General features: G+C 70.7%; 195 protein-coding genes and 9 pseudogenes (2 of these 204 only partly in view). 88 read left to right on the top strand and 116 right to left on the bottom strand.

From position 1 onward, the window contains the following. Positions 1-648, bottom strand: the 5' portion of a protein-coding gene (locus tag F9278_RS42845) for an ABC transporter ATP-binding protein (protein ID WP_152173140.1). 150 nt of this gene lie to the left of the window's left edge; 648 of the gene's 798 nt are visible here — the first part of the coding sequence; it begins with the start codon at positions 646-648; the stop codon falls past the left edge of the window. Between the two features lie 42 nt (positions 649-690). Continuing rightward, on the bottom strand, positions 691-1,470 hold the full coding sequence (locus F9278_RS42840; RefSeq protein ID WP_226967181.1) for a FecCD family ABC transporter permease: 780 nt from the start codon (positions 1,468-1,470) through the stop codon (positions 691-693). Here F9278_RS42840 and F9278_RS42835 point away from each other — a divergent pair. Further along, a complete protein-coding gene (locus F9278_RS42835; protein WP_152173139.1) occupies positions 1,451-2,479 on the top strand; it encodes a hypothetical protein in 1,029 nt (342 codons plus the stop codon). The genes F9278_RS42840 and F9278_RS42835 overlap by 20 nt on opposite strands. Before the next feature lie 63 nt (positions 2,480-2,542). Here F9278_RS42835 and F9278_RS42830 read toward each other — a convergent pair whose 3' ends face one another. Continuing rightward, positions 2,543-3,394 (bottom strand): DUF3626 domain-containing protein, encoded by an 852-nt coding sequence (locus F9278_RS42830; protein WP_193241900.1) that lies wholly within the window; start codon positions 3,392-3,394, stop codon positions 2,543-2,545. 298 nt (positions 3,395-3,692) lie between these two features. Between F9278_RS42830 and F9278_RS42825 the strand changes: the two genes are divergently transcribed. Next, on the top strand, positions 3,693-4,550 hold the full coding sequence (locus F9278_RS42825) for a maleylpyruvate isomerase family mycothiol-dependent enzyme (RefSeq protein WP_152173138.1): 858 nt from the start codon (positions 3,693-3,695) through the stop codon (positions 4,548-4,550). A 117-nt stretch (positions 4,551-4,667) separates the two neighbouring features. On the opposite strand, the gene F9278_RS42820 is transcribed toward F9278_RS42825, so the two are convergent. The 7 genes and pseudogenes from F9278_RS42820 to F9278_RS42790 form a co-directional block, all read right to left on the bottom strand. Further along, positions 4,668-5,774 carry a DUF4037 domain-containing protein gene (locus F9278_RS42820; RefSeq protein WP_152173137.1) on the bottom strand — a complete coding sequence of 369 codons (1,107 nt, stop codon included), beginning with the start codon at positions 5,772-5,774 and terminating at the stop codon, positions 4,668-4,670. A 240-nt stretch (positions 5,775-6,014) separates the two neighbouring features. After that, positions 6,015-6,146, bottom strand: coding sequence for a hypothetical protein (locus F9278_RS42815; RefSeq protein ID WP_404818992.1), 132 nt, complete (start codon positions 6,144-6,146; stop codon positions 6,015-6,017). A 41-nt stretch (positions 6,147-6,187) separates the two neighbouring features. Beyond that, complete coding sequence (locus F9278_RS42810; RefSeq protein ID WP_152173136.1) at positions 6,188-7,228, bottom strand: ABC transporter substrate-binding protein; 1,041 nt, start codon at positions 7,226-7,228, stop codon at positions 6,188-6,190. Positions 7,229-7,367: 139 nt separating this feature from the next. Then, positions 7,368-7,943 (bottom strand): annotated as a pseudogene (locus F9278_RS48935) (copper chaperone PCu(A)C). Next, positions 7,940-10,304: pseudogene (locus F9278_RS42800) on the bottom strand (heavy metal translocating P-type ATPase). Before F9278_RS42800 ends, F9278_RS48935 begins: the two co-directional pseudogenes overlap by 4 nt. Next, on the bottom strand, positions 10,304-10,531 hold the full coding sequence (locus tag F9278_RS42795; protein ID WP_404818991.1) for a hypothetical protein: 228 nt from the start codon (positions 10,529-10,531) through the stop codon (positions 10,304-10,306). Before F9278_RS42795 ends, F9278_RS42800 begins: the two are co-directional and overlap by 1 nt. A gap of 231 nt (positions 10,532-10,762) precedes the next feature. Beyond that, a complete protein-coding gene (locus F9278_RS42790; RefSeq protein ID WP_193241899.1) occupies positions 10,763-11,728 on the bottom strand; it encodes a D-2-hydroxyacid dehydrogenase family protein in 966 nt (321 codons plus the stop codon). 139 nt (positions 11,729-11,867) lie between these two features. On the opposite strand from F9278_RS42790, the gene F9278_RS42785 reads away from it, so the two are divergent. Then, the gene (locus F9278_RS42785) at positions 11,868-12,155 is read left to right on the top strand and encodes a DUF2218 domain-containing protein (protein WP_152173134.1); all 288 of its coding nucleotides are present in this window, start codon (positions 11,868-11,870) and stop codon (positions 12,153-12,155) included. A 309-nt stretch (positions 12,156-12,464) separates the two neighbouring features. Here the strand turns inward: F9278_RS42785 and F9278_RS42780 are convergent, their stop codons facing one another. Then, a complete protein-coding gene (locus tag F9278_RS42780) occupies positions 12,465-13,430 on the bottom strand; it encodes a pirin family protein (RefSeq protein WP_152173133.1) in 966 nt (321 codons plus the stop codon). 196 nt (positions 13,431-13,626) lie between these two features. Between F9278_RS42780 and F9278_RS42775 the strand changes: the two genes are divergently transcribed. The 3 genes from F9278_RS42775 to F9278_RS42765 are packed head-to-tail and all read left to right on the top strand — an operon-like array spanning position 13,627 to position 14,981. Beyond that, positions 13,627-14,109, top strand: coding sequence for a MarR family winged helix-turn-helix transcriptional regulator (locus F9278_RS42775; protein WP_152173132.1), 483 nt, complete (start codon positions 13,627-13,629; stop codon positions 14,107-14,109). Further along, the gene (locus F9278_RS42770) at positions 14,106-14,582 is read left to right on the top strand and encodes a MarR family transcriptional regulator (RefSeq protein ID WP_226967179.1); all 477 of its coding nucleotides are present in this window, start codon (positions 14,106-14,108) and stop codon (positions 14,580-14,582) included. The genes F9278_RS42775 and F9278_RS42770 overlap by 4 nt, the downstream gene beginning before the upstream one ends. A 51-nt stretch (positions 14,583-14,633) precedes the next feature. Beyond that, entirely contained in the window at positions 14,634-14,981 is a 348-nt protein-coding gene (locus F9278_RS42765; protein ID WP_152173131.1) for a tetratricopeptide repeat protein, read from the top strand. Positions 14,982-15,164: 183 nt separating this feature from the next. On the opposite strand, the gene F9278_RS42760 is transcribed toward F9278_RS42765, so the two are convergent. Beyond that, positions 15,165-16,586 (bottom strand): PepSY-associated TM helix domain-containing protein, encoded by a 1,422-nt coding sequence (locus tag F9278_RS42760; protein WP_152173130.1) that lies wholly within the window; start codon positions 16,584-16,586, stop codon positions 15,165-15,167. Positions 16,587-16,753: 167 nt separating this feature from the next. Here F9278_RS42760 and F9278_RS42755 point away from each other — a divergent pair, with 167 nt between their 5' ends. After that, positions 16,754-17,518: a peptide deformylase gene (locus F9278_RS42755; protein ID WP_226967178.1), complete on the top strand. Its 765-nt coding sequence runs from the start codon at positions 16,754-16,756 to the stop codon at positions 17,516-17,518. Positions 17,519-17,550: 32 nt separating this feature from the next. Here the strand turns inward: F9278_RS42755 and F9278_RS42750 are convergent, their stop codons facing one another. Beyond that, positions 17,551-19,023: a dihydrolipoyl dehydrogenase family protein gene (locus F9278_RS42750; RefSeq protein ID WP_193241898.1), complete on the bottom strand. Its 1,473-nt coding sequence runs from the start codon at positions 19,021-19,023 to the stop codon at positions 17,551-17,553. Between the two features lie 126 nt (positions 19,024-19,149). Between F9278_RS42750 and trxA the strand changes: the two genes are divergently transcribed. After that, entirely contained in the window at positions 19,150-19,536 is a 387-nt protein-coding gene (gene trxA / locus F9278_RS42745; RefSeq protein WP_193241897.1) for a thioredoxin, read from the top strand. 10 nt (positions 19,537-19,546) lie between these two features. Here trxA and F9278_RS42740 read toward each other — a convergent pair. After that, a pseudogene (locus F9278_RS42740) lies at positions 19,547-20,747 on the bottom strand (4-hydroxybenzoate 3-monooxygenase). 85 nt (positions 20,748-20,832) lie between these two features. After that, positions 20,833-21,867, bottom strand: a complete 1,035-nt coding sequence (locus tag F9278_RS42735) for a LacI family DNA-binding transcriptional regulator (protein ID WP_152173128.1) — start codon at positions 21,865-21,867, stop codon at positions 20,833-20,835. A gap of 577 nt (positions 21,868-22,444) precedes the next feature. Here F9278_RS42735 and F9278_RS42730 point away from each other — a divergent pair. The 4 genes and pseudogenes from F9278_RS42730 (at position 22,445) to F9278_RS42715 (ending at position 26,367) form a co-directional block, all read left to right on the top strand. Then, positions 22,445-23,867, top strand: a pseudogene (locus tag F9278_RS42730) (amidase). Positions 23,868-23,993: 126 nt separating this feature from the next. Continuing rightward, positions 23,994-24,218, top strand: a complete 225-nt coding sequence (locus F9278_RS42725) for a hypothetical protein (protein WP_055513823.1) — start codon at positions 23,994-23,996, stop codon at positions 24,216-24,218. Positions 24,219-24,378: 160 nt separating this feature from the next. Next, positions 24,379-25,797: a flotillin family protein gene (locus F9278_RS42720; protein WP_152173127.1), complete on the top strand. Its 1,419-nt coding sequence runs from the start codon at positions 24,379-24,381 to the stop codon at positions 25,795-25,797. Between the two features lie 123 nt (positions 25,798-25,920). Next, complete coding sequence (locus tag F9278_RS42715; RefSeq protein ID WP_152173126.1) at positions 25,921-26,367, top strand: type II toxin-antitoxin system PemK/MazF family toxin; 447 nt, start codon at positions 25,921-25,923, stop codon at positions 26,365-26,367. Here the strand turns inward: F9278_RS42715 and F9278_RS42710 are convergent. Beyond that, positions 26,364-27,254, bottom strand: a complete 891-nt coding sequence (locus F9278_RS42710; protein ID WP_152173125.1) for a TIGR02452 family protein — start codon at positions 27,252-27,254, stop codon at positions 26,364-26,366. The genes F9278_RS42715 and F9278_RS42710 overlap by 4 nt on opposite strands. Positions 27,255-27,575: 321 nt before the next feature. Here F9278_RS42710 and egtA point away from each other — a divergent pair, with 321 nt between their 5' ends. The 5 genes from egtA to F9278_RS42685 all read left to right on the top strand — a co-directional run bounded on the left by egtA (position 27,576) and on the right by F9278_RS42685 (position 32,487). Continuing rightward, a complete protein-coding gene (egtA, locus tag F9278_RS42705; RefSeq protein ID WP_152173124.1) occupies positions 27,576-28,850 on the top strand; it encodes an ergothioneine biosynthesis glutamate--cysteine ligase EgtA in 1,275 nt (424 codons plus the stop codon). Further along, positions 28,847-30,193: an ergothioneine biosynthesis protein EgtB gene (gene egtB, locus F9278_RS42700; protein WP_152173123.1), complete on the top strand. Its 1,347-nt coding sequence runs from the start codon at positions 28,847-28,849 to the stop codon at positions 30,191-30,193. Before egtA ends, egtB begins: the two co-directional genes overlap by 4 nt. Continuing rightward, entirely contained in the window at positions 30,193-31,005 is an 813-nt protein-coding gene (gene egtC / locus F9278_RS42695) for an ergothioneine biosynthesis protein EgtC (RefSeq protein ID WP_152173122.1), read from the top strand. Before egtB ends, egtC begins: the two co-directional genes overlap by 1 nt. Next, a complete protein-coding gene (egtD, locus tag F9278_RS42690) occupies positions 31,002-31,964 on the top strand; it encodes an L-histidine N(alpha)-methyltransferase (RefSeq protein ID WP_152173121.1) in 963 nt (320 codons plus the stop codon). The genes egtC and egtD overlap by 4 nt, the downstream gene beginning before the upstream one ends. 304 nt (positions 31,965-32,268) lie before the next feature. Further along, positions 32,269-32,487, top strand: coding sequence for a dodecin (locus F9278_RS42685; protein WP_152173120.1), 219 nt, complete (start codon positions 32,269-32,271; stop codon positions 32,485-32,487). A 53-nt stretch (positions 32,488-32,540) separates the two neighbouring features. Here the strand turns inward: F9278_RS42685 and F9278_RS42680 are convergent, their stop codons facing one another. Continuing rightward, positions 32,541-33,029 (bottom strand): phosphatase domain-containing protein, encoded by a 489-nt coding sequence (locus F9278_RS42680; protein ID WP_152173119.1) that lies wholly within the window; start codon positions 33,027-33,029, stop codon positions 32,541-32,543. 146 nt (positions 33,030-33,175) lie between these two features. Here F9278_RS42680 and F9278_RS42675 point away from each other — a divergent pair, with 146 nt between their 5' ends. Then, entirely contained in the window at positions 33,176-34,273 is a 1,098-nt protein-coding gene (locus tag F9278_RS42675; protein ID WP_152173118.1) for an NAD(P)/FAD-dependent oxidoreductase, read from the top strand. Positions 34,274-34,461: 188 nt separating this feature from the next. Here the strand turns inward: F9278_RS42675 and F9278_RS42670 are convergent, their stop codons facing one another. After that, complete coding sequence (locus tag F9278_RS42670) at positions 34,462-34,980, bottom strand: MarR family winged helix-turn-helix transcriptional regulator (RefSeq protein WP_193241896.1); 519 nt, start codon at positions 34,978-34,980, stop codon at positions 34,462-34,464. Positions 34,981-35,061: 81 nt separating this feature from the next. Between F9278_RS42670 and F9278_RS42665 the strand changes: the two genes are divergently transcribed. Beyond that, complete coding sequence (locus F9278_RS42665; RefSeq protein ID WP_152173117.1) at positions 35,062-36,009, top strand: alpha/beta hydrolase; 948 nt, start codon at positions 35,062-35,064, stop codon at positions 36,007-36,009. A 27-nt stretch (positions 36,010-36,036) separates the two neighbouring features. Here F9278_RS42665 and F9278_RS42660 read toward each other — a convergent pair whose 3' ends face one another. From F9278_RS42660 to F9278_RS42650, 3 genes and pseudogenes are all read right to left on the bottom strand, one after another. Beyond that, positions 36,037-36,483, bottom strand: coding sequence for an MFS transporter (locus F9278_RS42660; protein ID WP_319023153.1), 447 nt, complete (start codon positions 36,481-36,483; stop codon positions 36,037-36,039). Between the two features lie 187 nt (positions 36,484-36,670). Continuing rightward, a complete protein-coding gene (locus tag F9278_RS42655) occupies positions 36,671-37,339 on the bottom strand; it encodes a 4-carboxy-4-hydroxy-2-oxoadipate aldolase/oxaloacetate decarboxylase (protein WP_152173115.1) in 669 nt (222 codons plus the stop codon). Beyond that, positions 37,339-37,692, bottom strand: a pseudogene (locus F9278_RS42650) (PIG-L deacetylase family protein); the annotation flags it as partial. The pseudogene F9278_RS42650 and the gene F9278_RS42655, both read right to left, overlap by 1 nt. Between F9278_RS42650 and F9278_RS42645 the strand changes: the two are divergent. Next, positions 37,689-37,823: pseudogene (locus F9278_RS42645) on the top strand (LysR family transcriptional regulator); the annotation flags it as partial. The pseudogenes F9278_RS42650 and F9278_RS42645 overlap by 4 nt on opposite strands. Here F9278_RS42645 and F9278_RS42640 read toward each other — a convergent pair. From F9278_RS42640 to F9278_RS42590, 11 genes are all read right to left on the bottom strand, one after another. After that, positions 37,808-39,496, bottom strand: a complete 1,689-nt coding sequence (locus F9278_RS42640; RefSeq protein WP_152173114.1) for an NHL repeat-containing protein — start codon at positions 39,494-39,496, stop codon at positions 37,808-37,810. The pseudogene F9278_RS42645 and the gene F9278_RS42640 sit on opposite strands and share 16 nt — an antisense overlap. 26 nt (positions 39,497-39,522) lie before the next feature. Next, positions 39,523-41,355, bottom strand: a complete 1,833-nt coding sequence (locus tag F9278_RS42635; RefSeq protein ID WP_152173113.1) for a flavin-containing monooxygenase — start codon at positions 41,353-41,355, stop codon at positions 39,523-39,525. Between the two features lie 48 nt (positions 41,356-41,403). Beyond that, complete coding sequence (locus tag F9278_RS42630; protein ID WP_152173112.1) at positions 41,404-42,243, bottom strand: SDR family oxidoreductase; 840 nt, start codon at positions 42,241-42,243, stop codon at positions 41,404-41,406. Further along, complete coding sequence (locus F9278_RS42625; RefSeq protein ID WP_193241895.1) at positions 42,212-43,441, bottom strand: NAD(P)/FAD-dependent oxidoreductase; 1,230 nt, start codon at positions 43,439-43,441, stop codon at positions 42,212-42,214. The genes F9278_RS42630 and F9278_RS42625 overlap by 32 nt, the downstream gene beginning before the upstream one ends. Continuing rightward, the gene (locus tag F9278_RS42620) at positions 43,438-43,635 is read right to left on the bottom strand and encodes a ferredoxin (RefSeq protein ID WP_152173111.1); all 198 of its coding nucleotides are present in this window, start codon (positions 43,633-43,635) and stop codon (positions 43,438-43,440) included. Before F9278_RS42620 ends, F9278_RS42625 begins: the two co-directional genes overlap by 4 nt. Before the next feature lie 66 nt (positions 43,636-43,701). Continuing rightward, positions 43,702-44,946, bottom strand: a complete 1,245-nt coding sequence (locus tag F9278_RS42615) for a cytochrome P450 (protein ID WP_152173110.1) — start codon at positions 44,944-44,946, stop codon at positions 43,702-43,704. A 363-nt stretch (positions 44,947-45,309) separates the two neighbouring features. After that, entirely contained in the window at positions 45,310-46,035 is a 726-nt protein-coding gene (locus F9278_RS42610) for a response regulator transcription factor (protein ID WP_152173109.1), read from the bottom strand. Positions 46,036-46,315: 280 nt separating this feature from the next. Further along, entirely contained in the window at positions 46,316-46,831 is a 516-nt protein-coding gene (locus F9278_RS42605; RefSeq protein WP_152173108.1) for a MarR family winged helix-turn-helix transcriptional regulator, read from the bottom strand. A gap of 417 nt (positions 46,832-47,248) precedes the next feature. Continuing rightward, positions 47,249-48,604: a sensor histidine kinase gene (locus F9278_RS42600; RefSeq protein ID WP_152173107.1), complete on the bottom strand. Its 1,356-nt coding sequence runs from the start codon at positions 48,602-48,604 to the stop codon at positions 47,249-47,251. A gap of 19 nt (positions 48,605-48,623) precedes the next feature. Further along, on the bottom strand, positions 48,624-50,135 hold the full coding sequence (locus F9278_RS42595) for a sensor histidine kinase (protein ID WP_152173106.1): 1,512 nt from the start codon (positions 50,133-50,135) through the stop codon (positions 48,624-48,626). Then, a complete protein-coding gene (locus F9278_RS42590) occupies positions 50,132-50,821 on the bottom strand; it encodes a response regulator transcription factor (protein ID WP_086755165.1) in 690 nt (229 codons plus the stop codon). Before F9278_RS42590 ends, F9278_RS42595 begins: the two co-directional genes overlap by 4 nt. Before the next feature lie 150 nt (positions 50,822-50,971). Here F9278_RS42590 and F9278_RS42585 point away from each other — a divergent pair, with 150 nt between their 5' ends. From F9278_RS42585 to F9278_RS42560, 6 genes are all read left to right on the top strand, one after another. Further along, entirely contained in the window at positions 50,972-52,315 is a 1,344-nt protein-coding gene (locus F9278_RS42585) for a ferredoxin reductase family protein (protein ID WP_193241894.1), read from the top strand. A 27-nt stretch (positions 52,316-52,342) separates the two neighbouring features. Continuing rightward, the gene (locus F9278_RS42580) at positions 52,343-53,059 is read left to right on the top strand and encodes an FMN-binding protein (protein ID WP_152173105.1); all 717 of its coding nucleotides are present in this window, start codon (positions 52,343-52,345) and stop codon (positions 53,057-53,059) included. Positions 53,060-53,063: 4 nt separating this feature from the next. After that, positions 53,064-53,819, top strand: a complete 756-nt coding sequence (locus F9278_RS42575; RefSeq protein ID WP_152173104.1) for an FAD:protein FMN transferase — start codon at positions 53,064-53,066, stop codon at positions 53,817-53,819. A gap of 205 nt (positions 53,820-54,024) precedes the next feature. After that, on the top strand, positions 54,025-54,984 hold the full coding sequence (locus F9278_RS42570; RefSeq protein WP_152173103.1) for a GNAT family N-acetyltransferase: 960 nt from the start codon (positions 54,025-54,027) through the stop codon (positions 54,982-54,984). A gap of 269 nt (positions 54,985-55,253) precedes the next feature. After that, complete coding sequence (locus F9278_RS42565) at positions 55,254-60,449, top strand: family 43 glycosylhydrolase (protein WP_152173102.1); 5,196 nt, start codon at positions 55,254-55,256, stop codon at positions 60,447-60,449. A 168-nt stretch (positions 60,450-60,617) separates the two neighbouring features. Then, positions 60,618-61,619 carry an LLM class flavin-dependent oxidoreductase gene (locus F9278_RS42560; RefSeq protein WP_152173101.1) on the top strand — a complete coding sequence of 334 codons (1,002 nt, stop codon included), beginning with the start codon at positions 60,618-60,620 and terminating at the stop codon, positions 61,617-61,619. Here F9278_RS42560 and F9278_RS42555 read toward each other — a convergent pair. Continuing rightward, on the bottom strand, positions 61,612-62,523 hold the full coding sequence (locus tag F9278_RS42555; RefSeq protein ID WP_152173100.1) for a lysophospholipid acyltransferase family protein: 912 nt from the start codon (positions 62,521-62,523) through the stop codon (positions 61,612-61,614). The genes F9278_RS42560 and F9278_RS42555 overlap by 8 nt on opposite strands. Positions 62,524-62,527: 4 nt before the next feature. Next, the gene (locus F9278_RS42550; RefSeq protein WP_152173099.1) at positions 62,528-63,298 is read right to left on the bottom strand and encodes a GNAT family N-acetyltransferase; all 771 of its coding nucleotides are present in this window, start codon (positions 63,296-63,298) and stop codon (positions 62,528-62,530) included. A gap of 362 nt (positions 63,299-63,660) precedes the next feature. Here F9278_RS42550 and F9278_RS42545 point away from each other — a divergent pair, with 362 nt between their 5' ends. Further along, positions 63,661-65,754, top strand: coding sequence for a hypothetical protein (locus tag F9278_RS42545; protein ID WP_226967177.1), 2,094 nt, complete (start codon positions 63,661-63,663; stop codon positions 65,752-65,754). Here the strand turns inward: F9278_RS42545 and F9278_RS42540 are convergent. From F9278_RS42540 to F9278_RS42530, 3 genes are read right to left on the bottom strand one after another with little or no spacing between them, the layout of a single operon-like run. After that, the gene (locus tag F9278_RS42540) at positions 65,699-66,448 is read right to left on the bottom strand and encodes a succinate dehydrogenase/fumarate reductase iron-sulfur subunit (protein WP_152173097.1); all 750 of its coding nucleotides are present in this window, start codon (positions 66,446-66,448) and stop codon (positions 65,699-65,701) included. The two genes, F9278_RS42545 and F9278_RS42540, sit on opposite strands and share 56 nt — an antisense overlap. Then, positions 66,445-68,403 carry a fumarate reductase/succinate dehydrogenase flavoprotein subunit gene (locus tag F9278_RS42535; RefSeq protein ID WP_152173096.1) on the bottom strand — a complete coding sequence of 653 codons (1,959 nt, stop codon included), beginning with the start codon at positions 68,401-68,403 and terminating at the stop codon, positions 66,445-66,447. The genes F9278_RS42540 and F9278_RS42535 overlap by 4 nt, the downstream gene beginning before the upstream one ends. Positions 68,404-68,405: 2 nt before the next feature. Beyond that, complete coding sequence (locus F9278_RS42530) at positions 68,406-69,113, bottom strand: succinate dehydrogenase (protein WP_152173095.1); 708 nt, start codon at positions 69,111-69,113, stop codon at positions 68,406-68,408. A 93-nt stretch (positions 69,114-69,206) separates the two neighbouring features. Between F9278_RS42530 and F9278_RS42525 the strand changes: the two genes are divergently transcribed. After that, on the top strand, positions 69,207-70,091 hold the full coding sequence (locus tag F9278_RS42525) for a LysR family transcriptional regulator (RefSeq protein WP_152173094.1): 885 nt from the start codon (positions 69,207-69,209) through the stop codon (positions 70,089-70,091). Positions 70,092-70,133: 42 nt separating this feature from the next. On the opposite strand, the gene F9278_RS42520 is transcribed toward F9278_RS42525, so the two are convergent. The 3 genes from F9278_RS42520 to F9278_RS42510 form a co-directional block, all read right to left on the bottom strand. Next, positions 70,134-72,278, bottom strand: coding sequence for a putative bifunctional diguanylate cyclase/phosphodiesterase (locus tag F9278_RS42520; RefSeq protein WP_152173093.1), 2,145 nt, complete (start codon positions 72,276-72,278; stop codon positions 70,134-70,136). Further along, a complete protein-coding gene (locus F9278_RS42515; protein WP_152173092.1) occupies positions 72,275-73,087 on the bottom strand; it encodes an SAM-dependent methyltransferase in 813 nt (270 codons plus the stop codon). Before F9278_RS42515 ends, F9278_RS42520 begins: the two co-directional genes overlap by 4 nt. Before the next feature lie 313 nt (positions 73,088-73,400). After that, the gene (locus tag F9278_RS42510; RefSeq protein ID WP_152173091.1) at positions 73,401-74,393 is read right to left on the bottom strand and encodes an SCO0930 family lipoprotein; all 993 of its coding nucleotides are present in this window, start codon (positions 74,391-74,393) and stop codon (positions 73,401-73,403) included. Between the two features lie 271 nt (positions 74,394-74,664). On the opposite strand from F9278_RS42510, the gene F9278_RS42505 reads away from it, so the two are divergent. From F9278_RS42505 to F9278_RS42495, 3 genes are all read left to right on the top strand, one after another. Next, the gene (locus F9278_RS42505; RefSeq protein ID WP_226967176.1) at positions 74,665-75,321 is read left to right on the top strand and encodes a hypothetical protein; all 657 of its coding nucleotides are present in this window, start codon (positions 74,665-74,667) and stop codon (positions 75,319-75,321) included. Positions 75,322-75,337: 16 nt separating this feature from the next. Then, the gene (locus tag F9278_RS42500) at positions 75,338-76,102 is read left to right on the top strand and encodes a bestrophin-like domain (RefSeq protein ID WP_152173089.1); all 765 of its coding nucleotides are present in this window, start codon (positions 75,338-75,340) and stop codon (positions 76,100-76,102) included. Between the two features lie 225 nt (positions 76,103-76,327). Further along, positions 76,328-76,858: a hypothetical protein gene (locus F9278_RS42495; protein ID WP_152173088.1), complete on the top strand. Its 531-nt coding sequence runs from the start codon at positions 76,328-76,330 to the stop codon at positions 76,856-76,858. Positions 76,859-77,006: 148 nt separating this feature from the next. On the opposite strand, the gene F9278_RS42490 is transcribed toward F9278_RS42495, so the two are convergent. Continuing rightward, positions 77,007-77,498 (bottom strand): hypothetical protein, encoded by a 492-nt coding sequence (locus F9278_RS42490; RefSeq protein ID WP_152173087.1) that lies wholly within the window; start codon positions 77,496-77,498, stop codon positions 77,007-77,009. A gap of 343 nt (positions 77,499-77,841) precedes the next feature. On the opposite strand from F9278_RS42490, the gene F9278_RS42485 reads away from it, so the two are divergent. Beyond that, complete coding sequence (locus F9278_RS42485; protein ID WP_152173086.1) at positions 77,842-78,513, top strand: class F sortase; 672 nt, start codon at positions 77,842-77,844, stop codon at positions 78,511-78,513. Positions 78,514-78,616: 103 nt separating this feature from the next. On the opposite strand, the gene F9278_RS42480 is transcribed toward F9278_RS42485, so the two are convergent. Then, positions 78,617-79,474 carry a polysaccharide deacetylase family protein gene (locus tag F9278_RS42480; RefSeq protein ID WP_152173085.1) on the bottom strand — a complete coding sequence of 286 codons (858 nt, stop codon included), beginning with the start codon at positions 79,472-79,474 and terminating at the stop codon, positions 78,617-78,619. 198 nt (positions 79,475-79,672) lie between these two features. Here F9278_RS42480 and F9278_RS42475 point away from each other — a divergent pair, with 198 nt between their 5' ends. From F9278_RS42475 to F9278_RS42460, 4 genes are all read left to right on the top strand, one after another. Then, positions 79,673-80,134 carry a universal stress protein gene (locus F9278_RS42475; RefSeq protein ID WP_152173084.1) on the top strand — a complete coding sequence of 154 codons (462 nt, stop codon included), beginning with the start codon at positions 79,673-79,675 and terminating at the stop codon, positions 80,132-80,134. Between the two features lie 168 nt (positions 80,135-80,302). Next, positions 80,303-80,848 carry a sigma-70 family RNA polymerase sigma factor gene (locus tag F9278_RS42470; RefSeq protein WP_020115161.1) on the top strand — a complete coding sequence of 182 codons (546 nt, stop codon included), beginning with the start codon at positions 80,303-80,305 and terminating at the stop codon, positions 80,846-80,848. Between the two features lie 156 nt (positions 80,849-81,004). Next, the gene (locus tag F9278_RS42465) at positions 81,005-81,520 is read left to right on the top strand and encodes a hypothetical protein (protein ID WP_152173083.1); all 516 of its coding nucleotides are present in this window, start codon (positions 81,005-81,007) and stop codon (positions 81,518-81,520) included. Between the two features lie 208 nt (positions 81,521-81,728). Beyond that, on the top strand, positions 81,729-82,388 hold the full coding sequence (locus tag F9278_RS42460) for a hypothetical protein (protein WP_152173082.1): 660 nt from the start codon (positions 81,729-81,731) through the stop codon (positions 82,386-82,388). Between the two features lie 95 nt (positions 82,389-82,483). Here the strand turns inward: F9278_RS42460 and F9278_RS42455 are convergent, their stop codons facing one another. Both F9278_RS42455 and F9278_RS42450 read right to left on the bottom strand, forming a co-directional pair. Further along, complete coding sequence (locus F9278_RS42455) at positions 82,484-83,353, bottom strand: Fpg/Nei family DNA glycosylase (RefSeq protein WP_152173081.1); 870 nt, start codon at positions 83,351-83,353, stop codon at positions 82,484-82,486. Positions 83,354-83,581: 228 nt separating this feature from the next. Further along, the gene (locus tag F9278_RS42450) at positions 83,582-85,669 is read right to left on the bottom strand and encodes a SpoIIE family protein phosphatase (RefSeq protein WP_152173080.1); all 2,088 of its coding nucleotides are present in this window, start codon (positions 85,667-85,669) and stop codon (positions 83,582-83,584) included. A gap of 77 nt (positions 85,670-85,746) precedes the next feature. On the opposite strand from F9278_RS42450, the pseudogene F9278_RS49130 reads away from it, so the two are divergent. The 3 genes and pseudogenes from F9278_RS49130 to F9278_RS42435 form a co-directional block, all read left to right on the top strand. Continuing rightward, positions 85,747-86,532: pseudogene (locus F9278_RS49130) on the top strand (lipase maturation factor family protein); the annotation flags it as partial. A 1-nt stretch (position 86,533) separates the two neighbouring features. After that, positions 86,534-87,385 (top strand): annotated as a pseudogene (locus F9278_RS49125) (lipase maturation factor family protein); the annotation flags it as partial. A gap of 164 nt (positions 87,386-87,549) precedes the next feature. Continuing rightward, positions 87,550-88,905: an amidase gene (locus F9278_RS42435; protein ID WP_152173079.1), complete on the top strand. Its 1,356-nt coding sequence runs from the start codon at positions 87,550-87,552 to the stop codon at positions 88,903-88,905. A 32-nt stretch (positions 88,906-88,937) separates the two neighbouring features. On the opposite strand, the gene F9278_RS42430 is transcribed toward F9278_RS42435, so the two are convergent. Further along, positions 88,938-89,420, bottom strand: a complete 483-nt coding sequence (locus tag F9278_RS42430; protein WP_152173078.1) for a GNAT family N-acetyltransferase — start codon at positions 89,418-89,420, stop codon at positions 88,938-88,940. Positions 89,421-89,471: 51 nt separating this feature from the next. Beyond that, entirely contained in the window at positions 89,472-89,642 is a 171-nt protein-coding gene (locus tag F9278_RS46595; protein WP_005484384.1) for a hypothetical protein, read from the bottom strand. 496 nt (positions 89,643-90,138) lie between these two features. Here F9278_RS46595 and F9278_RS42425 point away from each other — a divergent pair, with 496 nt between their 5' ends. Next, entirely contained in the window at positions 90,139-90,636 is a 498-nt protein-coding gene (locus F9278_RS42425; protein WP_152173077.1) for a hypothetical protein, read from the top strand. Between the two features lie 19 nt (positions 90,637-90,655). On the opposite strand, the gene F9278_RS42420 is transcribed toward F9278_RS42425, so the two are convergent. After that, on the bottom strand, positions 90,656-92,158 hold the full coding sequence (locus tag F9278_RS42420) for an SDR family NAD(P)-dependent oxidoreductase (protein WP_152173076.1): 1,503 nt from the start codon (positions 92,156-92,158) through the stop codon (positions 90,656-90,658). Between the two features lie 328 nt (positions 92,159-92,486). On the opposite strand from F9278_RS42420, the gene F9278_RS42415 reads away from it, so the two are divergent. Further along, on the top strand, positions 92,487-93,803 hold the full coding sequence (locus F9278_RS42415) for an IS4 family transposase (RefSeq protein WP_193241414.1): 1,317 nt from the start codon (positions 92,487-92,489) through the stop codon (positions 93,801-93,803). A 136-nt stretch (positions 93,804-93,939) separates the two neighbouring features. On the opposite strand, the gene F9278_RS42410 is transcribed toward F9278_RS42415, so the two are convergent. The 4 genes from F9278_RS42410 to F9278_RS42395 form a co-directional block, all read right to left on the bottom strand. After that, the gene (locus F9278_RS42410) at positions 93,940-95,286 is read right to left on the bottom strand and encodes a wax ester/triacylglycerol synthase family O-acyltransferase (protein ID WP_152173075.1); all 1,347 of its coding nucleotides are present in this window, start codon (positions 95,284-95,286) and stop codon (positions 93,940-93,942) included. Between the two features lie 165 nt (positions 95,287-95,451). Beyond that, on the bottom strand, positions 95,452-96,672 hold the full coding sequence (glgC, locus tag F9278_RS42405) for a glucose-1-phosphate adenylyltransferase (protein ID WP_152173074.1): 1,221 nt from the start codon (positions 96,670-96,672) through the stop codon (positions 95,452-95,454). Positions 96,673-96,715: 43 nt separating this feature from the next. Beyond that, entirely contained in the window at positions 96,716-97,870 is a 1,155-nt protein-coding gene (gene glgA / locus F9278_RS42400) for a glycogen synthase (RefSeq protein WP_152173073.1), read from the bottom strand. A gap of 94 nt (positions 97,871-97,964) precedes the next feature. Then, positions 97,965-98,705, bottom strand: coding sequence for a (2Fe-2S)-binding protein (locus F9278_RS42395; protein WP_152173072.1), 741 nt, complete (start codon positions 98,703-98,705; stop codon positions 97,965-97,967). Positions 98,706-98,933: 228 nt separating this feature from the next. Between F9278_RS42395 and F9278_RS42390 the strand changes: the two genes are divergently transcribed. Next, positions 98,934-100,091, top strand: coding sequence for a DMT family transporter (locus tag F9278_RS42390; RefSeq protein WP_193241893.1), 1,158 nt, complete (start codon positions 98,934-98,936; stop codon positions 100,089-100,091). Positions 100,092-100,149: 58 nt separating this feature from the next. On the opposite strand, the gene F9278_RS42385 is transcribed toward F9278_RS42390, so the two are convergent. Continuing rightward, on the bottom strand, positions 100,150-101,253 hold the full coding sequence (locus F9278_RS42385; protein WP_152173070.1) for a transglycosylase family protein: 1,104 nt from the start codon (positions 101,251-101,253) through the stop codon (positions 100,150-100,152). A 335-nt stretch (positions 101,254-101,588) separates the two neighbouring features. Between F9278_RS42385 and gndA the strand changes: the two genes are divergently transcribed. Then, positions 101,589-103,028, top strand: a complete 1,440-nt coding sequence (gndA, locus tag F9278_RS42380; RefSeq protein WP_152173069.1) for an NADP-dependent phosphogluconate dehydrogenase — start codon at positions 101,589-101,591, stop codon at positions 103,026-103,028. Between the two features lie 495 nt (positions 103,029-103,523). On the opposite strand, the gene F9278_RS42370 is transcribed toward gndA, so the two are convergent. Next, positions 103,524-103,868 (bottom strand): GNAT family N-acetyltransferase, encoded by a 345-nt coding sequence (locus F9278_RS42370; protein ID WP_152173068.1) that lies wholly within the window; start codon positions 103,866-103,868, stop codon positions 103,524-103,526. 47 nt (positions 103,869-103,915) lie between these two features. Then, positions 103,916-104,335 (bottom strand): aspartate 1-decarboxylase, encoded by a 420-nt coding sequence (gene panD / locus F9278_RS42365; protein WP_152173067.1) that lies wholly within the window; start codon positions 104,333-104,335, stop codon positions 103,916-103,918. A gap of 327 nt (positions 104,336-104,662) precedes the next feature. On the opposite strand from panD, the gene F9278_RS48925 reads away from it, so the two are divergent. From F9278_RS48925 to F9278_RS42350, 3 genes are all read left to right on the top strand, one after another. After that, positions 104,663-105,079: a helix-turn-helix domain-containing protein gene (locus F9278_RS48925; protein ID WP_404818990.1), complete on the top strand. Its 417-nt coding sequence runs from the start codon at positions 104,663-104,665 to the stop codon at positions 105,077-105,079. Positions 105,080-105,932: 853 nt separating this feature from the next. Continuing rightward, a complete protein-coding gene (locus F9278_RS42355; RefSeq protein ID WP_152173065.1) occupies positions 105,933-107,084 on the top strand; it encodes an IS701 family transposase in 1,152 nt (383 codons plus the stop codon). A gap of 333 nt (positions 107,085-107,417) precedes the next feature. Next, a complete protein-coding gene (locus F9278_RS42350; protein ID WP_193241891.1) occupies positions 107,418-110,777 on the top strand; it encodes a hypothetical protein in 3,360 nt (1,119 codons plus the stop codon). A 502-nt stretch (positions 110,778-111,279) separates the two neighbouring features. Here F9278_RS42350 and F9278_RS42345 read toward each other — a convergent pair. Further along, on the bottom strand, positions 111,280-112,797 hold the full coding sequence (locus F9278_RS42345) for an Ig-like domain repeat protein (RefSeq protein WP_193241890.1): 1,518 nt from the start codon (positions 112,795-112,797) through the stop codon (positions 111,280-111,282). 234 nt (positions 112,798-113,031) lie between these two features. Next, positions 113,032-113,835 (bottom strand): TrmB family transcriptional regulator, encoded by an 804-nt coding sequence (locus tag F9278_RS42340; protein WP_193241889.1) that lies wholly within the window; start codon positions 113,833-113,835, stop codon positions 113,032-113,034. Positions 113,836-113,916: 81 nt separating this feature from the next. Here F9278_RS42340 and F9278_RS42335 point away from each other — a divergent pair, with 81 nt between their 5' ends. The 3 genes from F9278_RS42335 to F9278_RS42325 all read left to right on the top strand — a co-directional run bounded on the left by F9278_RS42335 (position 113,917) and on the right by F9278_RS42325 (position 117,919). After that, a complete protein-coding gene (locus tag F9278_RS42335) occupies positions 113,917-115,878 on the top strand; it encodes a glycoside hydrolase family 3 protein (RefSeq protein ID WP_226967175.1) in 1,962 nt (653 codons plus the stop codon). A 431-nt stretch (positions 115,879-116,309) separates the two neighbouring features. Then, positions 116,310-117,203 (top strand): fumarylacetoacetate hydrolase family protein, encoded by an 894-nt coding sequence (locus F9278_RS42330; RefSeq protein WP_152173061.1) that lies wholly within the window; start codon positions 116,310-116,312, stop codon positions 117,201-117,203. Positions 117,204-117,310: 107 nt separating this feature from the next. Next, positions 117,311-117,919, top strand: coding sequence for an ester cyclase (locus tag F9278_RS42325; RefSeq protein ID WP_152173060.1), 609 nt, complete (start codon positions 117,311-117,313; stop codon positions 117,917-117,919). A 121-nt stretch (positions 117,920-118,040) separates the two neighbouring features. Here the strand turns inward: F9278_RS42325 and F9278_RS42320 are convergent, their stop codons facing one another. Beyond that, on the bottom strand, positions 118,041-118,829 hold the full coding sequence (locus F9278_RS42320; RefSeq protein WP_152173059.1) for an IclR family transcriptional regulator: 789 nt from the start codon (positions 118,827-118,829) through the stop codon (positions 118,041-118,043). Positions 118,830-119,009: 180 nt separating this feature from the next. Between F9278_RS42320 and F9278_RS42315 the strand changes: the two genes are divergently transcribed. The 7 genes from F9278_RS42315 to F9278_RS42285 all read left to right on the top strand — a co-directional run bounded on the left by F9278_RS42315 (position 119,010) and on the right by F9278_RS42285 (position 127,081). Continuing rightward, positions 119,010-119,768 (top strand): SDR family NAD(P)-dependent oxidoreductase, encoded by a 759-nt coding sequence (locus F9278_RS42315; protein ID WP_193241888.1) that lies wholly within the window; start codon positions 119,010-119,012, stop codon positions 119,766-119,768. Positions 119,769-119,931: 163 nt separating this feature from the next. Beyond that, a complete protein-coding gene (locus F9278_RS42310) occupies positions 119,932-120,810 on the top strand; it encodes a fumarylacetoacetate hydrolase family protein (RefSeq protein WP_152173058.1) in 879 nt (292 codons plus the stop codon). Positions 120,811-120,841: 31 nt separating this feature from the next. Further along, on the top strand, positions 120,842-121,702 hold the full coding sequence (locus F9278_RS42305; protein WP_152173057.1) for a fumarylacetoacetate hydrolase family protein: 861 nt from the start codon (positions 120,842-120,844) through the stop codon (positions 121,700-121,702). 94 nt (positions 121,703-121,796) lie between these two features. Then, positions 121,797-123,323: an ABC transporter substrate-binding protein gene (locus tag F9278_RS42300; RefSeq protein ID WP_152173056.1), complete on the top strand. Its 1,527-nt coding sequence runs from the start codon at positions 121,797-121,799 to the stop codon at positions 123,321-123,323. Positions 123,324-123,382: 59 nt separating this feature from the next. After that, complete coding sequence (locus F9278_RS42295) at positions 123,383-124,327, top strand: ABC transporter permease (RefSeq protein WP_152173055.1); 945 nt, start codon at positions 123,383-123,385, stop codon at positions 124,325-124,327. Position 124,328: 1 nt separating this feature from the next. Further along, complete coding sequence (locus F9278_RS42290) at positions 124,329-126,239, top strand: dipeptide/oligopeptide/nickel ABC transporter permease/ATP-binding protein (RefSeq protein ID WP_152173054.1); 1,911 nt, start codon at positions 124,329-124,331, stop codon at positions 126,237-126,239. Next, on the top strand, positions 126,236-127,081 hold the full coding sequence (locus F9278_RS42285; RefSeq protein ID WP_152173053.1) for an ABC transporter ATP-binding protein: 846 nt from the start codon (positions 126,236-126,238) through the stop codon (positions 127,079-127,081). Before F9278_RS42290 ends, F9278_RS42285 begins: the two co-directional genes overlap by 4 nt. Positions 127,082-127,166: 85 nt before the next feature. Here F9278_RS42285 and F9278_RS42280 read toward each other — a convergent pair whose 3' ends face one another. The 3 genes from F9278_RS42280 to F9278_RS46590 form a co-directional block, all read right to left on the bottom strand. After that, positions 127,167-127,490: a MoaF-related domain-containing protein gene (locus F9278_RS42280; RefSeq protein WP_152173052.1), complete on the bottom strand. Its 324-nt coding sequence runs from the start codon at positions 127,488-127,490 to the stop codon at positions 127,167-127,169. Positions 127,491-127,506: 16 nt separating this feature from the next. Continuing rightward, the gene (locus F9278_RS42275) at positions 127,507-128,265 is read right to left on the bottom strand and encodes a nuclear transport factor 2 family protein (protein ID WP_152173051.1); all 759 of its coding nucleotides are present in this window, start codon (positions 128,263-128,265) and stop codon (positions 127,507-127,509) included. A gap of 90 nt (positions 128,266-128,355) precedes the next feature. After that, positions 128,356-128,517: a hypothetical protein gene (locus tag F9278_RS46590; protein WP_193241887.1), complete on the bottom strand. Its 162-nt coding sequence runs from the start codon at positions 128,515-128,517 to the stop codon at positions 128,356-128,358. On the opposite strand from F9278_RS46590, the gene F9278_RS42270 reads away from it, so the two are divergent. The 3 genes from F9278_RS42270 to F9278_RS42260 all read left to right on the top strand — a co-directional run bounded on the left by F9278_RS42270 (position 128,497) and on the right by F9278_RS42260 (position 132,934). After that, on the top strand, positions 128,497-129,255 hold the full coding sequence (locus tag F9278_RS42270) for a helix-turn-helix domain-containing protein (RefSeq protein WP_226967174.1): 759 nt from the start codon (positions 128,497-128,499) through the stop codon (positions 129,253-129,255). The genes F9278_RS46590 and F9278_RS42270 overlap by 21 nt on opposite strands. Positions 129,256-129,546: 291 nt before the next feature. Continuing rightward, positions 129,547-130,614, top strand: a complete 1,068-nt coding sequence (locus tag F9278_RS42265) for a LacI family DNA-binding transcriptional regulator (protein ID WP_319023132.1) — start codon at positions 129,547-129,549, stop codon at positions 130,612-130,614. A gap of 133 nt (positions 130,615-130,747) precedes the next feature. Next, positions 130,748-132,934: an RICIN domain-containing protein gene (locus tag F9278_RS42260; protein WP_319023131.1), complete on the top strand. Its 2,187-nt coding sequence runs from the start codon at positions 130,748-130,750 to the stop codon at positions 132,932-132,934. A gap of 81 nt (positions 132,935-133,015) precedes the next feature. Here the strand turns inward: F9278_RS42260 and F9278_RS42255 are convergent, their stop codons facing one another. The 8 genes from F9278_RS42255 to F9278_RS42220 all read right to left on the bottom strand — a co-directional run bounded on the left by F9278_RS42255 (position 133,016) and on the right by F9278_RS42220 (position 143,697). Further along, positions 133,016-135,370: a glycoside hydrolase family 3 N-terminal domain-containing protein gene (locus F9278_RS42255; RefSeq protein ID WP_152173048.1), complete on the bottom strand. Its 2,355-nt coding sequence runs from the start codon at positions 135,368-135,370 to the stop codon at positions 133,016-133,018. A gap of 89 nt (positions 135,371-135,459) precedes the next feature. Further along, positions 135,460-136,398 carry a carbohydrate ABC transporter permease gene (locus F9278_RS42250; RefSeq protein ID WP_193241885.1) on the bottom strand — a complete coding sequence of 313 codons (939 nt, stop codon included), beginning with the start codon at positions 136,396-136,398 and terminating at the stop codon, positions 135,460-135,462. Further along, on the bottom strand, positions 136,395-137,246 hold the full coding sequence (locus F9278_RS42245) for a carbohydrate ABC transporter permease (protein WP_152174455.1): 852 nt from the start codon (positions 137,244-137,246) through the stop codon (positions 136,395-136,397). Before F9278_RS42245 ends, F9278_RS42250 begins: the two co-directional genes overlap by 4 nt. 47 nt (positions 137,247-137,293) lie before the next feature. Beyond that, positions 137,294-138,535 carry an ABC transporter substrate-binding protein gene (locus F9278_RS42240; protein WP_193241884.1) on the bottom strand — a complete coding sequence of 414 codons (1,242 nt, stop codon included), beginning with the start codon at positions 138,533-138,535 and terminating at the stop codon, positions 137,294-137,296. A 342-nt stretch (positions 138,536-138,877) separates the two neighbouring features. Next, entirely contained in the window at positions 138,878-140,425 is a 1,548-nt protein-coding gene (locus tag F9278_RS42235) for an amidase (RefSeq protein WP_152173046.1), read from the bottom strand. 150 nt (positions 140,426-140,575) lie between these two features. Further along, positions 140,576-142,042 carry a substrate-binding protein gene (locus F9278_RS42230; protein WP_152173045.1) on the bottom strand — a complete coding sequence of 489 codons (1,467 nt, stop codon included), beginning with the start codon at positions 142,040-142,042 and terminating at the stop codon, positions 140,576-140,578. A gap of 12 nt (positions 142,043-142,054) precedes the next feature. Continuing rightward, on the bottom strand, positions 142,055-142,405 hold the full coding sequence (locus F9278_RS42225) for an ArsR/SmtB family transcription factor (RefSeq protein WP_152173044.1): 351 nt from the start codon (positions 142,403-142,405) through the stop codon (positions 142,055-142,057). 506 nt (positions 142,406-142,911) lie between these two features. Continuing rightward, entirely contained in the window at positions 142,912-143,697 is a 786-nt protein-coding gene (locus F9278_RS42220) for a hypothetical protein (RefSeq protein ID WP_152173043.1), read from the bottom strand. Positions 143,698-143,952: 255 nt separating this feature from the next. On the opposite strand from F9278_RS42220, the gene F9278_RS42215 reads away from it, so the two are divergent. Then, the gene (locus tag F9278_RS42215) at positions 143,953-147,723 is read left to right on the top strand and encodes an nSTAND1 domain-containing NTPase (protein WP_152173042.1); all 3,771 of its coding nucleotides are present in this window, start codon (positions 143,953-143,955) and stop codon (positions 147,721-147,723) included. 102 nt (positions 147,724-147,825) lie between these two features. Here the strand turns inward: F9278_RS42215 and F9278_RS42210 are convergent, their stop codons facing one another. Then, a complete protein-coding gene (locus tag F9278_RS42210; protein ID WP_152173041.1) occupies positions 147,826-148,677 on the bottom strand; it encodes an alpha/beta hydrolase in 852 nt (283 codons plus the stop codon). A 10-nt stretch (positions 148,678-148,687) separates the two neighbouring features. Further along, complete coding sequence (locus F9278_RS42205) at positions 148,688-149,485, bottom strand: SDR family NAD(P)-dependent oxidoreductase (RefSeq protein WP_152173040.1); 798 nt, start codon at positions 149,483-149,485, stop codon at positions 148,688-148,690. Positions 149,486-149,691: 206 nt separating this feature from the next. Between F9278_RS42205 and F9278_RS42200 the strand changes: the two genes are divergently transcribed. Next, positions 149,692-150,990, top strand: a complete 1,299-nt coding sequence (locus F9278_RS42200; protein ID WP_152173039.1) for an amidohydrolase family protein — start codon at positions 149,692-149,694, stop codon at positions 150,988-150,990. A 170-nt stretch (positions 150,991-151,160) separates the two neighbouring features. Here the strand turns inward: F9278_RS42200 and F9278_RS42195 are convergent, their stop codons facing one another. Genes F9278_RS42195 through F9278_RS42175 form a run of 5 tightly spaced genes read right to left on the bottom strand, consistent with a single transcriptional unit; the run spans position 151,161 to position 155,485 of the window. Further along, positions 151,161-151,619 (bottom strand): MaoC family dehydratase, encoded by a 459-nt coding sequence (locus F9278_RS42195; RefSeq protein WP_404818989.1) that lies wholly within the window; start codon positions 151,617-151,619, stop codon positions 151,161-151,163. Further along, complete coding sequence (locus F9278_RS42190) at positions 151,616-152,494, bottom strand: amidohydrolase family protein (protein ID WP_152174452.1); 879 nt, start codon at positions 152,492-152,494, stop codon at positions 151,616-151,618. The genes F9278_RS42195 and F9278_RS42190 overlap by 4 nt, the downstream gene beginning before the upstream one ends. Before the next feature lie 5 nt (positions 152,495-152,499). Beyond that, positions 152,500-153,420, bottom strand: a complete 921-nt coding sequence (locus F9278_RS42185; RefSeq protein ID WP_152173038.1) for an SDR family NAD(P)-dependent oxidoreductase — start codon at positions 153,418-153,420, stop codon at positions 152,500-152,502. 44 nt (positions 153,421-153,464) lie between these two features. Further along, positions 153,465-154,499 (bottom strand): maleylacetate reductase, encoded by a 1,035-nt coding sequence (locus tag F9278_RS42180; protein ID WP_152174450.1) that lies wholly within the window; start codon positions 154,497-154,499, stop codon positions 153,465-153,467. 32 nt (positions 154,500-154,531) lie between these two features. Next, positions 154,532-155,485, bottom strand: coding sequence for an intradiol ring-cleavage dioxygenase (locus F9278_RS42175; protein WP_152173037.1), 954 nt, complete (start codon positions 155,483-155,485; stop codon positions 154,532-154,534). A gap of 276 nt (positions 155,486-155,761) precedes the next feature. Here F9278_RS42175 and F9278_RS42170 point away from each other — a divergent pair, with 276 nt between their 5' ends. From F9278_RS42170 to F9278_RS42155, 4 genes are all read left to right on the top strand, one after another. Further along, a complete protein-coding gene (locus tag F9278_RS42170; protein WP_152173036.1) occupies positions 155,762-156,415 on the top strand; it encodes a TetR family transcriptional regulator in 654 nt (217 codons plus the stop codon). A 214-nt stretch (positions 156,416-156,629) separates the two neighbouring features. Next, positions 156,630-158,222: a bifunctional 3-(3-hydroxy-phenyl)propionate/3-hydroxycinnamic acid hydroxylase MhpA gene (mhpA, locus tag F9278_RS42165; protein ID WP_152173035.1), complete on the top strand. Its 1,593-nt coding sequence runs from the start codon at positions 156,630-156,632 to the stop codon at positions 158,220-158,222. Then, positions 158,219-159,301 carry an alpha/beta hydrolase family protein gene (locus F9278_RS42160; protein WP_152173034.1) on the top strand — a complete coding sequence of 361 codons (1,083 nt, stop codon included), beginning with the start codon at positions 158,219-158,221 and terminating at the stop codon, positions 159,299-159,301. Before mhpA ends, F9278_RS42160 begins: the two co-directional genes overlap by 4 nt. Before the next feature lie 139 nt (positions 159,302-159,440). Beyond that, positions 159,441-160,598, top strand: a complete 1,158-nt coding sequence (locus F9278_RS42155; RefSeq protein WP_152173033.1) for an acyl-CoA dehydrogenase family protein — start codon at positions 159,441-159,443, stop codon at positions 160,596-160,598. 81 nt (positions 160,599-160,679) lie between these two features. Here the strand turns inward: F9278_RS42155 and F9278_RS42150 are convergent, their stop codons facing one another. Genes F9278_RS42150 through F9278_RS42140 form a run of 3 tightly spaced genes read right to left on the bottom strand, consistent with a single transcriptional unit; the run spans position 160,680 to position 163,221 of the window. Continuing rightward, entirely contained in the window at positions 160,680-161,369 is a 690-nt protein-coding gene (locus F9278_RS42150) for a 3-oxoacid CoA-transferase subunit B (RefSeq protein WP_152173032.1), read from the bottom strand. After that, the gene (locus tag F9278_RS42145) at positions 161,366-162,034 is read right to left on the bottom strand and encodes a 3-oxoacid CoA-transferase subunit A (protein WP_152173031.1); all 669 of its coding nucleotides are present in this window, start codon (positions 162,032-162,034) and stop codon (positions 161,366-161,368) included. Before F9278_RS42145 ends, F9278_RS42150 begins: the two co-directional genes overlap by 4 nt. Further along, the gene (locus F9278_RS42140; protein WP_152173030.1) at positions 162,031-163,221 is read right to left on the bottom strand and encodes a thiolase family protein; all 1,191 of its coding nucleotides are present in this window, start codon (positions 163,219-163,221) and stop codon (positions 162,031-162,033) included. The genes F9278_RS42145 and F9278_RS42140 overlap by 4 nt, the downstream gene beginning before the upstream one ends. A gap of 83 nt (positions 163,222-163,304) precedes the next feature. Here F9278_RS42140 and F9278_RS42135 point away from each other — a divergent pair, with 83 nt between their 5' ends. Then, complete coding sequence (locus tag F9278_RS42135; protein WP_152173029.1) at positions 163,305-164,192, top strand: LysR family transcriptional regulator; 888 nt, start codon at positions 163,305-163,307, stop codon at positions 164,190-164,192. Positions 164,193-164,214: 22 nt separating this feature from the next. On the opposite strand, the gene F9278_RS42130 is transcribed toward F9278_RS42135, so the two are convergent. Continuing rightward, a complete protein-coding gene (locus F9278_RS42130; RefSeq protein ID WP_152173028.1) occupies positions 164,215-164,946 on the bottom strand; it encodes an IclR family transcriptional regulator in 732 nt (243 codons plus the stop codon). Positions 164,947-164,993: 47 nt separating this feature from the next. On the opposite strand from F9278_RS42130, the gene F9278_RS42125 reads away from it, so the two are divergent. The 6 genes from F9278_RS42125 (at position 164,994) to F9278_RS42100 (ending at position 170,012) form a co-directional block, all read left to right on the top strand. Further along, positions 164,994-166,127 (top strand): cupin domain-containing protein, encoded by a 1,134-nt coding sequence (locus F9278_RS42125; protein ID WP_152173027.1) that lies wholly within the window; start codon positions 164,994-164,996, stop codon positions 166,125-166,127. Further along, positions 166,124-166,957, top strand: coding sequence for a fumarylacetoacetate hydrolase family protein (locus F9278_RS42120; protein WP_152173026.1), 834 nt, complete (start codon positions 166,124-166,126; stop codon positions 166,955-166,957). Before F9278_RS42125 ends, F9278_RS42120 begins: the two co-directional genes overlap by 4 nt. Further along, a complete protein-coding gene (locus F9278_RS42115; protein WP_226967173.1) occupies positions 166,957-167,544 on the top strand; it encodes a maleylpyruvate isomerase family mycothiol-dependent enzyme in 588 nt (195 codons plus the stop codon). Before F9278_RS42120 ends, F9278_RS42115 begins: the two co-directional genes overlap by 1 nt. Before the next feature lie 191 nt (positions 167,545-167,735). Then, positions 167,736-168,824 (top strand): amidohydrolase family protein, encoded by a 1,089-nt coding sequence (locus F9278_RS42110; RefSeq protein ID WP_152173025.1) that lies wholly within the window; start codon positions 167,736-167,738, stop codon positions 168,822-168,824. Further along, positions 168,811-169,671, top strand: a complete 861-nt coding sequence (locus F9278_RS42105; RefSeq protein WP_152173024.1) for an alpha/beta fold hydrolase — start codon at positions 168,811-168,813, stop codon at positions 169,669-169,671. The genes F9278_RS42110 and F9278_RS42105 overlap by 14 nt, the downstream gene beginning before the upstream one ends. Next, complete coding sequence (locus F9278_RS42100) at positions 169,668-170,012, top strand: metal-sulfur cluster assembly factor (RefSeq protein ID WP_152173023.1); 345 nt, start codon at positions 169,668-169,670, stop codon at positions 170,010-170,012. Before F9278_RS42105 ends, F9278_RS42100 begins: the two co-directional genes overlap by 4 nt. A gap of 96 nt (positions 170,013-170,108) precedes the next feature. On the opposite strand, the gene F9278_RS42095 is transcribed toward F9278_RS42100, so the two are convergent. The 4 genes from F9278_RS42095 to F9278_RS42080 all read right to left on the bottom strand — a co-directional run bounded on the left by F9278_RS42095 (position 170,109) and on the right by F9278_RS42080 (position 174,428). After that, positions 170,109-170,876 (bottom strand): SDR family NAD(P)-dependent oxidoreductase, encoded by a 768-nt coding sequence (locus F9278_RS42095; RefSeq protein WP_152173022.1) that lies wholly within the window; start codon positions 170,874-170,876, stop codon positions 170,109-170,111. Between the two features lie 67 nt (positions 170,877-170,943). Beyond that, a complete protein-coding gene (locus F9278_RS42090; protein WP_152173021.1) occupies positions 170,944-172,188 on the bottom strand; it encodes a flavin-dependent oxidoreductase in 1,245 nt (414 codons plus the stop codon). 15 nt (positions 172,189-172,203) lie between these two features. Beyond that, a complete protein-coding gene (locus F9278_RS42085) occupies positions 172,204-173,418 on the bottom strand; it encodes a cytochrome P450 (RefSeq protein WP_152173020.1) in 1,215 nt (404 codons plus the stop codon). 29 nt (positions 173,419-173,447) lie between these two features. Continuing rightward, a complete protein-coding gene (locus F9278_RS42080; protein ID WP_226967172.1) occupies positions 173,448-174,428 on the bottom strand; it encodes a PDR/VanB family oxidoreductase in 981 nt (326 codons plus the stop codon). 149 nt (positions 174,429-174,577) lie between these two features. Here F9278_RS42080 and F9278_RS42075 point away from each other — a divergent pair, with 149 nt between their 5' ends. The 4 genes from F9278_RS42075 to F9278_RS42060 all read left to right on the top strand — a co-directional run bounded on the left by F9278_RS42075 (position 174,578) and on the right by F9278_RS42060 (position 177,786). Next, positions 174,578-175,378: an IclR family transcriptional regulator gene (locus tag F9278_RS42075; RefSeq protein WP_226967171.1), complete on the top strand. Its 801-nt coding sequence runs from the start codon at positions 174,578-174,580 to the stop codon at positions 175,376-175,378. A 143-nt stretch (positions 175,379-175,521) separates the two neighbouring features. Beyond that, on the top strand, positions 175,522-176,421 hold the full coding sequence (locus F9278_RS42070; RefSeq protein WP_152173019.1) for a sugar phosphate isomerase/epimerase family protein: 900 nt from the start codon (positions 175,522-175,524) through the stop codon (positions 176,419-176,421). A 5-nt stretch (positions 176,422-176,426) separates the two neighbouring features. After that, the gene (locus F9278_RS47830; RefSeq protein WP_152173018.1) at positions 176,427-177,140 is read left to right on the top strand and encodes a VOC family protein; all 714 of its coding nucleotides are present in this window, start codon (positions 176,427-176,429) and stop codon (positions 177,138-177,140) included. Beyond that, positions 177,028-177,786: a nuclear transport factor 2 family protein gene (locus tag F9278_RS42060; protein WP_226967382.1), complete on the top strand. Its 759-nt coding sequence runs from the start codon at positions 177,028-177,030 to the stop codon at positions 177,784-177,786. Before F9278_RS47830 ends, F9278_RS42060 begins: the two co-directional genes overlap by 113 nt. A gap of 76 nt (positions 177,787-177,862) precedes the next feature. Here F9278_RS42060 and F9278_RS42055 read toward each other — a convergent pair whose 3' ends face one another. The 9 genes from F9278_RS42055 to F9278_RS42015 form a co-directional block, all read right to left on the bottom strand. Further along, positions 177,863-179,473: an FAD-binding oxidoreductase gene (locus tag F9278_RS42055; RefSeq protein WP_152173016.1), complete on the bottom strand. Its 1,611-nt coding sequence runs from the start codon at positions 179,471-179,473 to the stop codon at positions 177,863-177,865. A 34-nt stretch (positions 179,474-179,507) separates the two neighbouring features. Next, positions 179,508-180,317, bottom strand: a complete 810-nt coding sequence (locus tag F9278_RS42050; RefSeq protein WP_152173015.1) for an SDR family NAD(P)-dependent oxidoreductase — start codon at positions 180,315-180,317, stop codon at positions 179,508-179,510. A gap of 114 nt (positions 180,318-180,431) precedes the next feature. Beyond that, positions 180,432-181,598 (bottom strand): NAD(P)/FAD-dependent oxidoreductase, encoded by a 1,167-nt coding sequence (locus F9278_RS42045; RefSeq protein WP_152173014.1) that lies wholly within the window; start codon positions 181,596-181,598, stop codon positions 180,432-180,434. A 67-nt stretch (positions 181,599-181,665) separates the two neighbouring features. After that, a complete protein-coding gene (locus tag F9278_RS42040; protein WP_152173013.1) occupies positions 181,666-181,857 on the bottom strand; it encodes a ferredoxin in 192 nt (63 codons plus the stop codon). A gap of 24 nt (positions 181,858-181,881) precedes the next feature. Next, entirely contained in the window at positions 181,882-183,093 is a 1,212-nt protein-coding gene (locus F9278_RS42035) for a cytochrome P450 (protein ID WP_152173012.1), read from the bottom strand. Between the two features lie 371 nt (positions 183,094-183,464). Next, positions 183,465-184,112 (bottom strand): TetR/AcrR family transcriptional regulator, encoded by a 648-nt coding sequence (locus F9278_RS42030; protein WP_152173011.1) that lies wholly within the window; start codon positions 184,110-184,112, stop codon positions 183,465-183,467. 25 nt (positions 184,113-184,137) lie between these two features. Beyond that, on the bottom strand, positions 184,138-184,884 hold the full coding sequence (locus F9278_RS42025) for an EthD domain-containing protein (protein WP_152173010.1): 747 nt from the start codon (positions 184,882-184,884) through the stop codon (positions 184,138-184,140). 84 nt (positions 184,885-184,968) lie between these two features. Beyond that, the gene (locus tag F9278_RS42020) at positions 184,969-185,739 is read right to left on the bottom strand and encodes an SDR family NAD(P)-dependent oxidoreductase (protein ID WP_152173009.1); all 771 of its coding nucleotides are present in this window, start codon (positions 185,737-185,739) and stop codon (positions 184,969-184,971) included. A gap of 112 nt (positions 185,740-185,851) precedes the next feature. Next, entirely contained in the window at positions 185,852-187,414 is a 1,563-nt protein-coding gene (locus F9278_RS42015) for an FAD-binding oxidoreductase (RefSeq protein WP_193241882.1), read from the bottom strand. 763 nt (positions 187,415-188,177) lie between these two features. On the opposite strand from F9278_RS42015, the gene F9278_RS42010 reads away from it, so the two are divergent. The 4 genes from F9278_RS42010 to F9278_RS41995 all read left to right on the top strand — a co-directional run bounded on the left by F9278_RS42010 (position 188,178) and on the right by F9278_RS41995 (position 191,780). Beyond that, positions 188,178-189,122, top strand: coding sequence for an NAD(P)H-binding protein (locus F9278_RS42010; protein WP_193241881.1), 945 nt, complete (start codon positions 188,178-188,180; stop codon positions 189,120-189,122). Between the two features lie 193 nt (positions 189,123-189,315). Then, positions 189,316-190,539 carry an FAD-dependent monooxygenase gene (locus F9278_RS42005; protein WP_226967170.1) on the top strand — a complete coding sequence of 408 codons (1,224 nt, stop codon included), beginning with the start codon at positions 189,316-189,318 and terminating at the stop codon, positions 190,537-190,539. A 51-nt stretch (positions 190,540-190,590) separates the two neighbouring features. After that, on the top strand, positions 190,591-191,310 hold the full coding sequence (locus F9278_RS42000) for a TetR/AcrR family transcriptional regulator (RefSeq protein WP_152173006.1): 720 nt from the start codon (positions 190,591-190,593) through the stop codon (positions 191,308-191,310). A 53-nt stretch (positions 191,311-191,363) separates the two neighbouring features. Beyond that, positions 191,364-191,780, top strand: a complete 417-nt coding sequence (locus F9278_RS41995) for a nuclear transport factor 2 family protein (RefSeq protein WP_152173005.1) — start codon at positions 191,364-191,366, stop codon at positions 191,778-191,780. Positions 191,781-191,906: 126 nt separating this feature from the next. Here F9278_RS41995 and F9278_RS41990 read toward each other — a convergent pair whose 3' ends face one another. Both F9278_RS41990 and F9278_RS41985 read right to left on the bottom strand, forming a co-directional pair. Further along, positions 191,907-193,748, bottom strand: a complete 1,842-nt coding sequence (locus F9278_RS41990; protein ID WP_152173004.1) for a glycoside hydrolase family 3 protein — start codon at positions 193,746-193,748, stop codon at positions 191,907-191,909. Between the two features lie 57 nt (positions 193,749-193,805). Further along, on the bottom strand, positions 193,806-195,119 hold the full coding sequence (locus F9278_RS41985; protein WP_152173003.1) for an MFS transporter: 1,314 nt from the start codon (positions 195,117-195,119) through the stop codon (positions 193,806-193,808). Positions 195,120-195,316: 197 nt separating this feature from the next. On the opposite strand from F9278_RS41985, the gene F9278_RS41980 reads away from it, so the two are divergent. Together F9278_RS41980 and F9278_RS48560 are read left to right on the top strand one after the other, a co-directional pair. Then, complete coding sequence (locus F9278_RS41980; protein WP_226967169.1) at positions 195,317-195,901, top strand: TetR/AcrR family transcriptional regulator; 585 nt, start codon at positions 195,317-195,319, stop codon at positions 195,899-195,901. A gap of 73 nt (positions 195,902-195,974) precedes the next feature. Then, on the top strand, positions 195,975-196,289 hold the full coding sequence (locus F9278_RS48560) for a hypothetical protein (protein WP_152173001.1): 315 nt from the start codon (positions 195,975-195,977) through the stop codon (positions 196,287-196,289). Here F9278_RS48560 and F9278_RS41970 read toward each other — a convergent pair. Next, positions 196,249-196,854, bottom strand: a complete 606-nt coding sequence (locus F9278_RS41970; protein ID WP_226967168.1) for a TetR/AcrR family transcriptional regulator — start codon at positions 196,852-196,854, stop codon at positions 196,249-196,251. The genes F9278_RS48560 and F9278_RS41970 overlap by 41 nt on opposite strands. Positions 196,855-197,195: 341 nt before the next feature. Between F9278_RS41970 and F9278_RS41965 the strand changes: the two genes are divergently transcribed. Then, positions 197,196-198,395: an oxygenase MpaB family protein gene (locus F9278_RS41965; protein ID WP_226967167.1), complete on the top strand. Its 1,200-nt coding sequence runs from the start codon at positions 197,196-197,198 to the stop codon at positions 198,393-198,395. Positions 198,396-198,573: 178 nt separating this feature from the next. Then, positions 198,574-200,082 carry an MFS transporter gene (locus F9278_RS41960; RefSeq protein ID WP_152172999.1) on the top strand — a complete coding sequence of 503 codons (1,509 nt, stop codon included), beginning with the start codon at positions 198,574-198,576 and terminating at the stop codon, positions 200,080-200,082. 331 nt (positions 200,083-200,413) lie between these two features. Here the strand turns inward: F9278_RS41960 and F9278_RS41955 are convergent, their stop codons facing one another. The 10 genes from F9278_RS41955 to F9278_RS46585 form a co-directional block, all read right to left on the bottom strand. Continuing rightward, entirely contained in the window at positions 200,414-201,538 is a 1,125-nt protein-coding gene (locus F9278_RS41955; protein ID WP_152172998.1) for an alcohol dehydrogenase catalytic domain-containing protein, read from the bottom strand. Continuing rightward, positions 201,535-203,001 (bottom strand): flavin-containing monooxygenase, encoded by a 1,467-nt coding sequence (locus F9278_RS41950; RefSeq protein ID WP_152172997.1) that lies wholly within the window; start codon positions 202,999-203,001, stop codon positions 201,535-201,537. The genes F9278_RS41955 and F9278_RS41950 overlap by 4 nt, the downstream gene beginning before the upstream one ends. Positions 203,002-203,045: 44 nt before the next feature. Further along, positions 203,046-203,894 carry an alpha/beta fold hydrolase gene (locus F9278_RS41945; protein ID WP_152172996.1) on the bottom strand — a complete coding sequence of 283 codons (849 nt, stop codon included), beginning with the start codon at positions 203,892-203,894 and terminating at the stop codon, positions 203,046-203,048. A gap of 38 nt (positions 203,895-203,932) precedes the next feature. Next, a complete protein-coding gene (locus tag F9278_RS41940) occupies positions 203,933-204,583 on the bottom strand; it encodes a TetR/AcrR family transcriptional regulator (RefSeq protein WP_152172995.1) in 651 nt (216 codons plus the stop codon). A 173-nt stretch (positions 204,584-204,756) separates the two neighbouring features. After that, positions 204,757-205,890: an NAD(P)/FAD-dependent oxidoreductase gene (locus tag F9278_RS41935; protein WP_193241880.1), complete on the bottom strand. Its 1,134-nt coding sequence runs from the start codon at positions 205,888-205,890 to the stop codon at positions 204,757-204,759. Next, entirely contained in the window at positions 205,887-206,702 is an 816-nt protein-coding gene (locus F9278_RS41930) for a VOC family protein (RefSeq protein WP_152172993.1), read from the bottom strand. The genes F9278_RS41935 and F9278_RS41930 overlap by 4 nt, the downstream gene beginning before the upstream one ends. Positions 206,703-206,934: 232 nt before the next feature. Further along, on the bottom strand, positions 206,935-207,345 hold the full coding sequence (locus F9278_RS41925) for an acyl-CoA thioesterase (RefSeq protein WP_152172992.1): 411 nt from the start codon (positions 207,343-207,345) through the stop codon (positions 206,935-206,937). Positions 207,346-207,526: 181 nt separating this feature from the next. Then, positions 207,527-207,901, bottom strand: coding sequence for a Rid family hydrolase (locus tag F9278_RS41920; protein ID WP_152172991.1), 375 nt, complete (start codon positions 207,899-207,901; stop codon positions 207,527-207,529). A gap of 52 nt (positions 207,902-207,953) precedes the next feature. Beyond that, a complete protein-coding gene (locus F9278_RS41915; RefSeq protein WP_193241879.1) occupies positions 207,954-209,255 on the bottom strand; it encodes an aspartate aminotransferase family protein in 1,302 nt (433 codons plus the stop codon). After that, complete coding sequence (locus F9278_RS46585; protein WP_193241878.1) at positions 209,252-209,416, bottom strand: hypothetical protein; 165 nt, start codon at positions 209,414-209,416, stop codon at positions 209,252-209,254. Before F9278_RS46585 ends, F9278_RS41915 begins: the two co-directional genes overlap by 4 nt. 802 nt (positions 209,417-210,218) lie before the next feature. Between F9278_RS46585 and F9278_RS41910 the strand changes: the two genes are divergently transcribed. Next, positions 210,219-210,860, top strand: coding sequence for a GntR family transcriptional regulator (locus F9278_RS41910; protein WP_193241877.1), 642 nt, complete (start codon positions 210,219-210,221; stop codon positions 210,858-210,860). A gap of 587 nt (positions 210,861-211,447) precedes the next feature. Here F9278_RS41910 and F9278_RS41905 read toward each other — a convergent pair. From F9278_RS41905 to gabT, 5 genes and pseudogenes are all read right to left on the bottom strand, one after another. Further along, positions 211,448-212,440, bottom strand: coding sequence for an electron transfer flavoprotein subunit alpha/FixB family protein (locus F9278_RS41905; protein ID WP_152172988.1), 993 nt, complete (start codon positions 212,438-212,440; stop codon positions 211,448-211,450). A 47-nt stretch (positions 212,441-212,487) separates the two neighbouring features. Then, positions 212,488-213,300, bottom strand: a complete 813-nt coding sequence (locus F9278_RS41900) for an electron transfer flavoprotein subunit beta/FixA family protein (RefSeq protein WP_152172987.1) — start codon at positions 213,298-213,300, stop codon at positions 212,488-212,490. Between the two features lie 370 nt (positions 213,301-213,670). Then, positions 213,671-213,844: pseudogene (locus F9278_RS47820) on the bottom strand (acyl-CoA dehydrogenase); the annotation flags it as partial. 260 nt (positions 213,845-214,104) lie between these two features. After that, positions 214,105-215,628 (bottom strand): aldehyde dehydrogenase family protein, encoded by a 1,524-nt coding sequence (locus F9278_RS41890; protein WP_152172986.1) that lies wholly within the window; start codon positions 215,626-215,628, stop codon positions 214,105-214,107. Next, positions 215,625-216,986 (bottom strand): 4-aminobutyrate--2-oxoglutarate transaminase, encoded by a 1,362-nt coding sequence (gene gabT / locus F9278_RS41885; protein ID WP_152172985.1) that lies wholly within the window; start codon positions 216,984-216,986, stop codon positions 215,625-215,627. The genes F9278_RS41890 and gabT overlap by 4 nt, the downstream gene beginning before the upstream one ends. Positions 216,987-217,106: 120 nt before the next feature. Between gabT and F9278_RS41880 the strand changes: the two genes are divergently transcribed. Continuing rightward, a complete protein-coding gene (locus F9278_RS41880; RefSeq protein WP_152172984.1) occupies positions 217,107-218,561 on the top strand; it encodes a PucR family transcriptional regulator in 1,455 nt (484 codons plus the stop codon). Between the two features lie 49 nt (positions 218,562-218,610). Here F9278_RS41880 and lhgO read toward each other — a convergent pair whose 3' ends face one another. Next, on the bottom strand, positions 218,611-219,801 hold the full coding sequence (lhgO, locus tag F9278_RS41875; protein WP_152172983.1) for an L-2-hydroxyglutarate oxidase: 1,191 nt from the start codon (positions 219,799-219,801) through the stop codon (positions 218,611-218,613). A 244-nt stretch (positions 219,802-220,045) separates the two neighbouring features. Here lhgO and F9278_RS41870 point away from each other — a divergent pair, with 244 nt between their 5' ends. Both F9278_RS41870 and F9278_RS41865 read left to right on the top strand, forming a co-directional pair. Next, positions 220,046-221,386, top strand: a complete 1,341-nt coding sequence (locus F9278_RS41870; RefSeq protein WP_152172982.1) for an NAD-dependent succinate-semialdehyde dehydrogenase — start codon at positions 220,046-220,048, stop codon at positions 221,384-221,386. 340 nt (positions 221,387-221,726) lie between these two features. Continuing rightward, on the top strand, positions 221,727-222,713 hold the full coding sequence (locus tag F9278_RS41865) for an alpha/beta hydrolase (protein ID WP_152172981.1): 987 nt from the start codon (positions 221,727-221,729) through the stop codon (positions 222,711-222,713). A gap of 156 nt (positions 222,714-222,869) precedes the next feature. On the opposite strand, the gene F9278_RS41860 is transcribed toward F9278_RS41865, so the two are convergent. The 5 genes in view from F9278_RS41860 to F9278_RS41840 are tightly spaced (at most 36 nt apart) and all read right to left on the bottom strand, a layout consistent with a single transcriptional unit that may run on beyond the window. Further along, positions 222,870-224,270 (bottom strand): diaminopimelate decarboxylase family protein, encoded by a 1,401-nt coding sequence (locus F9278_RS41860; RefSeq protein ID WP_152172980.1) that lies wholly within the window; start codon positions 224,268-224,270, stop codon positions 222,870-222,872. A 36-nt stretch (positions 224,271-224,306) separates the two neighbouring features. Continuing rightward, the gene (locus tag F9278_RS41855; RefSeq protein WP_152172979.1) at positions 224,307-226,514 is read right to left on the bottom strand and encodes an oxidoreductase; all 2,208 of its coding nucleotides are present in this window, start codon (positions 226,512-226,514) and stop codon (positions 224,307-224,309) included. A 4-nt stretch (positions 226,515-226,518) separates the two neighbouring features. Continuing rightward, positions 226,519-227,031, bottom strand: coding sequence for a thioesterase family protein (locus F9278_RS41850; RefSeq protein ID WP_152172978.1), 513 nt, complete (start codon positions 227,029-227,031; stop codon positions 226,519-226,521). Continuing rightward, entirely contained in the window at positions 227,028-228,173 is a 1,146-nt protein-coding gene (locus F9278_RS41845; protein ID WP_152172977.1) for an acyl-CoA dehydrogenase family protein, read from the bottom strand. The genes F9278_RS41850 and F9278_RS41845 overlap by 4 nt, the downstream gene beginning before the upstream one ends. Then, positions 228,170-228,747, bottom strand: partial view of an acyl-CoA dehydrogenase family protein gene (locus F9278_RS41840; RefSeq protein ID WP_152172976.1) — the 3' end only. It continues 586 nt past the right edge of the window; the window shows 578 of its 1,164 coding nt (coding positions 587-1,164); the start codon falls outside the window, past its right edge; it ends in the stop codon at positions 228,170-228,172. Before F9278_RS41840 ends, F9278_RS41845 begins: the two co-directional genes overlap by 4 nt.

Genomic DNA, 228,747 nt, shown 5'->3' with positions numbered 1-228,747 from the left:
CGCCGCGACCACCTCGCCGCCGTGGAGGACGGCGAGGTGGTCGCAGAGGCGGGCGGCGAGGTCGAGGTCGTGCGGCACGGCGAGCGTGGTGATCCCGGTGGAGCGGATCAGGTCCAGGAGTTCGAACCGGGCGCGGATGTCGAGATGGTTGGTGAGTTCGTCCAGGACCAGCAGCCTCGGTCGCTGGGCGAGGGCGCGGGCCAGCAGGACGCGTTGGCGTTCGCCGCCGGAGAGAGTCGCGTAGTCGCGGTCCGCGAACGGTTCGACTCCGCAGCGGGCGACCGCGTCGGCCACGGCCTCCCGGTCCTCGGCGCCGTCCCGCCCCATCAGCCCGTGGTGGGGCGTGCGCCCGAGGGCCACGATCTCCCGCACGCTCAGGCCGGCGGTGGTACCGGAGTCCTGGAGCACGGCCGCCGTACGACGGGCCGCCGTCCGCGCGGGCAGTTCCCACACATCGTCACCGCCCACCCTGACCACTCCCCCGGCGGGCCGCAGCGAGCGGTAGACGGCGCGGAGCAGGGTGGACTTCCCGCTGCCGTTGGGGCCAACGAGCCCGACGACATCCCCTTTGTCGGCGTCCAGGTTCACCGCGCGAAGGATCGGGGTGCGGTCGAGGATGATGTGGAGCTGGTCCACGGTCAGTTTCATACGATGTCCAGGCCCCTGTTCATCTGGCGTCCGGGCTCTTGTTCACACGGTGTCCAGGCCCTTGTCGCGGCGCAGCAGCCACAGGAAGAAGGGGGCGCCGAGCAGGACGGTGAGGATGCCCAGCGGGAGTTCGTTGGGGCGGTTGAGGGTGCGGGAGAGCAGGTCGACGGCGACGAGGTAGACGGCGCCGAGCAGCGCGGTCAGGGGCAGCAGCCTGCGGTGGTCGGCGCCGACCGTGAGCCGGACGAGATGGGGGACCATCAGCCCGACGAAGCCGATGCCGCCCGCGACGGCGATGACGGTGCCGGTGAGCAGCGCGCTGAGGATCAGCAGGAGCGCCCGCAGCCGGTTGACGTCCACCCCGAGCGCGGTGGCCGACTCGTCCCCGGAGAGCAGAGCGTTGAGCCGCCGTCCGAACAGGGTCAGCACGACCGTGCTCGTCACCACCACCACGGCGACGACGGGGAGTTGGTCCCACTGGGCACCGGCGACACTGCCGAGCATCCAGAACATCACGGTGCGCAGCTCGGTGGGCGTCGCCATCAGCTGGACGAAGCTGGTGAGCGAGAGGAAGACATAGCCGACGACGACCCCGGCGAGGACCAGCCGGATCGGGGCCAGCCCGCCGCGGCGGCCCAGGGCGAAGGCGAGGACCCCGGCGGTCAGCGCGCCGACGAAGGCCGCGCCCGACACCCCGAGCCCGCCGAATCCCGCGAGGGTGGCCCCGCCGAGGGTGATGACCAGGACGGCGCCCAGGGAGGCGTCGTAGGAGAAGCCCAGGACGACGGGGTCGGCGAGCGGGTTGGCGACCGCAGAGATCACCCATGAACTTCTCGATGAGCTGCCGCAGGAACCGGCCACCCGCTACGTCCGGGAACTGCTCGTCCACGCTGGGATCCTGCCGCTGCGGCAAGAGAATCTCGTCCAGCTGGAGCTGTGGTTCCGGGCCGCCGCCCAGCACCTGCCCGCCGCACGCTCGGAGATCATCCGACCGTTCGCCGAATGGTTCATCATCCGCGATGCCCGCCGACGCGCCACTCGCCGCCGGTACACAGACAAAGCCGCCCACAGCGACCGCAGCGAGATCCGAGCCGCGATCGAGTTCATGCAGTGGCTCGACGACCGCCACCTCGACCTGCGGGCCCTGACCCAGACCGACCTCGAGGTCTGGCTGGCCCAGGCCAAGCCGTCCCGGCCGCGCCTGACCGCAGCCTTCATCAAATGGACGAACAAGCGCGGCCTGACCCGGAACCTGGAATACCCCGGATACCAGCGGCCCGCACCGGCAACCTTCCTCGACGACGACGATCAAGCCGATCAACTACGCCGGTGCCTCACGGACACATCACTGCCCCTGGACATCCGCATCGCCGGCGCCCTCATCCGCCTCTATGGATTGCCGATCACCCGTATCGTCCACTTGACCGCCGATCAATTCCACGAGGACGACACCGGGGCCTACTTCACCTTCGACAAGAACCCCGTGCTCCTGCCGCCGACGCTGGCTCGTCTCATCGAACGACAGATCGCTGAGGGCCGAAGGCACTCGGCGGTGGGAGCCTTGCCCGACAGCGAGCACCAGCAGCTTCTTCTCCCGGGCCGTCTCGCCGGCCGCCCGCGAAGCCATGGAGGTCTGGCGGCGCAGCTCGCGAAGCACGGTCTGCCCACCCTCGCGGCCCGCAACACTTCCTTGTTCGGCATGGCCGGTGAGCTTCCGCCGATTGTCATGTGCGACCTCTTCGGGATCCACAAGAACACCGCCGTCCAGTGGGCGGCACTGGCCCAAGACAGTTGGGCCGGCTACCTCGCGGCCCTCAAAGCTACCGAGTGACGCTCTCTCAGGTAATTGCTCGGCAATCAGCCTGTTCGTCCAGCCGCGAGGGGACGTTGCTACTCACTCAGCAGGCACGGTGCGTACTCCGAAGCGTGCCAGGCAGTGCCAGACCTTCTTGAGGTCCTGAAGGCTGTACCGACCAGTGCGGGCGGCATCCCCGATGACCTTGGGGTCGAGAAGGCCGTCAACGGCGATCTCGGCACCCAGCTCAACGTATTCCTGTCCCCGGTAGCTTGAGTGACGTCGTAGTTCAGCCACGCTGAGCCGAAAACCTGGGTGCCATTCGATGGGGCACGGGAGGCGATGAGCTGAGGCTTCAACCTCTGTGCCGCGGTAGCTGGGGTCCATCACCAGCGCCTCGACGTCACAGTCGAACCTGACCCGTCCGTGAATCTGTGCCTCGATGTGACAATCCAAGGCGTCCAACCCGTCCGCCTTAGCCAGGTCGATGAGCGAGCAGCGATCTGCAATGCCGAAGTCAGAAGGCTCGGTGGAACTGTCGGGGTAGCAGAACGTGGTGCGTCTCAGGGTCTCGGTGTTGAGTCTGAAGTACGAAGAGCCGAACCGCGGTGCACCACCGACCGGATCACGGCGGTAGTTCAGCGCACCGTATACAGGGCGCTGGTCATCCGAGGCCTCGTCGTAAGCACCGCCAAAAATACGACTCTCCCAACGCCACCGGTCTCCACCAGGATGAGCGGTCAGACCACCGTTGCTCGTGCCTGTCACGAACTGTGACCGGTAGATACCGTCTTCCACCATCTGGGCCAAAATCGGACGATTCTGTGCGGGACGATCGGGATGAAAGTGCATCGTCACCCGGAGATCCCCAACGAGCGGCCCTCCTCCACATGAAGCCGCGACATGCAGCAGAGCCTTCTCCTGAAGCGATACGACGATGTCAGCACCCATGCGTGGAGTGTGCATGGACGGCGATGTGCAACGCACGTCAGTTTGCGAGACGCCGACAGCCTTGCTGTCGGCGTATGGCCTTGGTTCCCCGGCGGCCTACGGGATGAATGTCCCCAACTGTCTGGCGGCTTCGCTCTCTCCCTCTATTGCTCTGAGACGGAGGTCTCAGGTGACAGCGGCCACCAGAATTTGCCCACGTACGGCCAGTTATTAGCGCGGTTACGCAAGGTAGTCGAAAGGCGTGGCCCGTGCGGGATATTCGCTAGCGAAGTGGTCGCCCGGTTGGCAGGTTTGAGCCATGGATGCCCAGCTCAATACCGTGCCGAGCCATCCCTGGTTAGGTGCTCCGATCGATGCCCGCCCTCTGTTTGCCCCGGAGCAGGCCGCGCTGATGACCACGCTGCGGGGCCTGGCCCCTGACGACTGGGGCAAGAAGGCGCTGCCGGGCTGGACCGTGAGAGATCTTGCCGCCCACGTCCTGGGCGACTTCTACGGCCGGCTTGCCCGGGACCGCGACGGTCACCAGGAAGGCCCTACCTTCGCGCCGGGCGAAACTCTGGAGGCGTTTATCCACTGCATCAACCAGGAATGGGTCGACGCCCAGCGCCGCGTGAGCCCGGCCGCCCTCACCGACACCCTCGACCTGATCGGCGGTCAGGTCGTCCGGTTCTTCGAGGCCACCGACCCCGACGCCCCGTCCCTGGCAGTGTCATGGGCCGGCGTCGATCCGGCTCCGACGTGGCTGGACAGCGCCCGCGACTTCACCGAGTTCTGGACCCATCGTCAACAGATTCGCCACGCCATCGGCCGGGGCACCGATACCGATCCTCGCCTGCTGTCCGTGGTCCTGGACACCTTCATGCGAGCCCTGCCCCACACCCTGCGTGAGGTCACCGTGCCGGTCGGCACTCAGGTCCAAGTGCGGATCAACGGCCCGGCCGGTGGCACGTGGACGGCGACAGCCACCGGGGACGTCTGGTCGCTCGCCGAGCCCGACACCCAACGCCCCGCCGCGCTCATAGGACTGGACTCGGAGACGGCATGGCGCCTGTGCACCCGCGGCATCCAACCGGACACTGCTCTGGTCCGCGCCCGTATCGATGGCGACCGCGAACTGGCCGAAGAGGCCTGCCAGATCGTCTCAATCGTCTACTGACGCCAATGGATCGATACGCCGAGGTGGACACCCCACCGACTGCCATCACACCCAGTGACATCGGTGGCCAGTTGTCTCCCCAGTAACTGGCTGCCACTGGGGAATCTGAACTGGCCGCTAACACTCAGGGGGAGAACAGACCGTTGCGCGAGTGGCGGCGCGCGTCAGTTCCGGATGGCTGAGGATGTCGGTGCTGTCGATGAACTGGTCGACGTTTCCGATCGTCGGCAGGGTGCGGAGGGCCGGGTCGGTGATGCGGGTGGTCAGTGTCGCAGTGAAGCGTTCGGCGTGCAGCACCTGAAAGGGTCTGGCGTGGTAGGGCCGCGTGGCGGGGTCGACAGGGTCGGTGAGGCCGAGTTGGTTGTGTGTGGCCGCGACGGCCTCGTAGGCGCGGGTCAAGTGGTGCTCGCGGGTGTGCCAGTCGGTGGCAGTGAGGGCCGCGGTGAGGACCGGGGTGAGGGCGGGTGCCTGGGGGGTGCGGGCGAAGGCGCTGCCGAGCCACTTGCTGTAGGGCGGGTAGCGGCGGTCCATGAGCAGGCAGAGTCGCATCAGATCGCGCACCAGGCGGGCGGCGACGATGGCGGAGCCGATTTCGTCGCCCACTTCGCCGCAGCGGCCGACGAAGGCTTCCTCCCGGGAGACGCGCTGCCACTGGCAGGCGAGTAGGTGGAGCCAGAGGTCGTGGGGGTACCACTCGAGGTTGGCGCGAGCTGGTGCGAGTTGACCAAGTCCGTCGTGGAAGACGGCACCGGCAGTGACCTCGGCGAGGAGCTGAGTGGGGGTGGCCAGCCAGTCCGTCAGGGTGATGTCGGTACGCGGGTCGAAGCCCAGTTGCCTGGTGAACCAAGCGCCTGGGGCTGTGACTTCGACTCGGTGGTGGACTGGCCCCTCAGTTGTCTGCATGACCCGGATGTCTCCTTCGCCGACGGGGGCGAAGTGCGTCGGGTAGCCGTGGAAGGTTTTCGGCAGGCGTTCGGAGAGCAGTGCCGTGATCGTCGCTCCGTGGCGGGTGACGTCCTGGGAGCCCAGGAAGATCTGGAGGCGGGGACCCCACTCGTGGTCAGCGGAGCGGGCAGTGTCAAATCCGAGGACTTCCGATCCGCTGCCGAGGCGGGCTGCTGAGTGCATCACCCCCGGCGCGGCCTCGTCCAGCAGGGGCCGTACGGCTTCGAGGTAGAAGCGGCGGGAGAGTTCCAACCCGGGAATGAAGGACGACGTGGTCATGCTGGGGAGGGTGCCGGATCGGCGTGTGGTCGGTCGAAGGCTTTTCCAGGTCCGGCGGGTTGCGGTTGACCCGCGCGTACCGCCGGTCTGGTCCGCCAACTGCAGCTACGGTCGCCCGCCGCCTGCCATCGGCCGGCCGCAGACGGCCAAGCAACTTCCATCAGTGCATCAGAAGCTGTCCGCATTCATCCGTACGCGGCTGACGCACATCGAATAGTGCAGCCCTGAAACACTGCCCCTTCACCAGTACAGCGCGGGATCGCCGGTGGCGCCCCGCCCGGTGAGGTGGTGCAGCAGGACCCGCCACACCTCGCCCACCGGGATGTTCACCGCGCCGATACTGACCGCCACCACCATGACGGCGACGAGCACGACGGAGAGGACACCGACGGCGAGGGACAGCCGCGGACCGCTCAGACCTTGTCGGGGTGCAGCATCTCGGCGATCTTCTCCACGGCCAGGTCGTTGCTCGGGCCGAGGTACATCGAGTCCGACAGGGCCACGTACGTCTTGTTCTTCGCGGCCGGCCACTGGGGGAACTCCTTCAGCAGTTTCTCGGCGTAGGCCGCCGGGTCGGGGTCGTTGTAACCGATGACGACGAGCGCGTCGACGTCGGTGGCGGCCACCTTCTCCTTGCTCAGGTCGGCGAAGGAGGTCTTCGAGGCGTTCTCGAAGGCGTTGGTGCCGCCGGCCTTGGCGAGGATGTCGTTGTAGACGCCCTTGGCGACGACCGAGCTGAAGTCGTTGCCGCCCATGGCCATGTTGGAGAAGAGGACCATGACCTTGGGCTGCTCCTCGCCCTTCGCCTTCGCGGTGATGCCGGCGATCTTCTTCTCCGAGGCGGCGATCAGCTTCTCCGCCTCGTCGCCCTTGTCGAAGATCTTGCCCATGTCCCGCAGCAGCGTGTAGCTGTCCGCGACGGTCATCCTCGAGGTGTCCTGGTCGCAGCCCTGCGGGGAGACATAGGAGTGGGCGGCCACGTCCTTCAGCTGCTCGCGGGTGGCGAAGCCGTTCTTCTCGTCGAAGCCGTACGAGGTCGTGGACAGCACCAGATCGGGGCGCAGTCCGATCATCGTCTCGCGCGGGATGTCGTAGGCGTCGTTGAGCTTGACGTCACCGGAGGGGAGTTTCTTGATGGCCGCGGCCCGGCCCTCGACCTCGGACATGCCGTAGCTCTGCTGGTTGGCGACGATCCTGTCGTCGAGGCCGAGGGCGAGCAGGGTGGAGACCTCGGCGACCGAGGCGCCGTTCATGACGACGACCCGGCTCGGCGCCTCGGTGAACTTCTCGGAGTCCCCGCAGTTGTCGAGGGTCACCGGATAGCCCGTCCCCGCCGCTGCCGCCGAGGCGTCGCCGCCGCCCGCGCCCGCTGTCCCGGTCGCGTCGGCGCAGGCCGTGGTGACCAGACAGAGCGCGCCGGCCAGGGCGACGGCGACCGGCCGTTTCTTCGACATACGGGACTCCTCGGTGCGAGCGTTCGCGCGTGCGAGGTGCGCGTCGGGTTCTTGTTGCAGTTGTTGCAGAGGAGATGGCCGAGCGCGGCGAGCAGCACGCAGACGGCCGCGAACACCGCGGCCCGGGGCGGACACGGTTTCACTCGGCCGCCCCGCCGGGGCGGTCCACCACGGCGAGGGCCCGCACGGTCCCGCTGTGCTCGAAGTGCAGGGTGAAGTCGACGAGGTCGCCGAACCGCCAGTCCGTGTTCGCCGGGACGATCACGTCGAGGCCGGTCGGGGTCATGGCGACGGTGCCGCCCGCCGGTACGCCGACCGAGGCCACCGTCTCGGAGACGGCGGAGGCCGTGCCGGTCATACGGTGCCGGCTGAGGCCGCCGGCGCCGTCGATGTCGGCGGAGGTCACCTTCAGCAGCCGGTCGGCCGAACCCCCGCTGTTGGTGATCCGGAAGAACGCCGCCGTCTCCGGGGTGTCGCCGGTCGGCAGGAACACCCGCCCCGCGGTCACGGCGATGCGCGGCGGGGTGCCCGCGTTGCCTTACACGGTCCACAGGGTCAGACCGCTGAGGGCGAGGGCACAGACGAGGACGGGGGCGAGGGCGGCGAGCAGGGTGTCGGTGAGGCGGCGGCGTCTCGGCCGCCAGGGAGCGGCGGCGCGTTCGGCCGCCGGGGGTGTCTCGGGGCGGGCGGGGGCCGCCGGGGGTCCACCGGTCATCGGGTACGGCTCCGGGTCGCGGGGGCGGGAGCGGGGGCATGGGCTCGGGTGGGCCGCCAGGCGCGCAGACGCAGGCTGTTGGCGACGACCAGCACCGAGCTGGCCGACATGGCCGCCGCGGCGAGCATCGGGTTGAGGAGGCCGACCATGGCGAGCGGCACGGTGACGACGTTGTAGCCGAAGGCCCAGACGAGGTTGACGCGGATCGTGCCCAGCGTGCGCCGGGCGAGCCGGACGGCGTCCGGGAGGGCCTCGATGTCGCCCCGGACGAGGGTGACGTCGGCGGCGCCGATGGCCACATCCGTACCCGTGCCCATGGCGATGCCCAGGTCGGCGTCGGCCAGCGCGGCGGCGTCGTTGACCCCGTCGCCGACGACCGCGACCCGGTACCCCTGTTCCTGGAGGTCCAGGACGAGTTCGGCCTTGTCCTCGGGGGTGCGGCAGGCGTGCACCTCGTCGATGCCCAGCGCGGAGGCGACGGCTCGGGCGGGTGCCTCGCGGTCGCCGGTGGCGAGCACCGGCCGTACGCCCAGTCCGCGCAACCGCTCGACGGCCCGGTAGCTGCCGGGGCGTAGGACGTCGCCGATCTCGATCAGCGCTTCGGGGGTGCCGTCCACGCGTACCACGACGGGTGTGCGGGCCGCCGCCTCGGCCGCCGCCAGCGCGTCGGCGAGGGCGTCGGGCAACTCGTCGCCCGGGCGAGCACTTCGACGAGCCGCCCCTCGACCCGACCGCTCACCCCGCGCCCCGCCAGCGCCACGAACGCGCTGACGTCCGGCAGCCGCCGCCCGCCGGTCTCCTGCGCCCCGTCCTTCCGCCTCCGCCCGTCCGTCTCCCGCCGCGCGTACGCGACGACGGCCCGGCCGAGGGGGTGTTCCGAGCCCTGTTCGACGGCCCCCGCCAGCCGCAGTACGGTGTCGCGGCCGAGCCCGTCCGGTACGGCGGTGACCTTGGCGACGGTCAGGTGCCCGGTGGTGAGGGTGCCGGTCTTGTCCAGGACGACAGCGTCGATGTGCCGCAGCCCCTCCAGCGCCTGCGGCCCGGTGACGAGGACGCCCAGCTGCGCGCCCCGTCCGGTCGCCGCCATCAGCGCGGTCGGGGTGGCGAGGCCCAGCGCGCACGGGCAGGCCACCACCAGGACGGCCACCCCGGCGGTGATCGCCGCCTGGGGATCGGCGCCAGCGCCCAGCCAGAACCCGAGCGTGGTGGCGGCCAGTGCCAGCACCACCGGGACGAAGACCCCGGCCACGGTGTCGGCCAGCCGCTCGGCGCGCGCCTTCCCGGCCTGAGCGTCCGTCACCAGCCGTGTGATCCGGGCGAGTTGGGTGTCCGCACCCACGGCCGTGGCCCGGACTAGCAGCAGACCCCCGGCGTTGACGGCCCCGCCGACCACCGCCGAGCCGGGCCCGACCTCGACGGGTTCGCTCTCCCCGGTCACCAGGGACAGATCCACGGCGGAGCTTCCCTCCACCACCTCACCGTCGGTGGCGACCCGCTCCCCCGGCCGTACGACGAAGACCTGTCCGGCCGTCAACTCCTCGATGCGGACGAGCTGTTCGATGCCGTCGGCGTCGCGGACCGACACCTCCTCGGCGGCGGGCCGGCCAGCGACCGCAGCGCCGCACCGGTCCCCCGGCGGGCCCGCGCCTCCAGGTACCGCCCCGCGAGGACGAACAGCGGTACGCCGACGGCCGCTTCGAGACAGATGTGCGCCGTACCGTCCGACGCGGTCGGCACCAGGCTGAACGGCATCCGCATCCCGGGGTCGCCCGCACCGCCGAGGAAGAGGGCGTACACCGACCAGGAGAAGGAGGCCGCCACACCCAGCGACACCAGGGTGTCCATGGTCGCCGCGGAGTGCCGCAGTCCTCGTACGGCCCGGATGTGGAAGGGCCAGGAGCTCCAGACGGCGACGGGTGCGGTGAAGGTGAAGCACAGCCACTGCCAGTTGCGGAACTGCAGATCGGGCACCATCGACAGCACGAGCACGGGTACCGCGAGCAGGACGGTGACGACGAGCCGGTCCCGCTCCGGGCGCAGTTCCTCGGCCTCGGCATCGCCGCCTTCGCTGTCGCCATCGTTATCGCCATCGCCATCGCCGTCGTCCGCGTTCCGCTCCCGTTCGGGCGGCTCGGGCAGGGCGGCCGTGTAGCCCGCCTTCTCCACGGTGGCGACGAGTTCGTCCGGGCCGATGCCCGCCGGATGCGTCACGCGCGCCATGCCCGTGGCCAGGTTGACGGTCGCCGTGACGCCCTCCAGCCTGCCGAGTTTCTTCTCGTCCCGGTTCACACCGGCCGCGCGGGTCATACCGCCGACAGTCAGATCGGTGATCACCAGGGCGGTCGCAGGCTCGGCGCCCATCAGCGGCCTCCCTCGTCCATGCCGTCCATGCCGTCCATGCCGTCCATGTCACTGGTGCCGCCCGTACCGTCTGAGCCGCCCGTGTTCTCCGTCGCCCCGTCGTCATCGCTGGTCGTCGTGGAGCGCATGCCGGGTGCCACGGGGCCGGCGGCGGCGCCCACGGCGTAGGACACGGTGAAGATCAGCGCCAGCAGCAGGAGGAAGCCACAGAGCGCGGGCGGTGGCACGGCTCGGCGCGAGGGCGCGCCCGCGCCGGGTAAGGGGGATTGCCGGGACTCGTCCATCAACCGCGTCTCCAGGTCACGTCGTACGGCGTCACTCGGATCGCGCCGTACCGAAGCAGTAGTCGGGACGGCCGCGAACCGAGTTCCGGGGCATGCGTGTGGAGCGCGTCACAGGAGCGGTGCCGAGTGGGCGATGGGGGCGGTGGCGGCGATGGGGGGCGGTGCAGTCGTCCGTCAGCCGCCCGTCAGCGGTCGGACGGGGGTGCCGGCCAGGAACGCCGTGATGTCCTCCACCGCCTCCGTGTAGAAGGTGCGGTAGTTCCGCTCGGTGACATAGCCGAGGTGGGGGGTGGCGAGCACGTTCGACAGGGAGCGCAGGGGGTCGTCGGCGGGGAGGGGCTCGGTCTCGAAGACGTCGAGTCCGGCGCCGGCGATCCAGTTCTCCCGCAGGGCGCGCAGCAGTGCCGCGCCGTCGACGATGGCGGCGCGGGAGGTGTTGACGAGGTACGCGTGCGGGCGCATGGCGCGCAGTTCCGGCTCGCCGAGCAGGCCGCGGGTGCGGTCGGAGAGGACGAGGTGGACGGAGACGAAGTCGCTGCGGCGGAGCAAGTCGTCCTTGCTGTCGGCCAGTTGGGCGCCGGCCTCGGTCGCGCGCTCGGCGGTGAGGTTCTCGCTCCAGGCGAGGACCTCCATACCGAAGGCACCCGCGACACGTGCCACCCGGGTGCCGATCTTGCCGAGTCCGAGCAGCCCGAGGGTGCGGCCGCGCAGGTCCTGGCCGACGGTGGACTGCCAGGGGCCGCCCTCGCGCAACGCCCGGTTCTCGGCGGTGAGGTGGCGGGCGAGGCCGAGCAGGAGCGCCCAGGTCAGCTCGACGGGCGGGGTGGGGCTGCTCGCCGTACCGCAGACGGTCACGCCCTGGGCCCGCGCGGCGGCGAGGTCGATCGAGGCGTTGCGCATCCCGGTGGTCACCAGCAGGCGCAACGCGGGGAGTCGGCGCAGGAGTTCGGCGTCGAAGGGGGTGCGCTCCCGCATGATGACGACGATCTCGCAGTCGGCCAGCTCGGCGGCGAGCCTGTCCCGGTCGGTGATGTTCTCGCGGAGGGTCCGTACCTCGACCTGGCCCGCGAGGGGGCTCCAGTCGGCCATGGTGAGGGCGGCGCCCTGGTAGTCGTCCAGCACAGCGCAGTGGAGGGTCATGCGGACAGTCTGCCCGCCGGACCGGCACCACCCGAGTCTTGATTCAAATTTGAAGCATATAGGGCTATCATCGAACCGGCGATCGGCTTCAAATTTGAAGCAAGGGTCACCTCGTTCACTCGCACCCCTGGAGTTCCCCATGCCCACTTCCCTCGGCCGCGCCACCACCGACGCCGCCCCGCGCTATGCCAAGCAGCTCTCCTCGCACTTCGGCCGGAAGATCCCCACCGAGGAGACCCCCGACGGCGGCCACCGCCTCACCTTCCAGCAGACCGATGTCCTGCTCCAGCCCGCCGAGGACCACCTCCTGATCAAGGTGACCGCGCCCGACGCGTCCACGCTCGCCACCATCCAGGAAGTCGTCGGCAGCCATCTCGAACGCTTCGGCCGCCGCAACGAACTGACGGTCACCTGGGAGCGGCCATGAGGGCCGTCGTCGTCACCGGCTTCGGCGCGGAGCCGCACCTCACGGACCTGCCCGACCCGGAGCCTGGCGCCGGTGAACTGCTCGTCCGTCTGCACGCCGCCGCGCTCAACCCCTTCGACCGGAAGGTCGCCGACGGCGCCCTGAAGAACGTCGTCGCGCACTCCTTCCCCCTGGTCACGCGGGACCCGCCGGACCCGCCGGTCCACTCCCCGCGGAGGCATCGGCCGGCACTGCCACCGCGAGGCAGGGATCTCCCTAGGCGCGATCGGTGTTCCACCCCAGACGACCGCGCCCTTGAGTCGACGCAGTTCAGCGCACCCTTCCGCGCGGCTTCAGCGGCACCGCCGGCAGCGTCGGCGCGGGCAGCGGATCTCCGTCGTAGCCCTTCACCTCGCCGAAGCGGGTGCCCGTCATCCAGTCCTGACGGGCCTGTTCGATCTCGGACTGGGAGCGCCCGATGAAGTTCCAGAACATGATCAACTCCTCCTCGAAGGGCTCCCCGCCGAGGAGCATCAGGGAGGCGTTCGCGTCGGCCCGCAGGGGGAGGTCCGTGCGGCCGCAGCCGAGGTAGAGCATGGAGCCGGGGAGGACCGGGACGCCGTCGACGTGGGCCTCGCCGGACATGGCGAGGACGGCGTACTCGAAGTCCGGTTCGAGAGGGAGACGCAGATCGGCGCCCGGGGCCAGCGCGAGGTCGGCGCCGACGATCGGGGTGAAGGTCGTGCCTGGCGACGTCGCGCCGTCCAGGGAACCCAGGATGAGCGTGGCGCTCAGGCCGGCGGCCGCGACTACGGGCAGTTCGGCGTGGTGCTCGAAGCGCGGGTCGGTGTGCCGGTGGCTGTCCGGCAGTGCCACCCACAGCTGAGCGCCATGCAGGAAGCGGGCGTGGGACTTGGGGCTCTCCTCCGAGTGGCTGATGGCCCGTCCGGACGTCATCAGGCCCAGCTCGCGCGGACGGATCGTCTGGAGGCTGCCGGTGGAGTCGCGGTGCAGCACCTCGCCCTGGTGCAGCCAGCTGACCGTCTGCAGGCCCATGTGCGGGTGCGGCGGCACCTGCATACCGGGCTCGTCGGCGATGTCGTCGGGACCGTAGTGATCTACGAAGGCCCAGGCGCCGACCATCCGGCGGCCCAGGTTCGGCAGCAGACGCCGCACCTCGGTGGACTCGCCGAGCTGCACCCGGCGCGGGCTGAGAAGTTCACGAACCGGCTCGGCCACCACGAAGCCCCGACCGCCGCACACCGCGGGCACCGCCTCGCGATCAAGATTGCTCATGCTCCACAACCTAGACCCGTCCGGCTCCCGCCGTCAGCCATCCCCCGACCCGCCCCGAGCCACTTGGCTCAGAAAGGGCGCGGAGCCGGTCACCGGGCACGGATCCCGGAGGAGTGACGAGCGAGGGACACCTACCCGTACCCGTACCCGTACAAAATAGTAGCCATGGCTACAGTAGCCATGTACGGTATCAGTCATGAGTTCGACTTTCGGGGGTGCGACCCCTGGCTTTCTCGTCTGGCTGCTGTCCATGAAGTGGCGGGTCGCGGTCGACCGCGCGGTCGCTCCGCTGGGGCTGACGCACGCGCAGTACTCGCTGGTGGCGTCGCTGTACGGCATGCACCGGGCCGGCCGGCGGCCGAGTCAGCGGCAGCTCGCGGACCATACCGGCCTGGAGGCCCTGTACGTCTCCAAGCTGGCCCGCGCCCTGGAGACCTCGGGGCTCCTCGAACGCACCCGCGACCCCCGCGACCCCCGCGCCGTACGGCTGGCGCTCACCGAGGAGGGACGCGAGGTGGCCCGGCGTGCGATCGAGGTCGTCCAGGGGCTGATGGACCAGCTGCTGGAGCCACTCGGCGGCCTCGACGGCACCCGGACCGAGGAGCTCGCACGCGATCTGACCACCCTGCTCGACGTACCCCTCGCCCCGGCCACCGCCCCCGAGAAGGAGCAGCCATGACCAACTCCAACTCCACTCCGATGTCCACGGCACCCGCACCCGCCCTCAACTCCCGGGTCATCGGCCTCGCCCACCACGCCGCCCGCGCCGTCCTGGAGCACGTGCTCGTCGGCTACGGGCTGACGTTCCAGCAGTCGGTGACCCTCCGGCTCGCCGCGATCGCCGACGGACCCGTCGAGCGGGACGCGCTCGTCGGCCAGGTCGTCGACTCCCTCAAGGTCGACGAGGCCGACATACGGGCCGTCGTCGAGGAGTTGGTCGCCGCGAAGCTCGTGGCGCCGGACCCGGAGCGGCCGTCCCGGCTCACGGTCACGGAGGCCGGGCTGGAGGCCCACACCGGGTCCACCGCCGCGACGGCGCCCCTCTCCGCCCGGATCTACGCCGACATCCCGACCGAGGACCTGGCGGTCGCCGGCCGCGTACTGACCCTCATCACCGAGCGGGCCAACGCCGAGCTGACCGCCACGAAGTAGTGGAATATTCAACCGCCATCGGGGGTTCTGGGCCGTCGAAGGAGGTCATCAGTGGACACGACGTACTACGACCACGGGTCCGCCGCCGAGCGCTGGGAGCGCGCCCGGATGTTCTTCGACGCCAAGGACTACGCCGCCGCCGCGCGCGTCCTCGGCCCGCTGGTCGAGGAGGTTCCGGAGCAGACCGGCCCACGGCTGCTGCTGGCCCGCGCCTACTACCACTCGGCCCAACTGCGCCGCGCCGAGGCCGAGTTGCGGGTTCTCGTCGAGCGGGACCCGGTGGAGCACTACGCCCGGCTGATGCTGGGCCGCACGCTGGAGCGGCAGGCCCGGCACGACGAGGCGGAGTCTCATCTGCGGATCGCCTCGGCGCTCGCGGGCGACTTCGAGCGGTTGTGAGAGGCGACTCCGGGCTGCCGTGAGGGGCGCCCCGGTCGCCCGAGCGGTCGCGGAGGACGGTCGACGCGGGCCGTCGACGCAGGCAGTCGACGCAGGCAGAGGGGGCGCGTCCGGTCGGACGCGCCCCCTCTCGCCGCTTCGCCTCCCCTGGAGGCCCGGGTCGTCTCCGCCCGGCCGCTGCCGCTACTTCGCCTCCACCCGGCCGCCGTACGACCGCTTGCCGCGTCGGTGCGCCATCTCGCCCAGAACGACGTCCACCGCGATGAACACGGCGAGCGGGATGCCAAGGAGCGGGACGAAGTAGCCGAGGACGGCGATGACCGCGAGGGCGGGGACCAGGATCTGGGGCGGGACCTGCTGCCAGGCGCCGCGTGGGATCGGGCGGCCGAAGGACGAGGCCCGGCCGCGCTGCCACCACATGCGGTAGCCCCAGAGGATCAGCACGACCAGGGAGCCCGCGAGGGCCATCAGGAGCAGCTGGTTGGCCAGGCCGAAGAGGACGCCGGTGTGGCCGTCGATGCCCCAGCGGGACAGCTTGGCGAGGACCGGGTAGTCGGCGAACCGGAGGGTGTCGGTGACCTCGGCGCTCGCCGGGTCCACGGCCACCGCGTCCTGCTTGGTGGGCCAGCTGCGCTGGACCTGCTTCACGACGTACGTGGAGGCCGCGTCGGCGGGCGGCACGATCTCCACCGGGTCGCCGAGGCCCTCGGCGCGTGCGGCGGCGAGGATCTTGTCGAGGTCGCCCGTCGTGGCCTCGCCCCCTTCCTCCGTCTTCTGCGTCGCGCCGCCGCCGTGACCGCCGTGGTCGCCGGCCGCGGCCGAGATGGCCGGGGTGGCCTGGTGCAGTTCGGTGCGCAGGACCTCGATGTTGGCGCCCGCGTACGTCGACCAGGTCAGGCCCGTCGCCGAGAGGAAGAAGAACCCGGCGGCGGCCCAGACGCCGACCGTGCCGTGCAGGCCCAGGGTGCGGCGGCGGCCGGTGGTGCCGCGCACCTTGCGCTGGGAGCGGCGGCGGGCGAACCAGAGCACGAGGCCGCCGGCCGAGATGACCCACAGCCAGCTGGCGGCGAGTTCGCTGTAGAGGCGGCCGGTCTCACCGAGCCGCAGGTTGGCGTGGAACTTGTCGATCCAGGTCCGCACCGGCAGCGCGCCGGTGGAGCCGTACTGCTCCAGGGCGCCGCGCACCTCCGCCGTGTACGGGTCGACGAACACCGCGAGTGTGTTGGTCTCGTCGATGCCCTCGACGCCGGTCAGCATCACCCGGGTCGTGGCGTCGTCCTCGGGCGAGGGGCGTACGGCGGAGACGGTGCCCTCGGGGTGCGCCTCACGGGCGGCGGCGACCTGCTCGGAGATGGGCAGCTTCTCGTCGCCGACCTTCGCGACGGTCATCTGGTCCGCGTAGACGATCCTCTCGATCGAGAAGGAGGCGGCGTACAGCCCGCCGGTCAGGGCGGCGACCAGCAGGAACGGGGCGACGAGGACGCCCGCGTAGAAGTGCAGCCGCAGGACGAGCGGCCGGAGGGAGGCCCAGCCCTTCGTCGCGCCGTCGGGCTTGGCGACGGGTTTCTGGGGCTCGTCCGTCTCGGTCGAGGGGGCGATGGTCATCGGCGGGCGCTCCGGGATGCGGGGACGTCGTGGCGGTTGAGTAGTCGGGGCGTGTACGCGTCGAGTTCCCGGCACTTCGTGTGAGGCGGGTCACACACCCGTACCGGTGGGAGCGGGCCCGCGAGAGCCGCCTCGCGTCGCGGAGGCGCGGTTGGCATCCTGACCCGATGGCTTCCGAACACCCGACGACTGACGAAGACCCGACCGCTGGCGAGTACCCGGCGGCTTCCGCGCGGCCGACGGCTTCCGCGCGGCCGACGGCCTCCGCACCGCCGACGGCCTCCGCACCCGATCGCATCGCGTCCCGTCCCCTGAGCGACCGGGTGGAGGAGCTCCTCGCCCATGAGGGGCCGCTGCCGATCGTCGCCGCGGGCGATCCGGTGCTGCGCCGTACCGCCGAACCCTTCGACGGGCAGCTGGACTTGGGGCTCCTGGCCCGGTTCGTCGCCGCCCTGCGCGCCACCATGCACGCGGCCCCGGGCGTCGGGCTCGCCGCACCCCAGGTCGGGGTGTCGCTGCGGATCGCGGTGATCGAGGATCCCGCGCCGGTCCCGGAGGAGGTCCGGCTCGCCCGGGGCCGGGTGCCGCAGCCGTTCCGGGTCCTGGTCAATCCGGCGTACGAGGCGGTCGGGTCGTTCCGTGACGCGTTCTTCGAGGGCTGTCTGAGCGTGCCGGGCTGGCAGGCCGTGGTGGCCCGGCACGCCAAGGTGCGGCTGCGGGCGCTCGACGAGCACGGGCGGGCGGTGGACGAGGAGTTCTCGGGGTGGCCCGCCCGGATCGTCCAACACGAGACGGACCACCTGAACGGAACGCTCTACCTCGACCACGCCGAGTTGCGTTCGCTCTCCTCGAACCAGGCGATGGCCGACCGCTGGAACGATCCGATCCCGGCCAGGGCCGCGCGGGAGCTGGGCTTCCTGCTCCCCGAGTAGCGCCGCGGCCGGTACGCGCATCGCCGTCCGGTTCAGCCCCGGTACGCCTCCAGCAGCCGCAGCCACACCTCGCTGATCGTCGGGTACGAGGGCACCGCGTGCCACAGGCGCCCGATCGGGACCTCCCCGGCGACGGCGACGGTGGCGGAGTGGACGAGTTCGCCGACGGCGGGGCCGACGAAGGTGACGCCGACGAGGGTCTCGCGGTCCAGGTCGACGATCATGCGGGCGCGGCCCCGGTAGCCGTCGGCGTACAGGCCCGCGCCCGCGACGGAGGAGAACTCGACGTCGACCGCGCGGACCCGGAGCCCGGCCTGCTCGGCCTCGGCGAGGGAGAGGCCGACGGCGCCGGCCTCGGGGTCGGTGAAGACGACCTGGGGGACGGCGGCGTGGTCGGCGGTGGCCGCGTGGGCGCCCCACGGGTCGCTCTCCAGGATCGGCACCCCGGCCGCGCGGGCGGCGATGGCGGCCCCGGCGATCCGGGCCTGGTACTTGCCCTGATGGGTGAGGAGCGCCCGGTGGTTGACGTCGCCGACCCCGTACAGCCAGTCGCTGCCCGTCACCCGGAGGCTGTCGTCCACGGACAGCCACGCGCCGGACTCCAGGCCGACGGTGTCGAGGCCGATGTCCTCGGTGCGCGGGGCGCGGCCGGTGGCGAAGAGGATCTCGTCGGCCTCCAGCCGGTCGCCGGTGTCGGTGAGGGCCACCACGGTGCCGTTCTCCCGGGACACGGCCGTCACGGACGTACCGGTGCGGACGTCCGCGCCCGCCTCGACGAGCGCCTCGGCGATCAGTTCCCCGGCGAAGGGCTCCATCCGGGGCAGCAGGCCCTTGCCGCGGACGAGGAGGGTGACCTCGGAGCCGAGGGAGCGCCAGGCGGTGGCCATCTCGACGGCGACGACACCGCCGCCGACGACGATCAGCCGGCCGGGGACCGCCTGGGCGCTGGTGGCCTCACGGCTGGTCCAGGGCTTGACCTGGGCCAGTCCCGGCAGGTCGGGCAGGAGCGCGCGGCTGCCGGTGGAGACGACCACGGCGTGCCGGGCGGTGAGGACGTGGCGCCCGCCGTCGGCGGCGTCCACGATCACCCGGCGGGGTCCGGCGAGGCGGCCGTGGCCCCGGTGGAACGCCACCCCGATGCTGTCCAGCCAGCCGATCTGGCCGTCGTCCTTCCAGTGGGAGGTCTCGTAGTCGCGGTGCGCGAGGACCTCGGCTGCGTCCAGCGGGCCGTCGACGAGCTGGCGCAGGCCGGGGACGCGGCGGGCGTCGGCGCGGGCGATCGCGGGGCGCAGCAGGGCCTTGCTGGGCATGCACGCCCAGTACGAGCACTCGCCGCCGACCAGTTCGCTCTCCACGACCGCGGTCGACAGCCCGGCCGCGCGGGTGCGGTCGGCGACGTTCTCCCCCACGGGTCCGGCACCGAGCACCACCACGTCGTACTCGGTCGTCGTGGCTTCCGCCGTGTCGTCGGCGTGTTCCGTATCGGTGTTCTCCGTATCCGTCATGGGGCCAGTCTGGTTGGTGGTGTGCGCCGTGGCCACACGGGTACGCGCGCGGAATACGCCGTCGCGGGCCGGCGTTGTCGCAAGCGGCTCGCCCGAGCACCGATACCAGGAAGAGGGATGCACGCCATGAGCAGCACCGTGGAGCTCACCAAGGAGAACTTCGACCAGACGGTCACCGAGAACGAGTTCGTCCTGATCGACTTCTGGGCGTCGTGGTGCGGGCCGTGCCGGCAGTTCGCCCCGGTCTACGAGAAGGCCGCCGGTGACAACCCGGACCTGGTGTTCGGCAAGGTGGACACCGAGGCGCAGCCGGAGCTGGCGCAGGCCTTCGGTATCCAGTCGATCCCGACGCTGATGATCGTCCGCGACCAGGTCGCCGTGTTCGCGCAGCCGGGCGCGCTGCCCGAGGCCGCGCTGACCGATGTCATCGGACAGGCCCGCGAGCTGGACATGGACGAGGTCCGCAAGGCGGTCGCCGAGCAGCAGGCGCAGGTCGAGCAGAACGGTCAGTGAACCGGCCGGTTCACCAGGTCAGCGGTAGTCCCGTGTAGTGGGCGGCCAGTTCGGGCGCCGCCTGCCGGGACGCCGTGATCCGGCGCAGCCGGGCGAGTTGGAGGCGCCGGTCGAAGGCGCCCCCGTCGGGCCGGGTGTGCAGCATCCGGGTCATGTCGTAGGCGAAGCGGGTGGCCTGCCAGATCCGGTCGAGGCACAACTCCGAGTACCGGTCGAGGAGTTGCGCCGATTTGCCCTCGTACAGCTCGATGAGGGCCTGGGCCAGGACGCGGACGTCGGAGACGGCGAGGTTGAGGCCCTTGTCGCCGGTGGGCGGCAGGACGTGGGCCGCGTCCCCGGCCAGCAGCAGCCGTCCGTGGCGCATCGGCTCGTGGACATAACTCCTCATCGGGGTCACTGACTTGGCGGTGATCGGGCCGCGTTCCAGGGTCCCATCGGCGTCGAGCGCGAGGCGGGCGGCGAGTTCGTCCCAGATCCGCTCGTCGGGCCATTCGCCCGGGTCGGTGCCGTTGGGGACCTGGAGCCGGAACAGGGACTCCGACGGTGAGCGCATGCCGTGCGGGGCGAAGCCGTGGTCGCCGCGCGCGTAGACCGACTCCTCGCCGGGCGGCGGGACTTCGGCCAGGACGCCGAGCCAGGAGTACGGGTACTCGTACTCGTGCACCCGGCGGGCCGGGGCGGGGAACACATGGCGGGAGACGCCATGGAAGCCGTCGCAGCCGACCACCCACTCGCAGGACAACTCCTCCTGGTAGCCGTCGTGGACGAAGTGCACCACCGGCCGCTCACCGAGCGCGCCCCCGACGCCGATCGCCTCCGCCTGGAACAACAGCGGTGCTCCTTCGGCGAGTCGCCAGGGCGACGAGGTCCTTCACCAGCTCCGTCGGGTCATGGACCGTGACCGTACGGCCGCCGGTGAGGGCCGGGAGGCCGAGGCGGTACCGCTCGCGGCCGAGGCGGTGCCGCTCGCGGTCGAAGCGCAGCTCGACGCCGTGCTGCACCCGGCCCTCGGTCTCCAGTCGTTCGGCGGCGCCGCACGCGCGCAGGGCGTCGACCGTGCCCTGCTCCAGCAGCCCGGCGTGCCGCCCCTGTTCGCCGTGCGCCCGGGTGCGGCTCTCCAGGGCCACGCAGTCGATGTCCGCCCGGTGCGGCAGCCGGGCGAGGAGGAGCCCGGCGGGGCCCCCGCCGATGATGCCGACCGTCGTGCGCATGGCGCGCCTCACGAGGCGAGGGTCCGGTCCTGCCCGGTCCGCTGCACGCGATTGTCGCCGTTCGGCGCCCCTGCCGTCCCGCCGTTCAGCTCGATTCGCGGTGCACGATCCGCGCGCCCAGCACATCGTGGGTCGTGGGGACCGACGCGGGGTCGCGCACCACGCGGTCGACCAGTTCCGCGAGGTGCCGTCCGGACGGCAGCTCCAGGTGGACGGTGCTGAGGCGCGGCCGAAGCAGCCGGCCGAGCATCAGGTCGTCGGCCCCGACCACGGCCGTCTCCCCGGGAACGCCGACGCCCTCGTCCTGAAGGGCCCGCATCACCAGCATCGCGTATTCGTCGTTGTACGCGAACACCGCGTCCAGACCGAGCGAGCGCCAGTCGCGGGCGAGCCGGGCGGCGGCGGCCTCGTCGTAGGCGAGCGGCAGTTCCGTGACCGTGGCGTCCGTGCCCTGCACCGCGCGCCGTACGCCGGCCAGCCGGGGCTGGGAGAACACCCCGAAGCCGGGCTCCTCGGGCACGACGACACCGATACGGCGCCTGCCGCGCTCCACGAGGTGCCGGCCGGCGCTGTGGCCGACGCCCGCGTGGTCCAGGATCAGCGCGTGGGCGCCCTCGACGGGTTCGGGGGTGAGGGTGACGACGGCCTTGGCGCCGGAGCGCTTGAGGACGGCGACGCCCTGCGGGCCGAGGCCGACGCCGGGCACGATCACGGCGACGGGGCGCAGTTCGGCCCAGGCGCGGGCGGCGTCGTCGCCGCGCAGGCCGATGCCGCCGTGCTGCACGACCGTGTAGTCGAGGCGGCTGAGGGCCCATTGGATCTCGTTGATGAACTGGCTGTAGAGCGGCCCGATGGGCACGTTCGGGGTGGGCATCAGCACCAGGCGGCTGTGGCCGGCGCGCAGGCTGCGGGCCGCCGCGTGGGGCACGTAGCCGAGTTCCTTGGCTGCCTCGTGGACCCGGCGGCGGGTCGGCTCACTGATCCGGACCGCGCTGGTGTTGTTGAGGACGTAGCTGACCGTCGCGCGGGAGACACCCGCGAGTCGTGCCACATCGGCGCTCGTGGGCACGGATCGCTGCAGGGGCGAGGGCGGGGCGGGCTCTTTCGGTATCTGCACCATGAGGACGGCATCCTTGCAGAAGCGGTGAAGGTCGTTCCGGCCGGGGGACTACCGGCCCTACGGTGGCTCGGGGTTCGGGCCACCGATCTTTGTGGCTGGGCAGTTTGGCGAATGTGTTCGAAATCTGTTCAACCCGGCGGCCATTTCGCGCCATCCGCACAAAGGTGTGCTTTCGGCACCCGCCCCCGGACGCCCGATCGGCGCCCGGAGCGGACCCGCTGGTCGGAACCGGCAGGCGATACGCGTTCTCGCGTCTGGCCAAGGACATACGGCCCGGCTCTCGACGATGTTCAACGGACCGCTCTCCCCCGGTCCGGCGATCGCCCACCTGCGCGGGCGCGTCGGGGCGGCGACGCCCGGAAGCTATGGCGTGAACTGTGTGTTCGATGTGGGTGCGGGCCACCCGCCGGACGGCGGGCATCCACCGCCGTACGACGGCCTCCGCGCGCCTCGCCGACGCGCTCATCATCGCCGTACGAACCGTTGGCACGCGGCGCGGTGCGCAAGGCACCGTGGACGCGGTACCCGCACGAGGAGAAGCCATGACGTAGAAATCCTGCTTCCGGAGGTGTTCCGTATGGGTGTCGACCGTGCGCCGGGTCTCGTGGAGTGCGCTCGCGCACTGGCGGCGGGGGAGGTGACGTCGCGGGCGCTGGTGGAGGCGACGCTCGCCCGGATCGAGGCGAGTCAGGGGACGGTGAACGCGTTCCGGCGGGTCCGGGCCGAGGCGGCGCTCGTGGAGGCCGGCGCGGCGGACAAGGAGCTGGCGGAGGGCGGCCGGCGGCCCCTGCTCGGTGTGCCGGTGGCCGTGAAGGACGACATGGACGTGGCGGGCGAACCGACCGCGTTCGGCTGCCGGGGGGAGTTCCCCTCGCTGCCGGAGGACGGCGAGGCCGTACGACGGCTGCGCGCGGCGGGGGCGATCGTCGTCGGCAAGACCAACACCTGCGAGCTGGGGCAGTGGCCGTTCACGGAGGGGCCCCCTCGGCGCCACCCGGAATCCCTGGCATCCGGACCACACCCCCGGCGGCTCCTCCGGCGGATCGGCGGCGGCCGTCGCGGCGGGCCTCGTTCCCGCCGCGCTCGGCTCCGACGGCGCCGGGTCGGTCCGTATCCCGGCCTCCTGGACGCATCTCATCGGCGTCAAGCCGCAGCGCGGCCGGATCTCGACCTGGCCGCACGCGGAGTCCTTCCAGGGCATCACCGTCAACGGCACCCTCGCCCGCACGGTCGCCGACGCCGCTCTGCTGCTGGACGCGGCGAGCGGCAACCACGAGGGCGATCTGCACCGACCCCTCGCCGTCGACGCCTCCGAGGCCGTCGGCCGAGACCCGGGGCGGCTGCGGATCGCGCTGTCCCTGAAACCGCCGTTCACCGCGCTGCCCGCCCGGCTCGACCCCCGGGTGGAGGAGCGGGTGCGGGCGCTGGCGGAACGGCTCGCCGGGCTCGGACACGCGGTGGAGGAGGCGGAGCCCCGGTACGGGCAGATCGGGCTGACCTTCGTCCCGCGCGCCACCGCCGGTATCGCCGAACGGGTCGGCGCCATCACCGAGCAGAGCCTTCTCGACCGGCGCACCCTGGACGCCGCCCGCCACGGCCGGCTGCTCGGCGGCGCGCCCCTGCGCATGGCCCGCCGCGCGGAGGTCGCCCCGCACCGGCGGATCGGCGCGCTGTTCACCTCGTACGACGTGCTGCTGGCGCCGACGACCGCCGCTCCCCCGCCGCGTGTCGGCTCCATGCTGAACCTCGGCGGACTCGGCACCGACCGCGCGATGATCGCGGCCTGCCCGTACGCCTGGCCGTGGAACGTGCTGGGCTGGCCCGGGGTGAACGTCCCGGCCGGGTTCGTGGAGGACGGGCTGCCGGTGGGCGCGCAGTTGCTCGGCCCGGCGAACAGCGAGCCTCTTCCGCTGCCGCTGGCCGCGCAGTTGGAGGCGGACCAGCGCTGGCACGAGCGGTGGCCGCCGGAGCACGCCACGGCGGACTCGCCCGTCGCGTGAGCGGTATCGCGCCCTTCGCGAGCGCCAGTTCACGCAGACCGCGAGCGCCAGTTCACGCAGACCGTGTGCGCCGGGTTCGTGCCCACCGTGTGCGCGGGTTCGGTGTCGGGATGTGACCCGTAGGCTGTGACCATGGACGAAGCGTCGATGGTCGGGCTGATGGGACGGGTGACCGGTGCGGTCGGTCCCGGGCTCGTCGGCGAGGTGATCGTCCGGGTGCGGGGCGGCGCCGAGCACTTTCTCGCGTACCCCGCCTCCGCGAAGGACCGGATCGAGCCGGGGACGCTCGTGATGGTGATCGAGTATCTGCCGCCGCGCACGGTCTATGTGTCCGCGGCGTACGACAGTTGACGGTCCGTGAGGTCCTCGTGCCGCGCTCTGTCGCCTTTCTGGCACCGGTTCGCATCAGGACTGCAACAGCGGTCTCCCGGTACCTGTACCACCGCTGAACCACGCGGGACACTCCCGACGTTCGGTGCCGAAAGGGCACCTGGCCAAGGGGGGTGGGCCGATGTTCGTCGGCATCATCGCGGGGGCGACCGTAGCGGCGGCTCTGGTACTGATCGGTGTGTTCAAGCTCATGTGGCGGGTCGCCGAACCGAACGAGGCCCTGATCATCTCCGGCTCCAAGCACAAGATGGAGGGCCTCACGGAGGGCATGAACTTCCGTATCGTCACCGGGCGCGGCACCCTCGTGCTGCCCGGCATGCAGGCGGTGCGCAAGCTGTCGCTCGACCTCAACCAGACCGAGCTGGCCGTCGAGTGCGTGACCTTCCAGGGCATCCCGCTGAAGATCCGGGGTGTCGTCATCTTCAAGGTGGGCGACGACTTCGTCTCCATCGCGAACGCCGCCCGCCGCTTCCTCGGCCAGCAGAAACGGGTCTCGGAGCGGGTGCACAACGTGTTCGCCGGTCATCTCCGGTCCATCGTGGGCGGGTTGACGGTCGAGGACATGATCCGGGACCGCGAGAAACTGACCGGCCAGACCCGGGCCGCCTGCGGTACCGAGATGGAGAAACTGGGGCTGATCGTCGACTCGTTGCAGATCCACGAGATCGAGGACCCGACCGGCTACATCAAGAACCTGGCCATGCCGCACGCGGCGGCCGTCCAGCGGGACGCCCGGATCGCCCAGGCCGAGGCCAACCGGCTCGCCACCGAGGCCGAGCAGCAGGCCGCCGCGCGGATGGCGGAGGCCACCCGGGACAGCGAGATCCTCCAGGCCGGCTACCAGGCCGAGCGGGACAACGCCTCGGCGCGCGCCAAGCAGGCCGGCCCGCTCGCCGAGGCCGCCGCCCGGCAGGAGGTCGTCGTCCAGGAGACCCGGGTCGCCCAGTTGGAGGCGTCCCGGCGTGAGCAGCAGCTCCAGGCCGATGTCCGCAAGCCCGCCGACGCCAAGGCCTACGAGAAGCGGACTCTCGCCGAGGCCGAGCGCGACGCCCGTATCTCCGCCGCGCAGGCCAAGGCCAAGGAGACCGAACTCGCCGCCGCGGCCGAGGCGACCGCGACACAGATCTCCGGTGAGGCGGAGGCCGCCGCCCGGCAGGCCAAGGGGCTCGCCGCCGCCGAGGCCACGCGGGCGAAGGGGCTCGCCGAGGCCGAGGGCATCAAGGCGCGGAGCGCCGCGCTGGCGGAGAACCAGGAAGCGGTGATCGCGCAGCAGTTGGCCGAGAAGTGGCCGGAGATCGTGCAGGCCGGGGCGTCCGCGTTCGGGAACGTCGACAACATGGTGCTGCTCAACGGGGCCGACGGGATGGGGGAGATGTTCGCCAAGGCGCTCACGATGGGTGGGACCGGGTTGGGGCTGGCTCGGCAGTTGCTGTCGTCCATGAACCAGAACGGGGTGCCTGGCGGCGGCTCGGCGGGGGTCAACGGGGTGCCTGTGGAGAAGGGCGCTGTGGAGAAGGTGCAGGTCGACAAGGAGTCGTAGCGCCGCAGAACCGACTGTGAGAGAGCGGCTGCGGGTTGTTCGTGGCTGGTCGCGTCCACGCGGCGGAGCCGCACATCGACACGGACCCGCGCCCCCAAAGGGGCGCGGGTTAGCCTCTGGGCTGTGACTTCCTTTGCCGAGCAGGATGTGCCGGGGCGCTACGGGCCCACCGCGACCACCGAGGCCGAGCCGCGTGATGTCGGGCGGGTGCGTACCGAGTATGCGCCCGCGCATGACGGGGATCCCGATCCCGGGGAGATCGTGTGGACGTGGGTGCCCTTCGAGGAGAACGACGGGCGGGGGAAGGACCGGCCGGTGCTCGTCGTGGCCCGGGAGGATCAAGGGACGCTGCTGGCCGTGCAGTTGTCCAGCAAGCGGCACGACGGGGATCGGGAGTGGGTGCCGATCGGGAGCGGGCCGTGGGACCGGTCGGGGCGGGATTCGTGGGTGGATGTGGATCGGGTGCTGCGGCTGCATGAGGCGGGGATGCGGCGGGAGGCGTGTGCGTTGGACCGGATGCGGTTCAACTCCGTTGTGCGGCGGTTGCGGGAGCGGTACGGGTGGCGTTAGACCGTAGGCCGGCCGCGGGTCGCCTGTGGCTGATCGCGCAGTTCCCCGCGCCCCTGGAGGGGCGCGGCTGTTGCGAACTCTCGTTCGAAGGCGGCCCTGGTCGTCGCGCCCCTCGTGCGGTCCAGCACCGCGAACACCACGTGGGTGAACGTGCCCTCGAAACGGCCGCCGTCCATGAGCAGGGCCCGGAAGGCGGCCGCCACCTGCCCCGGGTCGTTGCCGAAGACTCCGCAGCCCCAGGCGCCCAGGACCAGGCGGCGGTAGGCGTGCGCCGCCGCCGTCTCCAGGACGCGTTCCGCGCGGGTGGCCAGGGCGCTCGGCAGTTCCGGGGCGCGGTCCGGTGTCGTACGCAGGACGACCGAGGCGTTCGGGGCCGGTGAGGTCAGGAAGCCTGCCGGGTACGGGGTGTCGAGGAGGGCGCCGCCTTCGTCCCGGAAGACGGGGACGGCGGGCGAGTGGATGACACGGTCCGTGTAGAACGGGTCGCGGTGGGTGCGGTGGTGCGCGTAGAAGGCGGGGGCCTCGCGGACGCAGGTGTAGAGCGCGGAGGCCCGGCAGAGGGCCTCCTCCTGGGCCTGGGCGCCGTTCAGGTAGCCGCCGCCGGGGTTGCGGGCGGAGGAGAAGTTGAGGACGGCCACGGGGGCGGTGTCGGCGGCCGTGAGGCGGCGGGCGGCTTCCAGGCTGCTCTCGCCGGTGACCTCGACGGCCGACCGGACCGGGGCGGCCCGGGGGATCTTCACCGGGGCGGGGCCGTAAAGGCGGGTGCCCGCCCGCGCGGCGGCCACCTCGGCGGCGATGGACACCTCGTGGCCGGCGGGCGCGCGATAGCGCCCGGCCGCGACGATCTCCTCGGTCTCGCGTGCGATTCCTCGTAGGCGTGCGCTCATCGCGACACCCCCGTGTCCGCCGCGCGCGCCGTCCGCGTGATCTCCCCCGTCGTGCTCATGGACGCATCCTGGGCGATGCTGGTGAGTGACCGCAACGGGGTTTTCCCCGCGTGAATGGCCCGGCAGGGGGCGGGGAAGAGGTGCCTGGAGTTCCCGGAAAAGGAGATCGCCGATCCGTATCCAGTCCGTGTTGTCACGATGTGCCCCCTTGTGCGAAAGCGGCGCGAGGGTTTTGGGTGGGACGAGTGCTGTCGGTCCGACCTCATCGGGAACGGATCGGCGGCTCGGCCGACGAGATTGGCATCTCAGGAGGATCCCGACATGTCAGATTCGCTGAGTGGCTGTACGGAGCAACGCTCCGCGGTCACCGAGGCAGAGGTGGAGGCCCTGGTACGGGGCATCTGCTTCAAGACCGGTCCACCCCGCACCCTCGGTGTCGAACTGGAATGGCAGGTCCACGAGCTGCGTGATCCGCGGCTCCCGGCAACACCCGCACGACTGGAAGCGGCCTACGCCGCACTGCGGACCCTGACCCTGAACTCCCCGCTGACCGTCGAGCCCGGCGGGCAGTTGGAGCTCAGCTCGGCACCGGCCGGCTCCCTGATGGAGTGCGTCGGGTCCGTCTCGGCCGACCTGGACGCCGTACGCGCCACACTGCGCGAGGCGGACCTCGGCATCAGCGGCTTCGGCCACGAACCCTGGAACCCCCCGACCCGCTACCTCCACGAGCCCCGGTACGACGCGATGGAGATCTATCTCGACCGCTTCGGCCCCGAGGGCCGGTCCATGATGTGCTCCTCCGCCTCCGTGCAGGTCTGTCTCGACGCCGGGTACGAGGAGCCGGGCCCCCTCGGCCATCAGCGGCGCTGGTGGCTGGCGCACCAGCTCGGCGCGGTGCTGGTGGCGGCGTTCGCGCACTCCCCGCTGGCGCGCGGCCGGGTCACCGGCTGGCGTTCGACCCGGCAGGCCCTGTGGGCGGCCATGGACCCGGGCCGGACCAACGCCCCGGCGCTGGACGGCGACCCGCGCGCGGCGTGGGCCCGGCTCGTGCTGGACGCGCCGGTGATGTGCGTCCGGGCGGACGAGGGCCCCTGGGGTGTGCCCGGAGCGATGACGTTCCGGGAGTGGACGAGATCCGACACCCCGCCGAGCCGCGCCGACCTCGACTACCACCTGACGACCCTGTTCCCGCCGGTGCGCCCGCGCGGTCATCTGGAGCTGCGCATGATCGACGCCCAGCCCGGTGAGGACGGATGGATCGTGCCGCTCGCCGTGACGGCGGCGCTGTTCGAGGACCCGGAGGCGGCCGAGACCGCCTATCGGACCGTGAAGCCGCTCGCCGAGCGGGCGGGCGCACGGCCGGCGCCGCGCAATCCGCTGTGGGACACGGCCATCCGCGACGGACTGGCCGATCCCGAACTGCGGGAGGCGGCGACCGTCTGCTTCGCCGCGGCGGCCGAGGCGCTGCCCCGGATCGGCGCGAGCGCCGAGGTACGGGACGCGGTCGCGGCGTACACCGACCGCCATGTGGCCCGGGGCCGCTGCCCCGCCGACGATCTGCTGGACCTGTTCCACGGGAAGGACATCCCCGCATGACCGCAGCCGAGACGCCGGCCCCGACGGCCGGCGCCGACCCCGACATACTCCGGGAGCGCGCGCTGGCGGCGCTGACCACGGCCCGGACCCGCACCGCGCTCCTGACCACCGCCGTCGACGAACCCGATCTCACCGCGCAGCACTCCCCGTTGATGTCACCGCTGGTGTGGGACCTCGCCCACATCGGCAACCAGGAGGAGCTGTGGCTGCTGCGGAACGTCGCCGGGCGGGAGGCGATGCGGCCCGAGATCGACGGGCTGTACGACGCCTTCGAGCATCCGCGTGCCGCCCGGCCCTCGCTGCCGCTGCTGGCGCCCGAGGAGGCCCGGCAGTATCTGCGTGAGGTACGCGGCCGGGCGCTGGACGTGCTGGAGAGCGCCGACTTCCACGGCACCCGGCTCACCGACGCGGGCTTCGCCTTCGGCATGATCGCCCAGCACGAACAGCAGCACGACGAGACGATGCTGATCACCCATCAGCTCCGCAGGGGACCGGCCGTGCTGTCGGCGCCGGAGCCCGAGCCCGTCCCGCTGTTCACGGGACCCGCCGAAGTCCTCGTCCCCGGCGGCGAGTTCATGATGGGGACCTCGGACGAGCCATGGGCGCTGGACAACGAGCGGCCCGCGCACCGGCGTTACGTCCCGGCGTTCCACATCGACACCACCCCGGTGACCAACGGCGCGTACCAGGCGTTCATCGCGGACGGCGGCTACGACGACGACCGCTGGTGGACGGCCGAGGGCTGGGGCCACATCCGCGCGCACGGCATCACCGCGCCGCTGTTCTGGCGGCGCGACGGCAGGCAGTGGCTGCGGCGGCGCTTCGGTGTCACCGAGGTCGTACCGGCCGACGAGCCGGTGCTGCACGTGTGCTGGTACGAGGCCGACGCGTACGCCCGCTGGGCGGGGCGCCGGCTGCCGACCGAGGCCGAGTGGGAGAAGGCCGCCCGGCACGACCCGGTCACCGGCCGCTCGACCCGCTACCCGTGGGGCGACGCCGACCCGGCGCCCGAGCACGCCAACCTCGGGCAGCGCCATCTGCGCCCGGCCCCGGCCGGCAGCCACCCGGCGGGCGAATCTCCGCTGGGCGTACGGCAGTTGATCGGTGATGTGTGGGAGTGGACGTCGAGCGACTTCCTGCCCTACCCGGGGTTCACGGCGTTCCCGTACAAGGAGTACTCGGAGGTGTTCTTCGGCCCCGAGCACAAGGTGCTGCGCGGTGGTTCGTTCGCCGTGGACCAGGTGGCGTGCCGGGGGACGTTCCGCAACTGGGACTATCCGATCCGGCGGCAGATCTTCAGCGGGTTCCGCACGGCCCGGGACGCCTCCCCGGAGGTGGTCTGATGTGCCGTCATATCGCGTATCTCGGGCCGGAGTCGGCGCTGGGCGGAGTCCTGGTGGACCCGCCGCACGCGCTGTTCCGGCAGTCGTGGGCGCCCCGGCGCCAGCGGTACGGGACGGTCAACGCCGATGGTTTCGGGGTCGGTTGGTACGCCGAGGGCGACCCGGTGCCGGGCCGCTACCGGCGGGCCGGGCCGATCTGGGGCGACCAGTCCTTCGCCGATCTCGCCCGGGTGGTCCGCAGCGGGGCGCTGCTGGCCGCCGTACGGGACGCGACGGTGGCGGGCGCCGACGACGAGGCCGCGGCGGCGCCGTTCGCCGCCGGGGCATGGCTGTTCAGCCACAACGGGGCGGTCGCCGGATGGCCCCGGTCGCTGGCGCATCTCGCCGACGGGCTGCCCGCCGTGGAACTGCTGTCGATGGAGGCCCGCAACGACTCCGCGCTCGTGTGGGCGCTGGTCCTGAACCGGCTGCGGGCCGGCGACGAGGAGGGCCAGGCGCTGGCCGACACGGTCCTGGAGGTCGCCCGCGCGGCCCCCGGCTCGCGGCTCAATCTGCTGCTCACCAACGGCGAGACCATCGCGGCGACGGCCTGGGGCGACACGCTCTGGTATCTCGCCGAGCCCGGCCGCAGCACGGTCGTGGCGTCCGAGCCGTACGACGACGATCCGCACTGGGTGGAGGTCCCGGACCGCACGCTGCTCGCGGCGAGCCGGACGGATGTGCTGCTCACCCCGCTCAAGGAGCCGGAGGACGCCATCCGCCCGACCGACGACGAGACAGCCTCCGCAAGCCCGAAGGAGACTTCCGCGTGAGCCCGTTCCGTGTCACCCGCACCCTGCCCGAGGACGCCACCGACGCGGCCCTGCGCGCCGATGTCCTGGACGGTCTGACCCGCACGCCGAAGACGCTGCCGCCGAAGTGGTTCTACGACGCGCGCGGCAGTGAACTGTTCGAGCGGATCACGGAGTTGCCCGAGTACTACCCGACCCGTGCCGAGCGGGAGATCCTCGTCGGCCGGGCCGGCGAGATCGCCGCGGCGAGCGGTGCGCGGACCCTGGTCGAGCTGGGGTCCGGCTCCTCCGACAAGACCCGGCATCTGCTGGACGCGATGCCGGGCCTGCACACGTACGTACCGGTCGACGTGAGCGAGAGCGCGCTGCGGCTGGCGGGCGAGGCGCTGACCACCGAGCGGCCGGGGCTGGACGTGCACGCCCTGATCGCCGACTTCACCGCCGGGCTCGTGCTGCCCGAGACACCCGGGCCGCGGCTGGTGGCGTTCCTGGGCGGCACGATCGGCAATCTGGTGCCGGTGGAGCGGGCGGCGTTCCTGACCGCCGTCCGGGCGCTGCTCGCGCCCGGGGACGCGCTGCTGCTGGGGACCGATCTGGTCAAGGACGCGGGGGTGCTGGTCGCCGCGTACGACGACGCGGCGGGGGTGACCGCCGAGTTCAACAAGAACGTACTCAATGTCGTCGACCGGGAGTTGGGGGCGGACTTCGATCCCGACGCCTTCGAGCATGTCGCGCTCTGGGACGCGGAGTGCGAGTGGATCGAGATGCGGTTGCGGTCCCGTGTGGCCCAGACCGTGAAGATCCCCGCGCTCGACCTGGCGGTCGACTTCGCCGCCGGTGAGGAGATGCGGACGGAGGTGTCGGCGAAGTTCAGGAGGGACGGGGTGCGGGCCGAACTGGGTTCTGTCGGGCTGGAGTTGACGCATTGGTGGACGGATGAGGAAGGGCGGTTCGCACTGTCGTTGAGCCGGGTCGGGTAGCGGGGCGGGGCGGTTGCTTCCGGGGCGCGTTCGTCGGGTGCGGGTGCGTGGGGCTTCTCGCGCAGTTCCCCGCGCCCCTGAAGAGCCGGGGCTGCGCCCCGTGCTCTTCGGCCCGAAAAAGCATGGGGCGCAGCCCCTGCTTTTTCAGGGGCGCGGGGAACTGCGCGACCAGCCCCCACCGGCCCGCACCCGACAACGCACCCCTCCCCACCCCGCCCCCCTCGCGAACCGGCGGAGCCTGAGGCACCTTGGAATGACGTGTGGCTCAACCGCCACGACGGAGCTCGCGACAAGGAGAACTCGCATGACCGACCATGTGTACCGGGTCACCGAGATCGTCGGCAGTTCGGGCGAGAGCGTCGACCACGCGATCCGCAACGGCGTCGCCCGCGCCGCGCAGACCCTGCGCAACCTGGACTGGTTCGAGGTGACGCAGGTCCGGGGCCACATCGAGAACGGACAGATCGCGCACTACCAGGTCGGCCTCAAGGTCGGCTTCCGGCTGGACGACGAGACCGACTGACCGGCGGACCGGCCGACCGGCCGACCGGCCGACCGGTCGTCTTCGGCGGACCGTCAGGTCCGTCCCTCCCGCTCCTGCGCCACCTCCAGCGCGGCGGAGGCGGTGGCCCAGCGTGCCCGTACGACCGTGAAGCCCGCCCGTTCCGCGTCCTCGCAGACCAGCAGGTCGTCGTCCACGAGGACGCGGATCTCGCGGGTCCGCGACAACTCGCGGAGGATCTCCAGTTTGGTGCGGCGGGCCGGTCTGCGGTCGTTGTCGCGGCGCATCCGGAGCCGCCCCTCCGGCAGCCCGTGCGCGGCCAGCCAGTCGACGGTGTCGCGGCGGCAGCGTTCGGGGCGCCCGGTCAGATACATCACCTCGCACTCCTCGGCGCTCTCCCGCGCCAGCGCGACGCCCTCCGCCAGCGGTGGATCCTGCGGGGCGGCGGCGAAGAACGCGGCCCAGTCGCGGGGCTTCCGCTCCAGGAACCGCTGCCGGTGCGCGGTGTCGGCGAGGGTGTTGTCGAGGTCGAAGACGGCGAGGGGCCGGTCGTTGTCGGTCACGGCACCAGCCTAGGCAGAGTCCGCACGGCGGCTGACTCGTGTCGCCCGTCGTCGCTTCACACAACAAGCACAGACCCCGCCAGTAGCTTTAAGTTTCAAACGTTACGCTCGTCATCTCTCCCCCCACATCGCACAGGAGAATGGGCGTGCTTGACGGCGAAATCATCGTGATCGGCGGCGGATACGGGGGCATCCGCCTCGCCAAGCAGCTGGACGGGGTCGCACGGGTCACCCTCGTGGACCGCAAGGAGGTCTTCTTCCACCGCATCGCCGCACTGCGCGCGGGTGTGCGCGAGGCCTGGACATGGACACCCTTCGTCCCGTACGACCGGCTGCTGCGCAACGGCCGTGTCGTGGTGGGCAAGGCGATCGACATCGACACGGGCGAGCGGCAGGTGCGGCTCGCCACGGGTGAGCGGCTGCCGTACGACGTGGTGGTGATCGCGACCGGCGCGGACTATCCGGAGCCGGCCCGTTTCCTGGGCACCACCGCGGAGGAGGCGGGCAAGACGTTCGCCGCGCACCAGGAGAGTGTGGCCGCCGCCGAGCATGTGCTGATCGTCGGCGGTGGGCCGGGCGGTGTGGAACTCGCCGCCGAGGTCCGGCTGGCCCGGCCGGACGCGCGGGTCACGCTCGCGCACGCCGGGGCGGAACTGCTCAACTCCACCGGCAGCAAGTGGGCCGGGCGGCGGGCCCTGAGCTGGCTGGAGGCGCACGACGTCCAGGTGCGGCTGGACTCGTTCGTCTCCCCCGGGCCCGACTTCGGCACGCACCGGGACGGCCGGGGCGACCTCATCGAGGCCGATCTGGCGTTCTGGACCAACGGCACCACACCGAACACGCTCTGGCTGCGGCTGGCCGGGCACGGGGGGTGGCTGAACGCGGCCGGGCAGATCAAGGTCGACGGCATGCTGCGGGTCGACGGGCAGCTGGATGTGTTCGCGGTCGGCGATGTGAACGATGTCAGCGAGCTGAAGATCTCCCCCGTGGCGTTCGCCCAGGCGGACGTCGCGGCGCACAACATCCGTTCGTACCTGACGAGTTCGGGCAAGCATCGTAAGGAGCCGCGGCTGTACCGGTCGGTCCGGCGGACCCCGCTGATCGTGCCGCTCGGGCCGGCCGACGGGATCACGCTGCTGCCGGTGCCCGGTGGGGAGACGGCGGTGCTGGGGGCGCGGACGTCCACGCTGGCGAAGGCGAGGACGTTGATGACGCCGTATGTCCGGAGGCAGCTCGGGTATTGACGGTGGTGTGCGGAGTGCGGGTTCGGTGGGGGCTGGTCGCGCGGTTCCCCGCGCCTCTGATAAAGCGGGGCTGCGCCCTGCTTTTTCGGCCCGAAGAGCACGGGGCGCGGCCCCGGCTCTTCAGAGGCGCGGGGAACCGCGCGAGAAGCCCCACCGGACCCGCACCCGCACCACACACCTGGCCCCGGTCAGTCCACACCCGCCGCACTCACCGGCTCCTGCTCCACCACATCATTCGCATGCGTCAGAAAATCGTCCACCATACGGTGGAAGAGGCCCGCGAGCTGCTGGAGTTCCTCGGGGGACCACTCGGACAGTGCCATCTGCATGCCGCGGACGCCGGCCTCACGGATGCGGCCTATGGCCTGCTTGCCGACCGGGGTGAGTTCGATGCGCTGGGCGCGGCGGTCGTCCGGGTCGGGGACGCGGGTGACGTAGCCGGTCTTCTGGAGCTGCTGGACCTGGCGGGTGACATGGGAGGCCTCGACGCCGAGGCGGTTGGCCAGCTCCCCCGGCCGCAGCGGCTCGGAGTCGGCGATCTGCCGCAGCAGGGCCACGGCGGCGCGGTCCAGCGGTACACCGGCCAGGCTCATCAGCCGCTCGTGCGCCCGAGCACGGGTGCTGAGGTAGGTGATGCGGGTGAGGGCTCGCTCGATCTCGATCACTTCCGGGGAAGCGGGGTCGGAGGGTAGCGGTGATGGGGACATGGGCCCTACTTTACCATCTTGTTGCCTGACTCAAGTAAGTTCATCGCCCCGGGGTAGCCCCCGCGACCGAACGGAGCCCCCATGTCCCTTCTCGCCCGCCCTGCGGTGGCCGCCCTCGCGGCCAAGGCGATGCAAGGTCTTCTGGCGCTGGCGAGCCGCCGGGCCAGTGGGCCGGGCTCCACGGCCGGATGGCTCGCCCGCCTCCCCGAATACGCCTGCGCCACCCGCGAGTTGACCGTCCCGACGGCGTACGGCCCGGCCCGCGCCGTGCTCTATCTGCCCTCCGCCGAGGGCGCCGCTCCCCCGCCGCTGCATGTCAACTTCCATGGCGGCGGCTATGTCATGCCGCAGATCGAGCTGGACGACTCGCTGTGCCGGTGCATAGCCGTCGAGGCGGGCGTGGCCGTGCTCAACGTGGACTATGTGGTCGCCCCGCAGCATCCGTTCCCCGCGGCGCCCCGACAGGCGTTCGAGGTCGTCCGGTGGGCCGCCGGGCACGGGGACGAGCACGGCTGGGACGGCGGCCGGCTGTCGGTGGGCGGGCAGAGCGCGGGCGGTGGCCTGGCGGCGGCGGTGGCCCGCCAGGTTCTGGAGGAGGGCGGTCCTTCGCTCGCCCTCCAGGTGCTGCACTATCCGCCGCTCGACCTCGCGACCGCCGCCCGGGACAAGCGGGCCGCGATCGCGAGACCGATGCTGCGCCCGTGGATGGCGGACGTCTTCGACAGCGCGTACATCCCGGACCCGAAGCGGCGCGTCGATCCCCTGGCCTCGCCCGCGCACCCCTCGGACACCGCCGCGCTCAAGGGGATCGCTCCCGCCTTCGTGGTCACCGCCGAGTACGACCTGCTCAAGGCCGAGGGCGTGGCCTACGCCGACCGGCTCCGCACGGCCGGGGCCCTGGTCGGCCATCACGATGTCAGCGGGGCCGACCACGGCTACGACAACCAGGACGAGGCCAGGGCCCGCGAGGTGTATCCGCTGATCGCGGAGCGGGTGCGGCGGGCGTTCGAGGAGACGCCGTCGTCCTAGGCCGCGGGGCCGCCCCGTGCCCCCCGATCAGCCCGTCGGTGACAGGGACTTCCATGGGTCGTCCTGCGGGGTCCGGCCGGACGTCCGCAGGGAGGCGATGCCGATGAAGACCATGGAGGAGACTCCGGCGAGGGCGCAGGCGGTGAAGCCCCAGTCGCCGTTGCCGGCGGCGAGGAGCCGGCCGCCGAGCCAGGGTCCGAAGACGGCGCCGAAGCGGCCCGTGCCGGAGGTCCAGCCGACGGCCGTGGCCCGGTTCTCGGGGGTGGAGCGGAGGGAGACCGTCGCGTAGATCATCGACTGGGCGCTGTTGAGGAAGACGCCGGTGAGGAAGACGACCAGGAAGGTCACCCCGAGCGGCATCCGGACGCTGAGCGGGAAGACACCGGCGGCGGGCAGCGCGAACCAGAGGGACGAGAGGGACGAGAGGGACGAGACGCGTGGGGCGCCGAAGAGGTCGGCGGCGCGGGTGGGCAGGTCGTCGGCGAGGAAGTAGGCGCCCTTGGAGGTGCCGCCGCGCATCAGCGTGCAGCGGACCCCCTCGGCCCACCCGGTCACGGCCGGGCCTCCTCGCCGGTACGCACCGCGTGAACGGCGTGCACGGCGTGCACCGCGTACGGCCTCATGAGTCGGACCCCTCCCGCTCGTACTCCTCGTACGACCGCTAGGTCACCCCGAGTCGTACGAGCGTCTCGCGCAACCCGTAGCGGTCCAGGCCGAGTTGGCCGTCGAGAAAGGCGGCGCGGGCGGCGGCCTCCTTGCGTTCGCGGGCCTCGGAGGCCTCGGCGGTGTGCCGGGCCCGGGTGCGGGGGACGACGACCACGCCGTCGTCGTCGGCGAGGATCACGTCGCCGGGGTGGACGAGTTGGCCGCCGACGGCCACGGGGACGTTGACGGAGCCCCCGGTGGCCTTGACCGTGCCCTGGGGGCTGACGGCGGCGGCCCAGGCGGGGAAGTCCATCGCGCGCAGTTCGGCGGTGTCGCGGATACCGGCGTTGATCACCAGGCCGCGTACGCCCCGGCGTCGGAGCGCGGTGGCGAAGAGTTCGCCGAACATGCCGTCGGTGGACGGTGAGGTGGTGGTGACGACGAGGATGTCGCCCTCGCCGCACTGTTCGACGGCCGCGTGGATCATGAGGTTGTCGCCGGGCCAGGACAGGACCGTGACGGCGGTGCCGGCGATCCGGGTGTCCCGCTGGATCGGGCGGAGGTGGGTGCCGAGGAGACCGGTGCGGCCCATGGCCTCGTGGACGGTGGCGACGCCGTACCGGCCGAGCGCCTCGACGTCCTTCGGGTCCGCCTTCGGCGGGTTGGTGACGATCACGCCGCCCATCAGTCCAGCACCCCCGTGACCTGCGGGTAGGGGCGCATGTACGCCTCGGCCATCGTCTGGTGCGCGAGGCCCAGGTTGGGGCCCGCGTTGCGCTTGAGCTGGACTCCCCGGCGTACGGCGAGGTCGGTGTAGTAGTCCCACAGGTGCCGTTGGGCGCCCAGGCACTCCATGGCCTCGCGCTTGGTCTCCCAGACCTCGGTGATGTCGAGGAGGACCTCTGGTTTGAAGCCGCACATCTCGGGCTGGTGGGGCTCGAAGAAGAAGACGGGCGGGGCGCCGATGATCTCGCCGTCGGCGGGGTAGCCGATGGCCTGGGCGAGGATCCGGGCGTCCAGGGCCATGCGGGCGGCGGCCCGGGGTCGTCTACCGGCCGGTGCGGGACGCCGAGCCGATCGCCGTGCGGCTGGCCTGGTGGCGGGACGACCCACATCCCGCCACCCCGGCCGCCGTCGAACTGCTCTCGGAGCTCTACCGCTCCGGCTGAGCCCCGGCCGCCCCAGCCTTCGGGATCAGCCGCAGCACGGTGCCCTCACCGTTGGCCGACAGCAGGAGGGTCCCGTCCGGGGCGGCGGCGAGGCCCGCGAACCGACGGGCCATCCCGGGCATGCCACCGGCGAACAGCGACGGTTCCGTACGCGGGACGACACCCGGGGGCGGTCCGACCGGGAGGTCCTCGGCGTCGATGCGCCGCTCCCCCGTGACGAGGGAGATCGCGTGCAGCCTGCGCGGCCCGGTCTCCACCACGAACAGCTCGTCGCCCAGGACCGCCAGCCCCTGCGGTGCGCCGAGGCCGTCGGCGACCACGGCGGTCCCGGCGCCGTCCGTCTCGATCCGCAGGACCGTCCCGAGCCGTTCCTCGCTGACGTGGAGGCGGCCCCGCGCGTCGAAGACCACGTCCGTGGGCCGGTCGAGCCCTTCGGCGAGCACGGTCACGGATCCGGGGTCCGTACCGCGATCCGTACCGGTGTCCGTCGCGGTGGCGTCGACGGACACGACCCGGCCCGCGCCCGCCTCGGCCACCACGAGCGAGCCTTCCGGCCCGACCGCGATCCCGATGGGCCGGTCGAGGCCGCGTGCCCGCTCGCGGGTGGTCCCGGACCTGGGGTCGTGGGTGAGTACGGCGCCGAACTGCGAGGTGTAGTGCAGCAGTTCGCCGTCGGCGGTGATGCCGTGGGCGAAGGGCAGCAGCAGTCGTGTCCGCACCTCGTCGGGCGCGGGGCTCGCCAGTCGGTAGTGGTCGGCCGCGTACACCGTGCCGCCGAGGTCGACCGTGATGCCGTAGGGCCCGTCGAAGCCCCGGGGCACGAGGTCGCGGGTGCGGCCGTCGGGGTGCAGCTCGCTGACGCCGCCGGCGGCGTAGCTGGAGACGAACATCCGGTTCTCGGCGTCGAACGCCGCGTTGTCCAGGCCCGTCAGCCCGCTGGTGACGAGCGTGCGGGTGCCGCTCCCGTGCAGGTCGATCCGGGTGACGATGCCCTCGACGCCGCGCGAGACGACGTGCAGCACACCGCCCCGGTCGAAGCGGACCGCGACCGGCTGGTGCACGTCCTCGGTGACCACCTCGGGTGTCCCGCCGTCCGGCGGGATCCGCCAGACCTGCCCGGTGATCATGTGTGGGTAGTACAGGTGGCCGTCCGGGCCGCGCTGCATCGCGTTGCCCAGGGCCAGGCCCTCGGTGAGCACCACCGGGTCGCCGCCGTCCGGGAACAGCTCCATCAGCCGGCCGTCGAACTTCATCTCGTTGACGAAGAGCCGGTCCCCGACACAGGTGATGCCGTTGGGGTTGGTGATGTCGTCGGAGACGAGGCTGTACTCCCCCGCCGGGCTCCGCCGCCACACCCGGCCCGGCACCAGGTCGGCTATGTACATCGAGCCGTCCGCGCCGAACGCGAGGTCGTCCGGCGACTGCACCGGGCTGTCCATCGGGACGACGACCTCGACGTCCCCGGTGCCCGGGTCGACGGCGCTGATCTGCCCGGCGAGGAACTGCGCCACGTACAGCCGCCCGTCGGGGCCGAACGCGACCCCGTTGGAACCCCACAGCGGATTGGGCGGGTTGAGCCGCCGCGCCTCCCAACGGGCGCTGGTGGTACGGAGATCGCCGGTCGCGTCGTACCGGTTGGGCCGCTTGCCCGTACCCGCTTCCGGAGTGCTCATGCCGTCCTCCGCCGTCCCCTCGGGCCTCACTCGGCGCCCACGAGAACGTCGTCCATGCCGCCGTCCGCGCGCCAGCGGCGCAGCAGTTCGTGGAAGGCCACCGGTCCGTCGCCGTACGACTCGCTGCGCTCCCGGGGCCGGCCCTCGTTGTTGTAGTAGCCGGGGGTGCACTGTGCCTGGAACCTGTACAGGTCGGCGGCCTTCTCGCGGATGGTGGCGACCCAGGCGTCCTGGGCCTCGGCGGTCGGCTCGACGTACCGGGCGCGGCGCCTGCGGGCCTCGGCGACGACCTCGCCGACATGGAGGGACTGCTGGTCGAGGATGTGGACGTAGTTGACGGCGCTGGCGTTCTGCATGGGGCCGAGCTGGAAGAGGTTGGGGAAGCCGTGGCTGTAGAAGCCGTGGAGGGTCTTCGGACCGGCCGTCATCCAGGTCTCCAGCAGGCCGACGCCGTCCCGGCCGTACGCGGGCAGACGGCCGGAGAGCAGCCCCGAGACGCCGACCTCGAAGCCGGTGGCGAAGATGACGCAGTCCACCTCGTACTCGACCCCGCCGACCACCACGGCCTTGTCGGTGATCCGTTCGACGCCGTGGGTGTCGGCCGTGTCGACGAGGGTGACGTTGGGGCGGTTGAAGGTCTGGAGGTAGTGGTCGCTGAAGGTGGGCCGCTTGCACATGTACCGGTACCAGGGCTTGAGCTTCTCGGCGGTCTCCGGGTCCTCGACGACCGTGGCCACCCGGTCGCGCAGCTCGTTCATCTTCTGGAAGTCGGCGATCTCGTAGGCCCGTTCGCGCTCGTCCGCCGGGACGTCCGCGTACGCGTCGGTGGGGATCAGCTTCTCCTGGAGGCGGGCGCTGGACGTCCAGGCGTCGTTCACCAGATCCTCGTCGGCCCGGACGCCGGTGACGGTCTTCAGGAAGTTGTCCATGCGCTCGCCCTGCCAGCCGGGGGTGAGCGTCTTCGCCCACTCCTCGTCGGTGGGCCCGTTGCCGCGTACGTCGACGGTCGAGGGGGTGCGCTGGAAGACGTACACCTGGGCGGCGTCGGCCCCGAGATGGGGGACGACCTGGATGGCGGTGGCGCCGGTGCCGATCACCGCGACCCGCTTGTCGGCGAGCCCGGTGAGGCCGCCGTTCGCGTCGCCGCCCGTGTAGGCGTAGTCCCAGCGGCTGGTGTGGAAGGTGTGACCCTTGAAGGTGTCGATGCCGGGGATGCCGGGCAGTTTCGGCTGGCTGAGGGTGCCGCTGGAGACGACGACATAGCGGGCCCGGACGCGGTCGCCCCGGTCGGTGGCGACGATCCACTCCAACTCGGTGTCGTCCCAGCGCAGTTCGGTGGCGACGGTCTGGAAGGCCGCGTCCCGGTAGAGGTCGAAGTGACGGCCGATGGCCCGGGTGTGCTGCCGGATCTCCTCGCCCGGCGCGTACTTCCACTTCGGGACGTAGCCCAGCTCTTCGAGGAGGGGGAGGTAGATGTACGACTCGATGTCGCAGTGGATGCCGGGGTAGCGGTTCCAGTACCAGGTGCCGCCGAAGTCGCCGCCCTTCTCGATCACCCGGATCGACTCGACGCCCGCCTGCCGCAGCCGGGCCCCGGCGAGCAGCCCGCCGAAGCCGCCGCCGATGACGACGGCCTCGACCCGGTCGTGCAGCGGCTCCCGGGTGAACTCCTGGTCGGCGTACGGATCGTCGTCGTAGTACGCGAACTCGCCGCCGATCCGCTGGTACTGCGCGCCGCCGTCCGGGCGGATCCGGCGCTCGCGCTCGGCCCGGTACCGGGCGCGGAGGGTGTCCGGGTCGAAGCCCAGTTCCTCCGGGTCGGGGGACGTGGTGCCGGACGGCGTGTGGGGGGTGGACATCGGGGTCCTCTCTGTGGAGGTGGGGAGTCGGGGAGTCGTACGGTGGTGTCAGGCCGGTCGGTGGTGCCGCAGCCAGGCGGCCTGGCCGCCGTCGACGAGCAGGTCCGTGCCGGTGATGTAACGCGCCTCGGGGCCGATGAGGAAGGCGACGGCGTCGGCGATCTCCGCCGGGGTGCCGGTACGGCCCGCGCCGCTCGCCTCCAGCATCGCCGGCATGTGCGCGCCGCTCGGGCCCTCGGCCTCCGCCTTCGCCATGGCGGTGGCGATGACGCCAGGGCTGACGCTGTTGATACGGGCGCCGCGCCGGCTCCAGGCGAGCGCGGCGGCCTCGACGCGCACCTGGTTGGCCCGCTTGGAGACGATGTACGCGCTCGTCGCGCTGTCGCCGACGGCCTGGACGCCGCCGATGCCGAGGAGTTCGTCCGCCGGGGCCGTGGCGAGGGCCCTCTCGTCGTCCGCGCTGAGGGAGGCGACATGACCGGCCATGCTGGAGACGCAGACCATGGCGGTCCCCGGCCCGGCCACGCCCTCGAAGGCGTCGATGACATGGGCCGTGCCCAGCAGGTCGACCTCCAGGATCGTCCTCGCCGCGCCCTGGGCCGCGGAGACCCCGGCGGTGTGCACGACGGCGGCGACCCGGCCCTCGCCGACCGCCTCCGCCGCGAGCTTGTCGACGGACCTGCGGTCGGACACATCGGTCGGGACGCCCCGCACCGCGTATCCCTCGCCGCTCAACGCGCCCACCGCATGGTCGAGTTGAGCCTGCGAGGCGTCGGCGAGGAGGACCGTCCGTCCGCTGCCGATCCGGCGTGCGATCGCCAGGCCCATCCCGCCGGCGCCGGTGACGACGACCACGTCACGCGACGGGCCGGGCCGCTGTTCCACCATGGTCGACCTCCTCCACAGCCACCGGGATCTCCGGCGGAAACGTCTCGCTCCGGTCGGCGCCGGACGCGATGGCCTGCCGCCACTGCCGGATCGCCTTGGGCGGCATACCGACCGCGAGGGCGCCGGTGACCCGGTCGCCGGTGCGGTAGACGGCCACGAAACGGCGTTCGGCGAGATCCCCGTCGACGACGGTCACCTCGTCGTGGCCCCGCAGATGACCGTACGCCTGCACCTTCATGTCGTACTGGTCGGACCAGAAGTACGGCACGGGCGCGAACGGCCTGCGGGCGGCCGGCTCGGCGGCCAGCAGATTGCGGGCGACGGCCATGCCCTGCTCGGCGGCGTTCGTCCGGTGCTCGATCCGCATCGAGGCGCCGAACAGCGGGTTGTACCAGCGGGCCACGTCACCGGCCGCGTACACGTTCTTCGCGGCCTCGCAGTACCGGTCGCACAGCACGCCGTCACCGACGGCCAGACCACTGCCCGCCAGCCACTCGGTGTTGGGCAGCGAGCCGACGGCGACCAGCACCTCGTCCGCCTCCACCACCTCACCGTCCGCGAGCCGTACACCGTCCTCGGTCACCTCCGTGACGGTGACGCCGGCCCGCAGGTCCACGCCGTGGTCGCGATGGGCCCGGGACAGCACCGCGCCGACCTCCGCGCCGACCGCGTGCGCAAGCGGCACCGGCGCCGGTTCCAGGAGGGTGACCTCGGCGCCGAGCCGCCAGGCGACGGCGGCGGCCTCCGCGCCGAGGAACCCGGCGCCGACCACCACCAGCCGCGTCCCCGGCGTCAGCCGCTCCCGCAGGGTGAGCGCGTCGTCCAGCGTGCGCAGCACGTGCGCGCCCTCACCGGGCAGCCGGCGCGGGCGTACGCCGGTCGCGACCACCAGCGCGTCGTACGGCACCGTGTCGCCGTCGGCGAGCCGTACCTCGCACTCCCTCAGGTCGAGGCCGGTCGCGGCGGTCCCGAGGCGCAGGTCCAGGTCGAGGCCGTCGAGGTGGGCCGGGGAGCGCAGGGTGAGCCGGTCGGTGTCCCACTCCGCCGAGAGGAGCTGCTTGGACAACGGGGGCCGGTCGTACGGGGCGTGGGGTTCGTCGCCGACGAGGGTGAGCGTGCCGTCGTAACCCTCGCGGCGCAGTGTCTCGGCCGCCGCCAGTCCGGCGGCCGAGGCGCCCACGACCACGATCCGCCTCACTGGTCGACCAGTCGGATCGCGGCGGCCGGGCAGATCGCGACGGCCTCCTGCACACCGTCCATCAGGTCGTCGGCGGGGTGCTCCACCAGCAGGATCGCGACACCGTCGTCATCGCGCTGGTCGAACACCTCCGGGGAGGCCATCACGCACTGGCCGGAGGCGACACACTTGGGTTCGTCGAGTTCCACACGCATGGGTTGCTCCTTGATCGCGCGTAGTCGTGGGGGGAGTGGGGGGTGGTGAGGGAGGAGGGCAGGGCGTCACCAGGCGACGGGCAGGCACTTCACGCCGTAGGTGGTGCCGGTGTGGTTGAACGCCAGCTGCTCGACGGGGGCGGCCGGGCGGAGGGTCGGGACGCGGCGGTAGAGGGTGCCGTAGACGACCTGGAGTTCGAGGCGGGCCAGGTTCTGGCCGAGGCACTGGTGGGGGCCGTAGCCGAACGCGTTGTGCTGGCGGGCGGGGCGGCTCAGGTCCAGGCGCTCGGCCTCAAGGAAGGCGTTCGGGTCCCAGTTGGCCGTCTGGAGGTCGAAGAGGAGGCCGTCGCCCTTGCGGATCACCTGGCCGTCGATCTCGATGTCGTCCTTGGCCACGCGGCGCAGGCCCGAGTGGACGATGGAGAGATAGCGCAGCAGCTCGTCGACCGCGCCCGCGACCACTTTCGGGTCCTCGGTGTCGCGCAGCACGGCGAGTTGGTCGGGGTGCTCGAACAGGGCGAGGGTGCCGAGGCTGATCATCGTGGCGGTGGTCTCGTGCCCGGCGATCAGCATGGCGACGCCCATGCTGACGGCCTCCTGGTGGGTCATCTCCCCGGCCTTGACGCGGGTGCCCATCTCCGACAGCACGTCGTCGCCCGGCTGTTCGAGTTTCTCCCGGAAGAGGGCGTCGAGGTAGCCGCCGAGGGCCCGGCTGGACTCCTGCGCCTCCTCTGCGGTGAGGGAGTTGTCGAGGACGCGGTTGCTGTTCTCCTGGAAGAAGTGGTGATCCTTGTACGGCACGCCGAGCAGTTCGGCGATGACGAGGGAGGGCACGGGCAGGGCGAGGGCGGTGAGCAGGTCGGCCGGGTTGGGGCCGGCCAGCATGTCGTCGATCAGGTCGTCGACGATCTTCCGCACGGCCGGGCGCATCGCCTCGATCCGCTTCACCAGGAACGGGGCGTTCACCGAGCGGCGCAGCCGGGTGTGTTCGGGCGCGTCCGTGTTGGTGATCAGCTTCGGGGTGTGCGGGGCGATGGCCGCGCGGTGGGCGTTGACGTGGGGGAAGTCCGGCTCGTGGTCGTCGTTGCTGACGCGCGGGTCGGTGAGCAGGGTGCGCTGGTCGGCGTGGCGGGTGATCAGCCAGGGGGTGGTGCCGTTCCAGATCCGCACCTTGGTGATGGGCCGGTCGCCGCCGCGCAGCTCCGCCGCGGCGGGCGGGGGTGCGAGCGGGCGGCCGGAGGCCCTGGGCATCGGGTACTCGGGGCACTGTCCGCTCGTGTCGGAGGTGGCGTCGGTCAGGGTGTCGGCCATGGTCTCTCCTCGGTGGTGGGGGCTCCGGTGGGGTATGCGCCGGGGGATGTGTCGAGGCCTCGATAAACATATGCAAACAGAGCGATCTGACGGGTAACGGCCAGTTACCTGACAGAAGGCTGACGTGACCCGGATCACATTCTGGGGGTGGGGGTGAGGGGTGGGAAGGGTGGGAGGGGGAGGGTTCCGGCCACAACTGGCTTTGTTTTTTGGGTGGTTGCGGATCGAGGGGAGGTGGGGGCGGAGGCCGTGGGGGTGGGGAAGCGCGCTGGTGGTGTGGGGTGGTGTCGCACTTCGGGCGATCTCTTAGGGGTGTCCCGGACTGGGGTGGTTCCGGACATATTTGCTTCATGAGTGCTTCGCTCAGTGTTCCTGGCGGGACGGGGTGCCGAGCCAGTAGCCGAAGCCGCGGCGGGTGTGGATGAGGGGGTCGCCCCCCTCGCGGTCCACCTTGCGGCGGAGGCGGGAGACGAGTTGCTCGATGGCGTTGTCGCCGTGGAAGTCACCCCAGACATAGCGGCCGATCTGCTCCTTCGACAGCACCTTGTGGGCGTTGACCAGGAGGTAGCGCAGGAGGCGGTACTCGGCGGGGGTGAGGTTCAACGGCCGTCCCGCGCGCAGGGCTTGGCAGGCGGGGTCGTCCAGGACGAGGTCGCGGTACGACGGTTCGCCGTCGCGGCGGACGGGTTTCCGGCCGCGGAGCAGGACCTGGGCGCGGGCCAGGACCTCGGCGATACGGAAGGGTTTGGTGACGTAGTCCTGTTCTCCGAGGCCGAGTTCGGGGAGGAGTTTGCCCAGGGAGTCGTACTGGGTGAGGAACAGCACGGGTGGGCGGTGGGCGACGGGGCGGCGCTCGCGGCCCAGATCGTCCAGGTCGGGGATGGCCAGGTCGAGTACGACCAGGTCGAAGCGGTGTTCGGTGAGGCGGGACACGGCTTCCGTGCCGGAGGGGGTGGTGTGGGTGCGGTAGCCGGCCAGCTCCAGGGTGGTGGAGAGTAGTTCGGCGGTGGAGGGGTCGCCGGCGGCGATCAGGAGGTGCTGGCCGGCGCCGCGCGGGAGTGAGGGTTTGTCGTTGGTGCGCTCGTGCATGGGTAAGGCCATTCGTGTGGGGCTCTCTCTTGGGGTGGGGTCGTCCGGTGGGGCGCGGGCGGGCGGTGGAGGGCGGGGCCGTGCCGGTGTGTTGAGCCCGTCGTGGGTTGCCCTACTGCTCGGGGTGGGTAAGGAGCCGCTCTCCGGGCCGCTGTGGGCGACGGGCTGCTACGCACCGGCACGGCCCCTCGCGTCGCCTTGCGGGCTGCCCGCCGTTCGGGGGTGCCTCGTAACTTCCCTCGGATTGCCGTGCGTTGGGCCCGGCGGTCCACTGCGTGCCTCAGTCGGCGGCCGTCGGTGTGGCGGGGGCCTGATCCTCGTCGGTGGCGCGGGTGAGGAAGATCTCGACCATGCGGTGGAAGAGGTCGGCCAGTTGGCGGATCCGGTCGGGGGGCCAGTCGGACAGGGCCAGGCTCATGCCGAGTGCGCCTGCCTCGCGGATGCGGTCGATGGCCTGTTGGCCGGTGGGGGTGAGGCGGATGCGCCGGGCGCGGCGGTCGCCGGGGTCGGCCACGCGGGTGAGGTAGCCGGATCTCTCCAACTGCTGTACCTGGCGGGTGACATGGGAGGCCTCGACGTCGAGCCGGCCCGCCAGCTCCCCCGGGCGCAGTGGCTCGGAGTCGGCGACCTGGCGCAGGAGTGCCACGGCGGCCCGGTCCAGTGGTACCCCGGCGAGGGCCATCAGGCGCTCGTGCCGGCGGGCCCTGGTGCTCAGATAGGTGATCCGGGTCAGGGCCCGTTCGATCTCGATCACTTCCGGGGAGGCGGGGACGGCCGCCGACGGCGATGGGGACATGGACATCACCCTACCCTTCTCATTGCCTAACTCAAGCAACCCCCGTACGGCTCGATTGCTTGACTCAAGTAAGCCATATATGTTTGCCTAACTCAAGCAAGACGATGGATCCCGATTCCCCCGTCCGACCCGGCCGCCCCAGCCGCTCCTCCCCCGGCCGAGCGAAGCCCGCACCACCCGTCGAGACGGAAGACAGGACAGAGCGATGAGGACCTCTCCACGAGCCGGCCTGGCTGGGGCGCTCGCCTGCGGCGTGCTGGTGGCCGCGATAAGCGTCGGACGGGACGGGGGCGGCGACCGCGCCGGATCCGCGCCCCCGACCGGCCCGTACGTGGCGCTCGGCGACTCCTGCACGGCGGGGCCGAAGATCCCCGAGCAGGGCGGCACCCCCGCGGGCTGCGAGCGGTCCGGCCGGAACTATCCGGCTCTCGTCGCCGCCGAGTTGAAGATCCAGGCGTCCGATTTCCGTGACGTCAGCTGCACCGGGGCCACCATCGGCGACCTCTCCGCACCCCGGTCGACCGACGACGGCACCAATCCCGCCCAGTTCGACGCGCTGTCCGATGCCACCCGGCTGGTCACGGCCGTGCTCCCGTCGAGCGCGGCGACCCGCCGCCGCATCCCGAGGAGTCCGGATCCGCCCATCGCGGAGGCGGCATCGACGGAGGCCGCGTCGACCGATGCGGCGGGGCGGCCCGACGGGGAGGCCGTCTCGGCGCCGCCCCGGCCGTCGTCGCGCACCAGGACACGCACCCCCCGGGCCGTGCGGGCGAGGTGGACCTCGGCGTGGTCGCAGCCGCTGTGCTTGGCGGCGTTGGTGAGGGCCTCGGCGCCCACGAAGTACGCGGCGGCCTCGACCGCGGCGGGCGGGCGCGGCCCGTCGGTGTCCTCCAACTCGCTCACCTCCACGGTCACTTCGAGGCCGCTGCCGGCCGCCAGCGCCCGTACGGCACCGGCGAGGCCCCGGTCGGTGAGGATCGGCGGGTGGATGCCCCGCACCACGTGCCGCAGCTCGGTCAGCGCGGCCTCGGCCTGGTCCTGGGCGTCGAGCAGCAGCTTGCGGGCGGCCTCCGGGTCGCGGTCGTACGCGCGCCGGGCCAGCCCGATCCGCATGGACAGCGAGACCAGGCGGGCCTGGGCACCGTCGTGCAGGTCCCTTTCGATACGGCGGAGTTCCGCGCCATGGGCGGCGATCGCGTCGGCCCGGGTCGCCGTCAGCTCCTCCACCCGCTCGGCGAGGCGGGCCCGGGGGGACGGCTTGAGCAGGGCCTCGGACCAGCGGGCGTCCAGGTCGGCGAGACGGACGATCAGCGGCAGGACGAGGGCGGGGCGGCCGAGCAGTCCGCACCACACGCCGTCCACGAGCAGGCCCAGCGGCCACAGGGGGACCGCGAGGAAGAAGAGGGCGCCGTAGACGTAGTAGGTGAGCATCCAGCGGGCGTCGGTGCGGGTGCCGGGGTCGCGGACGGCGATCCGGAGGCGTTGGCGCAGGGTGCCCTCGATGGGCAGGTAGGCCTCGGGGACGGCACGGCCGGTCCAGGCGGTCGCCTGATGGCGTTTCGCGCCGGCGATCCGGCGGATCAGCGTCTCCGTCTCCGTCTCCGGCTCCGTCTCCGGCTCCGGCTCCATCCAGGCACCGACCACGGCGAGGGTGGCGATCGCGGTGATCAGCAGCACCGTGATGAAGAGGTACACGCCGAAGGCCATCGCCACCGCGACGACCAGGTGAAGCGTCGCCCGCGCGGCCTGCCGCACCGTCTTGCCCCTACGCATCAGATTGGGCGACCTCCCCTTATGTGCTGGGCCCGCCCTCGTCCCAGGGCAGTCGGACCGTGAACGTCGTCGCTCCCGGTTCGCTGGTCAGGGTGATGGTGCCGCCGTGGGCGCGGACCAGGGAGCGGGCGACGGCGAGGCCGAGACCGCTGCCGCCCCGGTCGCGGCTGCGGGCCTTGTCGACGCGGTAGAAGCGGTCGAAGACCCGCTCCTGGTCGTCGGCCGGGACACCGGGCCCGGAGTCGGTGATCCGCACCTCGACCATGCCGGAGGCGGCCGTGCCGGAGGCCGGCGCGGCGGGGTCGGCCGTGCCGGAGGCCACAGTCCCGGGCGGGACGGACACCTCCAGGCAGACCTCCGTGCCGGGCGGGGTGTGCACCGCGGCGTTGGTGAGGAGGTTGTCGAGGACCTGGCGCAGGCGGAGCGGGTCGAGGCGCAGGCGGACCGGGGCCGCGCCGGTCGTGACGGTCAGCGGATGGCCGGGGTGACCCGCGCGGAACGCGTCCGCCGCCTGGTGCGCGAGCCGCACCAGGTCGGCGTCCTCCAGGCGCAGCGGGGTCTCCACGTCGGCGGCGTCGAGGCGGGCGAGCATCAGCAGGTCGTCCAGCAGATACCCCATGCGGGCGGCCTCCGCGCGCAGCCGGGCCAGATGCTTGTCGCGTTCCTCGGGGCTGTGCGCGGCGGCGTACTGGAAGAGGTCGGCGTAACCGCGTACCGACATCAGCGGGGTGCGCAGCTCGTGCGAGGCGTCGGCGACGAAGCGGCGCAGACGCTGCTCGGCCTCGGTGCGGACGGCGAACGCGTCGTCGATGTGCTCCAGCATCGTGTTGAAGGCGGTGCGCAGTTCCTCGACCTCGGGGCCGCCGTCGCGGTTGTCGTGGCGCACCGGCAGCCGCGCCGAGTCCGTCAGGTCGTGCGAGGTGATGCCGCGCGCGGTGTGCGCCATGTCGCTCAGGGGTTTGAGGCCGCGCCGCAGCATGGCCCGGCCGAAGACGACGAGCGCCATCAGGGCGAGGACGAAGGTGACGACCTGGACCGTGATCAGCTGCCCGACCGTGTCCTCGATGTCGTCCATGGGCGCGGCGCTGACCAGGATCACCCCGGGTTCCACCTCGCAGGCCCGCAGCCGGTACTGGCCCTGGCCCTTGAGGTGCTCGGTGCGGGTGACCTCCGTGCCCTCGGTGGTCAGCGCCTTGGCCACGAGCGTGAAGTCGTCGATGTCCTTGGGCAGGTCCCCGGGGTCCTCGGGCTTGCGGAGCACGGGTTTGCCGGCCGAGGTGTCGTACACCGCGTAGTACCAGCGGTAGTACTTCTTGCCCTTGAGCGAGCCGTAGTCCGCGATGCTCTTGGACTGGGCGATCTGCGCGATCTTCAGCTGCTCGTTGAGCTGCGCGGACAGATAGTCGCGCATGTACGTGGTCAGCGCGCTGCCGACGACGGCGAACACGACGAGCGCCAGGGCACCGAGGCCGAGGGCCAGCCGGGTGCCGAGGCGCAGGGAGCGGTAGCTCTGCCTGAACCGGGCGATCACTCGGTGGCCTGGCGCAGGACGTAGCCGAAGCCCCGGACGGTGTGGATCAGCGGCTCACCGGTGTCGTCGAGCTTGCGGCGCAGCCGGCTGACGACCAGCTCGACGACGTTGGAGCGCCCGCCGAAGCCGTACTCCCAGACGTGGTCGAGGATCTGCGCCTTGGTGAGGACGGTCGGGGACTTGCGCATGAGGTAGCGCAGGACCTCGTACTCGGTGGGGGTGAGCGTGAGAAGTTTGTCGCCGCGGCGGACCTCGCGGGTGTCCTCGTCCATCGACAGGTCGGCGACCTGGAGCACGGACCGCTGGAAGGCGGGCCCGGCGCTGCGGCGCAGCACGGTGCGCAGCCGGGCCATCAGCTCCTCCACGGCGAACGGTTTGACCAGGTAGTCGTCGCCGCCCCGGGTGAGGCCGGCGACCCGGTCGGCGACGCCGTCGCGGGCGGTCAGGAACACCACGGGCACCATGGTGCCGGACTGCCGCAGCCGGTCGAGCACGCCGAAGCCGTCCACGCCCGGCAGCATCAGGTCCAGGACCACGATGTCGGGACGGAACTCGGCCGCCTGGCGGAGCGCCTCCTCGCCCGAGTGCGCCGTCACCGCGTCCCAGCCCTCGTAACGGGCGACGGTCGCCACCAGGTCAGCGATCGGCGGGTCGTCGTCCACCACGAGTAGTCGCACTTTTTCCACGTGCTCATAGTGCGCCACCGATCGCATCACGCCATAGCCGCTCACAACTCCGGGGCTCGATCGATAAAAACTTGAAAGTTGTCCGACAGGAAAACGACAGCACTCACCGGAGAAGCTCGTAACCCCCACCCGATCAAGGAGCTGTCCCCAGTGACCACTGTCCAACAACCCCCCGCGGCGGTCAGCCGCTCGGGAGCGCGCCCCAAAGTGGTCGCCCGCACCGGTCTGTACACGGTGCTGGCGGCGAACGTGGCCGTGGTGACCTTCTTCTTCGTCCAGGCGGGCTTCGCCTCCAACGCCCTCATCGTGCTGGGCCGCCTCACCGGCCTGTACGGCGCGCTCCTCATGGCCTTCCAGCTGGTGCTGGTGGCCCGGCTGCCGTGGTTCGACCGGCGCATCGGCATGGACCGGCTGACCTCCTGGCACCGCTGGACCGGTTTCTCGGTGCTGTGGCTGCTGGTCGCGCACGGCGTCTTCATCACCTTCGGCTACGCCCAGTCCTCGGACCTCGACCCGGTCAGCCAGCTGGTCGACCTGGCCGAGACCGTCGAGGGCGTGCTGCGCGCGATCGTCGCGCTCGGCGTCATCATCGTGATCGGTGTCGTCTCGGCCCGCTTCGCCCGCCGCAAGCTGGCCTACGAGACCTGGCACTTCATCCACCTGTACACCTACGTCGCCGTGGTGCTGGCCTTCACGCACCAGGTCACGGCGGGTACGTCGTTCGCGTCGTCCGAGACCGCGACGGCGTACTGGTACGTGTTGTGGGGCGTCGCCCTGGCCTCGGTGTTCACGGGTCGGCTGGTGCTGCCGCTGTGGCGGAACTGGCGTCACCAGCTCCGCGTCACCGCCGTCGTCCCCGAGGCCGACAACGTCGTCTCCATCTACATGACCGGCCGTGACCTGGACCGGATGCCCGCGCGGGCCGGCCAGTTCTTCCTGTGGCGCTTCCTGACCCGGGACCGCTGGTGGCAGGCCAACCCGTTCTCCCTGTCGGCCGCGCCGGACGGGAGGCAGCTGCGGCTGACGGCGAAGGCGGCCGGCGAGGGCTCCGCCGCCCTGCGGCATGTGAAGGTCGGCACCCGCGTCTTCGCCGAGGGCCCGTACGGCGCCTTCACCGCGATGCACCGCACCCGGCCGGAGTCCGTGCTCATCGCGGGCGGCGTCGGGGTCACCCCGATCCGGGCCCTGCTGGAGGAGATCGAGGGGCACGCCGTGGTCATCTACCGGGTGGCCGCCAAGCAGGACGCGGTCCTCTACAACGAGTTGCAGCAGCTCGCCTTCGACAAGGGCGCCGAACTGCACCTGGTCTCCGGCCCCGTCAGCCCCGACCTGCTGGCGCCGCGCGAACTGCAGCGCATGGTGCCGGACATCACCGACCGTGACGTGTTCCTGTGCGGGCCGCCGCCGATGATGAACGCGGTCCTGGGCAGCCTGCGCGAGCTGGACGTGCCCAAGTCGCAGATCCACTTCGAACGCTTCAGCCTGGCCGGCTGAGGGACACCGGGACACGAGGACAGCACTGTGAAACGAGCCATACCCGCCCTGGTCCTGAGCGCCGCCGCGCTGGTGCCCGTCTGGCGTTACGCGCCCTCCACCGAGACCACCACCACGGTGACGGCGCAGCCCGCGCCCTCGGCCTCCGCGTCCGCCGCCGCGGGCTCCAACGTGGTCTCCGGCACGACGGTCGACACCGAGAAGGGGCCCGTCCAGGTCCAGGCGACCTTCCAGGGCGAGAAGATCACCGCCGTCAAGATGCTCCAGCAGCCGGACCATCCGCAGACCGAGGCGGCCGTCCCGGTGCTGATCGAGGAGACGCTGGCGGCGCAGAGCGCCGACATCGACACGGTCTCCGGCGCCACCATCACCAGCGACGGCTACCGGGAGTCCCTCCAGGCCGCGATCGACGAGAACGAGAAGTCGGCGTCCGCCTCCGACTCGGACTCCGCGTCGGGCTCCACCTCGACCCCGGCGGAGAGCGCGGCCCAGACCGTCGCGGGTTCGACGGTCGGCACCTCCAAGGGCGACGTCCAGGTCCAGGTGACCTTCGAGGGCGAGAAGATCACCGCGGTGGAGATGCTGAAGCAGCCGAACCACCCGCAGACCGAGGCGGCCGTCCCGGTGCTGGTCAAGGAGACGCTGGCGGCGCAGAGCGCCGACATCGACACCGTCTCCGGCGCCACCATCACCAGCGACGGCTACCGGGAGTCCCTCCAGGCCGCGATCGACGCGAAGGCCTGATCCGGTGCGCCGCGTCGAACACATCATGGGGTTCCCGATCTCACTGCTGATCGAGGACGACGAGGTCGGGGACGGGGACGGCGGCGGGCGCGGGGCGATGACCGCCGAGGCCGCGGAGCCCGCGTTCGCCTGGCTGCGCGAGGTCGACGCGCGGTTCAGCCCGTTCCGCGCCGACAGCGAGGTGTCCCGGCTGGACCGGGGCGAGCTGGCACCGGAGAAGGTCAGCCGGGACCTGGCCGAGGTGCTGGCCCTGTGCGAGGAGTACCGGGTGGCCACGGGCGGCGCGTTCGACGTAAGGCTGCCGGGGCGTGGGCTCGACCCCTGCGCCATGGTGAAGGGGTGGGCCGTGCAGCGGGCGGCTGAGCTGCTGGGCGACCTGGGCGCGAAGCGGCTCTGCCTCAACGCGGGCGGTGACGTGGCGGCGACGGGCGGGCCGTGGCGGGTGGGTGTACGCCATCCCGAGCGGGCCGACCGCCTCTGTACGGTCCTGTCCCTGACGGACGGGGCGGTCGCCACGTCCGCGCGCTACGAGCGCGGCGACCACATCCTCGACGGCCGCACCGGCCGCCCGGCGACGGGGCTCCTCAGCCTCACGGTCGTGGCCCCGACCCTGACGGAGGCCGACGCGACGGCGACGGCGGCGTTCGCGATGGGCGCGGAGGGTGTGGAGTGGGCCGCGGCCCGCCCCGGCTGCGAGATCTTCGCGGTCGACGCGCGCCGGCGGGTGTTCCGGACGCCGGGGTTGCCGGTGGCGGCGTGACGGGCGCCTGACAGCACGGGGGTGCGGGTGGTTCGGCGGCTGCGGGTGGTACGTGGCCGATCGCGCAGTTCCCCGCGCCCCTGAAAAGCAGGGGCTGCGCCCTGCCCCTTCCCGCCTCGCCTCCCTGCGCCCACCCCGGCCCACCGCACCCCCGCCCCCGAAAATCCCGTTGCGGCCCCGGCCCCGTCCCCCCGACAGTGGCCCCATGACCACGACGCACCCCACCCCCCTCCCACCCGGCCTGACCGTGCGCCCGGCCACCCTCGGCGACGCGGAGGCGGTGTGCGCGCTGCTCAACGAGATCGACGTACTGGAGGTCGGCCGTTCCGAGACCGAGCTGGGCGAGGTGCAGGCCGACCTGAAGCACCCGGACGCGGACCTGGAGCGGGACTCCTGGCTGGTGTTCGACGGGGACCGCCTCGTGGCGTACGGACTGGTCTGGGACGAGTCCGGCGGCGAGCGCGTCGACATGGACCACTACACGCTGCCGGACCACCAGCTCGGCGCCCTGCACCTGTTCGACCTGATGGAGGCCCGCGCGGCGGAACGCGCGGCGGCCAACGGCGCGGACCGCGCGGTCGTCCACCTGCACCTCAACATCGCGCCCACCCTGGACCTGGACGCGCTGCGCGGACGCGGCTGGCGCACGGTCCGCCGCTACCACGTGATGGCCCGTCCCCTCTCCCCCGCCGAGCTGCCCCCGACGCCCCCGCCCGGCGTCACCCTGCGCGCCTGTACCGCCGAGCCGGACCGCAGGACGGCCCACGCCCTGCTGCAGACGAGCTTCGCCGACCACTTCGACTTCCAGCCCCGGACGTACGAGCAGTGGCTGGACGACATCGACGCGGAGAACGTCGACTGGTCGCTGGTCTGGATCGCGCATGTCGACGGGCTCGGTGACGTGGCGGCACTGCGCTCGCGCAACGACCGTTCCGCCATGGCGTGGATCGCCAGCATCGGCGTGCTGCGCGAGGCCCGGGGCCGCGGCCTCGGCAGTCTGCTGCTCGGCCACGCCTTCGGTCACTACGCGGCGCTCGGCCGCGACCGTATCGGCCTCGGCGTCGACACCGACAACAGCACCGGAGCCCTCGCGCTCTACGAACGGCACGGTATGAAGCTGGACTTCGCGGTCGACACCTGGGAACTCGTACGCCCCGTGCGGTAGACACGGCACCGAAACCCCCGTTCTCCTCAGGGAACGGGGGTTTCGTGCGTTTCCGCCCGTTCGACCCATCGGACATTGTTCGAAACCTCTTGACGCCTCACCACACCCCGATTGACACTCTCGCAACACGACGTCACAAGGCCGAAACAGCGGGGCACCCAGGGCGAGGGTGCCCGCCCCTTTCGAGCCGCTCCCCGTTGCCGCCCCTCGCCTTCCCCCTTGCCTTCGCCACCCCTTCATCAGCCGTGCTCTCAGCAGGGATACTCGACATGACGTACACAGAAGGTCTGCGCGGCCGCGCGAGACGCTGGGCGGGTCCGCTCGCCGGACTGACCGCCGCGTCACTGCTCCTCGGCCTCGCCGGGCCCGTCGCCCCGGCCACCGCGGACGACGCCGACCTCACCGACGGCCTCGCCCTCTGGTACAAGCTCGACGCCACCTCCGGCACCACCGCCACCGACGCCTCCGGCAACGGCCGGAACGGCACGGTCAACGGCACCGCCGGCTGGGCGGGCGACGGCCAGGGTCTCGCCTTCAACGGTTCGGACACCTACATCAAGGTGCCGAACGACGTCATGAAGAACATGGACTCCATCAGCGTCTCCATGGACGTGCTGATGGACGAGTCGCAGGTGGGCCCGTACTTCATCTACGGCTTCGGCAACACCACCAGCGGCGCGGGCAACGGTTATCTCTTCGCCACCGGCAACTCGCTGCGCACCGCCATCGCCTCCGGCAACTGGTCGACCGAGCAGAACACCCGGCCCTCCGACTCGCACAACCTGTCCCGCTCGGTCTGGAAGCAGCTCACCTACACCCAGACCGGCACCACGGGCGTGCTGTACGAGGACGGCGTGGAGGTCGGCCGCAACACCTCGGTCACCACCACCCCGGGCTCCATCGGCTCGGGCACCACGACCGCCAACTACATCGGCAAGTCGGTCTACACCAGCGACAAGCTCTTCAAGGGCAAGATCCGTGACTTCCGGGTCTACAACCGGGCGCTGGCCGGCTCCGAGGTCGAGCAGCTCTCGCTCCCCATCGCCGAGGAGGGCCTCGCCGCCGACAAGGCCGCCCTCACCCTGGGCGACACCAGCGCGGTGACCGCCGATCTGGACCTGCCGAAGACCGGTACGGCCGGCGGCTCGACCATCAGCTGGGCGAGCGACAACACGGACGTCGTCTCGAACTCCGGCGCGGTGACCCGCCCCGCCGCCGGTCAGCCGGACGGCCACGCCACACTGACGGCGACCCTGAAGAAGGGCCCGGTCAGCGCAACCAAGACCTTCGAGGTCACGGTCCTGCCCACGTTCGACGACACCACCGCCGTCGAGCAGGCCGCCGAGGCGCTCACCGTGCACAACATCGACGACGCCCGCGGCAACCTCACCCTCCCCGCCACCGGCACCTTCGGCACCGAGGTCTCCTGGTCCTCCGCGAACCCGGACGTCGTCTCCGCAGAGGGCGTGGTGAAGCGTCCCGCGCACGGCGACGGCGCCACCACCGCCGAGCTGACCGCGACCGTCACCAAGGGCGACGCGAAGAAGACCCGCACCTTCACCGCGAAGGTGCCGGAGCTACCGAAGAAGGAAGCCCTCAAGGGCTATATGTTCAGCTACTTCACCGGCGAGGGCACCTCGGACGGCGAGCAGCTCTACGCGGCGCTCAGCAAGGGCAACGACCCGCTGAAGTGGCGGGAGTTGAACGACGGCAAGCCCGTCCTGACCTCCACGCTCGGTGAGAAGGGTCTGCGCGACCCGTTCATCATCCGCTCCCCCGAGGGCGACAAGTTCTACCAGATCGCCACCGACCTGAAGATCTACGGCAACGGCGACTGGGACGCCTCCCAGCGCACCGGCAGCAAGTCCATCATGGTCTGGGAGTCCACCGACCTGGTGAACTGGACCAACCAGCGCCTGGTCAAGGTCTCCCCCGACACGGCCGGCAACACCTGGGCCCCCGAGGCGTACTACGACGAGAAGCTCGGCGAGTACGTGGTCTTCTGGGCGTCGAAGCTGTACGACAACGAGGCCCACTCCGGCGACACGTACAACCGCATGATGTACGCGACGACCCGTGACTTCTACACCTTCAGCGAGCCCAAGGTCTGGGTCGACCGCGGCTACTCGGTCATCGACTCCACGGTCATCCAGCACGACGGCGAGTACTACCGTCTCTCCAAGGACGAGCGGAACAACACCTCCTCCACGCCCAACAGCAAGTTCGTCTTCGAGGAGAAGAGCGACTCGCTGAAGAACCTCTCCTGGACCGCCGTCGCGGAGGGCATCGGCAAGGGCGCGATGAGCGCGGCCGAGGGCCCGCTGGTGTTCAAGTCGAACACCGAGGAGAAGTGGTACGCGTTCCTCGACGAGTTCGGCGGTCGCGGCTACATCCCGTTCGAGACGACCGACCTCGACTCCGGCGTCTGGACCCCGTCCACCAGCTACGACCTGCCGTCCAAGCCCCGGCACGGCACGGTGCTCCCGGTCACCCAGGCCGAGTACGACCGGCTGCTGAAGACGTACCAGCCGGACCAGATCATCACGAGCGTCGAGGACGTCAAGGTCGACACCCGGATCGGTGAGGCCCCGGTCCTGCCGGCCACCGTCATCGCCGAGTCCGGGGACGGCGTCAAGCGGCCCGTCGCCGTCACCTGGGAGTCCGTGGACGCCTCGCGGTACGCGCAGGCCGGCACCTTCACCGTGAAGGGCGATCTGGCGGGCGACTCCGCGATCGCGGTCACCGCCGAGGTCACGGTCTCCGCCGAGGGCACGGACGTCCCGGCCGACCTGCTCCTGCACTACGACTTCGACGAGACCGGCGGCAGCATCGCCCGCGACTCCAGCGGCCACGGCTACCACGGCACCTACGTCCGTACGCCCGACTTCGGTACCGGCGTCGAGGGCGGCTCGTTCAAGATGTCCGGCGGCAACAGCAGCTCCGGCTCGCCGTACGTCAAGATCCCGAACGGCGTCCTGAAGGACACCACGAGCGTCACCGTCTCCACGTACGTCAAGTGGAAGGGCGGCGACAACTTCCAGTGGCTGTTCGGCCTCGGCCCGGACAGCGACAAGTACCTGTTCGCCACCCCGTCCAACGGCGGCGGCAAGCTGTTCTCCGCGATCACCAAGGCCACCTGGTCCGGTGAGAAGCAGATGATCGGCGGCTCCCGGCTCACCGCCGGCCAGTGGAAGCACGTCACCGTCACCCTGAACGGCGCGACCGAGACCGCGATCCTCTATGTGGACGGCGCCGAGACGGCCCGCGTCAGCGGTGTCACCATCAAGCCGTCCGAGCTGTACGACTCGGCGAAGGACCACTCCGGCTACATCGGCAAGTCCCTCTACTCCCCGGACCCGTACTTCGGCGGCGAGGTCGACGACTTCCGGATCTACAACCGGGCCCTGACACCCGCCGAGATCCTGGAGCTGAGCGGCAACACGACCGGGATCGCGGGGGCGACCCACCCGGCGCTGAAGACCGACGCGATCATCACCGACAAGGACAGCAAGATCGTCCTGCCGCTCACCCCGGGCAGTGATGTCAAGGCCCTGGCACCGGAGTTCACCCTCGCCCACGGCGCGACCATCAGCCCCGCCTCCGGCACCCTGCGCGACTTCACCGAGCCGGTGACGTACGAGGTGACCGGCTCCGACGGCGAGAAGCGCACCTGGACGGTGTCGGCCGTGGAGATGAAGAGCCCGGTGCTGCCGGGTCTCAACGCGGACCCGAACATCGTGCGCTTCGGCGACACCTTCTACATCTACCCGACCACCGACGGCTTCGAGGGCTGGAGCGGTACGCAGTTCAAGGCGTACTCCTCCAAGGACCTGGTCCACTGGACCGACCACGGCGTCATCCTGGACCTCGGTCCGGACGTCTCCTGGGCGGACAGCAGGGCCTGGGCGCCGGCCATGGAGGAGAAGAACGGCAAGTACTACTTCTACTTCTGCGCCGACGCGAACATCGGTGTCGCGGTCTCCGACTCGCCCACCGGCCCGTTCAAGGACGCGCTCGGCAAGCCGCTGCTGAAGGCCGGTGACCACACGGGCCAGATGATCGACCCGGCCACCTTCACCGACGACGACGGCACGAAGTACCTCTACTGGGGCAACGGCCGCGCCTACGCCGTCCCGCTCAACGACGACATGGTCTCCTTCGACGCCTCGAAGGTCACCAACATGACGCCGAGCAACTACAACGAGGGCACCTTCGTCATCAAGCGCAAGGGCACCTACTACTTCATGTGGTCGGAGAACGACACACGTGACGAGAACTACCAGGTCGCCTACGCCACCGGCCCCTCGCCCACCGGTCCCTGGACCAAGCAGGGCCTGATCCTGGAGAAGGACCTCTCGCTCGGTGTCAAGGGCCCCGGCCACCACTCGGTGGTCCACGTCCCGAACACCGACGACTGGTACATCGCCTACCACCGCTTCGCCATCCCCGGCGGAGACGGCATGCACCGTGAAACCACCATCGACAAGCTGGAGTTCGACGCCGACGGCATGATCAAGAAGGTCGTCCCCACCCTGGAGAGCATCGACCCGGTCACCATCGCACGGGCCGGCGCGGACGCCTCCGGCAAGGAGGGCGCCAAGATCCAGCTGAACGGCACGGTCTCCGGCGCGGGCACCGCCCAGTGGACGATCGGCAACGACGTGCCCTGCGTCTTCGCCGACGCCAAGTCCGCGAAGACCACGATCACCTGCTCCGACAACGGCACCTACACGGTCACCCTGACCGGCGGTCGCAGCACCGACACGGCGACCGTCACCGTCACCAACGCGGCCCCGGAGATCACCTCGGTGAGCAGCCCGAAGACCACGCCGACGGGCAAGGACGCCAGGATCAGGGTCGAGTTCACCGACCCGGGCACCCGCGACCAGCACACCTGCGTCGTCGACTGGAAGGACGGCGGCAAGCCGACGGCCGGCAAGGTCACCGCCGGCGGTTGCAAGGCCGAGCACAGCTACCGCACGGCCGGCATCTTCGCCCCGGTGATCACCGTCACCGACGACGACGGCGGCTCGGCGAGCACCACCGTCTCCGAACTGGTCGTCTACGACCGGAGCGCCGGTTCCGCGACCGGTGACGGCAGCTTCACCTCACCCGCCGGGGCGTTCCCGGCCCAGCCGAAGCTGACGGGCAAGGCGGAGTTCTCCTTCACCGCCAAGTACGGCAAGAACGACAGCACGCCGTCCGGGAAGGCGTCGCTCGACTTCGCCGGGGCCAAGCTGAAGTTCCGCTCCACCAGCTCCTCCTGGCTCGTGGTCACCGGTTCGAAGGCCGTCTACCAGGGCTTCGGCACGGTCAACGGCAAGGGCGGCTACCTCTTCCGGGTCACCGCCACCGACGACCCGGACACCTTCCGGATCAAGATCTGGCAGAAGTCCACGGACACGGTCGTCTACGACAACACCACGGCCGCGAAGACGAAGGGGATCACCATCGGCCGCAAGTAACCCCCGAGCAACCTGGCCCCGAGCCGCGCCCGGATTCCTCCGGGCGCGGCTCGGTTCGTTTGGGGAGGTGGTCATCCGCGGGCCCGGTGGGGGCTGGTCGCGCAGTTCCCACCCACCCGCAGCCCGCGACTCAGGGAATCCCCCCACCCCCAGAACGTTGAACCCCATATGACCCCGGCCCTCTCCCGAACCCGCTTCTCCGTCCTCGACCGCTCCCGCACCCGCGAGAACCAGCCCACCGCCGAGGCCCTCCAGAACACCGTGCACCTGGCGCGGGAGACGGAACGGCTCGGCTACCACCGCTTCTGGGTCGCGGAACACCACGGCGTACCGGGAGTCGCCGGCTCCGCCCCCACCGTGCTGGCGGCAGCCATCGCCGCGGCCACCCGCACGATCCGCGTGGGCACCGGTGGCGTCATGCTCCCCAACCACCGCCCGCTGATCGTCGCGGAGCAGTTCGGTGTCCTGGAGTCCCTGTTCCCGGGCCGGATCGACATGGGCCTCGGCCGTTCCGTCGGCTTCACGGACGGCGTACGCAGGGCGCTGGGCCGGGACAAGGCCGACGCCGAGGACTTCGCGGGCCGGCTCGACGAACTGCTCGGCTGGTTCCGCGGCACCTCCCCGACGGGGGTGCACGCCCGCCCGCCGGAGGGCCTGTCCGTCCCCCCGTTCGTGCTCGCCATGGGCGAGGGCGCCGACATCGCCGCGCGGGCGGGCCTGCCGATGGTGATCGGCGACCTCCGTGATCGCGACAGGATGCGGCGCGGCATCGACCGCTACCGCGCCGGGTTCCGCCCGTCCGCCTGGGCGGAGGAGCCGTACGTCGTCGTCTCGGGCACGATCGCCGTCGCCGCCACCCCGGAGGAGGCACACCGCATCCTCCTCCCCGAGGCGTGGGCGATGGCCCACTCCCGCACCCATGGCACGTTCCCGCCGCTCGCCCCGGCGGACGAGGTCGAGCGGCGCACGATGACGGCCGGGGAGCGCGGCTTGTACGAGGCCGGGTTGACCGGCCAGGTGTACGGCACCGAGGAGCAGGTCGCGCACGAACTGGAGTCGGTGATCAAGGAGACGGGCGCCCAGGAGATCCTGGTCACGACGAGCACGTACGACCGTGAAGCGCTGCTGGACTCCTATCGGAGGCTCGCCCGGATCGCGGGCCTCAGCTGATCCCCAGCCGGGGGCCGGAGCCGAGTTCCGCCCCGGTCGCGCGCCCGCGCCGGAAGCCCCGCGCGGGGCCCGGTCGTCCGCCCCGGCAGCCGCCGCCCGCGTCCGGCACGTGCTCGACCATGGCCGCCACGTCGATCACCGCCGTCTGCGCGGCCCCCGCGAGGGCCCGCCGGTCGAGGTGGTCGGCCGGGGCGATGACGGGCCGTACGTCCACCTCGGCGACGACGCCGCGCGCCGACACCACCCGCCACACCGAGGCGAGCAGCGAGTCGTCCCCGACGTAGGCGGGCGCGGTGCTCGCGCCGCCCTCGGTGAACCGGTAGCGGACGCGCACCGGTTGCACGGCGGCCTCGGCGTCGATCGCGGCCTGGAACACGGCCCGCCGGAAGCGGCCCTGCGCACGGCCGCACCAGGTGCTCCCCTCGGGGAAGGCGACGACCGCCGCGCCGCCGCGCAGGGCGTCGCCGATGGTGGCGACCGTCCGCGGCAGCGCGCGGATCCGGTCCCGCTCGATGAACAGCACCCCGCTGCGGGCGACGAGGGCGCCGACCACCGGCCACGCGCGGATGTCGGACTTGGCGAGCATTCGCGCGGGTCGGACCGCGCCGAGCAGCGGTATGTCGAGCCAGGAGACATGGTTGGCGACGAGGAGCAGTCCGCCGGTGGGCGGGGCGGCGCCGGAGATCCGTACCCGGACCCCGGAGGCCCGTACGACCCACCGGCTCCACGACCGCACCACCCGGGCCGGCAGCCGCAGACCGACGAGACTCACCAGCACCCCTACGAGGACCAGGGTCACGACGGCCGCGAACCGCGCGGCGGCCCGGGGCAGGGCGGCCACCGATCCGCTCGCCTGGACGCACGCCTGCGGGCTGCAGGGCGCGCTGGGCAGCCACACACTCATCGGGTCACGCCGCCGGGGCGAGGGAGAGGAAGTGCCGCAGGTAGCGGGCGTTGACCCGGCGCATCGACAGCAGCACGTACATGTCGGCGACCCCGAAGTCCGGGTCGTGCGCGGGCTCGCCGCAGACCCAGGCGCCGAGCCGCAGATAGCCGCGCAGCAGCGGCGGAAGCTCGGTGTGGCCCTGCGGGGCCTCGCCCTTCGGGATCCAGGGCAGCAGCGGCCGTACCCGGTACTCCTGCGGTGCCAGGTTCCTGGTCCGTACCCGGTCCCAGGTGCCCGCGGCGAGCGCGCCGCCGTCGGCGAGCGGGATGGAGCAGCAGCCGGCCAGCCACTCGTGGCCGCCCTGGACCATGTAGCGGGCGATCCCGGCCCAGACCAGGCTGATCACGGCGCCGTCGCGGTGGTCGGGGTGGACGCAGGAGCGGCCGACCTCCACCAGGGAGGGGCGGATCGCGTCGAGGGGGCCGAGGTCGAACTCGCCCTCCGAGTACAGCCGTCCGGCGACGGCGGCCCGCTCGGGCGGCAGCAGCCGGTAGGTGCCGACGACCTGTCCGGTGAGGGTGTCCCGGACGAGCAGGTGGTCGCAGTAGGCGTCGAAGGGGTCGACGTCCAGCCCCGGCCGCGGTGACGCCAGCAGGGCGCCCATCTCCCCGGCGAACACCTCGTGCCGCAGCCGCTGCGCGGCGCGGACGTCCTCCTCGCCGCGGGCCAGGGTGACGATGTAGCGGGTGGGGGCCGCGGACTGGGGCGGGCTGTCGAGGGTGGAGGCGGTCATGGCATCTCCTGGTCACGGGCCGACTCGGCGGCGTCAGGGGCGAACCTGGGGACGTGCGGTCCGCCGACCTAGTTCTTCCGACGCCGGCTGACACGCGCGTGACCGGTTGCGAGAGCCCGGATGTGCGGAGGTTGAACGGCTCGGACCAGGTGTCCGGGGCGTCCGACTCGGTCGACGGGCGGGTGTCGCGACGGTGACCGGCGAACGGCGGTGACCGGCCCGTGACCGGGGGCAACCCTCCACCCCCGCGAACCGTCTCATGGACGAGCCGGGCGAAGTACGGGGCGACGTGCCGTGTGAAGTGCCCGGCGAAGCACCGGACGAAGTGCCGGGCGAAGTGAGCGACGAGCGGGGGCGTGGGAGTGGCGGAGCTGTCGGCCGAGCGAGCGGTGGAGGCACTGGACGCGATGCCGTGGGACCGGCTGGAGTCGCTCGATCCGGCTGTCCCGCCCAAGGAGGTCCGCCGGGCGCTGCGCCAGCTGTTCCGCAAGGGCCCGGAGGCGACGGAGGACGACTGCTGGGCGCTGTTCGACAACCTGGCGATATGGGGACCCGGCGTCTCCCCGGCCGCCACCGCCGCTCTGCCGTTCGTCGTCGCGCTGGCCACCGATCCCCGGACGGGCGCCCGCGCGACCCTCGTGGAACTGCTCGCGTCGCTGTTCGAGGTACCGGAAGGGACTTCGCCCGAGTCGGTCGACGCGGGCCGGCCCGAGGCCTGGCGCCACGCCCAGCGGGCGGTGCGGCCCCTGCTCGCCGACCCCGATCCGGCGGTACGCCGGGCGGCCGTCCCGCTGGCGGACGGCCCCGCCCGGCTCCTGGAGCGGTGGCGGACCGAACGGGACCTCTCGGTCCGGCTGCCGGTGCTGTTCGCGCTGGGCCGGCTCGCGGCGGCCCCCGGCGCCGACGCCACGACGGTCGCCGAGATCCGTGCCGTCCTGGACGCGTCACTGCACGACCCCGACCCCGTCCTGCGGGTCGCGGCCGTGCACGCCTACGCGGGCCTGGACAGCGACCTACCGGTCCGCGCGCTGGACGCGTTGGTGGAGGCGCTGACCGACCCGACCGCACGCTCCCGATGGGAAACCGTCTGGTACCAGGGCGACAACGACTACGCCTGCTACCGCGAGGCGGTCGCGTTCCGGACGGCCGGCCTGTTCGACGACACGGCCGCCCAGGAGTTGGGGTTCCTCACCCGGCTGTTCGCGGCGGCGGACCGTCCCGAGGACGGCGATCTGCTGCGGAGCGTGCTGGACCGCTGCCTCCTGCTGCTGGTCTCCCGCCGATCGGTGGAACCCGCGGTGCTGCCGTCGGCGGGCGCCGCACTGTCCCACCCGGACCCTTCGGTACGCCTCAGGGCGGCCCACCTGCTCGGCATGCTGGGCCCCCGGGCCACGGCGTACGCCGATCGACTGGCCGGTCTGCTCGACGACTCGGGCGTGGAGGAGTACAACGAGGGCACCGTCGGCGACCATGCCGGCTGGGCGCTGACCCGCATGGACGACCCTCGGGCGCTGCCCGGCCTGGTCGACCGGCTCTGCGCCCCGTTCCGCGGGCCCGACGGCGGCAGCTACGGCAGCGGCGACCCCAGGCGCCCCGAGATCGCGGACGTGCTGACCCCGCTCCGCGCCCACGCGGACACCCTGCTGCCGTCGATACGTGAGGAACTCCACCGCGATCTGAACGACCCCGACGCACCCCACGTCCTGACGGCCGACCTCCTGGTGACCCTCAAGGCCTGGGAGACGGACGCGCTGCCCGCCCTGCCGGAGGTCACCGCCTATGTGCACGACCGCTTCCGTCGGTCCGACGCCGCCGATGTCCTGGCGGCCATGGGCCCGGCCGCCGCCTCCGCCGCGCCCGCCGTGCGCGAGCACATGGCCCTCGACCCTCCGGGCATCAGCCCGTGGCTGCACTGGGTCCTCTGGCGCATCGGCGACGCCGACCCGGCCGAGGCGCTGCGGGCCGTCGGCGAAACCCTGTCCGTCGAGGGGGAGGAGGGTGGCAGCGGCATGGTCGGCCCTCTCGCCGACTTCGGTGCCGAGGCCGCGCCGTACACGGACCGGGTGCGCCACGCCCTGACCAGCCGCCATGGCTGGACCAGGACGGACGCGGCGATCACCCTGTGGTCGATCACGGGGGACCCCGGGCTCGCCCTGCCGCGGCTGGAGGAGGAGATCCTGGAATTCACGGCCGGTGGCGAGTGGTACGGCTCGTTCGCGCGCACCCTGCGCACGCTCGTCCGCTGCCGCACCCCCACCCCCGCCGTCACGGCGGCCCTGCGCCTCCTCCGGGCCCAGGACCACCGCCTCTCGCCGCACACCGACTACCGGGCGATCCTCCAGGACGAGGAACTCCGCGCACTGATCGACGAGGTCCTGGCCCTGCCCCGCGCCTGCGGCGCTACCGCTTCCCACCCCGCCGGGTCGCCCTCAGCCACTCCTTGTTCATGCTCGTGATCGAAACCAGCGGAATCCCCTTGGGGCAAGCCGTGGCGCACTCCCCCGCCAAGGTGCACCCCCCGAACCCTTCCTCGTCCATCTGTTCCACCATGTCCAGCACCCGTGTCTCCCGCTCGGGCGCCCCCTGTGGCAGCACGTTCAGATGGTTGATCTTGGCCGAGGTGAACAGCATCGCCGCCCCGTTGGGACACGCGGCCACACACGCCCCGCACCCGATGCACTCCGCGTGCTCGAACGCGAAGTCCGCGTCCGGCTTCGGCACGGCCGTGGCGTGCGCCTCCGGCGCGGCCCCGGTCGGCGCGGTGATGTAGCCCCCGGCCTGGATGATCCGGTCGAACGCCGACCGGTCCACCACCAGGTCCTTGACCACCGGGAACGCCGAGGCCCGCCACGGCTCCACGTCGATCGTGTCGCCGTCCGAGAAGGACCGCATGTGCAGCTGACAGGTCGTCGTCCGCTCCGGCCCGTGCGCGTCCCCGTTGATGACCAGCGAGCAGGCGCCGCAGATCCCCTCGCGGCAGTCGTGGTCGAAGGCCACCGGGTCGTCACCGCGCAGGATGAGTTCCTCGTTGAGCGTGTCGAGCATCTCCAGGAAGGACATGTCGGGAGAGATGTCGTCCACCTCGTACGTGGACATGGCGCCGTCGGCGTCGGCGGCCCGCTGCCGCCAGACGCGCAGGGTGAGCCTCATGCGTAGCTCCGCTGGGTGGGGTGGACATACTCGAAGACCAGGTCTTCCTTGTGCAGGACGGGGGCCGTGCCGGTGCCCGTGAACTCCCAGGCGGCGGCGTACGAGAACTCCTCGTCGCGGCGCTCGGCCTCGCCGTCGGCCGTCTGGGACTCCGCACGGAAGTGACCGCCGCAGGACTCGGCGCGGTGCAGCGCGTCGAGGCACATCAGCTCGGCGAGTTCGAGGTAGTCGACGATCCGGTTGGCCTTCTCCAGGGACTGGTTGAACTCCTCGCCCGTGCCCGGGACCTTGATCCGCCGCCAGAACTCGTCCCGGATCTGCGGAATCCGCTCCAGCGCCTTCCGCAGCCCGCTGTCGGTGCGGGCCATACCGCAGAACTCCCACATCAGTTCGCCGAGTTCGCGGTGGAAGGAGTCGGGGGTACGGTCGCCGTCGACGGCCAGCAGCAGGTTCAGCCGGTCCTCGGTCTCGGCCAGCACCTCCTGGACGGCGGGGTGTTCGGGCCCGATCCCGTCCTGCTTCGGATGCCGGGCGAGATAGTCGTTGATGGTGGCCGGCAGGACGAAGTACCCGTCGGCGAGGCCCTGCATCAGCGCGGACGCGCCGAGCCGGTTGGCCCCGTGGTCGGAGAAGTTGGCCTCACCGATCGCGAACAGGCCGGGCACGGTGGTCTGGAGGTCGTAGTCGACCCAGAGTCCGCCCATCGTGTAGTGCACGGCCGGGTAGATCCGCATCGGCACCTCGTACGGATCCTCGTCGGTGATCCGCTGGTACATGTCGAAGAGGTTGCCGTACTTGGCCTCGACGGCTTTGCGGCCCATCCGCGCGATGGCGTCGGCGAAGTCCAGATAGACGCCCTGCCCACCGGGCCCGACGCCGCGGCCCTCGTCGCAGACGTTCTTCGCGGCGCGGGAGGCGATGTCACGCGGCACCAGGTTGCCGAAGGAGGGGTAGATCCGCTCCAGGTAGTAGTCGCGCTCGTCCTCGGGGATCCGGTGCGCCGGCCGCTGGTCGCCGCGCGCCTTCGGCACCCAGATGCGTCCGTCGTTGCGCAACGACTCGCTCATCAGCGTCAGTTTGGACTGGTGCTCGCCGGTGCGCGGAACGCACGTCGGATGGATCTGCGTGAAGCACGGGTTGGCGAACAGCGCGCCCCGCCGGTGCGCCCGCCACACGGCGGTGGCGTTCGAGTTCATGGCGTTGGTCGAGAGGTAGAAGACGTTGCCGTATCCGCCGCTCGCCAGCACCACGGCGTCCGCGAAGTACGTGTCGATCTTCCCGGTGATCAGGTCCCGGGCCACGATCCCTCGTGCCCGCCCGTCGATCACGACGAGGTCGAGCATCTCGGTGCGGGGGTGCGTCTCCACGTTCCCGGCCGCGATCTGCCTGCTCAGCGCCTGATAGGCGCCCAGCAGCAGTTGCTGACCCGTCTGCCCGCGCGCGTAGAACGTCCGTGACACCTGCACGCCACCGAACGAACGGGTGTCGAGCAGACCGCCGTACTCCCGGGCGAACGGCACGCCCTGCGCCACGCACTGGTCGATGATCTCGACGGAGATCTGTGCGAGCCGGTGGACGTTCGACTCCCGGGCGCGGAAGTCTCCGCCCTTGACGGTGTCGTAGAACAGCCGGTGGACCGAGTCGCCGTCGTTGCGGTAGTTCTTCGCGGCGTTGATACCGCCCTGCGCAGCGATCGAGTGGGCGCGGCGCGGGGAGTCCTGGTAGCAGAACTGGACGACGTGGTAGCCCTGTTCGGCGAGTGTGGCACCGGCCGAGCCGCCGGCCAGCCCCGTGCCGACGACGATCACCGTGTGCTTGCGCCGGTTGGCGGGGTTGACGAGTTTGGCCTCGAACCGGCGCCGGTCCCAGCGCTCGGCGACCGGGCCCTCGGGGGCCTTGCCGTCGACGACGGGCACCCCGGTGACATAGTCCGCGTACTCGGAGGAGGTACTCATGGTCAGCTCACCACTCCGGTCATGACGGCGACGGGTACGGAGACGAAGCCCGCGGTCAGCACCAGCGCGAGGACGTTCGCCGTGGTCTTCAGGGCGCGGTCGCGGGTGCGGCTGCCGGCGCCGAGGGTCTGGGCGGCGCTCCAGAAGCCGTGCCGGATGTGCAGACCGAGCGCGAGCACCGCGACGATGTAGACGACGTTGCCGTACCAGGTGGAGAAGGTGTCGATCACGTTCTGGTACGGGTGTCCGGCCTCGAAGCCGCCGGGGTGGACGGTGCCGGTGGTCAGGTCGAGGATGTGCCAGACGACGAACAGGGCGAGGATGACACCGCCCCAGCGCATGGTGCGGGTCGCGTAGCTCGCCCGGCGCTTCCTGTGGACGTATTTGCTCGGCCGGGCCCTGAGGTCGCGGCGGCTGAGCTGGTAGGCGGCGGTCGCGTGGGCGACGACCGCGGCGACGAGCACCACGCGGACGATCCACAGGGCCCACTCGTAGTGCAGGAAGGGCTCGCCGAGGGTGCGCAGCCAGTGGGCGTAGCCGTTGAACTCGTCCGAGCCGAAGAAGATCTTGAGGTTGCCGAGCATATGGACGACCAGGTACGCCAGCATGATCAGTCCGCTGACGGCCATCACCGTCTTCTTCCCGAGGGAGCTGTCCCACACCGAGCGTGCCATGGACGGTTTTCGTTCCGTCCGCGTTGCCAGAGCCATGCCCACAACGCTAGAACCGCATCACCCCATCGGTCCAAGACATGAAACAGCTTGTTTCGATAGCTGGAGGCTATCGTCGCCTAGGGTGGAGGGATGCAGTTCCAGCAGCTCCAGTACTTCGTGGCAGTGGCCGAGACCAGGCATTTCACCCGGGCCGCCGAGCTGGTCCATGTGGCGCAGCCGTCGCTGTCGCAGCAGATCAAGGCTCTGGAGCGGGAGTTGGGAGCGGACCTCTTCCAACGGGCCCGGGGCAACATCACGCTGACCGACGCCGGTGAGGCGCTGCTGCCGCTGGCCCGCCGCATCCTGGCCGACACGGACACCGCCCGGCACGAGGTGCAGGAGCTGGTGCAGCTGCGGCGGGGCCGGGTCCGGCTGGGCGCCACCCCGAGCCTGTGCACCGGTCTGCTCCCCGACGTGCTGCGCGCCTTCCACGACCGCTATCCCGGCATCCGACTGCTGATCGAGGAGGGCGGCTCGCACGACCTCGTACGGCAGCTCGCGCGCGGCGCCCTCGATCTGGCGCTGGTCGTCCTGCCGCTCCCCACGCCCTCCCCGGCCCTGACCACGGTGGAGCTGCTGCGCGAGGACCTGGTGGTGGTCTCCTCGCCGGACGCGCCCAGGCCGGGCGACGGCCGCCGCCAGGTCCGTGTCCCGGATCTGGAGGGCGAGCGTCTTGTGATGTTCCGCCACGGCTACGACCTGCGGGAACTCACCGTCGCCGCGTGTCGCTCCGCGGGGTTCGAGCCGGACTTCGCGGTGGAGGGCGGTGAGATGGACGCGGTCCTCGGCTTCGTCCGGGCGGGGCTCGGTGTGGCCGTCGTCCCGCGGATGGTCGCCACCCGCTCCGGCCGGGGTCTGCGGGTCACCCCGCTGGCCCGGCCCGGACTGCACCGTACGATCGCGCTGGCCCACCGCAGTGACGTGGCTCCGCCTCGGGCCGCGCGGGAGTTGCAGCGGATGCTGGTCGAGCGGTAGGCGTCAGGTGCCGGGCCCCTGAGGGCGCGCTGCGCGCCCCCTCTATCCCGTCGCGTCCACCAACGCCAGTTCGTGCAGGCGGTCCGGTGGGCCGGGGCGGGCGTAGTACCAGCCCTGGGCCGTGTCGCAGCCGAGTATGCGCAGTTGTTCGGCCTGGGCGCCGGTCTCCACGCCCTCGACGGTGACCGCGAGGTCGAGGCTGTGGGCGAGGGAGACGATGCCCTCGACGATCTTCAGATCGACGGGGTCGGCCGGGAACTGCTGCATGCTCTGGGTGAAGGACCGGTCCAACTTCAGGACACGGACCGGCAGTCGGCGCAGATTGGCGAGGTTGGAGTAGCCGGTGCCGAAGTCGTCCAGGGCGATGTCGACGCCCATCTCGGAGAGCCTGCGCAGCGGCTTGAGCAGGTCGTCGTCGGCGCCGATCAGCGCGGACTCGGTGACCTCCAGGCAGAGCGCGTCCGGTTCCAGCCCGGCACGCTCCAGGATGTCGACGGTGTCCTGCACCAGTCCGGGGTGGGTCAGCTGGCACGGGGAGAGGTTGACGTTGACCCGCAGCGGGCCGGCGGCGCCCGTACCGCCGTGTCGTTCCTGCCAGTCCCGGGCCTGACGCACCGACTGCTCCAGGACCCAGCGGCCCAGCGGCACGATCAGCCCGGTGCGTTCGGCGAGCGGGATGAAACGGTCGGGGCCGATGACCCCGTGCTGCGGATGCAGCCAGCGGACCAGGGCCTCGGCGCCCCGCACGGTGCCGTCGCCGAGGTGGACCAGCGGCTGGTACTCGATGAAGAACTCGCCCCGGTCCAGGGCGGCGGGCAGCGCGGTGGTGAGTCCGTGCCGGGTGATGGCGCGGGCGTCGGCCTCCGCGTCGGCGACCTCGTAGCGGTTGCCGCCCGCCGACTTGGCCCGGTACATCGTGATGTCGGCGCTGCGCAGCACCTCCGCGGGACCGCGCTCCCCCGCCGGTCCCTCGACGATGCCGATGCTGCCGCGCACGAGCAGCTCCCGGCCCTCGATGCGGACGGGGGTGACCAGCGCGTTCATGATGCGGTCGGCGAGGTCGTCGACCTCGCGCTCGGTCTCGGTGCCGGTGGTCAGTGCCACGAACTCGTCGCCGCCGAGCCGGGCGACCATCTCGCCGGGCGCGGTCGCGCAGGACTGGAGCCGGTCTGCGACCTCGACGAGCAGCCGGTCACCGGCCGCGTGCCCGAGGCTGTCGTTGATGGTCTTGAAGCCGTCGAGGTCGAGATAGCAGAGGCCGAAGCGCTGGCCGTCGCCCGCCGCGAGGGCCTTCTCCAGACGCTCGAAGAACAGGGTGCGGTTGGGCAGTCCGGTGAGCGCGTCGTGCGTGGCCTCGTAGCGGAGGCGGAGGTTGAGCAGCCGACGCTCGGTGGTGTCCTCCATCAGGGCCAGCTGGTACTGGGGCCGGCCGTCCGCGTCCCGGAGCAGCGACACCGTCAGATTGGTCCACAGGACCGTGCCGTCGGGGCGGTGGAACGCCTTCTCGGTGTGGTAGTGCTCGCGTTCGCCGCCGACCAGTTCGTCGTAGAGGCGCCACACCTGGGGCGCGTCCTCGGGGTGCTTCCACTCGGGGACGCGGCGCCCGCGCATGGCCTGCTCGGTGACCCCGAACATCCGCAGCAGCGCGCCGTTGACCTGGAGGATGTTGCCTTCGAGGTCGGCGATGCCGATGCCTATGGCGGCCCCCTCGAACACCGCGCGGAAGCGGGCCTCGGTCGCGTGCAGCGCGCGGGCGACCGCGCCCTGGGCCTCCAGCGCCGCGCGGGCGATCGCCTCCTGCTCGGCGAGGGTCCGCTGCCGCAGCGCCTCGGCGTAACCGGCGGCCATCGCGGACTGCAGCCGCGCGGCGCGGGCCCGCAGATCCTCCTGGGCTCCGTCGCCGCCGCAGTAGAGCACCAGATAGGCGTCGACGCAGTCCAGGGTCCGGCTGAGCGCCTCGGGTTCGGTGCAGTGCGCCTCGACGAGGGCGGCGCCGACGGCCCGGCCCGCCTCGGCGTCGTACGTCCTCGCCCGCAGCGCCTCGCTGAGCCTGCGGGCCAGCGGCAGCAGTCGTTCCTCGAACTCGGGCCGGGTCAGCGACGTGGAGGTGGCCGGGAAGACCGCGCGGCTCCAGATCGTCGCGAACCGGCGGAGTCTGTCCTCCGGCCCGTCCGGCTCCGCCCTCACGCCTTGGTCCCCACGCCGGCGAACCCCGAGAAGGCGTACGGATCCTCGTCCTCGGGAGCCGTGTCGGGCCGCCACTTCGCCATCGGCACCAGTCCGGGTTCCACCATGTCGTACCCCTCGAAGAACCGCGCGATCTCACTCCGAGAGCGCATGATCAGCGGATTGTGAATGTCCTTGTACACGTCCACCGCGCCCTCGGCCCGCTCCTGGGGAAGCGGGATTCCCTCGAAGGAGGCGTGCGAGACGACGAGTAAGCTGCCGGGCGCGAGCGCGTCGCGCAGCTCGGCCACCGCTCCGTACGGGTCGTCCGTGTCCTCCACGAAGTGCAGTATGGCAACCAGGAGCAGGGCCACCGGCCGGTTCAGGTCGATCAGTCGCCCGACACGGGGGCTCGTGAGGATGTCATGGGGCTTGCGGAGGTCGGCCGCGACCACGTCCGCGTCGTCGTTCCCCTCCAGAACGGCCTGGCTGTGTGCTACGGCGACCGGATCGTGGTCGACGTAGACGACCCGGGCGCCGGTGCCGGTCTCCCGGGCGACCTCGTGCACGTTTCCGAAGGTGGGGATCCCGGATCCGATGTCCAGGAACTGGGTGACGCCCCGATCCGCCGCGTACCGCACGGCGCGCCGCATGAACGCCCGGTTCGCCTGCATGATCTTGGGCAGGCCCGGCAGGAACTCCATGGCCCTGCGCGCCGCTTCCCGGTCGACCTCGAAGTTGTGCGAACCGCCCAGGTAGTAGTCGTACATGCGTGCCACGGACGGCATCGAGATGTCGATGCTCCACGGCGCCCAGGCGGGACGCTCCATCTGTGCTCTCCAACGCGTCGGGGGTGGCGAAGGCGATCCGGTGTTCGAGCTGAGGCTACTGATCGTCCGCCGAAGGAGCGAGTAAAAACGGAAATTGACCGTCCGTTCAACGTCGCTGCCGATGGCACATGCCCAACCGCCGCCCCGGCCATGCCTGTTCGGGCCCGAACATTGTCGAGGGGATCCAACACCGTGCCCGGACACACCTGTTCGACCGGTCCGGGCACGCCAAGCGGTCCGCCCCCTCCGCGCGGTGCGGGAGGGGGCGGACCGGGACCGGCCACGCTGATGCGGTGCGTGGGGAAGGCGCGACCTACTTGTCGGCTCCGATCGGCTCTCCGTCGCCGTTGATGGCGAACCAGGTGCCGCCGACACCCTGGCCGTTGGTGTCGCCCGGGGACTTGTCGTTGGCGAAGGTGTAGAGCGGGATGCAGTTGATCGTCTGCTGCTTGATTCCGTCGGGGCGGTCGAAGACCGTGTAGCCCTTGAGCAGGATGCCCTTGGTGTCGTTCTTGTCGACCGGGGCGACGACGGGCCACTTGTCGAGGCAGGCGCCGGTGCACTTGGTCGACATCGGCCACTGGGTGTCCTTGAGGAACCGGTAGACCGTCATGCCGTTCTTGTCGACGACGATCTCGCCGAGCTTGGCGTCCTTGCGGGTGGTGAGACCGGCCTGCTCGACCGCCTCGCCACCGGTGTCGCCCGCGTCGGCTCCGCCGCCGCCCTTGGTGGAGGCCTTCTTGCCGTTGGGGTCCGACGCGAACCAGGTGCCCTTGAGGCCCTGGCCCTTGATGTCGCCGGCCTTGGTGTCCTTCGCGAAGTAGTACATCGGCCAGCCGCCGACCGTCAGCTGCTTGGTGCCGTCGGGACGGCTGACCTCGCCGAGCAGCGCCTTGTCGACACCCTCGGCGGCGGTGGCGCCCGAGGCGGGCACCGGCGGCCAGGTGGTGGCGCACTCGCCCTCACAGGTCGTCTTCGGCGGCTCGAACGAGTCCTTGTCGAAGCGGTACAGGGTGCGACCGGCGCTGTCCGTGAGGACCTTGCCGTACTCGTCGCTGTTCCACACGGTCAGCTGCCCCGCCGAGGCGGCCGTGGTGGACTGGGCCGAGGTACCGGAGCCCGCGGTGCCGGCGCCGGCGCCGGCGGTCCCGGTTCCCGCGATGGTTCCGGCACCGAGCGTCGGCGTGGAAGCGGCGCCCACGTTCTGCGAGGACGTCGACCCCTGTTCCTGACCGCACGCCGTCGTCAGCACCAGCACAGCCGCAGCTGTCGCTACGAGTGAGGCGCTCCGCCAGGAGGTCTTCATTCCAACTCCCCGTGTATCCGGTGGGTGTTGCAGCGCCCTACTGCGCCGCTTGCTGGCCCTAGGTACGCGTGGGAGTGGCTGATGTGTTCAACGCTGCACGATTTTCTTTCGGAAGTCTGTGGAGGAGCGCGCGGCACGGCCCGCCGAGGTGACGGGAAAGGGTCAGCGTCGGGCCCCGCAGTCAAACATTCGGGGCCCGTTTTTCCCTCGTTTGGAGCAATCCATCCGTGCTCCCGCGTACGCGGGCGCGCGAGCACGGATGATCTCCGACGTGCAAGGACCCCAGCGGACCCGATCCGCTCTCGCCCTGCGACTGTCGGCCCTGCTCGCACTGACCTGGCTCCTCACCGGAGCACCGAGCGGCCCGGCGGTCGCCGACGCCTGCGCGTACGCCGAGGTGGGCCCGGACAGCGGCGGCACGGTCGCCGTGGCGATCGGGGGCACCGAATCCTGCGAACCGGCGCCCCCGACCACCCCGCCACCGCCGCCACCCACTCCGCCACCTCCCCCGCCGCCGTCCCCGACACCGTCGTGCCCACCGGAGCCGGCGCCCAGCCCGGACCCGACCCCCGATCCCCCGCCCACTCCGACCCCCACCCCCGATCCCCCACCGGAGCCGCCGCCCACCCCGAAGCCCACGCCCACCCCGCCCCCGAGGCCGGCTCCACCGCCGCCTCCACCGCCGCCGGTACCGCCCCAGCCGCCCGCCACCGAGGCGCCCCGGCCGGCCCCCGCCCCGACTCCCCCGCCGAAGCCGAAGCCCACGCCCAGTCCGCGTCCCGAGGCGTCACCGACCCCGGTGAGCTATCCGCCGTACCGGGCCCCGGCCCACTCGGCCGCCAAGCGTTCCGGTCCGTCCCTCGTCTCGCTCGCCCTGCTCGTGACCGTGCCCGCGGTGTTCGCCGCCGCGGCCCTGCGTCCGCGCTGACCCCTGGAGGAACCTCTTGTCGGAATGGCTTGTTCTCACCCTCGCGATGGGGGCGGCCTGTCTGGTCGTCCTCATCGTGGCCGTAGTACGGCATCACGCCGCACCCGCGGACGAGGACCCGTCCGAGACCCCGGACGTCATCGAGTACATCACCATGATGATCGGCGTGGTGTACGCCATCGTGCTGGGTCTGGCGATCGCCGGTGTCTGGGAGGCCCGCAGCGCCGCCCAGGACCAGGTCCAGGCGGAGGCACAGGCCCTGCACGAGATCAGCGAGCGGGTGCGGGTGTACCCCGAGGACGTGCGCGACCGCATCCGCGGCGACATCGACGCCTATGTCGGCCACGTCGTGACCACCGAGTGGAAGGTGATGGCCGAGAAGGGTGAGGTGACCGAGCGCGGCACCGAACTGTTCGAGACCGTCCGCCACGGCGTCACCGACTACGAGCCGCGCAGCGACTTCGAGGCGCAGACCTACCAGCCGCTGCTCGACCAGGTCGCCGCGGCCGACGCCGCGCGCGGCAGCCGCGCGGACTCCACCGGCGAGACGATGCCGGGCGTGGTGTGGTTCGGCCTGATCATCGGCGCCGTCGTGACGGTCGGCATGGTGTTCGCCCTGCAGATCCGGCGTACGCCGCGCGAGCTGATCCTCGCGGGCCTGTTCTCGGCCCTCATCGCGTTCCTGCTGTTCCTCGTCTGGGACTTCGACGCGCCCTACAGCCGGGGGCTGTCGGCCTCGGCGGATCCGTTCCTGGCCCTGTTCCCGAACGCGGGCGGGTGACGGTCCCTCAAGCCCGGCGCCGCGGCCGGGGGACGGGTGCCGCAGGGCGCCCGTCCCCCGGCCGTACGTACTCCGGTCCCCTGTGCGGAGCACACGCTTGCCCCATTCGCGCGACTGAGATCGCGCCACCCGGCGCGCCTTCCTAGCGTTTCGGTCATCGAGGTGCATTTCCGGCGCAGGCGGAATCGGTCCGCGGCAGGCTCCTCGGGGACCCGGAGGCTCATCATGCGCGCGATACGCGTCGCTTCGGCCGCTCTGCTGGGCGTGACCGCCCTTTCCCTCATCGCTCCCGCCGCCCACGCGGCACCGGTCGGCGACATCACGTCGTTCGGATTCGAGGTCGTGCCCTCGACGGTCGCCCCCGGCGGACAGGTGACCCTGCGCGTCGACGGCTGCCGGCACCGCACGACGGTCTCCTCGGGCGTCTTCGACGCCGTCGTCATCCCCCGCGGCCAGTCCTCGGCCACGGCGACCGTGGACCGGGACGCGAGGCCCGGCACGGTGTACGACGTGACGTTCCAGTGCGGCGACGAGACCGGCCTGACGGATCTCACCATCGCCTCCGGCCGCCCGACGCACCATCCCACGCACCACCCCACCCACCATCCCACCCGGGGCTCCCACGCCGGGGCCGGCGGCACCGTCGCGGGCTTCGACCTCTCGGAGATCGGCCTCGGCGCCGCGCTCGTCGCGGGCACGCTGGGTGTGGCCTGGAACCGGTCGCGGCGGCGCCCCGAGGACGGCGGCCACCGCTGACCACCGTTCCCGCCGCACCGCGACAGCCCTTCACCCCGGACGGTTACGGGCTCCGGGGCGAAGGGCTGTACGGACCGGACCGGACCGGACCGGACCGGACCGGTCGGGTCGGGTCGGGTCGGGTCGGGTCGGTCAGATCCTGTTCTCGTCAGATCCTGTTCTCGGAGCGGCGGCGCATCCAGAACACACCGCCGCCGACCACCGCGGCCGTCACCAGTCCGCCGCCGATCGCGATGTCGGTCGAGGTGGCCCCGGTGGACGTGCTGCCGCCGAGACCGCCGCGCACCCCGCCGATGACGGTGAAGACACCGGTGAACGTCTTGCGCTTGCCCTCGCAGTTGGTGGTGACGCTGTACGACCCCGGGGCGGCGTCGGAGTTGACCCGCACCGTGGCCGAGGCGGTGGTGCCGCCCATGGAGGTGAGGTTGGTGGTGGGGAAGGCGTTCGAACCGATGGTGCTGCCGGCGATCGCGCACGCGTCACCGCCGCCGACGGTGAGGACGAGCTGCCCGCCGCGGGCGATGACATTGGGGGCGGCCGTGACCTTGCTCGGCTGGTCCCAGGCGGCGGCCGTCGGCGCGGCGACACCGACCAGGGCGACCGCGGCGGCCGAGGCAGCCAGGACACTAGTAGTACGCATGTGATCCTCCGCGGAAGACGCCCCGGGTCCCGTCCCCGGTCTATCGGCGAGAAAACGCCTCCCGGGACGACCCTCAGATGCCGTGCGCGGGGCCGCATTTCGGCGCTGGTCCGTCCTGGTGAGTGCCGGTCGGGGGACACGCCGTGATATCTCCGCACGATCGGATATCACCGCAGGTCACGGACCGTCAGAAATTTCCTCGGACGGCGAACTCGGATGGCGCAGAAGCCGTCTTCACCGCCACCCGTTCGCACCTGCCCCGTCGCCGTCGACGTGCGGGACGCTTAGCTTTTGTCGTATGCGCGACGGACACGGCGACGGCCGGGTCGAGAGGGGATGGCGAATGCATTCGTCCGGACCGGCCGAGGCCGAATGGGAGGAGCGGCGGAAGAAGCGCGCTCCATGGGGCGTGATAGCGCTTGTTCTGCTGACCGGTCTCGCGCTGATCCGGAACGGCTCGGGGGAGTTCGACGTGGGCCCGCCGCAGCCGGCGTCTGCGGCGGCGGCCGACAGCCGCAGCACACCGCACGGCACCTTCACCGATGTCCCCGGCCCGTTGCCGTACGCCATGGTCGACCGGGTGCGGATCCCCTCGATCCGGGTGGACGCGCCGGCGATGCCCGTCGGGCTGGACGCGCAGGGCTGGGTGGACGCGCCGCCGGCCCGGGACCCGAACCTCGCGGGCTGGTTCACCGGCGCGGTCTCCCCCGGCGAGCAGGGCACGGCCGTCGTGGTCGGTCATGTCGACAACGATCAGGGTCCCGCCGTGTTCTACGGACTCGGGGCGCTGAAGAAGGGCGGCAAGGTCGAGATCCGGCGCGCGGACAGAAAGACCGCCGTCTTCGAGATCTACGGCATCGAGGTCTTCGAGAAGAACAACTTCCCGGGCGACCGCGTCTACGGGAACAGCGGAATTCCCGAATTGCGGGTCATCACCTGCGGGGGCGGTTTCTCCAAGCAGAACGGCTACGACGGCAATGTCGTGGTGTTCGCCCGCCTGGTCGAGGTGCGCTGAGCGCTCCCGGCCGGGCGGGCGGGCGGGGTCCGCGAAATTCGCGTCAGGCGTATCTTCAGGCGTGTTCTCGGGCGTGTTCTCGGGCGTGTTCTCAGGCGTGTTCTCAGGCGTATTTCCGCCGGGGCACGGTGACGCGGTATCCGGAGTCCAGCAGTTCGGGGAGATAGTCGCGCAGGGCCGCGACGCTCTGGGAGCGGTCGCCGCCCGCGTCGTGGGAGAGCACGACGACACCGGGGCCCGCGCCGTCCGTGACGCGCTCGGCGATGGTGTGCGTACCGGGGGTCCGCCAGTCGAGGGTGTCCACGGTCCAGCCCAGCGGTTCCATGCCGAGTTCGGCGCCGAACCGGAACGCGGCCCGGTTCCAGGCGCCGTACGGGGCGCGGAACCACAGCGGCGGTTCGCCGTACGCCTTGTCGATGATCTCGCTGGTGCGCTCCATCTCCTCGTGGACCCGGGACCGGGAGAGGGTGGTGAGCAGCGGATGGGACCAGGTGTGGTTGCCGACCACATGGCCGTCGTCGGCCATCTCCCGCAGCAGGTCCTTGTGCTGGACCGCCATCTCGCCGCAGACGAAGAACATCGCCCGGACGTCGTGGTCGCGGAGGATGCGCAGGATGTCCGGGGTGTAGCGGGGGTCGGGGCCGTCGTCGAAGGTCAGCACCATGCTCCGGCCGCGCCCCTCCATCCGCAGGAACGGCTCGCTCCGGACCCCGGCCGGGACCAGGGCGCGGCGCCGGACGGGCCGGCCGTGGCCGGTGAGGGGCTGGAGACGGTAGGAGGAGGGCCGGAGCGCCGGGCGGGCGCCGGGGCCGGCCGCCGGGGCGGGGGCGCCGGCCGGTGCCGGGGCGGAGCCCCCGTCGCCGATGAGCAGAGCGGCGGCGCCCGTCGTACCGGCCGCGCCCAGTAGGGCGGCGGCGCCCGTCACCACATGGCGGCGCGTGAACATCTGATCCTTCGTCATGACTCATCAGTCGACCAAGGCGGGGACGGCGCACCACCACGACACCGGTGCGGCGGCATGGAAACACCCGATGGGAGTAGTTTTCCGCGCGCCCGTCGCGCCCGTCGCGCCGCCGTCGTGCCCCGGTCGCGCCCCCGTCACATCCAGTCGAACGCCCGGCGCACGCCGGGGTCCGGGTGCTCGGACAGCCTCGCGACCGTGACCGATCAGCAAGCACACCGGTTCGAACGGGGTACCGACGGACCGAAGGTCGTCCTCGTCGGACTGGACGGCTCCGAGACCTCGCTGCGGGCCGTGTCGTACGCCGCCGGCCTGGCCCGTCGCCAGCACGCGCTGCTCGCCATCGTGTATGTGCAGCCCCTGCTGGCGGCCGGCGCGGCGCTCGGGGTGCCGGTGGCGGGGACGACCGACGAGATCGCCGAGCATCTCGTGGCGGACATCCGGGAGGCCGCCGAGCAGGTGAAGGACATCTTCGAGGTGCGCTGGGAGTTCCACACCTTCCGCGGCGACCCGTTCAACGGCCTGGTGACGGCCGCCGATCAACTCAAGGCGGACGCGGTCGTGGTGGGCGCCTCCCAACAGGCCGGCCACCGCATCGTCGGCTCGGTCGCCCTCCGTCTGGTGAGGGCGGGCCGCTGGCCGGTGACGGTGGTGCCCTGACCCGGGCCGCTCCCCGGTCGGGGCCGAAGGGCGGTGCGGGGCCGGAGGCGGAGGCTCCGGGGCACCGGCAGACCGTTCGTCGCACCGTTCGTCGACAGGTTCGACCGCCCGCCGCACACCCGTGGCCGGCCTCTGTCCCCGTGGGACGGCCCGCGTTCCCATACGGCCATGACGGCCGGAACCACGATCACCTACGGGACGACCGCCGAACACGAGCTGGCCGAGCTCCAGCGCGAACACGGCCGCCCCCTCTTCGCCCTGCTGCTGCGGCTCTCCGACGGAGACCGCCATCGCGCCGAGGACCTCGTGCAGGAGACCTTCGTGCGCGCCTGGCAACACCCCGAGGCGCTGCGCGCCGACGACTTCGACTCCGTACGCCCCTGGCTGCTCACCGTCGGGCGGCGGCTCGCCATCGACGCGCGGCGGGCCCGGCAGGCGCGTCCCGCCGAGGTGGGGGACGCGGTGCTGGAGAACGCGCGGGTGATGGCCGATCACGCCGAACGGTCGGTGGCGACCCTCGATGTACGGGAAGCTGTGAAGACACTCACTCCCGAACACCGGGAAGTACTGGTGCAGGTGTACTTCCAGGGGGCGAGTGTGGCGGAAGCAGCCGAAGCCCTCGGAATCCCGCCCGGTACGGTGAAGTCCCGCGCGTACTACGCGCTGCGCGCCCTGCGCCGGGTGCTTCCCGGATACGCGGCCGACCTGCGGTGAAACCCATGGCCGAGTCAAACCTCCGTAAAGCGCCTTGCTGAGGACCCCGGTTGAGCAATCAGCTGTCTTCTATCCGTGTTCCGGATGGGGGGCCGGGGCCTGGTCTCCAGGCCCGGGGTCGGGCGACGCGCACGCACCGGAGGAAGGCAGGAAGGGATGCTGCACAGAGGTCAAGAGAGCACGGACGGCGCCGGCGGCGGCGAACTGGCCGTCCCGATGGCGTGGTTCTACGCCGAGTACATCGCGGAGGAGCTGCTGCGGACGGGCGACCTGATGCCGCCGACGTCCTTCGAGTTCCGTGCGGGGCGGGACGCCCTGGCGCTGACCATCTTCCTGTCGGACGCGGGCGGTGAGCTGTCCGGCATCCGGGTCGTGACCCAGCTGGAGACCTGGCTGTCGCTGACGGCGTACGACCAGCCGTGGCAGGACTGGGTGTGCGAGCGCATGGCGCACTTCGCCGCCGAGGCACTGGAGTCGGGCGGCCCGTCGCCGGACCTGGATCTGGCCGCTGCGGCATGGCGCTGGCTGGAGGAGACGGAACTGCTCGCCCCCGATCTGGACGCGGTGCCGGGCGGCGGGGCGGTACTGGGAGAGGACGACGGCCCGAAGGTCTGGACCCCGGCCTGGCGGCTGGGTCTGCCGCTCGGCCACCTGGCGATCCATCTGTTCTAGAGCCCTGACATCCCGTGTTCAGGTGGCGGCCATCCGGCTGTCGCGGCCTGGACGGAGCATCTTTTTCGATCCCGGACCAATCCGCCCGGCGGAGGGCTCCGAATCTTTTGGTTGGCAATGGTCGTGGGGCTTGAGTGATTCGCCGGTCCGGTCCGTACCGGTGGGGGCAGGAAGCAACCCCCACCGCACACCGGCCCGAGGAATTGCCATGTGGTCCCAGGATCGTCATCACGACGTCGGCGCATACGCGCTGGGCGTGCTGGACGAGGTGGATTCGTTCCACTTCGAGGACCATGTCCGCGGCTGCCCGCAGTGCGCGGTACAGGTCACCGAGTTCCGTCCGGCGGCACGGCAGCTGATGCTGTACCGCAACGCGACACCGCGTGCGGTGCATCCCTTCGCCGCGCCCGGCCCCCGGATGCTGGGACGGCTGCTCGACGAGGTGGCGACCCGGCACCGGGCGAAGCGCAGGCGCTGGCTGTTCGCGCTGGCGGCCTCCGTGGTCATCGCCGTCGGCGGCCCCGCCGTGGCCGTTCTCGCTGGTCCGGGCGAGGCCCCGGACACCGTCGCCGCCACCGACGCCAAGACCGGCGTATGGGCCGAGGTCAAGGCCGAGGAACGGATCTGGGGCACCGACATCGAGCTGAAGGTCAAGGAGGCGGACGGCGCCCACGCCTGTCGGCTCGTCGTGATCGGCAAGGACGGCACCGAGGAGACGGCCGCCAACTGGAAGTCCCCCGAGGGCGCCGACAAGGCGTCCGAGATGGTGGGCGGCACCGCCATGCAGCGCGAGGACATCAGCCACTTCGAGGTGCGCAGCCAGGAGGGCGAGCTGCTGGCGGTCATCGAGGCCCCGGCCTGGCGCTGAGCCGGTCCCGCATTGGTCCGTACCTTCAATGGTTGCGGATCATGGTCGGGGCCGGTTCCGGGCCCCTTCGAGCGGCCCTTGGCCGCACGGCCGGGCTACTTGAGCAACCGTGACAGGCGTCGGTCGGCCAGCGGTTTGCCGCCCGTCTGACAGGTCGGGCAGTACTGCAGCGAGGAATCGCTGAAGGAGACCTCCCGGACGGTGTCCCCGCACACCGGGCAGGGCTCCCCGGTCCGGCCGTGCACCCGCAGCCCGCTCTTCTTCTCCGCCTTCAGCCTCCCGGCCGCGAGCCCCCGGGAGCGCTCCACGGCCTCGGTGAGCGTGGCACGCAGCGCCTCGTGCAGATGCCGGGTCTCCTCCGGCTTCAGCGACGACGCCAGTTTGAAGGGCGACATCTTCGCCGCGTGCAGGATCTCGTCGCTGTACGCGTTCCCGATCCCCGCGATCAGGCTCTGGTCCCGCAGCGCGCCCTTGAGCTGCCGCCGCTCCCCCGCGAGCAGCCCGGCGAACCGGGTGACGTCGAACTCGTCGGCGAGGGGGTCCGGACCGAGGCGGGCGATGCCCGGCACCTCCGCCGGGTCCCTTACGACGTACACCGCCAGCCGCTTCTGCGTGCCGGCCTCGGTGAGATCGAAGCCGTCGCCGGTCTCCAGGGCGACCCGCAGCGCGAGCGGGCTCTTCCCGCCGGGCTTCGGCGGACCGTCCGGCAGCCGGTCCCGCCACTGGAGCCACCCGGCGCGCGCCAGATGCGTCACGAGGTGCAGCTCGCCCCCGTCCGCCTCGATGTCGAGGAACTTCCCGTGCCGCCGTACGCCCGTGACCTCCCGCCCCTCGAACGCGCTCACCGGCGGGTCGTACGTCTTCAGCACGCTGATCGCCACGGGCAGCACGCGGACCACCTCATGACCGACAAGACTCCCGACGAGAAAGTCCCGCAACGCCTCGACCTCGGGCAATTCAGGCATACGTCCAGGGTGCCATGGGTGTGGGCGGCGCGTTGTGGGCGGCGCGTTGTGGGGTGCGGGTCCGGTGGGGGCTGGTCGCGCGGTTCCCCGCGCCCCTGAAGAGCCGGGGCTGCGCCCCGTGCTCTTCGGGCCGAAAAAGCAGGGGCGCAGCCCCGCTGTTTCAGGGGCGCGGGGAACCGCGCGAGAAGCCCCACGCACCCGCACCCGACAACGAACCGCGCCCCCGAGCTATGACGCGCTCGGCAGCACGAACTCGCACCACACGCACTTCCCCCCACCCCGCGCCTCCACCCCCCACACATCCGTCAGCCGATCCACCAGCAGCAACCCCCTCCCCGACACCCCCGCCTCCCCCGCCTCCCGCCGCCGCGGCAACGCGCTGGACGAGTCCTCCACCTCCACCCGCAGCCTCCGGTCGGACCCCGCCAGCGCCCGCAGCGTCACGATCGCCGCCCCCTCCGTGTGCATGAGCGCGTTGGTGATCAGCTCGTCGGCGACAAGCTCGATCTCATCGGCCCGGTCCCGCGCCCCCCACGTCCGCACGGCCGCCCCGATCATGTGCCGCGCCTCGGTGAGCGCCTCCGGATCACCGGGCGCGACATGCTGCTGGAGCCGCCCACCGGGCTGCTCGGCGCTGCGGCTGCGCCGCCGGAGCAGCAGCAGGGCCACATCGTCGTCGCCGCCCCGCTCCTCCGCCACGTCGATCAGCCGGTCGGCGAGATCGTCGACGTCGTCGGGGCCCGTGGCGATCAGCGCCCGCAGCGTGCGCATACCGTCGTCGAGGTCGGCGCCTGGCTCCTCGATGAGGCCGTCGGTGCACAGCAGGAGCGTCTGCCCGGGGTCCAGTTCGACCGCCGTCACCGGATACTCCAGGCCGCCGAACTCCGCGGACAGCCCGAGCGGCAGACCCCCTTCCACGGTCACCCGGTGGCAGGTGCCGTCGGTGTGCCGGATCAGCGGGTCGATGTGCCCGGCCCGCACCACCTGGACCACCCCGGTGGCCAGGTCGGCCTCCGCGTACAGACAGGTCGCGAAGCGGTCGGTGTCGAGTTCGTGGAGGAAGGCGGAGGCACGGGCCATCACGGTGGCCGGGGTGTGCCCCTCGGTGGCGTAGGCCTTGAGGACGATACGGAGCTGGCCCATGACGGCCGCCGCGTGCGTGTCATGGCCCTGGACGTCCCCGATGACCGCGCCGACGCGTCCGCCGGGCAGCGGGATGAGGTCGTACCAGTCGCCGCCGATGTCCCGGCCGAGGGAGCCACCGAAGGAGGCGGCACGGTAGCGGACGGCGATGTCGGCGCCCGGGACGCTGGGGATGGAGCGGGGCAGCATGGCCTGCTGGAGACCCTCGGCGAGGTCCTTCTCCCCCTCGTAGAACATGGCCCGCTGGAGGCTCTGGGCGATGCTGCTGCCGAGGGCGACGAGGACGTCGCGCTCCTCCCGGGTGAAGCCGCGCCGGTCGTTGTACAGCAGCCCCATCGCGCCGATCGGCCGGGCCTGCACGATCAGCGGCAGATACGCGGCCGAGGTGATCTTGAGGTCGGTGATGTGCGGCCACAGCAGCGGATACGACTCGGCGAACTCCTCCGGCGACTCGATGAAGTGCGGGACGAGATGCCGTACGACCTCGTTCATCGGGTACTTCATGTCGAGGCGGGTGATCCGGGTGCCGGGTACATAGCTGTCCTCCGGGCCGGCGGCGACCATCCGGACGCGTCCGGCCTCCACCAGGCCCATGACCAGGCTGGTCGCACCGAGGTGGGTGAGGCCGTCGGTGTCCTCCAGGACGTCGATCACGTCCTGCACGGTCCGGGCGTGGGCCAGGGCGGCCGTGATGACCTGGACGACGTTGGTCTGCCTTCGGCGGGCCTCGTCGAGCGCGGCGCGCTGGGTGCGGGAGCGGATCTCGCGCAGTTCCCGGGTGGCGTCGCGGACGATGCCGATGACCCGGTACGGGCGGCCCGTCGCGTCGCGGCGGATGTAGCCCTGGGTGTGGGTCCAGCGCATGGTGCCGTCGCGCAGCCGGATGCGGAAGTAGGCGCCGTAGTTCTCGCTGCCGTCCTTGAGGGCCTGCGAGACGAGGGTGTCGAGTCTGCGGCCCTCCATCGGGGGGACCCGCAGCGACAGCGTCTCGGGGTTGCCGTCGTACTCCTCCGGGCGCACGTCGAAGATCTCGTGGGCCGTGGCGTCCATGTGGAACGCACCGGCGTCGAGGTCCCAGTCGAAGGTGCCCATGAGATTGAGCGCCAGGACGGGGTCCGGGTGGGAGAGCCAGTCGTCCGGGACGTCCGAGTCGCTCGCTCCCCGATCAACCATGGGGCCACTTTGACAGCATTTGCCTGAATTTTCGAGCGGAGGAAACCATCCTCGATCGGCCCACTATGGTCGGTACCGTGGAGTGGTTCACCGGACCCGACTACTGGCTGAGTCGGCTGCTCTTCCAGCGGGCCCTGGCCGTCCTCTATATGGTCGCCTTCGTGGGTGCGGCCCTGCAGTTCCGCGCGCTGCTCGGTGAGCGCGGGATGCTGCCGATCCCCCGTTTCGTGGAGCGGGTGCCGTTCCGGCGTGCGCCGAGCGTGTTCCACCGCCACTACTCGGACCGTTTCTTCGCGGGGTGGGCCTGGGCGGGCTGCGCGGTGTCGGCGGCGCTGGTCGCGGGCGTGGACTCGGCTCTGCCCCTGTGGGCGGGCATGCTGCTGTGGCTGCTGCCGTGGGCGATGTATCTGTCGATCGTGAACGTCGGCCAGACCTGGTACTCCTTCGGCTGGGAGTCACTGCTCCTGGAGGTCGGCTTCCTCGCCGCCTTCCTCGGCAACGACGAGGTGGCGCCGCCGGTCGTCGTGCTGTTCCTGCTGCGCTGGGTGCTGTTCCGGGTCGAGTTCGGCGCGGGGCTGATCAAGCTGCGCGGCGACGAGTGCTGGCGGAAGCTGACCTGCCTCGACCATCACCACGAGACCCAGCCGATGCCGGGTCCGCTGAGCTGGTTCTTCCACCATCTCCCGAAGCCGTTCCACCGCGTCGAGGTGGCCGCCAACCATGTCACGCAGCTCGTGGTCCCGTTCCTGCTCTTCGCCCCGCAGCCGATCGCGACGGCCGCCGCCTCGCTGATGATCCTGACCCAGCTGTGGCTGGTCCTGTCGGGCAACTTCTCCTGGCTGAACTGGATCACCATCGTGCTGGCCCTGTCCGCTGAGCTGGTTCTTCCACCATCTCCCGAAGCCGTTCCACCGCGTCGAGGTGGCCGCCAACCATGTCACGCAGCTCGTGGTCCCGTTCCTGCTCTTCGCCCCGCAGCCGATCGCGACGGCCGCCGCCTCGCTGATGATCCTGACCCAGCTGTGGCTGGTCCTGTCGGGCAACTTCTCCTGGCTGAACTGGATCACCATCGTGCTGGCCCTGTCCGCGCTCGACTTCGGGACCACCGCACCGGACACCCCGGAGGCGCCCCTCTGGTACACGGTCGTCGTGCTCGCCGTCGCCGCGCTGCTCCTCGGGCTCAGCCACCACCCCGTCCGCAACATGATCTCCCGCCGCCAGGTCATGAACCGCTCCTTCGACCCACTGCACCTGGTCAACACCTACGGGGCGTTCGGCAGCGTCAGCCGGGTGCGGTACGAGGTGGTGGTGGAGGGGACGGCGGACGACGTGGCGCGCGAGGACTCCGAGTGGCGGGAGTACGAGTTCAAGGGCAAACCGGGTGATCCGGGGCGCTGGCCGCGCCAGTTCGCCCCGTACCATCTGCGGCTCGACTGGCTGATGTGGTTCGCCGCGCTCTCCCCCGCGTACGCCGGCTCGTGGTTCGGGGCCATGGTGGAACGCCTCCTGGAGAACGACCGCGACACCCTCCGTCTGCTCCGCCGCTCCCCCTTCCCCGCCGACGCCCCGCCCCACTACGTCCGCGCCCGTCTCTTCCGCTACCGCTACACGACCTGGCGCGAGCTGCGGGAGACCGGCGCCTGCTGGCAGCGGACGTACGTACGGGAGTTCCTGCCACCGACGCGGCTGGCCGACCCGCCCGCGCGGAAGCCGTAGCCCGGCCCCGGTCGGGCCTCGGTCGGACCGGTCACGACTTCCCCGCGGACTCTCGACGCGGGGCCGTCCCACAGGGCACAGTGCTGCCGTACTCGATCACTACTCACGGGTACGCCCCTCTGTCGCGTCCGGCACCGGCGCGCACGACACCGCCAGGAGCGCCCGTGACCACCTGGGCCGGCCGGACCGCCGCCGAGATAGCCGCCGCCGTACGGGAGAAGAAGGTCACCCCGCGTGCGGTGCTGGCGGAGCATCTGGCGCGGATCGAGGCGCTGGACGGGCGGATCGGGGCTTTCCGCAAGGTCCGGGCGGAGGCGGCGCTCGCGGAGGCCGACGAGGTGGCGGACCGGGCCGATCTCGCCGAACTGCCGCTGGCGGGCGTGCCGGTGGCGATCAAGGACAACCTCGCCGTACGGGGCGAGGCCACCCGGAACGGGTCCGCGGCGACCCCGGAGACACCCGCCGGGGAGGACCATGTGACCGTGGCCCGGCTGCGGGCGGCGGGCGCGGTGGTCGTGGGGCTGACGAACGTGCCCGAGCTGTGTGTCTTCGGTACGACGGACGGGGTGCACGGCATCACCCGCAACCCGTGGGACCTCTCGCGCACGACCGGCGGCTCCTCGGGCGGCAGCGCGGCGGCGGTGGCCGCCGGGCTGGTGCCGCTGGCCCTCGGCAACGACGGCATGGGGTCGCTGCGGATACCGGCCGCCAACTGCGGTCTGCTCGGCCTCAAGCCGGGCTTCGGTGTCGTCCCGGCGGACATCGGGCACGGCGACTGGTTCGGCATGTCGGAGAACGGCCCGCTGGCGACGACCGTCGAGGACGCCCGGCTGATGTTCGCGATACTGGCGGGACGCGACACCGAGGAACCTCCCGGTTCCCCCTCTCCCTCTTCTCCGCCCGGCATCGCGCTGTCCCTGCGCAGCCCCCTGCTCGGTGTGACCGTGGGTCGCCCGTACGCCGATGCCGCGCGCCGGGCCGCAGAGTTGCTGGCCGGGGCCGGGCTGACGGTGCGGCGGGCAGATCCGTCGTATCCCGTGTGGCTGGGCACGACCTCGCTGGCCCACTGGACGGCGGGCACGGCGGTGGACGCCGAGGGCCTCGATCCACGGCTGCTCACCCGGCGTACGCGGGTGCACGCGGCCGTGGGGCGGCGCCTGGTGAAGGGGGTGCGGGCGGGCGACCACCGGGAGCGGTTGCGCCGGCGTCTGGAGCCGTTCTTCGCCGAGCACGATGTGCTCCTCACCCCGGCGCTCGCCCGGCGCGGGCCCGCCGCCGCGCGCTGGCACGAGCGGGGGTGGCTGCGCAATCTGCTGGTGAACACCAACTACTCGCCGCTGACGCCCCCGTGGAACCTGACGGGCTGGCCGGCGATGTCGGTGCCGTTCGGCACTCTGCCGTCGGGCGCCCCCTGCGCGGTGCAGTTGGTGGGCCGCCCGGGTTCCGAGCGCGAACTCCTGGCGGTGGCGGGCCGGTTGGAGCAGCTGAACCCGTGGCGGCGGACGGCACCGCTCGACTGACCGCGCCCGGCCCAGGCGTGGGAGCCGTCGGGTCAGAGCGCCTTGTACATGATGTGCAGGCCCACCCGGCCGTCCTTCGGGTGCTCGAAGGCGTCCGGGACGGTGCCGAGGACGGTGAAGCCGAGGGAGGTCCAGAGCCGTACGGCGGGGTTGGTCTCGACGACCGCGTTGAACACCATGCCCCGGAAACCCTGGTCCACGGCCTCGGCGAGGACGTGTTCGGCGAGGGCCCGGCCGATGCCTCGGCCACCCCGGTCGGGGTCGGCCATGAAGCCCGCGTTGGCGATACGGGCGGCGGGGCCGGCGTAGTTGGGGGTGAGGAAGGCGGAGCCGACCACCGCTCCGGTCTCGTCCTCGGCGACGTACACGCGCTTCGCGGGCGCCATCCACAGCGCGCGGGCGGCTTCCTCGGAGGTGTCCGGGTCCCAGGTGTAGGTCTCACCGGCGGCGACGACACGGTGCCAGAACGGCCAGATCCCGGGCCAGTCGGCGGCGGTGGCTTCTCTGATCTGCATGGGCGCGAGTCTGGCACGCCCATGCAGACGGCGATCACTCAGTCCTGCCGGTCAGTCCACGCTGGGCAGGATGTGGGGCTCGGCGAGGTCGTCCTCGTAGCCCGCCAGTCGGATCGGGGCGGACCTGGCCCACACGTCCAGGCTGCCGAGTTCCTTCTTCGACCGGCCGCCCTCGGTGCGTTCCTTGGGGCGTTGATCGCCATTCGTCTTCTCTGGTGTCACCGCGCACTCCTTATGTGTCGGGTCACCCTCGGGACGTCGGCCCAGCCTGCCGCTGTGCGCTTGACGTCCGCTCGGGTCTGAGTCGATGTCGGTACGGACGCGGTGGCGCCGGATCTTCTGGGTGTGAGAACAGGCCGTGGTGACCGGCTTGTCCCGGGACGGACCGTGGGTGTGGGTGGGACCCATATAAGGCTGTCCGTCCGGTACAGAGTAACCAAATGAGCGGGCGGCCGCTCGATGGGGCTGAAAACAAGAGGTAACTGTCTTGAGTCGTTCAGCGCCCAGCAGCCCTTACCCTAGGGCAATTTGACCCATTTAGCAGGTTTTCTCATCACCCGTTCGGCTCAGCACTCGCGCCTCGCACCGGCCCGACGACCCATCGGATCGCTGGCCTCGGCACGTAGTTCAGGTCCCGTTGGCCGAATAGCAAGCCGACCATGATCTGCTCATGTGTCGCAACGGCATTTCTCGCGGGCGGACTCGGGAGGACCGGCGGATGGAACTGCGCAGTGTCGACGAGCTGATGGATCTGCTCCACGCCTGCCGGGGCGGCGGCACGGCACCGGACCGCGACCGGGGCGCCCCGGTCGACTCCCGCGAACACGCGCTGCAGACCGCCGCGCTGCTGCGCCGGGGGCGGCCGGCCGACAAGGAACTCCAGGTGGCCGGGCTGGTGCACGCCATCGGCCAGCTGCTCCGTCCGGGTGACGACACCGGCCATGCCGACCTGGCGGCCGACAGCGTACGGCCCCTGCTCGGCGAGCGGGTGGCCCGGCTCGTACGGCTGCACGCGCTCGGCGCGGACGATCTCGTGCGGATGCACGCGGGCGGCTGGGCGGACGCCACACTCGTCGAGGACGTACTCGCCCTACGGCACGCGGACGAGGCGGGCTGGACCCCCGGCGTGGACGCCGGGGTCCTGGAGGACTGGCGGACGGTACTGGAGTTGGTGTCGGACCGGGCCAGGGCGACGCACCACTCGCCGGGCGCGTAGTTCCTCAGGGTCCTTCAGGTCACCACTTGCCGGGCGCGTAGTCCTTGAGGAAGACGCCGTACACGTCCTCGCCCTGCTCGCCGAGGACGACGGGGTCGTAGACCCGGGCCGCGCCGTCGACGAGGTCGAGCGGGGCGTGGAAGCCCTCGTCGGCGAGGCGCAGCTTGTCGAAGTGCGGGCGCTCGTCGGTGATCCAGCCGGTGTCGACCGAGGTCATCAGGATGCCGTCGGTCTGGAACATCTCCTGGGCGCTGGTCCGCGTGACCATGTTCATCGCGGCCTTGGCGGCGTTGGTGTTCGGGTGTCCCGCGCCCTTGTAGCCGCGGCCGAAGACACCCTCCATCGCCGAGACGTTCACGACGTACGCCCGTCCGCTGGCCGCCTTCCGGGCGGCGTCGGCCATGGCCGGGCGGAGCTTGCTGATGAGGATGAAGGGGGCCGTGTAGTTGCAGAGCTGGGTCTCCAGCAGCTCCACCGGGGAGATCTGCTCGATGGTCTGCACCCAGGTGTTGGTGTCGACGACGTCGGGGACGAGACCGCCCGCGTCGATGGCGGTGCCGTCCAGGTGCCGGGCGACGCTGGCGTTGCCCGCGACCAGGGCGAGGTCGGCGACCCGCTGCGCGTCGAGACCGCTGGTGCCGACGGGCAGCGCGGCGCTCCCGGTGAGGCCGTCCACCGCGCCGGAGTTGAAGGCGCCGATGACGTGGTACGGGGGCAGCTCGCCGGCGGGCAGCGGGGCGCTCTCGCCGTCGACCAGGGCGGCGTAGGCGGAGGGCAGGCGGCGTACGGTCTGGGTGGCGTTGTTGATGAGGATGTCGAGGGGGCCCGCCTCGGTGACCTGGTCGGCGAGGGCCACGGCCTGGGCCGGGTCGCGCAGGTCGATGCCGACAACCTCCAGGCGGTGCATCCAGTCCGCGGAGTCGTCCATGGCCTTGAAGCGGCGGATGGCGTCCTTGGGGAAGCGTGTGGTGATCGTGGTGTGCGCGCCGTCGCGCAGCAGCCGCAGCGCGATGTACATACCGATCTTGGCGCGACCGCCGGTGAGCAGGGCGCGCTTGCCGGTGAGGTCGGCGCGGGCGTCGCGCTTGCCGCGGTTCAGGCGGGCGCAGCCGGCGCAGAGCTGGTGGTAGAAGTAGTCGACCTCGACGTACCGGGTCTTGCAGGTGTAGCAGGAGCGGGGGCGCTGGAGTATCCCCGCGATCCTGCCCTCCTCGGTGACGGAGGACGGCAGGATGCCCTCGGTCTCGTCGTCGATGCGCTGGGCGGAGCCGGTGGCGGTGGACTCGGTGACCGCCTTGTCGTGCGCGGTCTTGGCGGCGCGGCGTTCCTGACGGCGGCGCTGCTTGACCGTGCGGTAGACACCGGCGGTCGCCCGGCGCACCGCGATGGCGTCGGGGTGGTCGACCTCCAGCTTGTCCAGTTCCTCCAGCACGCCGAGGCACACGGCGAGCCGCTCCGGGTCGATCCCCGGGCCGTACACGACCTCGTCCGTGGTCGCCGGGCCGTCCTCTGTCACCGTCATCGCGCTGCCGCTTCCCTGATCCCCGCGGCCCGCCGGGGCGCGTCCGCTGTCGAACGGGGAATTGTACGGAGCGGGGGCTGTGGTGACCAAACTTCGGGTGCGGGTGGGTGGGGGCTTCTCGCGCGGTTCCCCGCGCCCCTTAAGGCAAGGCCGTGAAGTTAGGGCTTTGGGAGCGTTGGCAAGTGCGCTCTGGTTCTATGGCTTCTTGGAACGTGGGAAGCGGAGCCCCGGTAGAACTGGCAGTCGACCAAGACAGCCGTTCACAGGACCGGAGGCTCCGCTGTCCGATCAGTGTGTCATCACGCGGGAAATCACGGTAGCCAAGGGCGTGTTCGCCCCGGGGCATCTGGGGGAACTCACCCGGATCATCCCGTTCGAGATGGTCGATGCGGTCCTTGCCGAGACCGGTGCTGTCCAGCAACGGCTGCGGAAGATTCCCGCCCGGGTGGTGGTCTACCTGCTGCTGGCCGCGGCCCTGTTCGAGGACTGCGGCTACCTGGCCGTCTGGCGCAGGCTCACCGCCGCGCTGGAGACGATACCGGTCGTGAAGATCACCGGCGCGGGGCTCTGGGACGCCCGCAGGCGTCTGGGCGTGCGGCCCATGCGGGCCCTGTTCGATCTGCTGCGCGGGCCGGCCACGGTGATCCGCACCCGCGGCGCCCGCTTCAAGGGCCTGCTGGCCGTTGCGATCGACGGCACCTACCTCGACGTTCCCGACAGCCCGCCGCACCGGGCCCGTCTGGGCAAGGGGTCCAACCGGTTCGGAACTGCCGGCTACCCGCAGATCTGCCTGACCGCGCTGGTGGCCTGTGGCACCCGGGCGATCCTGGATGCCGCCTTCGGACCGCGCTCCCAGGGAGAGACCGGACACGGCAGGCGGCTCATGCGCTCCCTGCACGCCGGAATGATCGTCCTGCTGGACCGGGGCTTTTCGGGCAACGCGTTCCTGACAGCCGTCGCCGCCACCGAAGCCTCCTTCCTCGCACGCATCACTGCCACCCGCAAACCTCCCGTCCTGGCCCGCTTCGGCGACGGCTCCCACCTCTCCCGCTTCGGCGCCCTCGAGGTCCGCATCATCGAATGCGAGATCACCGTCACCACCAGCCAGGGCCGCCGCACCGGGCTCTACCGGCTGGCCACCAACCTCCTGGACCACCACCGCTACCCGGCATCCGACCTGGTCAGTCTGTATCACGAGCGGTGGGAAGTGGAGTCCGCCTACTTCGCGATCAAGAAAACGATGCTGGGCCGGCGGGTCCTGCGCTCCACCACTCCGCCCGGCATCGCCCAGGAGGTCTACGCCCTGCTGAGCGCCTACCAGGCCCTGCGGATCGCTATCGCCGACGCCACAGGGGCCACACCCGGAACAGACCCGGACCGGGCCAGCTTCAGCGTTGCCCTGCGATGCGCCCGCGACCAGATCGTCCAGGCCGCGGGCATCATCGCCGGCACCACGATCGACCTCGTCGGGACGATCGGCCGAACCGTCCTGGAACACCTCATGCCCGCCCGCCGCCTCCGCATCAGCCCCCGCGCAGTGAAACGACCCCTGTCCCGATACGCCTACAAAAGCCTCAATATCGACCGACGCACCTACACAGCCACCCTCAGCATCAACATCTTGACGCCGACGATCAGCCCATAACTTCACGGCCTTGCCCCTTAAGGGCCTACGGCCCTTTCGGGCCGAAAAGCAGGGGCGGAGCCCCTGCTTTTCAGGGGCGCGGGGAACCGCGCGAGAAGCCCCACCGGACCCGCACCCGACAACACACCCCTACACGTCACACCTCACACGCCGCCAACAATTCCCGCACCTCCCGGGTGACCGCACGGGACAGCCGCTCCAGATCCGGGACGGCCTCCGCGTCGGCGACCAGCCCGTAGTGGACGCTGCCCCGGTACGTCGACACGGCCACCGCCAGGGACTGCCCGTGGGCGAGCGGGGCCAGCGGATAGATCTCGGCGAGCGGGCAGCCCCCGAGGCGAAGGCCGAGGCTGGGCAGTGGGACGCTGGTGACGAGGATGTCGAACCACAGACGCGCGGCCTGGCTGACCAGCGGCCCCCCGAGCCGGTGCCCGAGCGGCAGCACATGATCGGCGAGGAGGGCCACCGCGCCCGCCCCCCGGTTGGGCCCGGCGTCCTTGTTGCGGTCCATCGCCGTACGGACCGTACGCAGCCGCCGGAGCGGGTCCGGATCGTCCACCGGCAGTTTCATCAGATACCCGGAGAGCCGGTTGCCCTGCGGATGCGCCGTGCGCGGCCGGCGCTTGGAGACGGGGATCAGCGCCCGGGGCGCGACCCCCTCGCTGCCGTCCCCGCGCTCGTCCAGCCACCGCCGCAGGGCGCCCGCGACGACCGCGATGAGGACGTCGTTGACGGTGCCGCCGACGGTCTTGCGGATGCGGTGCACGTCGTCGAGGTCGACGAGCACCCCGGCGGTACTACGGGTACCGCTGGCCTCGGAGGTCAGCGCGGCGGAGGAGCGGGCGCCGAGGGTCGCGTCGAGCGTGGTGCGGGCGACGGACGCGCCGATGTCGAGGGCGCGCCCGAGGTCGGAGAAGGTGCCCCGGACCCGGTCGGGCAGCTTGCGCACCTCGCCGAGCAGACCGCGCGGCGGCTCCGCGGGGCGTGCCCGGGGCGCGGGCATGTCGATGGGGTCCATGACGGCGGCGGCGAGCGTCAGCGCCCGCAGCCCGTCGGCCAGCGCGTGGTGGAACTTGAAGAGGACGGCGAAGGAGGTGCCGTCCTCCCCGGGCAGCACATGCGCCTCCCACGGCGGCCGGCCGCGCTCCAGCGGGCGCTCCATCAGCCGCCCGGCCACCGTGTGGAAGTCGGCGGTCGGCGCGTGCAGCCGTACGTGGTCGAAGGGCTCGAAGTCGGCGACGGGCTCACGGGTGGCACCGCCGAACGCCAGCGGCAGCCGTACGTTCGGGACCCAGACGTCCCGGATCCGCATCCGCAGTCCTGGCACGGCGGCGGCCCGTGTGGCGAGCAGCTCGGCGGCGTGGGCGCCCGCGGTGGGCGAGTTCGCCGTGAAGACCCCCAGGGCGGCCAGATGCATGGGGTGTTCGGCGGACTCGATGTTCCAGAACGCAAGGTCGAGTGGGGCGAGCAGGTCAGAAGTCAAGGGCTTGCCTCGCGTCGACGACGGGTGAGTCAGCAGTCAATCGCTGTTGGCCGATTACGGTCAAGTACGATCAAGCTACGCACAGTTAACAACAGATTAGGTCCCGCCACCTGATGGCGGCGGGACTCATGGGGCATCTGTGTGCACAGCGGTCACCCTGAAGGGCTAGGGCACCTGCTGCCCCTTGCCCAACGCGATCACCCCGCCCCGGGAGACGGTGTACAGCTCGGCGTCCCGCTCCGGGTTGACTCCGATGGTGGCGCCGGGGGGCACCTGGACGTTCTTGTCGAGCACCGCGCCCCGGACCACCGCACCCCGTCCGATGTGCACGTTGTCGTGCAGGACCGAACCCTGGACCACCGCGCCCGGGTCCACGACGACACCCGGCGAGAGGACGGACCGGGTGACCTGGCCGCGGATCAGGCAGCCCGCGCTGATGATCGACTCACTGGCGATGCCGCCCGCGTTGAACCGGGCCGGGGAGAGCTGGCCGGAACTGGTGTAGATGGGCCAGCTGCGGTTGAAGAGATTGAAGGCGGGACGCTCGGCGATCAGGTCCATATGGGCGTCGTAGTAGGCGTCGAGCGTGCCGACGTCCCGCCAGTAGCCCTGGTCGCGGGTGGTCTCGCCGGGCACGTGGTTGGCGCTGAAGTCGTAGAGCTGGGCCTCGCCCCGGTCGGTGAGCTGGGGCAGGATCGAGCCGCCCATGTCATGGATGGAGTCCTCGTCCTCGGCGTCCCGCTGGAGCGCCTCCACCAGGGCCTTGGTGGTGAAGATGTAGTTGCCCATCGAGGCGAACACGCATTCGGGGTCGTCGACCAGGCCCGGCGGGTCGGCCGGCTTCTCCAGGAAGCGTTCGACGGTACGGCCGTCCGAGCCGGGCGTGATCACCCCGAAGGACGACGACTCCGTGCGCGGCACCCGGATACCGGCCACCGTCACACCCGCGCCGCCCTCGATGTGCTGCGCCAGCATCTGGCGGGGGTCCATGCGGTAGACGTGGTCGGCGCCGAACACGGCCACGTACTCCGGCCGTTCGTCGTGCACCAGGTTCAGGGACTGCAGCAGCGCGTCCGCGCTGCCCAGGTACCAGCGCGGGCCCAGCCGCTGCTGGGCCGGGACCGGGGTGACGTAGTTGCCCAGCAGACTCGACATGCGCCAGGTGGTGGTGATGTGCCGGTCCAGCGAGTGCGACTTGTACTGCGTGAGCACGCAGATGCGCAGGATGTCCGCGTTGACGAGGTTGGAGAGAACGAAATCCACCAGGCGGTACGTCCCGCCGAAGGTCACCGCTGGTTTCGCGCGGTCGGCGGTCAGGGGCATCAGCCTCTTGCCCTCACCGCCCGCCAGTACGATTCCCAGCACCGAAGGTCCACCGCGCCGCATACCGCCGCCCCTCTACGCCCGCTCGTGCCGAACCTTGCTTTGACTACCCCTGTTTGAGGACTTCCTCGTAAAGCCGGACCGTCCGTCGGGCGACCGCGTCCCAGCCGAACTCGCGCACCGCGCGCTCCCGACCGGCCTCGCCCATACGAGCGGCCGTCACGGGGTCGGCGAGCACCGAGTCGAGAGCGCGGCCCAGCCGGCCTTCGAAATCGTCGTCGTCCGTCGGCACCAGCAGGCCGGTGACGCCGTCCTCCACGACCTCCGGTATGCCGCCGACCCGTGAGGCCACCACGGCCGTGCCGCAGGCCATGGCCTCCAGGTTGACAATACCCAGGGGCTCGTACACCGACGGGCAGACGAACACGGCGGCGTGGGTGAGGAGCTGGATGACATCCGGGCGCGGCAGCATCTGCGGGATCCAGAACAGGCCCTCGCGCACCCGGCTCAGCTCCGCGAAGAGGTCGCGGAACTCCTGGTCGATCTCCGGGGTGTCGGGTGCGCCGGCGCAGAGCACGACCTGCGCGGCCGGGTCGATGTCCCGGACGGCGCGCAGCAGGTGGGGCACGCCCTTCTGGCGGGTGATCCGGCCCACGAACAGGACGTACGGACGGCCGGGGTCGACGCCGGTCCGGTCGAGGACGTCGGTGCCGTGGTCCGGGCGGTACAGGGAGGTGTCGATGCCGTTGTGCACGACGTGCAGCCGCGCCGGGTCCAGGGCGGGGTAGCAGCCGAGGATGTCGTCGCGCATGGCGCCGGAGACGGCGATCACCGCGTCGGCGGACTCGATCGCCGTGCGCTCGGCCCAGCTGGAGAGGGCGTACCCGCCGCCCAGCTGCTCGGCCTTCCAGGGGCGCAGCGGCTCCAGCGAGTGGGCGGTCATGACGTGCGGGATGCCGTGCAGCAGCTTGCCGAGGTGGCCGGCGAGATTGGCGTACCAGGTGTGCGAGTGGACCAGTTCGCGGCCTTCGAGTCCGGCGGCGACGGAGAGGTCCACGGAGAAGGTGCGCAGCGCGTCGTTGGCGCCGTCGAGCGCGGACCAGGGCCGGTGCCGTACGACGCCGCCGCCCGCTCCCTCGCCCCAGCAGTGCACGTCCAGGTCGATCAGGGACCTCAACTCATGGGCGAGGAACTCGACATGGACGCCCGCGCCACCGTAGACGTCGGGCGGATACTCCCGGGTCAGCAGGCCGACTCGCACCCGGAACCCCCTGTCTCAGCGGCTGGTTCCCACATGGTCACCCAGAAGGGTCGGTTGGGGAAGACCACAATTCCGCGCGGGCGCACGCCGGAAGTCAGGAGCGGGGGCCATGTGGAGGGCGTGCGCCGGGCGGCCGGTCGAAGCAGCAGTCGCCGCACAGCCCGCCGCCGGGCAGCCGGTAGTAGAGGCAGCAGCTGCGACGGCGGTGCGTCACCGGGTCGAGAGTGCCCGCCAGGCCGGGGAGCGCGAACAGGTCCGCGGCGAGCGCGCGGGACCGACTCGCCACCTCCGTACGGCCGTTGGCGGCGGCCCAGCGGTCGATCTGGCGCACCGCGCCGCTCAGCGCGGACCCCGCGTTCCCCCACAGCAGCCGCTCGGAGACGGGCAGTTGGGCGCGCAGGGCCGCCGCGAGCGGCAGAAGGTGACCGTCCCGTACGACCTCGCCGATCCGCTCGGCGGGCAGGGCGCGTACCTCGGTCAGCCACAGGTCGTCCGGAGCGCTCGCGTCCGCGTCCCAGCGCAGCAGACGCGGGTCGAGGTCGGGGACACGGCCGTACAGGGCCGCCGCGCCGAGGGCCACCGACCACAGGCGGGCGGCGAGGCCGAGGTGGGCGATGGAGGCGGCCACGCGAGGCTCGGGCGCCCGCACACTTCGCGCGACCTTCCGGACACGGAAAATCACAGGATTCGCGTAAACCTCCCGATCCACATCGGCATCCCGTGCCGCGTAGGCCTCCGCGAGGGTGGGCGGTGTGCCCCGCGGCGGTCTGCCCGTGCGTAGTACGAAGAAACCGCCGAGGGCCGAGAGCGCGGTGAGGCCGGGGTCGTGATCCACGAGGACGAGTAGTACCAGGGCCGGGGGACGCCTTCACCTGGAGCCTCGCACTCCGTGTCGCCCACCTTGGGTATGACGTGGGGCCGGTCGTACTCCAACGGCAGTAGGACGTATTGAGTGCTCAGGTACGACGACGCGAACGCTTCCGCGAGGCATCGTGGTCATCATGAAAGCCGAGCGTTCACCGCGTCGGGCCGGGAGCCCCCGCGCTTCGCTGAGGAGCCGCACATGAGTGCCCTCGCGTTGTCCGTGCTGTTGTCGTTCGTCTCCGCGGTGGCGTACGCCGGCGGGGCGATCGTCCAGGAGCGTGTCGCGGTGTCCTCCCCCGGCCAGTCCTACGCGCCGCTGCGCCGGCCGGGCTGGTGGGCCGCCGTCGGGCTGAACGGCCTCGGCGGACTGCTGCACGTGGTGGCCCTCGCGTACGGCCCGCTGAGCCTGGTGCAACCGCTGGGCGCGCTGACCATCGTCTTCGCCCTGCCCATGGCGGCACTCTTCGTCGGCCGCCGGGCGGGCGCGACGGCCTGGCGGGGCGCGATCATGGCGACGGTCGGTCTGGCGGGCCTGCTCTCCCTGGTCGGCACCGCCGACGCTCAGTCGCTGGACAACGCCCAGCGGGTGCTGGTGGGCGTGGTCAGCGGGGGCGCGGTGGTCGCGCTGATGGTGGCGGGGCGCGCCGCGTACCGGCACCCGGCGGTGCGCAGCATCCTGCTGGCGGTCGCCTCCGGTGTCGCGTTCGGCATGTCCTCGGTCTTCACCAAGACGGTCGCCGTCGACTGGACGGACGGCGTCACCCTCTCGGACCTGCCGACCCTCGCGGTCATAGGCGTCTTCGCCACGGCCGGTCTGCTGCTCTCCCAGGCCGCCTACCGCAGCGGCGGCCTGGCGGCCCCGCTCGCCACGCTCACCGTGGTGAACCCGGTGGTGGCCGCCGCGGTCGGCATCACGATGCTCGGCGAGACCTTCCGCTACGGCACGACCGGCACCCTCCTGGCTCTTGGCTGCGGTGTGGTCGCGGCGGGCGGTCTGATCCTGCTGACCACCGAGCGCCTCGGCGACGAGGCCCAGGCGGAGCGGGCCGAGCTGGAGCGGGCCGAGGCGGTCGGCGCGGACGCCACGGACGCCACGGTTCCGGTCGCCGGGCGGGACCGGGAGTCCCTGGCCCTGGAGGAGCTGCTCGCGGGGCTTCCGCGGCAGACCGCGGGGGTCACGGGCGGCGGTGACGCGATCGGCCTGGACCGGCGGGTGGTCGTCCCGGCTCCGTTCCTCGGGAGGAGCGCGGCGAGCGGGGACGACGGTGCGCCCGAACTGCTGCTGCAGCCCTTCCACGGCGAGTTGTATGTGCCCAGGACACTCCTCGACCGGCATCGCGACCGTGTGAAATCCTGAGCGGGAGGCCCGGACGGGCCTCCCGCACCACGCCGGATCGGGTCAGATCCGCGTCGTGTCAGATCCGGACCCCGCCCGCCCGCAGATAGGCGATCGGATCGATGTCGCTGCCGAAGCCGGGCCCCGTCCGCACCTCGAAGTGCAGATGCGGGCCCGAGCTGTTTCCGGTGGAGCCGGAGCGGCCGATGCGCTGGCCCGTGCTCACGCTCTGGCCGGCCTTCACGGAGATCGCCGACAGATGGGCGTACTGCGTGTAGCGGCCGTCGCCGTGCCGGATCACCACCTGGTAGCCGAAGGAGCCGCCCCAGCCCGAGGTGACGACCTGGCCTGCGGCCACGGACTTCACGGAGGTACCGGTCGCCACCGGGAAGTCGGCTCCCGTGTGGTAGCCCTTCGACCAGGAGGAGCCCGAGGCGCGGTAGGGCGTACCGAGGGAGGCGCTGACCGGGGCGACGAGGGACGCCGACTCCTGCCGCTTCTCGGACGTCTGCTGCTTCTGCTCCTTCTGAACTTTCTTCTTCTCTTGCTTCTTCTGCTTCTCTTGCTTCTTCTGGCCCGCCGTGTCGAGGCTCAGCCGCTGTCCCGGGACTATCACGTCCGGGTCGGAGCCTATGGCCTTGCGGTTGGTGTCGTAGAGCTTGCGCCAACCGCCCCGGACGTCCTCCGCGTCGGCGATCTCGGACAGGGTGTCGCCCCGGACCACCGTGTACATCTCGACCTTGCCGGCCTGCGACTGCGGCGTGGTCTGCGGTTTCACGTCCTCGATCTGGCGGGCGGGCCCGCCGCCGCGGGTGAGCCCCGCGCGCTGCGAGCACACCGGCCAGGCGCCGGGGCCCTGTCCGTCGAGGACCTTCTCGGCTATCGCGATCTGCTGTTCCTTGGTGGCCAGGTCCGCGCGGGCGGCGTAGGCGGTGCCGCCGTAGGCCTCCCAGGTGGACTGGCTGAACTGGAGACCGCCGTAGTAGCCGTTCCCGGAGTTGATGTTCCAGTCGTTGGTGGACTCGCAGGCCGCGACCTTGTCCCAGGTCTCGACATCGGCCGCTTCCGCGACCCCGGTGCCGATGAGCGGGAGCGCCATCCCGGCGCCGCCCGCCGTGACGGTGAGTGAGGCGCGATTGATCCTGTTCGGCTGGTACCGACGGTGCCGACCGCGTACGGCCATGGAAGAGCCCCCTCGCCTATGCCATGAGCCGCAAAAGTAAGCGCCACGAACCGGCCATGACAAGACGAAAAATCAGCCGCTCCCGTCCCGCGAGTGGCGGGTTAGCGCCCTGCTCCGGCGCGTAAGTGCCCCCCTCCGGCGCGCGCGTGACAAGCGACGGCGCACAAACACCCGGGTTGCGCTCCCCATTGAGGCAGGTAGGGCCCTTCCCGCGTACTCAAGCCCGGCAGGCCGCGCAGTGCGGACGGGGCCGGTGCACGTCAGGATGGCCGGAAGGACAATACTGGCGGGCAGGAACGGCACCACCGATATCAGGATCCATAGGAGCCAACCGTATGAGCACTTCAGCCCAGATCGGCGTCACCGGCCTCGCGGTCATGGGGAGCAACCTCGCCCGCAACTTCGCCCGCAACGGCTACACGGTCGCCGTCCACAACCGCTCCGCGGCGAAGACCCACGCGCTGATCGAGGAGCACGGGCACGAGGGCGACTTCATCGCGGCCGAGACCGCAAAGGACTTCGTGCAGGCGCTGGAGCGGCCCCGGCGCCTGGTCGTCATGGTGAAGGCGGGCGGGCCGACGGACGCGGTGATCGAGGAGTTCGCGCCGCTCCTGGAGCCCGGCGACATGATCATCGACGGTGGCAACGCGCACTTCGCCGACACCCGCCGCCGTGAGGCCGCGCTGCGCGAGCAGGGCATCCACTTCGTCGGCGCCGGCATCTCCGGCGGTGAGGAGGGCGCGCTCAACGGGCCGAGCATCATGCCGGGCGGCCCGGTCGAGTCGTACGACTCCCTCGGCCCGATGCTGGAGAAGATCTCCGCGAAGGCCGCCGACGGGGCGCCCTGTGTCACGCACGTCGGTCCCGACGGCGCCGGGCACTTCGTGAAGATGGTCCACAACGGCATCGAGTACGCCGACATGCAGCTGATCGGCGAGGCGTACCAGCTGCTGCGCGATGTCGCCGGCTACACGCCCGCGCAGATCGCCGAGATCTTCCGCACCTGGAACACCGGCCGTCTCGACTCCTACCTGATCGAGATCACCGCCGAGGTGCTGGCGCACGTGGACGCGGCCACCGGCAAGCCCTTCGTGGACGTCGTCGTCGACCAGGCCGAGCAGAAGGGCACCGGCCGCTGGACCGTGCAGATCGCGCTGGACCTGGGAGTTCCGGTCTCCGGTATCGCCGAGGCCGTCTTCGCGCGCTCCCTGTCGGGCCACGCCGCGCTGCGCGACGCGTCCCGCTCGCTGGCCGGCCCCAAGGCCACGCCGCTCAGCGCGGCCGAGGCCGGCGCCTTCGCCGACCGGGTCGAGCAGGCGCTGTACGCCTCCAAGATCGTGTCGTACACCCAGGGCTTCCACGAGATCGACGCCGCCCGCGACGAGTACGACTGGAACATCGACCTCGGCAAGGTCGCCTCGATCTGGCGGGGCGGCTGCATCATCCGCGCGGCCTTCCTCGACCGGATCCGGGCCGCGTACGACGCCCGGCCCGACCTGCCGAGCCTGCTCTCCGACGACGCGTTCGCCCAGGAGATCGCGGCGGCGCAGGACGACTGGCGCGAGGTGCTGGTCGCCGCGACGCGTCAGGGTGTGCCGACGCCCGGGTTCGCGGCGGCGCTGGCGTACTACGACGCGTTGCGTGCGGAGCGGTTGCCCGCGGCGCTCACACAGGGGCAGCGGGACTTCTTCGGGGCGCACACGTACCGGAGGGTGGACCGGGAGGGGTCGTTCCACACGCTGTGGGGGCAGGGGCGGGGTGAGATCGAGGCCTGAGGGCGCCTTCAGGGGGTAGGGGTGCTGATCGGTCGGCGGCTGCGGGTGGTTGTGGCCGGTCGCGCCCACGCGGCGGAGCCGCATATGTCACAGCCCCGCGCCCCTGAGGTTCGTTGATGTGGCCCGGCGTGAGAAGTTCACGCCGGGCCGCAGTCATGTGGGTCGCCGCTCTGCTATGACAGCGGACCCGGGCTCGGTTCGCCCGGGGTCGGGTCCGGGCCCGGGGGGTTGGGGACGGGGTCCGGTTCCGGGACGGGGCGGGGATCCGGGGCGGGGGCGGGGTCGGGGAACGGGGGCGGCGGGAAGGGTTCCGGGCGGTCGGGGCCCGGTCCCGGGGTGGGGCCCGGGTGCACGGGGTCCCGGTCGGGGTAGGTCATCGCGTCCTCCAGCCATGGGGTACGTCGGTCCATGGGCCGGTGCCACGGGTACCCGTCGGCCGCGCGGCCACTCACCCGGTCGGCCGGGCCGCCGTGACCGTCCTCGCCGCCGGGTTCCTCAGAAACCCTCGGGGTGGGCGATCAGCCAGTCCTTCGCGGCCCGCAGCAGCTCCGGGTCGACGGCCGGGGCCTCCTCGGGGTGCCGTTCGGCCCACCTGACGACGTACGGGCACAGGGGTGCGACGACGACGCCCTCGCGGGCGGCGATGCCGTACAACTCGCGGGCCAGTGAACCCGCGACGCCCTGTCCCTCGTGCGCGGGCTCGACGATCGTATGGACCGGGACGAGCGCGCGGCGCGGGGATTCGAGGACGAAGTACTGGATGTGACCGGCCAGTTCGTCGCCGGCGAAGGCCTCCAGGCGGCCGGCCGCCCGGTCGTCGCGGATCTGTACGTCGCTCATGGCACTCCTCGCGTGCGGATCGTGGACGCCGGGCGGCCCGCGCGGGCTCAGACGGTGACGGCCCGCGGGCTGCGCCGCTGGTCCGAGCCCGGCACCGGCTCGGAGGCGTCCGAACCCAGGGCCACGATCCGGTTCCCGCTGTCCACGTGCACGACCCGGGGCTTCAGGGCGCGGGCCTCGGCGTCGGGGACCTGAGCGTAACTGATGATGATCACCAGGTCTCCGGGATGGACGAGATGGGCCGCGGCACCGTTGATCCCGACAACCCCGGAACCGCGCTCGCCCTCGATGACGTAGGTCTCCAGGCGGGCGCCGTTGGTGATGTCGACGATGTGCACCAGCTCGCCCGGCAGCAGATCGGCGGCGTCGAGCAGGTCGGCGTCGATGGTCACGGACCCGACGTAGTGCAGGTCGGCCTGGGTGACCGTGGCTCGGTGGATCTTGGATTTGAACATGGTACGCAACATCGGTGTACTCCCGCAGGTAGGCTCCCTGCCTGCGTTCTTGCAGGTCAAGGGCTATTTATGCACCGTTCAAACAGTCGCATGTTCGAGCAGCTTCCACAGGGTTTCTCAGGACTCATACTGACCAGACGCCTGACTTCCTGACGGTTCATCAGTCCAGACGGAGAAGCGCCCTGAGCCGACTCCGCCCTGCAGGCTGCCCTTACATGCGGCCGAGGCCAGCGTACGCAACGACCGCGAAAACTCTCGTGACGATCGACACAGTGAGGCACCACTTCGTCTTCAGGCCCACACAGCGCCTCGTCCGCGTCAGAGCGCGCAACATAGCGCATGGTCACCGGTTGGCCAAACCGGCGATTTCACAGACCATTGTTTCGCCACGACGGCCCTGCGTGGCAATTTCACGCACCGGACGCCATCCATTCGATATTCGACCAAAGCAAAACGGAAACGCACCACCGTACTTTTCGGTCGAGAGCAAGGAGCAAGCCACTCGTGAGGCCCCAGAATGACCCAGTCGAAGTGCCGCTCCGAGCCACTCCACAACTCCCTCACCGCTCAGTGGAACCTGTGCTCATCGAGACATCCGAGGTGGCGCGTATGCTCAGCATGTCCACGAGTTGGGTCTACAGAGAGGCTTCGAAGCTTGGACTGAAGGGATACAAGCTGGGCCGTGGAAGAAACTCCAAGGTTCTGTACAAGAAGCACGAGGTCCTCAAGTGGCTAGAACAGCAAGAGATTCTCTAGCCTTATGCCCCGATCTCCGACCAAAAGAATTCCGGCCCGCCCAAGCACTCTGACCTCAAGCAGCAGCCACAAGGCGCCAGGGTCAGCCGATCCCCCAGCCCAGAACCACACTCCCCGGCAACGCCGCCTTCAGAAAACCGAACACGATCACAGGCAAAACCCACCCAACGCCGCCTTGAGGCACGGCCCCTTCCCCTCTTCGACTAGGAGATCAACAACGCCGAGCAGGTGAAGGTTTGTTTCCGGCGGCTCGTCGAACGGGGTGAGGAGAGTGTGGAGACAGCTTTTCCTCCCCACGCTGCGGCAAATATCGGGCGGCCATGACTCGGCGCGGGAGCCGCCGGCCAACTCCGCACGATGCCGGTACGCAGGAGTGCCGACGCACCAGGTGCTGCTCGGGCAGGCGCTGGTCTTGAGACGGTGGTCGGCGGCGACATGGGCACGCCGCAGCCTTGGGACACGGTCATGCGACAGCCCCTGAGTAGTCCGCTGCCCACCCCCGGCGGGGCGCACGTGCCCCTGCAGCGCTACGCGGTCGCCCCGGAGCGAGCGGTCGCCCAGGTCTGCGAGAGAGCACGGTCCTCGAACCTGACCGGGGCGCAGTGGGGATGTACATGCTGGAGGCGGCGTACCGGAAGGTGTGCGGGAGCTGAACGAGACGGTGGTGCCGGCGGCGCGCGGGCGTGGCCGAGAGGCCAGGCGGTAGCCGTCGCCGACGTGCTCGCTCGCCGGGAACCGAACGTCCGACACCGTCTCCATGTGGGCGCTGACCCGCGTCGAGTCCTAGTACTGCAACCGCATCTGGCGTGACGGATGGTCGGCGGTCTCGTTGGTATGACTGTGTGCTGATGCGCTGACGGTTGAGCAGGTCGAGTCGTGGTCCGAGGGGGTGGCCGGGCTCCATGCCCGGTTCGCCCACCGTTTCGGCAGGTCGGAGCCCCGCGAGCGGGCGCTGGACTACCTGAACGGACTCGTCGCGCCGCTGGAGAAGAAGAACGGGTGGACGCTGTCCGAGCAGGTCGGGCAGCTCCGCCCGGACGGCGTCCAGCGCCTGCTCAACCACTCCGACTGGGACGAGAACGCGGTCCGCGACGATGTGCGCGACTTCGTCGTGGAGACCATCGGAGCCAAGAACGCGGTCCTGATCTGCGACGACACCGGTTTCCTGAAGAAGGGCACCAAGTCCGCCGGAGTCCAGCGGCAGTACACAGGTACCGCCGGCCGCACGGAGAACTGCCAGATCGGGACCTTCCTGGCCTACGCCTCCGCCAGGGGGCGGGCATTGATCGACCGTGAGCTCTACATCCCCGTTTCCTGGACGGATGACCGTGAGCGCTGCCGCGCAGCCGGGATCGACGACGAGATCCCCTTCGCGACCAAGAATGAGCACTGCAAGTGGATGCTGCAACGTGCCGTCGACGCAGGCATCCCGTTCGCGTGGGTCACCGCTGACGAGGCATACGGGCAGGTCAAGCACCTGCGGGTATGGCTGGAGGAACGCAGGATCGCGCACGTACTGGCCACCAAGGTCAACGACACCGTGACCACGGCGGACGGCGGCGACGCCAGGGTGGACCAGTTGGTCGCCGCCCTGCCCAGGCAAGCGTGGAAGCGGGTTTCCGGGGGCCAGGGCGCGCACGGCGAAATCCGCCCGTACTGGGAGAACGGCTTCGGGCACTGGGTTCTGGCCCGCCGCAGCATCAGCGACCCCACCGAGATCGCCTACTACGTCTGCTACGGATCGGTGGCCTCCCGGCTGAAAGACCTGGTCAAGGTAGCCGCCGCGAGGTGGGCGGTGGAGGAGTGCTTCCAGACCGCCAAGGGCGAGTGCGGCCTGGACCACTACCAGGTGAGGCTCTACCGGGCCTGGTACCGCCACATCACCCTGGCCATGGCCGCCCTCGCCTACCTGACCGCCGTCCGCGCCGCAGAAGCCGCAAAAGGGGCGGAGCGGACGACGAGCAAGACCTCATACCCCTCAGCGTCCCGGAGATCCGCCGACTGATCGGCCACATCATCGTCACGCCCCGCCACCACAGCAACGACCATCATCTGCACTGGTCACGCTTCCGACGACGCAGCCAGGCCCGTGCCCGCCGCTCCCACTACAAACGCCGAGGCCACAACCCGCAGATGCGGTTGCAGTACTAGGCGGACATCCCTTGTCCGCCCCTGCCCGTATGACAGGTGGGCGAGACTGTGCGCCCAGGCTCATAGGGCCGTTGTCCGCTCGGGCCGAAGCGGTGGGTCGACAAGGTCACGTTCAGGGGGTAAGGCTTTCGGGTTGTATCCATGTGTACGGCCCACTTGAGGGAAGTCAGCGCCGGACCATGGCCTCGTGAGATGGAACTCTTCGCGACGGTCACGACCGTCTCGGCGGCGTCTGGTCCGGAACGGTCTGCTGGCGGGCGCGGCGGTGTTGTTCATCGTCCTGGCCGTGTCGATGCTGACCGCGGAGAACGTCAACGCCGCCAACGGCCGGGCGGGTGTGGCGAGCCTTTTCGTCGGTATCGCGTCGCTGGCCGTGGCCCTGGCCGACTACTTCCGCCACGACGAGACCCCGCCCGATCCCGCCGCGCTGGCGGACAACCTGGCACTGACCCTTCGAGCGCAGTGGCTGGAAGAGGCGGAGGGGCGCAGGCTGCGCAATCCCCGGGTGCTGCCGCTGGCCTGGTCGGCGACTTCCCGCAACGTCGCCGACCGGCTCGGACCGGGTTCGCTCACCGAGCCGGGTGCGGTGAATGCGGCACGGGTGCTGCGGATGCGTCTGAGCGGCCGGTTCGACGGCAGATTCGACCAGGTGACGCGTCAGCTCGCCCAGGGCTTCGAGCGTCTGCCGAACCGGCGGCTGGTCATCCTCGGTGAGCCGGGGGCGGGCAAGACGGTCGTCGCGCTGCTGCTGACGCTGGGGCTGCTGGCCGAGCGCGAGCAGGGCGGCGCGGTCCCGGTGCTCCTGCCGGCCTCCTCCTGGGACCCTGTGCGCGAATCGCTCGACGGCTGGACCGTTCAGACACTGGCCTCCGCGTACTACAACGGCCGGACGGAGATCCCGCGTCTGCTGCTCGACCACGGACTGCTGCTGCCCGTGCTCGACGGCCTCGACGAGATCCCGGAGGCGGCCCGCCGTTCAGCCGTCCGGACGGCCAACCAGGCCATCGGCACGGAGAGGCCGATCGTCGTCACGTGTCGGGCCGCCGAGTACGAGGATCTGATCCGGGGCGGTGCGCCGGTGCTCCGCCGGGCTCCTGTGGTGGAGGTCCAGCCCGTCGGGGCCGAGGACGTCATCGCCTACCTCCAGGACATGGACTGGCCTGCCACTATGGGCGCGAACGCCTGGGACGGGCTCCTCGCCCGGCTGGAAGCCGAACCGGACAGCGCTCTCGCACAGGCCCTGTCGACCCCGCTGATGATCTCCACCGCGCGGCTCGTCTACCAGCACGGGGGTGATCCCGCCGAACTGCTGGACACGGTCAGGTTCGACTGCCGGTACGCGGTGGAGGAGCATCTGACCGATCGGCTGGTCGATGCGGCCTATGCCTCCGCCCCGACCGCTGCAGGTGACCCCTCCGGTGCCGCCGGGCCCGACCTCGGATGGACGGCCGAACAAGCCCGCCGCTGGCTGACGTTCCTGGCGGGCTATCTGCACGACCACCGGGAACGCGACCTCGCGTGGTGGCGGATGAGCGAGCGTCTGCTGTCGCGGTGGGTGGTCCCTGGCATCGGGATCGGGGCCGGGCTCCTGCTGACGATCGCGTCGGCGCTCTGGGGGAGGGTCGCCTACGGCGTTGACGTGGGCTCGGTCGGCAACAACATCCCGTCCTTCTCCGCGGTGATCGGCGGAGGTTTCGCGGTTCTGGCGACGATCGTGTGTTACGCCAACCCCAACCGTGCTCCCGGCCGTCTGTCGCTGGCGGTTCGCGGCTCCTGGGCACGGTTGGGACGAGGGTTCCGCAATGGTGCGGTACTGACCGCCGTGTCCGTCGCTCCACTCATTGTGGGGGCCACGATCGTCATCGCCATTACGGCGGAGGGCAGTTCATGGTCGCTGTACGCCATCGAGCTCTACTTCCGGATGGGCATGATCTGTGCCGCGCTGGCCACCGTCATCGGTCTCGCGCTCGCCGCCCAGCAGTGGCTGGAGGCTCCACCGGCCCGAGCAACGGCTCAGGTCGGCCCTCTGCACTCCCTCATGCACGACCGCCGTTCCTCCGTGGTGGGGGCGGTGGTGTCCGGAGGGGTGGTGGGTGCCACGGGGCTCATCGGCTGGACCGCGGGGGACTTCACAGGACGGCTCGTCTTCCGGGTCGTCACGGGCTGGGCGGGCCGGCCTGGCACCTCCGACCCCGGCAGTCTCGCCCGTGACAGCGCGAAGGCGATGCTCGGCCACTTCGAGGAGGACCCTCACCGGCTGATCCTCGGGCCGGCCATGCTGCTGCCGGCGGCGGCGTTCGGGCTGCTGGTCCTCCTCACCCGCGCCTGGCCACGCTTCGTCGTCACCCGACTGTGTCTCGCGGCACGGGGCCGACTGCCGTGGCGGCTGATGGCCTTCCTCGCCGACGCCCGCGAGCGGGAACTACTGCGTCAGTCGGGCAGCGTCTACCAGTTCCGTCATGTCCGGCTGCAGGAGACACTCGCCGCGCGTACGAGGCCGCCCTCCGACCGAACCGGTGCGGCCCGCCCGGCAGCTGGCCCCGGGGTCAGCCGTCGGCTGATCCTGGGAGCGGGAGTCGCCACCTCGGCCGCCCTGATCACCGGGATCTCCCTCCCGAAGGACGACAGCAGGGCCGTCCTCGACGGACATGGCGCTCCGGTGGGACCGGTGGCCTGGTTCGCCGGCGGACGCCGGATCGTCAGCGGGGACGAGAAGGGCGGGATGCGCGTCTGGACCGCGAAGGGGAACGCGCTGCGGGACCTTCCTCTCTCGGGCAGGCAGAGAATCACCGCCATCGCCGGCGACGACCGTGACGAGCTTCTCGCCGTGGGCACCGATACGGGGAGGGTGCTGACATGGAGTGTGCGGGACGGCGTCTGGAGAAAACTGCCCATCGAGAGCGACGGCGCCGACATCCTGACGATCGCCTTCCGCCCCGGAGAGCGGCTCCTCGTCGCGGGCGACGAGGAGGCCGTGCTTCATTCATGGACCTGGCACCAAGGCCGTTATGGGCGATACAAGCAGTTGGCCTACGACACCGAACTCCTGGATTACGCGACGCTGGCGGGACTGGCGTTCGACCCCGCCGGGGCTCTGGCCGTGATGGGTGAGGAAGGCTCCGTGATCCTCGACGCCCCGAACAACCGGGGCAGGACATCCACGCTCCTCGGCAAGGACGCGTCCCTGACCCTCATGAGCTACGGGAACGCCACCTCGCTCGGCTTCAGCGAGGACGCCCGCAATCTCGCCGCTGTCGGCAAGACAGGCAAACTGCACCTCTGGAGCCTCCCCGACGAAATCCCGCTCCCGGTACCGGACATCCGCTGGGCCACCGCTGTGGCCTTCAACCCGGCCGAGCCCTCCCAACTGGCCGTAGGCGACGACGACGGTGTCCTGTGGTTGTGGGACGCCGGGTCCGACCCGACCTCCGCCGTCCCTCACCATGGCCACGTCGGTGGGATCAACTCCCTCGTGTTCAACCCGACCGGAGACCGGGTGGTGACCTCGGGCGACGATCACACCCTGCGCCTCTGGGCGACGGGATGAGCGGGCGGTGGCGGAGAACCGGCAGCTGCCCGCGGGCCGACCCCAAAGGGCGAACACGAACCGCCCATACGCTGCCTTCTACGTTCGTCCGAGTACGCGCCTCCACGACGCCACAGGCACCGGCGGTCAATCGAGCAGGCCGGCGTGCCAGCCGTCTTCCGCGCCGCCGAGCCCTGCCGAGCGGCTGGAGCGCGAGACCCGCGCCGCCATCGAGTCAGTCCCCGACCAGCAGCTCCGCTCGGTCCCGATCGCTGAGGCGGTCGTCCGGCTCAAGCAACTCGCCTACCTGTCCTGACCCGCCCTGTCCTGACCCGCTTCGGAGTGTGCCAATTCAGCGGTTGACCCTGGTTGTTGGGTGGTCAGTTGCTGCTCGGGGTCAGGCGACCCTCGAAGGCGATCTGGAAGGCGTTGGGTGGGGCCTTCCCGAGCATGATCCACCTCCTGCGGCCGAGGGGCCGGTTCTGCCACTCGGCCGTGCCGTCCAGCCGGTTTCCCGAGGGTTTCAGTCGATGGATACGGCTACCGACGTGCTTGCCCTGTACAGATCGTCCCCGCTGTACACGGCGGTGACGGTGTGCGATCCGGCAGGCAGACGAGGCAGATGCGAGAGGTCCGCCGTCCCGTCCTTGTGCACCCGTTGTGGGGTGCCGATCTCGTGCCCGGCGCCCACGCCGTCCAGGTAGAAACGGACGTGCCCGGTCGGTGGGGTGGGCTGGCCGGTCGCCGCGCCGACGTCGGCCACGGCCGTGCGTCGCTTCTTGCCCTCGTCGGTGGGTTCCTTGAGGCTCAGAGTGGTGTGGGTGGTCTTGAAGGCGACCTCGGTGACGAAGGTGCGGAGCAGCCTGCGCCAGACGTCCCAGGAATGGACCCCGTCGAGAGTCGTCTCGACGAACGGAATGTCGTTGGCCTCCAGATTCGACTGGTAGGCCATGGCCTGCCCCTGGCTCATGTGGGACGCGTCGAAGCGGCCACCGCCCACATGCAGCCCGAGCCGGGTCCGCAGAGCGGGGTTCTGCCATCGGGAGTCGGCGACCGGCGGGGCACCCGCTCCCCCCAGACTCCAGCTGCCGAAGTAGCCGAACTCCTCGGTCGCGTTGAAGAGAAGGTCGTTGGCTCGTTGTCCGCCGGCGGACAGCCCTGCGAAGGCGCGGTCCTCGGGCCGGTCCGAGACATGGAAGTTGTCCTCGACGAACGGGATGACGCTGTCGAGCACATCGGAGCGGTAGCACTCGACGGCCGAACCGCCGCATCCGCCAAGGCCGTTGAAGTCGGTCATCACGACGACCATGGGTTGAACCTTGTCGTCGGCATAGAGATTGTCCAGGATCCGGTTGGCGGCCCCTTGGGTGCTCCAGGCGAGTTCGTCGTCCCCCATCCCGTGGCTGAGGTAGAGCGTGGGGTAGGGCGTGCGGCGGTCGGGGTCGTAACCGGGAGGCGTGTAGACCACCGCGTCATGCTGTCCCGGCGGAGAGGTGGACGCCGGTGAGGGATACGTGATCACCCTCAGCTTGCCGGTGTCCTTACGGCGGGGAGCCTGCCAGGAGAGATCCTCCGTACCGAAACGTGGGTCGGAGGGAACGTAGACCTGGCTGTAGGTGAGAGGGCCGGACCAGGTCGGATTGGCCGGGTCCTGGAGGCGGGTGCAGCCGGTGAGGACCGGGGAGTCGCAGTTCACGAAGAAGCCGTAGTTGAAGGTGCCCGATGGCAGCGGCAGCGTCGTGGACCACGTGCCGTCCGTGCCGCGCACCATGTCGCTGAGCGACCACAGAGGAGGCTGGTTGGGGCGGTAGGACGGAAACGCTCCTGGTTTCCATTGCGCCGGAGTCCATCCGGCGCTGCTGGTCAGGGTGGAGTGCACGGCGTCGCTGAACAGCCACTGGCCGAAGATCTGCACCTTCGCGGCTGCCGGGGCGTCGAACCGGAAGGTGACGGAATAACCGGTCGGGCCGGACCCGGTGTGAACGATCTCCGGTCCGGGGCGCGGCTTCGGCGTCTGGGCCGCGGCGGTGGGTGAACTCATGGTGATGCCCGCTCCGAGGAGCAGTACTGCGGAGAGGAGCACTCTTGACAGGCGATGGCGTGACACACCGACCCCTTTCAGGCCGCGGGAGACTCGCGGACATCGGTGTATCACATTAACTACCGTAGTAGGTACTAGAGCGACGGAGTCAGAGGGCGTGCGTTTCGAGGACATGGCTCCGCCCACCGGTCGGCGCCCACCATCAACGCCTGTCTCCTGCGAGGAACGGCGCGGCTACGCGGTGCCCGGCGCGAGGAGGCCGCCCAGACCCGGCCCGTACCGGGCTTCCAGTTCCGGCCCGAAGTCCGCCGCGACGGCCTGAAGGCGCAGTTCGTGCCGGACATGGTCGGAGACCACCGCCGCCAGCAGAGGGTCGGAGGCGGCCATGCACTCCCAGCGGACACCATCGGCGGCTCGCGCCCACAACGCGTGCCGGTCATCGGCGGCGACCGCGAACTTGCGTGCCTGACGGTCGGGTTCGAACACGCCGTCATGGCTGCGCACTTGCCCGCGGGACAGTTCCAGACCGAGGCCTCCCAGACAGAGCACATGCAGCCGGACGCCTCGCACATCGGCTCGTCGCGCCGCGGATTCGATCCCGGCGATCTGATCGCTGTGCGTGGAGAGGCTGACGTGTCGTTCGGCGGCGTCGATCAGGGCGACCGCACGCCGTTCGATCGCCGACCAGGTACGCAGCGTGCGCAGTACGCGCAACTCTTCCTCGCCGTGGTTTCGCCCGATCTCGGCGAGCCCCGCCTTCGCCTCGGCAAGCCGACGGCGGAAGTCGCCGTCCAACTGGGACAGCAGGTGATCGGGCGGTACGGCGACGAACCTGGCGGGATCGGAGCCGATCTGGATGACAGCACGCTTGTCCGCCAGTCGGCGCAGTGTCTCGTAGACCTTCGGCTGCGGCACCTGGGTGAGATTGCCCAGCGCATACCCGGTCATCGGTTCCTGGCCGATCAGCCCGATGTAGGCCCGAGCCTCGTACTGGGAGAACCCGAGGCTCACCAACTGGCCGACGATGTCCCGATCCATTTGTGTCCTCCTACTACCTACCGAGGTAGTAATGATGATAGTCATCGCCTGTCGCTTCCCTCCGGCTGAGGAGACACGTCTGTGAAGATCCTGGCATTGGCCGCCGTCCTGGCCGGCTTAGTTCCCCCGGCTTCCGCCACCGCACATGAGCACCGGCAACCCGAAATCGGCTCCAGGAGCGCACCCGTCATCACGGTGGACGGCCTGCGCTTCCGCGACCTCGACCGCAACGGCACGCTCACGCCGTACGAGGACTGGCGCCGCTCACCCGAGCGTCGCGCCAAGGACCTGCTGGGCAGAATGGCGCTGCCGCAGAAGGCCGGTCTCATGGTCCACGGGACCCTGCCGGTCTCGGGGCAGGGCTACAACCTCACCACGCTGACACCGCTCGTCGCCGACAACTCGGTGACCACGTTCATCACCCGTCTGTCGGCCCCGCCGGACAGGGTGGCCGCCGCGAGCAACTCCGTCCAGGAACTCGCCGAACGGCAGCCGTTGGGCATCCCCGCGGTGATCTCCACCGACCCTCGCAACGGGTTCGCCGTGGCCGACGGACAGACCGTCGCCCGTAACGGCACCACCGCCCTTCCCGACTTTCCCGGTATGACGGCGGCCGACGACCCCGCGCTGACCCGGCGCCTTGGCGACATCATCCGCCAGGAGTACCGAGCCGTAGGGATCACCGAGAGCCTGTCGCCCCAGGCCGACATCGCCACCGAGCCCCGCTGGGGCCGGATCAACGGCACCTTCGGCTCCGACCCCCACCAGGCGAAGAGGCAGGTCCGGGCCTATGTGGAGGGCATGCAGGCCGGGTCCACCGGGTTGCGCGGCAGGAGCGTGGCCACGGTCACCAAGCACTGGGCGGGTTACGGCGCGCAGGAGAACGGCTACGACAGCCACTACTACTACGGCCGCTACGCCACCTTCCCCGGTGGGAACTTCAACGCTCATCTGACGCCGTTCACCGGAGCGTTCGACGCCGGGACCTCCGGGGTCATGCCGACCTACTCGATCCTCAAGGACCTGGTCCACCAGGGAAAGAAGGTCCCGCAGGTCGGCGCGGGCTTCAACAGCTACCTTCTGAAGGATCTGTTGCGCGGGCGCTACGACTTCGACGGAGTGGTCCTCTCGGACTGGGCCATCACCGGGGACTGCCCCCAGGTGTGCCGGGACAACCGTCCTCCGGCATCGTTCGTCGGCCCGTGGGGAGTGGGGATGCCCTGGGGGGTGGAGGAACGGACGATCGTGGAGCGATTCGCTCTGGCCGTCAACGCGGGCGTGGACCAGATCGGCGGCTCCAACCAACCCGCCCATATCGTCGAGGCGGTCCGGCGGGGTCTGCTGAGCGAGCAACGCGTGGACCAGGCCGCCTACCGGATCCTGCTGCAGAAGTTCCAGCTCGGTCTGTTCGAGAACCCCTATGTGGACCCTGTGGCAGCCGAGGCGCTGGTGGGCGGCGAGGCGTTCCAGCGGGTCGGTGACGACGCACAGGGCAGGTCATTGACCCTCCTGCGCAATGAGCGGCGCCTGCTGCCCGTCCGCGCGGGCAAGGTGCGCACCGTCTATCTGCACGGCGTCTCCGCCCAGAGCGCCGAAGCCCGTGGCCTGACGGTGACGAGCGACCCGGCCGAGGCCGACCTGGCGATCGTCCGGCTGACCGACCCGGCCAGCGGGGCCGATCTGACCGGCCTCGACTTCACCGGCACGGAGGGCGATTTCACGGCGCTGAAGGCGGCACACGCGGCGGGCGTGCCGACCGTGGCCGTGCCCAAGTTGGACCGGCCGCTCGTCCTCACCGATGTCATGAAACACTCCGACGCGATCCTGGCCAACTACGGAGTGTCGGACGCCGTCCTGCTGCAGACGCTGTTCGGCGAGCGCTCGCCCGCCGGCCGTCTCCCCTTCGAACTGCCCTCCTCCATGGCGGCCGTGGAGGCGCAGCTCGAAGACGTACCGGACGACACCGTCCGCCCTCTGTTCCGTCGGGGCTACGGACTGTCGTACAGGTGCTCGTCTGAGAGGACACACGGTTGCCGACCATGAGTGAGTGAGCAGTACACGACCAGCGTGGTGACAGCGATCGCCGGTGGCCTTCGGGCCACCGGCGATCGCTTCGTCTGTCCGCCCCTTCCGCTGTTCGCCGTCCGCAACAGGCCTCAACAGCCCCCGTCCGCACCGTTGACCCACGAACCGCGGCCTGTGTACCGTCTGTCTGATTCGAAAGTGACTTTCATTCAGCGAGAGTAACGTGGTGCACGGTGAAGGCGGCGGTCGGCCTCGCCCGGCAGTCACGCCTTCGGCGTCCGGGCCGCTCGCGCGCGAACGGGCGGTCGCCGGCGGGTGCGTCGACGCCGCGCCACCCCACGGCCGCGGGAGCCGGCGGGAACCACGCTCTTCCTGGACGGTGCGGAGGCGACACACACGACCGGCGGGCCGGTGATCGCCGACGGCGGATACGACATGGTGGGTGCCTGATGAAGCTCGTGACGTTCGACGCGGGACAGGTCGGATACATCGACGGCGAAACGGTCGTCGAACTGGATGTCCCGAACACCCGGGAGTTCTTCGGACGGGAGGGGCAGGTCCCCGAGACCGGCCGCACCTTCCCGCTGGCGCAGGTGCGTCTGCGCGCGCCGATCGCACCCAAGAAGTTCTTCCACACCTCGGGAAACTTCCGCGAGAACGAGGGCGAACCCAGGCAGGTGGGCTGGTCGCACCCGATGCACAAGGGCATCGTCTTCTTCCAGAACGTCGACGCGATCGTCGGCCCCGACGAGGCGGTGGTCCACCCCGAGCATCTGACCAGTGAGCTGGACTGCGAGCCCGAACTCGCCATCGTGATCGGCAGACCGGGGAAGTTCTTCACACCGGAGCAGGCACTCAGTCACATCATGGGCTACGCCGTCTTCAACGGCGTCACCGCGCGCGACATTCAGCGACGGGAGGTGCCCTCCGGCGCCTCCTCCTTCTGCAAGGCGATCGACACCTTCGCCCCGCTCGGACCCTGGATCGTCACCGCCGACGAGATTCCCGACCCGCACAACCTGCGCATGGAGCTCCGCGTCAACGGCGAGACACGGCAGGGCTCGCACACCAGCCGGATGATCGTGAGCATCCCGGAGCTGGTGGCCTACCACTCCCCCCAGGGATACAGCGCGGGCGACCTGATCACGACCGGCCCGGCCTCCGGCACGGCCGGCGGCAATCCCGTCTCCGCCGGCCCCTACCTCAAACCGGGTGACCAGATCGAGGCCGAGATCGAAGGCGTCGGCGTGCTGCGCAGCCCTGTCATCTCCTGGCAGGAGGCACACGGCACAACCCCCGGCCGACCCCGGGAACCACGTCGCCCGGCCGAGGGCACCAAATAGTTGAAAGATCAATCAGATTGAAGTAAGCTCCGATCAGTTGAAGATTCAAGGGAAACTTCGACCGATTTGCTTAAACTTTGAATCACCATCGGAAGCACGGAGCCTTCATGATCAATCGCCGAAACGTCCTCCGCGGCGGAGGCGCCGCCTCGCTGGGCGCACTCGCCATCACCGCCGTGGCCGGCGGTACCGACCTGGCGACGGCCGCGACACGCCGCCCGGAGCTCCTCGGTGACCCGGCCTCCACCCCGCAGGCCGAATCACTGTGGCCCGCCCATCTCACACACACGGAGCGCAGAAACCTCCAGGTCTTCGACGAGCTGGACTTCGACGTCTACTCCGGCCAGCAGTGGAACCGGCTCGGCGAGAGCCACGCCCGGAACATCCGCGTCCACTGGCCCGACGGCCACTACACCGACGGCATCGAGCAGCACATCGCCGACCTCAGGAGCCAGTTCGTCTGGGCCCCGGACACCCGCATCACCGAGCACCCGATCCGGATCGCCAAGGACAACCTGACCTCGGTCACGGGCGTCATGAAGGGCACCTTCTCCCGCCCCATGCCCGACGGAAACGGCGGCTCGATCCAGCCGACCGGCAAGGAGTTCTCCATCAACATGGCGACGGTCGGCCTCTGGAACAAGCACGGCGTGATGGAGGAGGAGTTCCTCTTCTGGGACAACCAGACCTTCCTCCAGCAGATCGGCCTCGCCTGACCTGAGACGAGACGACCCGGCGCCTACACGGGCGCCGGGTCGTCCGCGCTTCGTACGACCGCGCGGACGCCACGCGCCACCGCGCCTTCCTCGGGAGTCCCGAGGACGACCTCGATCCGGCTCACAGAACCGCCCCCACACGGTGTCCGAGGCGCAGCGATATCTCCCGGCACGTGTCCAGCAGGGGCTCTTTGAATTCGGTGAGCAGGCGCTCCACGTCGTAGCCGACCGCCTGGACCGCCACGTTGACGGACGCGATCACCCTGCCGCCCTCGTCCCGCACCGGCGCGGCGATCGACCGCAGGCCGTGGGCCACCTCCTGGTCCTGAAGGGCATAGCCTCGTCGGCGGACCAGAGCGAGCTGCTCGTCGAGAGAGGTGCGGGAACGGACCGCGTGCGGCCCCGCACCGTCGGCGAAGGACTCCGGCCGCAGGAGCGCGTCCAGCTGTTCGGCCTCGAGGTAGGCGAGCAGCACCTTGCCCATGGAGGCGTACACCGCGGGCAGCATCGAGCCGACCTGGATGTTCGCCGTCACCAGTTCCGCGTTCCGCAGCCGGACCAGGTACAGCACGTGGTCGCCCGACAGCACCCCCAGATTGACCGTTTCGCGGGTACCTTCGGCCAGGGCACGCAGCGGCCCCGTCGCGGTCTGCACGAGGTCGAGCCCCTGGAGGGCCGCGAAGCCCAGCGTGAGCACCCGCGCGTTCGGACGGTACCGGCCGTCCGGCAACTGCTCCAGGTATCCCTCGGACTCCAGCGTCGCGACGATCCGGAACAGGGAAGCCATGGGCATGCCCGTCAGCTCCACGAGGTCGCTGACACGCAGCGCGGGTCTGCGATCCGAGAACATCGAGAGCACCCGCAGCCCCTTGGCGAGCGCTTCGATGCGGTATTTCGCACGGTCGGCCACTGTCGCCCCGTTCTCACTTTGCGGAGTGTGCTTTTACCCTCCGAAAGCTAACGTCCGCCCGGGCTCCACACAAGCCTGGCGAAACGAATGATGTCGCAGCTATTGCGAGCAGCAGCACCCCCAGGTTACGTTCCCGGCGAGTTCAAAAGTTGATTTCACCTAGTGAAAGTTATGGCTCGAATGAATCGGTCGCTTGGGCTGGAAGGCAGCAGGGTACTGGTCGTCGGTGCGGGCGGCCTCGGCTCCGCCTGCGTGGCGGGGCTGGCCGAGGCCGGGGCTCGCGTGGTCGCCGCGGATCTCAGCGAGCAGCGGCTGCGCGACCTCGACGCCGAACTCGGTCTCACCGAGGCGGGCGGCGGGGTGATCACCGCGGACCTGAGCCGGGCGGCCGACTGCCGGGCGGCGGTCGGCAAGGCGGTCGGCGTCCTCGGCGGCCTCGACGCCTTCGTGCACGCGGTCGGCATCAACAACCGCCGGCCCATCCTGGACTTCTCCGACGAGGAGTGGGACGAGGTCCTGACCGTGAACCTGTCGAGCGCCTACTGGCTCGGACAGGCGGTGGGCAGGGTGATGAGCGAGCAGCGCCACGGTCGGCTCGTCTTCGTCTCCTCCGTGTCCGGTCTGCTCGCCCATGCCAAGCACGGTCCGTACGCGGCCTCCAAGGGCGGCATCAACCAGCTCATGCGAGTCATGGCGCACGAATGGGCCGCGCACGGCGTGGGAGTCAACGCCGTCGCCCCCGGCTACATCGAGACGTCACTGACCGCCGAATACCTCAGCCGGCCCGGGGTGCGGGAGGACCTGACCTCTCTCGTACCCGCGGGCCGGCTGGGCACCCCGTCCGAAGTCGTCGGCCCCACACTTTTCCTGGCCTCACCGCTGGCCTCCTTCGTCACGGGCCAGGTGCTCTACGTGGACGGCGGTCGCACGCTCGTCTGAGTCGGACCATGGCGGAGAAGTCCGAGAAGGGCAGTCCCGACGACCGCCCGACGACGCCGCTCGGCCGCGTCTCCGCTCCCGAGGTACGCGCGGGCCCGCCCCCGTTCCGGTTCGCCCCACCGAGTCGGTTTTTTCACCAGATAGCAAGCAAGAGGAGAACGCGGTGAAACTGATCACCTTCGACGCCGGTACGGAGACCGGGCTCGTCGGCAGCCTCGACGGGGAGACCGTCGTCGAACTCGATGTACCCACCACCCGCGAGTACTTCGAGCGCGGCGGCGCGGAGCCCACCGGTCGGACCTTCGCGAGTACCGACGTACGGCTGCGGGCGCCGATCGTGCCGAAGAAGTTCTTCCACACCTCGGGCAACTTCCGTGAGCACGAGGACGAATCGAAGCAGGTGGGCTGGTCGCACCCGATTCACAAGGGGATCGTCTTCTTCCAGAACGTCGACGCGATCGTGGGCCCGGACGAGGCCGTGGTGTACCCGGAGCATCTGACGTCCGAACTGGACTACGAGCTCGAACTCGCCGTCGTGATCGGCAAGCCGGGCAAGTTCTTCACCGCCGAGGAAGCGGTCGACCACATCGCGGGGTATGTCGTCTTCAACGACATCACCGCCCGCGACATCCAGCGCAAGGAGATGGCCTCGGGCGTCTTCTCGTTCTGCAAGGCCATCGACACCTTCTGCCCGCTCGGCCCGTACATCGTGACCGCCGATGAGATCCCAGACCCCCACAACCTGAAGATGGAACTGCGGGTCAACGGGGACGTGCGGCAGAGCTCCAACACCAGCCGCATGATCGTGAGCATCCCCGAGCTGGTCGCCTACCACTCGCCGCAGGGCTACAGCGCCGGCGACCTGATCACCACCGGCACCGTGTCGGGGGTCGCGGGTTTCCGCCCCGACGCGGAGGACTACTACCTCCGGCCCGGCGACGTGGTCGAGGCGGAGATCGAGGGGGTGGGCACGCTGCGCTCCCCGATCGTGTCCTGGAAGGACGCCTACGGGCAGCCCGCTCCGCCCAGGGTCACCTGGTGACCGGCGGCCGGATCGCTGTGGAAATACGCCCATGAGGCTGGTCACGGTGGACGGCAGGCTCGCCCTGCAGCACGACGGCCGCGCGGTCGACGTGGCCGGAGCGAGCGGGGGACGGTTCGACAGCGACCCGATGGCGGCCTTCGAGCGCTGGGCGGAGTTCACCGCCTGGGCGGGGACGTACGTCCCCGGGCCCGGCGCCGGAGAACAGGTCGCGGCCGACCGCCTCGGCCCGCCGGTGCCCCGGCCGCGGCAGGTCTTCGCGGTCGCGCTCAACTATCCGCCGCACGCGGCGGAGGCCGGATACCAGCCCCCTGAGGACCCGCTGGTCTTCACCAAGTTCCCGACGTGCGTCACCGGACCCGACGCGATCGTCGAACTGCCCGGCGAGAAGGTCGACTGGGAAGTCGAACTCGTCGCGGTGATCGGCGAGGGCGGACACCGGATCCCCCAGGAGGATGCCTGGACGCACGTGGCCGGCCTCACCGTCGGACAGGACCTGTCCGAGCGGGCCGTACAGACGCGGGGCACACCACCGCAGTTCAGTCTCGGCAAGTCGTTCCCCGGCTTCGGGCCGACCGGCCCGGCCCTGGTGACCCTCGACGAGTTCACCGACCCCGGCGACCTGGAGATCTCCGGCACGGTGTCGGGAACCGTCGTACAGCGATCCCGCACCAAGGAAATGATCTTCTCGGTGCCGGTGCTCATCGCGCGGATCTCCGCCGTCTGCCCGCTCCTTCCCGGTGACCTGATCTTCACCGGTACCCCGGCGGGCGTCGGAAACCGGATGACTCCGCCTCGTTACCTCACGCCCGGTGACGAGCTGGTCAGCCGTATCGAAGGGATCGGCGAGATCCGCACGCGGTTCTCGCCGTCCGACGGCGTCCGCCCATAGGCGGCGCAAGACATAGGTACGCGACCTGGATCCGTACCACCCCGGCCCGTCGTGGGCCGACGAGCCCGTATGGCTCTTCAAGAGGAGTTGAAAGATGAGAACCATTCGTAGAGTGGCGGGTCTGGGTGTCACGGCGGCACTGCTGCTGACCGCGTGCGGCGGCGGGGGCGACACGTCGAACGACAGCGCGTCCGGCGGCAAGATCGCCGTCGGCATGCCGATCGATGTCACCACCTTCGATCCGCACAAGTCACTGACCGGACCGTTCATGCAGTACCTCACACCGGTCTACGACACCCTGATTCGGCGCACCTCGGACGCCAAGCTCGAACCCGCGGTGGCCACTTCGTGGAAGTACACCTCGACCGACCGGCGCACCTTCGAGCTGAAGCTGCGCAGCGACGTCACGTTCTCCGACGGGACGAAGCTCGACGCCGCTGCGGTGAAGAAGAACCTCGAACACGCCAAGGCCGACGGCGGTCCCTTCGCCTCGTCGCTCGCCTCGGTCAGCTCGGTCACCGCACCGGACGCGAACACCGTCGACCTGAAGCTGTCGGGCGCCGTTCCGGATCTCGACTTCGTGCTGGCGGGCCCGCTCGGCATGCTGGTCTCCCCGAAGAGCCTCACCGGCGACGCGCTGAACCGCACTCCGGCCGGCAGCGGACCGTACACCCTCTCCTCCAGCAGCGTGCCCGGGCAGCGGTACGTGTACAAGGCGCGCAAGGACTACTGGAACGCCAAGGCCGTCGGCGCCGACAGCCTGGAACTCTCCGTCATGCCCGACAACGACGCACGGCTCAACGCCCTGCGGTCCGGGCAGATCGACATGACGGTGGTCTTCCCGCAGCAGGCGCAGACCGTGAAGTCGGCCGGTCTCCAACTGCTTTCCAAGCCGCTCAACTTCCTCGGCCTCGGCCTGCTGGACCGGGCCGGTACCAAGGCACCCCAGCTGGGCGACGTCCGGGTGCGGCAGGCGATGAACTACGCGGTCGACCGGGACGCCCTGGTCAAGGCGGTGACCTTCGGCTACGGCACCTCGTGGAACCAGATCTTCCCGCCGTCGTCGGCCGGCGCCAGCGACACGGCCGGGAAGCAGTACCCGTACGACCTCGCCAAGGCCAAGGACCTGCTCGCCAAGGCCGGTTACGCCAAGGGCTTCACCCTGCCGGTGTTCAGCGAGAGCCGGTTCTCCAGCTACCTGGAGGCGCTCGACGGCCAGCTGCGGAAGGTCGGCATCAAGCTCGACATCAAGCTCGTCCAGTCGGGCCTGACCCAGTCGTGGGGCACCACCGACAACCCGGCGCCGATGTTCGTCTACGGTGTCGACGACGTCTACCAGGCAGTCAAGCTGTTCGCGCTCAAGGACTCCGCGTACAACCCGTTCAAGGCGGACTCCCCGGCGATCCGGAAGAACTTCGAGGCCGCCGAGGCCGCCACGGACGACGCGGCCCGCGACGGCGCGTACCAGAAGATCTCCGACGAGATCACCGACCAGGCGTGGTTCCTGGTGACGCATGTCCAGGACTCGCTCTACGCGGTGAACGACAAGAAGGTCTCCGGAGTGGAGATGTACACGGGCAACTCGGTGCCCTTCGTCTACGGCTGGAAGGTGATCGGCTGACGGTGCGCGGCCGGGCCGGCTCTCCGGCCCGGCCCGCGCTCCGTCGTCGCGGAGGGGACATGTTCAGATTCATAGTGACGCGGCTGGGATCGGCCGTGATCGTCCTGTTGTCGGTGTCCGTCCTGGTGGTACTGCTGGTCCGGCTGATGCCCGGTGATGCCGCGTCGGCCATTCTCGGCGACCAGGCCACACCCGAGAGCATCGCCCGGGTCCGTGCCGAACTGGGCATCGACCGCCCCGTCTACTCGCAGTACCTCGACTGGCTCGGCGCGGCGCTCCAGGGCGACCTCGGCCGCTCGCTGGTCACTTCCGTCCCGGTGACCGAGGCCATCTCCGACCGGCTGTCCGTCACCGTGTGGCTGTCCGTCACGAGTCTCGTCGTGGCCCTGGTCCTCGGAGTGGCGCTCGGCACCGCGGCGGCGCTGCGTGCCGGGGGCCGCGCGGACCGGATCGTCTCGGCCGGCACGGCCTTCGCGGTCGCCGTCCCGCACTTCTGGCTGGCCCTCGTCATGGTGCTGCTCTTCTCGCTCAAGCTGGAGTGGCTGCCCGCGACCGGGTACGTCGCCCTGGGGCAGGACCCCGCCGAGTGGGCCAGAGGCCTCGTCATGCCGGTGACCGCGCTGGCGCTCGGGCCCACCGCGATCATCGCGCGGCAGACCCGCAGCACCATGGTCGACATCCTCCAGCGCGACTACATCACCGCGGCCCAGGGACGTGGCATCCGGCTGCCCCGCCTCATCGGCAAGCACGCGCTCAAGAACGCCGCGATCCCCATCGTGACCAGCCTCGGGCTGATCGCCTCGGTGCTGGTCGGCGGCACGGTCTTCATCGAACTGGTCTTCGCGATGCCAGGGATCGGACAGCTCCTGATCACCGCCGTGCAGAGCAGGGACCTGCCCGTGATCCAGGGGGTCATCACCTGCGTCGCGGCCGTCGTCGTGCTCGTCAACCTGCTGGTCGATCTCTCGTACGGCTGGCTCAACCCGAGGACCAGGACGGCCTGACATGTCATTCTTCGCCAAGTTCCGCAGGCAGCGTGTGGCGGTGGCCGCGGCCGTCGTCCTCCTCCTCGTCGCGCTGGCGGCCGTACTGGCCCCGTTGATCGCCCCCTACGACCCGCTCGCCCAGAACCTGGACGCGCTGCTCCAGGGCCCCAGCGGTTCCCACTGGCTGGGCACGGACGCGCTCGGCCGGGACGTCATGAGCCGGCTGCTGTACGCGGCCCGGGTCTCCCTGCCCGCGGCACTGCTGGCCCTCGGCGTCGCCGTCGCCATCGGCGTGCCCTGCGGTCTGGTCATGGGATACGTCGGCGGCAGGATCGACCGGATCGGGATGGTCTGCACCGATGTCATCCTCACCTTCCCCGGTGTGATGCTGGCCATCGCCCTGATCGCCGTCTTCGGCAACAACATGGTCAACGCCATGGTCGCGCTCGGCGTCGTATACAGTCCCAACTTCGTCCGGCTCGCCCGCGCCGAGACCCTCGCCGTGCGCGGGGAGAACTACGTGGCTGCGGCCCAGCTGCTGGGCTACCCGGCCCGCCGTCTGCTGGCCCGGCACATCCTGCCCAACATCGCCCCGCCGCTGCTCGTCCAGGCGTTCCTGACCTTCGGATTCGCCCTGCTCGCCCAGTCCGGGCTGTCGTTCCTCGGGCTCGGTGTGCAGCCGCCGTATCCCGGCTGGGGCGCGATGCTCGCCGAAGGCGCGTCGTACATGTCGCAGAACCCGGTGCTGATCCTGCCGCCGGGCCTCGCGATCGCGCTGACCGTGCTCGCCGCCAACCTCATGGGAGACGGCATCCGCGACAGCATCGGCGCGGGCGTTCGACGGGGAGCGGTGACGTCCCGCCCTCGCGGCGCCGGGAAGCTCCGGCGGCCCGCGCCGCCCACGGCCGCGGTGCCCACGGGTGAGCCGGGCGTGCTGGAGGTGTCCGGACTGTCCGTCGGCTACGACAGTGACGGCGAGACCCGCCTGATCCTGGAGGACGTGTCGCTGCGCGTCCCCCGGGGCAAGACCCTCGCCCTGGTCGGGGAGTCGGGCTCCGGCAAGTCGGTGACCGCGCTCGCCGTCATGGGACTGCTTCGTCCGCCGCTCGGCGTCCTCGCCGGCTCGGCCCGGCTGGACGGCCAGGAGCTGATCGGCGCCGGCCGGAGCGAACTCGACCAACTGCGCGGCAGCGCGATGTCCATGGTGTTCCAGGACCCGCTGGCGAGCCTCAACCCCTCGTTCACCATCGGCAACCAGCTCGTCGAGACGATCCGCCGCCACACCGGTCTGAACCGCGCCGCAGCCGGGGCCCGCGCGCTCGAACTCCTGGAGCGCGTGCACATCCCCAACGCCGCCGAGCGTCTCAAGGCCTATCCGCATGAGCTGTCGGGCGGCATGGCCCAGCGGGTGATGATCGCCCTCGCCACGGCCTGCCGGCCCAAGCTGATCATCGCCGACGAGCCGACGACCGCCCTCGACGTCACCGTGGAGGCGGAGATCCTCGACCTGTTCCGGGAACTCCAGGCCGACCTCGGCGCGAGCGTGCTGTTCATCACCCACGACATGGGGGTGGTGGCCGACATCGCGGACGAGGCCGCCGTCATGTACGCGGGCCAGATCGTCGAACAGGCCCCGGTCGACGAACTGTTCACCAGGCCGACGCATCCGTACACGAAGGCGCTCCTGAACTGCATCCCCTCACGTCACCAGGGCGGGGACGCGCTGCCGACGATTCCGGGCGTCGTGCCCGACCCGGGGCGGCGGCCCGCCGGATGCCGGTTCGCCGACCGCTGCGCGCACGCCCGGGACGACTGCGCGGCCCCGCAGCCCCTGCGCATCACGTCCGGCGGTGCCGTGCGGTGTGTGCTCGCCGATTCCGGCCCGCACCGGACGCCCGCCCCCGCCGTGGAGAAGAAGGTACAGGCATGACCGCGCTGCTCGACATCCGTGATCTGACCGTGCGGTTCGGCTCCGGGCCGGGCCTGCTGCGACGCCAAAGCCAGTGGTCGGAGGCGCTGAAGTCCGTGTCGCTGTCGGTGGCCGCCGGCGAAACGGTCGGCCTGGTCGGCGAGTCGGGCTCCGGCAAGACGACTCTGGCCCGCAGTGTGCTCGGCCTGGTGACCCCGCACACGGGCACCGTCTCGCTCGGTGGCGAGGTGATCGACGCCAGGCGGAAGGCGGACCGGCAACGGGTACGCCGTGATGTGCAGATGGTGTTCCAGAACCCGTACTCGGCGCTCAACCCGACCATGACCATCGGTGCCGCCCTCCTGGAGGTGCTGCGCCGACGGGAGGGGCTGGACCGCACGGCCGCCGCGGCACGCGCCGCCGAACTGCTGGACTCCGTGCGCATCCCCACCTCGGCCCTGGGCCGCTACCCGAGCGAGTTCTCCGGCGGTCAGCGTCAGCGTCTGGTCATCGCCCGCGCCCTCGCGGCCCGGCCCAAGCTGCTGATCTGCGACGAGCCGTTGTCCGCGCTGGACGTCTCGACCCAGGCGGAGATCATCAACCTGCTGCAACGGCTGAAGGCCGAGACCGGCACGGCCTATCTGTTCATCGGGCACGACCTCGCCGTGATCCGTCACATCAGCGATCGGGTCGCGGTGCTCTACCGGGGGGAGCTGGTCGAGGAGGGGGACGCGCGGCAGGTGTACGACGCCCCGGCGCACCCGTACACCCGGCGGCTGCTGGCCTCGGTGCCGGAAGCGGACCCCCAGGCACAGCGGCGCAAGCGGGAGGAACGCAGAGCGCTGGCCGAGCGGACGGGGTGACCTGACCGACACGGCCGAACGGGGCCGGGCTGCTGCCCGGCCCCGTTCGGCAGCCGTTCTCGGACGCCGTCCTCGGAAGCCGTCCTCAGATCTCCTCGAGCGTGCCCGTGTGCAGTTCCGCCACCCGGCCGTCGGGAGTCTCGTAGGTCCAGAAGGCGTGGACCGCCCCGGTGTTGAGGTTCATCGCATGGGTGATGGTCATGCCCGACTTCTCCAGCCAGCCGAGGATGAAGACGCCGGGGCTGACCTCGGCGGCGTGCAGCTCGACGTCCTCGACCGCGCCCTTCGTGGGTCCGGCGACGGTCTCGTAGTGCAGTGTGGTGCCGTCGGACGCGTAGGTGTTGTGGAAGACGACGCCGTTGTCGACGCTGAAGCGGAAGGTCTTCCCCGCGTAGGTCAGGTCGCTCATCGTGTTTGTCCCGCCCTCAGAACAGGCCGTTGGTGTGCGGGAGCTCGTCCGGGATCTGGGCGATGACGTCCCAGTGCTCGACGATCTTGCCGTCGGCCACCCGGAACAGGTCCCAGTAGGCGACCGGTACGCCGAACTCGCCCTCGGACTGGAGCAGGACGAGGTCGCCCTCGGCGACGACCTTGTGGACGGTCCGGTAGACCAGGTTCTTGCCCTGCTCGCCCCACTTGGCGGCGGCGGCGCCGAAGCCGTCGAGGCCGTCGGCGGCCTCCGGGTTGTGCTGGAGATAGGTCTCCGTGGAGATGTAGTCGGTGAGCACCGAGTAGTCGGCGCCCTTCAGGACCTTCTCCGCGAACTCGGTGACCAGCTTACGGTTCTCGTCGGTCCGGTCCAGGTCGGCGGGGGCGTTCTGGCCGTCGGTCTGGGTGCGGCCGGAGGCGGTGTCCTTGACCACCGGCGTCAGCGCGTCCCAGTGCTCGGCAAGCTTGCCGTCGGCGTCCACGCGGAAGAGGTCGAAAGCGACCAGCGGCTCGGGGCCGAAGCCGTGGTAGACACCGTGCAGCGCGACCAGGTCACCGTCCGCGATCACCCGGGCGCCCTCGTAGCTGAAGCCCTCCGGGAGCCCGGCCACCAGCTGCCGCAGGGCTTCCGGACCGTCCGCCGCGAGGCTGCTGTGCTGACGGTAGTCGGTGGCCACCCAACGGTCCACCGCGCTCGAGTCCTTGTCCCCGAACAGCTCGCCCGCCGCCTTGAGGACGATCTCCTTGTTACCCACGGCACCTCTCCGATCTGCGTTTTCCAGTGACACCTTGCTCACCGGCTCGCCTCAACTATCACCGCTTTGACAGCGAAGCGCACGGTAGAGTCAGGCATGACCATGGTCGAAATGGGACAGGTCCCAGTGATCGAGCGATACTATCGCAACCCGACCCAGCCGGATCTGCGACTTGAGGTCCTCCCCTTCGCGGATCTCGCACGCCGCCTCCCGGTCGAGGAATTCAGGCGCGTGCACCGGCTCGACTTCCACCAACTCACCTTGGTCCACGGCGGCGAGGGAACCGGGATGGTGGACTTTCTCGACATCCCGCTGCGGCGGGGCACCCTGCTGCACATCCGGCCCGGACAGGTGCAGCATCTGCCGACGACACCGAGCGGCGAACCTGCGGACCTGGACGCCACAGTGATGCTGTTCACCCCGGACTTCCCGCCCAGGCTGCCCACGACCATCCGGGTGACGGACGATCCGACCGGCCCCGCCCTCTGGCAGCTCTCCCCCGAGGATGGCGGGCGTCTCGTCCGGGCCGTCGCGGACCTCGCCGTCGAGTACGCCGCGCTGCCGGGGCGGGACCCGGAGATCTCCAAGGAACTGCTGCGGCACCTGCTCGCCGCGCTCCTGCTGCGTATCGCCACGCTCCCGGCCGCCGACGGTCGCACCCGAACACCGGTGGAAGAGCCGTACCGCCTCTTCCGGCACGAACTGGAACGTTCGTTCGCCATCCTGCGTCAGGCCCACGACTACGCCACCCGGCTCGGCTACTCCCTCAAGACGCTCAACCGTTCCTGTCAACGGGCCACTGGCCACACCGCCAAGCAGCTCATCGACGCGCGGGTGACTCTGGAGGCCAAACGCCTGCTGGCACACACCGATCTGCCCGTCGCATCGATCAGCCGCCGACTCGGCTTCACCGAACCCACCAACTTCAGCAAGTTCTTCACCCGCGCGACCGGACAAGCCCCGGGATACTTCCGCGACGCCCAGCGCTGACCGCTTGTCATTCGCCGGCATACGCGAACGCCTGTCCCGCAAGGGCCGACGGGAGCCCGGGGCAGGTGCTGCGAGGGCGTCCCGGCGCCGGCCGCGTTCTGAGGAGGTTCATGGTCTGAGCCGGAGACGGGTCGATCCGGACCCACAGTCACGATCACTGTCCGGTCAGTGACGCGGCCTCGGTCTTCGTGGAACAGCTTCAGATCAGACACTGCTTGCCTCCCGGCACCACGCGCCGTTACCGTGCGGCGAGATTTCCGAGCAGACAAGCGGTGCAGTCCGGGCGCATCGGTGTTCGGCGCACGGAACGGACATCGAGTGGCGGGTCGAGGGAAGGGTCGACAGGAAGCGCAGCATGGTCTGCTGACGAGCATCGCCGCCGAGGCGGGGGTCTCCCTCAGCACCGTTTCCAAGGTGGTGCACCGGCGCCGTGACGTGGGCGCCGCGACGCGGGTACGGGTCGAGGAGCTGCTGGAACGGTACGCGTACGTCCGCCCGTGGGAGCGGGATCCCGCGGCCCCTCGGCAGATCATCGTCGTCTTCCGTGACCTGTCCGGCCCGTACACGCTGGAGGTCGCCCGGGGCATCGTGGACGCGGCCGGAGAGCTCGGCATCGACGTGGTCACCGGGACGACGGGCCGGCGGTCGATCTCGGGGTGGCTGGAGGAGTGTGTGGCGCTGGGCGCGGCCGGGATCGTGATCGTGATCTCGATGCTGGCCGAGGAGGACCAGAGGCGGATCGTCGAGCAGCGGCTGCCCGTGGTGCTGATCGACCCGCTCAGCGCGCCGTCGGAGGACATCCCCAGCATCGGCGTGACGAACTGGAGCGGGGCCCGGGAGGCGGTTCAGCACCTGCTGGGCCTCGGGCACACGCGGATCGGGATGGTCGCGGGCCGCTCGCACTCCCTGGCCGGGGCGGCACGCCTGCACGGCTATCGGGCGGCGCTGGGCGAGGCCGGAATCGGCTACGACCCGGCCATCGTGCGCTCCACCGACTTCGACTACACCGAGGCGCTCGCCGCGTGCCTGCAGATCCTGCGGGCCGACGACCCGCCCACGGCCGTCTTCGCGGCCAGCGACGCGCAGGCGCTCGGCGTACTGGAGGCGGCCCGGCAGCAGGGGCTGGCCGTGCCGGAGGACCTGTCGGTGATGTCGTTCGACGACACGCTGGTGGCGGCCATGGCCTGCCCGCCGCTCAGCGCGGTGCGTCAGCCGTTCGAGGAACTGGGACGGGAGGCGACCCGGGTGCTCATCGAACTCGCCGAGGGTCGGCCACCCCCGTCGACGCGCATCGAACTCAGCACGGAGCTCGTCCTGCGCACCTCTACGTCCGTTCACCGCCGCGTCAATACCGCGTGAACCGATTTTCCGCGAAACCATTTCGCAACGTGCCGGTGACAGTGAGATGTCCCTTGCGAATACTGGCGTCCTGCTCCGTATCCCGAACCCATTCGTGGAACGAGGACGCCTGCTCCCCGTGAAAGGACCTTCGTTGACAAGACCCTGGTCACGAAAGGTTTTCGCCTCGGCGACAGCCTTCGCGATAGGTGCGGCATTCGCCATTGCCTCCGCGACAACCGCGTCGGCGTATCAGCCGAGTCCCGCGAACCTGTATACGGCGAACAACACCGCCGCGTGCAACAAGAACCCCTGCGTCCTCTACCCCAAGTCGGCCCAGCTGCCGAGCGGGCGGATCGTCGCGGCGTTCGAGAACAGCCAGACCGCCCCGGTGGGGCAGACGATGCCTCTCCACAAGAGCGACGACGACGGTACGACGTGGGCGAAACTGGCCGACATCCAGGCCCCCGCGTATCTCTCCGGCGACTCCGCGTACGCGAAGTACACCAGCAACTGGACCAACCCGTATCTCTACGTCCTCCCGCAGGCCGTCGGCTCCCTGAGTGCCGGCACGCTGCTGCTGGCGAGCATCGTCTCGGGCGACGACGCCTACTACCAGGAGCAGAAGGCCGCGAACTCCAGCTGGACGCCGTCCGGTGACGGCGACCGCAAGGACGTGGCGCTCGCCCTCTACGCGAGCACGGACGACGGCGCGACCTGGAGCTTCAAGAACATCATCGAGGCCGGCGGCTGGCAGGGCGGCAGCGCCGGAGCCGTCGGCCGGGTCTCGGCGGCCAACACCAACGCCCAGGTCGACCCCATCTGGGAACCGCACCTCCTCGCCCACAACGGCAAGCTCATCGCCTACTACTCCGACGAGAAGGACTACACCGGCTACGACACCACCACGGGCGCCCCGACCCTCGACCCGGACAACGACACGGCGACCGACTCCGGCGGCCAGGTCCTCCTGCACCGGACCTGGGACGGCACCAGCGCCTCGGCCTGGAGCAGCCCGGTCGTCGACGTCCCCGGCTCCACGGTGAGCATGGGCGGCGGCAAGACGGAGATCGGCGGCGGCCGGCCCGGCATGACGACCATCGCGCCCACGACCGACGGCAAGTGGCTGCTGACGTACGAGTACTGGGGCGGCGGCACCAACGTCCGCTACCGGATCTCCGACGACCCGCTGAAGTTCTTCTCGGCCACGGACGCCGCGATCACCGCGCTGCCCGTGCCCTCGGGCGGCAACAAGCTGTCCACCGGGGGCAGCCCGGTCCTCCTGCCCATGCCCGACGGCCGGATCGCCTACAACGCGTCCGGCAGCGGCAGCGTCTGGGTGAACGAGTCCGGTCTGAGCACCGGCACCTGGAAGCAGTACCAGACGACCATCGCCTCCGGTTACAGCCGCAACCTCCAGTACGTCGACGGCACGGGACGCGTCCTGATCCTCCAGGCCTCCTGGAGCGGCGGCAGCGTCGGCCCCGTGAAGTACGCCGAAGTCGACCTCGGCCGCTCCGACGGCACCTACTACAGCCTCGTCAACCGGCTGACCGGCCAGGTCCTGTCCACCGCGTCCGGCAAGACGCAGGACGCCAACCTCACCGGCGACACCCCCGACCTCGTACTGAGCGCCGACTCCGCCGCCGCCACCCAGCGCTGGCACATGACCGCCAAGGGCAGCGACACGACACTGCTCAACAAGGCCGGCGGCCGTGCGGCAGCCATCTGGACCGGCAGCGCGACGGCCGGGCAGAAGCTGGCACAGTGGGTCGACGACGATGCCACCGACAAGAAGTGGACCCTCGTCTCCACCACCGACGGCTACTACCGACTCCGCTCGGCCCGTAACACCAGCCTGTACATGACCGGGGCCACCGCGGGCGGCTCCGTCACCCTGGCCGCGTCGGCCTCCGACGGCTCGCAGGAGTGGCTGCCGGTCGCGGACCCGCTCCCCACGGCCTCGACCTTCACCCTGAAGGGCACCAACTCCGGCCGCTGCCTGGACGTCCCGAACGGCCAGACGGGCGTCCAGGTCCAGGTCTACGACTGCTCGGGCAACGCCAACCAGACCATCACCCGGACCACGGCCGGTGAGCTCCGAGTATCCGGCAAGTGCCTGGCCGCCAACGCCGACGGCACCACCACGGGCACCAAGGTCATCCTGTGGGCCTGCAACGGGAAGACCAGCCAGCAGTGGGCCTTCCGGGTCGACGGCACCATCGTCAACCGCTCCAACGGCCTGGTCCTCGACGTGAACGGCGCGGGCACGGCCAACGGGTCGAAGGTCCAGCTGTGGACCGGCCTGGGCAGCACCAACCAGACCTGGACCCGAAGCTAGACCCACGACAGCACGACGAAGCGGCGCCACCGGTCGGACGGACCGGTGGCGCCGCTTCGTCGTGCTCCGGGAAGGGCTCGCTCACTCCCGCTCGACCGTTACGGGCACGGCATGATGCCGAAGCACCGTCGCGTCACGCTCCGCACCGACGAGCCGGACGACTGCCCGCACCGGTGTGTCGAGGCTCGAAGAGCCGGCGTGGAGCAGGATCTCCCCGGCCTCGACGATCCTTCGGCCGTCCAGGCCGGCGAAGGCCAGGCGGTCGGTGTGGACGTGAAAGCGGACCGTCGCCTGTCGGCCGGGGGCGAGGGCTACCTTGGCGAAACCCAGCAGGGAGCGTACCGGCCGAGTTACCTGGGCGACCGGGTCGATGGCGTACAGCTGGACAGTCTCGGCGCCCGCGACCGCCCCCGTGTTCCGTACCCGCGCGCGGACCGTGAACCCGCCGTCCGTCGGCACCTGTTCGCGGTCGACGGCGAGCAGGTCGATCTCGAAGTCGGTGTACGACAGCCCGTGCCCGAACGGGAACGCGGGTGTCGGGTCGAGGTTGGACAGGAAACTCTGCCGGTCGCCGAGGGGCGGGTGAAGGTAGGTGTACGGCTGACCGCCCGGGGAGAGGGGGATCTGCACGGGCAGCTTGCCGCTGAAGTTGGCGCGGCCGGACAGGAGCCGGGCCACCGCCCGGCCGCCTTCCTCCCCCGGCAGGAAGACCTGGACCATGGCCGCGGCGGCGGACGCGAACCGGCCCACGGCGTAGGGCCGACCGCTGTTGACGATCAGCACGACGGGCTTCCCGGTCGCCAGGACGGCCTCCACCAACTCCTCCTGAACACCCGGCAGCCGCAGATCCTCCACGTCACAGCCCTCGCCGGAGGTGCCGATGCCGAACATGCCCGCCTTGTCGCCGACGACCAGGACGGTGAGGTCGGCCGCTGCGCTGGCTTCGACGGCAGCGGGGATCCCGGAGCGGTCTTCGTCCCGGACCGGGCAGCCGTGGGCGAACTCCCAGTGAACGGAGGGGAGTTCCTCGGCCAGTGCGGTGCGCAGGGAGGCCGCCTCGACGCCGTTGCCGAGGTCGTCGCGCTTGGCCAGGACGTGGTTGGGGAAGCTGTAGCAGCCGAACATGGTGCGTACGTCGTCCGCGCAGGGGCCGATCAGCGCGATCCGGCCGCCGGACGGAAGGGGCAGGGTGCCGTCGTTGGAGAGCAGGACTGCGCTCGACTGCGCCACGGCGTGGGCGAGTTCGCGGTTCTCCGGCTTGTCCAGGTCGAGTTCGCCCGCGCGCAGTGCGGCCGGCCGCGGGTCCCAGTCCGGATCCAGGAGCCCCAGCTCGGCCTTCTGCCGCAGCACCCGGCGTACGGCCCGGTCGACCAGGCCCTCGTCGACCGTGCCTTGTTCCACGGCGTGCACGAGGGCGTCGCCGAAGCCGCGCTGGTCGGGCAGTTCGACGTCCATCCCCGCGCTCAGGGCGAGTGCTCCGGCGTCGACGAGGTCGGCGGCCACCCGGTGGGCGCTCACCAGGAAGGGCAGCGACCAGTAGTCGGAGACGACGGTGCCCTCGAAACCCCACCACTCGCGCAGGACTTCGGTCAGCAGCCACCGGCTGGCGGCCGGGGCCTCGCCGTCGATCTCGGCGTACGAGTTCATCACGGAGCCGACACCGGCCGCGACGAGCCGTTCGAAGGGCGGTAGAAGGACGTCGAGGAGTTCGCGGCGGCCGGCGTGCACGGGGGCGTGATTGCGGCCGCCCACCGAGGCGGAGTACCCGGCGAAGTGCTTGAGGGTGGCGTACACACCGGCGCTCTGCAGCCCGGTGACGTAGGCCTCCCCCATCTCCCCGACCAGGTACGGGTCTTCGCCGTAGGTCTCCTCGCAGCGGCCCCAGCGGTAGTCGCGGATGACGTCGACGACCGGGGCGAGGCCCTGGTGGACGCCGGCCTCCGCCATGTCGGCGCCGATGGCCGCGCCGACCCGCCGGATCAGCTCCGGGTCGAAGGTGGCCGCCATGCCGAGCGAGGTGGGGTAGATGGTCGCGCCGTAGGCGGTGAAGCCGGTCAGGCACTCGTCGTGTGCCATGGCCGGGATGCCGAGCCGGCTCTGGGCCGTGATCTGCCGCTGCCGCCCGGCCAGGGCCCGGGAGTGTTCCAGGGCTGGCCGGGGCAGGGTGCCGTACGGGCGGGTGAGCTGGCCCAGGCCGTGGCGGGCCGTCTCGGTGAGGTCGCCGACGCGGTCGAAGATGCTGGTCCCGGGGGCCACTTCGGGGCCGGCCGGTTCGACGTCCTCCCAGGCGCTGCTGAGCTGTGCGACCTTCTCCGGAAGGGTGAGCCGGGCGAGCAGGGCCTCGGCCCGCTCGCGCGTCGACAGGGTGGGATCGGTCCAGGGTCGGCCGTCGTCCTGCGGGAGGGCGCCGCCGTGGTCCGGGATGGTGGTGGTCATTCACGACTCCTGGGGGGGGTGCGCGGGCACGCCGACCAGACCGGGCGCGCTGCCCGGCCTGTGTACGCGGCGAGTCCCCGTTGAGCGGGCTACTTGGAGAAGCCGGCGGTGAGCCCGGCGACGAGCTGGCGTCGGGCGAGGATGAAGAGCGCGAGCATCGGCAGGGTGGAGAGCACCACCGCGGCCATGGTGGCCGGTACGTCGATGCCGAACTGGCCCTTGTAGAGGGTCAGGGCGAGTGGGAGTACGGCCTTGTCGCCGCTCTGGGTGAGGATGAGCGGGAAGAGGAAGCCGTTCCAGACCTGCAGCCCGTCGTAGACGGCGACCGTCATCAGGGCCGGGCGGGCCAGCGGGGCGGCGAGCGAGAAGAGCATGCGCCAGTCGCCGGCGCCGTCGACGATCATCGCCTCGAACAGCGAGCGGGGCACATCGCGCAGAAAGCTCACCAGGATCATGACGGTGATCGGCAGCGCGAACGCCGCCGAGGGAAGCACGATCGCGAGGAGGCTGTCGTACAGCCGCATCTTGATGATCAGCAGATACACCGGGATGATCACGGCCTGGAGCGGGATCGCCAGGCCCAGCAGATACAGCCGGAAGGACACCCGGGACAGACGGCCGCCGGCCCCCCGGACGATGGCGAAGGCGGCCATGAGGGCGACGGCGACGGTCAGCACGACGGTCGCCACGGTCACGATCACGCTGTTGAACAGGTAGGTCGTGAAGTCGCCTGCCAGGACGGTCCGGTAGTTGTCGAGCGTCGGGTGGCCGGGCAGGGCCAGTGGGCTGTCGGCGGTGAAGTCGGCGCGGGTGCGCAGACTGGTCACCACCAGCCAGTACACGGGGACCACGACGATCGCCGCCCACAGGAGCGTGACACCGCCGGAGAGGGCTCGGCGTACCGTGCCGACGACCGTACGGCGCCGAGGAGAACCGGGCCGCGCGGGCGGTGCCGACCGGTCGGCGCCTCGGTCGTGCCCAGCGCCCGTTCGGGCAGCGTGGCGGGCTTTGGTGACGGTGGTGCTCACATGCCCTCCTGCTGGCTGTCCATCCGGGTGAAGCCGGACAGTCGGGTCATCAGGAGCGACAGGGCGAGGCCGAGGACCACCAGGAGGGTGGCGACGGCGCTGGCCCGGCCCATGTCATGGGCCTGGAATCCGGTGATGTACATGGCGAGGGGCAGCACACGGGTGGCCGTACCCGGGCCGCCGGTCCCTCCCGAGAGGACGAAGATCAGGTCGAAGTAGGTGAGCGAGCCGACCAGCATGAGAGTGCTGGAGGTGACCATCGTGTACTTCAGCTGCGGCAGGGTGATGTGCAGGAAGCGGGTCACGGGCCCGGCGCCGTCGAGGGCGGCGGCCTCGTACAGGCTGGTGGGGATCTGCCGGATCCCGGCCTGGTAGAGCAGGGCGTGGAACGGCACGAACTGCCAGGCGATCACGAAGATCACCGTGTAGAGGGCCAGGTCCGGGGAGCCCAGCAGCGGCTGGGCCAGCCAGTGCAGGCCGGGTGTGGCGCCGATGCCGAAGGACGGATCGAGCAGCGCCTGCCAGGTCAGACCGATCGCCACCGCCGACAGCAGCAGCGGCAGGAAGAACAGCACGGAGAACAGCGCCCGTGCCCTGCCCCTCGGTGCCTGGAAGACACCGAGGGCCAGCGCGACGGGGGTCTGCACCAGCCAGCTCACCAGCATCACCTTGACGGTGAGGCCGAGGGCCTGCCAGGTCGCGCCGTCGGTCAGGACACCGCTCCAGTTCGCGAGGCCCGCCCAGCCGACGGAGCCGAGACCGTCCCAGTCGGCGAGACTGAGCACCACCACGCCCACGAGGGGAACCAGGCCGAACAAGCCGAAGAGGAGCAGGGCGGGGGCGGCCATCAGGAGGCCGGTGGCGCCTCCTCCATGGCGCGCGGGAGCGCTGGCGGTCACGATGCCGCCTTGCTCATGTTCACACCGAACTCGGCGGGCGGGATCTGACGCAGGAACGACTTGTCGGTGTTGGTCAGCAGCGGGTCGGCCTGGTCGGACGGCAGGGCCTGGTCCCAGGAGAGCTGGAAGCTCGGCGCGGTCCGCACCAGGTTGTAGACGAAGGTGAGCCATTCCTTGTCGGTCGACGACTTCACCGCCGCCAGCTTCGTCTCCAGACCCTCGACCGGCGGCACGCTGCCCGCCGCGAGGTAGGCGTCGACCTGGGAGTCGTTGAGCACATAGTCCTTGAAGTACGTCAGGGCGGCGTCCTTGTTCTTCGTCGACGAGTTCAGCGACAGGAAGTTCGAGGGGTTCCCGACGATGTTGCTCGCCTTGCCGGCGCCGTCGGGCAGCGTCGGAAAGGCGGTGTAGCCGAGGTCGCCGTTCTTGAGGAAGCCGGGCGCGGCCTTGGCGATGTTGGCGTACTCCCAGGTACCCATCAGCGTCATCCCCGCCTTGCCCGTGTAGAGCAGGGCGGTCGACGCTCCCTGGTCGTAGGTGACCGAGGAGGCGTTGTCCCCGAAGGCACCGGCCTTCGCCAGGTCCTGGAGGTACTGGTTGGCCTTGGTGACCGAGTCGTCCTTCCACATCGAGGCGTCGCCGGAGGCGATGTTGGTGAACACCCGGGAGCCGCCCTGACGGTCGAGCAGGTACTCCAGGTACATCAGCGTCGGCCACTTGGAGTTCGCGGCGAGGGACATCGGCACGACATCCCTCGCCTTCAGCTTCTTCACCGCGGTCAGCAGGTCGCCGTACGTCTTCGGCGGCTCGACGCCCGCGTCGGCCAGCACCTTCTTGTTGTAGTAGAGGACGACCGGGGCGAGGCCGTTGGCGGGCACGCCGTAGACCTTCCCGTCAAAGGTCGCGCTCCCCATCACACTCGGGGTGAACCGGTCGATCTCCGCATCGGACTGGGTCAGCGCGTCGACCTTGCCCGCCTTCACGTAGTCGTTCAGCGCGCCGCCACCCCAGCTGAAGAAGATGTCCGGGGCCTGGTTCGCGCCGAACGCGACCCGCAGCTTCTGCTTGTAGTCGTCGTTCGCGAACAGCCGCAGGGTGATCTTCTCGTCCGGATGATCCTCGTTGTAGGCATCGACGGACTCCTTGAGAATCGCCTGGTCGTTCAGCGCCCACATCGTCAGGCCCTTCGCGGACGAGGTGGTCGACGGACCCGAAGTCCCGCACGCGGCAAGGCCCATGACCGCGACGAGAGCGACGGCGGACGCGACGGCTCGACGTGTTCTCGCCCGCCCGAGTTCTCCACTGACCGGGATTCTCCACATGGTTGTGCCTTTCGTCGTTCCACATGCTTCTGGGAGGCAGGCCAGATCGGAGACGGTCCGAAATCCTTTCGGATGTCCGCTGACTGCGGACTGCCTGCTGGCCGGGACACTGACACGGAATTCACCGGCGCGACAAGCACGGAAAATGCCTCGGTTACGAAAAACTTTCGCGAATCACCCTCAGTCGGGAGGGACGGCGGCACCTCACCCGCGCGGCCGGGACGTACCGGGGGCGGTACGTCCCGGCCGCGGGCGGCCTCACACCAGGCCGGCCCGGACGCGGCTCGCGGACGGGAACCCGCCGACCGCCTGCTCGTAGGTGTGCGCGACGCGCAGCACCGTGGCGTCGTCGAAGCGCCTGCCGGTGATCATCAGGCCCGCCGGGAGACCGTCGACGAGACCGGTCGGCACACTGCACGACGGATGGCCGGTCACGTCGAAGGGCGCGGTGTTGCCGATCATCGACAACGCGGTATACAAGTAGTCGGCCAGGGAGACGTCGGCGGGCGGGATCTCCTTGGCCGTGTAGGGGACCGTGGGCATGACGAGCACGTCGTAGCGGGCCAGCGCCGCGTCGTAGGCCGCACGGACCTCCGGGACGAGGCGGCGGGCCATGCCGTAGTACTTCCCGCCCCCGGCCTCGTAGGTGTAGCGGCCGGACAGTCCCACGAGCTTGACGGTCCTGGACAGCGCGGCGCCGTGATCGACCCGCCCACGGGCGTAGTGGGCGATCAGCTCCGGGTCGTAGAAGTCCTCGATGTTCATGCCGTAGGCGTTGCCGTCGAGCATCTGGTGGGCGGCGCCCTCGGTCGCGATCACGTTCCACACGGCCAGGGCGTCCCGGTGCCAGGGGATCGACACCTCCTCCACGGCGAGTCCGGCCGAGCCCAGGACATCGACGGCGGCGCGGACGGCGTCGTCGACGCCCGGATCCGACACCGGCGACCCGAAGCCCTCCGTGAGCACTCCGACGCGCAGGCCCACGGCCGGTTCGGCGAGTGCCGCCAGGTAGTCCACCGGTTCGATCACGTCGGGCTGGCGGGGGTCGAAGCCGTCGACGCCGGCCAGGACGCCCAGCATCGCGGCCGCGTCGGCCACGGTGCGGGTCATCGGGCCGACATGGTCGATGGTCCGCTCGATGGGGAAGGCGCCGGTGTAGGGCACCAGGCCATGGGTGGGCTTGTGCCCCACGATGCCGCAGAAGGCGCTGGGCAGGCGGATCGAGCCTCCCTGGTCGCCGCCGAGGGCGAGGTCGACCTCACCGGCCGCCACGAGCGCGGCGCTGCCGCTGGACGAGCCGCCCGTGTTCCGGCTCTCGTCCCAGGGATTGCGCACCGGGCCCGGTTGCGAGGTGAAACTGGCGCCCGAGAAACACAGGTCCTCGCACACGGACTTGCCCGCGATCGTCGCGCCGGCGTCGAGCAGCCGGCGTACGGCGGTGGCGTCCCGGCGCGGGACGAAGCCCTCGACCGTACGCGAACCGTTCATCATCGGTACGCCCGCGACCGCGACGTTGTCCTTCACCGCGACCGTACGGCCGGCGAGCGGGCCCTCGGCGGACTCGGTGACCGAGGTCTTCACATACCAGGCGCCCAGCCGGTTCTCGCCCGGTGTGGGCGATGTCCAGGAACGGTCCGGGACCGGGGGAGCCACGTTCTCGTAGAGCCGCTCGACGGTCGCCGAGGCGGCGAGGGTGCCCGCGACGGCGGGCACGAACTCCTCAAGTTCCTCAGTGGACAGACCGAAGTGGAAGTGCTCGTCGATGGCCGCCAGGCGAGCGGCGTCGGGCGCGGGGAGCGATGACATGGGACGACTCCTTCAGGACAGAAACCCGGTGGAACAGGCTCAACCTAGAACATCGCGTCAATGAGTCAATACTTATTGACGTAACGTCCGGGTTAACCGGCCGTCCACGCTCCCCGGGCGACCCGCCCTCTCCCCCCTCGCCCGGCCGGGCTACAGCGAGGCCGGTCGCAGTCCGGCGCCCGTGGCCTCGGAGACGAAGAGGTGCTGAGCGACCCGGCCGCTGTCGTCCAACGTGACGGTGCCGCGCGGCAGTTCGAAGCTGCCGTCACGCATGGCCGCGGCGATCAGCCTCGGTTCGTCCGCGCCGACGCGGCGTGCGGCGGACCACCAGATGTGCACCGCTTCGAAGACCGATTCACTCAGGGTCGACAGCGGTGACGCCCAGCGGCCGAACGCCTCCCGGTAGCGGTACAGAAGTCCGGCGTTGTCGGACGAGGCCAGCTGCTCGACGTAACCGGAGACGGCGTACAGACCGGGTGCGGCGTCGGCTCCCACATGCTCCAGCGTGGATTCGTCCATGGCCGGCGCGAGCGTGACGCACCGCTCCCGCAGCCCCATGGCAAAGCACTGCCGCTCGAACGCCGCCGCGTCCGCGCCCACGAACGTGGACAGCACGATGTCCGCCCCCGAGGCCGTCACCGACTCGATGAGCTCCGTGAAGTCGCTCGTACCCAGCGCGGCGAACCGCTCCCCCACCAGCTGGGCGCCCGACCTCGGCAGGATCCGGCGGGCGGCCTCGTGCGTGCTGCGTGGCCAGCAGTAGTCGTTGCCCGCCAGGAACCAGCGTTTTGCGCCGACCGCCCGCATCAGCGGTCCCGCCGCCGCGGCCAGCTGGTCGGCCGGCCGTTCACCGAGCTGGACACGGAGCGGGCCGGCCCCACCGCCCTCGTTCATCTGGGGCTGCACCAGGAGCACCTCGGTGTCGGCGAGCGTGCGCGAGACCGCGAAGAAAGTGGCGGAGGTCCCGGCGACCAGGATCGTGCGGCAGCCGGCCCGGACCAGCCGCCATGCCTCGGCCACGCCGACGGCGGGGTCCGTGGCGTCGTCCCCGACCAGCAGCTCCACCGGCCGGCCCCGCACCCCGCCCTCCGCGTTGATCTCCTCGACGGCGAGCGTCGCCATGTGGTCCGTCGCGCCCCCGAACAGGCTCGCCGGACCCGATTTGCTGGTCAGCAGGCCGAGCCGTGGATTCGGCGAGGAGGCCCGGCCGGTCGGCAGACCCCGGCGCCGCATCAGCCACTCCAGTCCGACCTCGTCCAGTTCGGCGAACAGCCGGACCCGCGTCCCGCCCCGGTCGGCGTCGAAGCGCAGCTTGATACGGCCCCGCCACGGCTGGTCGTGCACGATCTCGATACGGCCGCCCGGTCCGGCCCGGCCACGGGCGTGCTCACGCACCGGTGACGGCGGCCGCACCACGGCGATCCGACCGATGATCTCCACCGTGTCGGCGCCCTGACCACCGAGCGGAGCCGCCATCCGCACCGCCGCGCCCACCGCGACGCGGTCGCACACGGCGTCGAAGAGCCAGCCCGCTCCCGTACCCGCCCCGAACAGGCCGAACGTCGTGACCGGCGATGCGGCGGTCCACTCCTCGGCCGGCAGCACGAGTGCGGCCATCACGTCACCTCATCAAGCGGACCGGCTGTCCTGGATACCGGAGTCGGCCACCGCGGCCTCGGTCGCGGCGGCGCGCCCCGCGTCGGCGAGCGCCCCCTGGAACAGCGCCTGCAGCGTCGCGATGACGTCGCGTGCGGGACCTGCCGGATCGATCGAGTAATGCCGGAACCGGCCGGCCTTGCGCTCGGTCACCAGACCGGCGGCCCTCAGTATCCGCAGATGGCTGGAGACGCCGGTACGGCCGATGCTACTGATCTGCTCGGCGAGCTCGCCCACGGTGCACTCCTCGCGTTCGGCCAGTACGCCCAGGATCTGGCGGCGTACGGGATCGGCGAGTGCGTCGAAAGCCAGGTCCGCGGGCACCGGTGATCGCCCCCTCCATCGGTCAGCGACGGTTGACATGTTCCAGCGTAGTCCAGGCGTGGGCCGTCCTTGTGTCGAGGTTCGTTGCCGGACCGGGGCTCCGGGAGTCTCCGCGTCAACGCCCGGCGCGGGGGCCGGGGCCGGGCCCGCGGTCCGGACGGCCTCCCTCCTCACGGCCGCCGGGATCACCACCGTGGTGCCGCGGGCCTTCCTCGCCGGGCCCGTTCGAGGTGCGCGACGCACGGCACCGTGGCGTCGCCGAAGCGCCGGCGCGTCGGACCGGGCGTGCGCCACGTCGTAGACCGCACGTACCTGGGCCGTGTCCGCGAAGTCCCGCCTGTCCCGCCTGTCCCGCCCGCCTCGCGACGACGGGACTTCGCGGACACGGCCCAGGGCCCCGGGCGACGCACGCCGGGGAGCCGGCTCGCGCATGACGATCCGGCTCCCGTACCGGGCAGGGCGGCGGCGTCCCCGGGGACGCCGCCGCCCTTCCACCCGGGCCGGCCTCAGGACGAGGACGAGGAGTAGCTGGGGCCCCGGTCGCGGGCGTAGTTCCAGCCGTTCTTCTCGTTCAGCTCCGTCGAGCCCTTGATGTAGCGCGTCAGGCTGTTCTTCTTGACGCCCGTCGGGTTCGTGGTGTTGCAGTGGCTCTTGATCTCGGCGTCGGTCATGGTGACGTAGTTGTACGACTCCCAGCCGCCTTCAGGGTCCTCGATCTTGGACTCGTAGTTCTTGTCGTACCAGTAGTAGTGGCCGTGGTAGCGCTTGCCGAAGTGCAGCTCCCAGTCGCCCTGGATGATCTGGTAGCCGGTGCCCCGGTTGATCCACGCCTTGTGGTAGGGCTCCATGGTGTAGTCCACGCTGACCGTGGTCGTGTGGGACTTGTCGAAGGTCTTGCCGAACGTCGCGGTGGCGGAGACCGAGATGGGCTCCCACAGGGCGGAGGCCAGGGTCGCGGAGATGTTCGCGTTGGTGGACTGGCCCGTGGTCTCCGACCAGGACCAGGTGCGGTGCACGGTGCCGCCGCAGTTGTACACGGTGTTGCCGACCTGGTGCTTCGCGCCGACGAAGCCACGGGACAGCGACGTCGCCTCGAACTTGCAGGAGTCGGCGGTGGTCTTGCACTGGGAGAGCAGTTCCTGCTCGGTGGGCATGGTGTCGGCGGCGGAGGCGGCCGTGGCGGTGGTCGCGACAAGCGCGCTCGACGCGGCGAGGGCGGCGCCGAGGAGGGTGACGCGTCGTGCCCGGCGGGTGCGCTGGGTGGCCGACCGCGTCGTGACGGTGGGGGACATACGTGCTCCTGCTTTCCAGGTCGCTCGATGTGCCGGGGATCCGGCTCTGACACGACGATGGCAACCGAAGAGTTGGCTGACACCTCCCTTTCGTCACTCCGGTCAACCGGCCGGCGGCCGGGGGGTTGTCCGATGTCATCCTCCCGTCACCTCCGGACAACTGTGATATTCCCCTGGGGGCGTTTACCCGGCGTCGGACGAAACATAGAGTCATGACCCTGATGTCGTTTTGACTGGATGTACGGAGGTCAGGACATGGGACGCCCCGAGAGGCCGCTGGGGCCGGAGCAGGGTCCTGTTCAACGGCTCGCGCACGAGTTGCGGGAGCTGCGCAGATCCGCCGGAAGCCCGTCCTACCGGGCCATGACGGAGGCCGCCGGCTTCTCCGCGGCAACGTTGTCAGAGGCGGCCCGCGGAAAGCGCGTGCCGTCCCTGGCCGTCCTCCAGGGCTATGTGCGGGCCTGCGGCGGCGATCCGGTCGCGTGGGAACCGCGCTGGCGGGAGGCGCGGGCGGCCCTGACGCGGACGGTGCGCGACGAGGGGACGGCGCGGACGGAGTCGCCGTACCGGGGGCTGACCCGGTTCGAGCCGGCCGACCGCGCGCTGTTCTTCGGCCGGGACCGGTTGGTGAACGAGGTACAGGACCTGGTGTGCGAGCACCGTTTCGCGGTGGTGTTCGGCGCGTCCGGCTGCGGCAAGTCCTCCCTCCTGCGCGCCGGGCTGATTCCCCGCCTTCAGGAGCGGATCGCGGAGACGGGCCGGCCTGCGGCCCTGCGCATCCTGGTCCCGGGCCCCAGGCCCGCCACCACCTACGGCCATCTGCTCGCCCCGGGGGCGGACGAGCCGGAGAGCTGGGTCGTGGTCGACCAGTTCGAGGAGGTCTTCACGCTCTGCCGGGACCCGCAGGAGCGCACCCGGTTCATCGATCTGCTGGTCGCGGCCCGGGACCCGGCGAGCCGGCTGCGGGTGCTGATCGCGGTGCGGTCGGACTTCTACGCCCGCTGCGGTGAGCACCGCGAGCTGGCCGACGCCCTTCTCGGCTCGGGTCTCCTGATCGGCCCCATGACGGCGGACGAACTGCGCGAGGCGGTGGTCGGACCGGCCCAGGCGGTCGGGCTGCTGGTCGAGCGGGAGCTGACCGCGCGCGTCGTGGACGAGGTCCTGGACCAGCCCGGCGCGCTGCCGATGCTCTCGCACGCCCTGCTGGAGACCTGGCGCCGGCGCCATGGACGGCTGCTGACGGTGTCCGTCTACGAGGCGGCCGGCGGGGTGCGCGGTGCGATCGCGGCGAGCGCCGAGGAGGTCCACGGCCGGCTGTCCGCGCGGCAGGCCGCCGCCGCCCGCCGGCTGCTTCTGCGGATGGTCGAACCGGGACACGGCACCCCCGACACCCGCCGCCCGCTCTCCCGGGCCGAACTGGACGAGTGGGAGGACCCGGACGTGCCGCCGGTGGTGGAGCGGCTGGCCGCCGCCCGTCTGCTGACCGTCGACGAGAACGAGGTCCGCCTCGCCCACGAGGCCCTGATCACCTCCTGGCCACGGCTGCACGACTGGATAGAGGAGGACCGCACCCGGCTGCTCCACCACCGGAGCCTGACCGAGGCGGCCCGGGCGTGGCTGGAGCACGACCGCGATCCGGGCACGCTGTACCGGGGCGCCCGGCTGGCCCGGGCGCAGGAGCTGTTCCCGGACCATCAGCGGCACCCGGCCCTGACCGCGACGGAACGTGCCTTCCTCGTCGCCGCGTTCCGGGCCCGCGACGCCGAACACCGGGACGCCGCCCGTTCCGTCCGCCGCGCCCGGACCCTGGCCGTGACGCTCGCGGTCGTGCTGGTGATGGCGCTGAGCGGTGGTCTCGTCGCTGTCCAGCAGGGCCGGGACAACCACCGCCGCCGTACCGAGGACGCGGCACGCCGGGTCGCTGGCGTCGCGAACACCCTGCGCACCACGGATCCGGACACGGCACAGTCGCTGGGTGTCGCCGCCTGGCAGGTGGCCCAGCTGCCGGAGACCCGGCGGGCGCTGCTGGGTTCCCTCGTCCAGCCTGAACTGGACACCTTCGTGGACCCGGCGCCGGGCGGTGACACCATGCGCTACCTGGTCGACTCCGGTCGTACGCTGCTCAGCGTCGACGGCCGGGTGTGGCGGACCTGGGACGTGGCAGGTCACCGGGCCATCGCGTCGGGGCGGCTGCCGCGCGGCGTCGTCGTCGAGGGGGCGAGCGGGGACGGGCGGCTGCTGGCGGTCTCGGAGAAGGGGGGCGTCCAGCTGTGGGACACGGCCGCCGGACGGTCCGGGCAATGGCGCGCCGACCGTGTGCCGGCGTCGTCCTTCGTGGGTTTCACCGGCCATGACTATCTCGTCAGCGACGACGACAGCTACCGGATACAGGTGCGGTCGGCCGCGGACGGAAGACGGCTCCTGGACGTGCGGGCGGAGAGCGAGGCGCTGGTGGCGCCCAGCCCGGACGGCAGGCTCGTCGCGGTCTGCCCGCTCGGGGGCGCGCCCCGGATACGGGACCTCGGCACCGGCAGGACGGTGACCGGCGCCTGGGCACGGGACGGCGACATCTGCGACGGGGAACGCTCGATGCTGGTGCTGGGCGGCGGGCGTCGTCTCGCCGCGGTGTCCGAGAACGACGTACGGGTCTGGGACGTCCGGTCGGGGAACGAACTGGCCGATCTCCATGACCCCGGGGTGCGGTACGCCGCCTTCAGCGCGAACGGCCGCTTCCTCGCGACCACCGACGCGGAGGAGCTCAGAGTGTGGCGGGTGGGCGTCGCCGCACCGGTGTTCCGGTATCCCCTCCACAACGAGCATGTGTACGGCGGTCCGGCCTGGGACCCGAAGCGCCCCGTGCTGCGCTACCTCGAAGGCGGGACCGTGCACACGGTGGACCTGACCACCGCGGTCACACCCGCCTGGCAGGACGCCCCGGTGGACGCGGCACAGCTCGCACCGGACGGCCGTACGCTCGCCACCGCCCGCCGTGTCGGTGACCGCTACCGCGTCGAACTGCGCGACACCCGCGACGGCGGGCTGCTGCGGACCCTGCCGGCCGCGCCGACGCCCGTCTCCTCCGACCGCGCTCAGCCGGTGCTGCCGGAGGACACTTCTCCCCTGCTGGCGTTCGCCCCCGACGGCAGAACGCTCGTCTACGGCGTCGCGGCTCCCGGTGGGAGGATGTCGTCGCAGCGGTTCACGGTCTGGGACGTGGCCAGGGGCCGGAGCCGTACGACTCTGGACCTGGCGGCCCGCCCGTCGGCCGGGCCGGTGAGCACGCTCGCCGTCGGCCGGGACGCCCGAACCCTCTACCTCTCCCGTGTGACCGACTCCGGTGAGCCGGGCAACGAGACGTGGGACGTCGCGCACCATCGCAGAGCGAGGGTCCTCGGCTCCCCGGTCGGCAGCCACCTGGCGCTGCGCCCCGACGGCCGGCTCCTGGTCGGCGACAGCCGCTTCGCCGACGTCCGCACCGGTCGGGTCAGCGGACGCGGCCTCGTCCAGGGGGAGCAGATCGGGGCCGTCGCCTTCGCCGAGGACGGCTCACTGCTGGCGGCGGGGGACATGGCGGGCAGGGTGGCCCTGTGGGACGGGAACCTGCGGGAGCAGACCGGGACGCTGTGGAACGTCTTCCCCACTCCGGCCGACCGGACATCCACGGATCTACTCGACGACGGCGCGGAAGCCGTGAGCACCCTCGCGGTCAGCCCCGACGGGCGCACCCTGGCGGTCGGCGGTGACCAGGGATCCCTCCAGCTGTGGGACATCACGACGCAGCAGCCCCTCGGCGGGCTCCTGACGACGCCCGGCGAGGCGATCGAGAGTGTGGCGTTCAGCGCCGACAGCGGCACACTGTACGCCGCGAGCGCACACGTCCCGCTTCAGCGCTACACCCTCGATCCGGCACACGTGGTCGCGTCGGTGTGCGCGCGCACGAGAGGCGAGGACCTGACGCGGGCGCAGTGGCGGACGTACCTGCAGGACGTGCCCTACCGCAGGGTGTGCGGCGGGCGACGGGGTTGACGACGGTCCGGCGGAGTGGACATCGCGCGGGCCGCCGGCACGTCGCGGCGAGTCCTCGGCCGCGCGTCGCGGACGCGGCGGCCGAGGACGGTCGCCCACAGGTCATCGCGGTCCGGTGATCTCGCGCACGAAGTCGATCGCGGAATCGAAGACGGGTCGCGGATCGTCCAGTCCCATCCAGAGGTGGTCGGCCCCTTCCACCACTTGGAAACGCACGTCCACCCCCGCGTCGGTGAGGGCCTGGACGAGGGTCGCGCTCTGCTCGAACGGCACATAGGTGTCGGCGGTCCCGTGCACGACGAGAAACGGCGGGGCCCCCGGACGGACGTGGGTGATCGGACTGGCATCGCGGACCAGTGCGGGCACGGACGACGCGGGGGCTCCCAGCAGCCGCGCCTCGCGCGTGTCCTCGGGGTCGGACGACAGTGCCGCCGCGGCGCCGGCGACCCCGGCCACGGAGCCCAGGTCCGTGGGGCCGTACCAGTCCACGAGGCCCCGCACACGGCAGTCGTCCCGCAGCACGAGAAGCATGGCGAGATGGGCACCCGCCGACTCCCCCCACAGGACGGTCCGGTCCGCGTCGTAGCCGTACTGCTCGGCGTGTCCGGCGAGCCATTCCATGGCGGCCGACAGGTCCTCCAGCTGCGCAGGGAAGCGTGCCTCTCCGCTGAGCCGGTAGTCGACGGAGGCCACGGCGAAGCCCTCGGCCGCGAGCAGTTCGAACGGGCTGGGCCGCCACTCGACGAAGGTGGGAGTGAGCACCTTGCGGTCACCCCGCACCCAGCCACCGCCGTGCACGAACACCACCAGCGGGACGGGCCCGGCATCGGTGGCCGGCGGCAGATAGAGGTCGAGCCGCAGCGGCCGGAACCCGAGTGTCTCCGCGTAGACCAGGCCGTCCAGCAGGCGCACGCCGTCGGTGGCGGGTGTGGGTCCGTTCGTCTGATCGCTCATCGCACGCTCCTCAGGCACCGATCATGTTGAAGCCGCCGTCGGCGTTCAGGTAGACGCCGGTCATGTGGGCCGCGTCGTCCGTGGCCAGGAAGAGCGCGGTTCCGGCCAGCGCGGCCGGGCCCGGGATGTTCCGCAGCGGAGTCTGGGAGATCAACTGCTCCCGGCGACCGCCCTGCCAGTCCTTCCGGGTCAGCGTGGCCTCCGTCTCGATGAAGCCGGGGGCGAAGGTGTTGACCCGCACCGTCGGGGCGAAGGCCTGCGCGTACGACTTGGTGATGCCGAGGATGCCGTACTTGGCGGCGGCGTACTGCGGGGCCCGCGCGCTGCCCCGCACGATGACGGTGGAGCCGATGTTGACGATCGACCCGTGTCCCTGTTCCAGCATCCGGTCGCCGAACTCGTGGACGCAGAGCATGGTGCCCTTGATGTCGACGGCGAGGACGTGGTCGATGGACTCCTCCGTCACGTCGCGCCAGGACATCTGCTCGCGTGCGACGTCACCGACGTTGTTGATGAGCACGTCGAGACCGCCGAAGCGGCTGAAGACCTCGTCCGCCATCCGCCGGATGTCCTCGTGGCTGGTGATGTCGGCCTGGGTGGTGAACGCTTCCCCGCCGAGGTCCTTGATCCGGGCCACCGTCCGGTCGGCCCCGGCGGCGGAGCTGCGGTAGTGGACGGCCACCCGGGCTCCCTCCTGCGCGGCGCGTACGGCGATCTCGGCGCCGAAGCCGGTACCGGCACCGGTGACCAGCACGGTGCGGCCCTCGAAGCGGCGGGGAACGAAAGCGGTTGTCGTCTGCTCCGTCATGGGCTTCTTCTTCCTGGATTTTCACTCAGCGAGAGCTACTTTCACCTTACGTCCCGGGTAACTGTAGGCAGAGGAGGCCCCACTGTCCACGGCCCCACCCACTTGACAGGTACCTCCGTTCGAACAAAACTCACGAGTACCGACAACGTGAAAGCAAGTTTCATGGGACGAAAGCTTGCGTCGGGAACAGACTTGGAGCGTGGACGATGCGTCGCACTGTCTTCACAGGTGGCTTGGTCTTCGACGGCACGGGCACGGAGCCCTTCCCCGGCGAAGTGGTGGTCGAGGACGGGCGGATCGCCCAGGTGACCCCGGGCTGGTCGGACGACACGGACCGGGACGAAACGGCCCTGCGGGTCGACTGCACGGGCCGCACCGTGATGCCCGGCCTGATCGAGGCCCACTCCCACCTCACGTTCCCCTCCGCGGTGGGTCACCTCGAACCGGGTTTCAACCCACCCCTCGACGTCTCGTTCTTCCATCGCCCCTTCTCCGCACCGGCCCACCTGGAGATGGCCGAACGCAACGCCCGCATCCTGCTGGACGCCGGATTCACGACGGCCTACTCGGCCGGCTCGCTCACCCCGGGCGCGGTGGAGGTCCGGCTGCGCGACCGCATCCGCTCCGGAGCGGTCCCCGGCCCGCGCCTGCGCGCGGCCAGCTTCGAGCGGGACAGCTCCCCCTTCAGGAGCGACGGCATCCCGCTGGCGCTCGGCCCGCAGTCCGTGCAGGCGTTCGTCGCCGAGCAGGCGTCCCTGGGCTTCGACAACGTCAAGTTCCTGCTCAGCAACGACGACGTGTTCACCCCCGGCGGCTCGCAGCAGACGCAGTACTCCGAGGAGGAGGCACAGGCCGCCTCCAGGCAGGCCCGCGAGGACGGGGTCTGGCTCAACTGTCACGCGCAGTCCGCCGAGGCCGTCAAGCTCGCCGCCCGCAACGGCTTCCGTGCCGTGTACCACTGCACCTACGCCGACGAGGAAGCCCTCGACCTGCTGGAGGCCCGCAAGGACGACGACCTGTTCGTCGCCCCGGCCGTCGGCATCGTCTACGCCAACGTCCACGAGGGCGAGGAGTTCGGTATCACCGCCGAGGTCGCCGAAAGCATGGGCCAGCCCCAGTGCCTGGAGACCATGGCCGAGCTCTACCCCGAGATGCGCCGCCGCGGCATCCCCGTGCTCCCCGGCGGCGACTACGGCTTCCCGAACAACCCCATCGGCCGCAACGCCCGCGATCTCGACCTCTTCGTCCGCGTCTTCGGCTACACCCCCGCCGCCGCCCTCTCCGCCGCCACCATGCTCGGCGGCCGGCTGATGGGCATGGGCGACGAACTCGGCCTCCTCGCCCCCGGATACCTCGCCGACCTGCTGGTCGTCCGAGGCAACCCCGTGGAGGACGTCACCCTCCTGGAGGACCGCGCCAACCTTCTCGCCATCGTCCAGGAAGGCCGCTTCCACAAGGCCGACGCCGTCCTCGGACTCGCCGAGGCCGGTGCGGGCACGGGCTGACCCGGCGAGTGGCGGCCGGACCGACCTCTCCGGCCGCCGTGCGGTCAATGTCACCGCCGGTCCCTCCGGATCCGCGCGGGAGCACGCTACCGGAAGGCCGGTCATCGCCGGTTCGTGGAGCACGCGCAGGCCCGGGGATGTTCCGTCCCCGGGCCTCCCTCCCGTCACGGTCAGCGGTAGAACCGGAACACCGGCTGGGCGACGCACGCCGGCTTGGCACCGCCGCGGATCTCCACGAGGACGTCGGCCGTGATCTGGACGGCGCCGCCGGCGACTTCCTCCACCTCGGTCACGGTGCCGGTGAGCCGGATCTCCGATCCGGCGGGCACGGGGGCGGGGAACCGCACCTTGTTCAACCCGTAGTTGACACTCGTGGTGGCGTCGGCGACGTCGAACACCTGGCTCCACAGCGGAATGAGCAGCGACAGCGTGAGAAAGCCGTGCGCCACCGCCGCTCCGAACGGCCCGTCCTTGGCACGCTCGGGGTCGACATGGATCCACTGGTGGTCGTCGGTCGCGTCGGCGAACCGACCGATCCGGTCCTGATCGATCCGGAACCAGTCGCTGGTACCGAGCGACTCCCCCTTCATGGCGGGCAGTTCGTCGAACGTGATGGTCTTGGCGCTCACTTTGTTCCTTCCTCTGCCAGTCCGAGTGCCTTCACGGCGTTGTCCTTGAGGATCTTGGGTCGGACGTGGTCCTTGATGTCGAGCTTGGCGAAGTCGGCGAGCCAGCGGTCCGGCGTGATGATCGGGTAGTCCGAGCCGAAGAGCACCTTGTCCTGGAGCAGGGTGTTGGCGTACCTCACGAGCTGGGGCGGAAAATACTTGGGCGACCAGCCGGAGAGGTCGATGTACACCTTCGGCTTGTGGGTGGCCACGGACAGGGCCTCGTCCTGCCAGGGGAAGGACGGGTGCGCCATGATGATCGTCAGATCCGGGAAGTCGACGGCGACATCGTCGAGCAGCATCGGGTTCGACAGACTCAGCCGGATGCCCCCGCCGCCCGGGAGCCCGGCGCCGATGCCGGTCTGGCCGGTGTGGAACAGGGCGGGGACACCGAGTTCCTGGGCCACCTCCAGCAGGGGGTAGGCACTGTGGTCGTTCGGTGCGAAGCCCTGAAGGGAGGGATGGAACTTGATGCCGCGTATCCCCCTGTCCTCGATCAGCTTCCGGAAGGTCCTGGCTCCGGCCCGCCCCTTGGCCGGGTCGATGCTCGCGAACGGGATCAGGATGTCGGCGTGCTCGGCGGCGACGTCGGCGATCTCCTCGTTGGACAGCGCGGTGTGCCCGAGTCCCGACTCGACGTCGACGGTGAACACGACGGCCGCCGTCCGCCGTTCGCGGTAGTAGCCCGCGATCTCCGCCAGGGTCGGTGACTCGTAGTCGGCGCCGAAGTACTGGGAGGACGCCTCGATGAACCGGTCCGGCAGGGACACATGGCCATGACTGTCGATCTCGACATGGACATGGACGTCGATGGCGTCCAGCGCGGCGATGTCCAGGGCACTCATGACTGCTCCTTCACTGCCGGTGGTTCCGGAAGGCGCTCGCCCACGGTCTGCTCGTGCTCGGCGAAGGCCGTCGGCCAGGCCTCGGCGATCTCGTCGGCGCTCCAGCCGTCCTCGGCGTACGCGGACACGACCTGGGTCGGGTGGCTCCACAGGCTCAGCCGGTCCCCGCCGATGCCGATCGCCTGGCCGGTGACGCCCGCGGAGGCGTCGGAGGCGAGGTAGACGACCAGGCCCGCGACGTCCTGCGGCGAACCGAAGGCGAGCGCCCGCCGGGCGAACGACGGCATCGGCCGCCCTTCCCGCAGCGCGTCGACGTACGGCTTGAGAGCCGGAACGGTGTCGGTCATGGCCGTGGCCGCGACCGGGATCAGCGCGTTCACCGTCACGTTCGCGCGCTGGAGTTCGAGCGCCCAGGTCCTGACGAAACCGACGATCCCGGCCTTGGCCGCCGAGTAGTTGGTCTGCCCGAAGTTGCCCCGCTGGCCCGCGGGCGAGCCCACCGCGATGATCCGTCCGCCCTCGCCCTGTTCACGGAACCGGATCGCGGCGGCCCTCGCGCAGGTGAACGTGCCCTTCAGATGGACGTCGATCACGGTGTCGAAGTCGCCGTCGGTCATCTTCCAGAGCACCTTGTCCCGCAGCACCCCGGCATTGGTCACCATGACGTCCAGTCGGCCGAACTCCGACACCGCTCGCGCGACCAACGCGTCGGCGGCCGACGCGGGCCCGACGGCCCCGACCTCGGCGACCGCGCGTCCACCGGCCTCGACGATCTCCTTCACCGCCGCTTCGGCGGCCGTGGGGTCCACGTCGTTGACCACGACCGCGGCGCCCGCGGCGGCCAGTTCCCTGGCGTAGGCCAGGCCCAGGCCTCCGCCGCTGCCCGTGACGACGGCGACCTTCCCGTTCAGATCCATGCGTGCGTGTCCTTCCTCGTCTCTTGTCCGATGTGTGTCTGCGGTCAGCCCGTCGGCGGCTCGCCGGCCCATGCCGCGCGCAGCAGTCGCGTCAGCCCGTCCGCGGTGACCCCGACAGGGTTGGCGTACGGGTTCGCGAGCACCTCGTCGACGATCCGTGCGATGTCCGTCTCCGCCATCCCCAACTCCCGCAGGGAGCGCGGCGCGCCGAGTTCACCCGCCAGGTCCCAGAGGCGGCGCGCGGGATCGGGGGCCGCGCCCAGTGCGCGGGAGAGCGCGGCCACGGCGTGCCGCGCCCCCGACTGGTTGTAGGCCAGCGCATGGGGCAGCACCACGGTGTGGGTCGGGGCGTGCGGCAGGTTCAGGGTTCCGCCGAGGCTGTGGCAGAGCTTGTGGTGCAGGGACATGGTGGTGGCACCGAGGCACGCTCCGCACAGCCATGCCCCGTACTGCGCGCGGCCCCTGGCCTCGATGTCGTCGGGGGTCCGTACGAGATCCGGCAGCGCGCCGGCGAGCGCGCGGACGCCCTCCTCCGCCATCAGCGAGACGATCGGGGTGGCGTCCGGTGCGTAGAGGGCCTCGACGGCGTGCGCGACGGCGTTCATACCGCTGGTCACCGACATACCGACGGGAAGGGTGAGGGTGAGCTCGGGGTCGTACAGCACGCTCACCGGCAGCACCCGCGGATCCCTGCCGGTGCGCTTGCGCCCACCCTCCGTCAGCCCCCAGACCGGTGTCATCTCCGAACCGGCGTACGTCGTCGGCACGGCGACGACCGGCAGGCCGTGCGCCAGCGCGACCGCCTTGCCGAGCCCGATCGCCGAGCCTCCGCCGACCGCCACACAGCAGTCGGCACCGAGTTCCCCGGCCCGGTCCCGGGCCCGGTCGGCCACCTCCATCGGGACGTGCATACGGGCTTCGGCCAGCACTCCGGCCGTGCGCTCGCCGAGCGTGGCCGCGACCGCCCGCCCGGTCTCCTCCTGCTCGGGGCTGCACAGCACGAGCGCCCGCTCGAACCCGAGGTGCGCGATCTCGTTCGGCAGCGACTTCACGACGCCGGCGCCGAAGACGACCCGCATGGGCAGGGACTGATGGGTGAACGCCGACGGATTCACGACCGCGTCCTCCTGCTCGCGTCGTCCTGCTCGCCGGTGACGTCGACCGGACGCAGTACGACATCGAAGTGGACGGTCCGGAAGGGGTTGGGCAGGCCGAACTCCGCCGCTCGCGCGGGATCGTCGACCGTCGGGAACTCGCGTACGAGGCTGTCCTTGACGCCGAACACCGCGTCCGAGTCGATGTAGGGCGTGCCCTCGACGAACAGATGGGTGACCAGGGGCCGGAAGCCGTCCGCCCGCACGTCGAAATGCACATGCGCCGGCCGGTACGGGTGGCGGCCGGTCGCCGCGAGGAGTGCGCCCACGGGACCGTCGTCGGGGATGGGGTAGTAGAGCGGAACGATCGACCGGAACCAGAAACGCCCCTCGTCGTCCGGGGTGAACAGGCCTCGCAGATTGCGCTCCGGCTGGATGTCCGGCTGCTGGACGTCGTAGAAGCCGTCGGCGTTGGCCTGCCACACGTCCACCACGGCACCGGTCACGGGAGTGCCGTCGACCGAGGTGACCCGCCCGGTGACCAGGCACGGCTCGCCCTTGCCGTCCAGGGCGATGTCCGCGCCGAGTGCACGCGGCGGCGAGTCCACCATGTGAAAGGGGCCCTCCACGGTGGACTCCGTGGCCCCGCTCGCCCTGTTGGTGATGGTCTCCACCAGCATGGACAGGCCCAGGACGTCGGAGAGCAGGACGAACTCCTGCCGTACCGGCGTACAGGTGGCTCCGACATCGGTGAGAAAGCGGACGGCGGTCGCCCATTCGTCCACCGTGAGCTCGACGTCCTTGGCGAACGCGTGCAGGTGATGGACCAGTGAGGTCAGCAGTTCACGCAACCGCGGGTCGGGGGTGTTCGCGAAGCTGGAGGCCACGACCTCGGCCGATCGTTCCTCGGTGAAGCGCTCGAAGTGGGAGGCGGGCGCGGTGGCTGGTGTGGGGGCAGCGGTGGTGTCCATGGTCATCCGTTCGTGTGCCTGTGCTGTGGGACGCAGCGGTCGAGGGACCACGTCGGGCCGTACCGGGAGACCGCGTCCCGTCGAGCCGAAGTTCGGGGAGCAGGTCTCTCAAGGGCCGGTCCGACGGTCATCGTCGACTCCATCGCTCAGAGTGCGGTCGTCAGCAGCGCACTCGTGGCTACACAGCACTGCGAATGTGAATCCACATTTCCATTTTCTGGCCCAAAGGTCAAGCGAACCGACGGTGAACGCTCCTCACGCCATAGGCTGGCGACCGTGACCAACGACCCTTCCCCCATGCCACCCGCCCATCAGCAGCGCAGCCGCCTGACCCAGACACGCATCTTCACCGAGGGCACCCGACTGCTCCAGGAAGGCGGGCCGGAGGCCCTGACCGTGGCGGCGGTCGCCAAGGCGGCAGGGGTGTCGGTGGGCAGCGTCTACCGGCGATTCGGCGACAAGGACCGGCTGCTGGCAGCCATTCAGGCAGGCTTCACCGAGGACTTCCGCGCCGAGTTCCGCCGACGCGTGACCGACACCGAGCTCTCACCGGCGACCCCGCCGGGCGAGGTGATCGCCTCCGCGGTGGCGGCGGTGGCGGAGAGCTTCCACGCCCACGCCCCGCTGATGCGGGTGTTCATGCTGATGGGGACCCAGAACCGTGCGGTGTTCGAGGAGGGCTCGCGGGCCAGCGTCGCCGGTGGCCGCTTCTTCCGCGACACGGTGCTGCTGGCCGCGCCGGCGCTGCGGCACCACTCCGACATCGAGGCGGCGATCGACTTCGCACACCGGCTGACCTACGCCACCTGTGCCCACCGGGTCATCCAGGGCGAGAACCTGGAGTCGGCCCGCCCCCTCCCCTGGCCGGATTTGATCGAGGAACTGACCAGAGCCGTCAGCGCCTTCCTGCTGTGCCGCGCGGATCGGTAGCCGCCGACCCCGGAAGGCGCGAACACGAGCTCCGGCAATCCTTGCGAGCGGCCTTGACTGCGACGCCACCGAAGTGTGAACCTTGACTTACATTTCGTCGGGTCCGACGTGTGGAACGTCCCCCGACTGACTTCTCTGACCTCCCCCAGCCACTTCTCCGGCGTCCGCCGTGCGGGCGCGAGGAGTGGATTCAGGTGCACGAAGGAGTGCCTCCATGGACGAGATCTTCGATGTCGCTGTCATCGGCTACGGGCCCACGGGGCTGGTCGCCGCTTCCCTGCTCGGCCAGGCCGGCCATCGGGTCGTGGTGTGCGAGCGCTGGCCGAGCCTGTACGGGCTGCCGCGGCTGACCCACATCGACGCCGAGACGGCCCGCGCGGTGCAGGCCGCCAGCGACGTGGACGTGGCGCTGCGCGACTCGACCCCCACCACGTACCTGTGGGTCAACGGCCGTGACGAGCAGCTGCTGAAGCTGGACCCACCGCCGACCACCGCCATGGGGTTCGCGGCGAACATGTCGATGTACCAGCCCGACGTGGAGGATGCGATCGACGAGCGTGTCCGGGCCCAGCCCAACGTAGAGCTGCGACAGGGCTGGGCGGTGACCGGGCTGACCCAGGACGACTCAAGTGTCGAACTGACCCTGGCCCCGTGGTCGACCGCCGACGCCGAGGTCGACGCCGGCGCGCGGGAGCAGCGGGTGCGAGCGCGCTATGTGATCGCCGCCGACGGCAGCAAGAGCAGCGTCCGTGAGCTGCTGGGCATCGAACGCGAGGACTTCGGCTTCAACGAGCGCTGGGTCAACTTCGACACCGAGTGGCTGCGGCCGGCGCCGGACGAGTACAAGGTCAGCAAGCAGTACTGCGATCCCGCGCGCGGACACATGTACATGCACATCGGCAACCACCGGCAGCGCTTCGAGTTCGCCCTGCTGGCCGACGAGACGCAGGAGGAGTTCGAGCGGCCGGAGACCGCCTGGCGGCTGCTCCGTGAGGCCCATGGTCTGGGTCCGGAAGACGTGCGCATCATCCGGCAGATCGTCTACACCTTCGAGGCCCGGGTCGCCGAACGGTGGAGTGACGGCCGGGTCTTCCTCGCCGGCGACGCCGTGCACACCATGCCTCCCTACCTCGGCCAGGGCGCCTGCTCCGGCATCCGTGACTCGGTCAACCTGGCGTGGAAGCTCGACCTGGTGCTGCGGGGGCTCGCCGACGCCTCGCTGCTCGACGCCTACGAGACCGAGCGCCGACCGCATGCCACGGCGGTCGTCCAGATGGCGATGGGACTCGGCGCCATCGCCAACATGCACGACCCGGTGAAGGCAGAGGAGCGCGACGCGGTCTTCATGTCCGGTCAGATCCCGCCACCGGTCGGGCTCCCTCCCCTCACCGACGGTCTGCTGCACCGCGGCCCCGACGGCGAGGTCACGCTGCCCACGGGCGCGCTGGTTCCGCAGGGGACGGTCACGGTGCGCGGCGGCACGGGACGGTTCGACGATGTCGTGGGGCGTGGTTTCGCACTGGTCTCCTCGATCGACGTGGACGGTCTCCTGTCACCGGAGCAGCGGCATTTCCTCGACACGATCGGCTGCCACGTCGTCCACCTCGACCACAACGTGATCGACGAGGACGGTCTGCACGCGTCCTACCTCGAAGGCATCGGGGCCGTCGCCTACCTCGCCCGCCCCGACTTCGCCCTGTTCGGTGCCGTGGCCGACGCCGCCGAGATCGGTGCCCTGGTCGACGAACTCCGTACCGCCCTGGTGGGGTCCATCGTCTCGTCCGCCTCGTCCGGGGTCACCGTATGACGACCGCGCCCGAAGCGGCCATGGACCCGGCGACCGCCGCGGCGCACAGGGCGATGCCGTACACCCGGCTGACCGACTGTGGGATGAGTCCCGCCGACGCCCGGACCCTGCTGGAGGAGACGGCGGGCGGGCGCCCGTGGATCGAGGTGGCGCGCGATCTCTCGACCCGTCGTGAGAAGGCTGCCGACGACGCGCTGGCGGCGGGGCACCGGCTCACCGCCCTCCAGCACACCCGGTGGGCGATCGGCGCCGCGCTCTTCGCCCAGATGGGCGAGAACGAGGACACCCCGCTCAAGCGGGATCTCTATCTCAGGTACGACCAACTCGTCGCCCGGTACGCCGAGTTGAGCGGTCCGACGATGGAGCGGGTCGAGGTGTCCCACCAGGGCGGCCACCTCGTCGGCTGGCTCCGTCTGCCGGCCGACGGAACGGCGGCGGCGACCGTCGTCATCTGGGGTGGGCTCAGCGGCTGGGGCGCGGCGTACCTGAACACCGCCGACGCCCTCGCCGCCCGCGGCCTGGCGTGCCTTCTCGCCGAAGGCCCCGGCCAGGGAGTCCCGAGGCTGGTCGACGGTCTTCACCTCGACGAACACGCCGTCGACGGATTCGCCCGCTTCCTCGACGTGGTCCACGCCGATACGCGACTCGGTGAGGCCGTCGGCGTGCACGGCAACAGCTTCGGCGGGGTGTACGCCGCCCATCTGGCGGCCCGGGACCAGAGGGTCGGGGCCTGCGTGGTCAACGGTGCCCCCGCCACACCGCGACTGCCCAAGTTCCGTACGGCCCGCGCCCAGTTCGCCAGCGCCATCGGGACCGACAGCGAGGACGAGATGACGGCCGTCCTGGACAGCTTGCTCTTCGACCCGGCACGCCACCGGATCGCCTGCCCCGTCCTGGTCCTGCACGGCGGTCAGGACGCGATGGTCTCCGATCCCTCGGTCCAGGAGCCGTTCGTCCGGGCCGCGGGCGTCCACGGGGAGCTTCGCACCTGGCCCGACGGCGAGCACACGCTCTACAACCTCGCCGCCGAACGCGACGCGGTGGTCGCCGACTGGTTCTCCGACCGGTTGATCCCTTAGACGCATGAATTCGTCCGGGGGCTCAGCGCCCCCGGACCGTTCCGTGACCCGTGACACGCGGATTCCGTCACCCGCAGATTCCAGAGGGTCGGCAGGCCTGCCTCCGCGCGGATGCCGTCGTTCTCGCCAGGAGGTTCCGTTGCGCCGCACTGTTTTCCACGCCGACCACGAGGAGTTCCGCAAGACCGTCCGTGCCTTCGTCGAGGCCGAGGTCGTGCCCGTGTACGACACCTGGTACAAGGACGGCATCGTGCCGCGGGACTTCTACCTCAAGCTCGGCGAGCTCGGTGTCTTCGGGATCGAGGTCCCGGAGGAGTACGGCGGCGCGGGTATCGCGTCGTACAAGTTCCAGGCGGTGGTCACGGAGGAGACCGCGCGGGCCGGAGTGTCGTTCGGCGGCTCCGGCCCGCAGGTCGCGCTGTGTCTTCCCTATCTGAAGGCGCTGGCAACCGAGGAGCAGAAACGGCGCTGGCTTCCCGGGCTGGCCACCGGCGGGATCATGTTCGCCCTCGCCATGACCGAACCCGGCACCGGCTCCGACCTCGCCGGGATGCGGACGACCGCGAAACTGTCCGAGGACGGCACGCACTACGTCCTCAACGGTGCGAAGACCTTCATCACCGGCGGCGTGCACGCGGACCGTGTGATCGTCTGTGTGCGCACCGCGCCGCCCCGCGAGGACGACCGGCGGTACGGGATCTCGTTGCTCGTCGTCGACACCAGGTCGGCCGGCTATACGGTCGGCCGCAAGCTCGACAAGCTGGGGCTGAAGGTGGAGGACACCGCCGAACTCGCCTTCGCCGATGTGCGCGTACCGCGCGAAGACCTCCTCGGCGAGGAGAACATGGGCTTCCGCTATCTCGCCCAGAACCTGCCCCGGGAACGCATGGGCATCGCCTTCGGCGCTTACGCGCAGGCCAAGGCCGCCATTCGTTTCACCCGGCAGTACGTCCTGGAACGCCATGTGTTCGGCAAGCCGCTGGCCACCTTCCAGAACACCAAGTTCGAACTGGCGGCGTGCAAGGCGGAGATCGACGCGGCGGAGGCCGTCGTCGACCGCGCTCTCGACGCCTACGACGCCGGGGAGCTGTCGGCGACGGACGCGGCCTCCGCGAAGCTGTTCTGCACCGAGGCCGCCGACCGGATCATCGACCGTTGCCTCCAACTGCACGGAGGCTACGGCTACATCAACGAGTACCCCATCTCCCGGCTGTACGCCGACAGCCGGGTGAACCGGATCTTCGGCGGCACCAACGAGGTCATGAAGATCATCATCGCCAGGGAGATGGGGCTCTGAGTCCCGGGTGGAGACTCGGGTGACACCCCGTCGAACGGGCATCGCGGGAGCCGTCGGAAGCCGGCTCCCGCGATGCCCGTGTCAGGGGCCGTCCGCCCGTGACACGGGGGCTTCGAGGCGCTGGGCGAGGTCGTCGTAGGTGATACCGAAGGTCTCCAGTACGACGGCACCCCCGGGGCCGACCTGGAAGGTCGCGAAGTCCGTGTAGACACGGTCGACGCAGCCGAGTCCGGTGAGCGGATAGGTGCACTCCGGTACGAGCTTGGCCACGCCCTTCTTGGTGAACAGGGTCATCATCACGAACACCCGCTTGGCGCCGATGGCGAGATCCATCGCTCCCCCGACCGCCGGTATGGCGTCGGGGGCGCCGGTGTGCCAGTTGGCCAGGTCACCGGCCGCCGACACCTGGAAGGCACCCAGCACGCAGATGTCGAGGTGTCCGCCGCGCATCATCGCGAAGGAGTCGGCGTGGTGGAAGTAGGCGGCCCCGGGCAGCTCGGTGACCGGGATCTTCCCCGCGTTGATGAGGTCGGGGTCGACCTGTCCCTCCTCGGCCGCCGGCCCCATGTTGAGCATGCCGTTCTCGGTGTGCAGCACGACCCCCGCTCCCTCGGGCAGGTGGTCGGCGACCAGGGTCGGCTGCCCGATGCCCAGGTTGACGAACGAGCCGTGCGGGATGTCGCGCGCGATCCTCGCGGCCAGTTCGTGCTTGCCGAGCGGCCCCCGGTCGAGGTTCTCCACCAGCGCGCTCTGCGAAGTCGTCGGGATCATGCTGCTGCCACCTTCACTACGCGGTCGACATAGATGCCCGGGGTCACCACGGTTTCCGGGTCGAGATCCCCCACGTCGACGATCCCGTGCACCTGGGCCACGACCGTGGTCGCCGCGGTGGCCATGACGGGCCCGAAGTTGCGGGCGGTCTTGCGGTAGACGAGGTTCCCCATCCGGTCGGCCCGGTGCGCTCCGATCAGCGCGACATCGCCCTTGATCGGGTACTCCAGGACATGGGTACGGCCCGCTATGTCACGGGTCTCCTTGCCCTCGGCCAGCGGTGTGCCGACCCCGGTGGGTGAGTAGAAGGCGCCGATGCCCGCGCCGGCCGCGCGCAGCCGCTCGGCGAGGGTGCCCTGCGGAACGACCTCCAGCTCGATGCGCCCGTCACGGTAGAGCCCGTCGAAGACCCACGAGTCGGACTGCCGGGGGAAGGAGCACACGACTTTGCGTACGCGCCCCTTGGCGAGCAGCGCGGCCAGCCCGGTGTCACCGTTTCCGGCGTTGTTCGACACCACGGTCAGCTCGCTCGCGCCCTGCCGGATCAACGCGTCGATCAGTTCGACCGGCATGCCGGCCATACCGAACCCGCCCACCAGGACGGTCGAGCCGTCCGCGATCCCGGCGACGGCCTCGTCCGGGTCCCCGCACACCTGAAAGCTCATGCCGCACTCTCCAGAACCACGGCCAGTGCCTGGCCGACACCGATACAGATCGCGGCGAGACCCCACCGCTCGCCCGACTCGCGCAGACGCGCGGCGAGTGTGCCGAGGATCCGGCCGCCGGAGGCGCCCAGCGGATGGCCGAGCGCGATCGCCCCACCCTTGGTGTTCACGGTCGCCGGGTCGATCCGCCAGGCGTCCACGCAGGCCAGCGACTGCACGGCGAAGGCCTCGTTGACCTCGACCGCCGAAACGTCCGACCAGGAGATACCGGCCCGCTTCAGGGCCCGCTCGGCCGCCTCGACCGGCGCGAACCCGAACATCTGCGGTTCGAGCGCCGACACACCGCGGCCGGCGATCCGCGCCAGCGGGGCGAGGCCGATGCGGGACGAGGCCTCCTCGGAGCCGATCAGCACGGCGGAGGCACCGTCGCTCAGGGGCGAGGCGTTGCCGGCGGTGATGGCACCGTCGGGGCGGAAGGAGGGCTTGAGGGCGGCCAGCTTCTGCGGCGTCGATCCGGGCCGGATCCCCTCGTCGCGGGAGAGGAGCACCTCTCCGTGCGCCGAGACCGGTGCCACCAGATCGTCGTAGAAACCGGAGTCCCACGCGTCGTTCGCGAGGGTGTGGGAGCGGGCGGCGAACTCGTCCTGGCGTTCCCGGGAGATGGCGAACCGCTCGCCCAGTTGTTCGTTCGCCTCCCCCAGGGAGACGGTCCACTCCTTCGGCATGCGCTCGTTGACCAGCCGCCATCCCAGAGTGGTGGACACGGCGGTCACATGGCCGGCGGGAAAGGCGCGGGACGGCTTGGGCAGGACCCAGGGCGCCCTGGTCATCGACTCCACACCGCCCGTCAGGACGATGTCCGCGTCGCCGCTCTCGACGGCGCGCGAACCGATGATCGCCGCGTCGAGCGAGGAGCCGCAGAGCCGGTTGACGGTGGTGGCGGGCACCGTCGTCGGCAGCCCTGCCAGGAGGACGGCCATTCTGCCGACGTTGCGGTTGTCCTCGCCCGCGCCGTTGGCGTTGCCCCAGACCACGTCGTCGATGGCGGCGGGGTCGAGCGAGGGCGACTTCTCCAACGCCGCCGAGACGACGGTGGCCGCGAGGTCGTCGGGCCGGATCTCGGCGAACGCCCCGTTGTATCTGCCGAAGGGTGTGCGTACCGCGCTGTAAAGGAAGCTGGCAACCATGATGCGAGGGTAAGGTCCACGCATTCATCTGGTCCAATTCCAGTTCCAGCTTGATTCATCACTGGAAGAGATAAGCTGAGGTCGTGGACGTCCGTCATGCGCGCTACGTGATCGCTCTCGCCGAGGAGTGTCACTTCGGCCGCGCCGCCCAGCGCCTGCACGTGGCGCAGTCGGCGCTCTCGCAGCAGCTCAAGCAGTTGGAGCGGGAAATCGGAACGACGCTCTTCGCCCGGTCGACGAGGCGGGTCGAACTCACGGAGGCCGGCCACCATCTGGTCCGGCACGCACGGTCGATCCTGGCCGAGGTCGAACGCGCCGAGGAACAGATGGCGCTGCTGGCCGCCGGACGAGCGGGGCGGGTCTCCATCGGGTTCGTCGGCACGGCCACCTACGACGTGCTGCCGCGGATCGCTCGCACCATCCGGTCACAACTCCCGGACGTGCTCCTGGAACTGCACGGTGAACTGCTGAACCCCGAACTGATCGAAGGCCTGCACAGCGGTACCTACGACCTCGCCCTGATGCGCTCCGGCACATCCGCCGACGCCACGATCGACGTCACCACCCTCCGGTCGGAACGACTGGTGGTCGCCGTGCCCAGCGGCCACCGACTGGCGGACCGGAGCCGGATCCCCCTCGCGACACTGGCCGACGAGCCCTTCGTCGTCCATCCCTCCCGCGACCGTTCGGCCATGTACGGCCGGGTGCTGGCCGCCTGCGCCCGCGCCGGGTTCGCACCCTCGCCGCTGATCGAGGTGGGCGAGACCTCCACCCTGGTCGTCTTCGTCGCCGCCGGCCACGGCGTCGCCCTGGTCCCGGAGTCGGTGCAGAACCTCCGCCTCGACGGGGTCACCTACATCCCGCTGGCCACGGCCGAATCCGTCACCCTCGGGCTGGCACGCCGAGCGGGCCTGAACTCACCGGCCACGGAGCGGGTCGCGAGGATCGTCGAAGAGGTCATCAGACAGTGAACGCCCGCCGCCGTCCGGTCTGTCACGGAAGATCGTCCGCGATGGCGGCGGCCGTCCCCGAGAGAGCCACGACCCAGCCGGGCAGCAGGCGACGATCGAACCGCGCGGTCGGCAGGGCCAGCGACACCGCGGCGACCGAACCGGCGCCGGGCCAGGGAATCGACACTCCGATCGCGCTGAGTCCGTTCTCGGTCTTCTGGTCGTTGATGGCGAATCCCCTGCGGCGGACCAGACCCAGCTGTCTGCGCAACCCCGGCAGATCGATGTCGGCGTTCGCGTACAACTCGGCGAGTTCGGCGGGCGACAGGGCCGCCAGGAGCGCCTTGCCGCCGGAGGCCAGACGCGCGGGCAGGGTCCGGCCCTCCCGGTCGCCGACCCTCAGCACCTGATCGCATTCCACCGTCACCGCGAACCGGACCTGGTCACCGGCCAGCACCTGTAGATGCGCGGTCTCCCGCACCTCGGCCACCAGGACCCGCATGTGCGGCAGCGCCACCCGCCGCAGAAGCGGCACCGGTGCCGCCGAGGCGTCGACCGAGCGCAGCACCGGACCTGCCCGGTAGCGCCGGTCGGAGCCCTGTTCCGCGAAGTCGCGGTAGACCAGCATGGACAGCAGACGGTGCGCCGTCGACCGCGAGACACCCAGGCGGTCGGCCGCCTCCGAAACACCCAGCGGCCCCTCCTGCTGCAGCACGACGGCCAGGCTCAGGGCGTGGTCGACGGACTCGATCGCGTAGACCGGTCTGTTCTTCACAGCAGAATTATGGGCCCCGGAGAACAGAACATCTATACCTTCCGACCATGACTGGCGAAGGCAGAAAAGACGATCCCCTGACGGGCCCAGTGACGATCACCGCGTCGGACAGCCCTGATCAGCCCACTCCCTCACCGGAACTGCGCGATCTCTACCGTGGCTTCGAGAAGGAGCTGCTGGTCCCCCTGTGGACCGAGATAGGCGACCTGATGCCGCTGTCGCCCAGACCGTCGGCACGGCCGCATGTCTGGCGCTGGTCGTCGATGCTGCCGCTGGCCGAACGAGCGGGCGAGCTGGTGCCGGTCGGCCGGGGTGGGGAACGCCGCGCCATGGCACTGGCCAACCCCGGGCTCGGCGGCGCTCCCTACGCCACGCCCACGTTGTGGGCCGCGATCCAGTATCTCCGTCCCGGTGAGAACGCCCCCGAACACCGGCACACCCAGAACGCCTTCCGCTTCGTCGTCGAGGGCGAAGGCGTCTGGACGGTCGTCGACGGCGACCCGGTGGCGATGCGGCGCGGCGACTTCCTGCTGACGCCCGGCTGGCACTTCCACGGCCACCACAACACCAGCGCCGAGCCCATGGCCTGGCTCGACGGTCTGGACATCCCGTTCGCGCACTACACCGGTGCCACCTTCTTCGAGTTCGGGCCGGACGAGGTGTCGGACCACTCCACACCGTCCCGTTCGCGCTCCGAGCGGCTCTGGGCCCATCCGGGACTGCGCCCCGTGTCCCGTGCCGAACGGCTGCCGAGCTCGCCGATCGCCGCGTACCGCTGGGAACACACCGACGCCGCCCTGAACGACCAACTCGCCCTTGAGGACGAGGGCTTCCCCGGCGTGGTCGAACCAGGACACGCCGCGGTGCGCTTCACCAACCCGTCGACCGGCGGCGATGTCATGCCCACAATCCGTGCGGAGTTCCACCGGCTGCGTCCGGGCACCCTCACCGCGGCCCGCCAGGAGGTCGGATCCGCCGTGTGGCAGGTCTTCTCCGGCTCCGGCACCGTCCGCGTGGACGACCGGGAGTGGCGGATCTCCCACGGCGACCTGTTTGTCGTCCCGTCCTGGGCGGCCGTGACCATCGCCGCCGACGCAGGACTCGATCTGTTCCGGTTCTCCGACAGCCCGATCTTCGAGCGGCTGCACTTCGACCGGACGCTCATGGAAGGACAGCGATGAAACTCGCGACTATCCGAATCGGCGACGGTACCAGGGCCGTCCGCGTAGAGGGGAGCCGCTACGCGGAGCTCGACGCTCCCGACGTCGGCGGGCTGCTGGCCCGGGAGGACTGGCGGACCGCGGCCGAGGCGGCCGAGGCGGACCGGCCACTGGCCGACGTGGACTACGCACCGCTCGTACCCCGTCCGGGAAAAATTCTCTGCGTCGGCCTCAACTACCGCAACCACATCCTGGAGATGGGCCGTGAGCTGCCGCAGTACCCGACTCTGTTCGCGAAGTTCCCCGAAGCGCTGGTGGGCCCGTACGACCCGGTGGTGCTGCCGCCCGAATCCACGGCCGTCGACTGGGAGGCGGAACTGGCGATCGTGATCGGACGCACCGTCCGCCGCGCCGACGCCGCCGAGGCCGAGGCGGCGATCGCGGGGTTCAGCGTGCTCAACGACGTCACCGCGCGCGACTGGCAGTACCGCACCCCGCAATGGCTGCAGGGCAAGACGTTCGAGGCCACCACACCGTTCGGTCCGTTCCTCGTCACCCCCGACGAACTGCCGGGCGGCACCTCACCCGCGCTGACGTTGACCTGCTCGGTGGACGGCGAGGCGATGCAGAAGGCCGACACCGGTGACCTGGTGTTCGGGCCTGTCGAGCTGGTGCGTTACGCGTCGACCATCCTCACCCTCAACCCGGGAGACGTGATCGCCACCGGTACCCCGGGCGGTGTCGGCCACGCCCGCAAGCCCCCTCGCTATCTCACCGACGGCTCGCGCCTCGTCACCGAGATCGACCACCTCGGCCGGCTGGAGAACACCGCGCGCACGGAGCTCGGCTGATGTCCGCACGGCAGTGGATGGACCACGGCACTCAGCTGTTCCTGGCCACGGTCGACTCGCTGTCCGACGGCGACCTCGACGCGCCGAGCGCGCTGCCGGACTGGAACCGCAGACATCTGATCGCCCACGTCCACTACAACGCGGAGGCGCTCCGGCGGTTGGTGAGCTGGGCCCGCACCGGACGGGAGTCGGCGATGTACCCCAGCCCGGGGCATCGCGACGCCGAGATCCAAACGGGCTCCCGGCTCGCGCCGGAAGAGTTGCGGCGCCTGGTGCGTGATTCGGCCAAGGAACTGGCCGAGGACGTAGGCGCATTGCCTCAGCGCGCGTGGTCTCACGAGGTGAGGACGGCCCAGGGACGGACGGTCCCGGCGACGGAGATCCTCTGGCTGCGCACCAGGGAGGTCTTCGTGCACGCGATCGATCTCGACGCCGGCGTCGGCTTCGACGACCTGCCGGCGGATCTGCTGCGCGCGCTGATCGACGACACCCTCGGCCGCCGTACGGCCGCCGGCCACGCCCCGGCACTGGCCCGCTGGCTCACCGGCCGCACCTCCCGAGCACCCGACCTCGGGCCGTGGCTGTAGGAGCGTCAGGCCCTGGAGCCACAACCGTCACTGCCTGCCGGGGCGAGCCCGGCAGGCAGGACATGGATTCCGCAGCGGGGAACTTACGGTCGGGACGCTGACGGCCCGGCCCGGCCCGGCCTACGCTCCTGGGGAGCCCGGCAAGGTGTCAAAGATGCGCCGCTGACCGGCAGGAACGGGAGGTCCACACAGTGATCGACGGCATCCCAGTGATCGACGCGGTCGTGCATCCGTACAACCTCACAGAGGAGAATTTCCGTACCCCGCACGCGCGGCCGATCACCGACATCGTCTCCGGCGGCAACCGCGCCGTCGCACCACCGGGATACCGGCTGACCAAGGACGGCTACGAGCGGAACTGGTCGATCGAAGAGGTCGCGACCATGTCGTTCGTGGAGAGCTACGCCGACCTCGCCACCTACCACGTGGTCCCGATCCGCGCCTACCACGACGGTATCTGCTCCGTCGAGAAGGGCCTGGAGGCCCAGGAGCGCTGGCCGGACAGGTTCATGTTCTACGTCGGCGTGGACCCGTTGGAGGGGCCGAAGGCCGTCGAGGATCTAGAGCGCCAGATGGAGCTGTTCGACAACGTCGCCGGCCTCAAGCTCTACCCGAACAGCTGGCTCGGCCAGGAGGTCGAGGGCTGGCTGATGGACGACCCCGAGGTCGCGTTCCCGTTGTTCGAGAAGGCGCAGCAACTCGGCATCCGTACGGTCGCGATCCACAAGGCCATCCCCCTGGGACCCGTGGAGCTGCGCCACTACCGCGTCGACGACATCGACCGCGCCGCCATGGCCTTCCCCGGTCTCAACTTCGAGATCGTGCACGGCGGCATGGCGTTCCTTGAGGAGACGGCCTGGCAGCTGGCCCGGTTCCGCAATGTGTGGGTCAACCTGGAGACCACCGCGACGATGATCACCAACCGCCCGGCGGCGTTCGAGCGTGCCTTCGCCGCGCTCATCGCCAACGGCGGTCCACGCGCGCTGTCGCAGATCTTCTGGGGCACCGGCTGCATGGTGTCGCACCCCCGGCCGCATCTGGAGCACTTCGCGCGCGACTTCTCCTTCTCCCCCGAGCTCACCGAGCGGTACGGGCTGCCGGAGATCACACCCGAGGTCAAGCGGGCCGTTCTCGCGGAGAACTATGCCCGGCTGCACGGCATCGACCTCGGTGAGCGCCTGTCCCGGCTGAAGGGGGACGAGTTCGACCTGCGGCGCCCGGACGGCACCGAACCCGCCCCCGGCTACTCGACCACGGCCGTCGCCGATGTCGCCTACTGACCGCCCGCTTCGGACCTGGGCCGACCGTTTCGTCGACGTCGGCGGGATCCGGACCCACTATCTGGAAGCCGGGGACGGCCCGCGGACGGTGGTACTGCTGCACTCCGGCGAGTTCGGCGGCGGCGCCGAGCTGTGCTGGGAGTACAACATCGCGGCGTTCGCCGAGCACTTCCGCGTGGTCGCCCCCGACTGGCTGGGCTTCGGCGAGACGGACAAACTGCACGACTTCGTGTCCAAGTCCGACCGCATGATCCGGCACATGGCCGCGTTTCTGCGGGTCCTCACGATCGACCGGGCCTATTTCGTCGGGGCGTCCATGGGCGCCACGCGGTTGCTGCACGAAGCGGCCCGGCCGACTCCGGGGCTGCCGATCGCCGCGATGGTGCTGGTCTCGGGCGGCGGCTTCGTGCCGGACAACGCCCACCGGCGCTCACTGCTCGCCTACGACGGCACCGACGAGGGCATGCGGGGGATCCTGCGGGCCTGCATGGCCGACACCGCGTGGGCCACGGACGACCGCTATGTCGCCCGCCGGGTGGCCGCCAGCCTGGAGCCCGGGGCGTGGGAGGCGATCGCCGCGGCACGCCTCAAGGCACCGAACGTCCCGGCCCGCTCGGACTTCGGCCAGGCCGACGCCATCGCCTACGAGCGCGTCACCGTGCCGACACTGGCCTTCGCGGGGGCCAAGGACCTGCTCCGCGAACCGGGATACCACCATGCCCTGGAGCGCATCCCCGGCGCCGAGGTGGAACTGCTCGACGACGCGGGGCACCTGCTGAACATCGAGCGGGCGCAGCGGTTCAACGCCCGAGCCGTCCGTTTCCTGACCGACTTGGAGAAGACATGAGCTGCGGTACGGACGAGGTGCGCGGCGCCCTGCGCCGCGTCGCCGATCCCTGCGCCGTCGCTACCGGGGTACCGGTCGACATCGTCGCGATGGGTCTGGTCCAGGACGTCCGGGTCGACTCCGGCGAGGTCACCGTCGAGCTCCGGCTGACCAGCCCCTTCTGTATGCAGATCGGGCTCATCACCGAGCAGGCGCGCGCCGTCGTCGGTGAGCTGCCCGGGGTCACCGAGGTCCGGATCGAGGTCGATCACGTGGCGGAGTGGATGCCCGAGGACATGGATCCCGAGGCACGGGCGGCCCTGCGCCGCGTCCGCCCGTTGTCCCTGACGGTGATTTCCTGAGGGTCCGGCCCTGAGAGGGCCCGGACGCCGACTGGGGCCCACCCGCGCTGACGCGGGTGGGCCCCCTTGTCGTTTGCCTTGACAGCCGTGAGCGGGTCAGCGCAGCCCGGCGCCGCCGTTGACCGGCAGTACCTGCCCGTTGATCCACTCGCCGTCCTCGGAGAGCAGGAAACTCACGGCCGCGGCGATGTCCTCGGGCTTGCCGAAGCGAGGGGAACGCAGCATGTCGAAGACCGCCCTGCGGTCGTCCTCGGAGTTCATCGCCTTGTTGTTCTCGGTGAGCACCATGCCCGGCGCCACCACGTTGCAGCGGATGTTCTCCTTGCCCCAGCGGGTCGCGATGTGCTTGCTCATCGCCACGACACCCGACTTCGACGCGCCGTAGCTCACCCGGCTGCGGTCGCCGTACAGGACGAGGCCGGAGATCGTGTTGACGATCGCCCCGCCGCCACTGGCGAGCATCGCCGGGACGGCGTACCGGGCGGTGAGGAAGTAGCCGGTGAGGTTGACCTCCAGGCTGCGCCGCCACACATCGAGCGGCACGTCGACCAGGTCGGTGTCGCGGCCCAGGGTGTTCTGCGAGAGATCGGCCGCCACGTTGAACAGCCCGTCGACGCCGCCGTACGCGTCGACGGTCGCCGCCACCAGGTCACGGCAGGCGTCGGCGTCGGCGATGTCGAACCACAGGGAGGTGGCGTCGCCGCCCCGCTCCCGGATACCGGCGGCCACCTTCTCCGCTCCGGCGCCGTCGAGGTCACCGACCATCACCCGTGCGCCCTCCTCCGCCAAGCGGCGGGCGGTGGCGGCACCGATGCCGGAGGCACCACCTGCCACGATCACTGCCTTGTCGGTGAGTCCACGCACGGGCTCCGTTCCTCTCTGCCGTCGAACGCACTGTAGACCTGCTGGTGGGAACCGCTCGGCCGGCCCGTCAGGTCGACATGCTCAGTGCCTCGTGGGAGGAGCCGGTGACCTGGCGGTAGTGCTGCAACATGGTGGCGAGTTCCTCCTTGCTGATGACGTCCTCGATGCGGTCGAAGGGCTTGTCGCCGGTGCGTTCGTAGACCTCGCGGAGGATGGCGTCGGGCGGATTGGTGCGGTTGAGCCGCACCACCTCGGCGGTGGCGGGGAGACGTTCCCGCTCGTAGGCGACGAGGGCCGAGACCACGTCGGTGTGCGCGCGGAGCGCGTCGGTGAGGGCGCGGGTGTCCACGATGGCCTGGCCGGCGCCGTTGGAGCCGCGCGGGACCATGGGGTGGGCGGCGTCGCCGAGGAGGGTCACCCGGCCGAAGCTCCAGCGGTCCAGGGGTTCTTGGTCGACCATGGGGTATTCGAGGATCTGGTCGGCGTTGCGGATCAGCTCCGGTACGTCCAGCCAGGGGAAACGCCAGTCGGCGAAGGGCTCGATGACGTCCGCGATGTGGCCGTCGCGGTTCCAGTCCCGGTCGCCGCGTTGCGGGACCGGAACCTCGGCGACCCAGTTGACCAGTTGGCGACCGGAGCCGTCGATGTTGTCGCGGATGGGGTAGACGACCAGCTTGCCGGTGGCGAGCCAGCCCGCGCGGATCATGCTGGCGCCGGTGAGGACGCGCTCGTGGCGGGTCACCCCGCGCCACATGCTGTAGCCGGAGTACACGAGGGCGTCCTCACCGGGATGCAACTGTGAGCGCACCGCGGAGTGCACGCCGTCGCAGCCGATCAGCATCTCCGCGCGGATCTCGGTCGTCCCGTCGGCGGTCTCCACCTCGGCGGTGACACCGTGCTCGTCCTGGGTGAAGGAGCGGAAGGTGTGGCCGAGCGCGATCGCGTCGCCACCCAGCCGCTGTTCGACCTCCGCCGCCAGGATCAGTTGCAGGTCCCCGCGGTGGATCGAGTACTGGGGCCACGCGTAGCCGGCCGCCGCGCCCAGTGGCTCGGAGTAGATGAACTGGCCGAAACGGTTGTAGAACACCGACTCCGCCGTCTGTACCGCGGCGCTCGCCAGTTTGTCGGTCAGGCCGACGCGGTGCAGTTCCCGGGAAGCGTGCGGCAGGATGTTGATGCCGACCCCGAGTGGCCGTAGTTCGGGCGCGGCCTCGATGAGGCGGGCGGATATTCCCGCCTCGTGCAGTTGGAGTGCGAGAGTGAGTCCGCCGATACCGGCGCCGACGATCAGCACCTGTGCGGGCTTGGTCATGAAGGGCTTCCGTTCTCAGACGGGGGTGATGGTGACCGGGAGGGTGTCGAAGCCGCGGAGGAAGTTGTTGACCATGGGGCGGGGGGTGTCGGCGAACTCGACCGACTTCACTCGCCGGGCGAAGGTGGACAGCAGCGCGTCCGCCTCCAGGCGGGCGATCGGCGCGCCGACACACTGGTGGATGCCCCGGCCCAGCGCCATGTGCCCGCCGGCGTCCCGCGTGATGTCGAAGCGGTCGGCGGTCTCTCCCCAGCGGTCCGGATCCCGGTTCGCGGCTCCCGGGAGAAGCATGATCTTCTGCCCCTCCGTGACGGGGATGCCCTCGATGTCCGTGTCCTCGGCGGGAGTGCGGATGATCTGGCGGACGGTCGAGGTGTGGCGCAGTGTCTCGTCGAAGGCGAACTTCCCGCGCGCCGGCTGCTCGCGCAGCAGTGCCCACTGATCCGGGTTCGTGATCAGGAGGTACAGGGTGTTCGCCAGGCTGTGGATGGTGGTGTCGATCCCGGCGCCGACCAGCGACCGCACCAGGTTCGGGGCCTGCGCGTCGGTGAGTTCACCCCGGTCGACGGCGTCCCAGATCAGCGCGCCGAAGCTGCCGGGCTGGACGTTCTCCCGCCGACAGCTGTCGCGCACCCAGCTGATCGTCGGCTCCAGGTCGCCCATCTCGGCGAGCGCCCGCTTCGCGCGGGGTGTCCTCGGCCCCATGGACTCGAAGAGGAACTTGCTGTAGCGCAGCAGGTGTTCGCGCCCCTCCTGCCGCACGCCCATGACCGCGTCGGGAATCACCCTGAGCGGATAGGCCTCCGCGAAGTGGATCTGCGCGTCGAAGGTGCGCATGTCCAGGAGCCGGTCGACGATCTCGTCGGCCGCCGTCTGGAAGTCGTCGCGCATCCTGCGCAGATTGCGCGGGGCGATGACCGAGGTCATCACGGACTTGATCGCCGTATGGGCCGGCGGGTCGTTCTCCGCCAGCAGTCCGGGCTCACGGAAGCTCTCGTCGTACTTCAGATCGAGGACCCCGCCGCCCCGGCTGTTGAGGAACATCGCCGGGTTCTCGATGATCGCCTTCACGGTCGCGTAGCGGCCGACCGCGACCAGGCGGAATCCCTCGCTCTGTCGCACACGCACGACCGGACCCGCGTCGAGGACCGCCCGGTGGAAGTCGCCGGGATCCCGCAGCACCTCGTCCGAGAAGGGGTCGAGATCGAGTTCAGGCATGGTGGTCGTCATCTCTGGACGCCCTTTCACGTCGGGGAGGGTCAGAGGTCCAGGACCAGTCGTGGGCAGGCGGCGCGGGACACGCAGACCATCATGACCTCGTTCTCTTCCTGTTCCTCTTTGCTCAGCACCGCGTCCCGGTGGTCGACCTGTCCCGAAACCACAGCGGTTTCGCAGGTGCCGCAGGTGCCCTCCTGACACGAGGACAGCATCTGAATCCCGGACTCGCGCACCACGTCGAGGATCGAGCGGTCCGCCGGCACCGTCAGCACCTTGCCGGAGGAGGCGAGTTCCACCTCGAACTCGGTGTCGGCGGTCGTGTCCCGCGTGACGGCGGAGAACCGTTCGAAGTGGATGCTGCCCTTCGGCCAGTGGGCTCCCATCCGCTCGATCGCCTCCAGCATGCTGTTCGGCCCACAGGCGTACAGCAGCTCACCGGGGCGCGGATCGCTCAGCAGCGCGGCCACGTCCGGCACTCCCTGTTCGGAGTCGACGTGCAGCCGCACCCGGCCGCCATGGCCGACGGTCAGTTCCTCCGCGCACGCCATGCCCTGCCGGGAGCGCCCGCAGTAGGTCAGCGACCACTCGGCACCGGCCGCCTCCGCCTCGCGCAGCATCGGCAGGATCGGGGTGATGCCGATGCCTCCGGCGAGGAAGCGGTAGCGCGGTGCCGGATCCAGGGCGAAGTGGTTGCGCGGACCTCGCACCTTCAGCTTCTGTCCGGTCCACACCGCGTCGTGGACGTACTGGGATCCGCCGCGGCCCTGCGGCTCCCGCAGCACCATGATCGACCACTCCTCGTCCGAGGGGTCGCCGCACAGGCTGTACTGCCGCTCGGTCCCGTTCGGCAGCAGCACGTCGATGTGTGCCCCGGGGGTCCAGGAAGGCAGCGGGCGCGCGTCGACGCCGATGAGCCACAACCGCACGATGTCCGCCGTGACCCGTCGTCGGCGTGCGACCACGACGGGAATCTCCACCTCCATGGTTCGCGCTGATGCGAGCAAAGTGTCTGCCACCGTCATGACAACTCCATTGACGTCCTCGGGTGCTATCCACAGTTAGCCAGGTGGTCGCCGATCCTTCATGTGTTTCCGCCGGAATTCCGTGAGGAGGAATCCTCGGTGGAGCCCCGAGAGTTCCCCCCTGCGGAATCAGGTGTCACCATGTGACGATGAGTGTCGAATCCCATGGCGGGTTGACCTCGGTGGACCGGGCTCTGCAGATCCTCGAGTTGCTGCGTCACCACCGCACGGTGCGGGTGATGGAAGTCGCCGAGCATCTCGGGGTGGCTCGCTCGACCGCGCACCGCCTGTTGCAGGCCCTGGTGCACCGGCAGTTCGTCGTCCAGGACGCGAACAAGCTCTACCACCGCGGCCCCGCGTTCCTGACAGCCGGTTTCGGTGATGATCGGATCCCGGTCCTGCGAGGGGTGGCGCGCCTACACCTGGAGCGGCTCTCGGTCGCCCTGCAGGAGACATGCCATCTCGCGGTGATCGAAGGCAACGGGGCGCGTTTCATCGACGGTGTGGAGAGCCCACAGATCCTGCGTGTGGGGCTGCGCATCGGCATGCTGCTGCCCGCGCACACCACCGCGGCGGGCAAGACCCTGCTGGCGGAGCTGTCCGACGCGGAGCTCTTCGCGCTCTACCCGCGCGGACTGCCCGGCAGCCCGGTCGAGGCCAACAGACGGGCTTCGCTGCGCCGGGAACTCGCGACCGTGCGCAAACGCCGGTACGCCACCAACATCGACGAGAGCGCCAAGGGGGTGCGGGCCGCAGCGGTGGTGGTGAAGAACTCCGACGGACTGGCGGTGGCCTCCATCGCGGTGGCCGCTCCCAGCGCGCGGTGCCCGCGGTCGGGACTCGCGCGGCTCGCCGAACACCTCCATGAGGCCGCCCGCGCCATCGAGGGAAACCTCGCCGACACGGACTTCGCGGTCCAGGGGAGAAGGACCCCCAGCGCTGCGGGATGAGGGTCCGGTGTCGTCGGCGCCGCCGGCGGCGAACCCGGCCGCCCGGATTCCTCATGGTGGAATCCCATGCCGCCGGAACCCCATGTGCCGCTGATCGACCTAGGCTGACCAGCGCATTGGCTACGTCAAAGGAGATGTGAGGCATGCGGTCGTACAGAGCTGCCCCGAGGTTCGCCGTCAACGCCTATTCCACCCCGCACAACGGCGTTTTGGACGACATCGAGCAAGTAGCGGCCATCGGGGGCGCCGCCGTGGGCCTGTGGGAGGGCAAGTTCGCCGACGGCCAGGACGAGCAGATCGCGCGTTCTCTGCGGGAACACGGTCTGGAGGCGGCGTTCTGTGTGCCGCGGATGCACTCCGTCCTCGGAATTCCCTTCGACAAGCCGGGCACCCCGAAGGACCCGCGGGAGCGGACCGAGTTGATCTGCGAGAGCATCCACCGGCTCGCGGCCTTCTCCCCCGCCGTGATCGCCATCGCGCCCGGCACCAGCGGAGACCCGGCGCATCCGGCGGGTCCGGTGGAGGCGATCGCCGAGAATCTGCCGGCGATCGCCGACGCCGCCGCCGAGCACGGCCTGCAGATCGGTCTCGAACTGCTGGCCGAGCGCCGGGGGTCGCCGCTGCACACCATTCCCGCGATGGTGGAAGTGATCGACCAGATCGGCCGGGACAACGTCGGGATCATGTTCGACATCTTCCACAGCTGGTGCGAACCCGGGCTCCACGAGCAGATCGCCAAGCACGGCCACCTCATCAACAGCGTCCAGGTGTGCGACATCCGCGTCCAGGAACGCAGCGGCTTCGACCGTGAACTGCCCGGACGGGGGCGCGGCCTCGCCCCGGAGATCATCGCCAGTCTGCTGGCGGCCGGATACGACGGCCTCTGGGAACTGGAGGTGTTCTCCGACGACGGCACCTACGGCAGCGACTTCCCCGACTCCTACTGGAAGCAGCCGCACCAGGAGTTCCTCGCCCAGTCCAAGAAGGCCTTCGAGGAGAGCTACCGAGAAGCGCTGTCCCTTCTGGAGCAGCGGGCCCGGTGACGGGTGTGACGGAGACCTCCTTCGTCGACTCCCTGCTGCACCCGGGGTTCTACAAGCTGGGCTACGTCACCAACGACCGGGACCAGGCGGTCGACGTCCTGTCCGAGCGGCTCGGCATCGAGGAGTTCGTGCCCTTCGAACCGGCCTTCACCGTCACGACGGAGGACGGCCGAACAGGTGAAGCCAGTCTGCGCTGCGCCTTCTCGGCGGGACGGCAGTTGGTCATCGAGGTCCTGCAACCCGTCGACGGGCTGGTCGACATCTTCACCGAGTCGCTGACGGACAGCGGCGGATTCCAGCTCGTCTTCCACCATGTGGCGGTCCTCGTCGAGGACCTCGGCGCCGTCAAGAAGGCCGCTGCGGCGCTGGGCCTCGCCCCGGCGATCGAGGCCCACCTGCCCACCGGCATGTCCTTCACCTATCTGAAGCTGCCCGGGCTCGGCCACTACGTGGAGCACGACCAGTACGACGGCGACAGCGGGGCGTTCCTGGACAGCGTCCGCGGCAAGAGGATCGCGAAGCGGCAGACGGCTCAACGGCGGTGGCACCAGGGCCCACCGCACCCACCACAGACACAGAGGCGGACAAACGATGGACAACAAGGACGTGGCCCTCAAGGTCGCGGAGGAACTGTTCCACGACCTGGACCCCACGGCGGTGGACCGCTGGATGGTCCCGGACTACCGGCAGCACAACCCGACCATCGCCGACGGCCGTGACGGGCTGCGTGCCGCGATCACCACCCTGGCGGCCCTGGCGGGGGGAACCCGCTTCGAACCGCTACGGGTGATCGGCGACGGCGACCAGGTCGCCGTGGTCGGCGTCTACCACCATCTCAACAGCCCCGAGCCGCTGTTCGCGTTCGACCTGTACCGGTTCGACCAGGGCAGGCCGGCCGAGCACTGGGACGCGCTGGCCCCGCTGGGGACGCGGTCGGCGAGCGCGCTGTCCGGAGGCGGCCTCGCGGGGCCGGCCGACGGCACGGCCGACACCGAGGCCAACCGGGCGCTGGTCGTCGAGTTCGCCCAGCGGGTCCTGTCCGAGGCCGACTACTCGCTGCTGTCCCACTACGTCTCCGGCGAGACCGCCAGGTCGTCACTCGCCCCCGGCACACGGGCCGTCAGCACCCCTGTCTGGTGGCCGCCTCACCAGCAGGCGGCGGGACCCGGTCACGACCCCGTCTACAAGGTCGTCCACAAGGTCGTCGCCGAGGGCGACCTCGTCCTGGCGCAGTCCGAGGGCGAGCTCGGTGTCCCGGTCGCCATCTGGGACCTGTTCCGCGTCGCCGACGGCGCGATCGTCGAGCACTGGGACATCATCAACCCGGTTCCCACCGACGCGGCGCACACCAACGGGCTGTTCTGAACAGCAACAGCGACAGCAACAGACAAGGCTGGGGCGTCGGGTGTGTACCCGACGCCCCAGCCTTTGAGCGCCCTGCCTACTTCGCCTGCTTCTCTGCCGTACGCAGCCGTGCGGGCCAGATGCCCTGCTTGCCCGGCGCGAGGATGCCGGCCGGATCGAGCGCGTCCTTGATCTTCTCCACCATGGCCATGTGGGAGTGGTCGTTGTGGTCGAACTGTTCCGCGACGAGGTCCATGAAGGCGGGGTGCGCACGGTATTCGCCGTATCCCATCTCGGCCGCCTCGACCACCAGGTCACGGTAGAGCTCGTAGACCTCCTTCACCTGCGGCTCGTTGCCGACGTTGTAGAGCATCAGCGCGACATGGATGGCGAACCGCTGGTAGAGCATGATGCCGACGGTGTAGTCGATCCCGTGCTCCGCTTCGCGGGTGCTCACCAACTCGACGATGTTGCGCACGTCCTCCCCCTTGAGGGGGACCGTCGAGGCGAAGGAGATGTGGCCGCCGTTGGTGCCGTGCCAGTTGAGGACCTGGAGCATCGACAGGTCGGGCACGCCCGCCATCACCCGCGACTTCTGGTCGGCGAGGGCCGGGCTGTCGAGCTTCGCCTCCGCCGGGTCGATGGTGTTCCCGGTGACCTCGGCGTCGGGGATGGAGGCGAACGCCGCGCTGATCCGCTCGAAGTCACGCTCGACGGTCTGACGGTCTCCGTACAGGGCGAAACGGATGTTCCACGCCCCGATCCGCGCGGCCTCCCACATCATGCCCTCGGCGAGCTCACGGGGAACCGAACTCTTCTTGTCCCAGACCGCGCTGCGCGGAAGGCCGTTCGGCAGCGCGGTGAGCGCGGGGAACAGAATCGGGCAGTTGCCGACCGTGCCGTCGACCAGGAACGGGCGGAACGCCTCGACCAGGGCCTCCAGGTCGCTGTCCCGGCGCACCTTGATCTGGCAGTCCTTGTAGGCGTCGGGCTGGGGCATCACCCAGACACCCATCTTGGTGACGATGCCCATGTTGGACTGCATGAACAGGCTGTCCGTGCGCGGGCCGAAGCCGCGCTTGGACAGATGCCATGTCTTGCTCCCCGACATCGCCCCCGTGCCGGTCCGCACCACCGAACCGTCGGCGAGGACGACCTCCATGCCGCACTCGGCCGCCGCGTGGTCGTAGTAGAGGGTGAAGCCGTTCCCGTGCTCCAGGGTGTTGCCGACGACGCTGCCCCAGCTCAGGTCGGGTACGTCCACCCAGAGCTTCTTGCCCGAGGCCTGCACGGCGTCGTAGAGCTCGCGGAAGGACACACCGGGTTCCACCACGACGTAGGCGAGTTCCTCGTTGATCTCCAGCACCCGGTTCATCCGGCGCAGATTGACCACGACGGTGTCCGGGTCGAGGGGGGCGGAACCGCCGTAACCGTAGTTCCGTCCCTGTGAGCTGGTCCAGATCGGGACACCGGTCTCGGAGGCGATCCGGACCACGGCCTGGACGTCCTCCACCGAACCGGGTTGGACGACCACCTTCGCGCGGTATCCGAAACTGGCGGGTGCGTAGGGATCGGCGAAGTCCGCCAGCGACTCATCGTCGGTGATCACATGCTCCGGGCCCAGCGCCTCGCGCCAGCGGGCCAGGGCTGTCTCCAGGTCCCCGGACGTGTGCGCGGCCGTGTCAGGCCTGTCGTCGGTGCTGGTCATATCGGTTCTCCCAGGGCTCTGTTCCTTGAGGGGGTCATCGGGTTGCCGCGGCCTCGAAGGCCTTGACGATCTCGTCGAAGCGCCCGGCGATCGGCGCGAGCAACTCGGGGTGCGTGACGATGTAGAGATCGCCGCGTCGGACACCGTCGAGGATGATTCCGGCCGCCACGTCCGCCTCCATCCAGCGGACCTCCGGCAGGTGGTCGTCGTTGCTCCCGTGGGACACCCGCTCCTTCAGTCCGGGCCGCTTGCGGGAGTTGTCACCGATGTTCGACTTCACCTGCGCCGGTGTCACCACGGACAGCCCCACCGAGCTGCCCTCGCCTTCCAGTTCGGCCCGGACGGCCTCGGTCAGCGCGACGATGGCGTACTTGGACGCCGAGTAGGCGCTCATCCCGTGGGTGGCCATGAGGCCGGCCATCGACGAGGTGTTCAGAATGTGGCCCCCGGCGGGATTGGCCTTGAGCGACGGGAGGAAGGCCTTCATTCCGTGCAGGACACCGTGGACGTTGATGTCGAGCACCCAGCGGAAGTCTTCGAGCGTCAGCTCGTCGAACGGCGCGAGTGGTCCGACCCCCGCGTTGTTCGCCACGAAGTCCACCCGCCCGAACCGTTCCACGGTCCAGTCGGCCAGCTCCTGCACGGCCGCGGCGTCACTGACGTCGACCCGGTAGGGCGTCGCGCCGATCTCCTCGGCGGTCTTCGTGGCAAGGTCCTCGTCGTTGTCCGCGATGACGACCGAGGCCCCTTCGGCCACGAGTCGCGCCGCCAGTGCCTTGCCGATGCCGGACGCGCCGCCGGTCACAACGGCTACGCGGTCACGGAAATCGTCGATTCCGGTCATGGTGGCCTCCTCTGCTCTGATCTGTTCACAAGTGATTCGGACGGGTGGAACGACAGCCGAGCGTCCCGTAACTCCGGGATGTGCTCCGGGATGTGCTCCGGGAGCCGGGGCCTTTCAGACGGCTCCCCGGAGCAGGCGTTTGAGCCTGGCCGGCGGTGTGGGGTGGTTGACGGCCATGACCGTGTGCCGTACGTCGGCGTCGGGCCAGGCCAGAACGGCCTGACCAGCCGTCAGATCACCGTCGAGCACCGCCGGTTCCCCGGTGGGCGCCGCGGCGCCCACCATCTTCAGGTCCCACCCGAACTGCTCGGTCCAGCCGTACCGCGAGGGCCGGTGGACCGGCGCGTCATCACCGTGGAGCAGTGCGAGGGCGGCCACCCGCGCCTGTTCCACGGCGTTCGTCCAGGTGGGGATCCGCCTCCAGGCACTGTCGGAGCCCGGGGGGTCCAGGACGGCGACATCACCCGCCGCCACGATCCCCGGTGCCGCGCGGCACCGCTCGTCGACGTGGACTCCACGGTCGACACGCAGCCCGGATCCGGCCAGCCACTCGATGTTCGGCACGTCTCCCGCGGCGGTCACCACCACGTCGGCCTCGAACCGTCGTCCGTCCCCCGTCGACACGGCGCACGGGTACGGGTCGGTGTCCGACCCCGCGAGCAGGGTCACCTTGTCGGCTACGGCGAGCACGACGCCGGCTTGTTCGGCCAGTTCCCGCACCACCGCGCCCATGTACGGGCCGACGAGTGCGTCCAGCGGCGGGGCGATGTCGACGACCGTGACCTGCTTGCCCAGTGCGCAGCACGTCGACGCGATCTCCATGCCGAGGAAGCCACCCCCGACGACGAGGACGGACGAGGCGTGGGCCAGCCGGTCGCTCAGGGCGAGGCCGTCGGCCCGGGAGCGCAGGACGAGCTCCCGCGCCCGCGGATGTCCGGGCACCCCCAGGCGGCGGGCCCGCGCGCCCGAGGCGATCACCAGACCGTCGAACGGGACGTCACCCTCGGTGGTGCGCACCACCCGGGCCCCCGCGTCGAGACCGGTGGCGCGTACGCCGAGCCGGAGTTCGACGCCGGAGGGCAGTCCTCCGAGGTCGGTGTCCCCGGGCGGCTGCCGGCCCGCGAGGACGCCCTTCGACAGGGGCACCCGGGTGTAGGGCGGATCCCCTTCCTCGCTCAGTACCGTGACACGCCCTTGGAACCCTTCGGCGCGCAGCGTGTCGACCGCCGTGACCGCGGCGATCGAGCCGCCGACGACCACCACGTTCCGGGGGGCGCTCACCACGTACGTCCTCTCGTGCGTCCTCTTGTGCGTCCGCTTGTGCGTCCTCTCGTGGCGTGGGCCCCACTCATGCGATGACTCGCAGCGCCGCGACCGGACAGGCACGGGCTCCCGCCTCGGCCTTGGCGCCGAGATTCTCGGGCAGTACCTCGTGCCGGAGCACGACCACCGCGTCGTCGTCGAGGTCGTAGACCTCCGGAGCGACGTCGGCGCACAGCCCGTGTCCTTCACAACGGGCCTCGTCAGTCTGGATCCGCATGGGAGCCTCCCTGCTCTTCGGTCTTCAGGCCTTGTGCAGGCGAACGGGTACCGATGTGTAGGAGCGGATGATGGGATGCACGATCGGCCGTGCCTCGCCCACGGGCTCGATACGGGCCACGGACCGGGCGAGCCGGGTGAGCACCGAGGTGATCTCCAGCCGGGCCAGTCCCTGCCCGGCGCACCCGTGGGCGCCGTAGCCGAGCGCCACGTGGTCGGCGTTCTGGCGCGTGATGTCGAACTCGTCGGGGCGGTCCCACTTGCGCTCGTCCCGGTTGGCCGAGGCGAAGAAGACGGCGATCCGCGCGCCCTCCGGCAGCGGGTGTCCGCCGATCTCGGTGTCCCGGGCGACGATCCGGGTGAAGGCCCGCAGCGGGCTCTCCAGGCGGATCGCCTCGTTGAACGCCGAGGCCGCGAGGTCCGGGTTCTCGCGCAGCAGGTCCCACTGGTCGGGGTGCTGGGAGAAGAGCGCGATCGCCGACCCGAGAGCACTGATCGTCGTCTCCAGCGAGGGAGCGAAGTAGTCGACCATGAGCATCGGGCACTTGCTCATGGGGACCTCGCCCCGGTCGGCCGCCGCGAGCAGCTCATGGCCGAGCGACCCGGGCGCCATGCGCCGCTGTTCCACCGCACCACCGATGTACGCGGACAGTTCGAGGGCCTTGGGGAACGACACCGCATGACGTTCCGAGGGCGGACCGAACGCGTCCAGGGCGGCGACCGCCCAGCCGATCAGCTGGTCACGCGAGTCGTCCGGGAATCCGATGAAGTCCGGGACCACCGACATGGGCATGGCCTGGGCGATGTCGGTGACGCCGTCGAGGACCTCGTCCCGCTCCAGCAGCGCGTTCACCAGCGCTTCGGCCTTGGCGTCGATCGACGATCGCTCCTCGCGCAGGGCGCGCGGGGTGAGTCGGTGGGCGACGACCTGGCGGAGGTGTTCGTGCTCCGCTCCGTCACTGGTCAGGGTCGCGCCCCGCATCAGGTCGTTGATCGCGCCGTTGAAGGCAACGCCCTGGCCGGACAGGAAGGTCTCGTCGTCGGCGAGCACACCGCGTACCTCGTCGTAGCGACCCACCGCGTAGACCTGCTGCCTCGACAGGTACGCCACGGGGCCGACGTCACGCAGTCGCCGGTAGAGCTGGTAGGGAGCCACGACTGCTTCGTCGGAGAACAGGTCGGCATCGAACGCCGGTACGCCGTCGTGGACAGGGGGAGTTGGTGCGGTGGTGGACATGTGGCTCCTGACATCGGCGGCAGGGCCGGGCAGTCGGCCCGGTGGGGATGAGGTGTGCTTCTGAGATGCGTCACGGCTCGTGGCGGCGGACTCACACGCGGGGAAGCGGGTCACCGACCAGAACAGCGACCGGTCACACCGATGAGTGGTGGCCTGGATGACTTCACGCCGACCAAGCCCCCATATGTGAATGTAGGCTTACATTCACTGTTCTGCAAGTGGCCGGACCTGTCCGAACGCGCAGGTGTACCGGACCTGTCCGAACGCGCAGGTGTAGAGGACACGAGGTGGGAACGCCGCGCCCGCGGTCGGGGGCGCGGCGTCCCTCACGCGGCCTGGAGCGAGCCCGAAGAGGCGACCGGCAAGGCCGGTCAGTGCGGTTCCGGCCCGCCCAGGAGATACGCGACGACCGTTTCCTGCAGCCGGCTCTTCAGCGCGCTCCATGGCAGCGGCCGGTCCGACTCCAGGAACTCGCCCTGGGTGATCCGGTGCGCGACGCCGGCGTACATCAGGCGATAGGCGAAATCGAGCGCGACGGCGCGATCCGGGTGCGCGACGGGGACCCGCTCCAGAGCCGCGGAGAAGAGAAGGTTCCCCTCGACACTGACCCGGGTGCCCAGTTCCCGCACCGCCGCGTGACGGATGCCGAGCAGCAGGAACACCCGCACCAGCCCCTCGCGCGCCTGGAAGGCATCCGCGAACCCTCCCACCGCCTCGGCGATCGCGGCGGCCGGGTCCGGCACATCACGCAGCCGCTCCACGGACACGCGCTGCGTGACCTCCGCCCTGAGCATGTCGGTGAAGGCGAGGTGGATGGCGTACAGGAGTCCTTCCTTGTCGCCGAACCGCCGGTAGACGCTGCCCACCGACATGCCGGCCCGCTCGGCGACAGCGGCCACGGTGAGCGCTTCGACCCCGCCCTCCTCGAGCAGTGAGAACCCGGCTCGCAGGAACTCCTGCTCGGAACGGCGGCTCCGCCCCTGAACGGCTGCGGGCCTGCGCACGGAGTTGTCGGTCACCCGTACATGTTATCGGCGAGATTCCTCACGCTTGATCTTCGTCGCCGAAGATGACGACCTCCCGGCTGAGCAGGAAGAAGGAGAGGGACGGCTGGTGGAACGGTCCGTCCTTCTCCGCGTGCTCGATCAGCGCCTTCTGGTAGGCCCGGAACGCGGGGACGGCGTCCGTCCCGTCGAACCACAGGGCGGAATAGGCCTCGTAGGCAGGCTGCTCCGAGGCGCTGCCGAAGTAGGCGGCCATGCCGTCACCGGAGAGAGCCGTGTTCCACTGGTACCCGCGCAGGTCCCGGGCCGGGCCGGAGGCGTCGGAGATCACGGCGTCGTGTGCCCGCCGCCAGCGGTCCTGGAACTCGTCGGCGCTCACCCCGTCGGCGGCTTTGAGGAAGTAGAGCACCTTGACCTCGCCGGGACCGGGGTTCGGCACCTCGGTGACGTGCTCCTCGACGAGCAGGCTGTGCGCCGCGGGCAGGTCACTGAAGTTCGCCCCGTCGGGACCCACGACGTCCCGGGTGTACGGGTCCGCGAAGACCTGTCCCATCGACGGGAGGTCGTCGAAGTAGAGCTCCGTGACCGAGTCGCGGGGCCACGTCAACTGGTAGCCGATGTCCCCGGTGGCGCCGTAGGCGCTGTCGAAGACGTGGTTCTGGAGGTACTTGCGCGTCGTCAGCCTCTTGGCGCGGGCGAGGTCACCGTGTACGTCCCGGATGTAGTCGGCGTACTCGGCGTGGGTCATGTTGGGGCGGCGGCGAAGCACCGCGACCAGCTTGATCATCTCTGTCTCCTTCGACGGTTCTTCTCAGTGGATCAGGACGTGCCACGCGTCTCGTGAAGCGCGCGTGGCGATGGCTCGGTAGGTTCAGGGCGCCGCGATGACGCCGCCGTCGACGACGATGTCGGAGCCGTTGACATATCCGGCGGCGTCGGAGGCGAGAAAGGCCGCCACGGAAGCGACGTCCTCCGGTCGTCCGAACCGTCCCGCGGGGTTGGCACCGGCCATCGCGGCCCGCCCCTCGGGCCCCAACGCGGCGATCACGGGTTCGGTGGCGGGGGTGACGATCAGGCCCGGGCTGATGGAGACGGCGCGTATGCCGTGGGGTGCGCCGGAGGCCACGAGCTGCTTGGTGAAGGCGAGGACCCCGCCCTTGGCGGCGCCGTGGGCGTGCTGGTGCACGAACCTGGCGCCGATGTGGCCGGCGACGCTGGCCGTGTTGATGACGACGCCGCCGCCCCGGGCGACCAGATGGGGCCAGGCCGCCTTGGTGGAGAGGTAGACGATGTCCAGCTCGTAGGTCAGGGAGAACTTCCAGGCCTCGTAGGTGACTTCGTCCCACGGGCCGACGCGGGCGACGGAGGCGTTGTTGAAGAGGATGTCTATGCCGCCGAAAGCCTGCACGGCGTCCTCGGCCCAGCGTGCGGCGCCCTCCTCCGTCGTCAGGTCGACGGGATGGACCGAGCGCATCCGCCCGCCCTCGGCCTCCACGAGGGCGACGGTCTCCTCGGCTCCCTCGGCGTTCATGTCGCAGCCGACCACCGCGGCGCCCTGGCGGGCGAACTCCAGGGCAGCCGCTCTCCCCATACCGCCGCCGGTGCCGCTGATCAGGGCTATCTTGCCGGACAGATCTGACATTGCTTCCTCCTGGAATCCGAATGGAACGGCGTTCGGTCGACCGGTGCGAGGACGAGGGCACGCCCGAGGGCAGCCCCGCGGCCGGCCCTCGTCCCGTCGGTCGGCGATGCCGTCAGCGCGGCTTGCGGAGTGACCGCGGCCAGATGCCCTGCTTGCCGGGCGACAGGATGCCCGCGGGGTCGACGGCGTCCTTGATCCTCTCGACGAAGCGCAGATAGGCGTGGTTGTTGAAGGAGAACTGCTCGGCCGAGAGATCCATGAAGTTCAGGTGCGCGCGATACTCGCTGTACCCGATCTCCCCGGCGTCCCGGACCAGCTGACGGGCGATCTCGTAGGCGGCCCTGGTCGCTTCCTCGTCGTCGTAATCGAAGGAGAGCCCGGCGACACTCACCGCGCTGCGCGCGTTGATCACGATGATGTCCGCGGCGTAGTCGAGTCCGACGGCCTCGACCCGCTCGCGCAGGAAGCGGTGCAGTTCGTAGACCTTCTCGCCGGTGAGCGGGACAACGGGCGAGAAGCCCATGTGCCCGCCGTGTTCACCGCCGTACCAGCCGCCCATCTGGGCCCAGGCGAGGTTGGGGACGCCCGCGAGCACCTGGTCGGAGGGGTTCGGCAGATTCGGCCCGTCCTCGGGAGAGCTCTTCGAGCCTCGCACCCGGGCACCTGGGATCCGGGCGAACGCCGCCCGCGCCTTGGCGAAGTTGTGGTCCACCACGGGCTCGTCGCCGTAGAGGGCGAACCGGAGCATCCAGCGCCCCATGTCGAGCCTCTTGGCGATCTCGTCGATGGCGGCGTCGGGAATCGGCGTGCCGGGATCGCCGTCGTACCACTGGCTGCGCGGGCCGAGCGTCGAGGCGGTGACCACGGTGTTGAAAATGCACGGGACACCGTCGATGGTGCCGTCCAGCCGCAGCCGGCGCAGGGTGTCGACCAGTTGCACCAGGTCGGACTCGGCGAACACGTCGACCGTCACATGCATGATCTTCTCGACCGTCGGCGTGAGCCAGACACCCATCTTGGTGACGATCCCGAAGTTGGACTGCATGAACAGCTGGTCCAGCGAAGGGCCGTAGCTGCGCCGGTACAGGTTCCAGCTCGCGTTGCCCGGCTGCGCGCCCATCCCGGTGCGCAGCAGATCACCGTCGGCCAGCACCACCTCCATGCCGCAGGGCGCCATGAAGTCCTTGCCGTTGGGCAGGTAGGTCGTGCCGTGATCCAGCGAGTTGCCGACCAGGCTGCCCCAGCCCAGGTCGGGCACCGACACCATCAGCCGCAGACCGCGGGCCTGGACCTCGTCGTAGAGCTGCTGGAAACTGACTCCCGGCTCGACGAGCGCGTAGCCGAGTTCCTCGTTGATCTCAAGGATCTTGTTCATGCGCCGCAGGTTGACCGTGACCGAACCGGACAACCGTGGCGCGGCTCCGCCGTAGCCGTTGTTGCGGCCCTGGCTCTGCGTCCACAGAGGCACGTTGTGGCGGGACGCGATCCTCACGAGTTGCTGGATCTGCTCGACCGAATCCGGCTGGATGACCGCCGCGGCGCTCAGACCGTCCCACCGCGCTGGTTGGAACGGGTCCCGGAACTCCTGCTTGGCCTCCTCCGACACCAATACGTTCGCCGGGCCGACCACGTCGGCGAATTCGGACAGTGCGGCGGCGAGGGCGTCGTCAGGCACTACCGCCCGTTCAGTGGGCAGGTTCGACGGCGACATGGGCGGCTCCAATGTTCTGGCAAGTGAGTGTGAGAGCAACACCGGCCCAAGGGCGCGCGGCTACGCCTGGGGCCGGATGCACATGTGAACTCACATTTACATTCCCCTGACGGACAAGTTCACACACGGTCCAGCGGCCGTCAAGGTCCGTGCACGACTCCCGGCCGACTTCGGGCCGGCACCTACCGCGCGCCGGCCGGCGCGCCGCCCGCCCCGCCCCAGTCGGGTGCGCGACGGGCCTCGGCCGACGACAGGCGAATGGCGCAAATGAATGAATTGAACGATACGGTCAGTCTGCCTATTGTAGGGTGAGGAACGAGAACGCGGAGCTGCGGCCTCGCACCGTCGAACAGGCGGCAGTGCCTCGGGAGAGCCGATTCATCGCCCGATCCATCGCCTGCGAGGCCCTCCGGCCTCCGACTCAGCTCCACAGGATCAAGTTCGCGCGGTAGGGCGATGTCGGCCGCGTGGCCCGCGTCACACGCGAGCCACCGGACGGCACCATCCCGCTCGCACGACCGCGGTCGCCGTCGACGCGCCCGCGTCCCGCGCATGTGCTTGGCCCCGGAAACGGCCACAGCAACTGCCGCTCTCCACCATGGCGGTGACCGTTTTCCACGCAGTGTCGGCGGTTCTCGTTCCGCCTGCGCCAGACGCCCGCCTTCCGCGACGCCTCTGGCGACGCCGCATCCGCGCCTCGCCCCACCCAAACCGAACGGGAGTCCGAATGTCCGACAGCATCAACAGCAAACCGATTCCGCGCAGCATCCTCATCTTCGGCGCGGCCGGCCACATCGGCAGGCCGCTGGCCGAATTCCTGCACCGTGAGGCACCGCAGATCCAGCTACGCCTGGTGAGCAGCAACCCGGAGCGCGTCGAGGCTCTCCAGCGTGACTTCCCGAAGGCGGAGGTGGTCCACGCGGACTACTTCGACCTCCCTTCGCTGGAGTCCGCGGTGCGGGGGATCGAGGGAGTCTTCGTCAACACTCCCGGGCGCACGGACGAGCGGCGCGCCATGACGAACGTCGTGACCGCTCTGCAGAAGGCCGGCACCGCCGTTCACGTCCTGCGCACGGTCGGCCTGCAGCCGGAGGCCAACGAACGGCGCCTCCCTCAGTTCGTACGCGAGGCCGACAACGGGCTCGCGCTTCCCGTTCAGCACCCGATCGTCAAGCGGATCTTCGACGAGAGCGATCTGCCGGTGACCTACCTCAACATCGGCGCCACCTTCATGGACAACTTCTTCTGGATGAAGGGGAGCCTGGTCAGCGAGCGCAAGCTCATCTGGCACAACCGCCTCATCCCCTTCATCGATCCGCGGGACATCGCCGAAGTGGCGGGGCGGCTGCTCCTCTCCGACAACCACCGGCACATCGGCCAGTTCCACACGCTCAACAACGGCCATGACCTCATGCGCTTCAGCGATGTCGCGGAGCTCATGACCCAAGTCTTCGGCGAGCGGATCACCCACGACGGAAGCAAGGAGAAGTTCCTCGCCACGTACAACCCCCTCTTCGGCGGGGACGCCAGCGGCCTCTGGGGCTTCTTCGAGTACGAGCGGGAGAACGAAGTGGTCTGGGCCCGCAACGACTTCGTCGAACGCACGCTGGGGCGCAAGCCGCTCACCTTGCGGGAGTGGCTCCAGGAGCACGCGCAGCTGCTGCTGAACTGAGCGGGACCCGCGACAGACAAGGCTCCCCGTGCCGTTGAGGAGGGTGTTTCGACACCTCGGCTCATGCGGCGCGGGGAGCCTTGCCGGTTTCCGCCGTACCGCGAGCACCTCGATCGAGCGGTGAACTCCCGATGTGACCCAGTTCACTTTATGACCGGATGACGAATCTGGTCAGCTTCTATATCATTGAGGCATGGACAACGAGAGCAGCAGTAATCCTCGGGCTCTGGTGGTCGGACTCGGAGTCAGCGGAATCTCAACCGCCGTTCGGCTACGTCAGATCGGCTGGACTCCGGTCATCATCGAGAGGGCTCCGGCACGGAGGACGGGTGGCTATTTCGTCGCCCTGTTCGCCGGCGGCCGCCCCGCTGCGGCACGCCTGGGCATCCTTGACAAGTTGCATGACCGCAACCCCCCGGGCGGCGCCAGGTACGAGGTCGACCGCGCGGGGAACCGGCAACGCGGAGCGGGGTACGGCAGCCTGCCAGGCAGCCCGTGGATGATGGTGCGCAGCGATGTGGAGGAGGCCGCCTTCGCGGCACTTCCCGAGGATGTCGAGATCCGTTACTCGACCGTCCCGAGCCGCATCGAGCAGGACGCCGACGGCGTGGACGTGACGCTGACCAACACCGCGGACGACACCTCGGTCACCGAGCGGTTCGATCTGGTGGTCGGCGCGGACGGGCTTCGCTCCACCGTGCGCTCGCTGGTGTTCGGTCCGCACGAGAAGTACCTGCACCGGCTGAACTACATGGCGGTCGCCTATCAGCTTCCCGGCCCGCTCAGCGACCTCCACCAGGAGGACGGCGCCATCCTGATGGAACCCAACCGGTCGATGTGGATCTTCCCGTTCGATGGCAACACCCAGACCGTGCTGCTCAATTACCACACCGACGACGTCGACGCCGAGTTCACGCAGTCGCCGAGCGAGCGAGCACGCGCGGCGTTCGGCGACGAGCCGACCGGCCGCCTCCTCGGTCAAGTGCTCGACGCGCTGGACACCGCCGAGGACGTGCTGTTCGACTCGGTCGAGCAGACCCGTATGGACCGCTGGCAGCGCGGCCGGGTCGTACTCGTCGGCGACTCGGCCTGGTGCGTCAGCCTCTACGCGGGCATGGGCGTGTCGATGGGAATCGCAGGGGCGGACCTGCTCGGCACGCTGCTGGAACGCCACCCCGAGGCAGTGCCGCGGGCCCTGGCCGAATGGGAACGCACTCTGCGGCCCAATGTCGAAGCCTTCCAGGAGAACGGGATCAAGCAGCGCAGCTACTTCGTCACGGCCAGCAACCTGGAGCTCGCGATCCGCAAGGCCATGACCGCGGGGTTGCGGATTCCGGTGGCCTCCCAACTGCTGAAGCGCCTGACGGGGATGGACAAGGACGGTCAGCTCAAGGACACGGACATCGCCATAGCATAGGCGCGGCTCGCGTTCCAGCGGGCATCGTTCAGCACCGGCAAGGAAGCGACCATGACGACATTTTTGGCTGAACACGACTCCGGTAAGGCAGCCCGGATCCTCACCGCGGCCAGGGAACTCGTCCTCAAACGCGGCGTCAGGGGCCTGACCGTCGCCGAGATCGCGGAAAAGGCTCACGTCGGCAAGGGAACGACGTACCTGTACTGGCCCACCAAGGAAGACCTCCTTTTCGGGCTGTTCACCCGAGACTTCCTGGCGTTCCTCGACGTCCAGATCGAGGCGTTGAGCACCGACCTGGACGCCTGCCGGCCGCATCGGCTCTGCCCGCAGCTCACTCGCAACGCCCTGAACAAACCGTTCGTGCACGCCCTGCAGTCCGGCGATGCCGACCTGTTGGGCGCCCTCGCCCAGCATCCACGCAGCATGGAACTGCTCGACCTGCTGGGCCCGGCCGCTGTGATGTACACGGTTCTGCCGGTGTGGCGGCGGCACCGACTCGCGCGCACCGACTGGCCCCTCGACGAACTGGCATACGCGCTCCACGCGCTGATGACGGGCTTCGTCAGTGGCAGCACCCGCCCAGGGGCACCGAACGTCACCGTCGACGACCCCGACAAGGTCATGGCCGCAGCGGTGACGGCGCTGCTCGGTCCCGAAGAAGCCGGACCGTCCGAGATCCGCGCAACCGCCGAGGAAGGCCTTCAGGCGCTGCGCGAGCGACGCGAAACCGTTCTCTGCCTGATCACTACCACTGACCCGCAAGCCAAGTAGCGCCGGAACCGGAGAACCCCGGTTCCGGTGACCAGTAAATCGGAGGAAACATCATGTCTCAGACGACCGTGACGAAGACTGCCGGATCCACCAACCCGACCGGCACCGTGGTCGACCGCTACATCAGGATCTTCGACCGTACGGCGCACGACCCCCAGGCCGTCGAGGAGCTTGAGTCGATCTTCGCCCAGGACGCCGTCGTCCAGCTCGCCGAGGGGATCGAGCCGGTGGCCGGCCTGCCCGCGATCATGGCGGTCTACCGGGGCTTCGTCTCGCAGATGGCCGACAGCCAGCACTTCTGGACCGTCACGGAGCTCGACGACGGCCGGCTGGAGTGCGAGTGGGTCCAGGCGGGACGCTCGGTCGACGGCCGGCTGGTCTGCACGGGCGGTGTCGAGCAGGTGACCGTCAACGCCGACGGGCAGATCACGAAGCTGATAAACCGCATCGTGCCCAACGCCGGCTGGTGACCCGCCCGGACAGCCAGTAGCCCGTGCCTGTCCACGGCACGGACACACGGTATGGATCACCATTGATCACCACACGCCTCCGGGTGTCACGGCCGAGCGCCGCGATACCCGGAGGCCTCCGTGCTGTCACGGATGCCGCGGTGCGAGGCGCAGCCCGTGGCCGAAGTCGAAGAGCGGGTCGGTGCTCTCGTGCGGGCTGTCGGGGCGGCCATGGGTGACCTCGTCCATGGTGCGCGGCAGTTGGAAGGGGAGGCGCCCTTCGGGGGTGGCGTGGCCGAGGATCACGTCGCCGACCGCCTCGTCGCTGGCGCCGAAGGCACCGATCAGAGCGACGCAGCGTTGGGCGATCTCCGGTATGACGGCCGGCCGTTCCAGGTGGATGACGACGATCGTGGGGACGGTGTCGAGCAGCCGGAGGATCTCCTTGAGCCGCTCGGCGGGGAAATCGAGCCTGCCCCGGTGGAAGCCGCGCTCATAGACGGAGTCCGCGCCGGGGCGCGGTTCGTGCGGGGTGTCGAGGCGCAGCACGGCGAAGTCGGCTTCACCGGGGTCGTCGGTGAGCACGACGGCGTCTCCTCGGGCGAAGGAGTCGGCCGGCATGCCCTCGACATACAGCCGTGGGGGGCGGCGGTCGCCGGACGGCGTGCGCAGCGGCAGCACGTCGTCGTTGACGAGGACCGTGAGCGCGCGGCGCTGCGCGGCGGCGCCCTGCGCGCGGAAGGCGGCGGCGCCCACCGTCGCCTCGGCGAGGTCGGGGTCGACGAACGGATCGTCGAACAGGCCGAGTCGGAACTTCTCGCGCAGCAGACGGGCGGCGGAGACGTCGACGCGGGACTCCTCCAGCCGCCCGGAGCGGACGAGTTCGACGACGAGTTCGGGGCAGGCCTCGCCGCCGAACTGGTCGGCGCCGGCGTCGAGGACCTTCCATATCCGTTCGAGCGGACCGAGGTGTTCCACGCCCCAGGCGCGGGCGGGGAAGAGATTTCCCATGATCGGGGCGTCGTGGATCAGGGCCCAGTCGGTGCACACGATGCCGTCGAAGCCGAGGCGTTCGCGCAGCAGGCCGGTGATGATGCCCCGGTTGAAGCCGAAGCCGACCTCTTCGTGCTCGGTTCCGACGGGCATGCCGTAGTAGGGCATGATCTGCGTGACTCCGGCGGCGATGGCGGCGCGGAACGGCTTCAGGTGGTAGTCGAAGAAACCTCCGGGGTAGACCTGTTCGCGGCCGTAGACGAAGTGCGGGTCCTCTCCGTCCTTCTGCGGGCCGCCGCCGGGGAAGTGCTTGACCATGGCGGAGACGCTGTGCGGGCCGATCCGGTCGCCGCCTCGCAGCCCTTCGAGATAGGGGCCGACCAGTCGCGAGGACAGCTCGGCGTCGGCACCGAACGTGCCGTTGCCGCGGGCCCAGCGGGGCTCTGTGGCGAGGTCGATCTGCGGGTGCAGCGCGACCCTGATGCCGACGGAGAGGTATTCGCGGCGCACGGTGTCGGCGTACTCGCGCACCAGGTCGGCATCGCCGAGTGCGGCGAGGCCCAGCGGCTCGGGCCACTGGGAGAACGGGCCGGAGCGCATGGCCGTGGCCGGGTTGTCGGTGAAGGAGTGGCGGGGGTCGCTGGCGAGGGTGACGGGGATGCCGAGCCGGGTGTCGGCGGCGAGTTCCTGAAGGCGGTTGTGCCACTCGGCCATGGCACGCGGGCCGCCGGACCCCATCAGGTTGAAGTGGTTCATCGACCGGCCGGTGATCAGCTCGGTGGTGGGCGCACCGCCTGGTGCGTCCGCGCGTTCGACGAGGGTGCCGTCCGGGTTCATGGTGAGGATGGTCTGGAAGAGCAGGCCCGCCTTCTCCTCCAGGGTCATACGGCCCAGCAGGTCCGCCACCCGTCGCTCCACCGGTTGTGCCGGGTCTTCGTACGGCTCGACGGTGCCGTTGTGGTTGAGGTCGCGGGGCGGGCGGATGGCGGAAGCCATGGGACTCCTCTTCGGATCGTGTGCGGGGGCGGGGATTGCCTGGTGTGTGCCGAGTGCTCAGCGGACCGTACGGATACGGGCGACGGCCAGTGCCCCTCCGATGCCGCACACCGCGCCGAACAGGTACAGCTCTCCGAACTGGCTTCCGCCGTCGGCGTGCAGGGTCAGGAGCAGCGGGGCGATCATCGGTACCAGGGACTGCGGCAGGGCGTTGGCGACGTTGAGCACGCCCATGTCCTTGGCGGCCCTGCGGGGGTCGGGCAGCACGCTGACCGCGAGAGCCACGTCGACCGCCATGTAGAGACCGAAGCCGCAGGCGTACACGCCCATCGCGAGGTAGAAGGCGCCCTCGCTGTGGGCGGTGTACAGCAGGCCGAGGCTGAGCGCCACCACGAGTGAGGCCGCGGCGACGAAGGGCTTGCGCCGCCGGATCCGGTCGGAGATCCAGCCGCCCGAGAGCGAGCAGACGACACCGACGGCGGTGAGCACGAACGTCGAGGTGGCGACGACACCCACCGCGTCCTCGGGGCCGCGGCCCAACTGGTCGGTGACGAAGAAGAACTGGTAGCTGGTCACACAGGACATGCCGATGAAGACCAGGAACCTGCCGAGGAAGTTCCAGGCGAAGTCGGGGTTCCCGCGCGGGTCGAACCAGAAGCTGCGGCCGAACTCCGCGAGCCCGAACGGCGGGAGCTCACCCGGCACGGTGGGGGTGTCCCGGCGCAGTACCACCACGAGGACGGTCACGGCCGCCAGGCCGCCCAGCGCGGGCAGGCCGAACAGCAGCAGGTTGTTGTGCGTGAGCTGGGTGGCGCCGTAGGCGCCGGTGAGCATGGCCAGGTTGGGGGTGAGCCCGAGGGCTCCGGAGACCCTGCCGCGCTGCCGGTCCGGCACGAAGTCGGCGATGGCCGCGCCGAGTGAGGCGAGCGTGGCGTGGACGCCGAACTGGGTCAGGGACCAGCCGACCGTCAGCAGAGTGACGTTGCCCGCCGCACCGACGAGGCCGAGCCCGGCGGTTCCGGCCACCATGCCGCCGAGCAGCCAGGGGCGCCGCTTGCCGAAGCGGCTCGTGGTGCGGTCGGACAGCGCTCCGGTGAGCGGGTTCGACAGGAGGGCGAACAGGGAGCCGACGCCCAGGACCAGGCCCAGGGTGGACGCCTTGTCGTGCGGAGCGAGCTGCGTGACGCGCAGAGAGAGGGACACGACCACAGGGGTCAGCAGCGCCAGGTAGGCGCCGTACTGGGCGAGAACGAGAGAGAGGACGAGTCCGGGCGAGGCGGCCTCCGGCTCGCGGTGGCCGTCCTTGGCGAGCGGTGCCGAGGACGGCGACGGCGCGACAGGGCTGGACACCACCGAATCACTTCGCACCATGCTCTTCCTCCTGTGCTTGGCCGACCACGTCGACGGCGGTACGGTGCACCGTAGGTTAAAAACCGAATGACTAGTAGGTGTTTACTTAAGTGACATACGTCACAAATCAAGACGAAGCGAACGAATCCCCCGACGGCCCTCGTCACCGACGGCGGCGCAGGACCGGCCCGTACGCGGCCGCCGACGAGCGACGCCGGTTGATCACCGAGTCCGCGGTCGAGCACTTCGCGCAGTGGGGGTACCACAACGCCTCGCTCCCGAAGATCGCCGCAGCCGTCGGCATCTCCCCGGCCGGCCTGCTGCATCACTTCGGCAGCAAGCGGGAGTTGCTGATGGCGGTGCTCCAGGCCCGTGCCGAGCACGCCGCGAAGACCTTCTACGAGGGCATGGGCGAGCCCGACGGCCTGGACGCGCTCGAGATGCTGCGCCGTATGGCCGCACAGACCGAGTTCAACCTCACCCAGCCCGGTCTGGTGCAGATGTATGCCGTGCTGTCCGCGGAGGCGGCCAACCCCGAGCATCCCGCCCACGCGTACTTCCGTGAGCGCTACGACACGATCCGCGGACGTGTCGAACGCACCCTGCGTCACGGCGTCGGGTCCGGCCTGCTGCACGAAGATGTCGACTGCGCCGCGGTCGCCCGCGAGATCCTCGCGGTCAGCGACGGCTTCCAGGTCCAGTGGGCCATGTCGGACGGTCGGTGGGACATGCTCGGCGCCTATCGCGGTTACGTCGACCGGCTCGCCCGCACCCTCACCAGGAGCGGACATGGCATCGACTGATCCGTCGGCCACCGACAGCCGCGGGCAGCAACAGGGCACCCGCGCCGTACTGCTGGTGATGCGCGCCTGAGTGATGGTCGCCCAGTCCCTCGTCGCCACGATCAACCTGGCGATACCCGAGCTGCCGACGATCGGCCCGAACCCGTCGCCGACCGAGCTGCCGTGGATGGTCGACACCCATGTCATCGTCTTCGCCGGACTGCTGATCCCTGCCGCCGCGCCCGGCGACCGGTTCGGCCGCAAGGGCGTGCTGCTGACGGGCCTCGGTCTGTTCGGCACGGGCTCGGGAGGTGTGTGCGCCGGCCGTCGCACCCGTCGCGAAGAACCGTCCGGGCCCCGAGTCGAGCTCAACCGCGGTGTGCCGCACCGGTCGCCAACAGCCCGTTGACCACGATCGCCGCCAGCGATTCCGCCGTAGCCGTCAGCCGCTCCGACGAGACGGGCTCGGGCCTGCCCAGACGACGCGCCAACGCGCCCTCCACCATGCCCGATATAGGAGGGATGACAGCGAAGAACAGCACATCCATCGGGATGGACGCCATGCGCCCGGAGGCGACGAGTCGCTCGATGCCGGGCACGATGAGCTGCATCGTCGGAGCGATGAAGCGCTCGTACAGGTAGTCCAACCGCTCACTGTCGCCGGAGAACTCGTCGACGAGGATCCGCCCGATCAGTGGCGTGTGCGCCGCGCTCCGGTAAAAACCGGTGATGAACCGCTGCAGACACTCGGCGTCGTCGAGCGAGGGATCCATCTGAGGCAGACGCGCCAGCTGCGCCTCCAGCGCCCAGCCCACGACCGCGCGCCAGAAGGCCGCCTTGGACCCATAGCGGTCATTGATGAAGTTGTGGCTGACACCCAGGCGACGGGCCAACTCGCGTGCGGAAGCACGGTCGTAACCCAGCTCCGCAAAGGCTTCGAGCCCGCGCTGCAGGATGCTCTCCTCCCCGGGCACCGCAGGAGTGTCCGTGCCGGGGCGCCCCGGCCGCCGTGCGGCTTCGACTCTTGCTCCCACCATTGCCTCCAAGACCGCTTGCCCATGTCTGCGCGGCCCGCGTCCCGACAGGCGCCGCCCGCAGTCGTCCCGCAGACCTACCGACAGTTTACTTGACACTCGTCAGAATCACGATAACCTGACAAGCGTCAGATGCGATCCTCTGATGCGCGGGAAGTGACTCGAACAGCCACTTTCCTCAGGACCGAACCGCGCGGATCAACTCCCGGGCAGCCCCCCTCGCCCGGCGGCCGGACCGGCGCACCTGAATCGAAAGCGAGCGTCATATGACCTCCCCCCACATGCCTCGCAAGGCCCCCGAGCACGTGGTCGACCTGAAAGTCACGCACCTTGAGCACGGCGCCAAGGCCGACCACGTCACATCCCTGCTCACCGCCGGAGATCCCCTCGCCGATGCGGTCATCGCCGAACTGACCCTGTGCGGCCCGCAGGCACGGCAGGCTCTCGACATGGGCGTCAGGCACGGACTTGCGAGTCTGGGCCCGGAGCCCCCCGCGGCCATCGCCGCGCTTCTGGAACAACTGGAGACCGCACCTTCGCCGCTCGACCCACTGATGCTCCGTCGCGGCGACGCCATCAGCCTGTCCGTGCCGCCCATGTGGTTCGGGATCTGCTCGATCACCAGCGCGCTCGCCCACACCTACGCGTCCCCCGCCGTCGGGCGGCTGCTGACCCGGACGGGCAGGCCCACGGACATGGCCGCGCGCCGGCTCGCGGAGACCGGGGTATGGGCGCGGCAGACCATACGTCCGGGAGGGCTGCTCCGCGGAGGGCCGGGATATGTGGCCGCGATCGAGGTCCGGCTGCAGCATGCTCGTATGCGGGCCAGGATGCTCACCGACTGGAACATGGGCGTGGCTGGTCTGCCCATCGGCCAGCTCGACATGGCCCGCACATGGCTCGGCTTCACTCTCAACGCCTCGCAGGCCCTGAACGCCGTCGGCATCGACATCAACGCCGAGGAAGAGCGCCACCTCTACCAGTACTGGTCGCACGTCGCCCATCTCCTGGGACTCGACGAAGGCCTGTACCGAGACGTGGTCGACCACGTCGGCGCCCGCCGTCTGCGGGACCTGCTGGATGCCACGACGCCCGCCCCCGACGCGAACTCGACGGCGCTGACCGCCGCCATGATCGACGCACAGGCCCGCGCCATGGCCGGCGCCCCAGGTTGCGATCTGAGCGAGGAACAGCTGCGCCACCTCATCCACAGCGTGCTCCAGCGGGCCTTCGGGGCGGAGTGGAGCGACCGTCTGGACATCCCCGACGTCCCCGCCGAGACCGACCTCATGCCGTTGATCAGCCGGCTCAACCGCCAGGCCCGGTACTGGCAGACCTACTCCGCCGCCCAGGTCCGGCAAGCCCACCGCCGGACGCTGGAAGGACCCGGGCCGGAGCTGAGGACAGCAGCGGCCCTGCCGTGTGACACATCCTGCCGTCGCACCGCGGGAGTCGACCGCCCGAGCGTCCGGGCAGCCTGATTCCCCCTCCTTCGCGACGCCCGGCGGACGGCGACCGAACCGGATCCACGAAGGCACGCACGCTGCCACGCCTCCTCACCGGCTCCCGCATCTGCCAACCATGCGACGAGCTCCGACGATGCAGCCGTCCCACACCCCTCGACCTTGCTTTTCGTCCCACTTCGTCAGGAGTTCCGTGATGTCCAAGACCGACACCGACGCACCGGGCACGGCCGCCGTGTCCGACCTCCCCTCCGCCGACGCGCCACCTCGCCATCGCTGGTGGATCCTCGCCGTCATCGGACTGGCCCAGCTCATGGTGGTCCTCGACGGCACCATCGTGAACATCGCCCTGCCCTCCGCGCAGCAGGACCTGGGCTTCTCCGACGGCGACCGCCAGTGGATCGTCACCGCCTACGCTCTCGCCTTCGGCAGCCTGCTCCTCCTCGGCGGTCGGATAGCAGACCTGTTCGGCCGCAAGGTGACCTTCCTGGTCGGTCTGGTCGGCTTCGCCGTCGCCTCCGCCGTCGGCGGCGCCGCGACCAGTTTCGAGATGCTCGTCATCGCGCGTGCCGCGCAGGGCGTGTTCGGTGCCCTGCTCGCCCCGGCCGCGCTGTCCCTCTTGACCACGACTTTCACCGACCCCAAGGAACGTGGCAAGGCCTTCGGCGTCTACGGCGCCATCGCCGGCGCGGGCGGCGCGATCGGACTACTGCTCGGCGGCCTGCTCACCGAGCACCTGGACTGGCGCTGGACTCTCTACGTCAACCTCGTCTTCGCGGCGGCTGCCTTCATCGGTGGCGCCGTCCTGCTCCAGCGCACAACCCGCGACAAGAGCACGACCCTCGACATCCCGGGCGCCGTCCTGGTCGGCGGCGGGCTGTTCAGTCTGGTCTACGGCTTCTCCAACGCCGAGCACAACGACTGGAGCTCCCCGGAGGTCTGGGGCTGGCTGGTCGCCGGAGCCGCTCTGCTGGCCGCGTTCACATGGTGGCAGACCCGTTCCTCCCACCCCCTGCTCCCCCTGCGGGTTCTTCTCGACCGCAACCGTGGCGCGTCCTTCATCTCCGTGCTGATCAGCGGCGCCGGCATGTTCGGTGTCTTCCTGTTCCTCACGTACTACCTGCAGCAGAGCCTGGGCTACACCCCCGTCGAGACCGGGCTGGCCTTCCTGCCCATGGTCGCCGCGCTCATGGCCACCTCCACCCTCGCCACCAGCGTGCTGGTTCCCCGCATCGGTCCCAAGCCGGTGGTGCCCCTCGGCATGGGCATGGCCGCCGCCGGCATGATCTGGATGACCGGCCTCGACCTCAGCAGCACCTACACCACCGGCGTCCTGCCTCCGCTCCTGGTGGCCGGTCTCGGCCTCGGCCTGGTGATGTCCCCGGCCATGGCCCTGGCCGTCGACGGAGTGGACGCCAAGGACTCCGGTGTCGCCTCCGCCACCGTCAACGCCATGCAGCAGGTCGGCGGCTCGATCGGCACGGCCCTGCTCAACACCCTCGCCACCAGCGCCGCCACGGACTACCTCGTCGGCAAGGACCCCAGCAATCCCGCCGTCCAGGCCCAGGCCAACATCGAGGCCTACTCCACGGCCTACTGGTGGTCGGCCGTCTTCTTCGCCGTCGGGCTGGTCGCCAGCGTCGTCCTCTATCGACGGGGCGTCCCCAAGCAGGACCCCGACGCCGCACCCGTCGTCCACATGTGATGGCCCGGCGAGGTACCGCTGCGCGCACGCGGTGCCTCGCCCGCTGTCCACCGCGCTGGAGCGATGCCGGTGAACAGCGCCACCCCTACGGCTTGGCAACGCCGACGCAGACCTCACCGCTCACGCCCCGCCCCATCACGGCGGTCCTGGCGCGTTGGTCCGCTTCGAGGCGCCGGTCTCGGAGAAAGCGGTACGGCCGTACTTCGAAACCCCGTCAGCCGGTGGCGCTCGCGGCGATCTCGGAGCCGTGCGGCCAATCGACCATGCCGAAGGACAGGGCCAGGGCGGGCCCGTCGGCCCGCGCGGTGATGTCTTCGCACGGAGCCAGTGATCAGCTCTCGTCGTCGAACATCACGACCTGCCGCAGCACGGAGCCCTCCGCGAGTCGCTCCATCGCCGAGTTGATCTCCGGCAACCGGAGTCGGTGGGAGATGAGCCGCTCCAGCGGCAGCCGGCCCTCGCGCCAGAGGCCGACATACCGAGGGATGTCGCGGTGCGGGACGGCGGATCCGAGGTAGGAGCCGATGACGGTCCGGGCCTCCGCGGTCACCAGGAGCGGAGAGATGCTCGCTCTGGCCCGGGCGCCCGGGAGACCCGTGGCCACGGTACGCCCGCCCGGCGCCGTCAGGGCGAACGCCGTCTCGAACGCCGGGGCGCTGCCGGCGGCCTCCACGACGACCGCGGCGCGCAGGCCCTGCTCCAGGGCCTGTTCGGGCGTGAGCACCGCGTCCGCCCCCAGCTCCGAAGCGGTCCGCAGCTTCTCCTTCGAGACGTCCACTCCCACGACCCGGCCGTGTCCGAGCGCGAGCGCGGTGAGCAGCGCCGCCATCCCGACGCCCCCCAGTCCGACCACCGCCACGTCGTCACCGGGGCCGGGGCGGCCCGCGTTGAGCACGGCGCCACCTCCGGTGAGCACGGCACAGCCGAGGAGCGAGGCGAGGTCTGCGGGGACGTCGTCGGCGACGGGAACCACGGAGCGCCGGTCGACGACGGCGTGGGTCGCGAACGCGGAGACCCCGAGATGATGGCGGACCGGCTCGGAGCCCCGGTACAGCCGACTCCCCCCGGCCAGCAGGTGCCCCTCTGCGTTGCTGGCGCTGCCCCGCTCGCATGGAGTCCTGCCCTCCGTGGCGCATCCACGGCACTCGTCGCAGCGGGGCAGGAACGTCATGACGAGGCGCTGGCCCGCCCGGAGGTCGCCCACCTGGGAGCCGACCTCCAGGACACGCCCCGCCGCCTCGTGTCCGAGCAGCATCGGCACCGGGCGGACCCGGTTCCCGTCGACCACCGACAGATCGGAGTGGCAGACCCCGGCGGCCTCCATGCGCACCAGGACCTCGGTCGGTCCGGGAGGCGCGAGTGTCAGCTCCCCGACCGACAGCGGCCGGGTGCGGTCGTACGGCCTGTCGGCCGGTATCCGGTCGAGCACGGCCCCGAGGATCGGCCGGGCACTCATCGGGCGGCCTCCGAGACGCGGGCATACGCCGTGGGGTCGAATCCGGCGTTCGTCTGACGGTATCGGTAGGCGCTGTCGGGCCACAGGGTGGTCAGCCGGCCGCTGCGTGGGTCGACGTACCAGCTGCTGCACGAGCCGTCGAGCCACACCGTGCCCTGGCTCAGCCGGTCGACGTGGTCGGCGAACTCGGTCTCGGCCTTCGAGGTCACTTCGAGGACGCCGGTGCCCGACGATGCCATGTGGGTCAGGGCTCCCATGATGTGGTCGATCTGCACCTCGGTCATGTACACGCTTGAGTTGTGGCCGAGACCGGTGTTCGGCCCGTTGATCATCCAGAGGTTGGGGAACCCGTGGACGGCCGTCGTGGCGTAGGCCCGCATTCCGTCGGACCAGTGTTCGCTCAGTGCGAGGCCGTCCCTGCCGAACACCCGGTGGGCGATCGGAAGGTCGGTGGCCTCGAAGCCGGTGCACATCACGATGACGTCGAGCGGATGGACCGTTCCGTCCTCGGTGACGACGCCGTCCTCGACGGCCCGGGCAATGCCCGAAGTCTCCAGGCGCACATGCGGCAGGTTGAAGGTGGGGTAGTAGTCGTCGGACTTGAGGACCCGCTTGCACCCGAGGGTGTGGTCGGGGGTCAGTCTCTCGACGAGGCCGGGGTCCGGGATCTGTCGGCGGAGGTGGCGCAGCGCTTCGTCGGCGGTCCGTTCCAGGAGTGGCAGGATCCTCCGTCGCTGTGCGTACCGCTCCTCGTTGGCCCAGAAGAACTCCTCCCGTTCGGCGGCCATGGTGTCGGGGAGTCGGCGGAAGGTGCGTTTCTCCGCCTCGGTGTAGGCGCGGTCGGGCCGTGGGGTGACGTAGGGCGCCGAGCGCTGGAAGACCACGAGTCCGGCCACGTCGTCGGCGATCCCGGGGACGACCTGGACCGCGCTCGCCCCGGAACCCACCACCCCGACCCGCCTGCCGGCGAGGTCGACCTCGTCGTCCCAGGCGGCCGAGTGGAACACCGGTCCGCCGAACCCGTCGAGTCCCTGGATGGCCGGCGTCCTGGGCTCGGACAGGTGGCCCACCGCGACGATCACGACCGCGCAGTGGAACTCGTCGTGCGTCGTGCGGACGAGCCACCGCTCCTCGGCCCCGTCCCAGCGGACCTCGACGACCTCGGAGCCGAAGCGGAGGTGCTCGCCGAGGCCGTGGTGATCCACGATCCCTCGGAGGTAGTCGAGGATTTCCGGCTGCGGGGCGAACACCCGCGACCAGTCGGGGTTCGGGTGCCAGGAGAAGGAGTAGAGGTGTGACGGCACGTCGCAGGCCGCGCCCGGGTATCGGTTGTCGCGCCAGGTCCCGCCCACGTCCCCGCCCCGTTCGAGGACGAGGAAGGAGCGGTCGGTGTCCCGCTTCAGGCCGACCGCCGCGCCGAGGCCCGCGAATCCGGCGCCGATGATGATGGTGTCGTACGACATCACGATGGAGTTCTCCCTGTCGGCCGGCGCTCGGTCGGCCGCGTTCAGACGGTGAGGGCGGGCAGGACCGAACCGGCGGGCCGGGCCCGCGGGGACGCCACGAAGTCGAGGACCAGCGACGCTATCTGCGCGGGCCGTTCGATGGTCATGGCGTGACCGGACGACACGGCCGCGAGGCGGGCGTCGGCGATCGCGCCCAGCATCCGTTCGGCGTGCTGGAAGGGCACCATCTGGTCGTGGATGGCACCCACGACCAGGGTCGGCGCCTGGATCGCGCCGAGCACGGCCGTCAGGTCGACGCGCCGGTTGAGGTCCATGACCTCCGGTGGAATCCGCTGGGGGCGCCGGGCCGTCACGAGTTCCTCGATCTGCGCCGCCGAGCGGCGGCTCAGATAGGGCTGGCCGTGGGCCGTGAATACCCGGAATCTGGCCAGGGCGTCGCCGTCGTCGTCCAGGGACCGCAGCGCGTGCCAGAGGTCGTTGCGCAGCCGCTGCTGGTTGTCGGTCCTGACCCAGCCGGCGAGCAGGACCAGACTCTCGACGGCGAGCGGCTCCCGCGCCGCCACCTCGGCGGCCACCACGGCGCCCAGGGAGTACCCGACCAGATGGGCCGGGCGGGCGGGGGACCGGTCGCGCAGGACGGCCAGAACCTGGTCACCGAGGTCGGAGACGTCCAGCCGGGCACCGGCGGGGGTCGCCAGATCGATCCCGATCACCCGGTGGTGCTGGGCGAGCAGGGGGTAGACGGTCTCGAAGTGGCCGCGTGTGGTTCCGCCGGTCCCGTGGACGAGGACGATCGGCGCACGCGGGTCGTCAGGGGCACCCGTGTCGTGTGCACTCACGTCGTCGTGGCCGACGCGAACCCGTGTCACACGGGCATCGGGGTGGATCATGTGCTGCTCCCGTTCTGCGTCGCGGGGGTGGTGCCGGGTCAGGAGCCGTCGAGGACAAGGGGGTCGAGCTGCGCGAACAGCCTGGCCGCGAGCCTTTCGGGGAACGTCGCCGGGTCGAAGCCCCGCACCGGCGACCGGCTGATCTCGTGGATGTAGACGCCGTTGCAGTTCAGCGCGACCATGGCCGGGTCGACGGTGCCGACGAGGACACCGGCCCGCTGTCCCTCCGCGAGCGCTTCGGTCACCAGGTGGATGACCCGGTCGCCCGCGGCGACGCTCTGGCTGCGCATGCCGGATTGCGCGTCAAGGCCCTGGAGCATGAACGCCGCGATGCTGAGCGGGTCCTGGACGTACATGTGGGCGCGTGCCGCGTAGACGCGGTCGACCCGGTCGACGTAGGACCTCCCGTCGGCGCGCGGTGCCTGCCTGTCCTGGGCCTCCAACTGTGTGACGAGGTCGGAGACCCGCTCCCCGACGACCAGGAGGAGGAGGTCGGTCTTGGAGGGCACGTAACGGAAGAGGGTGGCCTCACCCACCCCTGCCTGTTCCGCGACCTCCTTGGTGGAGACCGCCTCGAATCCCTTGCTGGCGAAGAGCTCGCCCGCCGCCGCCCGGATGCTCTCCAGACGCCGGCGCCGGGCCCGTTCACGCAGTCCGGTCGTGGCGGTGGAGGCAGTGTCGTTCCCCATGACCCATCCTTGATGAGAGCGCACTCCGATTGAGAGCGCGCTCTCAGTAAAGGTTCGGCGGAGTGACTCGTCAAGCGCTTCGGGGCCCAGTGACGGACATCGCACCCTCGCGTCGGCTCAGGGTTCGGATGCGCGGCCCGCCGGCACCGAAGGGGCCCTCGCCCGGTACGGACCTACCGGCCGGGGGCCCAGCTGTCGGGGATCTGGAATCGCCGGGACGCTCCGTACAGGATCTGGTCGGCGACGATCTCGCCCAGGACGGGGCCCATGTTGACGCCGATGCCGCCGCCGCCCGCCACCACGAAGACGCCCGGCGTCGCGGGGTGTTCACCGACGACGAACGTGCCGGTCCTGGAGTGCGGGTAGATGCCGGTCCATCCGCCGCGGTACCCGAACTCGATGTCCGGCAGCAGCCGCGCGAGCCGTTCCAGGACCTCCTCGGCGCCCTCGTCCGTCGGTGCCGTCGACACCTCCGGATCGCCGTCGGTGTGCCCGACGACGGAGTTCGAGTGCATGCCGGCGATGACCTGGTCCTTTCCTTCGTGCCGGAAGTAGACACCGGGATCGTCCGCGCCCACCACGTAGTCCATGGTCATCGGCAGAACCGGGCCCGCGTAGGCCTTGGGCAGTTGCAGGACGAACGCCTCGTGCCGCTCGTTGGCCATGGCCACGGGCGCGTCGAGCAGATCACCGACGGGCCCGGCCCAGGCGCCCGCGGCGTTCACCACGACGTCCGCGTCGAGCACGGTGCCGTCGGCCAGTTCGAGCCGGAAGCCGGACGCCGGGCGGCGCACGACCGATGTCACCTCGGCCTGGCCGCGGACCTGGCCGCCGTGCTCCCGGATCTTCGCCGCCATGGCCCCGCACAGTTCCGCGCCGTCGAGATACCCGTCCTCGGCGTTGTGGATCGCGCCGAGGACGCCTTCGGTACTGATCGGCACCACATCCGGCAGTTCCCCGGGGGTGAGCAGTCGGGAAGAGCGCACACCGAGGCGGGTCTGCGTCTCCAGCGATGCGGCGAGCGCGTCGAGGTCCTGCGGGGTGCGAGCCAGGCGCAGCAGCCCGATCCGGCGCAGGGTGAGGCCCTGGGTGTCCGCGAGCTGTTCGATGAGCTCGATCGTGCGGATGCGCAGCGCGATGTCGTGCGCGTCGTTGTAGAGACGGCTGAAGACACCGGCCGACCGGCCGGACGACCCCGCCGCCGCGTGCTGCTTGTCCAGCACGACAACATCTGCTCCCGGCGCCTCGACAAGGCGGGACGCGGCGCCGAGCCCCAGGGAGCCCGCGCCGATGACGACGACCTTCACCGTGATCTCCTTCGAGAACGACGATCCGTGGTGAGCCGGGTGATCTCGTCGCCGCGGCAGGGTGTGCCGACGACGGTGAACCCGCCGACGGGGCCGTCGGCGATCGACAGATGGGAGACACCCGGTGTGCTCGCCGGCTCCACGACCAGCGTCCCCCTGGCCCAGGTGAACTCGACGGCGCCGTCGGCGAGCCGGCGCGGGTGCCCGCCGAGGACATCGGCGAAGAGGCGGTGGCTGCACGCGAGGTCGGTCGAGCGCAGAGTCGTCGACACCAGGGTGGCGGTGCGAACCGGATCGCGGACGTGGGGCTCCCACCAGGCGCGGTCGGAGCCCAGCCGGTGCAGCGGCAGGGAACCGGTGTCCCGCTTCCCCGTCGCCAGCGCCGAGACGTCCGGTGCCGGGGAGGTGGTGTCGGCGATCTGTATCACCACACCGTGGGTGGGGTCCGGCACGACGAACGTCTCACGCCAGCGCGGGTTGGTCAGATCGGTCTGGACGAGACGCAGTCCTAGCCGCTCCGCGTCACGGATCGTCTCCTCCAGCGCCGGGACCACGAACGTCAGGTGGTGGGGGCCCTCGCCGTGCGTGTCGAGGAAACGGCTCAGGAAGTTCCGCCCGGTACCGGGGCGTGGTTCCATCAGCTCCAGTCCCGAGCAGCCGTCCCACGGACCCACCCGGCACATGACGTACCGGAACCCGGGAACCTCCTCCCCCATGACCACGGTGGCTCCCAGCTCCCGGGTCACCCGGCTCAGCCAGGGGCCCGCCGCACGCGTCGCCAAGGACGTGTGGTCGAACTCGGTGCCGGTCATGTCAGCGGCACTCGCCGGCCGGGGCGCCAGGAGCGGTGCGCGTCGGCCGCCGCCGTGCGGGGACGACCACGCGGTACGGAAGGGTGGTCCCGCCGGCCGGGCCCGGATATCCGAGGGGCCCGCGCGTGGCACGGAACAACCAGGACGTGAGCGCTTTCGGCGCACGGTGTTCCCCACGAGGCGTTCACCACGGACGTGCGGCCGACCGTCGCCACGGACCGCCCCCGCACGGCTACGCCTCCTCGGCGGCCAGCGCACCGCGCTCGGCCGGAGAGAGGGCCCTTGCCCCGTGTTCCGCCGCGTCCCACATCACCACCGTGGTCCGGGACTTGGCGACCACCACATCGGCGATGTTTCGCACGGTCTCCGAGAGCACGAGGCTGGAGGTACCGATGCGGTCGACGGCGATGCCCACCTCCAGCCATCTGTCGGCGCGGGTCACCTCGGCCAGGTAGGAGACGTCGATCCGCGCGATGACGTGACCGTCGCCGGCCTCCGGCGAGAGGAACCTGGCAATCCACGCGGCGCGGGCCTCGTCGAGAAGCTCGACCATCGTCGCGTGGTACAGGTGGCCGAAGGCGTCCAGGTCGCGCCAGCGCAGGTGGACACGGACCGACTCCCTGGTGATGTTCGATGCCGACACGCGTTTCGTCCTCCGTCGGGCTGGATGGCTGGGGCTGGGGTGCCGTCGGCAGCGGGGCCGCCGCGGCCGGTGAACGTCGTGCTCGACCAGGTGTTCTCCCGGGCTCCGTGGCCGAACCGGGGCGCCCGGCACCGAGGTCCTCGGGGGCGCGGAGACCCTCGACGGAGCGGGGCGATGCGCCTCAGCTCTCCGGCAGCCACGCGAGGACGTCCAGTTCGACGAGCATCTCGGGGTCGACGAGCTTCGCCTCCACCATGGTCAGCGCGACATCGCCGGTGGCGAACATCTCACCGTGGGCACGGCCCGCGAGCGGCCAGTCCTCGGCGTTGCGAAGGTAGACCCGGGTGTGCACGACGTGCCGCACACCGGCCCCCACCGAGGCCAGACTCCGCTCGATCTTCCGCAGGGCCGCGACCGTCTGGGCGTAGGTGTCGCCGTCGACGAACTCACCGTCGGCGTCCCGACGGCCTCCCACACCCGAGACGGCGACGAGCGGGCCCTTACGGACCACGGGCCTGAAGCCCATCACCGCATGCCAGTCCACAGCATCGGACATCGTTGCTTCCTCTCTCGTTCCGGCCGATTCGTGAGGGGCCGAACGCCCCTCGTCAGCCGGTTCTGTCCGGGCGGTCCGCCGCCGACCGGGCGGTCACCGCGACCGCGTCCGCCAGCCGGTCGACGATGTCGTGGGCGACGTCTTCGTCCATCGGGGTCGACAGACACGCCAGTCCGTTCTGGGTCAGGAGCAGACCTCGCTCGTACGCCTCCCACCACAGCGTCGTGTGAAAGGTCTTCCCGCCGAGGGCACCCGGCTCCGAGGGAAAGACCCGCAAGAGCGAGCCGCTGCCCCGTACCTCGCATCCGTGGACGGGCAGGCGTTCCGCCAGTGACGACCTGACGAGGTCGCCGAGGCCGTTGAGGCGGTCGACCTCCGAGCGGGGGAACAGTCGCATGCCCACGGCGCCGGCCGCCATGGAGACCGGGTTCCCGCTGAAGGTCCCGCCGTGCTCCAGCCCCGTGGGCGAGAACGGATCGAGCCTCGACATGGTCTCCTCGCGGCCGAGGACCGCGCCGATCGGCAGCCCGCCGCCGATGATCTTTCCCACAGTCAGCAGGTCGGGTACCACCCCCGCGGCGCATACCGCGCCCGCGTAGGCCTGACGCAGGGCGATCACCTCGTCGGCCACCAGCAACGCACCCGCCTCGTCGCAGAGGCGCCTGGCCTCCGTGAGGAATTCGGTCGTCGCAGCGACGAGGCCGACCCGGTTCGGCATGGGGTCCAGGACCAGTGAGGAGATGTTCCTACCGTGGCCCGCGAAGACATCGCGCAGCCCGACGAGATCGTTCATTCCTACGTCATGGGTGTCGCGCAGGACACCCTCCGGAACACCCCGGCGGGAGCGTTCCCCTCCGGGAGCGAGCGCCACGTCGGACGTCCCGTGGTAGGCGGAGCGCACGAAGACGACCTGGTCGCGCCCGGTCACCGCCCGAGCGACCCGGACCGCCAGCATCACGGCCTCCGAACCGGAGTTGCAGTAGCGGATCTGGTCCATGTAGCGGATGCGGTCGAGCATCGTCGAGGCGTGCGCGAGTTCATGAGCGGTCGGCAACCCGAACGAGGCGCCGTCCGCGAGGGCTTGCCGAGCCGCTTCGGTGACCTCCGGGTGGGCATGTCCGTGGATGAGCGCGGTGAAGTTGTTGTTCAGGTCGATGAGGCGACGTCCGTCCTCGTCGAAGATCCAGTGACCGCTCCCCTTCATGACCATGGGGACACGTGGTGCGATCGCGAACGTGGAGCGGCCGAAGCCGCCCGGGAGCAGACTTCGTCGGCCCGGTCCGGTGAACGTCTCGGCGAACGACGGAGCACGTTCGTAGCGGCTCCGTACGTGTGCGGAGGGCGTGGCCTTCATACCGACGCCGCCGGGGCGGTGAGAGGTTCCCGACGGCCGGTACGACTGGAGTCGTGGACATCGGCCTGGTCGGGGAGTTGGCGCACCGCCTCCCACGCGGCCTCGATGGGCTCGCTGTGGACGTGGTCGGCGATCCCGCCCGTGACACGCAGGTGCAGCATGCGCCACTCCGTTCTTTGTCAACAATCTACACCCTAGGGGTTCACGGATCGGGTGACAAGACTCCGGCGGAGCCCCTGTTCGGCCCGTGGGTACGCATGGCGCGTGCCGCTCACGCCCGGCACGACCACCGCCGGTCACCCCCCGAGGCGACGGGCGGGGAGGCGGGAGCCGCCTCTGCGATCCACGGCTTCGCCGTGGTGGCCGGGCGCGCACCGCGGGTCGAGCGGCGCGGCCGGCGGGGGCGACGTTCCCCCGGGCGACGCCAGGACCCCCACCGCTTTCGCCCCGGTCACGGCTCCGGCATCCGGACAGCGGCCAGGGTTCCCATGGGACGGCGCTTCGACCACCCCGGCCGTACGGACGCCGTCGGCGAATTCCGCGGGCGGTGCGGACAGGCCACGCCGGGCCGCGACCGACCGGGTATCCGGCACCCGGAGTGTCACGCCTGCCGGAATACGGTCGCACTCCGCACGCAGGTTTCCCTCGTCGGCGAGTTGGCCAACAGTCTTGGTACGGCCGGGACTTCATCGGCGGGCGGCCGGTGGCGCTCCGGTGGCGGACAGCGACCGGGCCCGCCCTGACATCCCCGGGCCCGCCCTGACATCCCCGCGCCCGGCCAGTCTTCCGGCGGCCTCCAGCCCGGCGTGGCCCTCATTCGACCCAGTCGCACCATCCATGTCGCCAGAGGGTCGTCGGCCCCGTATCTGGCTGGACGTAGGGCCTTCCAGCCCGGACCCGGCGGGTATAGTTGCCGTATGTCTACAATCTACGATGGGAACTGCGATGGTCACACTGCCGCCAATGCCTGCGCACACCAGGGCGGACCAAGCCATTGCGATTCTCCGTGACGTCATCCTGTCGGGATCCCTGGCGCCCGGCACGCCGTTGAGGGAGACCCAGCTCTCGCAGGAGCTGGCGATCAGTCGCGGCTCTCTCCGAGAGGCGCTGCAACGCCTGGAGGAGGAGGGGCTGGTCCAGCGCCAGGCATTCCGCGGCTCGTACGTCGCGGAAGTCAGTGCCGACACGGTGACCCAGATCGAACAACTCCGCACTGTCCTGGAGCCCTACGCGGCCATCACGGCACTCGACGAACTCCGTCACGGGGAAGGGCATCAGGCGCTGATCGATGCCGTCGAGGCGCTCGAGAAGGCCGCACAGGCAGAAGACGCGGCCCAGAGCATCGACGCGCATCTCGCGGTGCACCGAGCGATCTACGCCGCCACCCAGAACCAGGTTCTCCTGGACATCTGGACGTCCTGGCAGAACCAGATGCGCCTGTTCATGGCTCTCGATCATCGAAGGCTGGGCAGCCTCACGGACATCGCCACCTCGCACCGGACACTGCTCACGGTGATCGAGTCGGGGGACAAGCGGGCCATTCGCCGCGAGTTCGCCAGGCATATCCAGCCCGAGGCCGTCACGGAGGACTTCCGTACCGGCTGACACCCACCGGCTTCCGGCCCTCGCCATGGGGGAGTTCTGGGGCTGACCGGCGCGGACTCGGCGCGAGGTCCACAGGGCGACGCCCCTGCGGACCTGTGGAGTGCCGAGGAGCCGGGCACATGCCAGTGGCCGTCTCCGCGATGTGATGACGACCGTCCGAGAAGGCCGGACGAGTCCTTCGGCCGCCCTCCGCCCTCGCCCGCGATGACGTCGCTTGACGTGGTGAGGCACCGGCCGTCCGCTCGACAGCGCGGACCTTTTGACGAAGCGCCCTCTCACCGGCACGGCCGAAAGGGACCGCGCCGGAATCCCGGCGCGGTCCCTTTCGGGCAGGACCGGTCACGGCGGAGCACCGCCCGGCCTCCGCCCCCCTGACCTCGAAGACCCGCTGTTTCGAGCCACTTCGAGCGGCGGCGAGGCGCGCGCGCCTCGCCAGGACCGTCCCGGGTCCCCGCCGGGCCCCTGTCCGACACGGGGCCCGGCGCTCGCCTCGCTGCGGGTGATGCCGCCGACCGGTGCCCGACCACGGCGGCAGGTCGTTCCGCAGCCGGATCCGCCTGGCGGGGCCTTCTGTTCACCCCTCCGGTTCAACCGGCGTGGTGACGACGGGCACTGATCTGTTCCGTGGCGGCGGGAAGCACCGTGTGCAAGTCACCGACGACGCCGAAGTCGACGAGGTCGAAGACCGGCGCTTCCGGATCCTTGTTCACCGCGACGATCGTCTTCGACGTCTGCATGCCCGCCCTGTGCTGTATCGCGCCGGAGATGCCTCCGGCGACGTAGAGCTGGGGCGAGACGGTCTTGCCGGTCTGGCCGACCTGGCACGAGTGCGGGTACCAGCCCGCGTCCACTGCGGCGCGGGAGGCTCCGACGGCGGCACCGAGCTGATCGGCGAACCGCTCCACCGGCTCGAAGTCACCACCGGTGCCACGACCGCCGGAGACCACGATCGCCGCCTCGGTCAGTTCCGGCCGCCCCGACGACTGCCGCGGCTGCGACGCGGTGATCCTCGCCCCCTTCGCGGCGTCCGGCACCGTCACGGTGAACTCCTCCACGACGCCCTCCGCCCAGGCTTCCTCCGGAGTCGCGGAGTTCGGCTTCACCGCGATGACCGGTGTGCCCCTGGTGACCTTGGCGCGCACGGTGAAGTTGCCCGCGAAGACCGACTGGGTCGTCATGGGCGTCCCGTCGTCGTCCCTCGTGACGTCCACCGCGTCCGTGATCAGGCCGGAGCCGGTCTTGACCGCCAGGCGGCCGGCGATCTCCTTGCCTTCACCCGTCGAAGGCAGAAGTACCGCGGCCGGGCCGCCCTCCTGCCCGGCCCTGTCCACGAGTTGCGCCAGCAGTTCGGCCTTCGGCGCCACCAGATAGCCCGACACGTCGGTGTCGGGGACCGTGTAGATCCTGGCCGCGCCGTACCGCTTGAGGGTTTCTGCGACATCGGCGTCCGGCGGACCGACCACGACCGCGGACGGCTCGCCGAGCCGGCGCGCGATGGTGAGCAGTTCCAGGGCCGGCTTGCCGACCTTTCGCGCGCCGCCGTCATCGACGAGGTCGACCAGAACAAGTACCTCGGGCATGTTCATGTTCCTCTCAGTGAGTCTCTGTTCGTCCCGACGGACCCCGGTCAGACGAACTTCTTCGAAGCGAGGAAGCCGACCAGCGCCTCGGCGCCCGAGCCGTCCTCATCGGTCACGACATGACCGGCGGTGCGCGGCGGACGGGCGCTGGTCGCTTCGACCACCGACCACGCCGCGGTCGCGCCGACCCGCTCCGCGTCGATCCCCAGGTCCGCCAGCGACCAGGTCTCCACCGGCTTCTTCTTCGCCGCCATGATCCCCTTGAACGACGGGTAGCGTGCCTCGCCCGACTGGTCCGTCACCGACAGGACCGCGGGCAGCGTGCCTTCGACGGTGTCGGCGGAGGTCTCACCGTCCCGGCGGATCCGCACGGTGTCGGCCTCCACCGTGATCTGCGTCCCCAGCGTCACGCCCGGTATGCCCAGCCGCTCCGACACCATCGCGGGCACCACGCCCATGCCACCGTCCGTGGAAGCCATGCCGCACACCACCAGCGACCGGCCCGAGTCGGCACCGAGCTTCCTGACGGCCTCGGCCAACACCAGCGACGTGGCCGGCGCGTCCGAGCCGGCGATCGCGTCGTCCACGACATGCACACCATTGTCGGCACCCATCTGCAGGGCCTTGCGCACCGCGTCGGACGCCTCCTCCGGCCCGACGCACAGCGCCGTCACCACGACGTCGTCGCCGCCGTCGCCGTCCTCGAGGTGCTCCCTGATCTGCAGCGCCTGTTCCACGGCGTACTCGTCCAGCTCCGACAGCAGACCGTCCACGTCCTCGCGGTCGACCGTGCCGTCATCCTCGAACCTCCGATCCGCCGTGGCGTCCGGCACGTACTTCACACACACGACAATGTTCATCACATCTCCGGTTTCAAGCGGCGAACGGGCGAGGCGGGGCAAGCGGGCCCCGATGGCCTTGAGCCGGAGGAGAGTCGTCCTGCGCGGCGACGCGCTCCCGCCGACCGATGGGCATGAGCGGACCGCTGGTGGGAACGAACGCGGATGGCCATCGACCCGCGTGCGCGCTCTCGGCCATGAGCACCAGGTTGGGCACCCACTCCACCTTTTGTCAACAATCTACAGCCGATTGGTCGTGGATGTACGTGCCTAGGTCCGCGTACCGGAGACGCTGCTCGGAACTCCGCGCGTCGGGGCCGGGCGGACCGAGGTGACCGGCCGGACGGTGCCGGGGGAACGCCAGCGTCGAAACGCACACCGCCCGAGTTCGGCGGAACGCCGGGTGTCCCGTGAGGACTTCGCCCGGTACGAGGGTGTGCATCCCGACGGTGCCCTCGTCGGTCAGCACCGACTCAAGGTTGTTCATGTGCCGGATCACGGGGTATTCGAAGGAAACGCCATCGGCGCCGGGGGCTGGCGACCGGTCCGTCCGCGCACTGCGGCAGCTCGTACGGTGCGATCGACGGGTGGGTGTTTCCCAAGGAACCCAGGAGACCCGACAGCAGGTTCGCCTCCGCCCGCCGGCTCCTTCCCATCGTCCCCCGGGCCCGCAACGCGGCAAGGATCCCCATCGTGGCGTCCTTGGAGGTCAGTACGTCGACCAGGCGCCGCCGGCCTTCACCGGTGTGCTCCAGGCTCCCCGGGCCGTCGAGCACCCGGCTGAAATCGGCCACCAGGATTCCGTCGAGGGGAAGAGTCATCGCGTCACTCCGTCGGGGACCCGTCGGTCCGGAGCCCGTTGATCCGCTGGGGCACGCCCCACGGGTTGGTCTTCCGGCCGGCCGGCGGCAGCCAGGCGTCGGGCGTGGACTGGTAGGTCACGGGGCGCGTCCACCGGTCCAGCGCCGCGGCGCCGACGGAGGTGGTCGACGGTGCGGAGGTCGCCGGCCACGGGCCGCCGTGCTGCTGGGCCCAGGTCCACGCGGCCCCGGTCGGCCAGTCGTCGACGGTCACGCGGCCCACCTGGTCCGACAGCCGGTCGATCAGCGTGGCGGCGTGGGGGTCGGTGGGGGTCCCGTCGGTGATGACCGTGCCGGTGAGGCTGCCCTGGAGCGCGTCGAGCGCGTCGGCGAGGTCCTCGGGGCCGTGGTACTCGACGACGAGCGCCACCGGGGCGAAGCACTCCTCCAGCAGGCGGCTGCCTTCGGTGAGCGCGCCGATCGGGGCCGACAGCGCCACCGCGTCCGCGGCCCAGCCGTCGGCCGGACCCGGGATCCGTCCGAGTACCGCGGCGCCCGCGTCGAGCAGGGCCGCGACACCGGTGGCGGCGGCGGCCGCGATGCCCTGGGTCAGCATGGTGAGGGGCGGTGACGCCTTGCCGAGGGCCGCGGCGACCGCGGCCGGGGCACCCTGGCCCGCGGGCGCCAGGAGCAGTCCCGGCTTGGTGCAGAACTGGCCCGCGCCGAGCGTGAACGAATCCACGAAGCCCGCCGCGATCGTGTCCATCCCGGTGGCCGCCGCACCCGGCGTCACCACGACGGGATTCACGGTTCCCATCTCGGCGTACACGGGAATCACGACGGGACGTTCGTTCGCGAGCCGCCACAGCGCGAGCCCGCCGGCCTGCGAGCCGGTGAAGCCGACGGCGGCGATCCCCGCGTCCCGCACGAGCCGGGTTCCCGAGTCGAGGCCGAGGACGAGGCCGAAGGCGCCCGGCGGGGCGCCCGCGTCGGTGAGCGCGGCGTCGGCGAGCTCGGCCAGCCGCACACACAGCCGGACGTGGGCGGGGTGGGCCTTCGCGATCACGGGGCAGCCGGCCGCGAGCGCGGAGGCGGTGTCGTTGCCCAGCACCCCGAATCCGAAGGGGAAGTTGCTCGCCCCGAACACCGCCACCGGGCCCAGCGGCTGGTTGACCCTGACCATGCGGGGCGCGGGCGTCCCGGTGGAGAGCACCGAGGCGTCGTCGACGGTCACACCGAGGTAGGAGCCCTCTGCGGCGACGGCGCCGTAGAACCGCAGCTGGCTGGCCATCCGCGCGGCCTCGGAGCGCAGCCGCGGCATGCCGAGCGCGGTCTCCTCGTCGGCCAGGGCGGCCAGTTCCTCGGTGTGCTCGTCGAGGACGTCCGCCAGACGTTCCAGCCAGGCCCGGCGCCGCGCGGGGGCCGCCGTGGCCAGGGCGGGCACCGCGGCGCGCGCCCTGGCCACGGCCGCGTCGACGTCGGCCGGCGTGCTGTCGTCCACGGCGGCGACGGCCTCGCCGGTACACGGTCGGTAGCTGATCGTACTCATGCGTGTTCACCCTTTCCCAGAGAGGCGACCGCCGCCTCGATGACACCCAGCGCGTCCCGGAGCAGCTCGCCGCCGATCACCAGCGGCGGCAGCAGCCGGATGACGTTTCCGTAGGTACCGCAGGTGAGGGCGAGAACGCCCTCGCGGTGGCAGTGGGCGGCGACGGCCCTGGCCGCCGCCGGGGCCGGCGTCCTCGTCGTGTTCAGGGTGCCGGGCTCGATCAGTTCGAGTGCCAGCATCGCACCACGCCCACGGACCTCGCCGACCCAGGAGTCCTCGCCGACCAGCGCGGTCAGCCGTGGCATGGCGATCTCCTCGATCCGGCGCGCGGCACCGGCCAGGTCCTCGTCCTCGATGATCCGCAGAACCGCCAGGGCGGCGGCGCAGGCGACCGGGTTGCCCGCGTACGTGCCGCCGAGCCCGCCGGGGGCGACCGCGTCCATGATCTCCGTCCGGCCGGTCACCGCGGACAGTGGCAGTCCGCCGCCCAGCGCCTTCGCCGTGATCACCAGGTCGGGAACGACGTTCTCGTGGTCACAGGCGAACATGGCGCCGGTCCGGCCGAGACCGGCCTGGATCTCGTCGGCGACGAACACGATGCCGTGCTCCCGGGCGTAGGCGGCCACGGCGGGCAGGTAGCCGGGCGGGGGAACGATGAACCCGCCCTCGCCCTGGATGGGTTCGGCCACGATCGCGGCCACGTTGTGCGGGCCGATCTGGGTCTCGACGACATCCCTCAGCTGTGCGAACGCCTCCGCCGCCACCTGGTCGGGGTCGCCGGGCCAGCGGAAGCCGTACGGCGACGGGACCCGGTGGATCCCGGGGGCGTAGGGGCCGAATCCGTCCTTGTACGGCGTGTTCTTCGACGTCATGGTCATCGTCAGCAGCGTCCGGCCGTGGTACGCGTGTCCCAGGACCACCACCGCCTGGCGCCCCGTGTGGGTCCGGGCGATCTTCACCGCGTTCTCCACCGCCTCCGCGCCGGTGGTGAACAGGGCGGTCCGCTTGTCGTGGTCGCCCGGGGTGAGACGGTTGAGGACCCGGGCGACCTCCACCGCCGATTCGTACTCGGTGACCAGGAAGCAGGTGTGGGTGAACCGCTCCACCTGCTCCTGGACACTCCGCACGACCTCGGGATGGGACGCGCCGACGCTGGTGACCGCGATGCCCGAGGCCATGTCGATGAGGTGGTTGCCGTCGACGTCGACGACGATGCCGCCGCCCGCCTCCGCCACGAAGACCGGCAGGGTCACGCCCAGACCGGCCGCCGTGGTGACGGCTCGCGCCGCATGCAGTCTGACCGACTCGGGACCGGGGATTGCCGTTCTGAGGATGCGCCGCTGGGCGGGTGCCGCCATGGGGACTCCCATTGCGAGGGGACCGGTGGGTGCGGTTGAGCGTAGGATCCGCCCGACTCCCTGTCGTCGTATGATCTGCCCGAAACTTCGCCGATTCAGACAGTCCGACCAGGACGGCACATGTCCCACCCCACTCTTCGCAGTCTCGTAGGCGGCCTGGGCCGCGATCTCCAGCCCGTGAGCGGGTTCACGGCGACGGACGCGGCCGTCTCGGCGGTCCACGTCAGCGAGCTTCCCGACCCGACCGGGTTCCTCAGCGGCGGCGAACTGCTGCTGACCACGGGGCTGGCCCTGCCGAAGAGCGTCGCGGGCTGCGAGACATACGTGGCGAGGCTGGTCCGGTCCGGCGTGGCGGGGCTCGGCTTCGGTGTCGGTCCCGTGCACGACACGGTCCCCGCGGTACTCGTCCGGGCGTGCCGCGGCGCCGGCCTTCCCCTTCTCGTCGTCCCTGCCCAGACTCCGTTCCTCGCCATCAGCCGCGCCTACTGGCACGCGATCGCCCGCGAGGGGGAACAGGTCCTGCTGGACCAACTGGCCTACCAGCGCGCTCTCGTGGACGCGGCGACATCGGAGGACCCCACGGGTGCGGTGCTGCGCACCCTGGCCACGGCGGCCGACGGCTGGTCGGCCGTCCTCGCGCCGGACGGGCGCGTCGAGCGCGCGCACCCGCAGACCGCCCGGGAACGGGCGCAGCCGCTCGCCGACGACATCGCCCAGATGGCCTCCGGCCCCAGGACGGCCTCCCTCATCTCGGGTGAACGGCATGTCGTTCTCCTGCCGTTGACCGCCGAGGGACGCGCCTTCGGCTTCCTCGCGGTCGGGGCCGACCACCGGATCAGCCCCGGCGAGCGGCGCACGGTCGTGACCGCCGCCTCGCTGCTGGGGCTGGTCGAGTCAAGGGCGGCGGCGACGCGCAGGAGCAGCGCGAGCGCCCGGACGGGCGTCGCCGCGCTGCTCGACCTGGGAATGGTGGACGCGGCGGCACGGCTGGGGGCCGTGGTCGGCGCGCCGCCGGTTCCGGCGCACGTACGTGTCCTGGCGTTGCGTTCGGTCGCCGTCGAAGCGGCCGTCGGCCTGGTCGAGCAGTGGTGCGAGCAGGCGCACGGTGCCGTCGCCGACGGTGAGCGCGCCTGGTTCGCGGTGCCCGCGGACTGGCGGGCGGCGGCCGGACTGCCGAGATCCCTGCTCGCCCTGGATCCTTCGGTGCGGGCGTCGCTCTCGGAACCGGTGCGGGTCACGGACCTCGGCGGCGTCCGGCTGCGGGAACTGGACGCGCTCGACGCGCTCGACGCCGGCTCCGTCGCGCTCGACCCGGTGGTCCCCGTCTCCCGGGCGGGGGTGCGGGCGGGCCTGGCCGGGCTGCTGACGGCGGACCGTCCCGCGCTCGTCGGGGCCGCCCGCGCCTACCTCCGGCACCGGGGGCACTGGGAAGCGGCGGCGAGGGACCTCGGCGTGCACCGCAACACGCTGCGCTACCGCGTCGACCGGGTCCGTGAGATCACCGGGCTCGACCTCGACGACCCGGACGTGGCGGCACATCTCTGGCTGGCGTTGCGCGACCACACACCCGACTGAGATCTCCGCCCCCCGGTGTCGCCCGGCGAGCCCGGCGCGCGCCCCGGGGTCAGCCCAGGGTGCCGTCCAGCAGGGACACCACGTGTGCGGCGATCGGGAGTGCCGAGGTGGCCGCCGGGGACGGGGCGTTGAGCACGTGGAGCGTGCGGTCCGTGCGGCGCACCAGGAAGTCGTGCACGAAGCTGCCGTCGCGCATGACCGCCTGGGCCCTGATGCCCGCCTCGCGCGGTATCAGATCCTCCAGGGTCAGTTCCGGGCAGTACTTGCGGCACTCCTTCAGATAGCCGCGCTTCCACAGCGAGTTCCGCATCTCCCTCAGGCCCACGCGGACGTTGCCGCGCGCCACCCGCCACATGCCGGGGAAGGACGCCATGTCACGTACGTCCCGCCAGTCGAGGGAGCCCTTGGGGTACCCCTCGCGCGACAGGCCCAGAACCGCGCTGGGGCCCACGTTGAGTCCACCGTCCAGGGTGGGCGTCAGGTGCACGCCCAGGAACGGGAGGTCGGGATCGGGAACGGGGTAGACGAGCGTGGACACCAGGTTCGCGCGGTGCGGGACGATGTCGTAGTACTCGCCGCGGAACGGCACGATGCGCACGTCCGGTGCCAGGCCGCACAGCCGGGCCATGCGGTCCGCCTGCAGGCCCGCGCAGAAGACGACTCGGCGTGCCGTCACCCCGCCCCGGTCGGTCCTCAGCGTCACCGCGTCCGTCGTCTCCCGGACACCGGTCACCGTGACGCCCGTACGGACCTCGCCGCCCGCCTCGGTCACCAGGTGCACGAGCTTCGCGGTGATCTCGGTGTAGTCCACGATCGCGGTCTCGCGGATGAACAGCGCGCCCAGACCGGTGACATGGGGTTCCCGGCGGCGGAGTTCGGCGGCGTCGAGGGTCTCCGCGTCGATGGAGTTCAGCTTCGCGCGCTCCTCCAGGGCCGACAGCCGCTCCAGTTCGCGCCGGTCCGTCGCCACGAGCAGCTTCCCGCACTCGGTGACCGGGATCCCGTGCTCCGCCGCGAAGGCCTTCGTGGCTGCCGCGCCCTCGCGGCACATCACCGCCTTGTGGCTGCCCGGTTCGTAGTAGATCCCGGAGTGGATGACGCCGCTGTTGTGCCCGGTCTGGTGACGGGCGACGAAGGGCTCCTTGTCCAGCACGAGGACGGGGCCGAGGCCCCGGGAGGTCAGCTCGTGCGCCGTCGCGGCCCCGACGATGCCGCCTCCGACGACAACCACCTCGTACATCACGCGGCACCCCCGGCAGACGTACGGCCCGGGTTGGTCGGCTCTGTCATGGCTCCTCGCTCTCTGCGCGGACGGCTGTCCCGCCGCCCGGCGAGACATACCCTCGGCTGTCACGGTCAGCAGGAGTGACCCGCTTGCCTAACCATCCCACACTCAGTAGATTGTCAACAATTAGCTACCAGAAAGTCGGCTTCGGAGTCACCCTCCTGATCCCTTCCTTCGGCGAACCACAGATGGGAACGCGATGACTGAATACGCCGTGACCGACCCGAGCACCGGACAGCTGGTGCGCTCCTACCCCACGGACAGCGACGAGAAGGTGTCGGCGGCGGTCGCGGCGGCACAGGCCGCGTTCGACACCTGGGGCCGCACCAGCACCCTCCAGGACCGCGTGAAGCTGATCCGGAGGGTCGCCGACCTGCACGTCGAGCGCAGTGACGAACTCGCCGCCATCATCAACCGTGAGATGGGCAAGCCGGTGGCGTCGGCCCGCGGCGAGGCGAGGTTCAGCGGTGCGATCTACCGCTACTACGCCGACAACGCGGAGCGGTTCCTGGCCGACGAGCCGATCGAGCTGATCGGCGGCGAGGGGAGCGCCCTGGTCCGCAAGAGCCCGGTCGGCCCGCTCCTGGGCATCATGCCGTGGAACTACCCCTACTACCAGGTGGCCCGTTTCGCCGGCCCCAACCTGGTGGCGGGCAACACCATCGTGCTCAAGCACGCGCCCCAGTGTCCCGAGTCCGCGGCGGCGATCCAGCAGATCTTCCTGGACGCCGGCTACCCCGAGGGCGCCTACGTCAACATCTACGCCGACAACGAGCAGGTCGCGGAGATCATCGCGGACCCCCGCGTCCAGGGCGTCTCGCTGACCGGTTCCGAGCGGGCCGGCGCGGCCGTCGCCGAGATCGCGGGCCGCCACCTGAAGAAGGTCGTGCTCGAACTCGGCGGCTCCGACCCGTTCATCGTGCTGAGCTCCGACGACATCGACGCGACGGTCGACGCCGCCGTCACGGCGCGCCTGGACAACGCCGGCCAGGCCTGCAACGCCGCCAAGCGGATCATCGTGCACGAGAGCCTGTACGACGCGTTCGTGCCGAGGTTCACCGAGAAGGTCCTCGCCGACACGACCGCCCCGCTCTCCTCCGTGGCCGCGGCCGAGCGGCTCGAACAGCAGGTCGCGGAGGTCGTGGCCGCCGGTGCCACGCTGGCCAGCTCCGGCGAGCGCGTGGGCGCCCACTACCCCACGGGCGTGCTGACCGACATCGACCGCGGCGACCCGTCGTCCCGTACGGAACTCTTCGGTCCGGTGGCGATGGTGTTCAAGGCGGGCGACGAGGCCGAGGCGATCGAGATCGCCAACGACACGCAGTACGGGCTGGGGTCCTACGTGTTCACGACCGACGCCGAGCAGGCCCAGCGGGTCGCGGACCGGATCGACGCCGGCATGGTCTTCGTCAACGGCGTCGGCGTGGAGAGCATGGAGCTGCCCTTCGGCGGTGTCAAGCGCTCCGGTTTCGGCCGGGAGCTCGGCCGCTTCGGCATCGACGAGTTCCTGAACAGGAAGCTCATCCGCACCGTCGGCTGACGCCGGCCGCCCCGGCCCGGCAAAGCCCCTGCCCGGCCCGGCGGGGACCGGCGATGCGAGGCACCTGGGTTCGTCCCGGTGCCTCGCATCGCCTTTCCGGTCCGGCCGCCCCGCACCGGGAACATGTGACGGCTTGGCCGAGGCGGCCCGTCGGCACGGCCGCCCCCGTTCCGGTCGCCCACGTCCCGGTCGGCGGCCTGGGCCCCGACGGGGCGTCGGGGGCGGGCCCTCCTCCCCGGGCCTGGCCCCCGGCGCCCGGTCGGCAGCCTCATCCCACGCCCTGGACGTCCTCGCCCTCGTGGACCACCAGGGCGGCACCTCGTGAAAGGCACGGACTTCCATGACGACGAACCCGCGGCGCCCACCCTTCGATCCCGACGTGGCCGAGGCACTGGCGAGGATGGCCGAGGAATCGGCGAACGGCACCCCGTGGACCATGGCGACCACCCTGCGGCTCGACAACCTCGCCGAGCTGCGCGAGCTGAGCAAGGACGCCTTCGGTGAGGACCTGAACGCGTTCGGCGCGGAGTGCGAGGACTTCCTGATACCGGGTCACCTCGGCGACGAGATCGCGCTCTCCGTCTACCGGCGGCCGGGCAGCTCGGGACCGCGTCCCTGCGTCTTCAACATCCATGGCGGAGGCATGGTGATCGGCGACCGCTTCTTCGGGCTGTCGCTCGCCCTGCCCTGGATCAAGGAGCACGACGCGGTCGTGACGACGGTCGAGTACCGGCTGGCACCCGAGTACCCCGATCCGTATCCGGTCGAGGACTGCTACGCGGCCCTGGAGTGGGTCGCCGAGCACGCCGAGGAGATCGGGGTCGACATCGGCCGCCTCGTGCTGGTCGGCGCCAGCGCGGGCGGCGGTCTGGCCGCCGGGACGGCCTTGCTGGCCCGGGACCGGGGTGGTCCTGTTCCCGCCGGCCAGATGCTCCTGTGCCCGATGCTGGACGACCGGGACCACACGGACTCGGCGCGGCAGTTCGAAGGCCTCGGTGTGTGGAACCGCGAGAGCAACCGGACCGGCTGGGCAGCGCTGCTCGGCGAACGGAGCGGGGGACCCGATGTGTCGGTCTACGCGGCCCCGGGCCGGGCGACCGACCTCTCCGGACTCCCCCCGGCGTTCATCGACGTCGGATCCGCGGAGGTGTTCCGCGACGAGGACGTCGCCTACGCCTCACGCATCTGGGCCGACGGAGGCGTCGCGGAACTGCACGTCTGGCCCGGAGGCACCCATGCGTGGGAGGAGCTGGCGCCCCGCGGAGAGATGGCCCGGCAGGCGGCGACCGTACGCAACTCCTGGCTGGCCCGTCTGCTCGCTTCCTGACGAGATCACGACCATGGGCTGTCGGGCGCGTTGCCCGGCAGCCCATGGTTCTTGGACCGAGACCCGGGGTCACCGGCAGCGGCCGTGAACACGTCTCACCCCGAAGGACGGGGCGCCGCTTCCGGCGCCCCGTCCTCGGTCTCCCTCCTCGACGCCTCAGCGTGCCGACAGGGAGTGATTCTTCAGCCCCTCGGGCACCTGGTGCGCGGCGAAGACGTCGTCCAGCGTCTCGCGGCGCTTGACCACGACGGGCTCGCCGTCGAGGACCATCACCGTCGCCGGGCGCGGCACCGCGTTGTACTGGTTCTGTCCGACCTCCGCGTACATGCCGGCGTCGAGGAACGCCACGGCGTCGCCGCGCTCGGTGGGCGGGAAGGCGAGGTCGCTCGCGAAGTGCGCCCCGGTGCACAGCGCGCCGACCACGTTGACCCGGTCGGTCGGCTGCTCGTCCATGCGGGTGGCCGGCAGGAGGACGTACTTGAAGCTGCGGTTGTCGACCCGCGGCAGGTTGTTGATGGACGCGTCCACGTTCACCCACGTGCTGCCCTGGTCGGACTTGACCGTGCCGACCGTGGCCAGGAGCACACCGGAGTTGCCGGAGATGAACCGGCCCGGCTCGATCCAGAGTTCCGGGATCGGCACACCGCCCTCGGTGAGCCCGGCGATCAGCCCTTCGCAGATGCCGGCGCCGTACTCCTCGATGGTGAGGGGGTTCATCCGCTCGCCCACGAGCATCTCGGTGTCCCGCTGCCGCGGGTAGCCGCCGCCGGTGTCGATGACCTGGGGCTGGAACCCGGTGAGGTCGGCGAGCCTGCCGACGGTCCGGCCCAGGGACTTCGCCCACCACTGGAAGTGCGCGAGTTCCCGCGACTGGCGGCCCTGGTGGAAGTGGTAGCCGATCAGTTCGAGGTTGGGGTCCTTGAGGACCCTGGGCACGATCTCGGCGGCCGATTCCGCCGACAGGCCGACCTGGTCGCGCACGAGGTAGTTGCGCAGCTTCTCGACGGCGGGGTAGTCCTCGCTGCCGGCGTCCGCGTCGTCGAGGGTGAGCCGGAGCCGGACCAGGACCCGGGCCCTGACTCCCTCGGCGGCGGCGATCGCGCTCGTCCGCTCGGCGTCCTCGGCGCAGTCGAAGTTGATGCAGGCACCGTGGCGGACGGCGGTCCGGATGACTCCGTCCGACTTGTCGGAGCCGTTGATCACGACCTTCGACATGTCGGTTCCGGTGCGGATCGTGGCATCCAGCTCACCTTCGCTGAACGCGTCCCCGCCCGCGCCGTTCGCGCTCATCAGCGCCCGGACGGCCAGGTTGTTGTTGGTCTTGATCGCGTAGAGGACGGACACGGGCTCGGGCCAGTTCGCGCTGAACGCGGACCGGATCCGTCGCAGGTTGTCCACGAACACCCCGGCGGAGAGCACGAACAGCGGGGAACCGAACTCTGCCAGGAGCTCGCTCGCCTTGTGGCCGTCCACGACCAGCTCGCCTTCCTCCACCGACAGTCGGTCCGTCGGGGTCAGCAGCGAGTTCAGGAGCTCGGCTCCGGTGGCGTCAGTCATGAAAAACACTTCCTTGATGTTCGGTGGTACGCGTGGTCACTGCTCCTGGCCCTTCTTGATGTGCCTCCGGTCCGTCGAGCCGGCGTCCTGCGCCCGGACGAGCGGCAGCGTCGTACGGACACCCCGGGTCGCCGTGGGCGGCAGCCCGCCGTCGAAGGCCCCGTCGCCGAAACCGACGACACGGCGCTCGCGGATGAAGGTCTGCGGCGTTCCCGGGTCGGGCGAGTCGAATTCCCGCGCCACCCGGTGGCCGTCGAACGCGGCGTCGGCGATCGGCCGGGGTACCAGGCAGTCGCCGATGCGCAGGAGCTTGGTGATGCCCGCGCGTTCCAGCCCGGCCGGATCGGCGGCCAGGGCGTCGTGGAGAGAGGTGTCGGGGACGCGCTGGGTCACCATGACCACCGCGTCGGCCCCGAGTCTGTCGATGCGGCCCGTCGTGCGGTCCTCCAGCTCGACACCGCCGTCCAGCACCTCCCGCAGGATGCTGTTGGGCACGATCTTCACGCCGAGGTCCAGCAGGCGCCGGATCTGGTACTGGGCCTCGCCCGTGAGTCTCAGATACCCCTGGACGTCCGCCTCGCTGGAGACGAACACGACCTCGTTGCCGTCGGCGGCGATACGCTCCGCGATCGACTGGCCCATGAAGTACCGGTCGGCGTCGAAGACGACGACGCGCAGGCCGCTGAAGCGCAGGTCGTCCCGCATGATCTGGTCGGGCGTGTACACCGCGTCGTTCCCGGCGGCGCCGGGCACCGGACGGTGGACGTAGGTGTTCACGCCGGTGGGGTCCCAGGCCGCGCCGGTCGCGACGACGACGGACGCGGCCCCGTAGTCCAGGACGTCGTCGGCCGTCAGCTTCCGGTTGAGGATCACCTCGACGCCCTTGAGGCGGTCGAGCTGCGAGACCCGGTAGTCCAGGAAACGGGACCACTCCTGGAGCCCCGGCAGCCTCGGGATCCACCGCATGATGCCGCCGAGGGAGTCCCCGGCGTCCACGAGATGGACGTTCTCGAAGCCTCGCCGGCCGAGGGTCACCGCGCACTCCAGTCCGGCGGGGCCGGCGCCGATGACGAGGACCGGTGCCTCGGTGTCCGCGGGCCGGGTGAACACCTCGGGGTGCCAGCCCCGGCGGTACTCCTCCCCGACCGTCGCGTTCTGCGTGCAGGCGATGAACGCGCCGGGGATCTCGACCCGGGAGGCGCACATGTTGCAGCCGATGCACTCCCGGATGTCCTCCAGGCGTCCCTCGTCCACCTTGGCGGGCAGGAAGGGGTCGGAGATCGAGGGCCGTGCGGCGCCGATGACGTCGAGGACGCCGGTGCGGACGAGGTCCGCCATGACGTCGGGGTCCGTGAAACGCCCCACGCCCACGATCGGTTTCGTCGCGGCGGGCCGGACTGTTTCGTAGTACGGCACCTGCCAGCCCTGGCGGTGGCTGCGCGACGGCCCGGCGTCCGGGTAGATCCAGCGCCCCACCTGGAGGTCCCACAGGTCGACGTACGAGTCGATCGTCTCGATGAACCGGTAGCCGTCCTCCGCCGCCTCGATGCGGCCGTCGGCGGAGTCGATACAGAAACCTCCGACGATCGCGCAGTCGTCGACGGCGTCGCGCACCATGTCGAACAGCTCCACCGCGAAACGGACGCGGTTGGCGAACGACCCGCCGTATTCGTCGGTACGGGTGTTGAGGTACGGGTCCAGCAGCTGGTAGGCCACGCTTCCGGCCTCGCGCAGGTGCACGTTGATCAGGTCGAACCCGGCGCGCTCCGCCCGCCGCGCGGCGTCCACGTACTGGCGCTGGATCTGCCGGATGTCCGCCTTCGTCATGGCGGGCGCGGAGCATTCGCTGATCCCGTAGCTGCGGACCTGGCTGACGCCGGGCCGGGCCGGGAGACGGGTGCGCAGTCCGGTGCCGGCCGCGTAGTAGATGAGTTCCACGCCGGCCAGCGCGCCGTGCTCCTGGACCTTCGACGCCAGCAGCCGCAGGTTGTTCTCGTCGCCGTCGTCGACGAGGTGGTGGAGGTTCCACCGGGGGTTGTCGGCGTCGATGTTGACCAGGCACGCCCCCGTCGAGACGGCGGCCCAGCCTCCCTCGGCCCGCATGCCCCGGTAGTAGGCCTCGGCGCCGGGGAAGTCGGTGCCGAAGTTCGTGGCGTGCGGGGTGACGTAGAACCGGTTGCGCAGCGTCCTGGGGCCGATTCGCAGCGGCTCGAACAGGACGTCGTGTCGGGGGTCGCGGGCCATGGTGTCAGCTCCTGCCCCGGCGCACGGCCATGGCGCCGCTACGGACGACCGGCCAGCCGGTCTGCGCGTCCCGGGCGAGCCGGTCGTCCAGCGCCCGGGCGATGTCCGGCGGGTAGTCGGTGGTGCGGCGCGTCTTGAGGTCGACGTTGATCGCCATCATCTCGGCGGCGCAGGACAGCCGGCGCTGTCCGTTGTCGAGTACATAGGTCATGGTGTGCAGGGCCCGCGCGCCCCGGTCGAGGATCCGGACGTGGGCGCTGTAGTGGCTGCCCCGGCGCAGCTCGCCGAGGTAGGCGAGGTGGTACTCGGCCACGAACTGGCTGAGTCCGCGCCGTGCGTACTCGTCCATGCCCAGGCCCAGGCCCTCGCACCAGAGTCCGGAGGCCAGATCCGCCCACGCCAGATAGTGCTGGATGTTGACATGGTCGTTGGCGTCGAGGTGCTCGGGGCCGACGACCCCCCCGAGCGAGACGGGGAGGGCGGCGACCTCGTCGTACGAGGGCTGACGGGGCGTCATCGGAATCCTCCGGCCGGGTCGAGGGGGCCGGGAAGATCCACGAGGTGCGCCAGCGCGGCACGGTGTGATCCGGAGGTCCCCAGGGCTATCTGGTCCGACTTGGCCCGCTTGAGGTAGAGGTGCGCGGGGTGCTCCCAGGTCATACCGATGCCGCCGTGCAGCTGGATCGTCTCCTCGGCGGCGGTGACCGCGAGTTCGGAGCAGAAGGCCTGCGCGACCGCGGTGGCGACGGGGGCGTCGGGATCGTCGGCGGCGAGTGTGGCGACCGCGTTCCGCGCGGCGGCCCGGCCCGACTCGACAGCCGTGTACAGATCGGCGATGCGGTGCTTGACGGCCTGGAAGCCGCCCACGGCCCGGCCGAACTGACGCCGTTGCTTGACGTAGTCCACGGTGGAGTCCAGGCACCACTGGGCCAGGCCCAGTTGCTCCGACGCGAGCAGCGCGGCGCCCGCCGCCAGGGCGCCGCGGACGGCCGCCTCGGCGTCGTCGAGGACGGGCTCCGCGAGGACCTGGTCCAGGCGGAGGTCGGCGAGCTGCCGGCTCATGTCGAGGGAGACCACCGGGGTCACCTCGACGTCGGCGGTCCGTACCACGTACACGCCGAGCCCGGCGCCGGTGTCCACCGGGACGAGCAGGTGGTCGGCCTCCAGGGCTCCGGCCACGCTGCGGACGGTGCCGCTGACGCGGTGGTCGTTCTTGGCGGTCAGCGCGGGGATCGGGGCGTGCGGCGCGGTCGACCAGGGCACGGCGAGCGCGGCCGTGGTCCCGCCCGAGGCCAGGGACTCCAGCAGGTTTCCGTGGGCCTCGCGCAGCACGAGGGTCGCGATGACGGCGCTGGTGAGGAACGGTACCGGTGCGACGGCGCGGCCGAGTTCCTCCAGAACCACCGCGGCCTCACGGGCGGTCGCGCCGGCGCCCCCTCGCTCCTCGGGGACGAGGAGACCGGCCAGCCCCAGTTCGCCGGCGAGCCTGGACCACAGACCCGCGACCACGGAGCGGTCCCCGTCGTACAGGTCGGTCACCGCCGTGGGCTCGCAGTGGTCCGTCAGCAGATCCCGGACGGCGTCGCGCAGGGCTTCCTCGATGTCGGAGTAGAGCAGGTCGAGCGAGGGGGATTCCTCGCGCGGGTCGTTGGGGCTCACCTCTGCAGCTCCTTCCAGGGGAGGTCCTTGTCGAAGCGGGGTTCGGCGGGAAGGCCGAGGACCCGCTCGGACACGACGTTGCGCAGGATCTCGGACGTGCCGCCCTCGATCGAGTTGCCCTTGGCCCGCAGATAGCGGTAGCCGGCGTCGTCGTATTCGGTCTGTGTCCAGTCCGGGTAGCGCAGGCCGTCCTCGGCGAGGAGTTCGAGTTCGAGTCCGGACAGTTGCTGGTTGAGGCGGGCCGACACGAGCTTGGCCGCGGCGGCCTCCGGGCCCGGCCGGCCGACGGCCAGCTTCTGCCGGGTCCGCCGGCCGGTGACCCGGGCGACCTCCGCCTCCACCCACAGGCGCAGCAGCCGGTCGTGCAGCTCGTGCGTCCGGCGCTCGGGGTGGGCACGCCAGGTCCGCGCGACCTCGCCGACCGTCCCGGTCTCGCGGGCGTCCGCGCCACCGCCGAGGGCGACCCGCTCGTTGTTGAGGGTGGCGTTGGCGACCCGCCATCCCGCGCCCTCGGCCCCGAGGCGGTGGCTGTCGGGGATGCGTACGTCGGTGAGGAACACCTCGTTGAACTCGG

Source organism: Streptomyces phaeolivaceus (assembly GCF_009184865.1).
GTDB lineage: Bacteria > Actinomycetota > Actinomycetes > Streptomycetales > Streptomycetaceae > Streptomyces > Streptomyces phaeolivaceus.
The sequence above is the reverse complement of the archived record's forward strand: the minus strand, read 5'-3'. Positions and strand labels throughout refer to the sequence as shown.

Excerpts from the sequence above, each read along its gene's own strand:
- F9278_RS42570 (WP_152173103.1), top strand. The coding sequence starts at position 54,025 with ATGACCACGACGCACCCCACCCCCCTCCCACCCGGCCTGACCGTGCGC.
- F9278_RS42100 (WP_152173023.1), top strand. The coding sequence starts at position 169,668 with ATGAGCTGCGGTACGGACGAGGTGCGCGGCGCCCTGCGCCGCGTCGCC.
- F9278_RS41880 (WP_152172984.1), top strand. The coding sequence starts at position 217,107 with ATGTCCCACCCCACTCTTCGCAGTCTCGTAGGCGGCCTGGGCCGCGAT.
- gabT (WP_152172985.1), bottom strand. The coding sequence starts at position 216,986 with ATGGCGGCACCCGCCCAGCGGCGCATCCTCAGAACGGCAATCCCCGGT.
- F9278_RS41915 (WP_193241879.1), bottom strand. The coding sequence starts at position 209,255 with ATGAAGGCCACGCCCTCCGCACACGTACGGAGCCGCTACGAACGTGCT.
- F9278_RS42665 (WP_152173117.1), top strand. The coding sequence starts at position 35,062 with ATGTCCCTTCTCGCCCGCCCTGCGGTGGCCGCCCTCGCGGCCAAGGCG.
- F9278_RS42295 (WP_152173055.1), top strand. The coding sequence starts at position 123,383 with ATGTTCAGATTCATAGTGACGCGGCTGGGATCGGCCGTGATCGTCCTG.
- F9278_RS42425 (WP_152173077.1), top strand. The coding sequence starts at position 90,139 with ATGGAACTGCGCAGTGTCGACGAGCTGATGGATCTGCTCCACGCCTGC.
- mhpA (WP_152173035.1), top strand. The coding sequence starts at position 156,630 with ATGGACGAGATCTTCGATGTCGCTGTCATCGGCTACGGGCCCACGGGG.
- F9278_RS42205 (WP_152173040.1), bottom strand. The coding sequence starts at position 149,485 with ATGACGGAGCAGACGACAACCGCTTTCGTTCCCCGCCGCTTCGAGGGC.
- F9278_RS42000 (WP_152173006.1), top strand. The coding sequence starts at position 190,591 with ATGACGACATTTTTGGCTGAACACGACTCCGGTAAGGCAGCCCGGATC.
- F9278_RS42280 (WP_152173052.1), bottom strand. The coding sequence starts at position 127,490 with ATGAGCGACCTGACCTACGCGGGGAAGACCTTCCGCTTCAGCGTCGAC.
- F9278_RS42215 (WP_152173042.1), top strand. The coding sequence starts at position 143,953 with ATGGGACGCCCCGAGAGGCCGCTGGGGCCGGAGCAGGGTCCTGTTCAA.
- F9278_RS42525 (WP_152173094.1), top strand. The coding sequence starts at position 69,207 with ATGCAGTTCCAGCAGCTCCAGTACTTCGTGGCAGTGGCCGAGACCAGG.
- F9278_RS46585 (WP_193241878.1), bottom strand. The coding sequence starts at position 209,416 with ATGCTGCACCTGCGTGTCACGGGCGGGATCGCCGACCACGTCCACAGC.
- F9278_RS42145 (WP_152173031.1), bottom strand. The coding sequence starts at position 162,034 with ATGAGCTTTCAGGTGTGCGGGGACCCGGACGAGGCCGTCGCCGGGATC.
- F9278_RS42720 (WP_152173127.1), top strand. The coding sequence starts at position 24,379 with ATGTTCGTCGGCATCATCGCGGGGGCGACCGTAGCGGCGGCTCTGGTA.
- F9278_RS41920 (WP_152172991.1), bottom strand. The coding sequence starts at position 207,901 with ATGTCCGATGCTGTGGACTGGCATGCGGTGATGGGCTTCAGGCCCGTG.
- F9278_RS41905 (WP_152172988.1), bottom strand. The coding sequence starts at position 212,440 with ATGCCCGAGGTACTTGTTCTGGTCGACCTCGTCGATGACGGCGGCGCG.
- F9278_RS42200 (WP_152173039.1), top strand. The coding sequence starts at position 149,692 with ATGCGTCGCACTGTCTTCACAGGTGGCTTGGTCTTCGACGGCACGGGC.
- F9278_RS42550 (WP_152173099.1), bottom strand. The coding sequence starts at position 63,298 with ATGACCGCCTCCACCCTCGACAGCCCGCCCCAGTCCGCGGCCCCCACC.
- F9278_RS42005 (WP_226967170.1), top strand. The coding sequence starts at position 189,316 with ATGGACAACGAGAGCAGCAGTAATCCTCGGGCTCTGGTGGTCGGACTC.
- F9278_RS42115 (WP_226967173.1), top strand. The coding sequence starts at position 166,957 with ATGTCCGCACGGCAGTGGATGGACCACGGCACTCAGCTGTTCCTGGCC.
- F9278_RS42150 (WP_152173032.1), bottom strand. The coding sequence starts at position 161,369 with ATGATCCCGACGACTTCGCAGAGCGCGCTGGTGGAGAACCTCGACCGG.
- F9278_RS42485 (WP_152173086.1), top strand. The coding sequence starts at position 77,842 with ATGCATTCGTCCGGACCGGCCGAGGCCGAATGGGAGGAGCGGCGGAAG.
- F9278_RS42640 (WP_152173114.1), bottom strand. The coding sequence starts at position 39,496 with ATGAGCACTCCGGAAGCGGGTACGGGCAAGCGGCCCAACCGGTACGAC.
- F9278_RS41910 (WP_193241877.1), top strand. The coding sequence starts at position 210,219 with ATGCCTGCGCACACCAGGGCGGACCAAGCCATTGCGATTCTCCGTGAC.
- F9278_RS42610 (WP_152173109.1), bottom strand. The coding sequence starts at position 46,035 with ATGCACGAGCGCACCAACGACAAACCCTCACTCCCGCGCGGCGCCGGC.
- F9278_RS41960 (WP_152172999.1), top strand. The coding sequence starts at position 198,574 with ATGTCCAAGACCGACACCGACGCACCGGGCACGGCCGCCGTGTCCGAC.
- F9278_RS41965 (WP_226967167.1), top strand. The coding sequence starts at position 197,196 with ATGCCTCGCAAGGCCCCCGAGCACGTGGTCGACCTGAAAGTCACGCAC.
- egtB (WP_152173123.1), top strand. The coding sequence starts at position 28,847 with ATGACCGCAGCCGAGACGCCGGCCCCGACGGCCGGCGCCGACCCCGAC.
- F9278_RS42615 (WP_152173110.1), bottom strand. The coding sequence starts at position 44,946 with ATGGCCGACACCCTGACCGACGCCACCTCCGACACGAGCGGACAGTGC.
- F9278_RS42325 (WP_152173060.1), top strand. The coding sequence starts at position 117,311 with ATGATCAATCGCCGAAACGTCCTCCGCGGCGGAGGCGCCGCCTCGCTG.
- trxA (WP_193241897.1), top strand. The coding sequence starts at position 19,150 with ATGAGCAGCACCGTGGAGCTCACCAAGGAGAACTTCGACCAGACGGTC.
- F9278_RS42470 (WP_020115161.1), top strand. The coding sequence starts at position 80,303 with ATGACGGCCGGAACCACGATCACCTACGGGACGACCGCCGAACACGAG.
- F9278_RS48925 (WP_404818990.1), top strand. The coding sequence starts at position 104,663 with ATGGTCACCGGTTGGCCAAACCGGCGATTTCACAGACCATTGTTTCGC.
- F9278_RS42530 (WP_152173095.1), bottom strand. The coding sequence starts at position 69,113 with ATGGCTCTGGCAACGCGGACGGAACGAAAACCGTCCATGGCACGCTCG.
- F9278_RS42455 (WP_152173081.1), bottom strand. The coding sequence starts at position 83,353 with ATGCCTGAATTGCCCGAGGTCGAGGCGTTGCGGGACTTTCTCGTCGGG.
- F9278_RS42820 (WP_152173137.1), bottom strand. The coding sequence starts at position 5,774 with ATGACCACGTCGTCCTTCATTCCCGGGTTGGAACTCTCCCGCCGCTTC.
- F9278_RS48560 (WP_152173001.1), top strand. The coding sequence starts at position 195,975 with ATGGTCGCCCAGTCCCTCGTCGCCACGATCAACCTGGCGATACCCGAG.
- F9278_RS42315 (WP_193241888.1), top strand. The coding sequence starts at position 119,010 with ATGAATCGGTCGCTTGGGCTGGAAGGCAGCAGGGTACTGGTCGTCGGT.
- F9278_RS42025 (WP_152173010.1), bottom strand. The coding sequence starts at position 184,884 with ATGATCAAGCTGGTCGCGGTGCTTCGCCGCCGCCCCAACATGACCCAC.
- F9278_RS41900 (WP_152172987.1), bottom strand. The coding sequence starts at position 213,300 with ATGAACATTGTCGTGTGTGTGAAGTACGTGCCGGACGCCACGGCGGAT.
- F9278_RS42735 (WP_152173128.1), bottom strand. The coding sequence starts at position 21,867 with ATGGTGCAGATACCGAAAGAGCCCGCCCCGCCCTCGCCCCTGCAGCGA.
- F9278_RS41995 (WP_152173005.1), top strand. The coding sequence starts at position 191,364 with ATGTCTCAGACGACCGTGACGAAGACTGCCGGATCCACCAACCCGACC.
- F9278_RS41945 (WP_152172996.1), bottom strand. The coding sequence starts at position 203,894 with ATGATCCACCCCGATGCCCGTGTGACACGGGTTCGCGTCGGCCACGAC.
- F9278_RS41930 (WP_152172993.1), bottom strand. The coding sequence starts at position 206,702 with ATGACCGGCACCGAGTTCGACCACACGTCCTTGGCGACGCGTGCGGCG.
- F9278_RS41950 (WP_152172997.1), bottom strand. The coding sequence starts at position 203,001 with ATGTCGTACGACACCATCATCATCGGCGCCGGATTCGCGGGCCTCGGC.
- F9278_RS42630 (WP_152173112.1), bottom strand. The coding sequence starts at position 42,243 with ATGGTGGAACAGCGGCCCGGCCCGTCGCGTGACGTGGTCGTCGTCACC.
- F9278_RS42770 (WP_226967179.1), top strand. The coding sequence starts at position 14,106 with ATGACCAACTCCAACTCCACTCCGATGTCCACGGCACCCGCACCCGCC.
- F9278_RS42305 (WP_152173057.1), top strand. The coding sequence starts at position 120,842 with ATGAGGCTGGTCACGGTGGACGGCAGGCTCGCCCTGCAGCACGACGGC.
- F9278_RS42830 (WP_193241900.1), bottom strand. The coding sequence starts at position 3,394 with ATGGGTGCTGACATCGTCGTATCGCTTCAGGAGAAGGCTCTGCTGCAT.
- F9278_RS42420 (WP_152173076.1), bottom strand. The coding sequence starts at position 92,158 with ATGACGGTGACAGAGGACGGCCCGGCGACCACGGACGAGGTCGTGTAC.
- F9278_RS42560 (WP_152173101.1), top strand. The coding sequence starts at position 60,618 with ATGACCCCGGCCCTCTCCCGAACCCGCTTCTCCGTCCTCGACCGCTCC.
- F9278_RS42785 (WP_152173134.1), top strand. The coding sequence starts at position 11,868 with ATGCCCACTTCCCTCGGCCGCGCCACCACCGACGCCGCCCCGCGCTAT.
- F9278_RS42255 (WP_152173048.1), bottom strand. The coding sequence starts at position 135,370 with ATGACCACCACCATCCCGGACCACGGCGGCGCCCTCCCGCAGGACGAC.
- gndA (WP_152173069.1), top strand. The coding sequence starts at position 101,589 with ATGAGCACTTCAGCCCAGATCGGCGTCACCGGCCTCGCGGTCATGGGG.
- F9278_RS42535 (WP_152173096.1), bottom strand. The coding sequence starts at position 68,403 with ATGAGTACCTCCTCCGAGTACGCGGACTATGTCACCGGGGTGCCCGTC.
- F9278_RS42750 (WP_193241898.1), bottom strand. The coding sequence starts at position 19,023 with ATGACGGATACGGAGAACACCGATACGGAACACGCCGACGACACGGCG.
- F9278_RS42510 (WP_152173091.1), bottom strand. The coding sequence starts at position 74,393 with ATGAAGACCTCCTGGCGGAGCGCCTCACTCGTAGCGACAGCTGCGGCT.
- F9278_RS41990 (WP_152173004.1), bottom strand. The coding sequence starts at position 193,748 with ATGGCTTCCGCCATCCGCCCGCCCCGCGACCTCAACCACAACGGCACC.
- F9278_RS42035 (WP_152173012.1), bottom strand. The coding sequence starts at position 183,093 with ATGTCCACCACCGCACCAACTCCCCCTGTCCACGACGGCGTACCGGCG.
- F9278_RS41865 (WP_152172981.1), top strand. The coding sequence starts at position 221,727 with ATGACGACGAACCCGCGGCGCCCACCCTTCGATCCCGACGTGGCCGAG.
- F9278_RS42495 (WP_152173088.1), top strand. The coding sequence starts at position 76,328 with ATGCGCGCGATACGCGTCGCTTCGGCCGCTCTGCTGGGCGTGACCGCC.
- F9278_RS42230 (WP_152173045.1), bottom strand. The coding sequence starts at position 142,042 with ATGGCCGCACTCGTGCTGCCGGCCGAGGAGTGGACCGCCGCATCGCCG.
- F9278_RS42345 (WP_193241890.1), bottom strand. The coding sequence starts at position 112,797 with ATGAGTTCACCCACCGCCGCGGCCCAGACGCCGAAGCCGCGCCCCGGA.
- F9278_RS42480 (WP_152173085.1), bottom strand. The coding sequence starts at position 79,474 with ATGACGAAGGATCAGATGTTCACGCGCCGCCATGTGGTGACGGGCGCC.
- F9278_RS42240 (WP_193241884.1), bottom strand. The coding sequence starts at position 138,535 with ATGGGCCTTGCCGCGTGCGGGACTTCGGGTCCGTCGACCACCTCGTCC.
- F9278_RS42050 (WP_152173015.1), bottom strand. The coding sequence starts at position 180,317 with ATGACCGGAATCGACGATTTCCGTGACCGCGTAGCCGTTGTGACCGGC.
- egtC (WP_152173122.1), top strand. The coding sequence starts at position 30,193 with ATGTGCCGTCATATCGCGTATCTCGGGCCGGAGTCGGCGCTGGGCGGA.
- glgC (WP_152173074.1), bottom strand. The coding sequence starts at position 96,672 with ATGCGGCGCGGTGGACCTTCGGTGCTGGGAATCGTACTGGCGGGCGGT.
- F9278_RS42760 (WP_152173130.1), bottom strand. The coding sequence starts at position 16,586 with ATGACCATCGCCCCCTCGACCGAGACGGACGAGCCCCAGAAACCCGTC.
- F9278_RS42235 (WP_152173046.1), bottom strand. The coding sequence starts at position 140,425 with ATGTCATCGCTCCCCGCGCCCGACGCCGCTCGCCTGGCGGCCATCGAC.
- F9278_RS41850 (WP_152172978.1), bottom strand. The coding sequence starts at position 227,031 with ATGACGCCCCGTCAGCCCTCGTACGACGAGGTCGCCGCCCTCCCCGTC.
- egtA (WP_152173124.1), top strand. The coding sequence starts at position 27,576 with ATGTCAGATTCGCTGAGTGGCTGTACGGAGCAACGCTCCGCGGTCACC.
- F9278_RS41985 (WP_152173003.1), bottom strand. The coding sequence starts at position 195,119 with ATGGTGCGAAGTGATTCGGTGGTGTCCAGCCCTGTCGCGCCGTCGCCG.
- F9278_RS42790 (WP_193241899.1), bottom strand. The coding sequence starts at position 11,728 with ATGACCCTCCACTGCGCTGTGCTGGACGACTACCAGGGCGCCGCCCTC.
- F9278_RS42085 (WP_152173020.1), bottom strand. The coding sequence starts at position 173,418 with ATGACGACCACCATGCCTGAACTCGATCTCGACCCCTTCTCGGACGAG.
- F9278_RS42080 (WP_226967172.1), bottom strand. The coding sequence starts at position 174,428 with ATGACGGTGGCAGACACTTTGCTCGCATCAGCGCGAACCATGGAGGTG.
- F9278_RS42075 (WP_226967171.1), top strand. The coding sequence starts at position 174,578 with ATGAGTGTCGAATCCCATGGCGGGTTGACCTCGGTGGACCGGGCTCTG.
- F9278_RS42670 (WP_193241896.1), bottom strand. The coding sequence starts at position 34,980 with ATGTCCCCATCACCGCTACCCTCCGACCCCGCTTCCCCGGAAGTGATC.
- lhgO (WP_152172983.1), bottom strand. The coding sequence starts at position 219,801 with ATGTACGAGGTGGTTGTCGTCGGAGGCGGCATCGTCGGGGCCGCGACG.
- F9278_RS42825 (WP_152173138.1), top strand. The coding sequence starts at position 3,693 with ATGGATGCCCAGCTCAATACCGTGCCGAGCCATCCCTGGTTAGGTGCT.
- F9278_RS42220 (WP_152173043.1), bottom strand. The coding sequence starts at position 143,697 with ATGTCCCCCACCGTCACGACGCGGTCGGCCACCCAGCGCACCCGCCGG.
- F9278_RS42685 (WP_152173120.1), top strand. The coding sequence starts at position 32,269 with ATGACCGACCATGTGTACCGGGTCACCGAGATCGTCGGCAGTTCGGGC.
- F9278_RS42340 (WP_193241889.1), bottom strand. The coding sequence starts at position 113,835 with ATGGATCGGGACATCGTCGGCCAGTTGGTGAGCCTCGGGTTCTCCCAG.
- F9278_RS42175 (WP_152173037.1), bottom strand. The coding sequence starts at position 155,485 with ATGGACACCACCGCTGCCCCCACACCAGCCACCGCGCCCGCCTCCCAC.
- F9278_RS42140 (WP_152173030.1), bottom strand. The coding sequence starts at position 163,221 with ATGGTTGCCAGCTTCCTTTACAGCGCGGTACGCACACCCTTCGGCAGA.
- F9278_RS42055 (WP_152173016.1), bottom strand. The coding sequence starts at position 179,473 with ATGACCAGCACCGACGACAGGCCTGACACGGCCGCGCACACGTCCGGG.
- F9278_RS42810 (WP_152173136.1), bottom strand. The coding sequence starts at position 7,228 with ATGTCGAAGAAACGGCCGGTCGCCGTCGCCCTGGCCGGCGCGCTCTGT.
- F9278_RS42385 (WP_152173070.1), bottom strand. The coding sequence starts at position 101,253 with ATGGCCGTACGCGGTCGGCACCGTCGGTACCAGCCGAACAGGATCAAT.
- F9278_RS42605 (WP_152173108.1), bottom strand. The coding sequence starts at position 46,831 with ATGTCCCCATCGCCGTCGGCGGCCGTCCCCGCCTCCCCGGAAGTGATC.
- F9278_RS42245 (WP_152174455.1), bottom strand. The coding sequence starts at position 137,246 with ATGGCCGCCCCCGCCCTGCTCCTCTTCGGCTTGTTCGGCCTGGTTCCC.
- F9278_RS42780 (WP_152173133.1), bottom strand. The coding sequence starts at position 13,430 with ATGAGCAATCTTGATCGCGAGGCGGTGCCCGCGGTGTGCGGCGGTCGG.
- F9278_RS41855 (WP_152172979.1), bottom strand. The coding sequence starts at position 226,514 with ATGGCCCGCGACCCCCGACACGACGTCCTGTTCGAGCCGCTGCGAATC.
- F9278_RS42390 (WP_193241893.1), top strand. The coding sequence starts at position 98,934 with ATGAGTGCCCTCGCGTTGTCCGTGCTGTTGTCGTTCGTCTCCGCGGTG.
- F9278_RS42160 (WP_152173034.1), top strand. The coding sequence starts at position 158,219 with ATGACGACCGCGCCCGAAGCGGCCATGGACCCGGCGACCGCCGCGGCG.
- F9278_RS42330 (WP_152173061.1), top strand. The coding sequence starts at position 116,310 with ATGAAGCTCGTGACGTTCGACGCGGGACAGGTCGGATACATCGACGGC.
- F9278_RS42120 (WP_152173026.1), top strand. The coding sequence starts at position 166,124 with ATGAAACTCGCGACTATCCGAATCGGCGACGGTACCAGGGCCGTCCGC.
- F9278_RS42710 (WP_152173125.1), bottom strand. The coding sequence starts at position 27,254 with ATGAGCGCACGCCTACGAGGAATCGCACGCGAGACCGAGGAGATCGTC.
- F9278_RS42020 (WP_152173009.1), bottom strand. The coding sequence starts at position 185,739 with ATGTCAGATCTGTCCGGCAAGATAGCCCTGATCAGCGGCACCGGCGGC.
- F9278_RS42070 (WP_152173019.1), top strand. The coding sequence starts at position 175,522 with ATGCGGTCGTACAGAGCTGCCCCGAGGTTCGCCGTCAACGCCTATTCC.
- F9278_RS42460 (WP_152173082.1), top strand. The coding sequence starts at position 81,729 with ATGTGGTCCCAGGATCGTCATCACGACGTCGGCGCATACGCGCTGGGC.
- F9278_RS42370 (WP_152173068.1), bottom strand. The coding sequence starts at position 103,868 with ATGAGCGACGTACAGATCCGCGACGACCGGGCGGCCGGCCGCCTGGAG.
- F9278_RS42185 (WP_152173038.1), bottom strand. The coding sequence starts at position 153,420 with ATGGATCTGAACGGGAAGGTCGCCGTCGTCACGGGCAGCGGCGGAGGC.
- F9278_RS41955 (WP_152172998.1), bottom strand. The coding sequence starts at position 201,538 with ATGAGTGCCCGGCCGATCCTCGGGGCCGTGCTCGACCGGATACCGGCC.
- panD (WP_152173067.1), bottom strand. The coding sequence starts at position 104,335 with ATGTTGCGTACCATGTTCAAATCCAAGATCCACCGAGCCACGGTCACC.
- F9278_RS42430 (WP_152173078.1), bottom strand. The coding sequence starts at position 89,420 with ATGCAGATCAGAGAAGCCACCGCCGCCGACTGGCCCGGGATCTGGCCG.
- F9278_RS41860 (WP_152172980.1), bottom strand. The coding sequence starts at position 224,270 with ATGACTGACGCCACCGGAGCCGAGCTCCTGAACTCGCTGCTGACCCCG.
- F9278_RS42180 (WP_152174450.1), bottom strand. The coding sequence starts at position 154,499 with ATGCGGGTCGTCTTCGGCGCCGGCGTCGTGAAGTCGCTGCCGAACGAG.
- F9278_RS42775 (WP_152173132.1), top strand. The coding sequence starts at position 13,627 with ATGAGTTCGACTTTCGGGGGTGCGACCCCTGGCTTTCTCGTCTGGCTG.
- F9278_RS42465 (WP_152173083.1), top strand. The coding sequence starts at position 81,005 with ATGCTGCACAGAGGTCAAGAGAGCACGGACGGCGCCGGCGGCGGCGAA.
- F9278_RS42290 (WP_152173054.1), top strand. The coding sequence starts at position 124,329 with ATGTCATTCTTCGCCAAGTTCCGCAGGCAGCGTGTGGCGGTGGCCGCG.
- F9278_RS42620 (WP_152173111.1), bottom strand. The coding sequence starts at position 43,635 with ATGCGTGTGGAACTCGACGAACCCAAGTGTGTCGCCTCCGGCCAGTGC.
- F9278_RS42600 (WP_152173107.1), bottom strand. The coding sequence starts at position 48,604 with ATGCGTAGGGGCAAGACGGTGCGGCAGGCCGCGCGGGCGACGCTTCAC.
- F9278_RS42125 (WP_152173027.1), top strand. The coding sequence starts at position 164,994 with ATGACTGGCGAAGGCAGAAAAGACGATCCCCTGACGGGCCCAGTGACG.
- F9278_RS42300 (WP_152173056.1), top strand. The coding sequence starts at position 121,797 with ATGAGAACCATTCGTAGAGTGGCGGGTCTGGGTGTCACGGCGGCACTG.
- F9278_RS42540 (WP_152173097.1), bottom strand. The coding sequence starts at position 66,448 with ATGAGGCTCACCCTGCGCGTCTGGCGGCAGCGGGCCGCCGACGCCGAC.
- F9278_RS42285 (WP_152173053.1), top strand. The coding sequence starts at position 126,236 with ATGACCGCGCTGCTCGACATCCGTGATCTGACCGTGCGGTTCGGCTCC.
- F9278_RS42090 (WP_152173021.1), bottom strand. The coding sequence starts at position 172,188 with ATGACCAAGCCCGCACAGGTGCTGATCGTCGGCGCCGGTATCGGCGGA.
- F9278_RS42105 (WP_152173024.1), top strand. The coding sequence starts at position 168,811 with ATGTCGCCTACTGACCGCCCGCTTCGGACCTGGGCCGACCGTTTCGTC.
- F9278_RS42010 (WP_193241881.1), top strand. The coding sequence starts at position 188,178 with ATGTCCGACAGCATCAACAGCAAACCGATTCCGCGCAGCATCCTCATC.
- F9278_RS41940 (WP_152172995.1), bottom strand. The coding sequence starts at position 204,583 with ATGGGGAACGACACTGCCTCCACCGCCACGACCGGACTGCGTGAACGG.
- F9278_RS42655 (WP_152173115.1), bottom strand. The coding sequence starts at position 37,339 with ATGGGCGGCGTGATCGTCACCAACCCGCCGAAGGCGGACCCGAAGGAC.
- F9278_RS42040 (WP_152173013.1), bottom strand. The coding sequence starts at position 181,857 with ATGCGGATCCAGACTGACGAGGCCCGTTGTGAAGGACACGGGCTGTGC.
- F9278_RS42555 (WP_152173100.1), bottom strand. The coding sequence starts at position 62,523 with ATGAGTGTGTGGCTGCCCAGCGCGCCCTGCAGCCCGCAGGCGTGCGTC.
- F9278_RS42490 (WP_152173087.1), bottom strand. The coding sequence starts at position 77,498 with ATGCGTACTACTAGTGTCCTGGCTGCCTCGGCCGCCGCGGTCGCCCTG.
- F9278_RS41890 (WP_152172986.1), bottom strand. The coding sequence starts at position 215,628 with ATGAGTACGATCAGCTACCGACCGTGTACCGGCGAGGCCGTCGCCGCC.
- F9278_RS42210 (WP_152173041.1), bottom strand. The coding sequence starts at position 148,677 with ATGAGCGATCAGACGAACGGACCCACACCCGCCACCGACGGCGTGCGC.
- F9278_RS42450 (WP_152173080.1), bottom strand. The coding sequence starts at position 85,669 with ATGGTTGATCGGGGAGCGAGCGACTCGGACGTCCCGGACGACTGGCTC.
- F9278_RS42755 (WP_226967178.1), top strand. The coding sequence starts at position 16,754 with ATGGCTTCCGAACACCCGACGACTGACGAAGACCCGACCGCTGGCGAG.
- F9278_RS42565 (WP_152173102.1), top strand. The coding sequence starts at position 55,254 with ATGACGTACACAGAAGGTCTGCGCGGCCGCGCGAGACGCTGGGCGGGT.
- F9278_RS42635 (WP_152173113.1), bottom strand. The coding sequence starts at position 41,355 with ATGTCCACCCCCCACACGCCGTCCGGCACCACGTCCCCCGACCCGGAG.
- F9278_RS42515 (WP_152173092.1), bottom strand. The coding sequence starts at position 73,087 with ATGGAGCGTCCCGCCTGGGCGCCGTGGAGCATCGACATCTCGATGCCG.
- F9278_RS41870 (WP_152172982.1), top strand. The coding sequence starts at position 220,046 with ATGACTGAATACGCCGTGACCGACCCGAGCACCGGACAGCTGGTGCGC.